The 230,686-nt window shown below is 37.0% G+C and carries 199 protein-coding genes, 11 pseudogenes and 5 riboswitches (2 of these 215 cut by a window edge); of the genes and pseudogenes, 65 read left to right on the forward strand and 145 right to left on the reverse strand.

Going from position 1 to position 230,686, the window contains the following annotated elements; all coding sequences use genetic code 11:
* The 3 genes from ACIQZI_RS14655 to ACIQZI_RS14665 all read right to left on the reverse strand — a co-directional run.
* Positions 1-1,165, reverse strand: the 5' portion of a protein-coding gene (locus ACIQZI_RS14655; protein WP_403074214.1) for a sugar ABC transporter substrate-binding protein. 104 nt of this gene lie to the left of the window's left edge; only the first 1,165 of its 1,269 coding nucleotides appear in the window; its start codon is at positions 1,163-1,165; its stop codon lies off the left edge, out of view.
* A 144-nt stretch (positions 1,166-1,309) separates the two neighbouring features.
* A complete protein-coding gene (locus tag ACIQZI_RS14660) occupies positions 1,310-2,452 on the reverse strand; it encodes a response regulator transcription factor (protein ID WP_403074216.1) in 1,143 nt (380 codons plus the stop codon).
* A 5-nt stretch (positions 2,453-2,457) separates the two neighbouring features.
* Positions 2,458-4,164: a sensor histidine kinase gene (locus ACIQZI_RS14665; protein ID WP_403074218.1), complete on the reverse strand. Its 1,707-nt coding sequence runs from the start codon at positions 4,162-4,164 to the stop codon at positions 2,458-2,460.
* 192 nt (positions 4,165-4,356) lie between these two features.
* Here ACIQZI_RS14665 and ACIQZI_RS14670 point away from each other — a divergent pair, with 192 nt between their 5' ends.
* Positions 4,357-6,312: an FUSC family protein gene (locus ACIQZI_RS14670; protein WP_403074220.1), complete on the forward strand. Its 1,956-nt coding sequence runs from the start codon at positions 4,357-4,359 to the stop codon at positions 6,310-6,312.
* Positions 6,313-6,437: 125 nt separating this feature from the next.
* Positions 6,438-6,734, forward strand: coding sequence for a hypothetical protein (locus ACIQZI_RS14675; RefSeq protein ID WP_403074222.1), 297 nt, complete (start codon positions 6,438-6,440; stop codon positions 6,732-6,734).
* Between the two features lie 58 nt (positions 6,735-6,792).
* Here ACIQZI_RS14675 and ACIQZI_RS14680 read toward each other — a convergent pair whose 3' ends face one another.
* Positions 6,793-7,500, reverse strand: a complete 708-nt coding sequence (locus ACIQZI_RS14680) for a DUF421 domain-containing protein (protein ID WP_403074224.1) — start codon at positions 7,498-7,500, stop codon at positions 6,793-6,795.
* A 371-nt stretch (positions 7,501-7,871) separates the two neighbouring features.
* Here ACIQZI_RS14680 and ACIQZI_RS14685 point away from each other — a divergent pair, with 371 nt between their 5' ends.
* A complete protein-coding gene (locus ACIQZI_RS14685) occupies positions 7,872-8,375 on the forward strand; it encodes a GNAT family N-acetyltransferase (protein ID WP_403074226.1) in 504 nt (167 codons plus the stop codon).
* Positions 8,376-8,645: 270 nt separating this feature from the next.
* Here ACIQZI_RS14685 and ACIQZI_RS14690 read toward each other — a convergent pair whose 3' ends face one another.
* From ACIQZI_RS14690 to ACIQZI_RS14725, 8 genes are all read right to left on the reverse strand, one after another.
* Positions 8,646-8,867 carry a YdbC family protein gene (locus tag ACIQZI_RS14690; RefSeq protein ID WP_403074228.1) on the reverse strand — a complete coding sequence of 74 codons (222 nt, stop codon included), beginning with the start codon at positions 8,865-8,867 and terminating at the stop codon, positions 8,646-8,648.
* A gap of 23 nt (positions 8,868-8,890) precedes the next feature.
* Positions 8,891-9,244 carry a Na+/H+ antiporter subunit G gene (locus tag ACIQZI_RS14695; RefSeq protein WP_062183727.1) on the reverse strand — a complete coding sequence of 118 codons (354 nt, stop codon included), beginning with the start codon at positions 9,242-9,244 and terminating at the stop codon, positions 8,891-8,893.
* Positions 9,222-9,506 (reverse strand): Na(+)/H(+) antiporter subunit F1, encoded by a 285-nt coding sequence (locus ACIQZI_RS14700; protein WP_062183731.1) that lies wholly within the window; start codon positions 9,504-9,506, stop codon positions 9,222-9,224. The genes ACIQZI_RS14695 and ACIQZI_RS14700 overlap by 23 nt, the downstream gene beginning before the upstream one ends.
* On the reverse strand, positions 9,494-9,982 hold the full coding sequence (locus tag ACIQZI_RS14705; RefSeq protein ID WP_062183734.1) for a Na+/H+ antiporter subunit E: 489 nt from the start codon (positions 9,980-9,982) through the stop codon (positions 9,494-9,496). Before ACIQZI_RS14705 ends, ACIQZI_RS14700 begins: the two co-directional genes overlap by 13 nt.
* A 263-nt stretch (positions 9,983-10,245) precedes the next feature.
* Complete coding sequence (locus ACIQZI_RS14710) at positions 10,246-11,736, reverse strand: Na+/H+ antiporter subunit D (protein ID WP_062183737.1); 1,491 nt, start codon at positions 11,734-11,736, stop codon at positions 10,246-10,248.
* Positions 11,729-12,067 (reverse strand): Na(+)/H(+) antiporter subunit C, encoded by a 339-nt coding sequence (locus ACIQZI_RS14715; RefSeq protein WP_403074232.1) that lies wholly within the window; start codon positions 12,065-12,067, stop codon positions 11,729-11,731. Before ACIQZI_RS14715 ends, ACIQZI_RS14710 begins: the two co-directional genes overlap by 8 nt.
* A gap of 1 nt (position 12,068) precedes the next feature.
* Positions 12,069-12,494 (reverse strand): Na(+)/H(+) antiporter subunit B, encoded by a 426-nt coding sequence (locus ACIQZI_RS14720; RefSeq protein ID WP_403074234.1) that lies wholly within the window; start codon positions 12,492-12,494, stop codon positions 12,069-12,071.
* Entirely contained in the window at positions 12,491-14,878 is a 2,388-nt protein-coding gene (locus ACIQZI_RS14725) for a Na+/H+ antiporter subunit A (protein WP_403075167.1), read from the reverse strand. The genes ACIQZI_RS14720 and ACIQZI_RS14725 overlap by 4 nt, the downstream gene beginning before the upstream one ends.
* 305 nt (positions 14,879-15,183) lie before the next feature.
* On the opposite strand from ACIQZI_RS14725, the gene ACIQZI_RS14730 reads away from it, so the two are divergent.
* Positions 15,184-15,870 (forward strand): universal stress protein, encoded by a 687-nt coding sequence (locus tag ACIQZI_RS14730; protein WP_403074236.1) that lies wholly within the window; start codon positions 15,184-15,186, stop codon positions 15,868-15,870.
* A gap of 91 nt (positions 15,871-15,961) precedes the next feature.
* Here ACIQZI_RS14730 and ACIQZI_RS14735 read toward each other — a convergent pair whose 3' ends face one another.
* The 4 genes from ACIQZI_RS14735 to ACIQZI_RS14750 form a co-directional block, all read right to left on the reverse strand.
* On the reverse strand, positions 15,962-16,525 hold the full coding sequence (locus ACIQZI_RS14735) for a tyrosine-type recombinase/integrase (RefSeq protein ID WP_403074238.1): 564 nt from the start codon (positions 16,523-16,525) through the stop codon (positions 15,962-15,964).
* Positions 16,526-16,788: 263 nt separating this feature from the next.
* Complete coding sequence (locus tag ACIQZI_RS14740) at positions 16,789-17,016, reverse strand: hypothetical protein (RefSeq protein ID WP_403074240.1); 228 nt, start codon at positions 17,014-17,016, stop codon at positions 16,789-16,791.
* A gap of 324 nt (positions 17,017-17,340) precedes the next feature.
* Positions 17,341-18,102 carry a 3-hydroxybutyrate dehydrogenase gene (locus ACIQZI_RS14745; protein WP_403074242.1) on the reverse strand — a complete coding sequence of 254 codons (762 nt, stop codon included), beginning with the start codon at positions 18,100-18,102 and terminating at the stop codon, positions 17,341-17,343.
* 32 nt (positions 18,103-18,134) lie between these two features.
* Entirely contained in the window at positions 18,135-18,572 is a 438-nt protein-coding gene (locus ACIQZI_RS14750) for a lipocalin-like domain-containing protein (protein WP_403074244.1), read from the reverse strand.
* Positions 18,573-18,767: 195 nt separating this feature from the next.
* On the opposite strand from ACIQZI_RS14750, the gene ACIQZI_RS14755 reads away from it, so the two are divergent.
* The 3 genes from ACIQZI_RS14755 (at position 18,768) to ACIQZI_RS14765 (ending at position 21,081) form a co-directional block, all read left to right on the forward strand.
* Complete coding sequence (locus ACIQZI_RS14755; protein ID WP_403074246.1) at positions 18,768-19,670, forward strand: LysR family transcriptional regulator; 903 nt, start codon at positions 18,768-18,770, stop codon at positions 19,668-19,670.
* A gap of 163 nt (positions 19,671-19,833) precedes the next feature.
* Entirely contained in the window at positions 19,834-20,148 is a 315-nt protein-coding gene (locus ACIQZI_RS14760) for a winged helix-turn-helix transcriptional regulator (RefSeq protein ID WP_403075170.1), read from the forward strand.
* Between the two features lie 18 nt (positions 20,149-20,166).
* Positions 20,167-21,081 carry a DsbA family protein gene (locus tag ACIQZI_RS14765; protein ID WP_403074248.1) on the forward strand — a complete coding sequence of 305 codons (915 nt, stop codon included), beginning with the start codon at positions 20,167-20,169 and terminating at the stop codon, positions 21,079-21,081.
* Between the two features lie 164 nt (positions 21,082-21,245).
* Here ACIQZI_RS14765 and ACIQZI_RS14770 read toward each other — a convergent pair whose 3' ends face one another.
* The 5 genes and pseudogenes from ACIQZI_RS14770 to ACIQZI_RS14790 all read right to left on the reverse strand — a co-directional run bounded on the left by ACIQZI_RS14770 (position 21,246) and on the right by ACIQZI_RS14790 (position 24,193).
* Positions 21,246-21,698, reverse strand: coding sequence for a nucleoside deaminase (locus ACIQZI_RS14770; protein ID WP_062183771.1), 453 nt, complete (start codon positions 21,696-21,698; stop codon positions 21,246-21,248).
* An 84-nt stretch (positions 21,699-21,782) separates the two neighbouring features.
* Positions 21,783-21,978, reverse strand: a pseudogene (locus tag ACIQZI_RS14775) (recombinase family protein); the annotation flags it as partial.
* 622 nt (positions 21,979-22,600) lie between these two features.
* Positions 22,601-22,774 (reverse strand): hypothetical protein, encoded by a 174-nt coding sequence (locus ACIQZI_RS14780; RefSeq protein ID WP_062183774.1) that lies wholly within the window; start codon positions 22,772-22,774, stop codon positions 22,601-22,603.
* A gap of 130 nt (positions 22,775-22,904) precedes the next feature.
* Positions 22,905-23,933 (reverse strand): spore photoproduct lyase, encoded by a 1,029-nt coding sequence (splB, locus tag ACIQZI_RS14785; protein ID WP_062183777.1) that lies wholly within the window; start codon positions 23,931-23,933, stop codon positions 22,905-22,907.
* The gene (locus ACIQZI_RS14790) at positions 23,930-24,193 is read right to left on the reverse strand and encodes a transcriptional regulator SplA domain-containing protein (RefSeq protein WP_403074251.1); all 264 of its coding nucleotides are present in this window, start codon (positions 24,191-24,193) and stop codon (positions 23,930-23,932) included. Before ACIQZI_RS14790 ends, splB begins: the two co-directional genes overlap by 4 nt.
* A gap of 195 nt (positions 24,194-24,388) precedes the next feature.
* Between ACIQZI_RS14790 and ACIQZI_RS14795 the strand changes: the two genes are divergently transcribed.
* Positions 24,389-24,754, forward strand: coding sequence for a carboxymuconolactone decarboxylase family protein (locus tag ACIQZI_RS14795; protein ID WP_062183783.1), 366 nt, complete (start codon positions 24,389-24,391; stop codon positions 24,752-24,754).
* Positions 24,755-25,219: 465 nt separating this feature from the next.
* A pseudogene (locus ACIQZI_RS14800) lies at positions 25,220-25,606 on the forward strand (YugN family protein); the annotation flags it as partial.
* A 134-nt stretch (positions 25,607-25,740) separates the two neighbouring features.
* On the opposite strand, the gene ACIQZI_RS14805 reads toward ACIQZI_RS14800, so the two are convergent.
* Positions 25,741-26,184 carry a ferritin-like domain-containing protein gene (locus ACIQZI_RS14805; protein WP_403074254.1) on the reverse strand — a complete coding sequence of 148 codons (444 nt, stop codon included), beginning with the start codon at positions 26,182-26,184 and terminating at the stop codon, positions 25,741-25,743.
* Between the two features lie 140 nt (positions 26,185-26,324).
* Here ACIQZI_RS14805 and ACIQZI_RS14810 point away from each other — a divergent pair, with 140 nt between their 5' ends.
* Positions 26,325-26,759, forward strand: coding sequence for a pyridoxamine 5'-phosphate oxidase family protein (locus ACIQZI_RS14810; RefSeq protein WP_403074256.1), 435 nt, complete (start codon positions 26,325-26,327; stop codon positions 26,757-26,759).
* 49 nt (positions 26,760-26,808) lie between these two features.
* Here the strand turns inward: ACIQZI_RS14810 and uvsE (ACIQZI_RS14815) are convergent.
* From uvsE (ACIQZI_RS14815) to ACIQZI_RS14825, 3 genes and pseudogenes are all read right to left on the reverse strand, one after another.
* Positions 26,809-27,690, reverse strand: a pseudogene (uvsE, locus tag ACIQZI_RS14815) (UV DNA damage repair endonuclease UvsE).
* Between the two features lie 105 nt (positions 27,691-27,795).
* Positions 27,796-28,749: a UV DNA damage repair endonuclease UvsE gene (gene uvsE, locus ACIQZI_RS14820; protein ID WP_062183791.1), complete on the reverse strand. Its 954-nt coding sequence runs from the start codon at positions 28,747-28,749 to the stop codon at positions 27,796-27,798.
* A 682-nt stretch (positions 28,750-29,431) separates the two neighbouring features.
* Positions 29,432-30,124, reverse strand: a complete 693-nt coding sequence (locus tag ACIQZI_RS14825) for a phosphoribosylaminoimidazolesuccinocarboxamide synthase (protein WP_403074258.1) — start codon at positions 30,122-30,124, stop codon at positions 29,432-29,434.
* 552 nt (positions 30,125-30,676) lie between these two features.
* On the opposite strand from ACIQZI_RS14825, the gene ACIQZI_RS14830 reads away from it, so the two are divergent.
* On the forward strand, positions 30,677-30,862 hold the full coding sequence (locus tag ACIQZI_RS14830) for a hypothetical protein (protein ID WP_062183796.1): 186 nt from the start codon (positions 30,677-30,679) through the stop codon (positions 30,860-30,862).
* 140 nt (positions 30,863-31,002) lie between these two features.
* Here ACIQZI_RS14830 and ACIQZI_RS14835 read toward each other — a convergent pair whose 3' ends face one another.
* Positions 31,003-31,557, reverse strand: a complete 555-nt coding sequence (locus ACIQZI_RS14835) for a cysteine hydrolase family protein (RefSeq protein WP_403074260.1) — start codon at positions 31,555-31,557, stop codon at positions 31,003-31,005.
* Positions 31,558-32,082: 525 nt separating this feature from the next.
* Between ACIQZI_RS14835 and ACIQZI_RS14840 the strand changes: the two genes are divergently transcribed.
* From ACIQZI_RS14840 to ACIQZI_RS14860, 5 genes are all read left to right on the forward strand, one after another.
* Positions 32,083-33,621: a maltose/glucose-specific PTS transporter subunit IIC gene (locus ACIQZI_RS14840; RefSeq protein ID WP_403074262.1), complete on the forward strand. Its 1,539-nt coding sequence runs from the start codon at positions 32,083-32,085 to the stop codon at positions 33,619-33,621.
* A gap of 27 nt (positions 33,622-33,648) precedes the next feature.
* Positions 33,649-34,338 (forward strand): N-acetylmannosamine-6-phosphate 2-epimerase, encoded by a 690-nt coding sequence (locus tag ACIQZI_RS14845; protein ID WP_403074264.1) that lies wholly within the window; start codon positions 33,649-33,651, stop codon positions 34,336-34,338.
* Between the two features lie 211 nt (positions 34,339-34,549).
* Positions 34,550-35,392, forward strand: a complete 843-nt coding sequence (locus ACIQZI_RS14850) for a MurR/RpiR family transcriptional regulator (RefSeq protein WP_403074266.1) — start codon at positions 34,550-34,552, stop codon at positions 35,390-35,392.
* 379 nt (positions 35,393-35,771) lie between these two features.
* Positions 35,772-36,878, forward strand: a complete 1,107-nt coding sequence (locus ACIQZI_RS14855) for a glycosyltransferase (protein WP_403074268.1) — start codon at positions 35,772-35,774, stop codon at positions 36,876-36,878.
* Positions 36,868-37,566, forward strand: coding sequence for a lysophospholipid acyltransferase family protein (locus tag ACIQZI_RS14860; RefSeq protein WP_403074270.1), 699 nt, complete (start codon positions 36,868-36,870; stop codon positions 37,564-37,566). The genes ACIQZI_RS14855 and ACIQZI_RS14860 overlap by 11 nt, the downstream gene beginning before the upstream one ends.
* 106 nt (positions 37,567-37,672) lie before the next feature.
* Here ACIQZI_RS14860 and panF read toward each other — a convergent pair whose 3' ends face one another.
* The 9 genes from panF to ACIQZI_RS14905 form a co-directional block, all read right to left on the reverse strand.
* The gene (gene panF / locus ACIQZI_RS14865) at positions 37,673-39,130 is read right to left on the reverse strand and encodes a sodium/pantothenate symporter (protein WP_062183819.1); all 1,458 of its coding nucleotides are present in this window, start codon (positions 39,128-39,130) and stop codon (positions 37,673-37,675) included.
* On the reverse strand, positions 39,127-39,417 hold the full coding sequence (locus ACIQZI_RS14870; protein WP_403074273.1) for a YhdT family protein: 291 nt from the start codon (positions 39,415-39,417) through the stop codon (positions 39,127-39,129). The genes panF and ACIQZI_RS14870 overlap by 4 nt, the downstream gene beginning before the upstream one ends.
* Positions 39,418-39,931: 514 nt before the next feature.
* Positions 39,932-40,711, reverse strand: a complete 780-nt coding sequence (locus tag ACIQZI_RS14875) for a DeoR/GlpR family DNA-binding transcription regulator (protein ID WP_403074275.1) — start codon at positions 40,709-40,711, stop codon at positions 39,932-39,934.
* A 16-nt stretch (positions 40,712-40,727) separates the two neighbouring features.
* Positions 40,728-42,068, reverse strand: coding sequence for an MATE family efflux transporter (locus tag ACIQZI_RS14880; protein ID WP_403074277.1), 1,341 nt, complete (start codon positions 42,066-42,068; stop codon positions 40,728-40,730).
* Between the two features lies 1 nt (position 42,069).
* Positions 42,070-42,960, reverse strand: a complete 891-nt coding sequence (locus tag ACIQZI_RS14885) for a metallophosphoesterase family protein (RefSeq protein ID WP_403074279.1) — start codon at positions 42,958-42,960, stop codon at positions 42,070-42,072.
* Positions 42,961-42,972: 12 nt separating this feature from the next.
* A complete protein-coding gene (locus tag ACIQZI_RS14890; protein WP_403074281.1) occupies positions 42,973-43,869 on the reverse strand; it encodes a carbohydrate ABC transporter permease in 897 nt (298 codons plus the stop codon).
* Between the two features lie 125 nt (positions 43,870-43,994).
* On the reverse strand, positions 43,995-45,689 hold the full coding sequence (locus ACIQZI_RS14895; protein WP_403074283.1) for an extracellular solute-binding protein: 1,695 nt from the start codon (positions 45,687-45,689) through the stop codon (positions 43,995-43,997).
* A 26-nt stretch (positions 45,690-45,715) separates the two neighbouring features.
* On the reverse strand, positions 45,716-46,693 hold the full coding sequence (locus ACIQZI_RS14900; protein WP_403074285.1) for an ABC transporter permease: 978 nt from the start codon (positions 46,691-46,693) through the stop codon (positions 45,716-45,718).
* A 600-nt stretch (positions 46,694-47,293) separates the two neighbouring features.
* Entirely contained in the window at positions 47,294-48,436 is a 1,143-nt protein-coding gene (locus ACIQZI_RS14905) for an ABC transporter ATP-binding protein (protein ID WP_062183834.1), read from the reverse strand.
* Positions 48,437-49,281: 845 nt separating this feature from the next.
* Between ACIQZI_RS14905 and ACIQZI_RS14910 the strand changes: the two genes are divergently transcribed.
* Genes ACIQZI_RS14910 through pcp form a run of 3 tightly spaced genes read left to right on the forward strand, consistent with a single transcriptional unit; the run spans position 49,282 to position 51,580 of the window.
* On the forward strand, positions 49,282-49,971 hold the full coding sequence (locus ACIQZI_RS14910) for a DUF969 domain-containing protein (protein WP_062183837.1): 690 nt from the start codon (positions 49,282-49,284) through the stop codon (positions 49,969-49,971).
* Positions 49,968-50,930, forward strand: coding sequence for a DUF979 domain-containing protein (locus tag ACIQZI_RS14915; RefSeq protein WP_062183840.1), 963 nt, complete (start codon positions 49,968-49,970; stop codon positions 50,928-50,930). The genes ACIQZI_RS14910 and ACIQZI_RS14915 overlap by 4 nt, the downstream gene beginning before the upstream one ends.
* Before the next feature lie 2 nt (positions 50,931-50,932).
* Positions 50,933-51,580 (forward strand): pyroglutamyl-peptidase I, encoded by a 648-nt coding sequence (gene pcp, locus ACIQZI_RS14920; RefSeq protein WP_062183843.1) that lies wholly within the window; start codon positions 50,933-50,935, stop codon positions 51,578-51,580.
* Positions 51,581-52,531: 951 nt separating this feature from the next.
* Here pcp and ACIQZI_RS14925 read toward each other — a convergent pair.
* The 4 genes from ACIQZI_RS14925 to ACIQZI_RS14940 form a co-directional block, all read right to left on the reverse strand.
* Positions 52,532-52,882 (reverse strand): hypothetical protein, encoded by a 351-nt coding sequence (locus tag ACIQZI_RS14925; RefSeq protein ID WP_403074289.1) that lies wholly within the window; start codon positions 52,880-52,882, stop codon positions 52,532-52,534.
* 152 nt (positions 52,883-53,034) lie between these two features.
* Positions 53,035-53,565 carry a GNAT family N-acetyltransferase gene (locus ACIQZI_RS14930; RefSeq protein ID WP_403074291.1) on the reverse strand — a complete coding sequence of 177 codons (531 nt, stop codon included), beginning with the start codon at positions 53,563-53,565 and terminating at the stop codon, positions 53,035-53,037.
* A 44-nt stretch (positions 53,566-53,609) separates the two neighbouring features.
* Positions 53,610-54,365, reverse strand: coding sequence for an ABC transporter permease (locus ACIQZI_RS14935; RefSeq protein WP_403074293.1), 756 nt, complete (start codon positions 54,363-54,365; stop codon positions 53,610-53,612).
* Complete coding sequence (locus tag ACIQZI_RS14940; protein WP_403074295.1) at positions 54,362-55,054, reverse strand: ABC transporter ATP-binding protein; 693 nt, start codon at positions 55,052-55,054, stop codon at positions 54,362-54,364. Before ACIQZI_RS14940 ends, ACIQZI_RS14935 begins: the two co-directional genes overlap by 4 nt.
* 454 nt (positions 55,055-55,508) lie before the next feature.
* Here ACIQZI_RS14940 and ACIQZI_RS14945 point away from each other — a divergent pair, with 454 nt between their 5' ends.
* Entirely contained in the window at positions 55,509-55,631 is a 123-nt protein-coding gene (locus tag ACIQZI_RS14945; protein WP_082675133.1) for a DUF4023 family protein, read from the forward strand.
* Between the two features lie 263 nt (positions 55,632-55,894).
* Here the strand turns inward: ACIQZI_RS14945 and ACIQZI_RS14950 are convergent, their stop codons facing one another.
* Positions 55,895-57,391 carry an aldehyde dehydrogenase family protein gene (locus tag ACIQZI_RS14950; RefSeq protein ID WP_403074298.1) on the reverse strand — a complete coding sequence of 499 codons (1,497 nt, stop codon included), beginning with the start codon at positions 57,389-57,391 and terminating at the stop codon, positions 55,895-55,897.
* Between the two features lie 604 nt (positions 57,392-57,995).
* Between ACIQZI_RS14950 and ACIQZI_RS14955 the strand changes: the two genes are divergently transcribed.
* Positions 57,996-58,589, forward strand: a complete 594-nt coding sequence (locus tag ACIQZI_RS14955) for a TetR/AcrR family transcriptional regulator (protein ID WP_403074300.1) — start codon at positions 57,996-57,998, stop codon at positions 58,587-58,589.
* 580 nt (positions 58,590-59,169) lie between these two features.
* Here ACIQZI_RS14955 and ACIQZI_RS14960 read toward each other — a convergent pair.
* Together ACIQZI_RS14960 and ACIQZI_RS14965 are read right to left on the reverse strand one after the other, a co-directional pair.
* Positions 59,170-59,808: an esterase/lipase family protein gene (locus ACIQZI_RS14960; protein WP_403074302.1), complete on the reverse strand. Its 639-nt coding sequence runs from the start codon at positions 59,806-59,808 to the stop codon at positions 59,170-59,172.
* A gap of 174 nt (positions 59,809-59,982) precedes the next feature.
* Positions 59,983-60,588 (reverse strand): methyltransferase domain-containing protein, encoded by a 606-nt coding sequence (locus ACIQZI_RS14965; RefSeq protein ID WP_403074304.1) that lies wholly within the window; start codon positions 60,586-60,588, stop codon positions 59,983-59,985.
* Between the two features lie 256 nt (positions 60,589-60,844).
* Between ACIQZI_RS14965 and ACIQZI_RS14970 the strand changes: the two genes are divergently transcribed.
* The 3 genes from ACIQZI_RS14970 to mgrA all read left to right on the forward strand — a co-directional run bounded on the left by ACIQZI_RS14970 (position 60,845) and on the right by mgrA (position 62,980).
* Positions 60,845-61,159 (forward strand): PepSY domain-containing protein, encoded by a 315-nt coding sequence (locus tag ACIQZI_RS14970; protein ID WP_062183872.1) that lies wholly within the window; start codon positions 60,845-60,847, stop codon positions 61,157-61,159.
* Positions 61,160-61,242: 83 nt separating this feature from the next.
* Positions 61,243-61,707 carry a DUF5342 family protein gene (locus tag ACIQZI_RS14975; RefSeq protein ID WP_403074307.1) on the forward strand — a complete coding sequence of 155 codons (465 nt, stop codon included), beginning with the start codon at positions 61,243-61,245 and terminating at the stop codon, positions 61,705-61,707.
* A 280-nt stretch (positions 61,708-61,987) separates the two neighbouring features.
* Positions 61,988-62,980, forward strand: a complete 993-nt coding sequence (mgrA, locus tag ACIQZI_RS14980) for an L-glyceraldehyde 3-phosphate reductase (protein ID WP_403074309.1) — start codon at positions 61,988-61,990, stop codon at positions 62,978-62,980.
* 123 nt (positions 62,981-63,103) lie between these two features.
* Here the strand turns inward: mgrA and ACIQZI_RS14985 are convergent, their stop codons facing one another.
* The 11 genes and pseudogenes from ACIQZI_RS14985 to ACIQZI_RS15035 form a co-directional block, all read right to left on the reverse strand.
* Complete coding sequence (locus tag ACIQZI_RS14985; protein WP_403074311.1) at positions 63,104-64,153, reverse strand: 2,3-butanediol dehydrogenase; 1,050 nt, start codon at positions 64,151-64,153, stop codon at positions 63,104-63,106.
* A gap of 42 nt (positions 64,154-64,195) precedes the next feature.
* Positions 64,196-64,582, reverse strand: coding sequence for a hypothetical protein (locus tag ACIQZI_RS14990; RefSeq protein ID WP_403074313.1), 387 nt, complete (start codon positions 64,580-64,582; stop codon positions 64,196-64,198).
* Positions 64,583-64,969: 387 nt separating this feature from the next.
* Entirely contained in the window at positions 64,970-65,506 is a 537-nt protein-coding gene (locus tag ACIQZI_RS14995; protein WP_403075173.1) for a VUT family protein, read from the reverse strand.
* A gap of 19 nt (positions 65,507-65,525) precedes the next feature.
* Positions 65,526-66,254 carry a 7-carboxy-7-deazaguanine synthase QueE gene (gene queE / locus ACIQZI_RS15000; RefSeq protein ID WP_403074315.1) on the reverse strand — a complete coding sequence of 243 codons (729 nt, stop codon included), beginning with the start codon at positions 66,252-66,254 and terminating at the stop codon, positions 65,526-65,528.
* The gene (gene queD / locus ACIQZI_RS15005) at positions 66,247-66,723 is read right to left on the reverse strand and encodes a 6-carboxytetrahydropterin synthase QueD (protein ID WP_403075175.1); all 477 of its coding nucleotides are present in this window, start codon (positions 66,721-66,723) and stop codon (positions 66,247-66,249) included. The genes queE and queD overlap by 8 nt, the downstream gene beginning before the upstream one ends.
* On the reverse strand, positions 66,723-67,382 hold the full coding sequence (gene queC, locus ACIQZI_RS15010) for a 7-cyano-7-deazaguanine synthase QueC (protein WP_403074317.1): 660 nt from the start codon (positions 67,380-67,382) through the stop codon (positions 66,723-66,725). The genes queD and queC overlap by 1 nt, the downstream gene beginning before the upstream one ends.
* Positions 67,383-67,435: 53 nt before the next feature.
* Positions 67,436-67,479: riboswitch (PreQ1 riboswitch) on the reverse strand.
* 103 nt (positions 67,480-67,582) lie between these two features.
* A complete protein-coding gene (locus ACIQZI_RS15015; protein ID WP_403074319.1) occupies positions 67,583-68,587 on the reverse strand; it encodes an aldo/keto reductase in 1,005 nt (334 codons plus the stop codon).
* Between the two features lie 444 nt (positions 68,588-69,031).
* Entirely contained in the window at positions 69,032-69,664 is a 633-nt protein-coding gene (locus tag ACIQZI_RS15020) for an NAD(P)H-binding protein (RefSeq protein WP_403074321.1), read from the reverse strand.
* Between the two features lie 63 nt (positions 69,665-69,727).
* A complete protein-coding gene (locus ACIQZI_RS15025; RefSeq protein ID WP_403074323.1) occupies positions 69,728-70,117 on the reverse strand; it encodes a MerR family transcriptional regulator in 390 nt (129 codons plus the stop codon).
* A gap of 26 nt (positions 70,118-70,143) precedes the next feature.
* A complete protein-coding gene (locus ACIQZI_RS15030; protein WP_403074325.1) occupies positions 70,144-70,890 on the reverse strand; it encodes an SDR family oxidoreductase in 747 nt (248 codons plus the stop codon).
* Positions 70,891-70,957: 67 nt separating this feature from the next.
* Positions 70,958-71,343, reverse strand: a pseudogene (locus tag ACIQZI_RS15035) (aldo/keto reductase); the annotation flags it as partial.
* Between the two features lie 432 nt (positions 71,344-71,775).
* On the opposite strand from ACIQZI_RS15035, the gene ACIQZI_RS15040 reads away from it, so the two are divergent.
* A complete protein-coding gene (locus tag ACIQZI_RS15040) occupies positions 71,776-72,519 on the forward strand; it encodes a hypothetical protein (RefSeq protein WP_403074327.1) in 744 nt (247 codons plus the stop codon).
* A 560-nt stretch (positions 72,520-73,079) separates the two neighbouring features.
* Here the strand turns inward: ACIQZI_RS15040 and ACIQZI_RS15045 are convergent.
* From ACIQZI_RS15045 to ACIQZI_RS15080, 8 genes are all read right to left on the reverse strand, one after another.
* Positions 73,080-74,057, reverse strand: a complete 978-nt coding sequence (locus tag ACIQZI_RS15045) for a 2-hydroxyacid dehydrogenase (RefSeq protein ID WP_403074329.1) — start codon at positions 74,055-74,057, stop codon at positions 73,080-73,082.
* 275 nt (positions 74,058-74,332) lie between these two features.
* A complete protein-coding gene (locus tag ACIQZI_RS15050; protein ID WP_062183917.1) occupies positions 74,333-75,067 on the reverse strand; it encodes a GntR family transcriptional regulator in 735 nt (244 codons plus the stop codon).
* Between the two features lie 261 nt (positions 75,068-75,328).
* Positions 75,329-76,735 (reverse strand): MFS transporter, encoded by a 1,407-nt coding sequence (locus ACIQZI_RS15055; RefSeq protein ID WP_403074332.1) that lies wholly within the window; start codon positions 76,733-76,735, stop codon positions 75,329-75,331.
* Between the two features lie 270 nt (positions 76,736-77,005).
* Positions 77,006-77,719, reverse strand: a complete 714-nt coding sequence (gene deoD, locus ACIQZI_RS15060) for a purine-nucleoside phosphorylase (protein WP_062183923.1) — start codon at positions 77,717-77,719, stop codon at positions 77,006-77,008.
* Between the two features lie 716 nt (positions 77,720-78,435).
* Complete coding sequence (locus ACIQZI_RS15065) at positions 78,436-78,702, reverse strand: phosphocarrier protein HPr (RefSeq protein ID WP_403074335.1); 267 nt, start codon at positions 78,700-78,702, stop codon at positions 78,436-78,438.
* A 428-nt stretch (positions 78,703-79,130) separates the two neighbouring features.
* Positions 79,131-79,628 carry a sigma-70 family RNA polymerase sigma factor gene (locus tag ACIQZI_RS15070; protein ID WP_062183929.1) on the reverse strand — a complete coding sequence of 166 codons (498 nt, stop codon included), beginning with the start codon at positions 79,626-79,628 and terminating at the stop codon, positions 79,131-79,133.
* An 862-nt stretch (positions 79,629-80,490) separates the two neighbouring features.
* Complete coding sequence (locus ACIQZI_RS15075; RefSeq protein ID WP_062183931.1) at positions 80,491-80,712, reverse strand: DUF2187 family protein; 222 nt, start codon at positions 80,710-80,712, stop codon at positions 80,491-80,493.
* A 522-nt stretch (positions 80,713-81,234) separates the two neighbouring features.
* Positions 81,235-82,017: a carbon-nitrogen family hydrolase gene (locus tag ACIQZI_RS15080; RefSeq protein ID WP_403074338.1), complete on the reverse strand. Its 783-nt coding sequence runs from the start codon at positions 82,015-82,017 to the stop codon at positions 81,235-81,237.
* A gap of 82 nt (positions 82,018-82,099) precedes the next feature.
* Here ACIQZI_RS15080 and ACIQZI_RS15085 point away from each other — a divergent pair, with 82 nt between their 5' ends.
* Together ACIQZI_RS15085 and ACIQZI_RS15090 are read left to right on the forward strand one after the other, a co-directional pair.
* Complete coding sequence (locus ACIQZI_RS15085; RefSeq protein ID WP_403074340.1) at positions 82,100-83,278, forward strand: pyridoxal phosphate-dependent aminotransferase; 1,179 nt, start codon at positions 82,100-82,102, stop codon at positions 83,276-83,278.
* Between the two features lie 354 nt (positions 83,279-83,632).
* Entirely contained in the window at positions 83,633-84,865 is a 1,233-nt protein-coding gene (locus ACIQZI_RS15090) for an ATP-binding protein (RefSeq protein WP_403074342.1), read from the forward strand.
* A 242-nt stretch (positions 84,866-85,107) separates the two neighbouring features.
* On the opposite strand, the gene ACIQZI_RS15095 is transcribed toward ACIQZI_RS15090, so the two are convergent.
* Positions 85,108-86,052, reverse strand: coding sequence for an FkbM family methyltransferase (locus ACIQZI_RS15095; RefSeq protein WP_403074344.1), 945 nt, complete (start codon positions 86,050-86,052; stop codon positions 85,108-85,110).
* Positions 86,053-86,316: 264 nt separating this feature from the next.
* On the opposite strand from ACIQZI_RS15095, the gene ACIQZI_RS15100 reads away from it, so the two are divergent.
* Complete coding sequence (locus ACIQZI_RS15100; protein ID WP_403074346.1) at positions 86,317-86,931, forward strand: hypothetical protein; 615 nt, start codon at positions 86,317-86,319, stop codon at positions 86,929-86,931.
* 59 nt (positions 86,932-86,990) lie between these two features.
* Positions 86,991-87,545, forward strand: a complete 555-nt coding sequence (locus ACIQZI_RS15105; protein ID WP_403074348.1) for a sugar O-acetyltransferase — start codon at positions 86,991-86,993, stop codon at positions 87,543-87,545.
* Between the two features lie 267 nt (positions 87,546-87,812).
* Here ACIQZI_RS15105 and ACIQZI_RS15110 read toward each other — a convergent pair whose 3' ends face one another.
* From ACIQZI_RS15110 to ACIQZI_RS15130, 5 genes are all read right to left on the reverse strand, one after another.
* On the reverse strand, positions 87,813-89,165 hold the full coding sequence (locus ACIQZI_RS15110) for an FAD-binding oxidoreductase (RefSeq protein ID WP_403074350.1): 1,353 nt from the start codon (positions 89,163-89,165) through the stop codon (positions 87,813-87,815).
* A gap of 337 nt (positions 89,166-89,502) precedes the next feature.
* Entirely contained in the window at positions 89,503-90,489 is a 987-nt protein-coding gene (locus ACIQZI_RS15115) for a diaminopimelate dehydrogenase (RefSeq protein WP_062183954.1), read from the reverse strand.
* Positions 90,490-90,750: 261 nt separating this feature from the next.
* Positions 90,751-91,764, reverse strand: coding sequence for a DUF1646 family protein (locus ACIQZI_RS15120; protein ID WP_403074353.1), 1,014 nt, complete (start codon positions 91,762-91,764; stop codon positions 90,751-90,753).
* A gap of 743 nt (positions 91,765-92,507) precedes the next feature.
* Positions 92,508-93,428, reverse strand: a complete 921-nt coding sequence (locus tag ACIQZI_RS15125; RefSeq protein ID WP_403074355.1) for a patatin-like phospholipase family protein — start codon at positions 93,426-93,428, stop codon at positions 92,508-92,510.
* A gap of 554 nt (positions 93,429-93,982) precedes the next feature.
* Positions 93,983-95,137 carry a M20 metallopeptidase family protein gene (locus ACIQZI_RS15130; protein WP_062183963.1) on the reverse strand — a complete coding sequence of 385 codons (1,155 nt, stop codon included), beginning with the start codon at positions 95,135-95,137 and terminating at the stop codon, positions 93,983-93,985.
* 631 nt (positions 95,138-95,768) lie between these two features.
* Between ACIQZI_RS15130 and ACIQZI_RS15135 the strand changes: the two genes are divergently transcribed.
* Both ACIQZI_RS15135 and ACIQZI_RS15140 read left to right on the forward strand, forming a co-directional pair.
* A complete protein-coding gene (locus ACIQZI_RS15135) occupies positions 95,769-96,359 on the forward strand; it encodes a GNAT family N-acetyltransferase (RefSeq protein WP_403074357.1) in 591 nt (196 codons plus the stop codon).
* Positions 96,346-97,824 carry a methyl-accepting chemotaxis protein gene (locus ACIQZI_RS15140; RefSeq protein ID WP_403074359.1) on the forward strand — a complete coding sequence of 493 codons (1,479 nt, stop codon included), beginning with the start codon at positions 96,346-96,348 and terminating at the stop codon, positions 97,822-97,824. Before ACIQZI_RS15135 ends, ACIQZI_RS15140 begins: the two co-directional genes overlap by 14 nt.
* A gap of 145 nt (positions 97,825-97,969) precedes the next feature.
* Here the strand turns inward: ACIQZI_RS15140 and glsA are convergent, their stop codons facing one another.
* The 9 genes from glsA to ACIQZI_RS15185 form a co-directional block, all read right to left on the reverse strand.
* Positions 97,970-98,905 carry a glutaminase A gene (gene glsA, locus ACIQZI_RS15145; protein ID WP_062183969.1) on the reverse strand — a complete coding sequence of 312 codons (936 nt, stop codon included), beginning with the start codon at positions 98,903-98,905 and terminating at the stop codon, positions 97,970-97,972.
* Positions 98,889-99,251: a hypothetical protein gene (locus ACIQZI_RS15150; protein WP_403074361.1), complete on the reverse strand. Its 363-nt coding sequence runs from the start codon at positions 99,249-99,251 to the stop codon at positions 98,889-98,891. The genes glsA and ACIQZI_RS15150 overlap by 17 nt, the downstream gene beginning before the upstream one ends.
* Positions 99,252-99,362: 111 nt before the next feature.
* Positions 99,363-100,229: an MBL fold metallo-hydrolase gene (locus tag ACIQZI_RS15155; RefSeq protein WP_403074363.1), complete on the reverse strand. Its 867-nt coding sequence runs from the start codon at positions 100,227-100,229 to the stop codon at positions 99,363-99,365.
* 1 nt (position 100,230) lies between these two features.
* On the reverse strand, positions 100,231-101,685 hold the full coding sequence (gene nhaC / locus ACIQZI_RS15160; RefSeq protein WP_403074365.1) for a Na+/H+ antiporter NhaC: 1,455 nt from the start codon (positions 101,683-101,685) through the stop codon (positions 100,231-100,233).
* Positions 101,686-102,422: 737 nt separating this feature from the next.
* On the reverse strand, positions 102,423-102,971 hold the full coding sequence (gene ssuE, locus ACIQZI_RS15165) for an NADPH-dependent FMN reductase (RefSeq protein WP_403074367.1): 549 nt from the start codon (positions 102,969-102,971) through the stop codon (positions 102,423-102,425).
* A gap of 99 nt (positions 102,972-103,070) precedes the next feature.
* The gene (locus ACIQZI_RS15170) at positions 103,071-103,364 is read right to left on the reverse strand and encodes a hypothetical protein (RefSeq protein ID WP_403074369.1); all 294 of its coding nucleotides are present in this window, start codon (positions 103,362-103,364) and stop codon (positions 103,071-103,073) included.
* A 9-nt stretch (positions 103,365-103,373) separates the two neighbouring features.
* Entirely contained in the window at positions 103,374-103,799 is a 426-nt protein-coding gene (locus ACIQZI_RS15175) for a riboflavin kinase (RefSeq protein WP_403074371.1), read from the reverse strand.
* A gap of 158 nt (positions 103,800-103,957) precedes the next feature.
* The gene (locus ACIQZI_RS15180) at positions 103,958-104,710 is read right to left on the reverse strand and encodes an SDR family NAD(P)-dependent oxidoreductase (protein ID WP_403074373.1); all 753 of its coding nucleotides are present in this window, start codon (positions 104,708-104,710) and stop codon (positions 103,958-103,960) included.
* Between the two features lie 69 nt (positions 104,711-104,779).
* Positions 104,780-105,871, reverse strand: a complete 1,092-nt coding sequence (locus ACIQZI_RS15185) for an LLM class flavin-dependent oxidoreductase (RefSeq protein WP_403074375.1) — start codon at positions 105,869-105,871, stop codon at positions 104,780-104,782.
* Between the two features lie 219 nt (positions 105,872-106,090).
* On the opposite strand from ACIQZI_RS15185, the gene ACIQZI_RS15190 reads away from it, so the two are divergent.
* The 3 genes from ACIQZI_RS15190 (at position 106,091) to nhaC (ACIQZI_RS15200) (ending at position 108,907) form a co-directional block, all read left to right on the forward strand.
* Positions 106,091-106,966: a LysR family transcriptional regulator gene (locus tag ACIQZI_RS15190; RefSeq protein WP_062183990.1), complete on the forward strand. Its 876-nt coding sequence runs from the start codon at positions 106,091-106,093 to the stop codon at positions 106,964-106,966.
* Between the two features lie 359 nt (positions 106,967-107,325).
* Positions 107,326-107,511, forward strand: a complete 186-nt coding sequence (locus tag ACIQZI_RS15195) for a hypothetical protein (protein ID WP_403074377.1) — start codon at positions 107,326-107,328, stop codon at positions 107,509-107,511.
* Complete coding sequence (gene nhaC, locus ACIQZI_RS15200; RefSeq protein ID WP_403074379.1) at positions 107,477-108,907, forward strand: Na+/H+ antiporter NhaC; 1,431 nt, start codon at positions 107,477-107,479, stop codon at positions 108,905-108,907. The genes ACIQZI_RS15195 and nhaC (ACIQZI_RS15200) overlap by 35 nt, the downstream gene beginning before the upstream one ends.
* 408 nt (positions 108,908-109,315) lie before the next feature.
* On the opposite strand, the gene ACIQZI_RS15205 is transcribed toward nhaC (ACIQZI_RS15200), so the two are convergent.
* The 4 genes from ACIQZI_RS15205 to ACIQZI_RS15220 form a co-directional block, all read right to left on the reverse strand.
* The gene (locus ACIQZI_RS15205; RefSeq protein WP_062183996.1) at positions 109,316-110,704 is read right to left on the reverse strand and encodes an amino acid permease; all 1,389 of its coding nucleotides are present in this window, start codon (positions 110,702-110,704) and stop codon (positions 109,316-109,318) included.
* A 467-nt stretch (positions 110,705-111,171) separates the two neighbouring features.
* Positions 111,172-111,375: a twin-arginine translocase TatA/TatE family subunit gene (gene tatA, locus ACIQZI_RS15210; RefSeq protein WP_403074381.1), complete on the reverse strand. Its 204-nt coding sequence runs from the start codon at positions 111,373-111,375 to the stop codon at positions 111,172-111,174.
* A gap of 15 nt (positions 111,376-111,390) precedes the next feature.
* Complete coding sequence (locus ACIQZI_RS15215) at positions 111,391-113,103, reverse strand: GMC family oxidoreductase (RefSeq protein WP_403074383.1); 1,713 nt, start codon at positions 113,101-113,103, stop codon at positions 111,391-111,393.
* A gap of 43 nt (positions 113,104-113,146) precedes the next feature.
* Positions 113,147-113,926: a gluconate 2-dehydrogenase subunit 3 family protein gene (locus ACIQZI_RS15220; protein ID WP_403074385.1), complete on the reverse strand. Its 780-nt coding sequence runs from the start codon at positions 113,924-113,926 to the stop codon at positions 113,147-113,149.
* Between the two features lie 392 nt (positions 113,927-114,318).
* Between ACIQZI_RS15220 and ACIQZI_RS15225 the strand changes: the two are divergent.
* The 3 genes and pseudogenes from ACIQZI_RS15225 to ACIQZI_RS15235 form a co-directional block, all read left to right on the forward strand.
* Positions 114,319-114,631 (forward strand): annotated as a pseudogene (locus ACIQZI_RS15225) (purine-cytosine permease family protein); the annotation flags it as partial.
* 248 nt (positions 114,632-114,879) lie between these two features.
* On the forward strand, positions 114,880-115,416 hold the full coding sequence (locus ACIQZI_RS15230; RefSeq protein WP_403074387.1) for a ribonuclease H-like YkuK family protein: 537 nt from the start codon (positions 114,880-114,882) through the stop codon (positions 115,414-115,416).
* A 505-nt stretch (positions 115,417-115,921) separates the two neighbouring features.
* Positions 115,922-116,308 carry an SLAP domain-containing protein gene (locus tag ACIQZI_RS15235; protein WP_403074389.1) on the forward strand — a complete coding sequence of 129 codons (387 nt, stop codon included), beginning with the start codon at positions 115,922-115,924 and terminating at the stop codon, positions 116,306-116,308.
* 134 nt (positions 116,309-116,442) lie between these two features.
* Here ACIQZI_RS15235 and ACIQZI_RS15240 read toward each other — a convergent pair whose 3' ends face one another.
* Positions 116,443-116,568, reverse strand: a complete 126-nt coding sequence (locus ACIQZI_RS15240; RefSeq protein ID WP_403074391.1) for a hypothetical protein — start codon at positions 116,566-116,568, stop codon at positions 116,443-116,445.
* Positions 116,569-116,610: 42 nt separating this feature from the next.
* Between ACIQZI_RS15240 and ACIQZI_RS15245 the strand changes: the two genes are divergently transcribed.
* From ACIQZI_RS15245 to putP, 3 genes are all read left to right on the forward strand, one after another.
* Positions 116,611-116,835: an FIG domain-containing protein gene (locus tag ACIQZI_RS15245; RefSeq protein ID WP_403074393.1), complete on the forward strand. Its 225-nt coding sequence runs from the start codon at positions 116,611-116,613 to the stop codon at positions 116,833-116,835.
* Between the two features lie 451 nt (positions 116,836-117,286).
* The gene (locus ACIQZI_RS15250; protein ID WP_403074395.1) at positions 117,287-119,098 is read left to right on the forward strand and encodes a sulfatase-like hydrolase/transferase; all 1,812 of its coding nucleotides are present in this window, start codon (positions 117,287-117,289) and stop codon (positions 119,096-119,098) included.
* Between the two features lie 463 nt (positions 119,099-119,561).
* Positions 119,562-121,043, forward strand: a complete 1,482-nt coding sequence (gene putP / locus ACIQZI_RS15255; protein WP_403074397.1) for a sodium/proline symporter PutP — start codon at positions 119,562-119,564, stop codon at positions 121,041-121,043.
* Positions 121,044-121,412: 369 nt separating this feature from the next.
* Here putP and ACIQZI_RS15260 read toward each other — a convergent pair whose 3' ends face one another.
* Complete coding sequence (locus ACIQZI_RS15260) at positions 121,413-122,810, reverse strand: bifunctional metallophosphatase/5'-nucleotidase (protein ID WP_403074399.1); 1,398 nt, start codon at positions 122,808-122,810, stop codon at positions 121,413-121,415.
* Between the two features lie 440 nt (positions 122,811-123,250).
* Here ACIQZI_RS15260 and ACIQZI_RS15265 point away from each other — a divergent pair.
* A pseudogene (locus ACIQZI_RS15265) lies at positions 123,251-123,424 on the forward strand (NINE protein); the annotation flags it as partial.
* A 185-nt stretch (positions 123,425-123,609) separates the two neighbouring features.
* Here the strand turns inward: ACIQZI_RS15265 and ACIQZI_RS15270 are convergent.
* Positions 123,610-125,067 carry a protein adenylyltransferase SelO gene (locus ACIQZI_RS15270; protein ID WP_062184029.1) on the reverse strand — a complete coding sequence of 486 codons (1,458 nt, stop codon included), beginning with the start codon at positions 125,065-125,067 and terminating at the stop codon, positions 123,610-123,612.
* A gap of 240 nt (positions 125,068-125,307) precedes the next feature.
* On the opposite strand from ACIQZI_RS15270, the gene ACIQZI_RS15275 reads away from it, so the two are divergent.
* Complete coding sequence (locus ACIQZI_RS15275) at positions 125,308-125,601, forward strand: RNA polymerase alpha subunit C-terminal domain-containing protein (RefSeq protein WP_403074401.1); 294 nt, start codon at positions 125,308-125,310, stop codon at positions 125,599-125,601.
* 213 nt (positions 125,602-125,814) lie between these two features.
* Here the strand turns inward: ACIQZI_RS15275 and ACIQZI_RS15280 are convergent, their stop codons facing one another.
* Positions 125,815-126,435, reverse strand: a complete 621-nt coding sequence (locus tag ACIQZI_RS15280) for a DUF3298 and DUF4163 domain-containing protein (protein WP_403074403.1) — start codon at positions 126,433-126,435, stop codon at positions 125,815-125,817.
* A 345-nt stretch (positions 126,436-126,780) separates the two neighbouring features.
* On the opposite strand from ACIQZI_RS15280, the gene ACIQZI_RS15285 reads away from it, so the two are divergent.
* Complete coding sequence (locus tag ACIQZI_RS15285) at positions 126,781-127,998, forward strand: ATP-binding protein (RefSeq protein ID WP_403074405.1); 1,218 nt, start codon at positions 126,781-126,783, stop codon at positions 127,996-127,998.
* A gap of 406 nt (positions 127,999-128,404) precedes the next feature.
* On the opposite strand, the gene ACIQZI_RS15290 is transcribed toward ACIQZI_RS15285, so the two are convergent.
* From ACIQZI_RS15290 to ACIQZI_RS15310, 5 genes and pseudogenes are all read right to left on the reverse strand, one after another.
* Complete coding sequence (locus ACIQZI_RS15290) at positions 128,405-129,805, reverse strand: MFS transporter (RefSeq protein ID WP_062184035.1); 1,401 nt, start codon at positions 129,803-129,805, stop codon at positions 128,405-128,407.
* A gap of 208 nt (positions 129,806-130,013) precedes the next feature.
* A riboswitch (glycine riboswitch) is annotated at positions 130,014-130,115 on the reverse strand.
* A 187-nt stretch (positions 130,116-130,302) separates the two neighbouring features.
* Positions 130,303-131,661 carry an APC family permease gene (locus tag ACIQZI_RS15295; protein ID WP_403074407.1) on the reverse strand — a complete coding sequence of 453 codons (1,359 nt, stop codon included), beginning with the start codon at positions 131,659-131,661 and terminating at the stop codon, positions 130,303-130,305.
* A 16-nt stretch (positions 131,662-131,677) separates the two neighbouring features.
* Positions 131,678-132,394 (reverse strand): cysteine hydrolase family protein, encoded by a 717-nt coding sequence (locus tag ACIQZI_RS15300; RefSeq protein WP_062184041.1) that lies wholly within the window; start codon positions 132,392-132,394, stop codon positions 131,678-131,680.
* 301 nt (positions 132,395-132,695) lie between these two features.
* Positions 132,696-132,880, reverse strand: a riboswitch (Lysine riboswitch).
* Between the two features lie 303 nt (positions 132,881-133,183).
* Positions 133,184-136,354 carry an ATP-binding cassette domain-containing protein gene (locus tag ACIQZI_RS15305; protein ID WP_403074410.1) on the reverse strand — a complete coding sequence of 1,057 codons (3,171 nt, stop codon included), beginning with the start codon at positions 136,352-136,354 and terminating at the stop codon, positions 133,184-133,186.
* Positions 136,355-136,826: 472 nt separating this feature from the next.
* A pseudogene (locus tag ACIQZI_RS15310) lies at positions 136,827-137,009 on the reverse strand (DNA alkylation repair protein); the annotation flags it as partial.
* Positions 137,010-137,757: 748 nt separating this feature from the next.
* On the opposite strand from ACIQZI_RS15310, the gene ACIQZI_RS15315 reads away from it, so the two are divergent.
* Positions 137,758-138,291 carry an ECF transporter S component gene (locus ACIQZI_RS15315; protein ID WP_403075177.1) on the forward strand — a complete coding sequence of 178 codons (534 nt, stop codon included), beginning with the start codon at positions 137,758-137,760 and terminating at the stop codon, positions 138,289-138,291.
* A gap of 222 nt (positions 138,292-138,513) precedes the next feature.
* On the opposite strand, the gene ACIQZI_RS15320 is transcribed toward ACIQZI_RS15315, so the two are convergent.
* Together ACIQZI_RS15320 and ACIQZI_RS15325 are read right to left on the reverse strand one after the other, a co-directional pair.
* Positions 138,514-139,914 carry an MFS transporter gene (locus ACIQZI_RS15320; protein ID WP_403074412.1) on the reverse strand — a complete coding sequence of 467 codons (1,401 nt, stop codon included), beginning with the start codon at positions 139,912-139,914 and terminating at the stop codon, positions 138,514-138,516.
* A 118-nt stretch (positions 139,915-140,032) separates the two neighbouring features.
* Positions 140,033-140,129, reverse strand: a riboswitch (glycine riboswitch).
* Positions 140,130-141,336: 1,207 nt separating this feature from the next.
* Complete coding sequence (locus tag ACIQZI_RS15325) at positions 141,337-141,708, reverse strand: winged helix-turn-helix transcriptional regulator (RefSeq protein WP_062184061.1); 372 nt, start codon at positions 141,706-141,708, stop codon at positions 141,337-141,339.
* A gap of 201 nt (positions 141,709-141,909) precedes the next feature.
* Here ACIQZI_RS15325 and ACIQZI_RS15330 point away from each other — a divergent pair, with 201 nt between their 5' ends.
* Positions 141,910-143,121 (forward strand): MFS transporter, encoded by a 1,212-nt coding sequence (locus tag ACIQZI_RS15330; RefSeq protein WP_403074414.1) that lies wholly within the window; start codon positions 141,910-141,912, stop codon positions 143,119-143,121.
* Positions 143,122-143,193: 72 nt separating this feature from the next.
* The gene (locus tag ACIQZI_RS15335) at positions 143,194-144,036 is read left to right on the forward strand and encodes an aldo/keto reductase (RefSeq protein WP_062184068.1); all 843 of its coding nucleotides are present in this window, start codon (positions 143,194-143,196) and stop codon (positions 144,034-144,036) included.
* 157 nt (positions 144,037-144,193) lie between these two features.
* Here the strand turns inward: ACIQZI_RS15335 and ACIQZI_RS15340 are convergent, their stop codons facing one another.
* Positions 144,194-144,532 (reverse strand): hypothetical protein, encoded by a 339-nt coding sequence (locus tag ACIQZI_RS15340; RefSeq protein WP_403074416.1) that lies wholly within the window; start codon positions 144,530-144,532, stop codon positions 144,194-144,196.
* A gap of 355 nt (positions 144,533-144,887) precedes the next feature.
* Here ACIQZI_RS15340 and ACIQZI_RS15345 point away from each other — a divergent pair, with 355 nt between their 5' ends.
* The 3 genes and pseudogenes from ACIQZI_RS15345 to ACIQZI_RS15355 all read left to right on the forward strand — a co-directional run bounded on the left by ACIQZI_RS15345 (position 144,888) and on the right by ACIQZI_RS15355 (position 146,406).
* Entirely contained in the window at positions 144,888-145,559 is a 672-nt protein-coding gene (locus ACIQZI_RS15345; RefSeq protein ID WP_403074418.1) for an NAD(P)H-dependent oxidoreductase, read from the forward strand.
* Between the two features lie 36 nt (positions 145,560-145,595).
* Positions 145,596-145,721 (forward strand): annotated as a pseudogene (locus ACIQZI_RS15350) (hypothetical protein); the annotation flags it as partial.
* A gap of 43 nt (positions 145,722-145,764) precedes the next feature.
* Complete coding sequence (locus ACIQZI_RS15355) at positions 145,765-146,406, forward strand: SDR family oxidoreductase (protein ID WP_403074420.1); 642 nt, start codon at positions 145,765-145,767, stop codon at positions 146,404-146,406.
* 142 nt (positions 146,407-146,548) lie between these two features.
* Here ACIQZI_RS15355 and ACIQZI_RS15360 read toward each other — a convergent pair whose 3' ends face one another.
* The 6 genes from ACIQZI_RS15360 to ACIQZI_RS15385 all read right to left on the reverse strand — a co-directional run bounded on the left by ACIQZI_RS15360 (position 146,549) and on the right by ACIQZI_RS15385 (position 152,429).
* Positions 146,549-148,936, reverse strand: a complete 2,388-nt coding sequence (locus tag ACIQZI_RS15360; protein WP_403074422.1) for a polyprenyl synthetase family protein — start codon at positions 148,934-148,936, stop codon at positions 146,549-146,551.
* A 507-nt stretch (positions 148,937-149,443) separates the two neighbouring features.
* Positions 149,444-149,839: a VOC family protein gene (locus ACIQZI_RS15365; protein WP_062184079.1), complete on the reverse strand. Its 396-nt coding sequence runs from the start codon at positions 149,837-149,839 to the stop codon at positions 149,444-149,446.
* Between the two features lie 97 nt (positions 149,840-149,936).
* A complete protein-coding gene (locus ACIQZI_RS15370) occupies positions 149,937-150,230 on the reverse strand; it encodes a hypothetical protein (RefSeq protein WP_403074424.1) in 294 nt (97 codons plus the stop codon).
* A gap of 99 nt (positions 150,231-150,329) precedes the next feature.
* Positions 150,330-150,602: a TetR-like C-terminal domain-containing protein gene (locus tag ACIQZI_RS15375; RefSeq protein WP_403074426.1), complete on the reverse strand. Its 273-nt coding sequence runs from the start codon at positions 150,600-150,602 to the stop codon at positions 150,330-150,332.
* 48 nt (positions 150,603-150,650) lie between these two features.
* Positions 150,651-150,788, reverse strand: coding sequence for a hypothetical protein (locus ACIQZI_RS15380; protein WP_157279623.1), 138 nt, complete (start codon positions 150,786-150,788; stop codon positions 150,651-150,653).
* A 120-nt stretch (positions 150,789-150,908) separates the two neighbouring features.
* Positions 150,909-152,429, reverse strand: a complete 1,521-nt coding sequence (locus tag ACIQZI_RS15385; protein ID WP_403075180.1) for a choice-of-anchor I family protein — start codon at positions 152,427-152,429, stop codon at positions 150,909-150,911.
* Positions 152,430-153,065: 636 nt separating this feature from the next.
* On the opposite strand from ACIQZI_RS15385, the gene ACIQZI_RS15390 reads away from it, so the two are divergent.
* The 3 genes from ACIQZI_RS15390 (at position 153,066) to gerQ (ending at position 155,347) form a co-directional block, all read left to right on the forward strand.
* Entirely contained in the window at positions 153,066-153,968 is a 903-nt protein-coding gene (locus ACIQZI_RS15390) for an EamA family transporter (RefSeq protein ID WP_403074429.1), read from the forward strand.
* A 480-nt stretch (positions 153,969-154,448) separates the two neighbouring features.
* Entirely contained in the window at positions 154,449-154,871 is a 423-nt protein-coding gene (locus ACIQZI_RS15395; RefSeq protein ID WP_403075183.1) for a cell wall hydrolase, read from the forward strand.
* A gap of 194 nt (positions 154,872-155,065) precedes the next feature.
* A complete protein-coding gene (gene gerQ, locus ACIQZI_RS15400) occupies positions 155,066-155,347 on the forward strand; it encodes a spore coat protein GerQ (RefSeq protein ID WP_403074431.1) in 282 nt (93 codons plus the stop codon).
* Between the two features lie 421 nt (positions 155,348-155,768).
* Here gerQ and ACIQZI_RS15405 read toward each other — a convergent pair whose 3' ends face one another.
* The 12 genes from ACIQZI_RS15405 to ACIQZI_RS15460 form a co-directional block, all read right to left on the reverse strand.
* On the reverse strand, positions 155,769-156,593 hold the full coding sequence (locus ACIQZI_RS15405) for a carbohydrate ABC transporter permease (RefSeq protein WP_403074433.1): 825 nt from the start codon (positions 156,591-156,593) through the stop codon (positions 155,769-155,771).
* Positions 156,586-157,515, reverse strand: a complete 930-nt coding sequence (locus ACIQZI_RS15410) for a carbohydrate ABC transporter permease (RefSeq protein ID WP_403074435.1) — start codon at positions 157,513-157,515, stop codon at positions 156,586-156,588. The genes ACIQZI_RS15405 and ACIQZI_RS15410 overlap by 8 nt, the downstream gene beginning before the upstream one ends.
* 228 nt (positions 157,516-157,743) lie before the next feature.
* Positions 157,744-159,030, reverse strand: a complete 1,287-nt coding sequence (locus ACIQZI_RS15415) for an ABC transporter substrate-binding protein (RefSeq protein WP_403074437.1) — start codon at positions 159,028-159,030, stop codon at positions 157,744-157,746.
* A gap of 182 nt (positions 159,031-159,212) precedes the next feature.
* Positions 159,213-160,862: a sensor histidine kinase gene (locus ACIQZI_RS15420; protein ID WP_403074439.1), complete on the reverse strand. Its 1,650-nt coding sequence runs from the start codon at positions 160,860-160,862 to the stop codon at positions 159,213-159,215.
* A 134-nt stretch (positions 160,863-160,996) separates the two neighbouring features.
* The gene (locus tag ACIQZI_RS15425; protein WP_403074441.1) at positions 160,997-162,538 is read right to left on the reverse strand and encodes a response regulator; all 1,542 of its coding nucleotides are present in this window, start codon (positions 162,536-162,538) and stop codon (positions 160,997-160,999) included.
* Positions 162,539-163,103: 565 nt separating this feature from the next.
* Complete coding sequence (locus ACIQZI_RS15430) at positions 163,104-164,534, reverse strand: Na+/H+ antiporter NhaC family protein (RefSeq protein ID WP_403074443.1); 1,431 nt, start codon at positions 164,532-164,534, stop codon at positions 163,104-163,106.
* Between the two features lie 86 nt (positions 164,535-164,620).
* Entirely contained in the window at positions 164,621-165,667 is a 1,047-nt protein-coding gene (locus tag ACIQZI_RS15435) for an aldo/keto reductase (RefSeq protein WP_403074445.1), read from the reverse strand.
* Complete coding sequence (locus ACIQZI_RS15440; RefSeq protein ID WP_403074447.1) at positions 165,667-166,011, reverse strand: TIGR04076 family protein; 345 nt, start codon at positions 166,009-166,011, stop codon at positions 165,667-165,669. The genes ACIQZI_RS15435 and ACIQZI_RS15440 overlap by 1 nt, the downstream gene beginning before the upstream one ends.
* 513 nt (positions 166,012-166,524) lie before the next feature.
* Positions 166,525-166,737: a hypothetical protein gene (locus ACIQZI_RS15445; protein ID WP_403074448.1), complete on the reverse strand. Its 213-nt coding sequence runs from the start codon at positions 166,735-166,737 to the stop codon at positions 166,525-166,527.
* A gap of 423 nt (positions 166,738-167,160) precedes the next feature.
* Positions 167,161-168,417, reverse strand: coding sequence for a nucleoside permease (locus ACIQZI_RS15450; RefSeq protein ID WP_403074450.1), 1,257 nt, complete (start codon positions 168,415-168,417; stop codon positions 167,161-167,163).
* A gap of 325 nt (positions 168,418-168,742) precedes the next feature.
* The gene (locus ACIQZI_RS15455; protein WP_403074452.1) at positions 168,743-169,678 is read right to left on the reverse strand and encodes a nucleoside hydrolase; all 936 of its coding nucleotides are present in this window, start codon (positions 169,676-169,678) and stop codon (positions 168,743-168,745) included.
* A 238-nt stretch (positions 169,679-169,916) separates the two neighbouring features.
* Positions 169,917-170,018: riboswitch (purine riboswitch) on the reverse strand.
* A gap of 207 nt (positions 170,019-170,225) precedes the next feature.
* On the reverse strand, positions 170,226-170,639 hold the full coding sequence (locus tag ACIQZI_RS15460) for a DMT family transporter (RefSeq protein ID WP_403074454.1): 414 nt from the start codon (positions 170,637-170,639) through the stop codon (positions 170,226-170,228).
* Positions 170,640-170,939: 300 nt separating this feature from the next.
* Between ACIQZI_RS15460 and ACIQZI_RS15465 the strand changes: the two genes are divergently transcribed.
* On the forward strand, positions 170,940-172,130 hold the full coding sequence (locus tag ACIQZI_RS15465) for an MFS transporter (RefSeq protein WP_403074456.1): 1,191 nt from the start codon (positions 170,940-170,942) through the stop codon (positions 172,128-172,130).
* 351 nt (positions 172,131-172,481) lie between these two features.
* Positions 172,482-172,586: an IS3 family transposase gene (locus ACIQZI_RS15470; protein WP_403075186.1), complete on the forward strand. Its 105-nt coding sequence runs from the start codon at positions 172,482-172,484 to the stop codon at positions 172,584-172,586.
* 106 nt (positions 172,587-172,692) lie between these two features.
* On the opposite strand, the gene ACIQZI_RS15475 is transcribed toward ACIQZI_RS15470, so the two are convergent.
* Both ACIQZI_RS15475 and ACIQZI_RS15480 read right to left on the reverse strand, forming a co-directional pair.
* Positions 172,693-173,259: a DUF4256 domain-containing protein gene (locus tag ACIQZI_RS15475; RefSeq protein WP_403074458.1), complete on the reverse strand. Its 567-nt coding sequence runs from the start codon at positions 173,257-173,259 to the stop codon at positions 172,693-172,695.
* Positions 173,260-173,639: 380 nt separating this feature from the next.
* A complete protein-coding gene (locus ACIQZI_RS15480; RefSeq protein WP_403074460.1) occupies positions 173,640-173,801 on the reverse strand; it encodes a hypothetical protein in 162 nt (53 codons plus the stop codon).
* A 595-nt stretch (positions 173,802-174,396) separates the two neighbouring features.
* On the opposite strand from ACIQZI_RS15480, the gene ACIQZI_RS15485 reads away from it, so the two are divergent.
* Positions 174,397-177,918 carry a bifunctional 2',3'-cyclic-nucleotide 2'-phosphodiesterase/3'-nucleotidase gene (locus ACIQZI_RS15485; RefSeq protein ID WP_403074462.1) on the forward strand — a complete coding sequence of 1,174 codons (3,522 nt, stop codon included), beginning with the start codon at positions 174,397-174,399 and terminating at the stop codon, positions 177,916-177,918.
* Positions 177,919-178,544: 626 nt separating this feature from the next.
* Here ACIQZI_RS15485 and ACIQZI_RS15490 read toward each other — a convergent pair.
* The 10 genes from ACIQZI_RS15490 to ACIQZI_RS15535 all read right to left on the reverse strand — a co-directional run bounded on the left by ACIQZI_RS15490 (position 178,545) and on the right by ACIQZI_RS15535 (position 190,489).
* Positions 178,545-180,830, reverse strand: coding sequence for an ATP-binding cassette domain-containing protein (locus ACIQZI_RS15490; protein ID WP_403074464.1), 2,286 nt, complete (start codon positions 180,828-180,830; stop codon positions 178,545-178,547).
* 755 nt (positions 180,831-181,585) lie between these two features.
* Positions 181,586-182,854 carry a mechanosensitive ion channel family protein gene (locus tag ACIQZI_RS15495; RefSeq protein WP_403074466.1) on the reverse strand — a complete coding sequence of 423 codons (1,269 nt, stop codon included), beginning with the start codon at positions 182,852-182,854 and terminating at the stop codon, positions 181,586-181,588.
* A 444-nt stretch (positions 182,855-183,298) separates the two neighbouring features.
* Positions 183,299-184,261: a tRNA dihydrouridine synthase gene (locus ACIQZI_RS15500; protein ID WP_403074468.1), complete on the reverse strand. Its 963-nt coding sequence runs from the start codon at positions 184,259-184,261 to the stop codon at positions 183,299-183,301.
* Positions 184,262-184,639: 378 nt separating this feature from the next.
* Positions 184,640-185,494 carry a malate synthase gene (locus ACIQZI_RS15505; RefSeq protein ID WP_403074470.1) on the reverse strand — a complete coding sequence of 285 codons (855 nt, stop codon included), beginning with the start codon at positions 185,492-185,494 and terminating at the stop codon, positions 184,640-184,642.
* A 623-nt stretch (positions 185,495-186,117) separates the two neighbouring features.
* Positions 186,118-186,333 carry a hypothetical protein gene (locus ACIQZI_RS15510; RefSeq protein WP_403074472.1) on the reverse strand — a complete coding sequence of 72 codons (216 nt, stop codon included), beginning with the start codon at positions 186,331-186,333 and terminating at the stop codon, positions 186,118-186,120.
* Between the two features lie 476 nt (positions 186,334-186,809).
* On the reverse strand, positions 186,810-187,112 hold the full coding sequence (locus tag ACIQZI_RS15515) for a hypothetical protein (RefSeq protein ID WP_403074474.1): 303 nt from the start codon (positions 187,110-187,112) through the stop codon (positions 186,810-186,812).
* Between the two features lie 16 nt (positions 187,113-187,128).
* The gene (locus ACIQZI_RS15520) at positions 187,129-187,767 is read right to left on the reverse strand and encodes an alpha/beta fold hydrolase (protein WP_403075188.1); all 639 of its coding nucleotides are present in this window, start codon (positions 187,765-187,767) and stop codon (positions 187,129-187,131) included.
* Between the two features lie 31 nt (positions 187,768-187,798).
* Positions 187,799-188,206 (reverse strand): GGDEF domain-containing protein, encoded by a 408-nt coding sequence (locus ACIQZI_RS15525; protein ID WP_403074476.1) that lies wholly within the window; start codon positions 188,204-188,206, stop codon positions 187,799-187,801.
* Between the two features lie 302 nt (positions 188,207-188,508).
* Positions 188,509-189,216 (reverse strand): M48 family metallopeptidase, encoded by a 708-nt coding sequence (locus tag ACIQZI_RS15530; protein ID WP_403074478.1) that lies wholly within the window; start codon positions 189,214-189,216, stop codon positions 188,509-188,511.
* A 148-nt stretch (positions 189,217-189,364) separates the two neighbouring features.
* Positions 189,365-190,489 carry an ROK family transcriptional regulator gene (locus tag ACIQZI_RS15535; protein ID WP_403074480.1) on the reverse strand — a complete coding sequence of 375 codons (1,125 nt, stop codon included), beginning with the start codon at positions 190,487-190,489 and terminating at the stop codon, positions 189,365-189,367.
* A gap of 217 nt (positions 190,490-190,706) precedes the next feature.
* Here ACIQZI_RS15535 and ACIQZI_RS15540 point away from each other — a divergent pair, with 217 nt between their 5' ends.
* Genes ACIQZI_RS15540 through ACIQZI_RS15550 form a run of 3 tightly spaced genes read left to right on the forward strand, consistent with a single transcriptional unit; the run spans position 190,707 to position 194,435 of the window.
* On the forward strand, positions 190,707-191,483 hold the full coding sequence (locus ACIQZI_RS15540; RefSeq protein WP_403074482.1) for an SDR family oxidoreductase: 777 nt from the start codon (positions 190,707-190,709) through the stop codon (positions 191,481-191,483).
* 28 nt (positions 191,484-191,511) lie between these two features.
* The gene (locus ACIQZI_RS15545) at positions 191,512-193,041 is read left to right on the forward strand and encodes an FGGY-family carbohydrate kinase (RefSeq protein ID WP_403074484.1); all 1,530 of its coding nucleotides are present in this window, start codon (positions 191,512-191,514) and stop codon (positions 193,039-193,041) included.
* Between the two features lie 47 nt (positions 193,042-193,088).
* Positions 193,089-194,435 (forward strand): MFS transporter, encoded by a 1,347-nt coding sequence (locus tag ACIQZI_RS15550; RefSeq protein ID WP_403074486.1) that lies wholly within the window; start codon positions 193,089-193,091, stop codon positions 194,433-194,435.
* Between the two features lie 307 nt (positions 194,436-194,742).
* Here ACIQZI_RS15550 and ACIQZI_RS15555 read toward each other — a convergent pair.
* Positions 194,743-194,970, reverse strand: a pseudogene (locus ACIQZI_RS15555) (hypothetical protein); the annotation flags it as partial.
* Between the two features lie 310 nt (positions 194,971-195,280).
* Here ACIQZI_RS15555 and ACIQZI_RS15560 point away from each other — a divergent pair.
* Entirely contained in the window at positions 195,281-198,259 is a 2,979-nt protein-coding gene (locus ACIQZI_RS15560; protein WP_403074488.1) for a response regulator, read from the forward strand.
* Between the two features lie 150 nt (positions 198,260-198,409).
* On the opposite strand, the pseudogene ACIQZI_RS15565 reads toward ACIQZI_RS15560, so the two are convergent.
* From ACIQZI_RS15565 to ACIQZI_RS15635, 15 genes and pseudogenes are all read right to left on the reverse strand, one after another.
* Positions 198,410-198,670, reverse strand: a pseudogene (locus ACIQZI_RS15565) (23S rRNA (uracil(1939)-C(5))-methyltransferase RlmD); the annotation flags it as partial.
* A gap of 334 nt (positions 198,671-199,004) precedes the next feature.
* Complete coding sequence (locus ACIQZI_RS15570) at positions 199,005-199,667, reverse strand: bifunctional 2-keto-4-hydroxyglutarate aldolase/2-keto-3-deoxy-6-phosphogluconate aldolase (RefSeq protein WP_403074490.1); 663 nt, start codon at positions 199,665-199,667, stop codon at positions 199,005-199,007.
* Positions 199,668-199,679: 12 nt separating this feature from the next.
* The gene (locus tag ACIQZI_RS15575; protein ID WP_403074492.1) at positions 199,680-200,258 is read right to left on the reverse strand and encodes a glucose-6-phosphate isomerase; all 579 of its coding nucleotides are present in this window, start codon (positions 200,256-200,258) and stop codon (positions 199,680-199,682) included.
* 168 nt (positions 200,259-200,426) lie between these two features.
* Positions 200,427-201,368, reverse strand: a complete 942-nt coding sequence (locus ACIQZI_RS15580) for a shikimate dehydrogenase family protein (RefSeq protein ID WP_403074494.1) — start codon at positions 201,366-201,368, stop codon at positions 200,427-200,429.
* Positions 201,369-201,388: 20 nt separating this feature from the next.
* Positions 201,389-202,453 carry a phosphotriesterase family protein gene (locus ACIQZI_RS15585; RefSeq protein WP_403074496.1) on the reverse strand — a complete coding sequence of 355 codons (1,065 nt, stop codon included), beginning with the start codon at positions 202,451-202,453 and terminating at the stop codon, positions 201,389-201,391.
* Complete coding sequence (locus tag ACIQZI_RS15590) at positions 202,450-203,406, reverse strand: phosphoglycerate dehydrogenase (protein ID WP_403074498.1); 957 nt, start codon at positions 203,404-203,406, stop codon at positions 202,450-202,452. The genes ACIQZI_RS15585 and ACIQZI_RS15590 overlap by 4 nt, the downstream gene beginning before the upstream one ends.
* Positions 203,407-203,570: 164 nt before the next feature.
* Positions 203,571-204,590: a zinc-dependent alcohol dehydrogenase gene (locus ACIQZI_RS15595; RefSeq protein WP_403074500.1), complete on the reverse strand. Its 1,020-nt coding sequence runs from the start codon at positions 204,588-204,590 to the stop codon at positions 203,571-203,573.
* Between the two features lie 38 nt (positions 204,591-204,628).
* Complete coding sequence (locus tag ACIQZI_RS15600) at positions 204,629-205,666, reverse strand: zinc-dependent alcohol dehydrogenase (RefSeq protein WP_403074502.1); 1,038 nt, start codon at positions 205,664-205,666, stop codon at positions 204,629-204,631.
* Between the two features lie 70 nt (positions 205,667-205,736).
* On the reverse strand, positions 205,737-206,735 hold the full coding sequence (locus tag ACIQZI_RS15605; protein WP_403074504.1) for an ABC transporter permease: 999 nt from the start codon (positions 206,733-206,735) through the stop codon (positions 205,737-205,739).
* 5 nt (positions 206,736-206,740) lie between these two features.
* On the reverse strand, positions 206,741-208,231 hold the full coding sequence (locus ACIQZI_RS15610) for a sugar ABC transporter ATP-binding protein (RefSeq protein WP_403074508.1): 1,491 nt from the start codon (positions 208,229-208,231) through the stop codon (positions 206,741-206,743).
* A gap of 200 nt (positions 208,232-208,431) precedes the next feature.
* On the reverse strand, positions 208,432-209,502 hold the full coding sequence (locus ACIQZI_RS15615) for a substrate-binding domain-containing protein (protein ID WP_403074510.1): 1,071 nt from the start codon (positions 209,500-209,502) through the stop codon (positions 208,432-208,434).
* A 351-nt stretch (positions 209,503-209,853) separates the two neighbouring features.
* Positions 209,854-210,483, reverse strand: a complete 630-nt coding sequence (locus tag ACIQZI_RS15620) for an HAD family hydrolase (RefSeq protein ID WP_403074512.1) — start codon at positions 210,481-210,483, stop codon at positions 209,854-209,856.
* Positions 210,484-210,528: 45 nt separating this feature from the next.
* Positions 210,529-211,305 (reverse strand): glucose 1-dehydrogenase, encoded by a 777-nt coding sequence (locus ACIQZI_RS15625; RefSeq protein WP_403074514.1) that lies wholly within the window; start codon positions 211,303-211,305, stop codon positions 210,529-210,531.
* Positions 211,306-211,462: 157 nt separating this feature from the next.
* Positions 211,463-212,980, reverse strand: coding sequence for a xylulokinase (gene xylB / locus ACIQZI_RS15630; RefSeq protein ID WP_403074516.1), 1,518 nt, complete (start codon positions 212,978-212,980; stop codon positions 211,463-211,465).
* Positions 212,981-213,073: 93 nt separating this feature from the next.
* Positions 213,074-213,835: a GntR family transcriptional regulator gene (locus tag ACIQZI_RS15635; protein WP_403074517.1), complete on the reverse strand. Its 762-nt coding sequence runs from the start codon at positions 213,833-213,835 to the stop codon at positions 213,074-213,076.
* Positions 213,836-214,123: 288 nt separating this feature from the next.
* Here ACIQZI_RS15635 and ACIQZI_RS15640 point away from each other — a divergent pair, with 288 nt between their 5' ends.
* The 3 genes and pseudogenes from ACIQZI_RS15640 to ACIQZI_RS15645 form a co-directional block, all read left to right on the forward strand.
* Positions 214,124-214,993, forward strand: a complete 870-nt coding sequence (locus ACIQZI_RS15640; RefSeq protein ID WP_403074519.1) for a D-psicose 3-epimerase — start codon at positions 214,124-214,126, stop codon at positions 214,991-214,993.
* 520 nt (positions 214,994-215,513) lie between these two features.
* The gene (locus tag ACIQZI_RS24305) at positions 215,514-215,642 is read left to right on the forward strand and encodes a CysS/YqeB C-terminal domain-containing protein (protein ID WP_483878421.1); all 129 of its coding nucleotides are present in this window, start codon (positions 215,514-215,516) and stop codon (positions 215,640-215,642) included.
* Positions 215,620-215,988: pseudogene (locus ACIQZI_RS15645) on the forward strand (DUF418 domain-containing protein); the annotation flags it as partial. The gene ACIQZI_RS24305 and the pseudogene ACIQZI_RS15645, both read left to right, overlap by 23 nt.
* Before the next feature lie 237 nt (positions 215,989-216,225).
* On the opposite strand, the gene ACIQZI_RS15650 reads toward ACIQZI_RS15645, so the two are convergent.
* Positions 216,226-216,816 carry an HNH endonuclease gene (locus ACIQZI_RS15650; RefSeq protein ID WP_403074521.1) on the reverse strand — a complete coding sequence of 197 codons (591 nt, stop codon included), beginning with the start codon at positions 216,814-216,816 and terminating at the stop codon, positions 216,226-216,228.
* 1,052 nt (positions 216,817-217,868) lie between these two features.
* Here ACIQZI_RS15650 and ACIQZI_RS15655 point away from each other — a divergent pair.
* Positions 217,869-218,189, forward strand: coding sequence for a hypothetical protein (locus tag ACIQZI_RS15655; protein ID WP_403074523.1), 321 nt, complete (start codon positions 217,869-217,871; stop codon positions 218,187-218,189).
* A 161-nt stretch (positions 218,190-218,350) separates the two neighbouring features.
* Here the strand turns inward: ACIQZI_RS15655 and ACIQZI_RS15660 are convergent, their stop codons facing one another.
* The 6 genes from ACIQZI_RS15660 to ACIQZI_RS15685 all read right to left on the reverse strand — a co-directional run bounded on the left by ACIQZI_RS15660 (position 218,351) and on the right by ACIQZI_RS15685 (position 229,754).
* On the reverse strand, positions 218,351-221,212 hold the full coding sequence (locus ACIQZI_RS15660; RefSeq protein ID WP_403074525.1) for an AbiH family protein: 2,862 nt from the start codon (positions 221,210-221,212) through the stop codon (positions 218,351-218,353).
* A 58-nt stretch (positions 221,213-221,270) separates the two neighbouring features.
* Positions 221,271-224,429 carry a type I restriction endonuclease subunit R gene (locus tag ACIQZI_RS15665; RefSeq protein WP_403074527.1) on the reverse strand — a complete coding sequence of 1,053 codons (3,159 nt, stop codon included), beginning with the start codon at positions 224,427-224,429 and terminating at the stop codon, positions 221,271-221,273.
* Positions 224,430-224,452: 23 nt separating this feature from the next.
* Positions 224,453-225,724 (reverse strand): restriction endonuclease subunit S, encoded by a 1,272-nt coding sequence (locus tag ACIQZI_RS15670; protein WP_403074529.1) that lies wholly within the window; start codon positions 225,722-225,724, stop codon positions 224,453-224,455.
* Entirely contained in the window at positions 225,714-227,306 is a 1,593-nt protein-coding gene (locus ACIQZI_RS15675; RefSeq protein ID WP_403074531.1) for a type I restriction-modification system subunit M, read from the reverse strand. Before ACIQZI_RS15675 ends, ACIQZI_RS15670 begins: the two co-directional genes overlap by 11 nt.
* Positions 227,307-227,981: 675 nt before the next feature.
* The gene (locus ACIQZI_RS15680; protein WP_403074533.1) at positions 227,982-228,209 is read right to left on the reverse strand and encodes a hypothetical protein; all 228 of its coding nucleotides are present in this window, start codon (positions 228,207-228,209) and stop codon (positions 227,982-227,984) included.
* Positions 228,210-229,319: 1,110 nt separating this feature from the next.
* The gene (locus ACIQZI_RS15685; RefSeq protein WP_403074535.1) at positions 229,320-229,754 is read right to left on the reverse strand and encodes a hypothetical protein; all 435 of its coding nucleotides are present in this window, start codon (positions 229,752-229,754) and stop codon (positions 229,320-229,322) included.
* Between the two features lie 337 nt (positions 229,755-230,091).
* Here ACIQZI_RS15685 and ACIQZI_RS15690 point away from each other — a divergent pair, with 337 nt between their 5' ends.
* Entirely contained in the window at positions 230,092-230,346 is a 255-nt protein-coding gene (locus tag ACIQZI_RS15690; protein ID WP_403074537.1) for a DNA-binding protein, read from the forward strand.
* A gap of 99 nt (positions 230,347-230,445) precedes the next feature.
* Positions 230,446-230,686 carry the 5' end (the start) of a site-specific integrase gene (locus ACIQZI_RS15695; protein WP_403074539.1) on the forward strand. It continues 932 nt past the right edge of the window, so 241 of the gene's 1,173 nt are visible here — the first part of the coding sequence; it begins with the start codon at positions 230,446-230,448; the stop codon falls past the right edge of the window.

The raw sequence follows: 230,686 nt of genomic DNA on the forward strand, positions 1-230,686 counted from the left end.
TGATTGCCTCCCAATTCTTAGTAAGTAGAAAGGCTGGGGTACCATTCGATCTTTCAAGCATTTTATAGAAAGGCTTTATTAATGGGTCTTGTTCTGTTTTCATTTCTTTTACTAAACTAATGCGGACAGGTAAATCAGCCTTCCTCATATTTACTACTTCTGGTGAATTGTAAAATTTCACAAATTCCCATGCTAAATCTTTATGCTTTGAATCCCTTGCGATCGAAACCGCAGAAGAAGAAATAACACCTTTCACTGGTTTTCCGTTAAATGCAGGCATTTCAACTGTTCCAATGTTTATATTGGCTTCTTTAAATTCTACTAATGACCAAAATCCACTTTCCCACATCACAATCTTACCTGCTATAAAATTCTCCTCACCGCTTTGTTGATTTTTACCACCTACTAGAACAGCACTTGTATCCTGAATCATATCTGCAAGCATGCTTATCGATTCAATAGTTTCTGGGCTATTCATATATCCAGAAATATCCATTCCATCATCACTTATAAAGCTTGATCCATTACTCCAAACCATCCCTTGAAGATCGTACGTATCTGGTTCTTGTCTTACCCCAAATCCATACTGCTCCTTAGTGGGGTCCGTTAATTTCTTTGCTATCCTCTTAAAGTCATCCCATGTCCATCCATCCTCTGGATAGGGGAGGTTTGCTTCATCAAATAAATCTTTGTTATAATAGACCACCCTTGTTGTGAAACCTGCCGGGATACCATACAGTTTCCTATACATCGTCGAATGGTTTAAAAGCCCTTGATAATAATCATTCATGTCTATAAAGGGATCTCTGTTAATATAATTATCTAGTGGTTCAAGATAGTGAAAATAGGCCGGGAAATTCCACATATACATGACATCTGGAGGATTTTTTGCTCCAAATGAAGCAGATAGCTTTTGATCAAATTCATCACCATAGTCTTCGACTTGCACTTTTATATCTGGATTCTTTTCTTCAAATTTTTTAGCAATTGATTTTTGAAATTTTAAGGCCTCTCCTGAATCCCAAGTGGCAAAACGAAGAACGATTTTATTTTTTTGTTCCTTCCTAATTTGATTAGGCTCGCTTCTATTAGATTTAATATTGGAACAGGCAGCAGTTACAAAAACTAGCATGATTACTAAAAATGTTATCCAAAACTTCTTCATTGTTCGCTCCTCTTTTTTCTTCACAACTAGTAGTAACCGCTTTCATTGTAGCTCGAATGAAAGCGGTCTTGAACTCAAAATCATCTTATTCTTTTTGTACTATTGTTTGAACTTTCATAAAATTATAAGTGACGGGGAAATTTGTTAGCTTACATTCTTCTTTTTGTTCTGTCTATATTCTGATGGCGTACTTCCTATACATTTTTTAAACCATTTGCTAAAATATTTACCATCCTGAATGCCTATTTTTTCGCCGATTTCTTGTAAAGGAAGCGACGTATTTTCAAGAAGATTACATGCAGACTGAACTTTAAGCTTTTCGATAAAGGTGATAAAGCTTTCTCCTACTGTCTTTTTAAATATTGTGCTAAAGTGACTACGGCTTAAGCCAACTTCACTTGCAATATAGCTGGATGAGAGAGGTTCATGTAACTGTTGGATGATGATTTGCACAGCCTTTTGAATAGGGGATGGCCAATCATCCATTGAAAGCGAAAATTGTTTTTCAAATTTGAATTTATGGTATAGCTTTGTAACCCCCTTCACCCACTCGTTTATTCCTTGATATGAACCATTCACCTTCCAGCGAATTGTCGGATCAATCGTCCTATTCTCAACTAAAAGATGCTCAAAATCTATTTGTGCTTTTTCTGGAATAAAAATAAATGATTGGTCCTGGCCACAATAAATTTCCGCAAATTGTTTTCCATCAGAAGACCATTTTTTATGAAAACGTTCATTGTTATTTAGCCCATTAACTAGATAAATATAAAAAGATTCCTGCATCCACTGCCACTCTTTAATAAACAGCTCCTCTAAAAGCTTCGGAAAAGAATTAGCAAAGCCACATAACCATCCATAGAATTCCTTGGCTAGATTTGTAGAATCAATAGAAGATTGGATATTTGCATGGTTAATTTCATTTTCAAAGCGTCCAAGATATTCTTCAAAATCCTTGTCTTGAAATGCTGTTTTCAAAAGATATCCCGAAGCCCCTATATTCAATCCCTCTTGTGCAAATGTAAAATCTCTATGGCAGCTTAACAATAATATTTTAGTTGCTGGGGAAATTTGTTTAATATTTCTGGCAAGCTCAATACCATTCATTTCAGGCATGACGATATCCGTTATCACTACTTCAGGAGAATGCTCCCGAAACAGCTCCCAAGCCTTTTGTCCGTTAGGGGCATCAGCAATAACCTCCATACCAAACTTTGCCCAGTCGACCGTTGCGATTAATCCTTTTCTAACAATGAGTTCATCATCTGCAATTAATACCTTTATCATCGACGTTATCTCCTTTTTGGCAGTTTTATAGTAAAAATTGTTTTTACACCAATGACTGATTCGATTGACAGGCCATACTCCATTCCAAAGTGAAGCCTCACGCGTTGATCAACATTATAAACACCGATTCCTCTCCCTTTATCATTTTGATGTTTTGGGGTAAGAAGCTTTTCAATAATCTCCTGATTCATTCCTTTTCCATTATCAGTTAAGATAATTTCGAGATGTTCAGGTTTAGCCATAACTACAAGTTCAATTGTCCCCCGACCATCTTCAAATGCATGGAAAAAGGTATTTTCAAATAACGGCTGAAGTGTCATCCTTGGGATTAAATAGTCAAGGCATTCCAAATGGACATCCTCGATATATTCAAATGTTTGTCCATAACGTATTTCTTGGACCTTTAAATAATGCTTGATTGTCTGGAGCTCCTGTTTTATTGGAATTAACTCGTCGGAAAAATTTAAATTTTCATGAAGCACCTCAGTCAAATGATAAATCATCTCTTGAACTTCCTTTGCTCCTAGCAGCCTTGCCTTCCATTGAATAGAGTTTAAAGTATTAAATAATAAATGCGGGTTTATTTGATAATGGAAAGCTCTTAATTCTGCCTGCCTTTTTAAACGTTCAGTTGTGCCAATTTGCTCGATTAACTCCTTAATTTGATTGACCATATCATTAAAGCTTTGGGCTAAAACCCCTACTTCATCATTGGAGGTAACTGCTATCTGTGTATCTAAGTTTCCTTCACTGACCCGCTTCATCGAGGATGTTAGACTTTTAATCCTCTTTGTAAGTGGAACGGAAAATACGACAGCTAGAACATAAACAAGAATAATTGAGAAAAAAATTGCCAATATGGTATAACGATAAATAACATTGGATGATTGATAATAATATTCTTTGGGAATGCGAACATGGATATCCCATCCATAAGCATCAAAATCATTATTCCAGACTATATCTGTTTTCAATTCTTTTGGTGCGTTTTTCGTTTTATAGACTACCTGATGCTTACCATTTTTCAAAGTGATAGAAGAATGCAACTCATTTTCAAGAAATCCAATATAAGAGAACAGCTCCTCAGCATTTGTTTCTATTAACAGTTTACTTCCCTTTAATACGCCAAACTGACTTTCAATAGGAACAACAAGTCCCATTATTTTTTCGTTTTTTTCACCCGTGTAATAATGGTCAGTATTATAAAAGCCTATCCACAAATCTCCTTCTTTAAGGCTATGAATTTCTTTCCAAAAAGTTTTTTGAAAGAGCTTGTGTATATCTAGGCGACTATTCCCATAATAGTAGCCTGTATTGGTAATTAAATAGATTCCTTTAGTGTTATACGTCTTATGTGCCTCTAAATATCTTTCAAAGTTTTCAATTTCAATAAATTCAGTATAACTATGAGGAATTTCCTCCTTTAATATAACCAGAGTTGGGTCCGATAAATACTGATTGATATCCTTTGAAACGAGATACATTTGCTCAAATGTATTTTCGATTTGTTTATCAAGCTGAGACACAGCAAATTGCTCATACTCATTAAATTGTTTATTCACAATCTCAGAAGACTTCCCATATGATAGAAATCCAAATAAAAGCAATGGCAACAGAGCAACAATTAGAAAAAACAGCACCATCTTCGTACGAATACTGCCGAAAGAAAAGAATATAAATTTTACTATCCGTTGTTTAAAGATATTCCTCACGCCCATCACCTGATAAATAAAAGTAATTAACCTAACCCCATAATAGCAAAATTCCAAAAATAAAGAGTGCTTCTTGAAGTTTTTACTTAAGTTTCTTTTTATCTTTTTCAGGACTTATTTCTAGACACATAGAAAGTGTAGAAACAAGGGAAGATTAAACATAACTACCAATGAAGGTAAGGAGGCTTCATCATGGCCAAAAATGAAAAAATCAATCCTTCTCCTGAATCAAATTCGCTCATTACGACGATTAAACAAGCATTTGAGATTAAAAAAAATCCTCTTCCGTGGACAAAGGCATTTTGTGCTGGACTATGTGCAGCCTTACCTAGTTTGATTGGCTTGATACTAGGGAACTTTCAATACGGCTTGTTGGCAGGAATCGGCGGCTTCACATACCTGTATGTTTTTAATGAACCCTATGCACAAAGAGCGAAAAAACTACTTTCTGTTCTGCTTTGCCTTACTTTTTCCGTTTTTTTAGGAACACTTGTCGCCCCTTACCCCATTTTGTCAGCGTTAATGATAGGTGGTATTGGAGCGATTGCAACTTTTATTTTTGGAACCTTAAAAATCCCAGGACCTGCCGCAGTTTTTTTAGTTTTAGGTTTTGCCATGACGACAGGAATGCCGATAGATCCATCGCTTGCCCCACTACGTGCTGGTCTTATTTTTCTTGGTGGGACTTTATCATGGCTGATTGCTATGGCCGGCTGGTTTTTCAATCCACATGGACCAGAAACAACGGCTGTAAAACGAGTCTATCGTGAATTGGCTTCTTTCCTCGATTCAGTCGGTACAGAAACATTTAATGACGCTAGAGAAAAAACGGTGGTAGCGATGAAAGAGGCAAACCATACACTTATAGCAGGGTATATCTCTTGGCAGAGCTCTGATTTCTATAAACGGTTGTACTTATTAAATGAACATGCAAGTAGCATTTATTTGGAAGTTCTTGACCGATCAGTAGAAAAAAATAAGAAACTCCCGTCAGAATTAGGAGAATCCGTTAGAGCTCTAACAAGCTCTATTGAAGCTAATAAGAAAAGCACCCCTGATAGAATTCTGCAACCAGATCAGGATGATGAAGCCGTGGACCATTTATTCACAAGCGTTTATAATGCGGATGCGATCATGAATGAACCAATGTCCAAGATTAATCGCGAAATTCAAATTACAAAACAGTCCGTAAAGACCGTTTTTTTAGGTGCTTTTGACAAAACTTCGATTGTCTTTCTAACAGCTGTCAAGTACGGAATTATTCTTACGATTGCAGCTCTGATTGCCTACGCATTTGAGTTTAATCGATCTTATTGGGTGCCACTTTCCTGTGCTTCAGTCTTGTTAGGTTCGACCATTATGAGTACCTTCCTCCGTGCCATACAAAGGTCAGTTGGCACCATTATTGGCGTTGTAATAGCGAGTCTCATTCTTTCGATTCACCCAGAAGGATTTTTTATCAGCATGATCATCCTGCTTTTAACATTCCTTACCGAACTTTTTATTGTACGTAATTATGCCCTTGCTACGATGTTTATCACCCCAAACGCGTTAGTGATGGCAGAAAGCACGACTCAGATGCATAACATGCCATTTTTCGCTACAACACGTATTATCGATATTATAATTGGCTGTCTGATTGGTCTTCTAGGGGTACTACTAGTAGGCCGGACATCTGCTTCTGGTCTGCTCCCTCATTTAATCGCAAAAACGATTAGAAGCCAAGCACAGTTCTTACTCATGTTGTTTTCTGAACAAAGAAAAGATTTTCATTTTAAAAAAAGCCGAGTACATATTAAAATGCATACCAATCTAACCAATTTAAGAACAGTATATACGACTGCTTTAGGTGAGCGTCCAAGCAATAAAAAAGCTTTAGAGTTTCTCTGGCCCGTGATATTTTCCATCGATCAGTTGGGATACTTACTAGACTCTTCCTTGAAAGACTTGGATCGGCCTATTCTTTCTGAAGAAAAACTTGCCCAATTTCTTTATATTTTAGAAACCTTGGCACAAACCGCAGAATATCATCGCCCATATGTAGAAAAGGACGTTCCTGATATAAATGGATTTTCCAAAATACAAAAGGAGATTATTTCCTTGCAAAATGCGATGAACGTTTGTGAAAAAAATCAATATAAAAGCTGAGTCCTTTCCAATATTAAAGGATCATGCCTGTATTTACACTAATTTCTTCTCCCTCTCTTTTTGCTGAATATATTCCTTTAGTTTTAGGAACTATAGTAGAGAATAAATTCGAAAGGGGTATAATCATGTATAACAAATGGCTTCTTATGTTAGCAGGGGTATCTTTATCCGTAATATTGATGACGGGATGCAATAATAATCAGGAGCCACCTCCACCAGAAAATAATGTGAAGACTCCAGCTCCAGTAGATGAAAATGTAAATGATACAAATGATTTGAATGATCAGGATAACGGCACAGCCCCAGGCGTGGATAAAAATGATAACATGCTTAAAGATGATGAAAATGATAATGCCCCAGATCCAGAAGATCCAATTGAAGATCCGAAAGATATGACAGATCCAGATAATAAAGACGAGTAATTTTAAGAGAGGGTGTCCCATTGTTTGGGGCACCCTCTCTTCTCCTTTAGAGTTCATACTATTTGACGTATAAAAAGATTTTTATATGATAGTTGTGGTCCATTGTTGCTAGTAAGATTTCTTTTACTCCCAGATTGTATGTATTCTTAATTTCATTGGTCAGCCATAATTCATCTTTGCCGGTTCGTTTTAATTCATTGAGGTCCATTTTCCCTTCTTTAATAATTGTACTAGGATAATGAAAGGCTTTTGTTACTAATTGTAAATCCGAGGGGGTTACAGCTTGATGTTGGGGGTTAATAAAAAAAGAAATAGTACCATCTGGTTCCCATAATGCCAGTGAAATTTTTTCAGGTGCTTCGATCTTCTCCTTCCTTAATTCAGATAATAGTACGTCGAGAGATATCCTAGCCTTAGACAAACCTTTATACATAATTTGTCCATCTTTAATAAGAGGAATTGGGGAGCTTTCAACAAAATTCCGAAACATACTCCATTTAAGGCTGGCAAATACACCAATTAAATACAAAAAGACTAATACGGTAATCGTAGTCAATGACCCTTTCAAATCTAGTTCTGGATCAGACAAAGGGTGAGCAATAATATTGCCAATTATTAATGCCATAACAAAATCAAGTAAACGTAACTGAGAAAGGGATCGTTGCCCCATCAATTTTGCAACTAAGAGTAAAAAGAAAAAAGAGACAATAGCCCTTAAGATCCACTGTATTTCGGTAAGTGATTCCTGGCTCTGGAAAAAGTCCATCTAAATTCACATCCTCAATATCTGTTCGTTCTGCCGGTTGATTATTGTTTATTATTAGCTAAATTGGCGACAAGTATGAGGATAAATTGAAGGGAATATCGGGGAAAAGTGTAGATAAAAAAGGGCCAATAACGAAAGTGTTACCCTTGTAAGCATCTTCTTATGTAAAACATAGTGAATTCCATTAATGAATACCTCTTTCACTTTCAACTGATAACGTGTGCGCATCCGACTAGAATTAGAGTATTGGAACATGATTTTAAGAAACACGTCTCTCTTCATATACCTTTACTATCCATGCTAAAATAGTATGAATGTAACAAGGGAAAATCAGGTTAAAAATACATAAAATTCAAAAGGGGATGCTTGTGATGAAAATCCGCAAAGCTTTAGAAAGTGAATTAGATTGGATTCGAAAACAAAGAGTACAAGCATATGAAGAACATTCACAAAGTGTTCCAGAAAGTCATTGGTTCGCACTAAAACAATCGGTAACATCGGATGCCGATGCACAACTAGGGGTAGAATGTTTAGTAGCTGACCTTAACGGAGAAATAGTAGGAAGTGTTGCTTTGTTTCCAGCTAAACTTGATGCCTATAAAGGTCTTGTCGATATGTTAGATTATCCGGAAATAAGAATGCTTGCCGTCTCACCTCAGGCAAGAAACAAAGGCGTTGCCTCGGCATTAATCCATGAATGTATTAAGCAGGCCAAGGTAAATGGTTCTCAACACATCGGTTTACATACTGCTGATTTCATGGAAGGTGCTATGCGGCTGTATGAACGTATGGGGTTTGAAAGACTGCCTCAGTTTGATTTTCAACCAGCTGATGATGGAATCATCGTAAAGGCATATCGACTTTCAATCAAATAAGTAAACACAGAATTGGTACCGTGTGTAGCCATCATTAGATTAGAATTCCTAAAAAAATTCAGGGAGAGCAATCGCTGACCCTGAATTTTTAAGTATTCAGTAAGTTCATTCATCCTAGATTCCCTTGAACTTCTTGCCTATAGATGCAGGGTCGTTCTTCTATAGGTGCATCCCGCAAAACAAATCCATTACCCAATTATACGCATTTTCCGCTCCAACCACTTCTACTAATACCGCCTCAAATTTTCCTTAGCATATAAAGATTGAAAGCTACAACTCCAGACCATTCAACAAATCTCTTAACGCTCTGACCTCATCCAATGTTAAAGTGAGCCCCTTCCCCATTTTTTCATGTTCAGGTGCCCAATCTCGTAGATCAAATTTGGGTTCTTTGCCGTTCCAGCTAATCAGATTGAGTTCTTTGTTCCATCCTTTTGGAGATTGCGAAATGGAACCGATATTTTCTTTGATTTCATATTTGATTTCTGCCATGAATATCCCTCCTAAATAAGCAATTAGTCTCTCTCTAAAACTTCTTTCAAATCATCCTGAACACTTTCTTTTGCCAGCTCTACATTTGAGCGATAAGCAGCTCGGCAAATAAGATGAGCCGCAACCGGAGCAGTTAGGAACACAAAGAAAATACCCAAAATCAAGCGGATACTGAAATATCCATCCGTTATCCAGAAATAAAGTAATGTCCCGAGTAGCGTACAAAGGACACCGAGAGTTGAACTTTTGGACGCTGCATGTGAACGGGTATACACATCAGGTAATCGAATTAAGCCGACTGCGCTAAGAAAGCTAAAAAGCGTACCGACCAAAATAAGGACAGCAGCAATGACTTCACTTGATACGTTTGCGTTCAATGACAACACCCCTTTCGATAAATCTTGCAAAAGCTATCGTTCCGACAAACGAAAGAATACCGAGTATCAAGATGATTTCTAGTAAGGCATGAGTATGAAACAAAACAGAACAAATGGCCACACCCCCAATTAAGCTAATGCTTATTGTATCTAACGCCTGAACCCGGTCAGGCATGGAAGGCCCTTTTATTACCCGGTAAAGAGCAACTATCATAGAAAGGGTCAAGAAAAATAAAGAAATCATCAAGATTAATTTGAACATTTACGAGTCACATCCTTAATGGCCTTCTCAAATACTTTACTCGACTTAATAACAGCATCGCTAGATTCTGGAATGTCCATCGCATGAATGTAAAATACCTTCGAATCCGAAGAAATTTCAACCACAACAGAACCTGGAGTTAAAGTCAGGAGTAAAGCGAGTAGAGTAACTTCCAAATCCCCTTCTAATTCCGTTTTCAAAGAGAAAATTCCCGGGGTAATATTGATCCTCGGCCGTATCACTTGTCGAATCACAAGTACACTTGACGTAATCAATTCTCGAATGAAGACGAGAAATAATTTCAAAATAGAAAGAAAAGTAATCAAATAAAAGGTGTGAGGAAAAAAACGACGCATCAGAAAAAGAATAAGCAACCCAACTAAATAGCCGCTAAAAAAAGTTAACACGCTCCATTCATCTTGAAGAAACATCCATAATAGAGCAATAAATAGATTGATTAATACTTGGAAAGGCATATTCATTCACCCCTTTCAATCATTTCAAAAAATACAGGACAAGCTTTTGACAGGCAAACTATATGAATTGTAGTTTTATCTCGATATATACTATCAACGCGCCTTTGGTAGCTTACGAGGAAAATAGCGATCAAACTCTAAAGGTGTCTTTACCAAATTTACGCAATCATCTTTTTCACAGTAAGCTAGACGCTCAATACGGACAGACAAATTAGGTTGCCTACGTCATTTCAGATCGTTTCCCAAGCAATAACTGACTTATCCTAAGGCATTACATTTCCCCGAAATACCGCTTCGATATAAAGCTTCGGGTTCATTAAACTTTCAGCTGCAAGATTCACATACTCAAAAATCCCCTCTGCCCCTACTCCTAAAGCAATGGTTGCAACCGTTAGAAGGCCAATAGGGAACATCAATCCTTTCGTTGTCCCTTTTTCCATCTCTTGACTTAAATAGGTTTCACCCCAAAAGCCGTTCATAAAGATTTTCATGATAGAAAACAATACCATTAAGCTCGTAATGAGACCCATTGCACCGAGCCAATAGTACCCTGTTTCAAACGTCCCTTGTGTAATAAAAACTTTGCCAAGAAAACCACTCAGTGGCGGAATCCCTGAAAGTGATAGTGCAGCGATAAAGAACATCCAGCCTAAATATGAATGTGTGCCGATGAGTCCACTGATTTCTTTGAGCTTACTCGTTCCAGTAAGATGAATCATCGTTCCACCAATAAGGAAGATAAGGGCTTTAATAATCATGTCATGAATTAGATAGGAAATGGAGCCAGCCATAGCCACTGGCGTAAAGGATGCCAAACCTGCCATAATAAACCCTACCCCTACCATGACGTTATACGTAAGGATTTTTTTAATATCCCAATAAGCAATGGCTCCGATGGCGCCTAACAACATCGTCAATGCACCTAAAACACCAATAATTAAATGAGTGATTTGCGGCTCATGATAAAATACAAGCGTGAACATACGAAATAAAGCATATATCCCTACTTTTGTTAGTAATCCTGCAAAAAGAGCAGCAATGGCAGTTGGCGGGGCACTATAAGAGCCAGGCAGCCAAAAAAATAGGAAGAGAGCAGCTTTCATACTAAATACAATTAAAAACAAAATCGCAACGGTTGTCATGAGTCCATCTTGTCCTGCCTCAGCAATACGCACAGACAGATGAGCAAGGTTTAAAGTCCCTGTCATCGCATATAAATACGCAATCGCCACCAGAAAAAGGAAGGACGAAACGATATTTGTCAGGACATATTTAATCGACTCCCGTAACTGTTTTTTCGTTCCCCCTAAGGAGATAAGAACATAAGACGAAATCAACATCACTTCAAAACAAACGTATAAGTTAAATAAATCTCCAGTTAAAAAGGAGCCATTAACCCCTGTAATAAGGAATAAAAACATCGGGTAAAAATATGACGCTTCTCGCTCTTTCCCAATGGAACGGAAAGCAAATAGTAAACAACATAACGAAACGAAACTTGTTGTGAGAAGAAGCAAAGCGGAAAACATATCTGCCACCATGCTAATCCCAAAAGGAGCCTGCCATCCACCTAACTGAAGGGTTTGAATTCCCTTCGTTCTAATTTGCGCCATCAGAAAAACCGATACCCCTCCAGTTGCTAAAATGGCAAAGACACTAAAAGCCCGTTGAAACCGGATATTTTTCCGAAAGATAACCATAATCATCCCAGTAATTAACGGGATAATAATTGGCAGTAGTACAATATTATTCATCTTCATTACCTCTCAATTGCTCCGAATCATCCGTGCCTACAACTTGATACGTGCGATAACATAGCACTAAAAAAAGTGCAGTCACGGCAAAATTAATGACGATCGCTGTTAGAATTAACGCCTGGGGTAAGGCATCTGTATAAGAAAGGTTATTCTCACCTAATAGCGGGAGACCCCCTTTCTTTAATCCGCCCATCGTAAGAATGAGTAAATTGACCCCATGACTGATAATGGATGCTCCTAATACGATCCTTAACAAAGTTTTCGACAATATTAAATACGTGCCTATTGAAAATAATAGTCCAACAAGGATAGACATTAATGTTTCCATCTTATCGATCCTCCGCAATACTCATAATAATCGTGACAGCTGTTCCGATGACAGCCAATGCCACTCCAAAATCAAAAATAACGGCGGTGGCAAGTTCAGTCTTCCCGAAAATAGGCAAGTTGAAATAATTGAATGTTTGACTTAAAAATGGGGCATCGAAAACCAAACTGCCTAGACCAGTAAGTACAGCAATTAATACTCCACTTGCTGTAACCACCTTAAAATCGATTGGAATGTTTTCACGAACCCATTCAATATCAAAAGCCAAAAGTAGCAGAGTCAAGGCTGACGCAAAACCAAGTCCTCCTATAAATCCTCCACCAGGGTCATGATGACCAGCGAAGAAAAGATCAATAGAGAATGTCAGGATAATCACGACAGCCACTTTTGTAACTGAATGTAAAATGACATCATTTGGCTTCTTCATTCCTTATCCCTCCCTGTTAATCGAAGCTTTATTAATGTGTACACTCCTAGACCTGCGATACACAGAACGGAAATTTCCAGCATTGTGTCAAATCCACGGAAATCAACCAGGATTGCGTTTACGATGTTTCTAGCACCAGCAAGCTCATACGAGTCCTCAAAATAGCTTGAAATTGGTTTAAAGAGACGATTTCCATTGACAGACAACGCTAAGATAGTTACAACCATGCCTACTCCAATAGAAATAATGAGGTTCGTCGCTTTGAATCGCATTCGACCGATATTCTTGCTGAAATCTGGTAGATGATAGAAACATAATAAAAACAAAGCAGTTGTCACAGTTTCAACGACCAATTGAGTAAGTGCTAAATCCGGTGCTCGGAAAATAACGAAAAGCATGGATACTAGAAAACCGAGAGCACCAACAGCAATAAGGGAAGTCATCCTTGACTTTGAAAAAAGTACGGTACATGCAGCAATGACCATCCCTGCTACTAATCCACCTTCATACATACTAATCGGCGCATCATTTGAAGAATCAAAGGATATACCATTCAACAGCCAAATAGCCCCACCTAACATCAGAATCATAAATGTGAATATATAGACTAAATAGTCACGGATCGAGCCCGTCATATAACGGTTCGTCAATCGATATGAAATAGACTCAGTTTTCTCAATTCCCTGATTATAGAGATGATCTAATGTCAACGATTGAGGAAAAACTCCATAGATTCTGATCCATTTTTTCAAATAAATGAACATGAATAGACCTAAAGCGACAACGCCAATTGTCATGAATAACTCTGTATTCCAACCATGCCAAGCACTAATTTGTACATGAGCGCCACCATTTTGAGCAAAATCCGGTAAGATGGCGACGACGGCTGGCTGAAGAAGGTACTTTGAAACGACATTTGGGAAAAAGAAGATGGCAATAACAAGAGAAGCTAATATGATCGGTGGAATCAGCATCCCGATTGGAGCTTCATGTGCTTCCTTTTCCAGCCGCTTTGGTTGATACTTCCCTGTAAATGTTTTAAATACGAGAATCATACAATAAATGAATGTGAAAACACTGGCTACCCATGCAATAACAGGAAAAACCATTCCGAAAGTCTCCATATTAAACACATTCAGTTGCGCGGCCTGTAATACACCTGTGAAAAACAGTTCTTTGCTCAAAAAACCGTTAAATGGAGGCAGACCTGCCATGGAAAAACTACCAATAATCGTAAGCGTAAAGGAAATTGGCATAAGATGCATTAAACCGCCTAATTTACGAATGTCACGCGTTCCTGTTTCATGGTCAATGATGCCGACGACCATAAACAGACTTCCTTTAAAGGTAGCGTGGTTAATTAGGTGAAAAATGGCGGCTAAAACAGCCACTGCATACATCGTTGACTCATCGCCATGTCCAAAATACATCGCAGCGGACCCCAAACCAAGTAAGCTCATAATCAACCCTAATTGACTAATCGTCGAATAGGCCAATAATGCTTTTAGATCCGTTTGTTTTACGGCATTTACAGAGCCATATAGTAAGGTAATCATCCCTACTCCTGAAACAATCCAAAACCATTCCGAGCTACCTCCGAAAACAGGGGTAAATCGGGCAACTAAGTAAATCCCTGCTTTTACCATCGTAGCAGAATGCAAATAGGCACTAATCGGTGTCGGTGCTTCCATTGCATCAGGTAACCAAGTACTAAATGGAAATTGGGCAGATTTTGTGAAAGCTCCTAATAGAATTAAAATCATAGCTGGAAGAAATAAAGAATTTGCAATCATGCCATCTACTTCGGTTATCATTTCACGAATGCTATACGTATTTGTCATCATGGAAAGCATGATGAACCCACTAAGCATCGCAAGCCCCCCGAATATCGTGATAAGCATCGATTTTAGAGCACCTTGACGGGATTTTTTTCGATGTGACCAATACGCAATTAATAAAAACGAGGAGATACTTGTTAATTCCCAAAAAACATATAAGACTAGAATGTTATCAGAGAAGACAAGTCCAAGCATCGCACCCATGAATAAAAGCAAATAAACATAAAAGTTATGAAGTGCTTCGCGGTGTTTTGACATGTAATAAATGGAGTATAGAATAACGAGCGCGCCAACCCCAGTAATCAGAAGGCCAAAAATAAGACCTAATCCGTCCAAATAAGTGGTGTAATTAATACCTACAGACGGAATCCATGGTATCGTATTATGAATGGTCTCCCCCTTAGAAATAGCCGGGATATAACGTAATAGATAGATGAATAATGTAAGCGGCACAAAAAATACAAACCAACCCGTATGAACGCGTGGTGTAAAGCGTTTATAAATGAGTGGAACAAATATTGCAAAAATAAATGGAATCAATATCATAATGGGTAACCAATTCAATCAATCCCCCTCCTTTTATTAAAGTTGTGAATATAATGAAGATGGTGTCTCATAAGGGTCCGATCTCGTACTCTTAATCAATTTGTAGTGTTTCATACATGTAAAATGTACTGGATTTAGTTGTTGCGGGGTCTGACCCTTTGCATTAAAACATGCTCTCCTAAATAGGCATTCCTGGAACTTTCTTTATTTGATTGACTGTTGATGAACCATAAGCTATAGTCATACATAGTTTAACGGAATGTAAAATCCTGTTACATTCACATCAACTCGAGGTGAACTTAAAAATGAAGAAATTGAAAGGGCGTATGGATGAAAGCATCCTCGTCTGCGTTTATTATGGACCAAACGGAGAGCGCCTCATTCAACGTGGCTGTAAAATTGCAAATATGCTTGATTGCCCACTCTATATCCTAACTGTTGACCCAAAACCATTTGATGAATTGGATGCGGAAAAATCATTTTATATTGAAAGATGGAAACAATTAGCAGATCAACATAGCGCCGAAGCATTTATCATTAGAGATAATGAAAAACGGCCTGTTACTAAAGTAATTGCTGAAATAGCGAGGGAAAAACATATTACACAGATTATTCTCGGTCAAACAGCTCAAAGCCGTTGGGAACAAATCGCAAGGGGATCCGTAATTAACTCGTTATTACGTGAAATTCCATTTATCGATCTTCATATCATCTCAGTTGCTCGTTCGCTTAAAGACGAAGAGGGCCACTTTGAGAAAGGAGTCCGTGCATACCTTGTGAAAGAAGGAGACTATTACCGAGTTACCTTCATTCATACAAAAAATGTTGAATTTGAAGGAATCTTCTTCAAAGAACATGGCACTGATTTTAATAATGGTATTTTCAAATTCATGAAAAACAAAGAAACGCTACAAGTTCATGTTACGGATGACCTTATCCATGATTTAACGAATGTTGACATGACGCTCGAAACATATGACGATCAACAATAACGATATACAATCCTCCGCTAGGTGCTTTTAGTGGAGGGTTTTTTGCCGTTAATTGATTGATCTAAAAACGTCAGTCCTCTCTTCTGACCTTTTACAGATTAACATCCACCTTTATCAGTTGTTCCTCAGACTTTTCAATTCCTAAATAACGTAAGGTTTCTGCTGGGTAATGGTGATGATAAATCGACATTAAAATGGAAATCGCGATCCCTTTGCGATACGCATGATATCCGAAAGTTTTTCTAAGAGTATGTGTACCTATTTTCCCCGTGATCCCCACTTCTTTCGCTGCATGGTTTATGATGCGATACGCTTGCTGGCGTGTAATCGGCTGTGCATTCTTTTTTGACTTAAAAAGATAGTCACTGCTCGTAAAGTCTAAACTTTCCAAGTAATTGTTTAAAACACATTTCACGCTATTATTTATATAATATGCCTTCTCTTCATCATTCTTATCATCACGGAGACAGAGAAATTCTTTTACCTTTGTCCCGTCCCAAATATCAGCCACTTTAAGCGAAAGTAAATCACTAATTCTAATCCCTGTGTTAATCCCAAATACAAAAAGCAATAAATCCCGCTTTGATTGCTTCTCTAAAACTTCTTTCATTGCAATAATATTATCGATGTCTTTTATCGGATCGACATACTCCATTGGCTTCCTCCTAATGTTACTTAATTATATGTTAACAAAAACTAAGTAACATTACAAATTTGAAAACCTCCAAAAAGGCAAAAAAAGGCTGTCCCATAACGAAAGGGGCAGAACCCCACATCTACTTAATATCGTTTAAATGACACAATAAACGGTATATAAAGTGTGAGGTCTGACTCCTTGGGAACAACCTTTTCCAAATGCTTCCATCGTTTTTTAGGTGAATAGTTCCTCTCAAAATCGAATGGACGTATACGCTGGAATTATAATATCCTTTGTAACCCCCACATAACAATCGCGACAATCGGTACGAGTACCCATACATTATGACCAAACAAGCTTCCATGATTCTGATTCTGGTTCTGCTTTTCCATTTGGTCTAATCTTTTAATCACTTCATCTAACTTATGCTCAAGATCAAGATTTTTTTCTTCTTCCATCACGCTCACCCTACTTTCTTCTATATATACATCTTTATATCTTATTTTCAATGCATGAAAAGAAGACCTGAAAGATTAGGCTGTAGTCATTCCAAGAAGATTACTAGATTTTGCCGGTAGCTCTTTTAAAACAACACAAAAAGGATGTCCAAGAAGGGTCTGACCTCGCACTCAGCACATGGTTTATAGTGTTACTTACTACACTATAAACTGTATGTAGGCGTTGCGTGATCTGACCCTTATTTATGGGACATCCTCTAATTTGTCTGTCATTCTTCACATATATCTACTATGAGCGATACATCTAGAGTTGCTGAAAATGCACTTATACCTATTCCGACAAGATCCATCTAAAAATAGCTAGGTACAAGCAAATTAAATCCCGCCTGTAACCCCGATTCCTTCACCTGTAATTGCAGCTGCACCGTCTGAAGCTAAGAAAACAGCTGTAGCACCAATTTCTGAAGGCTCAAGTAAACGTTTCATCCATTGCTTACCTAAGATGTGGTGATTTAGCGCTTCTTCTACTGTTGTTCCATCCTGTGCTGCTAGTTTCGGTAATTGTTTCTCAATTAATTCTGTACGTACTGGTCCAGGCATAATCGTATTACATGTGATACCGTCTTGTGCCGTTTCTAGTGCCGTTACTTGAGTAAATCCTACTTGGCCATATTTAGCAGCGCAATATGCAGATTTATAAGCATCAGGCACTCTGCCATGTGCAGAGGATATATTAATAATCCGTCCTTTTTGTTGTTTTTTCATAGTAGGAAGAACATGTTTTGTCATTAAGAATGTTCCAGTCAAAATAACGTTGATTAAAAGATTCCATTTCTCTAAAGGGAAATCTTCTACTGGAGAAATATGTTGCAGACCTGCATTATTAACTAATACATCAACAGTTCCTCGTTCAGCAATGATTTGATCAATAGCAGTTTTCACATTCTCTTCGTTTGCAACATCAACTTTATATCCCTTTGCATTTCCTAGCTTTGTTGCTGCACTTTCTGCTGCTTCTAAATTTAAATCCAAGATCGCTACAAAGTCCCCATTATTTATAAAAGATTCTGCAATGGCATAGCCGATCCCTTGTGCTGCTCCTGTTACGAGTACTGTACGTTCTTTTTGTGTTGTCATGATTCTTATCCTCCATTGTTTAAATAGACTGCTTAAGCTCGTTTCCAGATTAATTTCGTATTTTGTTCTTTGCCGTCCACAATAACGGGTGGGCTCGCAATTTCAAGTAAATCCCCATTAAGTTTGACATAACGTGGTTGCGTATCGCCCAACCATGTTGGATTCATGCTAACTGACATATGATGGGTTACGATGAGGTTCTCTTCATCCACTTCATAAGGGCCACAGTAAGCAAGATAACCTTGAGCTGCAGCTGCCATCTCTTCTTTTGTTCCAGTATGTAACGCACCTGATGCATATGCCGGACGTCCTGGACTCATCATTTGTGCTGACATATACCCTTCTGGATGATACATAATAAAGCCTGTGCAATCTTCCCCCATTGGAAATGTTTTATTCCCTTCATTGTCCGTCACTTCGTATGAAACTAAACTCCAAATGCCGACTACCATTTCTTTTTTAAACGCCATGATTGAACCTCTCCTCTTTTATATTTGCAAAAAAAGTATTTGAATTGCAAAATGAAGCAATTCTTTGCAAGACTAAAATCTCATTCCTTATTTTTACTATTGGTTTTGTAGTATAGTATAATCAATATTAATTTATAATATAAATACATAATTTCTATAGTATATATTTGTAATATTTATAAATGAGGTAAATGAATGGAAATCAGACAAATTCAATACTTTTCCGAAGTAGTCAAATATGGAAGCTTTTCAAAAGCAGCAGAACACTTGTATATTTCTCAGCCTACTATTAGTAACGTTGTAAAGGACTTAGAAAATGAATTAGGAGTAACGTTATTGGTCCGGACAACAAGAAAGTTAGAACTTACTGATACAGGACGATTACTTTTTCAATACGGCCAACAAATTTCCCAATCCTTACAACATTTTCACCAAGAATTGGATGATATTAAAAACGGACATAAAGGCACTGTTAAAATGGGGATTTACTCCTCAGTTGGAACGGAAATTCTTACTAGAATTATGTCAGAATTCTACAATTTATACCCTGAAATCACCATTCAATTCGTTGAGGATGGTGCTAGTCATTTAAAAAAGGCCTTAATTAATGGCGATCTAGATGTAGTTGTTGTCGATTTACCTACTGATGAAACATTTAACTACTTTTCTTTTCTGAATGGGGATCTTCGTCTTCTCGTGCACCAAGATCATGAGCTTGCAAACAAGGAGCAAGTAAATTGGTCAGAATTACAGAATGAAAAATTTATCATTTTTCGTGAAGGATTTACCGTTCACAACTTAATTATGAAGGAGTGCAGAAGAATAGGGTTTGAACCAAATATCATTTGTGAAACGTCCCAATGGAAGTTCATACTAGAATTGGTTTCATTTAATATGGGAATCACCATCCTCCCCCAAAGCAGTGTGAACGAGATAACGGTAAGGAATAAGGGGATAAATGTACTGCCTCTCATTGATCAACAAGTAAATTGGCAAATTGGCATCGCTTGGCGAAAAGGAAGCTATATTTCTCTCGCAACAAGAACTTGGATCAATTTTGTAAAAGATAAACTGGAGAAAAATGAAATCGATAATTGAATTAAATAATGATCTCAAAGTAAAGCTAACTTTCACCCTATTATGAATGGTTGGCTTTTTATTGATCCCAGTTTAACTTTCAAAATTGATTCATTCATCTAACAAAAACCACTTGATATATTTTTTATACTCGATATACTTAATATACAAAGAAGGTGATTTTATTAATATTTGTCCTTATTTAGAATTTTCGATGCAAATATTAGGTAAGAAGTGGAACGGGTTAATTATCCATTACTTGTCCCTTTGTCCAAATGGCTCAGCTCATTTTTCTGAGATAAAAAGGGATCTTACAGATATTACGCCTAGAGCTCTTTCGCAAAAACTTTCCGAGCTTATCGAGTATGAATTAATTAAAAAAAAAGTGAAAACTGGCTCATCCGTCAGTATTTCGTATGAGTTAACAGAAAAAGGCCGCGCCTTGACAAATGCCCTCGTGCCGATCCAAGAGTGGGCACAACAGTATAAAAATCAATAAAGAAATGAGGAAAATAAAATGAAGAAAAATAATATGGTTTGTGACTTAGAAACAGGAGTATGCGGTGACCCAGGCGAAGACGCAATGGAAACGATTGATTTGAACCAACCTCAAGAAGTGATTAACCTTTATTATGTAACAGACCCTATCTGCTCTCATTGCTGGGCGCTTGAGCCAGTTTTACGAAAGTTCGAAGAGCAGTACGGACAGTATATTAAATTCCACACTGTAATGGGTGGATTACTAGAAAGTTGGGATGGCTTTGCTGACGTAGCGAATGGGATTGGTGGTCCTGCAGATGTAGCTGGTCACTGGAGAGAAGTTGGCGAACATTCCCGTATGCCGATTGACGGCTCATTATTCCTTACGAATCCGATTCAATCATCCTACCCACCTTCTCGAGTATTTAAAATCATTCAACAAAAAGATGAGAAGCTAGCTAAGACTTTCTTACGTCGCGCAAGAGAAGCGGTTTTTGCTTTTAATCAAAATATCGGCGAAGAACAAATTTTGATTAATCTTGTCAATCAAATGGGCCTTGACGGAGAATCTATCGTGAAAGAAGCAGAACTTCCAACTGGACAAAAACTTTTAGATCAAGACTTTGCCCTTGCTAGAAGTCTTGGCGTACGCGGATTCCCAACAATCATCATGGTAAACGAAGAGAATAAAGGGGTAAAAATCGTTGGTGCACGTCCACTTGAATTCTATGTAAATGGACTAGAACAAGTACTTGCGAAAAAGCCTCAAGCACAGCCCGTTCCTGAATTAACCAAAACTCTTGAAAAAGAAGGTCTCTTGTTCTCCAAAGAAATAGAAGTTCTATATGATGTGGAACAAAGCGAAGTAAATTCTTTTTTACAAACAGAACTTTCAGCTGAAGATTATGAAAGTAAAGAAATTCTTGGAGAAGTGTATATTGAAAAAAGATGAGGTTGGCATATCTAGTAAAATGTTCAACTATTAATGATTAGCAAACAAAAAGAAAGAGCGTGTTTTGATAACAATCATCATCAAAATACGCTCTTTTGATTCAGTGAGAACACTCTTTTATAATAATGTTTGATCATTCTTGCAAAACCCACATTTCTCCAACATCATGATTGCTCTTTCCAAAGCTTCATTGGATTTTCTTGCCCTGCTTTCAACGGCATTTGTATCATCGAAAGTGCGCGTTCTGCTTTTGTTTTTTGTAAGTCGTCATATATATCTTTTGATTTCCCTAATCCCACTTCAACCGCATTCTCAACTGATGCACAATAAAAAACCTTTTCGATTCCAGCAAAGTACATGGCTGATAAACACATCGGACAAGGCTCCCCACTTGCATACATTGTATAACCTGATAGATCATTCGTTTGTACTTGCTCTTGCACGCGCCGGATAGCAAGCAATTCCGCATGCCCGCTAACATCATACGCTTTGTGCAGTTCATTCACGCCTTCAGCTACAACCTTGTTATTTTTGACAAGTACTGCACCAAAAGGTTGACCGCCACAACGAACATTTTCAATCGCTAGTTCTACTGCTCGTTCCATGAATTTGTCCATTTTAAAACCTCCATTAATATTCTTTTTAAGGGGTAAAGAAATGAATCGAGGAAAAAGGTCCACATATGAATAAATTCCCAATTTTCACAACTTATCTTTTTCCATTTCCTTTAGCTTCCGATAAATCGCTGCCTGACTGAGTCTTGTAATTGTACCAATCTCCTTAACAGTTTTATCTGTTTTTTCGTACTTCAAGGGCATGGTTCATTCCTGAATGTTTATTTATATATTTTTTTACCCTTCCTCGATTTCCCTTTTGTTTGGCTATTTTAATTCCTGAAAGCTACTTTTCTTTAATCTAGGTGTTGTTCTTGAATACTTACCCCGAGCATATCCATAGATCATTTTTCTTCCCTTTTTAATATGTATTTTTGATAGGTGTTATTGAGGTTCTATTAAGCTAACAATATCAAGGAATCAAAAACTTATCAATTGAGTGTATTCTATTGCTAATGAATAGACTGATCAGTTTTTACCGTTTAGCCCATACATAATTAACTTACAAAAGAATAAGAACCCTATTATTAAATAACTATAACAGAAGAATGAGCTACACAATTGACCAACGATTACAATTACCTAAACGAATGTAACCGTTACGTAGGATAATTTTGGAGATAATCATCCTATTTCTCTATTTTCTACGATACAATTATCGATTAGTGTTATTAGTTAAATTACTAAACCCTTTACATCTCTAGATCCACACCTTTTGCTCCGTAATCTGGAACACGACTCACATGCTCTCTATGACATTTTGATCCCGAATCCTGCTGATATTTACCTTTTTGTTTCTCATTAATTTTAAGCTTGTTGATGCGACAATGACATTATCTCCATACTCTATAACCTCAATAAGTGTAGAAGGCCGAGCATATAACACTGCTCGGCCTTCTTATTCCCTAACGACGATGCTCTACAAGGTCTATTACGCCCAATACTACGTGTGCTAAACCGAAACCAAAAATGGTATTTGCAATCATTTTGTTTGATCCACGATTTTGTTTCATTACGTAACCTGTAGTCGTTACAACAGATCCTAATGCAGTTGGTATTAGACCTTCACGAATATTCATAGTAAAATCCCCCTACATCGCAGTTAGTTGGTGTATATTCACCATCTTTATTGTTACCTTTATAAGTAGAATTATGCTATTCCAAAAAGTTCAATGATATATTAACAAATTTAGTATTTAATGGTATTCTTCATGTGAAATATTCTAATTTAGCATTTGGGAAAAATTTTTCCATATAGGTGTATAGATGTTTTTTCATGTCCTCTTCTTCCTCTTTTTGATAAATATATTTTCCTATTCCATATTTCCCCCACTTGTACCTTCTTTTCTCTTCAATTAATTCTAATTTTGTCATGGGGTAGTTTTTTTCGATTACTCTCTTAGCTGGCTTAGTAAATCGATGCTGAATAAACTCAAATGTTAGATCTTTTTTAGCTTCTAAAGGCAATTCCTCATTCAAACGCTCAAACATACGATAGTATCCATCCTCCCACCCTTCATGAAGATAAATGGGTGCTACTATAAACCCGAGTGGATATCCGGCTCTTGCAACTTTTCCTGCAGCCTCAATTCTTTTTACTAGAGGAGAAGTCCCTGGCTCAAAGTTCTTAATCACATAATCAGCGTTAACACTAAATCGAAACCTTGTATTTCCATTATGTTTAGCATCAAGTAAGTGATCTACATGATGAAATTTTGTTACAAACCTTAATTTTCCATGTTCTGATTCACCAAAATGTTCAATCGCCCGTTTTAACGTATGGGTTAAATGATCAATCCCAACAATATCAGATGTACAGGATGCTTCAAACCTAGTCAGTTCGGGCGCGCGTTCCTCCATATATTTGTCGGCAGCTTCCAGGATTTCCTCGACATTAACATACGTACGGATATATGGCTTACTCCCCATCGTAGTTTGTAAATAGCAATAATGACAATGACCCATACAGCCTGTTGCAAAAGGGATAGCATACTCTGCTGATGGCTTTGATGTGTCAAATTTAAGCGTTTTTCTAATTCCAACTACTAACGTGGATTTTGCTACTCGATATCTTTGAAAATCATTTTCTCCTGGGAGATTCCTTACTTGATTATGGGAAGTCGTATATCGTATTTCAACATCCATTTTTTCAAATTTTTCTTTAAGCTCTCTTCCTAATGGATAATCTAACGCATTGGGTTCAAAATATACGAGCTTAGGTGTAAATGGCATATTCATTCCACTGTCCCCTCTGATACGTCTCCATAATAATAATTGAAGGCTTGATTCGCCTCTTTTTCTGTAGAGTAAATGGCCATTTCACTGGATAGCGGATAATAAGTTTCATAAAGAAAAATAGCTAATTCCTTGGGATTCTCAGGGTTATTTACAACTGCTGCTGCCTGGATATTTGCTACATCCTGCGTGTGCGGGTTACGGTAAAAAACATAGACAACATCTCCAGCATGATATGTTTGATTTTCGTTATAAAGTTCCATTTACATCACCCTTTTCTTTAAGAAGTACTAGTTAAAGTTATTCATTATTAAAGGTTTGCCTTTAGCTCTTAAAATTATGTTTTCTTGATTATGTAAAAGGTTTGAAATTTATAATAATATTTTGTTTAAACATACACATTCTGCTCATAATAAATTTGATAAACATAACTATTTTTGAAATGGGGTTAATGATAAATGGATTTTGAAACTAGAAACTCTACTGAAGAGGCACTTATTAAATATAAAAAAGGACTTGGATTGTTCACCGAAAAAATGCCTGAATTTGCAAAACAATTTAATTCTTTTACTGAAGAATGCTTTAAAGAAGGTACTTTATCTCAAAAAGAAAAACAATTAATCGCATTAGGCATCAGTCTCCATGCTCAGGACGAGTATTGTATCATCTATCATACAAAAGGATGCCTTGATCAAGGTTGCTCAGAACAAGACATTCTTGAAACTATAGGTGTGGCTGCAGCATTTGGCGGTGGGGCATCCATGAGCCAAGGAGTTACTCTTGTTCAAGAATGCATTCAGGAACTGAACCAAATGAAACAATAAAGTGAAACTTCAATCAGTGGGGGGTTTCTTCATCCCCCACTGATTGTTAGTTGAACCAATCGGGCTTTTACGGGCAGTTGTCCCCTACCTACACTTCTTCGATCCTTCTAAGTCTTGAGGTGGGGGTCTTACTACTCGTTAATGCGGGATAAAATTTCAATAGTAGTTTAGTTAAAGGATGGAATCGTAAAGAGTTCGTCCTTTCTCTTTGATTCTCTTGGAGTACAATTTACTCAAACAATAAACAAATTAACCTATTTGTAAAAATTAAACATCCATTCAATCTCGACCTATCTCTTTTCACTTAGAAAGCAGTTTTTCATCGTATATCTCTAATTACATTCGACCCGCATTTTCATGTATTTCCCCCTATTTTTTGAAAATAATAGTAATAATAAATACTTTTATTAGAGGTGAATGGTGATGATCAAATTAAACTCAGAATTATAAGAAAAAAAAGCCAAATTTGGACTTGCTCGAAAAATGTTTAACTCCTATGGGTGTAGTTTCTGTAGTAATTTTGAATATGATCAAGGGAAATTCGATGCAGTTTTATGGCGGGAAGGCGGGGAAACGATCTATTTAAGAATCCCTTTTAATATTTTGACAGAGGCATTAGATCATTCTAATGCCTATATTGAGTTTGGAACACCTTATGTTATTAAACATGTAGTGAATATTGGGTTAGACTATGATGAAAACTCTTTACTAACAGCTTCCACAGGACTTAATCAATTTCAAGAGCCTTTGGATAAAGACGGGGATATAAGAGATAAAAGTAGATGGGTAAAAGTTGGTGAAGAAACAATAGAACAAATATTGCATTCCATGAATGAATTATTAAGCGCATAAAATTCTCTTATAGTGCTTGTGATTGAATCAATAAACAAATCAGCGCACTCGTCGTTCCCACTTCCTAACCATTCCTTTTCTTTATATAGTAATTTAGTAATTAAGGACAGGGAACGTTAAGAAAAGAAATGCTATCATGACGGTCTATTCTCGTTAACTAATTGATTTAAGAAATTAACATGCTCTCTGTCCTTATCTAATATCCCCTCAATTAATTGTCGACTTTCAGGGTCTAAATCCCCTTTTACAATTTTTTCAGACACTTGGATCCCATAATAATCTTCTCCCTTTAATGCACTTTCTATTATTCCAGCCGGTGTATCAGGAATCATAAATTGACCAATAAAGCCTTGGACGGAACCAACCATCCCTTCATCATCCACTGGTGTTCCTCCAAGGTTTTGAATTCTTTCAGCAACTTTTAAGGCATGGTTCTTATGATCTTGTTGAATTCTTTGAAATTCACTTTTTATGTAAGGATCGTTTAATTTCTGTATGTGGTGTTCATAAGCATGGATACCCATGTATTGCCCTTTTAAAAAATTATTTAATGTGTTTACTACACCGTTTGCTGCCATTCTAAACCACGCCTTTTTTTATTTATTATTGGCATTTTAGTAAAGGTTATCCCTCCAACACGAAAGTGAATTTTTTACAGTTTAATTACACTAATTAAGAGGAAAATTAACCATAACCTTTAAGAAAAGGAGTAGAATTAATGAGCAATCAAGTTTTAAAAGAACAGGTGGCTAAAATTATCTCTGATCACAGAACCGGTATTCTTTCATCTGTTGAAAATAACAAGCCCCATTCACGGTATATGACGTTCTATAATGACGACTTAACATTATTTACACCAACGAAAATGGATACTGAGAAAATAGAAGAAATAGAAAAGAATCCTTCCGTTTCTGTATTGTTAGGTTATGAAGAAAAAGGACAAAGCGATGCATATGTTGAAATCTTAGGAACATCTTCCATTAATGATTCACAAGCTTTGAAAAAACAATTTTGGGACGAATCATTTAATAAATGGTTTGACGGTCCTGAAGATCCAAACTACGTGTTTCTTCAAATAGAACCTGAAACTGTCCGTATATTAAACATCCATGGCGAGCATCCTCAAGAGCTTACTATAGAAAATGGAGAGTAACTCAAATTAATTAGACTCCTACAGTCCTCTCTTTGGCTCTTCTTTCCATTTACTTCATACGAAAAGAAGAGCCATCAATGAGGTCAACATCCTCTCTTCTTTTGACCTCTTCCATTAATTTAAATGATGCTTCGTCTTTTCTCTTGGCCTTAATCATACAGTCCATTTGCGAGATGCTACCATTTATCACTTTCAAAAACTTGAAAAACATATCGATGTCTACATAATCTGAATGGTGGCGGTACGCTTTTTCGCTTTTCGGACTTGAAATGTGCATTTTAAGTGGAAGTGGAGAATGCCTCCATGTTTGCACAACCCGATTCCAGTTATCTTCCCAACTTGTATTTTGATGATGGGCAAGGTGATGATGATAATCGAATACAAGCGGAATATCTAGTTTTTCACATAAGTAGTGTGTATCTTCTAAGGTAAACGAAGTTTCATCATTTTCAAGCATGATCATTTTTTGAATGGATCTCGGAACAATCACCTAATTATCAACAAAACGTTCGAGTGATTTTTCAGTTTCCTTATAATTGCCGCCCACATGCATCACACAGCGATGAGTTGAGTCAATCCCCATCCCCTTTAGTAATAAGTAATGCAGTTTTAAAGTATTTATTGAATTTTTCAAAATCTGTTTCTTCATGGAATTAATAATAACAAAATGATCTGGATGAAAATCAATTCTTATCTTATGTTTTTTAGCAAAATCTCCAATCTCAAGGAGCAGTCCTTTTAGTGGTTTTATATAATTTCAATCAAGCAGTTCTTCATGGTTCGCCAAAGGAATAAGACGAGAGGTTAAACGATAAAAATGAATGTCAGAAGCTGCATTATGCTTAAGGTGCCTAAGTGTATTTTGTAAATTCAATATTGATATACGTTCCAATTTGCGAATGACAACATAGCCAAGACGTATAATTGTCATTTTTTCCACCTCATCAAAAGGAGAATAGAAATTATTAATAGCTCATCTTTCCAGTTATAATAGGGAAATGGTCTAAGTAAACAAGAAGAATCTTCCTATCTATACTTACCATTCCACCGCAGAACCTGATATACGTTTGACTCCCCGAATTGAAGCTACTTCTTCTATAAGTTTGTGCATGGCAAGGTTCTTCTGTTTTGCTTCTATCATAATGTCAAAGTCTTGATTAAGTATCTTTGCCATTTTTAAGAATGGGAGTACGAAGTCTAAAGAGACAAAATCCGCGTGGGAACGATAGGCTTGATCTGATTTCGGCGAAGAAATGTGGACTTTTGGTACAGCCTTAGAATCGTTCCAAGTATTAAAGATGCGTTGTAAATAAAGTGGAAGTTCAACCTCCCTTTTATTCGCCATATGGTGATGATAATCAAGAATCATCGGTATATTTTCTTTTTCACAAGTAATAAGCGTTTCCTCAACCTCATAGGTTTTATCATCATTTTCAAGCGTCATATGCTTTTTAATTTCTATTGGCAATCTTTTAATATTCTGATGAAAACGTCTTAATGACATGTCTTTATCCCCATAGGCTCCACCAATATGAATATTAATAATTCCCCTCTCCAGTGCATTCATAGCATCAAGCATCATAAAATGATATTGCATATCCCTCACTGCATTCATGGTCACCTCTTCTCGTGGGCTTGTAAAAAGTGTAAATTGATTTGGGTGAAAACTCGGGCGAAGCTTAAATTGATTTATTAATTGACCAAGTTCTTCCCATTCGGTTTTGAATGGAGTAATGAAATCCCACCTTACTTCCGGATGGGTTGCCAAGGGTACAAGTGAGCTTGAAAACCGATATAATTCTATTTCGTGCGCGATATTATAATACAAAATTCTTTTCGTATGATGTAAATTTTGTGCGGTGACAGTTTTGAGTTTCTCCATTCGCTCGTTTTTAGGGAGAGCTGAATACCGTGTAAAAGTTAAAGCCTTTGAAGGGCTTGCATCCCATAAGCCTATCGCATTCGCTACATAGCCAAATCGAATCTTCATCTATTTTCTCCTTACTTTAATACAATGCAATTATTTAAAAGAACACTCTTAGACATTAAAATCAGTAAACTCTAAACCCTATTAGTTCCCCTTATATTATACGAATTCTCTATTAGATATACGTATTCTTGTGATATTCAAGCAGCAGCCTTTTTAACTCTTGATATTAAACTTCTAACCCTAAACTGGCTACTATTGTGGCAACAACTTTAGGCTTTCCGACTTCCTCAATCACTTGTGCAACTAATGGCTCTAAAATATGACTGTCACCGTGTTACCTGGTGTTACAATGGTGCCAAGCACAAAACCATTGTGGGCTGCCGCCGCAAGAAATAAAGTGAAACTTCAATCAGTGGGGATTTTCCGTCCCTCCCTGATTGTTAGTCCCGTTCTACTATCGCTAAGATCGAAAGTACGAACTAAGGTAAGTTTCACTGTATCTCACCAATCGGGCTTTTACTTCAAAAAGTGAGGCGACTGCCCAGCCCTGACAAGCATAAGAGGGTCTAGGAGCCGCAACTAGATTGGGCAGTTATGAGTGGTGGGATCAAAAAAAACACCCCCTATCATAGTCCCATACAGGCGATCAAGATTGGGGTGTTTTGATAACTCTGGTAGTAACGATCAATTATCGATGGCAACCTTTTTTCACCTTAGTGATAATCACGACCATAAGAATACTCTAGAGGTTAACTTCCAACATCAATTTCTCTAATTCCAGCGGCTCGATATAGGTCCCATTTTTATAAGCTCTCATGTTTCCTCCTGAGATTTCATCGATTAACGCGATTTGCTTATCTTCGCCGACTCTGCCAAATTCAAATTTAATATCGTATAATTCGATATCTTTCTTCGCTAATTCTTCTTTTACAACGTTACCGATCTGTTTGGTAAGGTCTTTTAATACGGTATATTCCGCTTTTGTTAGGATACCTAGCATATCAAGTGCATCTTCGCTAATCGGCGGATCTTGGCGTTCATCATCTTTCAAAGTGACTTCTACAAATGCGTCTAATGGTTGCCCTTCTTCTGCATACATCCCATAGCGACGGAGAAAACTTCCAACTGCCTTGTAACGGCAGATTACTTCAAGCCCTTTGCCGAATACAGTTGCTGGCTTCACTGTCATCGTCGCTTCTTCAATATTAGCGTCTATATAATGTGTAGGAATCTCTTTTTCTTTTAATATTTCAAAAAAGTACTTCGTTAAACTAAGGCCTGCTCGACCCGCACCTTCAAGCGTTAAACCGACTGTATTGGCTCCTGGATCGAAGACACCATTTTCCCCTGTTACATCATCTTTAAATTTCAATAAATAATTTCCGTTTTCAAGGGCATAAACATCCTTCGTTTTCCCCGTATAAATCGACCTCATTAGAAAAACCCTCTCCTGTATATAATTGTTATATACTTATAATAATATCTTCATTTTTCTGAAAAATCAATTTCTCTTTTATAAGGTTGTTCCAAAAGTCCGGTAAAATGATTGCGAATTGTGTCATCGATCTGTCTCTCGGTTCTCACGTATAACTGCATATGTTCCGGTCCTCTCGAGATGCGCTCCTCGAACTTCTCGGCTCTTTTTATCCTCCTTTTTGAACACGTACTTTAAGAATAATTATTCCCTTCTTTGGTCTGCCTATTGATGCTTCCTACTGTTTCTAAAGAACTTAACGCTTCCCGCAAAATAAGTCTAATCGTATATTTAAAAGACATTGGAAGATTTCCAAGAAGGGGATGATTCAGAAGCAACACCCCATCCGAACTCCTACGATCTTGTTGAAATTCCACTAACGAATAAGAAACGTGATGATAATTGTAGATAAATTTATTAAGCTACTAGCAGGATATTGCACACTCTTTCCATAAATAAGTAAAGTGGAGAAACACATGCCCTAACAAATAAGTGGAAAGGTGGTCGTTGTCTATGAGTTCAGAAATAAACTTACAACAAATCGCCGAAAGTGTGACTAGATCCGTATTGAATGCATCCGACAAAGACTTGGAAGGCTTCCAAAAAATCATTGAAGAAACAATTAAAGTAAGAGAAGGACATAAAAATCTACAGAAATTAGTGAAAAGCTATTCTACATCTATGATTCAGCGTTCATAAATGTCATAAGGCTGCACCCTTTTACATGGTGCAGCCATCCATTTCCATTTCATTGCTATTCGACAATTTCCAGATCTTGTACTGGCTTCATTTATATGAAACTCTACACTAGAAGATACTCTAAAACAGACATTTTGTTTCTATCTTAGATTTAACTTGTTGATAAGTTGCTCTGTCGTTATAACGGTAGCAAATTCTTCATGCAAAGTAGCAAGTGAAATAGTGTGGATTGTCTCTGCATCATAATATTGATCATTTTGATCCTTCATCCCAAATGCTGCTGTAGCGTCTGAAAGAAGATATGTATTAAACCCTAAATTGCCACTCATTCTTGTCGTTGTCGAGACACAATGAGGTGTCGTCAGACCTGTTATGACAACTGTACCGATCTCATTTGATCTTAGAAACTCTTCTAAATTGGTTCCGATAAACGCACTATTTACCTTCTTAGTTAGGACAATTTCATCTTCTAGTGGATTCACCAACTCTTTGATAAGGAAACCATCATTTTTCCGATGAAAAAGAGAATGGAGAGAATCTGACAAATGTTGAATATGAATCACTTGCCATCCCTTGTTTCTCCAGAGCTTTAGTAGCTTACTTATATTTTCCTCTGCATTTGGATTATTTCGTTTCCCCCATTTCTGATCATCAAAAGCATTTTGTACATCTATAATGATTAAAGCTCTCTTCATGAACCATCCCACCCTAATTAATTATCTGTTTACAAAATAATTTAACAATTTTGAAGTCTTTTCACAAGAATAGGGTGTCAGTCCCCTTCAAATATTCAAATGATTAATATTGACTGCAAGAATTCCGTTTTATTTTCATTACAGATCGTAATGTATTCCTTCTGGCACGTAAATCTCGATTCTGAATCGTAAGTCTTGATATGTGGTTCGGGATCTCCCGATTTTCGCTTAGACTTTATCTATATCAGTCGTAATCATCTGAAATAATTGGTGGAAAAAGTAAAATTTATTCTTTCCGTCAAGTTGAATTTCCCATAAACCCCTTCCAATCATCATTAATATCTTTAGAATAATCAGTATTGTTTTCACGATTGAAAGTCATTTCCGAATTTTCGTCAAATTACTGAAAAAGCTTGATAACTTCTACTATTCCATTGAAAGCGTTTTTTTACATATATATAATAAGCCCATAAGGGATACCTTACACATAAGACAACATGATTCACACACAAGGAGGTAATAGTTTTGAAGAATGTTTTTGAGAAAGCCCAACAGTTTGGTAAATCATTTATGCTTCCGATTGCTGTCTTACCAGCTGCTGGCTTGCTGCTTGGTATTGGTGGAGCGCTATCGAATCCAAATACGGTTTCAGCTTATCCATTTTTAGATATTGTATGGCTTCAAGCCATATTTACCATAATGAGCTCTGCGGGGAGTATCGTTTTTGGTAACTTACCGATTATTTTTGCAGTCGGTGTTGCAGTAGGCCTGGCCCGTTCGGATAAAGGGACAGCTGGTCTGGCTGCAATGATTGGGTATTTTGTTATGAACAGCTCAATCAATGCCCTACTCTCCATTACGGGGGATCTTGCTAAAGATAATTTAGCTGGTGCTGGCCAAGGAATGGCGGTTGGTATCCAAACATTAGAAACAGGTGTTTTCGGTGGGATTGTCATTGGGATTGTGGCGGCCTTATTACACAATAAATACAATAAGATCCAGTTACCTCAAGTTTTAGGATTTTTCGGAGGCTCTCGTTTTATCCCGATCATTGTTTCTTTTACAGCGATTATCGTGGGGGCTGTTTTATTTATCGTTTGGCCTTATTTCCAACTTTTCATTAATCAATTAGGCTCATTAGTTACAAGCACAGGTACAATCGGAACATTTTTCTATGGCTTTATTCTTCGTATGCTTGGACCAATGGGATTACATCATATTTTCTACCTACCATTTTGGCAAACTGCTTTAGGTGGTACGATGGAAATTGGCGGGCATATTGTCAATGGGACGCAAAATATCTTCTTTGCCCAATTAGCTGACCCGAACACCGAACAATATTATGAAGGTGTATCAAGGTTTATGTCAGGTCGTTTTATTACGATGATGTTTGGTCTTCCAGGAGCAGCCCTTGCGATCTATCATTGCGCTAAACCAAAAAATAAAAAAGTCGTTGCAGGGATCCTTCTTTCAGCAGCTTTAACTTCTTTTTTAACAGGAATCACAGAGCCTCTTGAATTTAGTTTCTTGTTTGTTGCTCCACTTCTCTATTTTGTTCATGCTCTGTTTGATGGGTTAGCCTTTATGATGGCTGATATCTTCAATATTACAATTGGACAAACTTTTTCTGGAGGGTTCATTGATTTCACATTATTTGGTATCCTTCAAGGTATGGCTAAAACAAATTGGATTTATGTATTACTAATCGGTATTCCTTGGTTCTTCTTATATTATTTCACATTTAAATTCCTTATTAAGAGAAAAAATTTCAAAGTTGTTGGACGTGAAGATGAGGAAGAGACTGTTGCACAACAAGTGACAGCTACTGATCGTGCCAAAACAATTGTCGAAGGATTAGGTGGAGCTACTAATATTGATGTAGTAGATTGCTGTGCAACCAGACTTCGAGTAACTGTTAAAGATGACTCCTTGGTTAAGGATGATGTGATTAAACAAACCGGTTCAAAAGGGATTGTGAAAAAAGGCAATGGTATTCAAGTCGTATATGGTCCACAGGTTACCATTGTAAAAAACGAAGTAGAAGAGTATTTAGGACATGAATAAATCATTTTGAACAAGGGAGTGTATAAAATGCAAGCAGTATTAGATCAAATCACTAAAGGATTAATTGTATCTTGTCAGGCTTTAGAAGGTGAGCCTTTACACAGCTCCCACATCATGGGGCGCATGGCTGTTGCAGCAAAAGAAGGCGGTGCTAAGGGAATTCGTGCAAACTCGGTCGCTGACGTTTTAGAGATCAAGAAGCAAGTAGACCTTCCAGTAATCGGAATCATCAAGCAAGTGTATGGAGATAATCCTGTTTTTATCACTCCTACTATAAAAGAGATTGATGCATTAATGACAACGGGTGCTGAAATTATTGCCACTGATGCAACAGCGCGCATAAGACCTGATGGAAGCACATTAGATCAATTTTATCATGAGGTACGGTCTAAATATCCTCAGGCGATTCTAATGGCAGACGTCTCAACGGTAGAAGAAGCCATTCATGCTGATCAACTAGGATTTGATATCGTTGCTCCAACATTATATGGCTATACAGCTGAGACACAAGGATTGAAGATTGATTTCAATAATTACGCGGTCATTAAACAAATCGTAGAAGTAGTGAAGCATGCGAAAGTTCTTGCGGAAGGAAACGTTTCTACACCAGAAATTGCCCGTTCCGTATTAGATATCAATGTTCATGCGGTAGTAGTAGGTGGAGCTATTACACGCCCACAGCAAATTACCAAACGATTTGTTGACGCTTTGCTCTAGTCGTTTTTTTAGATTAAATTTCGACTTCTGTTAAATAATATCTTTTAATAAAACAATTTTTACAAAATCTAAGCTATACTAAAAATGACTCGAGCTGATGCTTGAGTCATTTTTAGTATAGATCAGAACACTCATCTATAATGGACAAGTAAAAAGGTTATCCTATATGATAAAAATAGCAGTAAAAATCTCCCACAAATAGGTGAACAACATGGAATATTTAGGTGAAAACCTCTTGCATGGAATTGAGTGCAGTATGGACAAATTCACAAACACAGAAATAGAACTTGCTCGATATATTATTGAACATCCTGATGAAATCAGCCATATATCTAGTAGCCAAATTGCAAAGAAAATGCATATTTCACCAGCGACCATTACTCGTTTTTGTCAAAAATTATCTTTTTCAGGATTCAATGAGTTTAAGCATGAATTAAAAAGATATGTGGATCTCAGAGATAAACCGAGCACGACGAATACGATTAAGCAAATGGATTATTTTGCCCAACTATATCAAAATCACTTGGATATTATTGAAAATACCTTTAGAAAAGTCACATATTCTGACATTCAACAAGCCGTCTTCCTTCTCACTCACGCAAATAAAATCCATGTATATGGCATTGGTAACTCTGGAATTGCTGCCCTGGAATTTAAATCAAAGTTTTTTCGAATTGGATTAAATGTTGAAACCATTACCGATCCACATCAAGCTGTGATGGACGCAGCACTATGCACAGAAAAGAGTGTTGTGATTGGAATATCTGTCACTGGCAGGACGAAAGAAATCATTCGTCCTATAAGCATTGCGAAGGAACAAGGAGCTGCCATTTTAGTTTTTACCGGTGAAAAAGACTCTGAGCTATCACAGCTAGCTGACCTAACTCTACTCGCCATGAATAAAAGCAATATGCATATGGGACAGAATATTTCGCCATCCTTGCCACTCTTTTTACTGTTTGATTTAATCTATACCGAGCTTATCGCAAAGGATTATAAAAATAGAATTCACTTTCGAGAAAAAACATTAAAGGCGTTATACGATAATTATTAATCAAAATTATGTATCAGTTTGTATCTCTTTTACCACTATGTTTCTCGTACATAAAGTGAAACTTCAATCAGTGGGGGGATTCTTCATCCCCCACCTACGCTTCTTCGATTCCTCTTAAGCCTTTGAGGTGGGGGTTTCACTTTATCTGATTGAATGGACCATACAATTAGTCCAGCAATGTTGTCTTACGTATTAGCTACTTCAGCCAATGGTCTTCTAAAAAGTATCAATGGAAATGAACCTAAGATTAAACATAAACCAAGATGAAGAGTCATATTTTAATATAGGTTACATGTAGGAGATTAGCAGTTTAAAAGGATCCCTCATATTATCCCCTTATACCTTTGCCACCTTATTCCTTGGAAAGGAGATTATTATTATGAAAAATTGTGCCATAATAATTCCTGTCCTTAACCCTACGAGCAGTTTGGTTGATTATGTCCACAGATTATTAGCAGAAGGTGCTGCCGAAATTATTGTTGTAAATGATGGCAGTAAAGAAGATTTAACGTATATTTTCACTGAATTAAGCACGATCGAACATTGTACGGTCTTAACGCATGATATGAATAAAGGGAAAGGCAGAGCTTTAAAAACTGCTTTTGACTATTTTCTTAAAACCTATCAACATTTAGAAGGTGTAGTAACAGCTGATGCTGATGGGCAGCACGCCGTAGAAGATGTGTGCACTATCGCTCATACCCTAGAAAATAATGAAAACGGTATCATTTTAGGTGTTCGGGATTTTAACAATGACAATGTACCATTCCGAAGTTTACTAGGTAACAGGACTACAAGTTTTTTCTTTCAATTATTATACGGGTATAAACTAAAAGATACACAAACCGGGTTAAGAGGCATTCCAATAACTGAACTCCCGAGAATCTTGGGGCTTAAAGGAGAACGCTACGAATATGAAATCAATATGTTAATCTATGCTAAAAAGAAGAATATCCCATTTAATGAGATTTCGATACAGACTTTATATTTTGACAATAATGCCAGTTCTCATTATCACTCTATATTCGATTCCATCAAGATATTTGCAAAACTTCTATCTGGATTTCTCCATTATTTTTATTCTACGATACTGTCAGGATTAATCGATATCGGCAGTTTTATTTTGCTGAACAGTGTGATATTAGTCGGGTTGCCACTTGAAGCACGGATTTTTTACGCCACATTTGTTTCTCGGGTCCTTTCTTCTTCGAGCAATTTCTACATGAATCGAACATTTGTTTTTAGCAATCAGAACAAACTAACCCAGTCAATTTTCAAATATTATCTATTATGTATTGGGATTATGTTATCTTCCTATATTCTGGTAACTTCAACAACGATCTTTTTGGGTGTAAACGTGATTCTCGCAAAAATTTGCATAGACCTCTTACTGGGTATGATCAGTCACCAATTTCAACTTTATTGGGTGTTTAAAACGGATGAAACGATAAAAAAACAAATCATTGGTGAACGGGATGAAAGATAATTTTTATGGAACATTTTTTCGATGTGTCCAATTTATTGTAAGAATGATCTATCCTACATACCATGTTCAAATACCCAAAAATATAAACGGTCCGGTTGTCTATATCTCCCACCATCAAAATACATTTGGTCCATTCGTGACAATGCTATGGTTCCCAAAAAGTTTGCATGCATGGATTCTACATGTTTTCCTTGATCAAGCAGCCTGTTATACACAGTATGCGGAATATACATTTACAAAAAGAAACGGAATGAATAAGTATCTTGCAAAGATCTGTGCGTTGCCGCTATCCTATCTCATTGCAAAGCTTTTACATTCAAGCAGAGGAATTCCTGTGTACAGGGGCTCTAGACAAATTCTACAAACATTTACACAGAGTGTTGCTGCTTTACAAACAGGAAAAAGTATCGTCATTTTTCCAGATATTGCATACAATGACACGTCTTCGCGTACGAAAGCAATGTATGAAGGCTTTCTTTACTTGGAAAAATACTATTATAAAGCTACAGGTCAACATGTATGTTTTGTTCCTTTATACGCCAGTAAGAGTAAAAAAGTAATCCTTGCTGATCAACCCATTTATTTCAGGGATGGGCAAGATTTTAACGAGGAAAGAAAAATTGTCTATCAAAAAATTCACACTCAACTGAATCAGCTAGCAAAGAATAGCGGGGATTTGAATGAATAAGACAGTTTGCACCACATCTCTTTAGTTAATAAAAAAAGCGCCATGCACCATCGGTAATACAGATGGTGCACGACGCTTTTTCCTATTCGGTACGGATATCTGTTGCTCATCCATTTGATTCTAGATGAAGATTCGACGAAAGTACGTATTTATCCGTCAGCTTACTGATGATTACATAAGCGATTAGAGATAATAAAACAGGTAAAACAACGGTGTGCATGCCTAAAGCGTTTGGATGGAGTCGATCAAATAAAATATAAGACCCCATCCCGACAACCATTGAGGAAATAGCGCCATATTTATTCCCCTTACTCCAATAAAGGCCAAAGACGATTGGCCAAATAAAGACTGATTCTAACCCACCGAATGAGAATAAGTTTAACCAAATGAGCAGGTCTGGTGGGCTTAAGGCGAAGAGGATCACGGAAACCCCGATTAAGGTCGTAACCCAAAAGCTAGCTCGTTTCACCTGCTTTTCAGTCGCTTTTGGTTTTAGATAGTTTAAATAAAGGTCCTTCACAATTGCCGAACTTATCAAAATCAATAAAGAGTTCACTGTCGACATGATGGCTGCCATTGGTGCAGCGAGTACGAGCCCCGCTAAAAATGGCGGTAAAACTTCTAACGTAAGCGTCGGCATCACTTTATCGCCAATTTCAATGCCAGGAAGAATCGCTCTTGCAAAAACACCAATTACGTGCATGCCAAGCATAATCGTTCCAATAGCAAACGTACCGATGATGATTGCTTGATGCATTCCTTTTGAATTTTTATAGGACATCGCTCGCACTGCGATTTGCGGTAAGCCAATAACCCCAACCCCCACTAAAATCCAGAAAGAAGAAACATAAATAGGTGTTAAATCTCGCTCGGCTCCATAAGGGGAGACAAGGTTTGGATTTTCCGCCACAAGTTCTTGGATAATATTGGGTATGCCACCACCAGCTATAATCGTAGCGACTAGTAAAATAATCGTCCCCACTAACATGACGACCCCTTGAACGGTTTCTGTTAAAGCAACTGCTCTAAAGCCACCAATAATGACATAAACAAGAACAGAGACAGCAAAAATAAACAATGCTGTAGTGTATGATAATCCTGTCAAAGACTCAATCAGCCTTGCTCCTCCTACCCATTGTGCAGCCATTGAAGAAAACAAAAAAACAATGATACTAACAGCTGCAATGATGACAACTGCCGTACTTTTATACCTTTCCTTTAGAAAATCAATTAAGGTAATCGCCTTGTACTTTCGTGCGATAATCGCAAATTTCTTGCCTAAAACCATTAAGACAAAGTAGCCTGCTGGAAGCTGCGCCATGGAAAGAAGAACCCACCCTAGTCCTTTTGTATAGGCCACTCCTGGACCACCGATAAAACTACTCGCACTTCCATATGTAGCAATCATCGTCATGGCTAATACAAATCCACCTAACTGTCTATCGCCTAGGAAATATTCCTGAAGAAAGGAATCTGTTGATCGAACGTACCGACTTGCCCAAAAACCAACAGAAAATATCACGACTAAGAATAATAGTAATGGAATAATAACTTGCCAGTTCATGTGTGATCTCCTCTTTCTTCTTCCTCTTCAAACGAAACTTCCTTAAACAAGAATTTCACACTATAAACAACGAGGATGAACATCACAATAAAACTTAAGACACAACTGTAAAAGAACCATTCTGGCAAGCCCAACACATAGTTATAGGAGGCTGGGTCACCTGATCCTAATCCGTAAGCAAATCCAAACCATAAAATAAAATTAATGATGACAAGAACGACTCCGATTATCGCTTCTCTATGGGCTATTTTAAATCGCTTGTCTTTCAATTCTGCATTGTCTTTCATATAAATCCTCCATCTTTACTAGTCGTCTTTGAGATCATTAAACAGGTACGAACCTTCCTGCAACTCTAGTTAACGACATGATTCCCTTTAACCTTATCGGTAATTCTGCATTCTAAAAGATGACTTTATAAGGGTTTCAGCTGCTTTCTTAAACAACCTTGATTCTAAGGTACAATTTTATCACTTTTCCATTGGATACTAAAGTCTCCAATGTTATTTGACAAACTATAGGTAGTCGACGATTCATATAAAAATCATGACACCAACAAACATCGACGCCTCATTAAAAGGGTTCGTTGGATGGATAAGTTAACCAATATACGGAGATACTTGAAGATGCCTGGAAATAGGCGATAGATCGGATACTAGAACATACAAAGTGGATTAGCACCTATGCCCCCGCAATGGTGCACTTTGATTTTGGAGAATTTGAAAGTCTTTTTCATTAAAAACAAAAAAGAAAGCTGAATCAGCCTTCTTCAAGGTGTAGGGGATACCCTACTATCATCCTTCCTTATTCGTGCAAATCGTTAATAGATACCCACTCATATCCGCTTTCAGGCCAGTCAAATGGTTTTTCTTCATCGCAAATAACTTTTGTAATAGTAGAAAGCGGACCTATTTCAAACGTAGATTTTTTATTTAATTTCAATGAGTCCGTTAGTAATATCGCTTCTTGACTATGTTGAATCATGACTTCGGAAACAAGGGATTCGTCCATATCAAAATCATACACAGCATCTTTAGTTACTCCACCACAAGAAATAAAGGCTCGATTAAAATGAAATCTTTTTAAAAAATCAACGGTATAGGACCCTTTAACTGATGATTGGTCAGGATGGGTCACCCCAGGCAGCATGATCACTTTCCCTGAAATACGTTTCTCTTCAATAGCTACATTAAATCGAAGAGCAGCACTCAAAGAATTCGTGACGATTGTTAATGAACGAATATCTTCAATCATATCGGCAATATGAACCGTCGTCGTACCTACATCGACTGCAATCGTATCTCCATGTTGAATAAACTCGGATGCCCTTTTGGCTATTTTCAACTTCGCTTCATAATTAAGTGACATTTTCCTCTCATATACCATCTCTTTTTGAGTAGGAATAAAAGGAACCGCTCCACCATGAATCCGTGTTAATTGTTCATTCATCTCAAGATCTGCTAAATCTCTTCTGATCGTTTCAGGGGTGACATTTTGCGATTTCGCTAAATCAATCACCAGAATTTTGTCATGTATATCTAATTGACTTAAGATAAACTGATGTCGTTCATCCTTACTCAACATCGTATTCACTTCTTTCTTAATCTACTAATATATTCAATGACTGCCAGCGCCTTTTTTTCCAACGTAAAAATAATAGGAATGCACGGATCCATTCATCCAATATAAAGACGATCCATATACCAACCAACCCGTACCCTAACCATACACCGACAACAAAACTCATCGGAATGACAAATCCCCATACGACGATGATACTGATCAATACTGGGTATTTCACATCTCCTGCCACATTCAGAGTGGAAACGAGGAGAACATTTGCCGCTCTAGCTGGTTCTAATAAAATACTTAGAAAAACAAGGAGAACAGTGAGATGCTTAATGTCTTCGTTTGCTGTAAAAAATGAAATAATGGTTGCAGATAATAAGGCGATAAGAGCTGTTAGAATAGTTGTTACAACAATACTTTTCATTAATAATCTTATTGAAAAATTATAAGCATTATCGTGCATTTTATTGCCAATCAGCTTCCCAGTGATGATTTGCGCAGCTTGTGAAATGGCCATTGAACATGCAAAGACAATCGAAGTGATTGCTTGAGTATAAATCTTAGTCGTAATCGTAGCAGCACCCAAGCTTGCAATGAAACCAGTGATAATCACTTGCGATAAATTGTAGGAGACGTGTTCTCCGGCTGAGGGAACCCCAAGGACCAGAATTTTTTTCATTGCCTTCCATTCTAACTTTAACCAATTGATGACACCAAACAGAAGTTTCTTATGCATCATAAAATACATACATAATACAATCATACCGATCATCCGGCTTATATTCGTCGCAACAGCAACGCCAAATACTCCTTCACCTAATATTGTAATCGGTGTAAACAATACAATATAGTTAAAAGCAATATTTAAAATGTTTATCATTATTGTCACAAACATAACAAGCTTTACCATTGAGTAACTTCTAAATATACTCCCCATCAGGCCCATAATCGAATGAAAAACAAGTCCATATGCAATTACCTTTAAATAGGTAGATGCCTCGACCATTAAACTTTCAGGTGTTTGCAGCATTTTCAGGAAGGACTCATTAAAGACTACTAATACCGTCGTCATGCAGATCGTAAACATGACATTTAAATAAAATGCATGTGATACAACTTTTGCACTTTTTTCTTTTTGACCGGTACTGGAAAGTTGGGTTAACTGAATCGTTGTTCCAATATTAATAAATCCGTATATCATCGTTGTAACAACAATGATTTGATTCGCTAAACCAACTGCTGCAACACTATTATCTGAATACTGACTCAACATCAGTACATCCATGTTGCCGAGTAGTAATTGAAACAATTGCTCTACTAATAAAGGAATAAACAAATATTTAAATCGTGGGATTTCCTGGTGATTTTTCATGCTATTTGTAATCTTGATACTTTGTTGTTTCAATGAGATATGTCTCAAATACCTGTTGATTACTTAATTCGATGACACGCGCACCACGAGTAAGCTCACCATAGCACTGAAATCCACTAATTCTACCATAGCATAATCGAATATCATGATAGTCAGCAACAAAGTCATTGTCATGATCATGACCACAAAATATACCTGCGACATGCCCATTTAGTAATAATGAAGTGAATAGTCCCGTATTCACCATTGGTGAAGAAATGCTCTCATTTCTCTGCCCACTCACTTGCCCTTCCATAAATGCTTCTTTATATTCTGGAAGTGGAATATGCAAGAATAATAAATCCTTTTTAAAATCTTGTTCTCTATTACGATATTGATTAGAAACTTCGTTAAACCATGTCACTTGATCTGGATGAACAAACTCGTAAGTTCCAATTCCAAGCGGATCAATTGAACCGCTGTCGATGAAATAAAGGACATTTGCAACTTCATCACGTTGATTTTTAATTTCAACACAATAAGACGCTCGATCATTTGCAATATGCAAATGTTTTTTCTCAACAAGCAAATCAATTTTTTCTTCCATTTTTCTTAATTCAGAACGTGAAATTCCTTCTTCTGAATCATGGTTACCATACGTAATCGCGATTGGTTTCTTTAATTCATTTAATACCTTTATCAATTCAGCGAAACTTTTTTCCGGCCCCAGAACACCTTCAGACCAAATCAAATCTCCGGTAATCACAATTAAATCCGGATTTGCTTTTTCAGTCATATCCTTTATATGATCAAACGTAAGATCATCATGTTCATGAAATGGCATTGAACCCACATGTAAATCAGTCAATTGTAAAATCCTAAACTTTCCTTCTTCTCTCATCATAAGCTCCATCAATTAAGCCTCCTATTCTTTCACTGATCCAATATTCACACCTTTTACAAAATGCTTTTGGATAAATGGATAGATCATAATAATAGGTGCTACAACTAGAATAATGGTTGCCATCTTTAATGAATCACCGGTAACCGTAATTTTTTCTAATGCTGCATATGCACCTGAGTTTCTAAGTAATGCATCTGCCATTGCTTGTTGTCTCGTTAACATTTCCTGTAATAGAGTTGCAAGTGGCTTTAATTCAGGATTTCTTACATAGAACGATCCTGAGAACCAATCATTCCAATGGGCAACCGCATTAAATAGTCCTATTGTTGCAATAACCGGTTTACTCATCGGCAAGATAATCTTCAAGAAAATTTGAAATTCACTACAGCCATCAATTCTAGCCGCTTCTTCAATACTATCTGGTATTGCCTGAAAAAACGTCTTCATAATTAAAATATTCCATACACTATAAAGACTTGGGATAATATAAACCCAGATTGTATTTGTTAAATGGAGTTCCGTTAATACTAAATAATAAGGAACGATACCACCGCTAAATAACATTGTAAAAAAGATAAAAAATGTGATGACCTTTCTACCAGGTAATGTTTTCGTTTTAAGTGCGTAAGCCGCCATTGCCGTTAAAAATACACTAATGATCGTTCCTACTACTGTTCTGAACAAACTAATTCCAAGTGCATTTAAGATAGATGATTGTTGAAATACCTCGATATAATTCCCAAAGCTAAACTCTCTAGGGAAAAAGTAAATTCCGCCCCTTTGCGCATCGGTTCCTTCATTTAACGATAGAGCTAAAATATTTAAAAAAGGAAGAATAATAGATAAGCAAAGTAGAACCACGATAACGATATTGAAAGTTTTAAAAAACCGCCATGTTTTATCATGCTCGTTGAACATGTGAATTCCTCCTTTATTAAAGCAAGAGGGTGTCCCAAAAGGATCTGACTTCGCACTCTATACACTGTATATAGTCGTAGAGAGGTCTGACCCTTTCGTTACGGGAGAGCCCCCATTTAATAGTTTTAGAATCTAATTGTCGTACCTTCTTTTTCTTTCTTTTCAACCAGCTGGATATATTCATTTAACCCTGACTTTTCAAGCAATTCTTTTGATTCTTGTAAGATTTGTGCTGCTTCTTTCTCTGACTTACTATAGTAAGCACGTAATAAATTTTCATTGTACGTATCGAGAGCAATGTTTAAATTGTCACCATTTTCAAGTTCGAAAATAAATGATTTAGGTGTTGATCCGTCAATTACTTGTGCATTTTTTAATCTTTCATCATAATTCCACATCTCAATGATTTTTTCCGCAGCTTGTGTATCTTCATCAGCAACTCTTGCACCGTATTCAAATTCACCAAAGTCTGCCATATTATCAATGTCTGTATAGCCAAGATGTTCTGCCCAATATGAACCCGCTCCTCTGAAACCAAGTTTCGCAGCTTGTGCAGGATCGTTTTCTTTTAATTCTAAAACTTCTTTCTTAACAATTGGATTACCCTTTTCATCTAACGTGTAGTCTCTTCCTTCGATTCCATATTGGCTTAATAATTTACCTTCACGACTTGCTAAAAAGTCGGCTAATTTTACAATATCTTCTGGATACTCTGTTGTTTTCGGGATTGACCAACCAGCATATCCTGATTTATACGTTAATTGCATTTGATAATCGCCTTCAACTGTATCGATCGGTCCAAGCGGAACATATTTCATATCGTTATTTTGAACAACATAGTTATGCATATCAGCTACAATTCCAAATGATTTGTTGACAATACCTTCTTTTGCTCGATTTTCTTCCATTGTAAAGAATTCTGGATGAAGAAGATTCTCTGCTAATAAATCCCTGACAAAGTTAACACGCTTTAAACCATAACCTGTTTGAGCCTCATGCTTAATTTTCCCATCTTCATCTTTTAAGAATTTCTCTCCAGTTTCACCTGACCATACAAGATCATTGAAAATAAAGTCTCTGTCAGCTCCACCCCATGCAGTTGGACCAATCGGTGTTACCGGCTTTCCATTCTCATCTTTAAAATTACCTTCTTTAATCTTCACGGCTAAGTCACGTAATTCTTCCGTTGTATCGATTTCCATCGGATCAATCCCTAATTGATCGACAATCTCTTTTAAAATATAAGGTCCACCAACATATTTACGTTTAACAGTACCAGGCTCACGAGCCATTGACATATGAGCGAAGTAACTTGCACCTTTAAATTCATCTCTAAACATAATATTGTCTTTCGTATCTTTTGGTAGGTAACCTTCTTCAAAATATTTACTATAAATCTCTGTTTCTTTCAACATCGGTGTTAAATCATGGAACATCCCTTCACGACCAGCTTTTAATAATATTTGCATCTCAGGTCGTCCACTATGATCCAAGTAATAAGCAACAAAATCAGGTAAATCTCCTGATGCTAACCCTGTAGTCAATGCCTCAGTCGAATCTTCAACTGTAATCCCTTGTAATTCTAATGTAATCCCTGTTTTTTTCTTTAATTCTGCAGCGATTTCAGGGTTCATTCCCGCTGAAACGTCGCCATCACTCATGAATACTAACCCTTTAATTGTTCGATCTGCAATCCATGTATCAGGTGCACCCTCTGGCTTTTCATGATTCATTGTCTCTTTTGAATTATTCGAACAAGCGGTAAGTAACAGAATGCCTACTAATAACAGTGTTAGTAACTTATATGACATCTTTTTCATAGTGAGTGTATTCCCTCCAATTTCATTTACCATAATGATGTATTAAATTTCTTACTAGAAAAACGGTTAACTACTAACACAAGGATTAAACCTACAATCCCTTGCATCATTCCTACTGCTGTTGCATATCCAAATTGGCCACTTTGAAGCCCAGTGCGAATGACATACGTATCAATAATTTCAGAAACCTCCGCATTTCCTGGTGTTTTTAATAAATAGATTTGATCGAATCCTGCAGATAAGATATTCCCTAACGATAAAATGAATAAAATTAAAATCGTCGGTCTAATACCCGTTAATGTGATGTGCCAAATTTGTCTCCATCTATTTGCCCCATCAATGGCTGCGGCCTCATAAAGGCTAGGGCTAATCCCCATAATTGCGGCAAAATAAATGATAGAATTCCAACCAATATCCTTCCAAACATAGCTCCAAAACATGATAGAATGAAAACTCTCTTCTTCCATTAAGAAGAACGTGCTACCATCACCTCCAAAGAACGAAATCACTTGATTTAGTAGTCCTGTGTTCGGTGCTAAAATACTTTGTAAGATCCCTACCACAACAACCCATGATAAAAAGTGTGGCAAGTAGGTAATACTTTGAAAAAAGCTTCTTATTTTATTATTTTTAATTTCATTAAACATAAGTGCTAAAATAATCGGAAACGGCAATGCCAATATTAATTTCATCGAGCTGATGATGAGTGTATTTTTAATAAATGTCCAACTTTGAGGGGCGTTAAAAAATCGTTCAAAGTATTGGAAGCCAACCCAAGCACCACCAAAAAGTCCTGTATCAAATCGAAATTCCTTGAATGCCAATACCATACCAGCCATAGGTAAATAGGAGAAAATAATGAAGAATATAATACAAGGTAAGAGCATGAAATATTGTGCACGATGCTGCCAGATATTTTCATAGCTAAGCTTCATTGGCTTTACCTTGTGCTTTTTTTTCTTCTTAGGTGCTGTCTCAATATTGTTTCCAGATGTGATATCCATTCAACTAACTCCTCCTTTCTAACCCTCTTTTGATTTTTTCGTAAAATAAAGTGAAACTTCGATCAGTGGAGAGGCTTCATCCCCCACTGATTATTAGTCCCGTTCTAGTGTCGCTAAATCTTCGATAAAGCGATACTACGAACCCGATTCAATGAATCACAGACTAAGCAACGTCTGTGTGACCCACATCCTGTGACTTTTGAAGACCACAAAGGTAAGTTTCACTATATCTCACCCATCGGGCTTTTTCATAAAAAAGCGAGGCGACTGCCCAGCCCCGACAAGCATAAGATGGAATACGGCGTGGCGTAGTTTGCCACAGAGTATTACAGCTTATGACCTCAGACGGGCTAGGAGCCGCAACTAGATTGGGCAGTTGTCCCCCACCTACGCTTCTTCGATTCCTCTAAGCCTGGAGATGGGGTCTTGACTTTCCGTTAATGCGGAATAAACGAGATTCGTTAATAAAATTCAGTTGGTGAATACGAGTACTGAATGATTCGTTCTTTAGTTGACCTACGGTACTTCCACTCGAAAGAAAATATGTGACTGATGTGCATCAGGTGTAACAGTCCATTGATCGTTTCCTAATTAGTCGTTTTAAATAGCGACAACTTTTTCATCTTTGTTCATTCCTACCGGATTTAATTCGATTCGTTCTGTTGTTTCTTTATCAAAAAAGTGAATGTTTTCAAAATCAAAGGTCATTTCAATTGATTGACCTGTTTCAAATGGCTCCATCGCATCCACTTTGGCAATTAGTGCTTTTTCATTTAATTTCACATGTAATATGATTTCAGAACCTGTTAACTCTGCTAATTCAACATTTGTTTTAAAGTCAAATTTTCTGTTACTTTGTTCATGTTTATCAGATCGTCTAATATGTTCAGGTCGAACCCCGACAACTAGGCTTTTATTTAGATAGCCTATTGCTTTTAAATGATTAATTTGTTCGCTTGGGAGTGGAATAATCATCCCTACGACATCTAGTCCAGCTTCTGTTAACGTACCTTCAATAAAATTCATCGCAGGGGCACCAATGAAACTACCAACAAAGATATTGTTTGGTTTTGCATAGATTTCTCGAGGTGTTCCTACTTGTTGAATGACACCATCCTTTAATACGACAATTCTAGATGCCATCGTCATTGCTTCCGTTTGATCATGGGTAACATATATCGTTGTTGTTTTTAATTCTTTATGAAGTTTCGTAATTTCAGCACGCATTTGCGTTCTTAATTTGGCATCAAGATTAGAAAGCGGCTCGTCCATTAAGAATACTTTCGCATCTCGTACGATCGCTCTACCAAGGGCTACACGTTGTCTTTGACCACCAGATAAAGCCTTTGGTTTTCGTTCTAACAAAGATTCAATATCTAAAATTTTGGCTGCTTTATGTACACGTTCATTGATTTCTTTTTTTGGTACCTTTCTTAACTTTAAAGAAAAAGCCATATTGCCAAATACAGTCATATGTGGATATAACGCATAGTTCTGGAAAACCATCGCAATATCTCTGTCTTTCGGATGGAGATTATTTACTACCTTGTCATCTATGAGAAGTTCACCGCCACTAATACTTTCTAGACCGGCTATCATTCTTAATGTTGTCGATTTCCCACAACCTGATGGTCCAACAAATACAATAAACTCTTCATCATTTATGGTTAAATTAAAGTCTTTAACTGCTTTTACGCCGCCACTATACTCTTTAGAAAGATTACGTATAAGTAATTTAGCCATGTTGCCTCCTAAACAAGCTTTTTTATTCTCTTTTTCGTTTTGTTTTGCTTTTGTTTACTTTTACAATTTACCAATCAAACATTAAGTAAATATTTTGATAATGTAAAAGATTCATTAATCTATTTGTTAATCCAACATCGGCCAGTTCATAGATTTACCGTAAGAAGCATTTTTTCATTGGATCGATTCGCTACTCAAATTTCCTCATAAAGTGGAACTTCAATCAGCGTGGGAGATTACTCCCGTTAATGCGGAATAAATACGAAAGAAGCAGGGCAATCTAAGATGCCCTGCTTCTTTCGTATTTATATTCTTGTGATCACCAAAGAGGTCGTCCAAAGGGAGAGAATATCTTAAAGAGAAAATGACGTTTCTTCGTACGCACTAAGCGTCCCCTTAGACTGAAACACACCATGATCAGAAGGTAGTGCTTTATTCAGATAGCATTTACATCATGAATGTCATCTTCAATATCCCCTTCTTCCATTGCTCGACTAGTTGCTTAAACGAATGTAGTTCTTGTGGTTACATTCTTCGCTCAGCCTTTGATCTGATAAAAATTATTACATTACATAAAACATTCCCTTCCTTTCATAAATTAAATTATGTTAAAATAACGTTCACACTAAAATAAAGTGCTATTTTTCAGATAAAGTGAAACTACGAACCCGATTGGTTCAACTAAACCTCTGCTTACGCATCGGTAAGTTCACTTTATCTCACCTATCGGGGCTTTACAGGCTGTTTATCCCCCACCTATTTCCCTTGATTTCTCACTAAAATGGACTTGGGGGTATTACAGCCTGTTAAACCGGGATAAATTGCACCTAAGGAGATGGAGTTATATGGTATTGATTGGCGTTGCCTTAATTATTATAGGCTTTGCAATAAGGTTAAATCCGCTAGTTGTCGTGACAGTATCCGGTTTGGTGACTGGCTTAATTGCAGGTCTACCGATCGTGGACATTATTACGCAATTTGGGGAAGCATTTACAACGAATCGTTATATGTCGATTTTACTCGTAACCCTTCCGGTAATTGGACTATTAGAGAGAAGTGGCTTACAAAATCAAGCTGGACATCTCGTTTCAAAAATTAAAGCAGCGACGGCCGGTCGAATTATCACTATTTATTTACTTTGTCGTGAAGTTGGGGCTGCTCTCGGATTACTTAGTATTGGTGGGCACCCTCAAACTGTACGTCCTCTACTAGCACCGATGGCTGAAGGAGCTGCCAAGGCAAAATATGGGGAAGTTCCAGAGGAAGATCGGGAAGAAATTCGCGCCCATGCGGCAGCTGCTGATAATATCGGCCTATTTTTCGGCGAGGATATATTTGTAGCAGTTGGAGCGATTTTATTAATGAAGGGTTTCTTTGATCAAAATGGAATTGAAGCAGATCCAATTTCAATGGCGCTTTGGGGAATCCCTACAGCGATTTTCGCCTTAATTGTTCATTCAATTAGACTTTACTTGTTTGATAAAAAGCTCGATCGAAAATTAGGTTCAAAAGCTAAGAAGGATGTGATCGGATGATTTTTTCAGTTGAATTTATTTATATTATAATGGGAATCATCGGATTGTGTTGTTCCTTATATACTTTTGCTGATAAAGCGAACCCTCGTCGCCTTTTATCTGGATTATTTTATTTCATCTACTCCATCACTCTATTATTCGGAAGTGTTATCCCACCATTTTATATTGGATTAATGGTTATTTTGATGGTACTTATCGTTGGTATGGGTGGACTTCGCAAAGGTCAATATGGTGAATCATCCGATCAACAACGAGAAACACAACGTAAACGTTTAGGTAGTTGGTTATTCTTACCTGCACTACTTATCCCCATCTTAACAGTTGCCGGAGCAAAGGGCTTTGAAGGAGTAAAAATTGGTTCCTTATTTATTTTTGATCCCAAAAATACAACATTGGTAGCATTGGGTGTTGCCTGTTTGATTGCGATAATAACAGCAATGATGTTAACAAAAAACACCCCACAAACAGCGATAAAGGAATCTCGCCGCCTTTTAGAAGCGATCGGCTGGGCAGTTGTATTGCCACAGCTTTTAGCAACATTAGGTACAATTTTTACACAAGCTGGAGTCGGAACAGTTGTATCTGATGTCGTGACTCAGTTCATTCCGGAAAACTCTTTATTTATGATCGTTTTTGTATTCTGTATTGGAATGGCACTATTTACGATGATTATGGGAAATGCATTTGCAGCGTTTCCAGTAATGGCTGCAGGCATTGCTGTGCCATTTTTAATTACTCAATTTGACGCAAATCCGAATCACATTGCTGCAATCTCTATGTTTGCTGGTTATTGTGGAACACTAATGACTCCCATGGCAGCAAATTTCAATATCGTCCCTGCCGCCTTATTAGATTTGAAGGATAAAAATCATGTTATCCGTGTACAAATTCCAACAGCATTAATCGTGCTTGCATTCAATATTATACTTATGTATTTACTTGTAAAATTGGAGGTCTAATGATGAGAAAAAAGGTATTAGTAACCGGCTTCGATCCATTTGGTAAGGATACAATAAATCCAGCTCTAGAAGCAGTCAAGCAATTAGAAGGTGTTATCATAGATGACGTGGAGATTGTAACTCAAGTAGTGCCCACTGTCTTTCATGATTCAATCAAAGCTGCGATAAAAGCGATTGAATCATATAAGCCTGATGTAGTCATTTGTGTTGGCCAAGCAGGGGGACGTACACAAATAACCCCCGAGCGAATCGCCATTAATGTCGATGATGCACGAATTCCAGATAATCAGAAAAAACAACCGATTGATGAACCTATTTCAGAGGACGGCCCAGCTGCATATTGGTCAACTTTGCCGATCAAACGGATGGTTCATCAGATGAGGAAAGACGGAGTCCCAGCTTCCGTTTCCAATACTGCAGGGACTTTTGTTTGTAACCATCTATTTTATGGATTAATGCACTATTTAACTAATCATGCACCACAAATACGTGGCGGCTTTATCCATATTCCATATATTCCAGAGCAGACGATTGAAAATGGTTCTCCTAGTTTAAGTCTTGACGTTATTGTGCGTGGGCTCAAAACCGCAGCAGTCATTGCAGCTACTGAAAAAGAGGATATTCGAGAAATTGGTGGTACAATTCACTAATCTCTCATTTTGATACGAGCTAAATCTTACTTATATTTAAAGGGAGTCACATAAGGGTCTTACCTCACACTCTAAATCAGTATGTAGTGTCTCATACACATATCTTTTACTGTATTTAGTTGCTGCGGGGTCTGACCCTTTGCTTTTTGGGACATCCTCTTTTTTCTTCGACAACCCTTTAGACTTACGAAAAGCTCTTGTGAGAAAGACAATCTATCATCTATGAAATGAAAACCATTTGAAGTCCCCGCCAAGCAAATTGTGCCAGTTATCATTATGTCGAAATTTGAATTACAGAAACCTTTGCAAATGTAAGCGTTTTCTATTAAAATCATTAATAGGCGGGTGACATGCGGGGTCATCATTGTATTCGGCGAAGGCGGGGCCAATACAGGAGAGTTCTTTCATAAACATTTTTATAGCAAGAACGAGTATGGTGTTTTAAAGCCAACCTTTAGTATGAAGGATGTTTACATTCATAAATATCCAAGCTACCTCCAATAAGGTAGGGTATGCGGCGCAACACGACAAGTTCTTATACAAATCTTGTGTTAACTTTCAAGTTATTTGTTCATGCTTCTTAGATTCATGTAGCTCTGTCCCCCTTTTCCTTCATACAAAAGCTGGTTTATCCCATTCATTTAAACTTTACTATCTTTTTACTTTTCATGTATAAAAGAATTATAGTTGGCAATTATAATATAAAGGCAGTTTAATAGTTAGCTGGAGGTGAATGTATTGCAAGAAAACACAAAGAGGTTGACTGATTTTTTTCAAGACGATCGATTTGAATTAAACTCGTACCTCACTTATATGTTTAATCAATTTGATGATTATGCCCAAAAACCATTGGAAGACCAATTGATAAAGTGAAAGGATAGACATCATGATTAAAGAAAATAGATAAGCGACTTGGTTATTCTAAAGAGATAATCAGGTCGCTTATTATTATTAGGCTTGACCTAAAAGCGGTTCGTGAAATTTCATTTTAATATGTAACTGAGCTTGATCACGATAAGAACGATAGGATACAATCTTTTCGTCAGTCGTCTGCACGTCCAACTGTAAAATATGAGTGCCCCTCATTTCTAAATAATAATGAATCCCCTCTTTTTCCAAATGATAAAACGAATAGGAGATCCCTAAAAGTGTGCGATTTTCTTGTTGTGTTTTTGAATGATGAAGTACATAGTCCGCCAATTCTTGGATCGTAGTAGTTGTTCCTGTCATCGCAGATTTCACACGGACAGCTGCTTGTCGAAAAGTCGATTTTACATTGTCCACAATTTGATTCAATTTCATGAAGATTCTCCCTTTCAATTCGTAAGTTATTTGATTGTTGCTCTAAATATTATTTGATTCTTTGCTGCCATACATTCAGACGTAAAGACGGTCTTGGGGCTTCTCACCTCTACTCAAACTTCTACCAGCCTCGTTTCATTCAAATAGCTGACTCATGTAAAGAATTCTTTCGCATATTCTACGGTTCCAGTAATATGATCTAAAGCTTGCGATTTCAGCTCCAATGCCATAAACGCTTCATTTGGCACTTCAAAAGGTGCCGATATCCTGTATTTGCTTGCTGGAACAAACCCAAAGCGCGGATAATAATCTGCATGCCCGAGCACAATTACAGATTCAAAACCAAAAGATTTTGCTCGATTTATTCCCTCTAGAATGAGCTTGCTACCAATCCCTTCCCCTTGGTAATTAGGTAAAACTGCAACTGGTGCAAGAGCAAGGGATGGGTACTTTTCTTTTCCATTATGTATCATAATTTTTGTAAATAAAATATGACCAACAATGTCTTTCTCCAGTACGGCAAGTAAGGAGAGCTCTGGAATAAAAGCATCACTCTTTCGTAGCCTCGCCACTAGATTGTGTTCATCATGATCGGTATATTCTGCATGTTCAAAAGCTGACTTTATTAGAGATTCAACTACACGATAATCTGAACTGGTTTCTTGTTTGATTGTAATGTTCATTTTAATCACCTTTCTATATGATTTGAATTCTCAAATCTTGTATTTTACCAAGCACTTATATCCAACTGCTGATTCTTATTAAATAATCCAGGATAAATGAGAAAGCCTAGGATAATAGCGGTCAGGACTGCTGCAAACAAGATCATAAAGACAATCAATAGTTGAAAACGGACGGCTTGAACAGGATCAGCTCCAGCTATAATCTGGCCGGTCATCATGCCGGGAAGCTGGACAAGACCAATTGTTCTTTGCCCTTCAATCGTTGGGATTAAACTGGACCGTATGGATTGTTTTAAGATTGGATATATGGATTGTTTCACACTGCCCCCAAGGGACAAGACGAGCACAACTTCTTCTTTTCTCATTTCCAACTCAGCTTTTAAACGATTTAAGAAAAGATTGGCAATGACCATTGAATTACCGATAATCATCCCACTAATCGAGATTATGTACTGCGGAGTCGCCGGTACGATCTGTAATCCAAGTAAAAAACCTTGAGTTATTATCTCAACGATACTAATCGTCAAGAAAATTTTCCAAAAAATACGTGGCAAACCTTTACCGCGTTTCGCTGCGTTTTTAGCTGCTACGAACACCATAACTAGAAGCATCAAAATCATCGCAAGTGGATTCTCAAAACCGAATACGGTGTTAAGTATATAGCCAACAATCAATAATTGAATAGTAGCACGAATACTCGTAATAATCAGGTCTCGACCAAGGCCCAATTTAAATGCTTGTGAAAGAAAAAAGGAAAAAATAACAAATCCAAAACTAAAGAGAAGGGCAATCAAGCTCATTTGTACTCCCTCCTCAACTCCAAAAAGTGTTTCGTCTGCGCTTCTTTTGGCTTAACAAAAAATTGCTTAGTAGGAGCCGCTTCGACTACTTTCCCATCGATCACAAGCCACGTTTGATCGCCCACTCTTTCTGCTTGTGATTGATCATGGGTAACCCAGAGAATCGTCGTTTGCTTTTCACGGTTAATCCGTAAAATAAGTTCTTCTACCTCATGTGCAGACAAAGAATCCAATGCTGATGTCACTTCATCGAGCAATAAAATAGCTGGATCGTTCACAAGTGTTCGAGCAAGCGATAACCTTTGCCTCTGTCCACCCGAAAGCTCTTTGGCTTGACGGGATAAATGATCTTCTGTTAGACCAACAAACTCCATATACTTCTTTGGATCTTCTAACGTTCTACCCTGCAGCCGTAAAGGCAAGGACAAATTATCTAACACAGTTCCTGTAAGCATAGGAGCGCCTTGAAAAGCAATACCGACCCGACGTCTAAGCTCCTGGATATTCCACTCTCGAACGTCTTTTCCTCGAATTCGTACCTCCCCTTCATCAGGAGTAAGCAACAAATTACAAAGTGATAAAATCGTGCTCTTCCCTGATCCCGATGGTCCTATAATCGTAACAATCGACCCTTTTTCTATCTCCCCTCTAACTCCTTTTAATACATCGACCGCCTCGTGCTGATTCATATATGATTTACTGACGTTTATGAATTCAACTTCCGTAGTCATAATTGGTAGCCATCACTCCCCATCATCCTTCTTTATTATCGAGTATATACTATCTAGTTGCTATTTTTTATATTTCAAGGATTATTTTGTGAATTTTGGTGCTTTACTAATCCACTTGGGCTTTTTACTCACCATTTCATATTTGCTACATGAAGCCTTTCATTTGTTGGTATGCATCTTTCTAAGGTTTTTGGTTATATTAAAAACTACTTGATAAAATGAAACTTCAATCAGTGGGATTTTCTTATCCCTACTGATTGTTAGTCCGGTTCTACTAAACCGCTAAAGATCACCGCGGTAAGTTTCACTTTATCTCACCAATCGGGCTTTTCTGGGTAGTTATCCCCACTGATTCTTCTAAGACTAAGGGGGGTACTGCCCGTTAATGCGGGATAAACGAGGAGGAATAACGATGAAACAAGAAAGTACACATGATTATGTAGAGAAATTACGTGAAACAAAGAAAAAGAACGAACGAAATAAAAAGAGGCAAGGTAACGGTCATCCTGAAGAGAAATTGCCAAATAATCAGTAGCGATTACAAGTTTATCTCCCTAAAAAATCAGGTTAGTGGATTGTTTGGAAGATATTATTCGATTCAACTTGAAGCAATTCTTTCATCCGACAGTGTTTGAAGAGTAGCAAATCGCTTCATTAATATGGGCTTTTCTATACACTTTATAGAGAAAAAAGGGCTACCCGATAAGTCGATAGTTCGACTTTCGGGACAGCCCTCGTTTTCTCTATAAATCAAGTATCTAGCAGTATTGAAACTCGCTATCCATCCATATAAAATCTTTAATCTAAATTAATCCAGACATTCTTGACTTCTGTATACATATCAATCGATGCTGAACCATTTTCTCGACCGATTCCACTTTGTTTGTACCCGCCAAAAGGAGAAGCTGGATCTAAGAGACTGTATGTGTTCACCCATACATTACCTGTTTTCATTGCATGAGCTACTTTATGTGCTTTACGGACATCCGTTGTGCAGATCCCTCCACCCAAGCCATAATCTGTTTTGTTGGCTAGCTTAATGACTTCATCAATGTCATCAAATGGCATAGCTGAAACGACAGGTCCAAAGATCTCTTCTTGAGCAATTCTCATATCATTCGTTACATTAGCCAACACAGTAGGTTTGACATAATGGCCATTTGCCAAGTCACTCGCTGTCGTATTACCGCCAACTAACAATTCAGCACCTTCTCGCTGTCCAATATCCAAATAATTCAACACCCGATTTTTTTGCTTTTCAGAAATGAGCGGTCCTAAAACGGTTGATCGGTCAAATCCGTCACCCACTCGATAATTCTTCGTATACTCACTTAAATCACTCATAAATCGGTCGTAAATTTTCTTCTCAACAAATAACCGGGAACCAGCCACGCAGACTTGGCCTGAATTCATAAAAATGGCATTAGCTGCATTCCGAAGAGCTACATCATAATCCGCATCAGCAAAAATAATGTGCGCTGATTTACCACCTAATTCTAGTGAGACTTTCTTAACATTTACTGCACCAGCTTGCATAATTTGTTTCCCAACTGCCGTTGAACCGGTAAACGCAATTTTATCAACATCGGGATGTGCAGTTAATGCCGCACCGGCTGTTTGTCCAAATCCAGTCACAATATTGACGACCCCATCCGGAAAACCAGCTTCTTGAATCAGTTCACCTAATCGTAATGCAGTTAATGGTGTGTTTTCTGCTGGTTTCAACACGACCGTATTCCCTACTGATAATGGTGCTGCCAACTTCCAAACTGCCATCAACAATGGAGCGTTCCAAGGGATAATTTGACCACAGACCCCAATTGGTTCCCGTCTTGTATAGTTAAAAATATTTCCTGGAACAGAAACTGGTATGGTCTCCCCTGTAATCTTGGTTGCCCATCCTGCATGATACCGAATATTCTCAGCAGCCGAGCTTGCCATTCCTGCGGTGAAATTAACTGGTGCCCCGTTATCAAGCGTTTCCAAGTGAGAAAGTTCTTCAGCATTTTCCTCAATTAGATCAGCAAATTTAAACAGTAGTTTAGCACGTTCAGCTGGTTTCATTTTGGGCCATGGTCCTTCATCAAATGCAATACGTGCTGCAGCTACTGCACGGTTAATATCTTCCTTATCCCCTTCTGGAACCGAAGTAATAACCTCACCATTTGCTGGATTCATTGTTTCAAATCTCTTTCCTGAAGCAGCTTCCACCCATTGTCCATTTATTAACATGTTTTTCGGGGTAGACGTAAATTTAACAGCTTTAGAGTTTAACGAAATTAATGTTGTAGACATAATAATTCCCCATTCCGTTGTTAAAGTTTTTGAACTACTTTGTAAAAAGACAAAATAAAACGATCCACATAAAGGTCCATGTTAATATGCTCGTTAGAAACGTTTAAACGCTGACCAATTCGAATGATGCCCGTTGCTACTTTATGAAAAACACGTACGAAATTTCCAGTTTATATTCGTCTTCCATTTTGCCACAGCTTCCTTCTAATGGTATGCTTGTCCAACCGAAATATTACTACTTATACCACACCCAACCTATTTAGCCATTACACCTTCAGTTAATAATCTTCTTAGGCGGCTTGCTCGCACTCCTCCTATACCAAGAGCTACTATTTTTACATCTAACTTTCACATAACAAAATCCCCCTTATTATTTCTTTAGAACGAAAATGAGGTAGTTCTTACACTACATTTAGCTCTAAATTTGTTATCATTATTTAAAGCGCTCGCATTTCATCTTCTTGAAAGTACTACTTGCTGTTAGTATTAGTTTATCAACTATACAAAAAGAAACAATCATTAAAATATGAGAGTTTGTCTACCTAGACAACACTTTTTCATATTGTGTTCAATGCGATGAAAAAACTTTTCGGGGGTGCTTGTGATGACTGATAAGCATGGGGTAAATAGAAGAGTACGGAGAACGAAACGGGTCATTAAAGAAGCCTATTCTTCGTTAATTCAAGAAAAAGGGTACTCTAATGTCACCGTCAAAGACATCGTTGAGCGAGCAGATTATAACCGATCATCCTTCTATAATTATTACACGTGTAAGGAGGCTTTAACGGAAGAACTAGTAGAGGAGATGATTGAAGGGTTTAAAAAAGCAAACCGTCAACCTTATAAACAATCAAACTATTTGAAATTTGATACGCTTCCTCCATCTTCAGTTGCTATATTTCAATATATTTATGAACATGCCTCCTACTTTAGACTCTTAATTGCAGCTGACCCCATCCCTGGTTTACTTGATCAGATTGTTCATACGATTAATCTATTACAGAAGGAAATCACATTTACAGCCGACCAACATGTAGATCGTAATGGTGATCATTTTATTACTTTTCGCACCTATGGTTTTTTGGGACTTATTCTAGAGTGGATTCAGAGTAATTATGCACGACCCCCAGTTGAATTAGCCAAACAGCTAATAGAAATCTGTAGCATGAGTGCTCCTTCCATTCAGATCAATGACTGAATATGTTAAGAATTCGGATGATGCCTTGCATATTTACAATATTTTTTCAATATCCACTTCATCTTCTTCCGGTTTAGTTGTTGACGCAAAACGATGTACAACACGTCCATCTTGATCCATGAATAATTTCGTAAGGTTCCATTTTATGTGCGAGTATCCCTCTTAAAATTCTTGTTTAGTGGAGTGTTTTCTTCTAGATTTTCAAAAATATCACAAGTATTAATTATCAAAAATTAGACAAATACTATAACAAACTCGCGATAGTTGAATAAGTATGGTCAGATTTCATTCTAAAAAGAACTGAATAGAGAAAATAAAAGCACTCATTTTAATCAAACTTTGTTTAATACGAGCGCTTTTTGTACGTCTTAAGATAAAGAATAACGCTATGGCTTTTATCAAACTTTTTTTCAAAAGCTACACCTGATTCCTGTAATTCCTAAAGTACAAAAAAAGCCAGCCCAGTAGGTTAGTTGTCTGACCTATGGGCTGGCTTCAATTATTATCATTCTAGTAAAGAATTAGACAGGCTGTGATTAGTATTGTTGAAAAAAACTACGTTCAAGATAAGAATCTTTGCTTAATTTGTATTTTTCCCTCCGCCATTCAATCCTTCTTGAATCAGCTCGTAGACTTCACTGTTGATAAGCATTCCAACGTGGTCTACACCGCTGATTTGAACGTTATTCGCTCCCTGAAGTGTTGAAAGCCAAGTGGGTACAACAAAGTCGTTGGTGCTATAAATCGAAGTATAACGGATTTTATGGTTAGGATCTGTACCTACGGGAGCTTTCGATGTTACATATTTGTTTGGAGAACCCAACGTTACCACATCATTTACCTTGCTTCCACCATCATTGAGAATATAAGTCAGGGTATTCAAGCCTCCCGCACTGTGTCCAATAATATCAACCTTGCTCTTTCCTGTTTTCTTTAACACTTCATCTACATAAGAAGCAAGCTGTTTTTGATTATTCAAACTAACACCAGACTTATTCACTAATTCAATAGCATACAGTTCATCATCGGACCAGCCTTGTTTTTTCAAGTAATTTTTTATGCCATAAAAGGCTGTGCTGTTTCCACCTGCACCGTGAATAAATATAACTGGATCATGACCGTTTGTCTGTGCTTTAGAAACAGAAGGCTGACAAGTAACCACAGAAAGAATAATAACCATGCATGCCATTAGTGAAAGTAGCAATCTCTTATTTCTCATAATTCCCCTCCTATTTGTTTAACTGCTTTCTTGCTACGTTAAGTGTTATACATTTTGGAGGGAGAAACAACCGGAAACTTTTTCTATCCCTGGTTACAGTGCTTAAGCAGTTGGCCAATTCAGCAATAGGAAAATGGCTATTTTTCTTTTGAATCGTACCTTCCTTACATTCTTCTAATATCCTAATCGATAAATTAAAAATTTCTCATAAGGATTATGCGCATAGTCTGGCAGGATGACTTCTTCTTTTAATTCAAATGACATTTGGTTCTCTAAAAAATAAAGATAATCATCTGACGGATAATACAAAATCAGCTCGATTTCCCGTTTGAACTCTTCTACAGATAACAAAATATTATTAATAACCTGCATAAAAATTTGGATCGAAAATGGATTAAAAAAATAAAAACGATTATCTAACGGATTAATCTGGTATTTCTCTGCTAAAGAGCAGTGAAAATGGATTTTATCTGTTCTGTTTTTTGCCTTCTTCAAATATCTAGTTCGATTTTCAATCGCTTCTTTACAAAATCTTTCGTTCATTTCAATCCCAATAACAGTCGCCTGAAATAAATGATGGATATAGAAATTTAACCGTCCTTTTCCACAGCCAAAATCGACAACACGATCACTACTTTTCAATTCATATGTATTAAATAATGTTTCGAGTGCATAATATGGAGTTGGCTCATAACGATGATAATGCATAGAATTATTGAATCCCTTTTGGTCACCTACTGTTTTTATGTTTAGTAACGCATCGTAATACTGTTCATTCATGGGTTTTCTCCTCGATTTAAAACTTTATTCTTTAATCATATAGCTTTTTCTATATGAATACCATTCGACTTTTTTACCTGAACACGCATAGATATCGCTAATCTATGTTTTATTCAATTCGAATCAATTTTAGACATCTACGATTTGATTAGTACGTTCTCTTACTTTTCTAAGGGAATTTTAAGGTTATTCTTCTTTTACTTTAAACTCGAGCCGTTATGATACTAATATAAACAAAACGAGGAGGTTATCAAGAATGAACTTGATGCCAATGCTATTAACAGGTGCTTTAATCGTAGGTGGTCTAGGAGCTCATGCAATGATTGATAACCACCCAACAACGAAATTATCAAATGCACCTTCACAAACGATAAATGAATTACAAGCAAAGACGATTGCCTTAGACACATCTCAAGGTGGTCTAGTAACGAACACTCATACCATTGAAGATCATGGTATTAAAAAATACGAAATTTCTATTATGAATCGAAATACAGAATATGATGTGGATATTGATGCATCATCTGGAGACATTTTGAATGTTGACATGACCAAGATGTTAAATAGGTAACTTACACCTTATCATTCCTAGCGCATTGTTTTTAGCAAGGTCCATTCTAATTCAAAAAAGTAAAAATTTCAGGAGGTTTTATCATGGTTCAAGAGTTTAAAGTAAAACGTTTGTTTGAAAATCAAGTTCATGAACGTCAGCAGTTTTCACTAAACTTTAAAAGTTATACTTATCAAGGGATTTTCCATGAGGGAGACATTCAGTGGTTTCATCCTCAACCTAATACTAGGCTTGTTGAAGAGGATCTCCAAGTTCTAGAATCCACTGTGTTTGAATTGATGAGAAAACACGCATATCAAGGGCTTACAGTAAAACCATTGTTCGAGGATCAAGTTCATGAGCGTCAGCAGTTTACATTAAACTTTGAAGGCGATCATTATCATGGGATTTTCCACGATGAAGAAATTCAGTGGTTCCACCCTCAACCTAACAATAATCTTTCCGAAGACGACCTTCAAGATTTGGAATCTAAAGTATATGACTTGATGAAGAACCACGCATATCAAGATTTTGCAATAAAACCATTGTTTGAAGATCAAGTTCTTTAATGGTTGCTTACAGTCAAACATAATAACCCCGTATTGGTTTCGATAGGAAGTTGTTCAAAAATTCCGATCCTTACTTACGTATTACTGCATACGTGAAAGGTTTGAGGTATGAGCTTCTCGGCTCTTTTAGCCTTCTTTTTGAACACGTACTATAGAGCATTCTGGTGCGGGGAATCTCAATCCCAATAAACGAAAGCGATTTCAAAAAATAGTTTAAAAGTATCGACAATTCGATGTGAAGCCGTATAATATGAAGTATCACTTCTTTAGGAGGATTACAATGGTTTATAAAGCGGAAGATACTCGATACGATGAAATGCAATACAATAGAAGCGGGCGATCTGGCCTACAGCTTCCAGCGATTTCACTTGGTTTATGGCATAATTTTGGTGGAGTAGATACATACGAAAATGGCCGCGCCATGCTAAGAAGTGCTTTTGATTTAGGGATCACCCATTTTGACCTTGCAAACAACTATGGTCCACCTGCTGGATCCGCGGAAGAAATGTTCGGGAAAATGTTAAAAACGGATTTTGCTCCTTATCGAGATGAAATGATCATTTCATCGAAAGCTGGTTATTATATGTGGCCAGGCCCATACGGTGAATGGGGATCAAAGAAGTATCTGGTCGCAAGTTTAGATCAAAGTTTAAAGCGGATGGGACTGGATTATGTCGATATTTTCTACTCACATCGTCCTGATCCAAACACGCCTTTAGAAGAAACGATGGGTGCGTTAGACTCAATCGTTCGCCAAGGGAAAGCTTTATATGTAGGCATTTCCAGTTATACTGCGGAACAAACAGAAGAAGCGATTAAAATTCTAAATCGGTTAGGCACTCCACTTGTCATTCATCAACCTAGCTATTCCATGTTGAACCGCTGGATTGAGGATGGCCTGCAAGATGTATTACAAGAAAATGGTGTTGGATCGATCGCTTTCTGTCCTTTAGCACAAGGCCTTTTAACAAATAAATATCTAAATGGCATTCCGACTGATTCCAGAGCTGCTAAATCTACTGGTGCATTAGGAACAGATCAAGTGAGTGAAGAAGTTGTAAATCGTGTAATAAAATTAAATCAAGTGGCAGCTGAACGCGGTCAAAACCTGGCGCAAATGGCACTTGCTTGGGTACTAAGAGATGGAAAGGTTACTTCAGCTTTAATCGGCGCAAGTCGAGTAAGTCAAATCGAAGAAAATGTTGCTGCATTAAATAATCTTTCATTCACTCAAGAAGAGCTTGATAGAATTGAAGATATCTTAAAAAGTTAATGATTGGAAGAACCTGCCTAACGAGTAGTATGTAGGTAAATGGTGCAATTTCTTTTGCCACAACAGGTTTATACCCAACTAAAAAGCCGGATTTCCCCTATTTGCGGAAACCCGGCTTTAGAGTTATTCAGCTTTTACTAAGATTTTTACTTGATTTCTTTCTTTTAGCAAGCCTTCAAAACCTTCGTCAATCACTTCATCAAGTTTGATACGCTTTGTTACTAGTTTATCCGCTGGGAAGTATCCTTTGGCCATTAAACTAATAACAGCTGGAAATACATCGCGGTATCCGATAATACCTGTTACAGTGCGTTCTTTCAAAACGATATTTTGTGGGTGGATAGGAGCTTCTTTTTCAAAAATACTTACAATCATCGTTTCCCCATTAATTTTTGTTGAGTTGATGGCTTGTACTAAGACTGGCGGTACCCCTGTCACTTCATAAGCAACATCTACCCCGCCATTTGTAAGTATATGAAGTTGTTCGACAACATCTCCTTGACTCGGATCAATTGCGATAGCTCCAAGCTCTTCTGCTTTTTCTCGGCGTTGTTCAGATAGTTCAATCGCATAAATTTCTGATGCACCCGCTGCTTTTAGTGCTTCAATAACGAGTAAACCGATTGGACCAGTACCGAACACAGCGGCCTTTTCGCCGACTTGTAGTTTACTTTGTTTTACAGCATGAAGAGCAACAGCTGACGGTTCGACAAGTGCTCCTTGCTCATATGAAACAGTTTCTGGAAGTTTATGTAGCATATGTTCTGGAACCGAAGTGAATTCAGAAAATCCACCACCGCCTCCTGAAAGGCCGTAGAAGCCCATTTTGTCACATAGATTGTATTTCCCTTGTTTACAAGCAGCACATTCGCCACAAGAATAGATCGGCTCAACAGTCACACGATCGCCAACTTGTACTTTAGTTACTCCTTCACCAATTTCAACAACTTGTCCAGAAAATTCATGCCCAAGAACAATAGGAGCTTTATCCCCACTTAATGGATGTGGTGCTTCGGCTGGAATAAAAATTGGGCCTGCTGTATATTCGTGTAAATCACTTCCACAAATTCCACACCACTCAACTTTAATTTTTGCCTCACCTTTTCTTGCCTTTGGCTCTTCAATATTGTCAATTCTCAAATCTTTAGCCTCATACCATCTCAATGCTTTCATGCTACTCATCTCCTTATATATTTCGGAATATTTTAATTTATATTACAATATCATTATACTGCCCTTATAAATATTTACAATTGGGTTCTCTTCCCTCTTTATGAAAACTATGTGAACTTTTTCACTAGGCATCCAAGAGTTATTTCCACGTAGCCAACACCCTTTAGATAAAGCGTCTTTGGGAGCAAGTGCCCCTTTGACAAGGTCTACTCCACCGATTGTTAGGTAGTTCACGAAGTCTGAAAAGGAGTCTGTTGCGTGATTAGCCCGATCATTTAGTCCGTCATAAAAAGATTTTCCTGAATCTAAACCACCCATGGACAACCAATTACCAAAATCGTAGACAGAATCAAATTTATCCTTGTTCCGTTTGGTTATCCCATCCCAAATATCTTCGCCGATTTCTTTCACACTATTAAACGATTTCACAAATGGATTTTCAATTTTGTTTTCTATCTTCTCTTTTTTACAGGGAGCTCACAAGCTTGATTTCCATAGATAGGACACTCGAATTCAGCAGACTTCTCGCTGGAAAAGTTTGATTCCTATGGCTTTGTGCCTGTATAACTCCTTGACCATAAAGTGAAACTTCAATCAGCGGGGGTTTTACTGCCCGTTAATACGGGATAAAAATAAATAGCCCAAATCTTGGTCACTTTACATATGACCAAAATTCGGGCTATTTTTTGAAGTTTAATTAGGATAAATCATTTCATCATGAAATCACATACCAGTTAGAAAATACCGCTTCTTCTAACTCCTGATTTTTTATCTTTTCATGCCATATTAGCAGTATCATAGTTTCTTAGCAATTACTTAAGCTACCTCTACTCGGTTCCGCGAAATGATTACGCGATGGAGCACCATTGCGCCAAGGCTCTGAATAACCGTCTTCACAATTACCTGACCAAGAATCGCAAAAGGTACAGCTTCCCATGGTAGGAAATTGGCACCCAATGGGCTTAGGCCAATAATGACAAAGATAGCAGAGTCAAGGAATCCACCGACTAAACCGCTATAAAAAACTCGCCAAGCCATCGGCAGCTTCAATCTTGAGTAAATTTCTGTATCCGTTGTTTCCGAGATGACAAACGAAATAGCGGACGCAAGAACGATTAATAATGTGTCTCCCAATATATATGACACAATCGCCGACATTGCTAAAGCTGTTCCGATGGCCAAATAGGTTTTCTTTCTGCCAAATGAATTTTGAACTAAATCTCTTAGGATAAAAGTTGCCCCGATAAATAGCGTTCCCATTGGCACAATAAACACACCGATCGATAACGGTGCAAAAGAAGCCGTCACAACGTTGGCTGTTACAATGGCAATTAAATACAGTAAAATTCTAATCATCGATACTCCTCTTCTCTTACACGCCTCGTTTATTTCCCCATACTAATGCATGGAGTTGAGGGAGTACTTTAACTTCTTTTAACTCTTCATCTTGTATCACTTGTTCGATTAACTCTTCGTATTTTTGCAGTAAATGGGGAATTAACGCAGCGTCATTTGCAGTCTTCGTATCATCATTTCCCACCTGCATATAAAAAGGAATGCCAGGGTATCTTCTATGAATTTCCTTTGCATAGTCAAAATCAGCATCATTGAATACAACGACCTTTAAACTCACATTTCCTAAAAAATTGTCTGACATGAGCTTATTGAAAATCATATCAAGTGAGTCAAAGTTCGTTTTCATCCCTGAACTAGGTGGCTTCGGCGAGATCGTCAACTCATCGATTGAAAGCATCCAATCTTGCCATTTTGATCCTTGCGTTTCCAGACAGGTCTTCATGTTTTCTTGCTTTAATAATTGGACAAATTCAGCAAGATTCTTCAAAAGAGCTGGATTTCCACCTGATATGGTTACATGAGAAAAACCGTCTCCTCCAAGTTCTTTCAACTGACGCCAAATTTCGTCTGGCTCCATCTGCTTAATGAGATGTTTACCCGTTCCATCCCATGTAAATGACGAGTCACACCATGAGCAAGAATAATCACAACCCGCGGTTCTGACAAACATCGTCTTTTGACCGATGACCATGCCTTCCCCTTGAATGGTTGGACCGAATATTTCCATCACAGGAATTTTACTCAACCTCCATCCACTCCCTTTTTGTCTCGGCATAGCTCGTCGGTGTTTCATAAAGACGGACAAATTCAACCCTTGCCCCATCATATTGTTCTTGTCTATTTTTTAACGCGTCCGCCATTTTTTCATAAATCCAAACAACCATATTCTCAGCCGTCGTATTCATTAAGGGCAGCGTCTCGTTTAAATATTTATGATCAAGAAAAATCTCAATCTCATTTTTCCAAATTTCTTTAATATCTCCAAAATCAATGAGCAGGCCACGATCATCGATAAAACCGCTAAGTCCAAAAATGACGCGATACGTATGGCCATGAAGGTTTTTGCATTTTCCTTCATAGCAATGTAAATGATGGGCCGCATCAAAGGTAAATTCCTTACTAACAAGCACACGTTTAGCATGGTATTTTAATTGAGTGGATTTGATATCTTCATTGATCTTTTGTAATTTATCTACAATACGAAATCCATACATCATTTCTGCCCCTTCTGACTCAAGTAGTCATCAAGACCTTTTTGACGCAATTTACATGCCGGACATTCCCCGCAACCATCTGCCATGATTCCGTTATAACAGGTTAGTGTCTTTTTGCGAACAAATTCCAAAGCACCTAACTCATCCGCCATGCCCCAGGCCTCGGCCTTATTCATCCACATAAGCGGTGTATGAATCACAAATGGCTGATCCATCGATAGATTCAGCGTGACATTTAACGACTTTATGAAAATATCTCTGCAGTCCGGGTAGCCGCTAAAGTCTGTTTCACAAACACCGGTAATAATGTGCTTCGCTCCTACTTGGCTGGCAAGTACCCCAGCAAAGGATAAGAACAACAAATTTCTCCCCGGAACAAACGTAGAAGGAAGCTCCCCTTCTTCGCCCTCACTTACAGCAATGTCATCACGCGTTAAAGCATTCGGCGCCAATTGATTGAGCAGCGACATATCCAGAATATGATGTTTAATGCCAAGTTCATCTGCAATCTGCTTGGCACAATCAATCTCTAACCGATGGCGCTGATTATAATCAAACGTAACTGCCTCGACTTCTTTAAACTGCTTCATCGCCCAGAATAAACAAGTCGTACTATCCTGACCACCACTAAAAACGACTACTGCCTTCTCTTGCTTCATTAAAAAAATCCCCTTTTCGACAGAAAAACAGCACTACTAAGAAAGCAGTGCTGTTTTCCTTAGTTTTTTAGAGAGGGTAGCTAGAAACCTCTACCGTAATTAAACGGATTTATATTTACATCAGTTCATTTTAGACTAAAATCAGTAGATCTTCAAACTAAAAATAGAAAATGCATATTTTGGTACATATTATTATCCCTTTATTTATTGAATTTTGGTTTTGGAAGAGCCCCTACTACTGGGTGGGGAATGTATAACTCTTCTAAATAATTCATCTCATCAGGAGTCAACTGAATATTAAGTGCAGCTACGGCACTTTCAAGATGACTTTCTTTTTGGGCACCGATGATTGGCGCAACAACTTGATCCTTGTTAAGAAGCCATGCTAACGCAATCTTATCACGAGTAACACCATGATTGTTTGCTACTTCAGCCAAACGTTCTACAATGCCTTGATCAGCTTTCATCATACTATCGTATTTTGAATGTTGAACCATGTCTGTTTCAGAACGAAGAGTAGTTTCAGACCAATCACGAGTCAAACGACCTGAAGCGAGTGGGCTATATGGTGTAATGGCAATTTTTTCATCACGACAGAACGGAATCATTTCACGCTCTTCTTCACGGTAAATCATATTGTAGTGGTTTTGCATGGATACAAATTTAGTCCAGCCATTACGTTCTGCTACACGTTGCGCTTTTTGAAATTGCCAAGCGTACATAGCACTCGCACCAATGTAACGAGATTTCCCTGATTTAACGACATCATGAAGAGCTTCCATAGTTTCTTCAATTGGTGTGTCATAATCCCAGCGGTGAATAATGTATAAATCTACATAATCTGTTTCCAAGCGCTTTAAACTTTGATCGATTTCGCTCATAATTTCTTTACGAGATAATCCGCCACTATTAGGACGACCTGAACGCATTGTTTGATGAACTTTTGTTGCAAGAACAATATCGTCACGCTTAGCATAGTCCTTCAATGCCCGGCCGAGAATCTTTTCACTTTCGCCCATTGAATAGATATTCGCAGTATCAAAGAAATTAATCCCTAAATCGAGAGCTTTTTTGATGACTGGACGACTACGTTCTTCATCTAAAACCCATTTGTGGGTCCATTTTTCAGTATCCCCGAACCCCATTGCTCCTAAGCAAATACGAGAAACATCCGTACCAGTATTACCGAACTTTACATATTCCATAATAAAACCTCCCCTTTATTATTAACCGTACACTTTAGCAGCACTCGCAAAAGAAGACCTAGCTTTTGGCTCATCTTCATAAAGTGAAACTTCCATCAGTGGGGGGTTTTTTCATCCCCCACTGATAGTTAGTTGAACCAATCGGGGATTTACAGGCTGTTTATCCCCCACCTATTTATTTCTTGATTCTCTCACAAAAATTGAGGTGGGGGTTTTACAGCCTGTTAAACCGAGATAAAGTTCGAGATGTGTTAGTAATTGTTAAAATGTACCTGAAGTTATGAGCGCAGTTATGTAATCAAACTTCTGGAGTTAATTCTTCTTCCCATCTCATACTTGCCCGAATAAAACATCATAGTTTAATTTCGTACACATTCCTCAAACCGGTCACGTCCAGCTATTACTTTTTCTTCCATAGTAGATCTCCCCTTTTATTGAGAAATACTAATAGAAGGACGGTTTTTCAAAATCTGTATTTGGTTCGCTGACTCCTAAACTTTTGCCAATATATTTCGTATTATCAGCAAGTAAATCCATGATCAAACGCGCTACAGCCTGTCGTGTAACCTGTGCGCCAATAAATGGTTCCCCTTTTATAGTCAGTTCATAATCTTCGTTACCCTCTTGGTTATAAAGCCAAGTTAAACGAAGTAGTGTGTAATCTAGGTCAGAGTCTTCGACTACCTTCGCTGCAGATTTGTATAATGGTGCGCTAGATCCGACCATTGCATCATTCCAGCGGCCAAATGCACCAGCGACTTCATCATAAATACCTAAGACTGTTGCACCAATCAGACGTTTTACACCAGCTTCATCCATTGCCGAAACAATAGATTGTGTTGCTTTTGCGTTACGCATATCATTTAAATAAACAACATTAACGCCAGACATTGCTTCGACTAGTTTTGCTTTATCATTGAAGTCACCATCAATAATTTCTACTCGTTGACTTGCGGCTTTTAAACGAGAATTCGCGTGTCTCGCATATAGAGTGATTTCTGCATCTATTTCATTGAGCAAGCGGTTAGTTAACATACGAGAAACTTGACCAGCTGCACCTAAAATCAAAATTTTCACTTATTTCCCACTCCGTTTCGCATATATGTAGAAACATCGAAAATAAATTTTTGTGTGCAACTTTCATTCATCAAATTCACGAAGTCCTTTTTCAGCTGGAACAACATGACTTTCATAGTTATCGATTTTATAATTCAAACGATTAAGTGCACTTTGCATCATATCAATACGTTTTTTCAGTTCGTCGCGTTCGTCACATAAAATTCCCACACGAGCTGGGATCGTAGTATCGTCACCATCTTTGAACAACCCAATGTATTCGATTAGTGCTTCAATGGATAACCCTGCTTCACGCATGTGCCGAGAAAATTCAATCCAGCGGATATCTTCATCGTCAAAATCACGTACACCATTCTTATTTCTTTTTACTGGTGGTATTAAGCCGATACGTTCGTAGTAACGAATCGTATCAGCAGACACACTAGTTTTTTCACTTACTACTTTTATGTTCATGTAAATCAACCTTTTTATGTTTTTTATTAAGGTAATTGGATAGTTGGACGAATAATAACTTCGTTCATTGCAGTATCTTCAGGAGTGTCCATTACAAACGCCACTGTTTCAGCAATACGTTCAGCTGGAATTGCCACTGCATCGTACAGTGAATCGATACCGCCTTTAAGGTCTGTATCTGTGATTGTGTTCGGCAATTCAGTTGCTATGGCACCTGGTGAAAGAATTGTCACACGGATATTGCTTCCTGCCTGAGCCTCTTCTTGACGAAGTGCTTCAGAAATTGCACGTACTGCATATTTAGTACCACTGTACACACCACCACCTGGGTGAGTTTGGTGACCGGCAATAGAAGATACATTAATGAAGTGACCAGACTTTTGTTCACGCATAACTGGAAGACCAGCTGCGATTCCGTAAAGGACACCTTTAATATTTACGTCGACCATTCGTTCCCATTCCTCCACATGAAGTTTATCAAATGTTGAATGGGGCATAAGACCAGCGTTGTTTAACCAAACGTCGATTCGTCCAAAAGTATCGACCGCAAGTTTTGCGAGAGCTTCAACGTCACTGCGTTTTGTTACGTCAGTGATCGCGTAAATGACTTCACCGCCTTCAGCTTTGATATCATCTGCCAATTTTTGAAGACGCTCTTCACGACGAGCGCCGAGAACAACTTTGTCTCCGCGTTTTGTTAATAATTGTGCAGTTGCTTCGCCAATGCCTGATGATGCACCCGTAATAACGACTACTTTGTTATGTTCTATCATTTTATTTTCCTCCAGTTACTAACGTTCTACTTTCATTGAACCAAGTGCTTTTACCATCACGGGATCTCTGTGTGAGAAGTAGAGTGATTTCATTATGAAGAATTAAATCAACCAAACCGTCTGTATGAAAGTTACTTACGCCGATTGCATGAATTTTTCCTTCTTTATAAAGTTCTTCAAGTGCGCGCCATGATCCATAAATGTCTCCATATGGTTGGTGAATTAAATACAAATCAAGGTGTTCAAGTTACATGAGTTCCAGCGTTTTTTTCACTGCTACTTTTGTAGCTTCATAGCCAGTGTCATTCGCCCAAAGTTTGGAAGTAACAAATAATTCTTCATGAGGTACACCACTTTTCTTGATTGCACTACCTACAACTATTCGTTCATGTAAAGTACAGCAGTATCAATCAAACGATAACCAGCTTTAATTGCTGTAAGAACACTTTCTTCCTCCTTTTAAGTGAGTTCAGTATAAACCTTGGAGTGCACTCCAAGGCAAGAGGATAGTTTAAAAAAGTTCAAGAAATTATAAGTGCTAAATAACGCCCACCTGTCAGGTGGGCGTTTGTATATGCTTTAGTTAGTTTTATTTGGCCGTGGATAATTATCAGATGCCTTTTTGACGATATAATCTATTCTATAACGCCCCCCTGAGCGCGTCAGATGTTTTACATGTCTACCAGAAAACAGATATCTTTCTTTTCTGCATTACGAAAAGGTATCGATTTTACCTTTCGGACAGTGACAAACACTATTAGCTCATATAGAAACACAAGTCCACATTAACAGGTATATATATGTCGTCATATTTCTTGAAAAAAGTAAAGAGAAACATTACCATTATAAGGATGAAACAATTTCTATTGTGGAGGATATTATTTTATGGGTATAGCAACATATTCAAAATTCGATACATATAAGCATCTATTATTTTCATTGCCCTCTCCCCTTAAGGACGAGGCGCTCATTAACAAACAGTTTTTACTTGATAAAGATGAAAACAAGAAAATTGAACTTTATTATGCACCGTTTGAATACATGAATGAACAAGCAAAAGTAATGATTGTCGGGATTACACCTGGTCTGCATCAAATGAAAATGTCCTTTTCGACGGTGTTGGATATGAAGAATCAAAAGGTAGACGATGAGGAGATTTTACAAGAAGTAAAGAAACGTTCTAGCTTTGAAGGGTCGATGAGAAAAAACCTAATTGCCATGTTAGATGAATTACAATTACATAGCTACTTGGGTTTATCATCTACGAGTGAATTTTTTAATACGGCCAGTCATATCGTACAGACTTCTTCAGTCATCCCCTATCCCGTTTTCTATAAGGGGAAAAACTTCAGTGGCTCAACACCCAATATTTTAAAAACCGACCTACTAATGAAATATATAATCGAATGCTTTGCAACTGAATTAAAAAAGTTACATAACCCACTAATCATTCCTTTAGGAGTAAACGTAACAAAGGTACTAAACTTTCTTGCGGACAACCACTACATAGATCCTAACTCTATCCTTTACGGATTTCCTCATCCGTCCGGAGGCAACGGCCATCGTCATAAGCAATTTGCCGAAAATAAAGAGGAAATGAAACAAAAGATTCAATCATATTTTAGGTAATAAAGCGGTATCAGTCACTCCACAAAGTATTTACGAATTAAGTATATTAGTGGAATTGGAAAGTAAAACATCTGAAGTAGACTTTATTAGGCTAACAGATATAATAGACTGAACCGGATACTTTTTCACAGTTTGAAAATTCCCATTGTAAATGGTTTTTGAATGAGATGGAAAAATTCAATGTGATCGGCACTCAATACATTTAAATAAGACACTCGGAAATTCGAGTGCCTTTGCATGTATTATCAGTTGCACAGCTATATTGGCATCATAATATTTATAAACTAACTTTCTTCGGAGTCCAAAAATCAGTCCAGCCATTATCAATCGAATACTTTCAGCACAGCTGCACCATTTATCCGCTACTTTTCATAATTTCTCTTCAAAGCCGATATTTGCTGTTGTTAACATGTCTTGTTTCATCCATTATTTCTAAAGACTCATCATTTACATATTTCTAGATGATGCCTGTCATCTAATAAAAAGTGGATAGCCTAAAAAAGGACTATCCGACACATTCTACTATTGTATTTCCTCTAAATTCCCCGATAGCTGTTCAGCTACCTTACCTGTATCTCACGATTGATCCATGTAGGTGGAATTTCTCCCTGTAATCCGACAACTAGGTTTGTTGCTGCTAACATCGCCATTTTCAAGCGCGTTTCATAAGTGGCGGAACCGATATGTGGCAAAGTGACAACATTGGTCATCGAAAGCAAGGGATTATCAAAATCGACCGGCTCTTTTTCAAAGACATCTAGCCCAGCTGCTTGAATTTCTCCAGTATTGAGCGCATGGGTTAAAGCACCTTCGTCTACAACTCTTCCTCTTGAACAATTGATAAATATCGCCGTCTTCTTCATGTACTCGAACTCTCTTTTTCCAATCAACTTTTCAGTTTGAGGAGTTAGTGGTGTCATGACACATACAAAATCAGACTGCTTTAGCAGATCTTCCAGCGAACAATATGTAGCCCCATACTTTTGTTCGGCTTCATCATTTCTGGAGCGATTGTGATATAAAATATCCATATCAAATCCGAAATGAGCCCTTTTAGCAACCGCAGAGCCGATTCCGCCCATTCCGATAATTCCTAATACTTTATGATGGACATCTACCCCAAACCAACTTTCCTCAAGTTTCGTTCCCCACTGCCCTGTCTTAACCCTTTGATCCAGTTCCGGCATCCTTCTAGCCGTTGCTAAAACTAATCCCATAATCGTATCTGCAACTGTCTCGTTCAATACTTCTGGAGTATTTGTAGCCATAATCCCTCGTTCTGATAGCTCTGGCACGTCCAAATTGTCGTAACCGACCGAGGTATTGCACACAATTTGTAATTGTGGAGCCTGATCTAGTAAAACCTTATCCACCTTTAACCCCGAACCTAATATCCCCTGTGCGTCCTTTAACTCATGTAGAAATTCAGGATAGTTTTGGGCATCAAACTTCTCAAAATAAACAACATCACAAGTCTTTTGAATAAAATCCAATACACTTTGATCCACTTTCTTATAGACAATTACTTTCGGCTTCATGACTGTTTCCTCCCTTTCAATATAGTAAGAATTACTAGTCAGCTAGATTCCACTTTGGTTTGCCATCAGTTCTTACCATTATTATTGCACACAGACTTTACGATCTCTATTACATTACAATATTCTTTAAAGTTACAATCCATTTCAACCATGAAAAAATCACGTCTCTTCACCATTGTTGGTGATTCCCACATAATTCCGGTAAAAAGTCAGCTGGATTGGAGCAAGTCAAAAAGCGGTAGAATTGTTCTAACAGAGAAATGTCCATCCAGTAGCTATTTGTAAATATTTAATTTTATATTCGAGAACTGTTGCGGGATATAAAATTTATTATACATTAATGGATATTCTGAATTGCTATAAAGGCTTTCCAATAGTAAAAAACATTCATTTTGGCCGATTAACTTTTCTTTCTTGTTGACTAGATTAACAGTACGTGTATATTTGATTTCAATTTCTCCATGGTTGGCATTCACATACGCTTGGTTTTCTAGAAAATCTAGTAGTTGTTCCTTATTATTTAAGTCCAAGGATAAACTTTCTATTGTTTGCATGGACATAAAAGTAAAAGCATAGGCTACTAAATCGTCTCCCTTTCTATACAAACGTTCTAAAGCTACAACTGTAGACGAATCTCTTTTTAATACTTGTTTCGTATATTCCGTTTCCTTGTCCAGTCGATAATTTGTATCTATTCGGTCAAATGTACTTATATGGCACTTATGCATAGGATTACTTAATTTTTCTAATTGAACACCCTCTTTTTTATAAAACGAATCGATCACAAAATTTCCTTTCCCGCGTATATTTCTTACTAATCCATCATCTTGCAAAAGTGCTAAAGCTTGTCGTAAAGTTGCGCGACTAATCCCTAGTCTGCTTGCTAAATCTGGTTCTGAAGGAAGCCTACTACCTACAGGGTATTCTCCTTTCGTAATTTGAAGCAGGAGCTCGTCATATACATTGATATAAAGTGGTCTTTTCAATTTATCTAGTTTATTTTTATTCATTTAGTCAATCCGTATCCTTTTCTAAAAAATTTAACAAAAAGGGTCAGACCTTGCAACGACTATATACAGGTTATAATATACTGTGTATAGAGTGCGAGGTCAGACCCTTTTGGGACATCCTCTTTCATGTATAGTAACTTATTATTTTAGTAATTGTAAGAAATAGTTACTGATTTTGGCTTATTCAGATCAGTCAATATCAGAAAATATATCATTTTCAGGTAATTTACTAGAGCCCTTTAATTGTTAATGGAATATTTTTTACGCTGCTCTTTTACTTGTATTAGTATTAATGTCTAATTTACGACCAACTAAAAGCCAAAATAAAATGATCGCTAATAGAGCAATTGCTACAATAATAATTATGATACTACTATAGTTCAATGCTATTGGATCATCTGTCACAAAACTCAAAAAGCCGAATTGTAAATCTTTCTTATCAATCAAAAAGGCTGAATATGAGAAACCTGCTGACATTGAGATATTCAGGCATAAATTATAGAATCCTAATGCTGCCCCTGTTTTTTCAGTTGGTACACTTTTAATACTTGTATCAATTAACGGTGCATATAACAATGCAAAGCTACAAGAAAATAAAATAAGCGAGATGACAAGTACTGTAATAGATGATTTCACAAAGATGGTACCGATTAATAAACTAATAATCATTAAAGACATCGCTAGATAAACACATTGTTTGCTACTTAAATATTTTCCTATTTTACCAGAAAACATCCCAACGACTGCTGCTGACAAACATGCTGGTACGAACATCAATGAAACAGTATCCAAGTTGACATCATATATAGTTGTCATCATAAATGATAATGTATTTAGCGCATACGCAGAGTAAGTAGAATAAATAATAAATGCAATAGCTAATACAAACATAAATTGTTTATTTTTAAAGAATTCAATCGTAATAAACGCATTTTTATTTTTACTTACATAGAATAAGAACCCAACTACAGTTACCATGAAGAGGATAAAAAGTCCCCAATTGAAAGAAGACATATACAACATGATGGAAGTAGCCGTTACTGCAACTAAAATTAGTCCTAAAACGTCTATACTATTTTTCTTACTTTCTTCTTTCGGTAAATATTTAAGAATGAATGGCAATATTAATACGCTTAGTAAAGGAATTAAAAACAAGTTTTGCCACTGTAAATAAGTTGATACAAAACCACCTGTTAAAATACCAATTACTGTGGCAATTTGGAAACTACTCGTACTAAATCCCATATATTTCTTTTGTTCATCTACACTTGCATATTTAGCGATGAAAATTAAATAAAGAGTTTCAGTAGCCCCTAAACCAGCTGATTGGATGATTCTTGAAACAACGATTAACCAGTAATTAGTATGTGTGATATAACCAAGTAAAGATCCTACACATATTAAAACGATGCCTAGTACTAGTAGATTTCGTATGCTAATCGAATCAGATAAAGAAGAATAAACCACTGCACCTATCCCAATTACCAATCCTGCAAGTGTTACTTGCCAACTTACTGTAGTTGCTGATACGCCAAAATACTCTACTAAATCTGGAGAAATAATTTTAAAAGAGTTATCGATAACGAGTGAAAAAATCATTAACAGTAATATGACGGGAACTACTTTACTGAAGTTTACAACTGGCGTTTTTTCTATTGAACCATTCATAAATATACCCCCACTATAACTAATGTTTCCATCCTATTTTGAACAAAGTTTAGTAACAGCGCTTACAATATATGTTGAAAGCAATAAAAAGAATATCTATCTCTTTCCTTCGAGAAATGATCCTAGTAGGGAATCCGTTCAATGTTGATGGGTTTCCATTCACCTTTCATGAACTAGATGAATAATTGGAACTAACACATCAGTCATTACACGCTTCCTTCACGTCGTATTAAGTGAAGGAAGCGTGTCTAAATCATAGATGGAGCAAATTTACGCTAATTCTAATGCGATTTCCATCATTTTAGTAAATGCAGTTTGACGTTCTTCAGTTGAAGTCTGTTCTCCTGTAATTAAATGATCACTTACCGTTAAAATACATAATGCATTTACACCTGCTTGAATGGCATTCCAATATAATGATACAGATTCCATTTCAACACTCAAAACGCCCATATCCTGCCATTTTTTGATATATGTTGGATCAGCATGATAAAATACGTCGCTTGATAAGATGTTTCCAATATGAACTTTCTGCCCTTTTTCATCTGCTACTTTCTTTGCTTTTTCCAAAAGTTCGAAAGAAGCCGTTAATGGGAATTGTCCAGGTAAATTAAATTGATCTCCAAAATTTGAATCCGTTGCAGAACCCATCCCTAAAATAACATCATATAAATCAATGTTTTCTTGCATCGCACCACAAGTACCAATTCTAATTAAATTTTTAACACCAAAGACATTGATTAATTCCCAAGAATAAATCCCCATGCTCGGTGCACCCATTCCAGTACCCATAACAGAGATTTTCTTGCCTTTGTAAGTGCCTGTATACCCTAACATTCCTCTTACTTCGTTGAAGCACTCGTAATTATCTAAAAAGTTTTCTGCTATAAACTTTGCTCTTAAAGGATCTCCGGGTAACAGTACCGTTTCAGCTATTTCTACCCCGTTAGGTTTGATATGAGGCGTTTCTTTAGTAGTAACCATCGTTTTCTTTTCTCCTTTAGTTGAAAATCAAGTTTTTTAGACATGTCTATTTTTTATACAAGTTTAAATTATCATAACCTTTCATTATGTGCAAGCACTTTCATAAAGTTATAAAAGCTATGATTTATATTATTTCAATAAACTAAAGATTATATGTCCAATAGAATAGTCAAAATTGGAACTAATGTGACTAATCAATCTTCACTAGAAGAATGAAGCCAAAGTGAAACAAAAAGTCTCAGGTATATTCCGAAATAAAATGGGCGCACAGAATTTCGCATTGGCACGAAGCTTTTTAAGTACACGAAAACAGCAAAAAAGGAATCTATTTGAATCCATTAAACAGGTGATAAAAACAGGTGAATTAGAATTGTTTGAAACATAGTTTCCGAGGTAATTCTTGATAAATTACCTCTATTTGTATTGTTTTGGATAGGGATCTGAGTAGTTACAAATAGAAGGTTATTGATCTAAATAAAGTTAATAAGATCGATGCAACTCCTGCTCCTAATACTGTTAAAAGGGTAAAACCAACCTTATACCCCTAAGAATATATAAACCTGAGATGATGATTGAAACGAGTAGATCAATAAAATGATTCACGTAAATAATTTAGTATTGTTTTCTAGACTCAACAAAAAAAACAGACGAAGATTTCTTCATCTGTCCAAATTCAAGTATTTATTAAAGGGATCAAAGGTAGGCCACCATCTGAATTATTCTGAGAAACCTGTCTGATTCATCGTATCTGATAAAGCAGCCATGGCTTCATTTGCATCAGAACCTACAGCCGTTATTTTGATTACTGCATCATTTGGAATACCTAGGGACATCACACCTAAAATTGATTTTAAGTTAATTGATTTACCTTTATACTCCAGGTTGATGTCGGCCATATATTGACTTGCAGTTCGTACTAGGATTGTTGCTGTACGCGCGTGAATCCCTGTTTCATTAGTAATTGTGAAGGTCTTTTCTGCCATGTTAAATCTCCCCTACGTTATATTGTGACTTATTTGTCGATTTCAAGCCAATCAGGAGGCAAATAATAAAAGACATGTACTTCAATAGTCTTTAATGGAGTTTTTTACTTCTGATAGCCACAAGTTTATGTCTATTCACAATACAGGTTCAATATGTGCAGATTCAGAGATAATAAATACATTAGGATCAATGTCCTAAAATCAAACGAGGTTTTATATGAAAAACATTGAACGACCACCTACTAAAGTAGGGTGAATCCATTGGGACGAAATCGTAAATCGTCTGATGGCAATGGTTTTAGACCACGCTTTTTGAAAATAAAGCTACCTACAAAATCACTTTGCTAAAATGAAGTTGCAAGCCATACAACTTCAGAGCTTATTCATTCATCACTAAAATTCTTTCACATCTTCAAATTGAGTTTGCATTAAATATTGTGTTCGACCAAATCTTTTTGCAATTTCATAATGGCCGACTTTCTCCATGATTTTACAGCGCTGTTGGAAGCTCCATACAGCTCAGCCATTTCACTGATACTCAATTGATCTTGAAATGTTCCCATTACCCAACGTCTTTGCAATTCCGTAAGATTTTCACAATAGCAGGATAAGTACTCAGACTCCAGATGAAGATCACTGAATGATAAAGCAGGGTCTTCAGCCATCACACTTATATCCGTTACGGTATAAGTATCATCGATCCGTACATTTTTCCGAAGTTCATTTAATAGTTTTCCTTTGATTACTTTATAGGCATACGTAGAAAATAAGGCACCGCGGTCAGGATCGAATTTCGTTTGTGCCTCCCACAACGCAATTAACCCCACTTGATAGAATTCTTCCTGATTCTTATAAATGGACAAAGACTGAATAATACTGTAAATCATTGGTCTAAATTGTTCAGCCATTTCAGTGAATGTTTCCAAAGACTTTGCCTTTCGAAATATGCATACTTCTTGAATTCCTAGGTATATCCACCGTACAGAATTTCAAGATGTTTGACGAAAAGCGAAATCAAGCATTTGGATTGAATAATATAGCAATTTTCAAATGATTCGTATTCAAAAACCATGTTTCTATGAAGCAAATTAAGAAATTGCATCTATTTTTGCCAAAATTACATAAAAGTGCGTGTTCAAAAAGGATAAAAAGAGCCGAGGAGTTTGAGGACTGATCGTCTCGAGAACCACAGAGACAGAGCTTTGATGCAATTCGCAAGCTTTTTTACCGGACTTTTTGAACAACCTCTAATAGTGTACATTTCCTGACTATTTTACTTTTTATCAGCACTTGTCCATTCATTATTATTCTAAGTGCATATAGTAAAATAACCAGCAAACCAAATTGACAGGAGGATTAATTAAATGCCATTTTTTAGTTTTGGTCGAAGAAACTTGTTTTTTCGGGATACCTTTAGAAGAAGACGCTTTTTACCTTTTGAAATCGAAATAGAAAGAAGACGACGTATTGAAATAGAGAGAAGAAGACGAAGAATATTTTAATAATCAAAATCAAGCATCCATTATACAAAATTATGTCCAAAGGTTAGATAACTTAGGGTATACCTAAAAATATATCAGAAGTTTCTTAGCCACTAACAAGGCACCACTCTAAATAGCTTGCGTTTATATTTCGTATGGTCTTTTTCCTGATTATTACGTTTGATTTTCATGATAGTTGCAAACGCGCAGGGTTTTTGTTTACAAGAGAATTAAATGTGGGTGTCCCAAAAAGGTTCAGTCCCTCACTACTTGATTGTAGTCGGGACTGAACCTTGTTACTATACACTTACTTAATTAGTTTATAATTTTTATGATTCACAACAGTATTTATGGGTTCGTCCTTTTTTGTATTTCTGCCAATTTCCACAATAACAGAGTTTTCCCGCACGACAACTACCTTCCCCTTTTTCCCTTTTTCAATTCCATTCTTTATATCGATCATATCGCCAACATTCACTTTTTTTTTGATATCTGTTGGATTCTTCTGATCGGCTTTTTCTTCTGCCATATTATATACCCCTTTTACTATGATTTTTTTTGAATATCGTGACATCTTTCATAACTATATACACTTGTATATAAGATCGAAGGTCTGTTCCATATGTGCCATGGCTTAAACCAGTCTGTTTTTCTGAACATTATCTTTACTTCCATTTTATTCTTATACATCCGACAGCAAGAAAAAATTTAACAGGAAACACTATCTACATATAGTGAGATTTCCCAGACAACGACTAGATCCAAACAGCTAGGATGAGTGTCTTACAGGTAGTTATCGTTAGCAATTTTGGTTTTAATATACTTATGAATGCATGACAAATTATAATAAGCTATTTGGATAAAATATTCGGCTGCTTAGTTTAGCTTTACTATCTCATACAATTTTGGGCGCTATAACATAACATAAGCTAGGGAGGATTCAGATTTCGAACCACACCTAGCTTCTTATCTTGTTCATTTATTATTTACACATAACGTCACACTAGTCAATAGCTTCTAATTACTTCATCCATCCAGGTTTGCCAAATCCCTATGATTCGTATAAATCCGTCCGCCTGTCTTGAAAAACTGGAATCGTCTTCCGTACCCGATCGACTTCCTCTAAATCCAGTTCCGCGTACAAGATCCCTTCCGCTGTTTGATTGCTAATAAGTAGCTCACCCCAAGGTGCAATGACCATCGAATGACCATTAAATTCATTATTTGGGTCCTTACCGACACGGTTGACAGCCACGATAAAACATTGGTTTTCAATCGCCCTTGCTTGCAATAATAATTGCCAATGGTCAATCCGTTGCTTTGGCCACTCCGCCGGTATAAACATAATTTTGGCTCCATTTAAAGTATGAGTCCGAATCCATTCTGGAAAACGCAAATCATAACAGATGACCCCGCCACATGTTATACCATCCAATTCAAATACATTCATACTTTGTCCTTCGTTCAAATATACATGCTCATCCATTAACTTGAATAAATGAGCTTTATCGTAGGCAGCGACAATTTTTCCAGTTCTATCCACGATATACATCGTATTAAAGTATTTGTCCGCTCTTTTCGTTGCTACTGAACCACCGACAATGTTCACTTGATGTTTTTTGGCAAGCTGAGACAGTAGCTTTCTTGTTATACTTCCCTCGCGATCAGCCAGACCGTCAAGCTTATCGAGAGCGTAGCCTGTATTCCACATTTCTGGAAAAACAATGACATCCACTTGTGCATTTGACGCTTCTTCGATATATTTTTCAATCGCTGTTAAATTTTTTTCTGGCTCACCAAAGGCGATATCCATTTGCACACAAGCAATCTTCATTTTTCGACACCTCTAGACTTTTTTATCTAAATATTATAAAATTTTAGATTAAATAGCAACTCTTACATAAAAGGTGGTTCACATGGAATATTCAGAGCGCTTAAAAAAATTACCAGTACAATTTTTCGCAAACCTAGTTGAAAAGGTAGGCAAAGCAGTTGTAGAAGGACGGGATGTTATTAACTTAGGTCAAGGTAACCCTGATCAGCCGACACCACCTCATATCATCAAAGCGCTACAAACCGCGGCAGAGGATCCTCAAACACACAAATATTCTCCATTTCGAGGTCTTAATGAGTTAAAGCTTGCTGCAGCTGAATTTTATAAAAAGCAATACGGAGTTGATATCAACCCAGAGACTGAAGTAGCTATTTTATTCGGGACGAAAACCGGTTTAGTTGAGTTGCCAATGTGCTTGTTAAATGAAGGTGAACTCATGTTATTGCCTGATCCAGGTTACCCAGATTATTTATCAGGTGCAGTGTTGGCGAATGTCGAGTATCAGACCTTCCCGCTTAAAGCTGAAAATCAGTTTTTACCTGATTTCAACGCCATACCGCTAAATCAAAGGGAAGCAGCAAAATTAATGTATCTTAACTATCCGAACAATCCGACTGGTGCTACAGTAGATCGGACTTTCTTTGAAGAAACAGTTGCTTTTGCGAAAAAACATTCCATCACGATTTTGCATGATTTCGCCTATGGTGCCATCGGTTTTGAAGGAAAAAAACCAGTAAGTTTTCTTGAAGTTGACGGGGCAAAAGACGTTGGTGTGGAAATGTATACCTTATCGAAAACCTACAATATGGCTGGCTGGCGCGTTGGCTTTGCAGTCGGGAATCCCAAAATAATTGAAGCCTTAAACCTCATTCAAGACCATTTATATGTTAGTCTATTTCCGGCTGTGCAAAAGGCCGCAATTGCTGCGCTAACAGATGATCAGCAATGTGTTGAAGAACTTGTCAACCGTTATGAACAACGCCGAAATGCCTTTATTACGGCGTGTCAAAATATTGGTTGGAAAGTCGAAGCACCAACTGGATCGTTTTTCGCTTGGTTGCCGGTTCCTAATGGGTTTACTAGTGAAACATTCGCCGATTATTTGCTTGAGAAAGCAGATGTAGCAGTTGCTGCTGGAAAAGGGTTTGGTGAATATGGAGAAGGGTATATCCGGGTCGGTTTATTGGTGGATGAAAAGCTGTTAGTGGAAGCCGTTGATCGGATTGGAAAGCTCGATTTATTTCCAATGATTCATCAATGATTTCGTCATCGTATCATTGATGAATCATTGTTTATCATCGAATAAGAAGAGTAAGAGCCTGACATGAATTTGTCAGGATTTTTTTGTGAAAAAATATCTCACGAAGCTACTTCCCCCGTCTTGCCGTTCTTCAAATTTCTTAACTTGTAGCCGAACCATTTTCATGTCTAACTTCCTGAAGACTCTTTCTTTTCTAATTACCACTAGTAATAATTTACTTATTTTGGTATGATTCACATATAATATTTATACTATTCATACTATTATTGAAAGTTCGGTGCAGCTATGGATCTTTTGACAAAGGACTTACTTATCAATTTTTTATTTATTCTTCTTACTCTATTTTTAGTACAAATGGTTTATTTGATTAAATATGCGTATCGATTAGAGGAAATAAAAAAATGGGTTATTGGCATTTTTCCAGTTGTCTCACTTATCCTATGCATGCTACTTCCTGTTGCTCTTGAAAAGAGTTTCGTCTGGGACCTTCGCTGGATTCCTTTTATTTTAGGAGGTTTAATCGGAGGATTTCGTTTAGGTATACTTCAATTGTTATTGGTTCTAATCATCCGCTATTATCAAGGGCATGATGTGGGTTTTTATGTGACAGCCATCACATTCATCTTTATCGGTTTACTCGTATTCTTCTTATCCAAATACTATTTACAAATGAACATCAAACAAAAAGTAGCGTTAAGTATCGCATTAATTATTTTTGCCTTATTTAGTTCATTATTTGTTTCAATACATATATTTGGAGTTAGTTTAGATAGCATATTTTGGGTGAAGTATGTCACCATTCATATCATTGGCATGTTCATTTCAACTCTTCTTTGGGAAGTGATTCAAACAAATTTTCAGGTACTACAAAAGTTAGTGAAGGCAGAAAAATTACAAATTGTGAGCCATCTTGCTGCAAGCATCTCTCATGAAGTCAGAAATCCACTCACTGTCAGCCGAGGATTTATCCAAATGTTATATGAAGGTGAAGCCACACAAGCGAGAAAAGAGTATGCAAGTATTGCGTTACAAGAATTGGATCGTGCTACAGAAGTGATTAACGATTATTTAACTTTTGCCAAACCAGCATTCGACATAGAAGAAAATATTAATATTAATGAGGAAGTTCAGCATGCCGTCAATGTCATTATCCCCTTAGCCAATATGAATGGTATACAGGTGAAGTTATCTGTAGTAGATCATTATTATGTAGCTAAAGGGGATAGAAAAAAGTTCCAACAATGTTTAATTAATATCATGAAAAATGGAATTGAATCCATGTCAAATCATGGAGAAATTAAAATCCACTTAAACTATGAAAATAGCATGATCCATATTAATATTCAGGATGAAGGAATAGGAATGACACAAGAACAAATCGATCGTCTTGGGGAGCCTTTTTTTACAACAAAGGAAAAAGGAACTGGACTCGGAATGATGGTTTCGTTTAGTATTATTAAAGAGATGAATGGAAACATTCATGTGACTAGTGAGCATGGGGAGGGAACCTGTTTCTCTATTATCCTACCCGTCTATTCCGTGATTGATCGTATGACTCAAGATAATCACTTTACAAAAATGGGATAGGAAACAAGCTGTTCAAACCTTAAATCTACTTAGATGTTATTCGATAAAAAAGATACATAACTATTAGCACGGGGTTTCTCCCCTCACCTCAAGCTTTGAGGTGAGGTATTACAATCTGTTAAACCGGGATGAAATTAGCCACAAATGCTTAAATAAGCAATCCTTAGTTTTGAATTAAATCAAATCAAATATTGATAGGAAGAAGTCCATTCTGGTTGAATAGGCTTCTTCGTACTATTTGTTTAGGCCTTAGCTTGTATGTCAAAATCAAATACTTCTATATTCTCTTCATCTGTTACAACTAGTAAATCTGTATGAATATAGTCCTTTCCAAAAATAGTTTTTAAATCTTCATAATGAACACCGTCAGCTTTAACTAAGATCTCATCTTCTACATACATATAAACCGTAAAGTACTTTTGCAAAAAAGAAAAAAACGCCTCTACTTTTATTCCAGATTTTTCTATATACTCACTATTAAATTCAATAAAACCAATCGCAGATTCACATCTCTTGAATAACTCGATCATTCCTTTTAAGACGAATGCTTCATACCCTTCTACATCTACTTTAAATAGCACGGTTCCATTTGTTATGTCTTTTTTTAAGATTGAATCAATCGCGATGGTTCGAACTGGTACCCTTTCAATCATATTGTGAGCAGGTATATAGGAAGCAGAAGATGTCCCCGACCAATGTTTATCAATAAAGAATTCTTTCTGTTCGTCATCTTTGTCTGATGCAAAGGCATTGATAATCGTGATTTGGGTTTTATTCGGATGAACCTCTCTTGACTTAATAATGTATTGAATCAGATGATGATTTGCCTCGATTCCATATATGGTTGTTCGAACGGGATAGGTTGTAGAAAAAAGACATTCACCATAGTTTACCCCTACGTCTATGATCAGATCTGGCGAGAACTCTTTTACAGATGTATGCCAAAAATAGGAGAGTCGCTTTTGTGTGATTCCGTCGCTAATTAGTAACGCTCTACCACGGTTTTCCTCTGAATTAATATATAGAACATTGGACGAAGGTAATACGATTTTGTTTGGAATTTTATCAATGTTTAATGTTTTATATTTAAAGAAAATCCCCAAATCAATTAAAAATTTCCAGGTTTTAGGGTGATGCTCCCACATATTCATTATAAAAGGGGTACGAACTACTACTTTTGATATCAAAGTATATCCTCCTATTTGTTTCTCCTTTAGAAGCTTGTATTTATGAATTCTTTAACTTATAGGAAAATCCTCCAATTAAATCATAGATTAACAAAACATTTACAATAGGTGGAAGGGCATTCTATTTGTATGTAGAATAAGAGTACATGTTTCTGTTCGTTGAAATGTTCTTGAATGCCCTCCCTTATCATAATAATTAGTAAAGGAGTGTTTATTTGTGAGAAGATTTCAATGTGTATTCATGATCCTCTCTCTCTCTTGATTATGGCTGCTTGTGGACGAAATGAGTCGGTGCCTAATCAAAGAGATGAGCATAAGAAAGAAATTGTGCATGAAACGGAAAATAACGGTACAAATCAAACGGAACAAAGTATCTTATCTGACTTTTTTATGAAAGATGGAGCGATTGCTGAATACTTGGGGATAGGCAACGAATATGCGCAATACAATTCGCGAACTCAATGGTTGAATGACCATTATGTAAATGTATACGAAGATAATGGTGGAACGGTAATGTTAAGAACGTTTCGCATAGAAGAGAATAAAGTTGTCGTCGTGAAAGAAATAAGCGAGGCTTATGATGATTATTTGCCTACCGAAAATGAACTTGATCAACTAAACCCGGTGTATACGTACTTGCAGCTACCATTAAAAACCGGATCTGAGTTTGATGGTTGGAAAGTGATTGAGGACTCGCTTATACTTTCTACACCATACAAACAATTTGAAAACGTAATTGTCATTGAAATAAACAACGAGGACCATTCCGTTACACGTAAATATTTTGTGGCAGGACTCGGTGAAATTAAGCGGGAGTTCACTATGCAAGAGGGGAAAGAAAAAACGACGATTACCTCTGTTCTTGAGAAGATTAATTAGTTGGATCGAGGTTTTAAAACATGGGGTATTACAGCTGGTTAAATAGAAACGAGGTAAAAATGATGGATTTGATAGAAAAGATGTGCTTAGGAGAAGTGTATTGTGATTTTGAACCTGAGTTGATAAAAGGACGAGAAGATGCGAAAAAAATAACACGATTATATAATTTGACAACTGATAGTGAAATGGAACAGAGAAATCTATTATTGGACAAGTTATTTCAAGCACGAGGCAAGAATACAATGATTGAGCCTAACTTTCGAGTTGAATACGGATTTAATATCCATGTAGGGGATAATTTCTTTGCCAATTACGATGCAATCATACTAGATTGTGCAAAAGTTACGATTGGGAATGATGTATTATTTGGACCAAGAGTAGGAATTTACACCGCAAATCACGTGACAGATCCTGAAGCCAGAGCAAAGGGTGATGTATATGCTTTACCTGTTACGATTGGAAATAAGGTATGGTTAGGAGCAAACGTTGTTGTGAACCCTGGTGTTACGATTGGTGAAAATAGTATCATCGGGTCAGGTAGCGTTGTTACAAAAGATATTCCCCCGAATGTTGTAGCTGCCGGTGTACCTTGCAAGGTGATTAAGCAAATCTAGTCTTGCTATTTATTAACTAAAAAACAGTGCACATTCATGTGAAAGCCACCGTTTTTTCGTACGGTATTACTTGTAATGATCTCCAAATGTAGCATATTGAGCGTTAGAAATACGTTGTTTGGCGGCATTGATAATACGATGTTCCTCAAATATCTTAAGGTTATTAAAAACGGGACGCAGTCCCCCGTTGTTTAGAAGATTACGTCGGAATACGATAAAAGAAAATGACTCGTTACGTACTACCTTTAGAGTCATTTCCTTTCGTTATTAAAATATTCGTTTATTGTAGGGAGGGATGCTTTGAGGAAAGGTAAATACGTTATACGGATCATATTCGGTTTTAACTTTTCTAAGTCGGTTGACATTTTCGCCATAGTAGGTGGTTGGCCAGTCTTTAATATAAATATCCGGCCAGTTCACATAGTCGCCCATTGTATTCTTTGATAGCGCCTTTCTTAGACTTTCAATCCAATGGACGTTTTGCCGTTCCTCACTAGTGGAATTCCAAGAAGAAATATACTCCTGAGCGATAATAGCTTCTCGGTAATAGTAAGCTGTATCTTTAGGGGCAAGTCGGTTAACTGCACCTCCCAGTGATTGATGCCATATGGCCGCATTTTCGTTAGGTGCTCTGGCCAAAAATTGTTTCATCTTTAGAATGGCTTCTCTAGGAAGTGGTTCTTCTATAAACGAACCGGATCGCTTAAAATTGGATGGACGGTCTCCACTTGGAGAATCAAAAAATTTGACCGTATCAATATACCGTACCGCTTTTACTCTTTGAGCAATGGGACTGCCGGCTTTTAATAATGGCTGAATAAGCTGTTTTAATTTGGCAACAGGACCAACAAACTCCCCAAGTACTTCGATTCTATTTACTTCCTTCGCTCTTAATTCAATTGTAGAAGTAAGGCGTTTATCCGTGAAAGGTGCCCAATTCTGCCATACGTTAAATACCTCCTCAAAATCCTCCCATCCCCATGTAATCGAGAAAATCGCTACGTCCGAGATTGGATGTACCCTAAATGTTAAGGATGTGACAATACCAAAGTTCCCGCCACCACCACCACGAGAAGCCCAAAACAAATCACTATTTTCATACTTATTCGCTTTAATAACTTCCGCGCCTCTTTTGGAAGAAGCTTTAACCATTTCAATTTCAAGTAGTTGATCACAAGTCAGGCCAAATAATCTTGTTAGTAAACCAATTCCACCACCAAGCGTGAGACCGACAATCCCCGTATTGACAGATGTTCCAGCAGGAATGGTGACTCCGTATTCCCATAATTCTTGATATACTTTCCCTAATCCAGCACCCGCTTCAATCTTCGCGGTTAAACTTTGGCGATTAACTGTTATTTGATTCATTTCACTTACATCAATAATCAGGCCTCTGTTCACTAAAGAAAAATTTTCAAAGTTATGGCGTCCACTTCTCAAACGGAAAGGGATACGATTCTCCCTCACCCATTTTAATGCATTCACTACATCTTGAACATTTTGACAAAAAACGATCACCCTTGGAAACTTTGGGATGCTCAAGTTCAGATTTATTCTCGCTTGCTCATAATCAGAATCATTCGGTGTGACAATTCGACCTGTCAGTTTCGTCTTTTCCAAAAAGAATCCCCTTTCTGCCGATGAGTCATGGCTTTCATTGTGTAAAGGGTTTTTCTATAAATTCTATGAATCATTTTTAGGAAAAGACCTTTGAAGTAAATCGGCACAGTATCGTAGATTAAGAATACAAATTAGAACATGAGTTTTTCGCGCTGGGCCTGAATTTTGATACAAAAAAAAGGGGTGTCCCAAAAGCAAAGGGTCAGACCCCGCAATAACTAAATACAGTGTATAAAACGCTACATACTGATTTAGAGTGCGAGGTCAGACCCTTATGGACATCCTCTTTATTTGTTAAATATGCTATATAGCTTCAAGGGATTCTCAAAGGGAAATTCTACAATAGATCTCTTCTTAATTCTTCTGCAGATTTTGGAGATAAATATACAGGTGCAATCTCATAAACAGTTTTGGCACCAACTTGTCCCTCTTTGTTTAAGCGATATGCAGCTCGCGCATATGCGACTAATACGCTTGCTGTAAATTCTGGATTACTCTCGAGATTTAGTGAGAATTCAATAATTTGTTTATTGTCTGATCCTGTTTTCCCACCACGAATAACAAAACCACCATGTGGCAATTTTGAGTGATTCTCTTTTAATTCTTCTTCTGTAATAAAGTTCACTTTTGTTTCATAATCGGCAAAGTAGTTCGGCATCGTGACAATATCTTGTTCAATTTTAGCTTGATCATATCCTTCTTCCGCTACAACATAGCAAACACGAAGATGTTTCTCTGCCGTGGATAATTCAGGATTTGCGCCATTCCTTACTTTTTCAATTGCCTCATCGATTGGTACCGTATATTGAACAGCACCTTTCACACCTTCAACTCTACGAACAGCATCTGAGTGTCCTTGGCTAACACCTTTACCCCAGAACGTGTAATTTTCACCGTTCGGTAAAATCGCTTCTGCCATTAAACGATTGATCGAGAACAAACCTGGATCCCAGCCAACAGAAATAATGCTTGTCTTTCCACTTTCTTTTGCAGAACGATCAACCGAATTAAAATATTCAGGAATTTTAGCATGTGTATCATAGCTGTCAATTGTGTTAAACATTTTGGCCAAATCAGGGCCTTGTTCTGGAAGATCCGTTGCTGATCCTCCACATAAAATCATAACATCAATTTCATCCTTATAATCCACTGCTTTGGAAATATGTAAAACCTTCACATTTGGTTCATTTACCGAAATACTGTCAGGTGTTCTTCTTGTAAAAATAGCGACAAGATCCATATCTGGACATTGTTTAATTGCCTCTACTGTTCCTCTGCCAAGATTACCATACCCGACGATTCCTATTTTAATTTGATTGCTCATCGTGTTCCCCTCCATCGTTGAATTTTCCGAGGACAATTTTAGTCCTTTCTATATTATATTACTTTTTTTGTATGACACACAAATATGAGATGAAGATTGATTTATTTCAAAAGTTAGATTGATTCAGAGAGTTGAATTGTGAATGAAAACATAGTGTTAGGCAAGTTTTATCCCATAACTTCAAAAGACAAAGGAACCTTTGTGGCTCCTTTGTCGTATTAGTGTTGTGCGCTAATAAGAAATTCCATGCTCCCTATCCTATTAAAATAAAGTGATAACAATAAAGAAAACAAACATAGTAGCTAGACCAACAGGAAGACCAAATTTTGCCCATTCCTTACTTGTGATCCCTAGCTTTCCTGCTGAAATGATGTTCGGGATGTTACCTGGTATAAGCATCCCACCACTAATCAATAGACCAAGTAGAATTGCCTTTATGGTCGGTTCATCCATAGAAGGGCTAATTTCAGCGGCAGCAAGTGTTGCATTATCGAGAACTGCTGAAATCATATTAATCCAGTAAAGAATTCCGGTATTCAAATCAAGTAGGTAACGATTAATCAACGTTTCAAAACCTGCTCCAAGAAGGGTTAATCCCATGACAAACAGATAAATTTTTATCGTTCTAATCATAATTTCACGATAGGTTTCGCTCGATTGATTGTTGGACAGCCCATCTTGAGTTTGTTTCGGATGCACCAAAAACGCAGCAAGAATCCCGAAAATCAGCACAGCTGGAATAACTTCAGGGCCAATTAATCGCAAGAGATAAAAGAAATCCTCTCCTAATTTACTGATGGCGATGGTTGAAAGCGGCTCACCAATCGGTGTTAACGCTGCTCCAAGACCAATAGAGAAGCAGGCTAAAACGACAAGTCGAACCTCTGATTGACGGTCAAGTGTCAGAACACTGACAATGAGAACTAAAATTAAAGCAGCAATAATTGCAGTAATCACACTTGAAATCAAGCCTAAGATAATAACGACTAGAGCAATAAATAACCGAAAAGGCATCGCACGACTTATGCCTAGAATCCCTTTTTCTAAAGGTGTCTTAAGCCACTTAAATAATAGCCCAGCCACCAAAACGGCAATCGTAATTTTAATCGGATCCTCTAATGCTTTAATTAGAAGATGCTTGTCAAATACGCCGCCAACGATTGCAGCTAAAAAACCCATAATAAACAAAAATACTTCTAAATTTTCTTCAATGTATTTTACGAAAAAAGGCAAAAATAATACTAGAAGTAAAATAAGTAACAACCCAATAATCATTGATTTCTCCCTCTCAAACAAGCCTTGCTTGCAGCAAAATAGTATGTAAAACACTCTATAAAACTATTTTAACATAAATACGTCATGGTAGTTATATTATTCTGATAATTCGTTGAACGAATTACCCTTTATTTCGCAAATTGCAGACCTTTACCCAGGATTATAGTAGTATCAAAGTAAAATGATAGAGAACATCCTGCCTTTAGCCTATTTCTCAGCGAAAAGAAGAGCACCTCGGGATCCAGAAGTTAAGTTCACGAGCCCGATTTACGATTTGCATACCAGAATTGAAATGCACATTCCATAACGAGTTTACTCACAATAAAGTTAAAATTGGCAAACTCCCATTCAAGTGCATGTTCAAAAAGGAGGATAAAAAGAGCCGAAAAGTTCGAGGAGCGCATCTCGAGAGGACCAGACTTGCACAGGATGTGCTGATTTCTGTGTTGCGCACAGGACGTGCGCGGTTTTAACAGAAGGTCATTCATGAGCTTTGATACAATTCGCAAGCTTTTTTACCGGACTTTTTGAACAACCTCTTCAACATATACAGACATCAAAGCTCCTAAAAGAACAACAAGCACACCTCATGAAAAGTGTGCTCACATATACCTCATTTATTAAAATGGTTACTATTTCGAGCAGAAATGGCTAAGCAGAAAACACATGTAGCGAAAAGAGGCCCGCTTTTTATGTTTGGTTACACTATAGCCCTGTTTTGACGAGATAGAGTTTTCTTTTATCTACTTATTCTTTACTCTTTGCATTCGTTTGATCTTATATTGTTCAAAATCCCACTTCGACAAAAATTCTTTAGTAGAGGTATAGCCTGATTTATAGAGAAAATCGATTTCATCCTCATTCAGTTCAAAATCAGTTGCGCTGATGTCGCCAGTAGGAATTTGAATCGTGCGTTCAATCGTTCCTTCGTTCATATATCGTAAATCATGAGCTTGAAGCATCGTTTTAAATATATTTTTAAAAAGGTGGATTGGCGTTGGGATAACGGCATTTATGTTCACTTCATTTTTCACAAAATGGAAGCCAAACGTTGGAAAACGAGGGTTGTCTGTATCAAATATCCAGATTGGGAAGTTACTAAGCAAACCACCATCTAAAATGTAGGATTTGTTACGGTCTTTTGATTTCCAAATAACCGGACGGAAGAAAAAGGGCAAGGAAGTACTCATCATAACGGCAGTCGAAACTTTTAAATCAGCAGGAGTCATCCTATAACGTCCCAAATCATCTGGCAAAATAAGCATTTGGCCATTCGAAATATCAGAAGCAATAATCTTTAACTTGCCTTCTGGAAGATCCGCAAATGTCTTAATGCCTTTTTCTGCAAGAAGTGAATCCAACCATGTTTCCAAATAATCATTTTTATACATTCCTAGATGAACCATAAGTGCTAAAAAAGTGCCCACAACGGGAAGTCGGTTCAAAATCGTCCTACCTCGAAGCTTTGAGAAATCAATGTCACTCAGCTGGTCTCTAATTTCATAGCTTTTATAGCCGCTTGCCAAAAGAGCAGCAATTACCGCTCCCGCTGATGTTCCAGCCAGCCTTTCCCATTCTACGTTTTCCTCTTCCATTGCTTGAATCGCACCGATAAAAGCAATTCCCCTGACTCCACCACCTTCAAAAACAGCATCTACCTTCAATGTTTTTCACCTCTCCATTAAAATTATTCATTACTAAACTGCTACGATAGCAAATTAACAATCATTTCAAGTAAATTTGCACAACTCCTCTTATTCTGAAATCCTTCTATTTTTTCATTTCGAAATTTGATTAACATACGTTTTCCGCGTTATGCTAAGCCCGTTTGGGACAACTGAATTCAGGTAGCATTGAATACAGCTTTTCTTTATCCTATGAAAGGAGACAAGCTTTTGCTATAAGTCTTAGTCTATTAATTCTAAATGACCAAAAAAGCAAAACCGCCATTTCGATCTTTGTTCTTTGTTTTTTTATCACTGTTTGGCAATATGTTACGCTAAAAAGTTTGTACTAACATAACTACCTTAGAAGTTCCTATATCGAATGGCACTTTCATGAAGTCGCGGGCTTCTATTAATTTGAAATTAAAAACAGAACGGCTCCCGATGAGCTGTCCTGTTTAATGAACGAAATATCAAATTATTCAAATAAAACCGGATCATATTCTCGCCAAATTACGATAAAGACGAATGAGAAGCATTACAAGCATTCTTCCTTATTTATAATTTTTAGCAATTTCGATAAATAACTTAATCGCTTCTGGTATAACCTCTTCATCAATGTCGAATTTAGGATGGTGGTGCGGATACATGCTCTTCTCTCCACCCATACCTACAAAGATAAACGCACCCGGTTTATTTTGTAAATAATAAGAGAAGTCTTCCCCTCCCATCACTGGATCAACTAACTCGAATACATCATCACCAAAAGATTGGCGAATGACTGACTCCACAAAGCGAGATTCTTTAGGATTATTAACAAGCGGTGGCGTTCCGATGATAAAATCCACTTGACCAATTGCCTCGAATGCTTTGCAAATCCCTTCTGTTAATTGAACCATTTGGCTTTGAAGCGTATCAACAGCTTCCGGCGTTAATGCCCGGATCGTACCAATTAATTTCGCTGTATCAGGAATAATATTATAGGTTGTTCCCGCTTCAATCTTTCCAACTGTAATGACACCAGAATCGATTGGATTTAATTTTCGACTAATGATACTTTGCAAAGATTGAATCACGTGGGTGGCCACATAGATCGGATCAACGGTCTCATGAGGCATTGATCCATGTCCACCTGAACCTTGAATCATGATTTCAAAGTCATCAATTGACGCCATCATCGGTCCATGTGTTAGGCCGATTTTTCCTTTTTCCATCCCTTGCCACAAATGAATCCCAAAAATGGCATCGACATTTTCTAAAACTCCCTGTTTAATGAGCCTATCTGCTCCACTAGGGGTAATTTCTTCGGCCGATTGAAAAATAAGGACAATATTTGGTTCGACTTCATTTCCTTTAATCGATAGCCATTCGGCTACAGCTAACAATGTCGCTGTATGACCATCATGCCCACACATATGCGCAACGCCTGGATTTTTTGATAGATAAGGTTTATCACCTTCTTCTGTTATCGGCAAAGCGTCAATATCTGCTCTTAACGCGATCGTTTTGTTTCCTTTTGTCCCTTTTACAAAACCAATCACACTAGGTGGTTCGAAATCTAATATTTCTATTTTTAATGCTTCAAGTCTGTTACGAATAAATGCACATGTTTCGAATTCTAATCCCGATAACTCGGGATATTGGTGAAAAAAGCGACGATCTTCAATCGCTTGTTTAATTAACTGTTCATCTATATGGGTATACGGCAAAAAAATTTCCTCCTTTGTTTAAAACGGTCCATAATGAATCCACTGCGCAATTATAAGTGCGATAATGGTAATCCCAATTTGAATAAAGAAAAAGGGCAACAACCACTTAATCCATTTCCTCCTTACCCCTACTATTATCCACTTATCACCCTATATGGTTTGTGAAGACTCTTTTGTAAAATCTACTCTTATTTCCTTGCAGAATGAAAAGTAGTAAATCAGCTTTCAAATAAAAAGAATTATACATATATATTAATTTTTATACAACGGTATTTTTTAAGAAATCCTTATTCAATACCCATCCGACTCGATTCAAAGTCGTCCATTTCGTACCTGATTTGAGACTTTCGTTCGATCCCATTCAAAAGATTTCTTCATTTTTAATGATATAGAATGATGCAATCACTCTTTTGTCCTTCCTTTTGAACGTTTATAGAAAAATTAATCCCACAGGGAAATTGTTGGGATTTGGAGAAATTTTTGGTGTTTTATGAAAAGCTTTATAAGATAAGCTAAAAATTTTTCATAATATGTCGAATAATAACATATAGGCCAAATAGCATAGATTTTGTTTAATTAAATTAATACATCTACATAAATCGTAGATTGTAACACTGGAGGAGTATATACCTTGAATGCAGTAAAAGAAAGAAGCACCTTGAAGTACAAAAAAGTTAGCACAGAAGAGGAACTTGCAACATTTCATCGTATTAAGAAAGTGTCGTGGGATGAAAAGGGATTCGAAATGGAATATGCCAAAAATGGTTCTGATTTATTTTTATTCGTTAGTGAAGACGGGAATTATGGCGGGACATTTGAATTCACACCTTATGGAATGTGGACAAACCCTTTTATGAAGAACTTATTTAAAGATGTTGTAACGAATGATATGAAAGTCATGGAAGTTGATAGTTTTGCCGTTTTACCTGAATATCGTGGAATGCTTGGCAGAAGTGGGATTTCTTTAATGATTGATTATGCAGAAAAAAATGGCTACACACATGCAATTGGAATCGCTGATCCTAACGTTTTTCGTTCATTTAACGATTCATACCATATCTTATCTGTAAAGGTAAAGGATGATGTTTTTTACAAAGGTGCGTATGCAGTGCCTACGCTTTTTCATCTAAAGGAAGTTTATGAAAACAAGCATCTTGAAAAATATACTTGGCTTTCAACATCAATTGAACAGAAAGAAGGGGATTTAGTTGGAGAATATTGACTTATTAGTAAGAAGAAATAATTGGGTCGTTCTAGTTTTTGCAGGCATTATAACAACAGTCCAGTTATTGAACCTCGTCCTTGGTATTTCATTTGCTTTTGTTGCGACAGTTCTTGGCATCATTTATGGAGTATTAGCCCCATTTGCCTATATCTCCAATCGATCACGATGGAAAGATAAACTGGCTCTATTTATGAAATATTTTAATTTAATTGTAATTGGGGCTTTCATGTTTACAATCGTTAGTATTGATCCACATATGATCAATATTATGACTATCTACTTTTATGTTGCCGTTATGGGCATTTACCAAGATAAAATTATTAACGGATTAACCATTTTAATCTCGTTAGCAATCGTATCCTATTACTTTTTCACACAAGGTGAAGTCATTTTTCATTCAACGAATCCTGTTGATTTAATGTATTTCTTACTCACCTTTTGTTTTGTATCATTAGCTTCTATGTTGCAAGCATATTTCAATAATAAGTTACAGAAAGATGTAGTCGTGCAAAAATTAGAAGCGATTGAATCGCAAGAGAAATTACAACAAATGTTAGATGGCATTACTCATTCGCTAGCATCCGTAAAAGAGTATCAAGTGGATTTGAATCAAGCAACGGATGGTGCAAATACACGCGGTTTAGAAATTGTTGCCTTATTAGATGAAATGCTTCAAACATTTGATGCTCAAACGGAAAAATCTAAAGAATTAAATAAAGGCATGGAATCTACGAATAATCAAGTAGACGATATGACAAGCTCCATTACGGAGATGCACAATTATGTAGAGTCTACGAAAATGGCAACCCATGAAAGTGGGAAACGGATTGACACGTTGGAGAATGACTTAGTTACTTTCAATCGTGATATTCAAGGTACGATTCATCTTATGCAAGAGTTAAATGAGGAAACAGAATCAATTGAAAAAATCATTCAGACGATTTCTGACATATCAAAACAGACGAACCTACTTGCTTTAAACGCATCAATAGAAGCAGCACGAGCAGGGGAACATGGGAAAGGATTTGCTGTTGTAGCTGAAGAGGTTAGAAAATTAGCAGAATCCTCTAAAGTATCATCTGACTCTATTTCCGAATTACTTTCCGGAATCCATTCAAAAATGAATACAGCTGCAAACACAATTTCGCAATCGCAAAAATCAATCGAGAAAAATACAGTCGGAATGGTTGAAGTGAAAGGAATTTTCTCTAATGTGGATTCCTATATGCAAAACATTTCTAACCAAACAAAAGATCTGCAAGATTTTATCTTGAATGTGCGAAGCATGATGCAAGAGGTTGGTGCAGGTGTAGAAATAAACTTAAATACAACTGAAATAAATAAAGAAAGTCTTGATGACACACTCCAACTTGTGTCCAATCAACAAAAAGAGATTCAAAGTATGTCAGATGGATTTGTAAGACTTGAACAAGAGATATCTGTGTTACTGGATAAGAGATAAAAACAATAAAGAAGAGAGAGGTCGTATTCTTGGCTTCTCTCTTCTTTATTGTTCGATATAAAAAAGGTAACTTTATATTATAGATATTTAGCGTCAAACTTACTTTTCGGGATACAACAGCCTGTTAAACCGGGATAAGCTTCTTCTAAAACATACTCAACTGATAATTCTTTGATAACAGCTCCAATAATTTTATTCCAGCAATACTGTTTCCTTTTTCGTCTAGGGCAGGGCCAAAAATTCCAATGCCGAACTTTCCTGGTACAGCACCCATAATTCCACCGGATACACCGCTTTTCGCGGGAATGCCAATTTTGATGGCAAATTCTCCAGAGGCATTATACATGCCACATGTCACCATAAATGTTTTACAAATACGAGCGACATCTGTAGGGATGATTTGTTTGCCACTTAGAGGATCGACTCCATCCATTGCAAACACCAAGCCGATTCGAGCCAAATCCAAACAATTCATTTCTATGGCACATTGTTTTGTATATAAATCCATTAGTTGTTCTACATCTGTATTCTCAGCCATCATATTATGCTGTTTTAAAAAATAACATAAAGCCCGGTTTAAATGAGATGTTTCAAATTCAGAACGTGCTACTTCCTCACAATAACCGATTGTTGAATCGTTGGTCATCTCCCGAATGAAGGATAAGAGCCGCAAAAACCGCTCTTCAACCGTGTTCCCTTTAATCATGTTTGTCACAACAAGGGCACCTGCATTGATCAAAGGATTTAACGGTTTCGTAGGAGCCATCGTTTCTAATTTCACAATTGAATTGAACGGATCTCCAGTTGGCTCCATTCCAACATGCCCAAACACATCGTCTAGTCCTCTGTCCATCAAGACTAAAGCTAAGCTAATCACCTTTGAGATACTTTGCAGGGTAATCTTTTTTTCGATATTTCCTGCTGATAGACAGCGCCCGTCAGGATAGTGGATAGCAATGGATAAATCGTTCGCCTTTGCTTTTCCAAGTGCAGGAATATAGTTAGCAACCTTGCCGTTTTTTGTACAGATCCTTGCTTCTTCCACTAATATCTTTAGTTCATCACTAGATTGGCATGGCATATTTATCACCCATAGTAGTATATGCCAAATGCTTTAATAATATAATATACTTGTTATGGAGCATAACTTTTCGGAGCTGGTTCCGAAAATTCTCAGGCTGGTGTGCAAATTCTAATCTGGCGCGAAAAGCAACCTTTCCGGCTCGCAAATCAGGAATCCGGCGCGAAAAGCAACCTTTCCCGCTTGCAAGTTGGAGATTTTTCACATACGTTGCCCATTCTGACGTGTAAATCTCAGAATTCGACTCATAATCATGATTCCCGGTAGCGAGCGCTCTTACTTTTCGTGAAAGACTAGACAAAGGATGATTGCTTTCTTTCCTATTCCTCTGATTTTTGTTTAACATAGAAAAAAGTCGAACCATTACGTGTCATAAAACACGCCTGGTTCGACCTCACTATCATACCACCCCTGAAGAAGTGGGCTTTTTCATTCGGGTAGATCTGTAAAAAAATCTTTATAATAAAATTTCCATACCCTCAACAGCAATGTGAAACCCTCTGTCCTTTACTTGTTTGATAAAGGAGTTTTCTGGATCTATAACGGGGTTGGTATGATTGAAATGAGTAAAATATATAGCTGTTTCATCCACTAAGTCTTGCAGGCGATCCATTGTTTCCGTCATCACCGGATGAGGAATTTCTTTATAATCTCGCCCCATTCGTTCAATTTCTTCTATTGAATAGAAAGTCCCATCCAATAAGCAAATATCTGCTTCCTTGGCCATTTCATATATATCACGATCCCATTCATCCCATCGATCGATATCAGGTATATAAAGGAGTTTACGAGTCGGCCCTTCAATCCAAAATGCAAAAGTCTCAGAAAACTCATTTCGGTGCGGAACTTCCACAGGAGTTATTCGAACAGCTGATGTAAGTTCGACGGGATGTTCATGTGTGATCTCTATTGGATTAATATTTTCAAGATCAACTAGTTGCTTCCATGGTGCATGATTTTCTAGTAGCTGCTTCATTTTTTCACCACAATAAACAGATGTTCCTTTAGCGCCGATCGCTTCTTTTCCTAAAAACATTAATCCAGGATAATGTCCAATATGGGCATGAGTAAGCCAAATGCTATCCATCAATTGTTTTTGTAGCTGGTACTTCATTTGGATAAATGCCATTTGCTCCCTTAAGTCAGGAGTTGCATCAATCAAGTGCCACTCTTTTGACTTTGGTAGAATAATAGCCAAGGAAGAAGCATACCTCCGAAACTTTGCGTCTTCTATTGCTTTTACACAGTTCTTGCAAAAACAATTCGGATGCGGGACACCAGCATCTTGCGCTGTGCCAATGATATTCACGATGACTTCGCTCATGTTAATTTCCTCCTAATGATTCCCTCTCTTGCACCTGCTCCTCAAGATAATCTTTTTTCGTTATCGTCCAACCAGTGAATCCATAAATGATATTGATAAGGGGAACGAGGAAAGCAAAGAATAAATATGGAATAAATTGCTCTACTCCTACCCCTAACATATTCGCTGCAAAAACAGCTGGTACACCCCAAGGCACCAGTGTGATTCCGACTGTTCCTGCCGCTTCAACACATCTAGATAAATTTTTCGTATCAATTTTTAAATCTTTATATGTTTGAACAAATGTTCTTGCAGGTAAGATTATCGCTAAAAATTGGGCACCACTTGCGAAGGCAACGATAAAAGTCGATACAATCGTTGTCGCAATTAATGAACGAGTCGTCTTTATTTTATTGATGATAGGCCGAATTAAAGTTTGGAAGACACGAGTACCTTCTAAAAGTCCTCCTAAAGCTGTAGCAATGGTTAATAAACCGATTGTATTAAGCATGGAAACTATTCCACCATTATTTAATAAAGAGTCAACCTCTTTGACACCGGATTTAGCCGTGAATCCATATGTCATTGTGTTAACAACGGAAGTGATTGATTGACCTTGTATAATAAATGCTACTAATCCCCCCAGCAAGCCAACAGTCATTAATATGGGCAAAGCTGGCAAACGCTTCATCATAAGTAAAATAGTTAGTACAGGTAATAATAACAGCAAGGGATGAATGAAAAACGTCTTTTCGATCCCCGCCAAAATCATATCAATTTTCCCTGTATCTACAACATTTTGCTGTGACCCATTGCTGATTATTCCATATAAAACGAGTGTGATGATAAATGCAGGAATGGTATCCCAGAGCATATGGCGAACATGACTGAATAAATCCGTTTCTGCCATTGCTGGTGCAATATTCGTCGTATCAGATAGAGGTGATAATTTGTCTCCAAAAAATGCCCCTGATATAACAGCACCAGCAATAAGTCCTGGCGGAAACCCCATCCCTTCACCAATTACCATAAACGCTAAACCGATCGTGGCAATCGAAGTAAATGAGCTACCAAGAGTGACGGAAACGATCCCGGTAACAAGAGCGACAGCTGGAATAAAGAATGAAGGGTGAATAAATGATAATCCATAGTAGATCATAGATGGAATCACACCACTGGCAATCCATGTTCCCACGATCAATCCAATAACTAGCAATATAAACATCGCAGGCAAAGCTTTTGAAACACCATTCACCATCATTTGCTCCAGCTCATCCCATTTATAACCACTGATCACTCCAACAAGGATTGTCGCAATAATTCCAATAATTAAAGGAATAAACATACCAGCTTTCCAAATTAAAATAGAAGCAGCTCCTGCAGTCATTAAAGTTACAATAGGCAATAGCGCTAAACCAATTGATATATTTTTTCCCATTTTACTTTTCACTTCCTTTACTAATTGTTTGCTTAACATCGGCACCCTGCTCATCAACGGACGAACTGGAGGGGCTTTAACTTAAGGTAAGAGAGACAGCAGAAGCTTGTCATGACTCATTTCCTTAATAAATTGTACATTTTATTACCAATCATAACGAAGAGGCTTCCATCCCTAAAAAGAGATGGAAGCTTCATAGCACCACCTTCATTAACAAAAAAAATTTATTCACTCATTTGAATAACGGCATTCCCGGACAGAAGCCAGCTCTCTCATTATAATTAACTGAATGTTCGGCTTATTTCCACTATCGACCGAATTTCTAAAATCACTAAACAATCAGTCACTTTTTCGATTCAACGCTTTTATGCTTTTGTGTAAGTAAGTATATTAGTATCTTAATATAAGACCTCTTAGCATGTCAATCGACTATTTTTTAATAAGATCTCTTCAGTCTAAAAATATTCCTCCTTTAAAAGACGAAAAAAGCCCAATTCTATAAGAATTCAGGCTTTTTCCAATTAATTTTTCTATGATTTTACCCACCTCTTCATAGCGGGTTATAGTGTTAATCCAGATATTAAAGATGCAGCGGCATGTTTTTAATTTTTATGTTTCCGATCTTCTTTAATTCGGGGTGACCCAAAAGAAAAAGGTTAGACCCCGCCACAGTTAAATATAATATAGGATAAGTGGAATGAAATACTACATACTGATTTAAAGTGCGAGGTCAGACCCTTATGGAGCACCCTAATCGTTTCAGTTTTTTTATTGATTTATCTGTAAATTGGAGTTGAATATTGGCTTTCTTCTTGGACGAGCTGGAGCACATTTGCAAGTCGCTCTTCAGCCTGAGGATGGAGCTGAAATTGATTATTTTCTGCATACTCAATCTGTGTATCAAGCACGAATGCACCTTTTAATATCATTCTCGCACCTAGTGCTGATAGTACCGGCTTCAAGGCATACTCAATGACTAACAAGTGACCAAACGATCCACCAACGACAAGTGGCAATATCGTTTTCCCCTCAAATCCTTTTTGTGGTAGTAAATCCAGATAGGTCTTCAAGATACCACTATACGAAGCTTTATAAGTAGGCGTTACGATAATAACCACCTCTGCCGCCGCTACCAATGCATTCGCATCAATGATGGATTCACTCTTATAATTGGCGCTAATTAAATCATGTGCAGGCAATTCATGAACATAAATTGTCTCAAACTCAAAATCATTTATAGATAGGAACTTTTCTGCTCTGTCTAGCACTCCTTTTAATCGAGACTTTCGGGTATGGCCTCCATAAATTATGACTGCTTTTGTCATGCCCGCCCACCCTTTCTATGTTTATAGAAATTCTATTATCTAGAAAAATCATACGTATATTATTAGAATGTATAATTTGTTAGAGACTCTATTATTTAATTAAGCATTTTGTTTCAATCCACTCTCTATGAATACTTCCCAATAATGATTTAAGCAAGGAACCAATCCACCAGACCCAAATTTAATTTTCACTTTTTTATCACAGTACTGATTTATACTTTGTGAAAATTTCAGAATGTATTTTCGGCGCTGAGTAATTTCCTTTACCCCTTTTTGGTAGAACCAAGAGTCGATCGTATTGTATACACCACGATTTATGCCAAATTCAGTATCACACCATTGTACAAATAATAAGTCAGGTAAATGTATAAGGGTATTCGTATCGTTTTTCATACATTCACCTTACACATGAACAAAGTGATTTTTATTTTGATTACTCTGATCCATAACTCGTAGTTTTTCTTTAACATAAGCAACATCACTTTGGATTTGTTTAATTAGTTCTGAAATATCTTTAAAAGACCTTTCTTCTCTTACCTGAAAACATATATCTACATTTATATGTTCATAATAGATATTTTCATCAAAATCCAGTAAATGCACTTCGTAGCTGACTTCAGAATGGTCATGAAATGTTGGTCTTATTCCTATATTCATTATGCCTAGAATTTTACTTCCTTTCCAATCGACAATGACTCCGTATACTCCATAATCTAACTTCGGAATTTCAGATAATATCTGCAAATTGGCTGTAGGGAAACCAATTGTTCGACCTATTTGTTTCCCGGAAATGACTGTTCCATGAATGGAAGTAATGAATGAATTCATTTCGAAACACCCCATTTTTAGAGTAATTACATGGTGAAGTTATCTACTTGTAGTCCTAACCATTTATCCCGCATTCACGGAAAGCCAAGACCAGGCTTAGAGGAATCGAAGAAGCGTAGGTAGGGGGATGAAAAAAACCCACTGATTGAAGTTTCACTTTATTTGGCTGTGAAGCCCCCATCGATTACCAATTCCGTTCCAGTAACGAATTTAGCCTCGTCTGAAGCAAGATAGAGAACTCCGTAAGCAACATCTTCAGGATTTCCTAAATAAGGAAGAGCGGTTTGACTGTAAATGTATTCACTTCTATCATCATCAGTAAGCTGCTCTGCAGTCATTGGAGTTATAATATAACCCGGGAAAACAGAATTCACTCGAATATTACTTTTTGCATAATCAATGGCTGTATGTCTTGATAGGGATCTAACAGAACCCTTTGAAGCAGCATATGCAGCAGAACTACTACCGCCTACAAGACTATCGATAGATGAAATATTAACAATCGAACCCCCACCCGTTTTAAGCATTTCTGCAATGGCATATTTCATCCCTAAGTAAACTCCTGTTGAATTGATGTTCTGAATCTTATTCCATTCATCTGATGTACAGTTTTCAATATTATTTGAGATAATGACCCCTGCATTATTCACAAGAATATCTACTTGCCCATAGTTTTCAACAGTATGTTCTATTACTTTTTTCCACTCTTCTTCTGAAGACACATCAAGTCTTATGGCAACTGCTTCTCCACCAAAATCTCGTATGTCTGAAACTACCTGTTGGAGAAGATCCATTTGTACATCGACCGCTACAACTTTTGCTCCTTCTTTTGCAAAAATTTCAGCTTCACAGGCACCTTGGCCACTGGCTGCTCCTGTAATGATCGCTACTTTTCCGTTTAAACGCCCCATTTTAAAACACCTCTTAACAATTTATTGGAAGAACTTGATTAAAAATAACAACGCCAAATACAAGAACGATTAATAGTACACGATACGGTTCTGCTCTAATCTTGGAAGAACTTCTTCCTTTAGCAGTCTCATTGATTTCTTCCATACTTCTGGATTGTCAAGATAATCATAGCCTGGGGTTAGCAAAGTACCAAACCCACCGGAAATTTCATAGAAATGATCGAGTTTCTTGGCCACTGTATCAGGCGAACCGATAAACCAACAGTTTTTCGCGATATAATCTACTGTTACATCTTCATCTGGAATATTCTCATCCTCTTTAAAGATAGACAATCTACCCAAGCTCTTAAATAAAGGGATAGAGTATTCTCCAAAATGTCTTCCCATCATTGAATGTACCGAATGCTCATACGCTTCTTCATCGGTTTCAGCTACAAATATATTTTTACCAACTCTCCAATCCTCACGATCAGGGGTTCTACCACTACGTTTTGCGCCTTCAACAACGGATTCCCAATTCTTTGATGCTGCACTATGTCGATAAGCTAAACTCATCGGAATAAAGCCCCTTTGTCCTGCGATCTTTAATGTTTCTGAATAAGGACTCAAACCAGCCACCCCAATTGGAGGGTATGGTTTTTGATAAGGTTTCATATGAGGACCTAACACTTTATGCATACGGTCTGTCTTATTAACATTCCAATAGGTACCTCTATATTCAAACGGCTCATCCTCTGTCCAGTATTTAAGGATGATTTCGAGTGCTTCTGCCGTCATCTTAATATTTTCACCGGTACTTCCATCTACGTTGAAAAGAGCTAAATCACTACTTAAACCACTTGAGCCGACTCCAAATAAAAATCTTCCTTGAGCTAAATGATCTAAGTATGCTACACGATGAGCCAGTTCAGCAGGATGATGGTATGGCAACAAGTGTGCTCCTACACCTAGTTTAATCTTTTTTGTCTGAAGCAGTGCTTGAGCTACCACGAGATCAGGAGCAGGAATCGGTTCCCATTCAGCTGTAAAATGTTCGCCCAGCCACACTTCTTCATAATCTAATTCATCTGCATACTTAATCATTTCTAAATCCCATTGCGTTGCATCATAATAAGATCTCTCCGGCGGGTGGGAAGCATATAAAAATAGACCTAATTTCATTTAAAATTCCTCCTAATTTTTTATATTCTATTTTAAGTACGAGGAGATTATTTTTACCAGCGCATACGCGTGTGTAAGGGTTTACATGTCATTCCTTTAATAATTCCCTCTCACTTAAATTACATTTGCTTATTTATTACTATAATCGTAGTATTTACATAAGTAAAATGAATATTTATAATATTAAATATAATATAAACTAATGGATGAGGTGAGCTAATGACCATTTCACGATATGAAGTAATTAGTAGAGTTGTTGAATTAAAGAGTCTTACAAAAGCCGCAAATTCACTCAATTTAACACAACCCGGCGTAAGCCATGCCATTAATAGCCTTGAAACGGAGTGGGGAATACCATTGATCACTCGATCGCGTTCAGGCGTTCAACTAACAAGTGATGGAGCACGTATTATCAAACATATTCGTGAACTATTACAAATTAATGAAGAAATTAAACAAGAGGTTGCTGCAATTAAAGGAATGGAAGTGGGTACGGTCAAGGTAGGAACTTTTGCAAGCGTGGCATCTCAATGGCTGCCTAAGATCATCACTTTTTTTCAACAAAGTTACCCAAATATTGAAATTAAATTATTTGAAGGAGATTATAAAACCATTGAGCACTGGTTAGTAAATAATGAAGTGGATTGTGGATTTTTGGTTCTTCCTGCTTTGTCTAAATCCCTTGAGGTCATTCCATTAAAGAAAGATCCAATGGTATGTATTGTGTCTAATCAAAATCCGTTACATAAACAAAAAAAAATTACATTTAACCAAATTGAGAATGAACCCTTCATTATTCCTAAAGAAGGAGGAGATACAGATGTAACACGGATTTTTAAAGAACATACTATTAAACCAGCTATTAAATATGAGTTATATGAAGATAATGCCATCATCTCGATGGTTGAAAATAATCTTGGCATTAGTATACTTTCGGAAATGGTAGCATTAAACAACTCATCCAATGATTTTTCTATTCTTAATTTAGAAATTGATAGTTATCGTATCATCGGACTTGCTACAACATCCACTACTTCTCCTGCAACAGAAAAATTTATAGAGTGTGTGAAAGTATGGGTGGAGCAATTCACTTAAGATTTCATCGAAACTATTATTTCCACTACAAATTTAGTAATATTTTGAAGAACCTACCTTACATTAGTAATACTAATCCTTACTATCATTTATATTCATTTTACATGGACTAATAATTGGTTAATACTTTAATAAATCACAAAAAATGAATTTTCGATATTTTCTCTAAAATCAATTTTGAAAAGGGGTGACGATGATTGTTAGACAAGATAAGCTTTGTCTGAGGGGATTATTATTTTTATTGATCATCCCCTGCCAATACTGAGGCTTCTGTGTATTAAGAACTAACATAGGGTGCTTTGTTACCGTTTTTAGCTCGTAGAATTTTAAGCGCTTTCATTAAGCGGGATAACAACGACATGCAGGACAATTCACCATTTCACTTATTTATCGTACCAAATAAACTTATGCTACAACGCTTTATTACAAAAGTAAGTTATGCAGCTTATGATTTATTATGGAAGCGAAATATTCCATTTGTAATTCAAGTACTAGAACTGGGGGATGCAAATGTCAAACATAAGGAAACAGCCTCGATTGCCTAATTTAGGAGAAATTATTATTCTATTAGTATTATTTATGGTTGTAATGTTCAGTTCGGTTAGTATATTTGAAATTGATATTTCACTTTCTCTTTTCATTGTCTGGTTCATTGTTATAGGCTTTGGACTTTACCTTGGACATACGTATGATGACCTTCAAGAATCAATTATCAAAGGAATTACGAACGGGCTTCAGGCACCATTAATTATCTTAGCAGTTGGAGCTTTAATTGGAACATGGATTGCAGGAGGCATTGTACCAAGTATTATTTATTACGGGCTTGAACTCATGCATCCGAGTGTTTTTCTACCGGGTACAGTAATTATTTGCGCTATTACCTCGTTAGCCACCGGTACTTCTTGGGGAACAGCAGGTACCGCAGGCATTGCCATGATGGGAATTGGGCAAAGTTTCGGATTACCACTTCCTCTTGTTGCAGGTGCTGTCATCTCGGGATCATTTTTTGGTGATAAACTGTCTCCAATATCTGATACGACTGTATTAACTGCATCTCTGTCCAAAGTTAGGTTGATGGATCATATTCGTTCTATGCTTTATGTTAGTTTACCTGCGATCTTAATTACTGCCATTCTGTTTTACTTCGCAGGATTAATCTATTCGGATGGTAGCTTGGACGTGAGCAAAGTACAAGAAAATGCAAATGCATTAAGCGGTCACTTCAATTTATCCTGGTATTCACTTATACCAGCTTTGATAGTCATCATATTACTAGCCTTAAATAAGCCATCTATTCCAACCATTGCATTCGGTGCGTTACTTGGAGTAATTTGGGCTTGGGCATTTCAAGGGATGGAATTTATTTCTGCATTAAAAACAGCTTATGGCGGATATAGTGCAAATACAGGGATTGAGTTTTTAGATGGATTGTTAAACAGGGGCGGCATCGACTCTATGTCTGGGTTAATTGCATTTTTCTTAGTTGCTCTTGGTTTTGGAGGATTAATGGATCAAACAGGCGTCATAAAAGTTGTCAGTGATATTCTTTCACGTTGGGCTAAAAATGCAGGAAGATTAACTGTTTCAACTATTGCAGCAGGATTCTTTGGGAATTTCTTCGGTAGCGCCGCTTTTGTAGCTCTTATTACAGCTACTAAAATGACAGGAGAAAACTATGACAAACTAAAAATCGAACGACGAGTACTCTCAAGAAATGCAGAGACAGGTGGTACATTAACTGGTGTAATGATTCCTTGGACAGAAAACGCCATGTACATGACATCCGTCCTTGGTGTATCAACCTTCGCGTATGCACCTTTTGTATGGTTTCCTTTTGTAGCTATTACGATTGCAGTGATATATGGCTATACAGGGAAGTTTATCTGGTATGTAAAGGATGAACCTACAGTTGAAGAAGAATACCGGGCACAGTCGCAGTAACAATATACGAATAACTCTTGACTTTGGTAAAAAAGCGGTTAAATCCGTATTAAAACCATTCGGGTATTTCACAGAAACAACGAATTTTGTACTGACTCCCACTATTAGATGGGACAGTCTAGATAAATCACTGGGATTAAAATAAAAACTTCCGGCTAAATGTATTGTTCCAGTAAATCGAAACTTAAATTTCGTTCCCTCTTTTCACTTTAGATTATTTAATTAATAATCTAGTTGTATCTTATTCTCTTTCATTCGGCCATAAAATTTCTCACTCATGTAAAAAAGCACAAAAGAAAGGGCCAGACTCCTAACTACTATATATCGTTTAAAATCGATATATAAAGTGTGAGTCTGACCTTTTTTTATGACAAAATAGGATGTTTATATCGAACGGCCCAAAGCTACTTACCCAGTAATATCATCATCCGCACTAGTTCCTAACGGTACTCGCTTATCCATTTTTAACAAGTAATAACTTGCTGCAACAATAGCAAGGAAAACGACTCCCACAATAAGGGAGATACGAGTTCCAGGGTTAAACCACATACCAACCAACACCATCAGTAAAAAGGCAATTGTTGCATAGTTACTGTAAGGAGCAAAAGGCATTTTGAACGGATGGTTATCCATTTCTACAGCTCTTACCTTTCTGAATTTAAGCTCACTAATAAGGATGACAAACCATGGAATCATTCCAGGTAAAACACTAGCACTGTACACATAAAGGAATAGTTGTGGCGGTGCAAGGAAGTTCAAGACAACACCGATTGCTAAACCTAAAAGGACAGCGATCGTACAATATGCTGGCACTCCACTTTTCGATACTTTTGCAAAGATTTTCGGAGCTTGCCCGTTCAATGCTAAAGTGTACAGCATACGCCCTGCACTGAAAATCCCGCTATTACATCCAGACATCGCTGCTGTGATGACGACAAAGTTAATAATACCTGCCGCCGCAGTAATACCAATTTTGGCAAAGGTTGAAACAAATGGACTACCAATGTCATCTAGTCGATCCCATGGATAGACGGTTACGATGACAAAAATAGCGCCAATATAAAAGATTAATATACGCCAAATGATCGTTTGGATCGCTCTTGTTATAGTCTTCGTTGGATTTTTTGCTTCACCCGCAGTGATTCCGATCAGTTCAACACCTTGGTAGGATGCTATGACAAGGGAAAGCGCGAAGAAGAATCCTGAAAAGCCCCCTGTGAAGAAGCCGCCATTTGCCCAAAGATTTGATAAGCCAATTGCATCGCCGCCATTTCCTAATCCGAAAAAGATCAGACCTAGGCCAGCAATAATCATCAATACAATCGTGACAATTTTAATTAGCGCAAACCAAAATTCAAATTCCCCGAAAGATTTTACAGAAATGAGGTTTGCAGCTCCTAAGATAACCATGGCGACCACACCTGGTATCCATGCGGGTAGATCTGGGAACCAATACTTCATATACATTCCAACGGCAATGATCTCGGACATTCCGACGATTACCCATTGAAACCAATTACTCCATGCAGTCATATAACCTGCTAAAGGATGAATATAGTTACTCGCAAAGGTTGCAAATGAACCCGTAGTAGGCTCTAAATAAAGCATTTCTCCCATAGAGCGCATGATGAAAAATATAAAAAGACCACAGACAGCATAAGCTAACATGACAGATGGGCCGGTCCATTTAATCGTACTGGCTGAGCCCATAAATAACCCAACACCAATCGTACCGCCCAAAGCAATCATTTGAATATGACGTGCCTCTAGCCCTCTCTTTAATTCTTTATTTGCCAAAACTAACTCCTCCAATTGCCTATATTACCTAATTAAGGCCATTATAGACTCTATCTATCTAATACTTTTTCTTATATCATAATAATATGTTCTCTGTAAAAATACAATTGTATTTTTAGAAAACCACTTACCAATATTAGCATATCAATCATTTCCATAAATTATTTTTTCATTAAAATAAGAGTCAGACTTCACATCCTCTATATATCGTTTTAAACGGATATATAGAATGCGATTCTGACCCTGTTTTGACACAAGACTATGCTTCAATCAAAAGTAGTTGATTAAAGAAAAACAACAAAATCATAAAGTGAAACTTCAATCAATGGTTTTTTTTCATCCCCCACTGATTGTTAGTTGAACCAATCGGGCTTTTACGGACAGTTAACCCCCACCTATGCTTCTTCGATTCCTCCAAGCCTTGAGGTAGGGGTCTTACTGCCTGTTAATGCGGGATAAATAAATACTCATTTCTTTACTAAATCAGACGCCTTATCCGCCTCAGCTACCTGATCTAATTCATCACTTACTATATCTTGAGCAGATTTTTTAAACTCAGATAGGGTTTTTCCGAAGGCGGAACCAACTTCAGGAAGTTTTTTCGGACCAAAAATTATCAGTGTAATGACAAGAATAATGATTAAACCTGGAATTCCGATGTTTTGTAACATACTCTATGCTCCTTTTTAAACAAGCTGGCCGCCATTTTTACTATATTTCACAATCCCTTCTGCCGCACGATAAGCGAGCGCTCCGAGTGTACCGGTCGGATTGTAGCCGCTATTATGCGGAAAGGCAGAGGCACCGACGACAAATACATTTTCAGCATCCCACATTTGCGAATAGTTATTCACCGCTGAAATATTTGGGTCATCTCCCATTACGACACCACCTACATTATGAGTCGTCTGGTATGGCACAATATTATAATCCACTAATTCCCCATAATTCATAACAGTATCCGCACCCATTTCCTTCATCATTTTATCACTTTGTTTATTTAAGTAATCGTTTAATTTGCGATCTTGATCCGTAAAATTATAGGTCATTCTTAACAAAGGTACACCATATGCATCTTTAAATGTCGGATCTAAATCTAGATAGTTGTTTCTATGAGGCATGGATGAGCCTTGAAACCATGCATCAATCGTCCGAGTATAATATTTAATCGATTTTTCTTTGAACTCTTTCCCCCATAATGGTGTTCCAGGAGGGACGGGATTGCTTGCAATTGGCCGGAATCCCGATTGACTAACGACAAAAGAACCACCGTGAATAAAATCAAGATTGCTGTGATCAAAATTATCGCCGTTAAAATCATCAACGACTTGACCGAGCGCGCCGGCACCCATATACGAATTAAACCTTTCCTTTTCAAAAAAACCGGTACTACCAGGGTTCAGCTGATAGCAATAATTTTTCCCAATCACACCTTGACCGGTTTTCGGATCGTATGGTTTTCCTAACTTCGATACGAGCAACAACTTTGAGTTATTCATGACATAGCTAGTTAATACAACGACATCAGCTGGCTGGATGATTTCTTCGCCTTGTAAGGTGTCAATATATTTGACTCCCGTTGCCTTGCCGCCTTCGTGAATAATTTCAATCACATTGGCGTGTGTTCTCAGCTCGAATTTACCTGTTTTCATAGCCGTTGGAATGACCGTTATATTTGGAGAAGACTTTGCCCCGTATTCACATCCAAACCGCTCACAAAATGCACAATATTGACAGGCATTGAGTTTTTCTCCATCTGGATTCGTATACGCCTCAGATATATTAGCAGATGGCAAAGAAAACGGGTGTAAATTTAGCTTTTTTGCCGCATCTCTAAACTTATTTGTCATCACCGTATTTTTCATTGGCGGCGTAGGATAATCACTGCTCCGTTTGCCACCTAGTGGGTTGGGCTCTCCAGAAATTCCACATGTTTTCTCAAACGTATCATAGTATGGCTCTAACTCATCATAGGTAATGCCCCAATCCTGAAGCAAATAACCGTCTTTAATTTTCGTCTTCCCGTACTTTTCAATTGTTTTTGATTTAATCTCAAAATCGTATGGGAGAAAACGAAAAGTATGACCATTCCAATGGACACCGGAACCACCAACATTAGAACCCAATAGGAAAGAGCCTAATTGCCTCATTGGTAATGCTCTTTGATCTAGTTTATTGCGAAATGTGATGGTCTCTTTTGACACATCTTGCATCAAATCATAGCGAATGGCGTATCTTAATTCATCATGGATCATCGAGAAATCTTCCGTATTTCGATTCCCGCCACGTTCTAAGCCAACAACGTTTAATCCATTTTTCGCACATTCGGCTGCGATAATTCCTCCAGCCCAACCAACTCCAACTGTTAATACATCGACTTTAGGTAATGTTTTAGCCACTTTTTACTTCCTCTCTGTCTTAAATATGTATGTTCCATACAAGCTATTTTTTTGGTGAAGAAATATGGGAATGTAGACTACTCGGTTCAATTTCGAGAAAATCCTTAGATTCAATTTGTGCCAGATAACTCATCTGATTGCCTGGGAACCCTTTCATTTTCCAGCCCGCCATGTCACGATTACCACCATATAAAGGATCAGCATAAACTCCTTCTAATACGGACATGCGCAGCAAAGTAAAGAAATCATTCGAACTTACACCTTTCATTTTCACTTTGCCTTTTTCAAAAGCAGCCAAAATATCATCTTGCTGTTGCTCGTTTAACTCTGTGAATTTCTTCTTAAAATTCTCTTGGCTAACCGACTGTATTCTAGTAATACCTTGACTAATAATTTCATTCCGTTTTAAATGCGACTGGAAACCTTGCGTTTCTATACCAGGATAAAATGGCCCCAACATATAGTCTCGCGAATTATTTCCCCAAGCTCCAGCTAATTGATGATCGATATAAAATGGGACATCTAAATCAATTGCACCTGGGCCAAGGTCGTCCGCTGGAAAAATTCGTTCAGATGCTTGCGCAAGTACTTTAAAATCCTCTTGCTTATTGAAGAACATAAGCGCTTGATTATAACGTTCTACATCGGCTTTTTGGACAACTTCATTTTTAGTCTTACTCACTTCTGGTGCTGTCGGTATGAACATTTGAGAAATTGAAGCACCCAAAATTCCACCACCTATAGCCCCACCAGCAACATAACCTCCCTTACGAATAAATTGCCTACGGGTCATCGCATCTTTTCTTTCATCATTTTCACTCATCGAATATCCCCCTTCTTCCTTTAATTGATGTACTTGGGAATTATTGTGTTCATTTAGCTTAAAAATAAACATGATGCATCGGTAACTTTTACAAAAAACGCTATAAAGATACAAAAAAACCATCTCTCAGTATAGATGATGGCTGCTGTTTTCCTTTTGATAGGATCACAGAATTGTATCTAGCTCATGCTTTATTGCATGAATCCTAAAATCCAAGTAAAGAAAGATGATTTTTCAGAAAATTCAAGGGAGATTATATGTATTACGTAGGATACGAAAATTAATTCTCCTATTCGGAATATCCACTTCTAATGGATGACGAATTGATACATAAAGAGAGGTTGATAAGTATGGGATCTAACCAAATAACAGACCAATAAAAGAAAGAAACAATAAAGGATGATTATAGATTAAATAAAGTTCCACGTGAAAAAAGGAATATGGGGTGGGTAAGTATAACCAATATTACCTTTGGCATCGCAACAGCCATTTTCTATTTTTAAATAGGAAGTGTTATGGCACTTCCATTTGGCGCCATTAATGCGATTCCACTTATGCCATCATCGTTGCTGGGATACTCGGAACATTCATTGCTTATCTTTCGGAAAAATCTGGGATGAACGTCAATTTTTTATCGAGAGGCGGTAGATTCGGCTATATCGGCCATCGTTAACCTCGTTCATTTATGCCACAAACTTCATTTTAGCCAGTTAAATCCGAAGAAGTCTTCTTTCTAAACATTCAAATCAATCTTCCAATAACCCCTTCCTCATCTTTTCATAATAAATTGCTTAGTACTTGAATACTATGCTAATGAGCTGATCAATTCTCTATAAAAAAATAAATCGCTCACCCCACTTGCCTAACACCATAAAAGGTTCTTTTTCATAAGATACAGATAAGAACAGATTTTTGGATTCATTAATTGGCGAAGAAAGTTGTGATATGACCATATGAAAAACGATTTGAGTAATCAGTACCTGTTTAAAAATTTACAGGAAAATGCGATGTCATTTGACCAGGTTTTTGAGCAAATTGTGAAGTTCATGCAATCGCAGCCATGTAGTAACTTTCGATTAATGGTAGGAACAGATTCTCAAGTTCATCAGACACATACGATCTTTATAACAGGAATTGTCATATTTAATGAAGGAAATGGTGTATGGGCTTGTATTAGAAAAGTCATGATTCCAAGGAGAATGCTGCATTTGCATGAACGAATTTCCTATGAATTATCTTTATCAGAAGAAATTGTTTCCTTATTTACAGAAGAAAGAAAAAGTCAATTAATCGATATCGTTCTCCCTCACCTTTATCAAGGAGCGACATTTACGATGGAAGGCCATATTGATATTGGTGCTGGAAAAAAGAATAAAACAAGTGAATTTGTAAATGAAATGGTAGCAAGAATGGAAGCCATGGGTGTCGAACCGAAAATTAAGCCGAATGCTTTCGTCGCTTCAAGCTACGCAAACCGTTATACAAAATAGAGTGTTATTGCCTAATTATTACGGACAAAATAAGTTTTATTTAGGGTAGAAAAAAGGTGGGCACCAGGCAATCGCATCGTCGTCAAATGACCCTCCATCGTTCAACTAAAAATAGTGCTAAATCTGAAAGAAGCAGAGCCAATGAACGATCATATTATTTTAGAGAGGTTTCGAGAATTTCTTGTCGATGCAGTATGGTAACATGCTAGATTATCAAAATTATAGGATGAAGAACATAAAATTGGATTCAGTACATTAAGTGAATCAATCAAAAAAACGGACAAGCTAAGGTCCTATTTTTAGACTGGAGCGAACATAGAAAAACGTATCATGTACTACTGAATTAACCTCTACTGTACATACAATACCAGCTCACCAGTCCCTACATGATATTCCTCTTCAAACACCTTAAAAGTTTCTGATTGAGATCCATACTAAACGAGCAAAACTATACCCGCTTTTTTATGTGTTAAAATAAAGGTATTTAAAAGGTAGGTGGCACTAGATGCAAACACTTCAGTATGAATCATCGTGGGATAAGACCATATCCAATAAAGATCGTAAAACTATTGAGGACATTTTTCTAGAAACGAGTTTGCCGAATCATAGTCTTATTCAATTCACTCCTTTATGGCAAGCGATGAATCATAAAGACGAATTATTGGTCACCGTGCTTGTCCATAATTTCAGTCACCAAGTATGTTCATTTATTAGCAAAAAACTGCGTTATCTTGAAAACAACGAAATCATTGCTGAGCATACTTTCACCCTCCCTTCACTAACTGTTCCGCCAGAAACGAGTATGCCATGGACATTCATTTTTCCTGTTGAAAGCCTGAAGAGTCATGGATCATTAGAAAATGGTCGTTTAGTATGTTTTAATGCTGTTTAAATTCAGTGCTTGTCTTCCATGCATTTAGAATGATGATTTTCTTTTTCAAAAAAAACAGCAGAGGCTTAGACACGAGACTGGACCTTTGACGTCTAATAGATTCTTCACATGAAGTTTTTTTCATGTTCTGCAACTCAAATATTGGCTCTTAAATTTGTTTGCAGTTGGTCAACTGCAAACAATGCTTCCTTGTCCTGATAAACATCACCAGGATTATTCCCTTTTCCTAGAATATATCCTTCAAAAATGGTGTAGGACAACTAGGTTCCATTTATGATGTTAAGGCCGCAAAATTATTCTATGTGAGCAAAGATCAGGGTGCAAAAGAGATCATTCCACTGGAAAGCAGAACGCTCACTGACAGCTTAATATCCATTGACACCATTTCATGGTATCAAACAGAAGAATTTACGAGATTAGCACATCAATGTTTTGATCTTAGATATTTTGGATGTAGTGGGATTGAGTCCATTCATATCATCGAAGATAAATTCGATGCTTATATTAACAAACACGCTGGAGCATGAGATTTAGCTCTGCAAATCGTTTTTGCAAACAAACTTGGATTAAAACCAGTAAATTTGATGGTTCGCCTGTAGATTACTTAAAGGGCGGCGAATTTATCCTTGCAAATGAAGGATGTTATCATGAGTTATTAACCATCTTTTCAAACAGATCATAAACAGAAATAGTTGATCTAAGAAAAATAACAAAGAGGCAATAAAAATCGTTAAAAATTGGTGACATTAAAGAAGTTGAAATTGCACTACAACATTCAATCATCGTGAGCATGATTGAAAATGATTAGCATTACTATGGAGCTATATCACAAAAGTGAATCACATAAAAGTTGGAAAACAACTATATATTACTTAATTATGAACTACATTTAGAACAGGATATGCAATTATTCAACAGCTTCCTTACATACAATACCTTTATAAAAAACTTTATGATTTTCTAGGAGGGATAGACAATATGTCCAAAAGGAATAGACCATCTTCTAGTTCTCATGATCAAAAAAGACGACCAAATTTTCTTTTCATTATCGTTGATGAGGAACGATTTCCAACGGTTTATGAAAACGAAGATTTGAAGAAATGGCGCAGAAACAATCTGAAGACACAGGAACTGTTGCGTGAAAATGGCATGACATTTTTAAATCATTATATTGGAAGTACGGCTTGTTCTCCGAGTAGAGCTACTCTTTTCACAGGACAGTATCCATCACTACATGGCGTAACTCAAACAACAGGGGTAGCAAAAGGAGCATTTGATCCTAATGTATTCTGGCTTGACCACAATACAGTCCCAACTCTTGGTGACTACTTTCGGACTGCAGGTTATCGTACATTTTGGAAGGGTAAATGGCATCTATCCGATGAAGATATTCTCATTCCAGGCACTCATCATCCATTAACAAGCTATAACCCAACGAACGGGATCCCTGATCCTGAAAAAGAACATACCTATTTACAGGCAAATCGGTTGGATTCATATGGTTTTTCAGGATGGATCGGTCCTGAACCTCATGGTGCAGACCCTCGTAATTCAGGTTCAACTGCGTCTGTTGGTTTAAGTGGTCGTGACGAAGTCTATTCAGCCGAAGTTGTTGATTTAATAAAATCTCTTGAACAAGAGGCAAGCACAAATAACCACCAACCGTGGCTGATCGTTTCATCCTTCGTAAATCCACATGACATCACCTTATTTGGACTATACTCTCACATGCTGCCATCCTATCACTTTACAATTGATCCTTCTATTCCTTTTATTCCACCAGCACCTACAGCCAATGAAAATTTACTAACGAAACCTTCCGCTCAATGGAGTTATCGAGACGTCTACCAACAAGCACTGCAGCCCACTTTCAACACTCTCTTTTATCGGCAGCTCTATTTTTCTCTTCAAAAGAAGGTTGATGATGAAATGTCCAAAGTATTTAACGCTTTGAAGACATCCACTTTTTACGAAAATACAATTGTTATTTTTACTTCTGATCACGGTAGTTTAGTAGGTTCCCATGGTGGATTGTATCAAAAATGGCACAACACATATGAGGAAGCCCTTCATGTGCCTCTTATTATTCATAGTCCTAAACACTTTTCACAACGTGAAGAAACAGATCTGTTATCAAGCCATGTGGACATTATTCCTACTTTATTAGGACTCGCAGACATTGATATCACCCACATTCAGGAAAAGCTTAGAATGGATCATATGGAAGTTCACCCATTAGCCGGGCGAGACCTTACACCATTACTTAAAGGAAAGCTCAAATTTCCGCGCGCCCATGAACCCCTTTACTTTATGACGGACGATGATGTTACAAGGGGATTGAATCAGGTTAGCCTAACTGGTCAACCGTACGATTCAGTAGTACAGCCTAATCATATAGAATCAGTGATTGCTAAACTACGAACTGGAGGGAATGAGAAAGAGGAAATCTGGAAATTTTCCCGTTATTTCGATAACCCGCAATTTTGGAGTAACCCAGGCATGGAAGATCATATCACTACTACAATATACACAGCTCCTGTATCAGAAAACACTCAATCTGAAATTTGTTTCACTAGTACTAAAACACAACCCGTTCCTGATCAATTCGAGTTATATAATTTAACAAAAGATCCACTTGAAGAGATCAACCTTGCCCACCCTCTTCATGAAACGCCTGAATCAAAGACCATTCAGCAAATTTTAATAAGAAGCCTCAAAGAACAAGGCCGCCAAAAAAGGCGATTTCCTACTAGCGGAAATGATCCAGGTATACCTTCATGTGACAGCTAGTTTTTTCTTTCTAGATTGGTGAAGCTTTTATTATGGATACATCGAAACCCAGAGATTTCTTAAAACTAGAAGCGCTTATTCAAGAATAGATGAGAGTTTTAATCGGTATCAATGATGAAAGAACTGACAGCCGGGAACAGATTCTAAAGCAGGTGGACAGATTACTAATAACTCCAATTCAAGGAAAAAACACTTCTGTTATTTTATAGAAATTATAAATAATGATAACTACTAAGGTATTCTTTAGAATGAAAACTGATAGAAAAGTAGGTAGGATATTTACGCAATTGTTTGTAGACTGTGGAAATTAAACTTCGGATTCGGGCAAACTCCATTTCACGAGTCCCTCTTTCCTCAAAGACTAATTGAATTTAAAGTAGTATACCCGTATTATAAAATATAGAAATAATCTAAGTCGTAACAATTATGTTATGAACATACTAATTGAGAAGGAGGATTTACTATGTCCAATGAAATATACCAATTAGTAGCGATTATTATTTATATGGCTGCGATGGTTTTCATCGGTTGGTATGCATTTAAACGAACATCTAACCTAACGGACTACATGCTTGGCGGACGTTCACTTGGACCAATGGTTACGGCTCTCAGCGCTGGCGCTGCGGATATGTCGGGCTGGTTACTTATGGGGCTTCCGGGTGCAATCTATTTGAGCGGTCTTGTTGAAGCATGGATTGCAGTCGGACTTACGGTCGGGGCATATTTAAACTATGTACTCGTTGCACCACGTCTTCGGGCCTATACGGAAGTGTCGAATGATTCCATTACGATTCCAAGTTACTTGGAAAGTCGTCTGAAAGATAAATCGCGTCTATTACGGATTGCTTCAGGTATTATTATTCTTATTTTCTTTACTTTCTACGTATCTTCCGGAATGGTTGCGGGCGGGAAATTTTTCCTTAGCTCATTCGGACTTAACTATCATGTCGGTCTTTTGATCGTATCTGCCGTCGTAATTTTCTATACACTGTTTGGTGGATTTTTGGCGGTTAGCTATACGGATGTTGTCCAAGGTCTTATTATGTTTTTTGCACTTCTACTTATACCGATAGCCGGGTTATTTCTTACAGGAGGTATTTCGGACACAGCCACGAGCATTCGGGAAGTTAATCCACAATTGTTAAACTTCATTTCCGGTGCTTCCTTCCTCGGTATTTTGTCAGCTGTTGCATGGGGGCTTGGTTATTTTGGTCAACCGCATATTATTGTCCGTTTCATGGCGATCAGTTCGGTTAAAGAAGTGAAAAGCGCTCGTCGCATTGGAATCAGCTGGATGTTCCTCAGCCTTTTTGGAGCTGTTGCAACGGCACTTGTCGGGGTTGCTTATTATCAGCAAAATAACGCTACACTTGCAGATCCGGAAACCGTGTTTATTACTCTCGGTCAGATCATCTTCCATCCGTTCATTTCGGGAATTATGCTTGCAGCTGTCCTTGCAGCTGTTATGAGTACGATTTCTTCGCAGCTGATCGTTACGTCTTCGGCGCTCATTGAAGACTTGTATAAAGCGATTATAAAGACAGACGCAACAGATAAACAATACGTATTTTTAGGTAGAATGGCTGTCCTTGTCGTATCAATTATAGCGGGTGCGCTCGCTTGGCCAAATGACGAATCCATTTTGAAAATCGTATCGTTCGCATGGGCGGGGTTCGGTGCTTCATTCGGCCCAGTCATCTTACTTTCCCTATACTGGCGGAGGATTACAGCTAAAGGTGCCCTATTGGGAATGATTGCAGGCGCGATCACCGTTATGATTTGGGGCAATGTTGCTTCATTGTCTAATACAATTTATGAAATTGTTCCCGGTTTCATCATCTGTTGGATTGTTACATACTTTGTAAGTATGGCAACGTATCGACCGAATGCTGAAATTGATAAGGAATTCGGAGAAGCACTTGAACTTCTAAAAAAAGAAAGTTGATTGAAAAGCCTGCAGGATATGCTGCAGGCTTTTCTTCCTTTTGTTTGATGTGCCTATTTTTAACGAGTCCTTGAATCACTCCTCCAAAAATTGGTGATTTATCGGAATTCCTAGTGATTTTTTTACAAATTTGATATTTTTACCTTATTTATTCCGAGAGGCTATATTAGATATTTTCGAGAATCTTGACGTCACAACCGACGAAGGTGTTTCTCTTCTTTTATAGTTATTTATCATAATCGTAATCGTCTTTATACAGGAAACTTCAAATAATACTTCTATGCAATTAGAATAAAAGCCCCGCAGAGATTTCTCTCCACGGAGCTTATCTAAATCATTATTACTTTAATGCAACAAGAATCAAACCCTTTAAATATCTTTACCAATATAATGTTCTCTTAATTCAGTTTCTGGAATTATTGTCTCTTTTTTTGTAACATAGTCAATCAACGCATTAACGTCTTGCGTACCTTCATCAGAGCTAATTAATACCTTTGCATCTCTAAAAGCTGTTACATTATTTCCACCATTCACTACATAGTTTGTAATCGCTAAAGAGTACGTTTGATTAGGATTAATTGACGCACCATCTGCTAATTTTAAATCTATTATTTTATTTCCTTCAGATGCATTTGGATCATATTTATAGGTAAAACCTGAAGGGAATGCATATCCTCCAGAATAACTATCGCTTGAATTTCCTGCTTGCTCTAATCCGAGCATTAACTGCTCACCTGTCACTTCAATTAACATGACTCTATTAGCAAAAGGCTGAATAGCGTATAAATTTCTTAAAGTGATGTCACCAGCTGGAATGTTACTTCCCCGAGCTCCGCCACCATTGACCCACCCTAAATCAGCTTTGGCCCAGTCGCGAAATGAATCAGCAATTAAATATCCCTTTGGTCGATGTTGAATCTCATTTGTAGATGAAGAAATTTTAATGTCTAACTTAGCTTCCATATCTTGTACATAAGAATCTTCTAATTCTTTTAATGCTGGATCAGAGACAACATTTTCATCTACTTGAATAACTTCATAGTTAAACGTTTTTTCTCCATTTGAATTAAAAGTTATATCAACTCTGACAACACTTCCATAATCCCCCTCAGGTGATACAATTAAACGGCCATCGTCTAATACCGTAATATCAGATTCTGCAGCTGAACTATTTTCTTCTCGGAGGGCAATATCAATTTCTGGAATTTCGTTTAAAATTTCGATATTAGCTTTTAAGCTAATTTGCGTAATCGCAACAATCGTATCAACGTTTTGACTTTGTAATTTTTCTACTGCTGCTTTGGCAGATACTAAATCATCTTTTTCAATCACTTCGCTAAAAGCAGACGTATTTGACATACCACCTGTTAAACCAATATAACCGATTCGTTGGCCGTTCAATTCTTGTATATAAGTTTCATTCCTAGTAAATGGTGTTTCATCCACATTTACAAGATTTGATGATACCCAAGGAAAATTTGAATCATTCATTAATTTTAATGTTTGAGCTGCACCAAAATCGAAGTCGTGTTGCCCAAAGCTAGCTACATCAACACCAATTTGATTAAATGCCTCTACAAATGGTTCCCCACGGTATAATCCACCAAATAATGTACCACCTGCTAAGTCACCACCGAATATAACAGATGAATTTGGATATAGAGTTTGTTGCTGATTAATGACAGTAGACAATCTTGAAATACTACCACGTTCTCCATCTGCCCTAGTTACGGGTGTTATTTCATGTGCATCTTGAAAATACAACAATGACGATGTTGAGCTATTCCCGTCTTATACCACATATTCGTGGCTTTCGGTTCGGGCCTACACCGCACAGGCGACTTTCATCGCATACGGCGTGCTATCAATAGTAATAAAATCTTACAACTTATTTCCCCATTTCTATTTAACCAATCGTATATTAATCTCATTTTGGATCATTGTTAAGTTATTATATTATTAGACTGAAATCGGCAAATAAGCCTTGATACAATTGGGCAAGATCACCAGTAGCCTTGACTCGAGATAACCTTATATACACAAAAATACATTTTATTACAAAAACACTATGAGTTTTACACAACTAAAACACTATATTGACATAATATAAGTTCAATAGATTAATCGAATAAATATATCGAAGGTTAGGAGATCAGAGGATTTACAACTACTTAGCTCAGAGATGAACAAAAAAACAAAAATCAACTGGTACTAATTGGTTACTTTATTTTTTCACTAAAGGGATGGATGGACATCGTTTTTATTTAGGGAAAACAGGTACGGCTGTTGCTATGTTATTAACACTTTGGGGTTTAGGGGTTTGGACATTTATTGACCTATTCTTGCTAAACGGTATGATTAAAGATACTAACGAAAACTAAATTGATTTCATCCTAATCAGACTGTCGAGAAATCCTCTCGACAGTCCCTTTTTTCTTTATTAACGTGGTGTTTCCTTTGCTTAACACACAAAATCACACTCAAAAGAAAAGTTCAAAAACTAACAGATAAAGCTAAAAATACCGTCTAAAGACGGTGGTTTTAGACCACGCATTTCTGATAAAACTCATGTACCACAAAAAGTTTGGTAAGGGGTTATTGACTTTGGCAGTGTGGAGTATTCAGCCTGTTCAGTGGAATGCTCATAAGGATTTGAAAGAACTTCCAAGAGCCGCTCCATCACACTGTAATCTTCTTGTTCCACTGCAGCTTCTAATGCCGCTTCTACTCGGTGGTTTCGTGGGATTACAGCAGGATTGCTGTTTCGCATCAATTGATTTACGGAGTCCTTCGATTCCTGTTGTCTGCTTAATCTCGCCTGCCAGATCTCATGCCATTGAGCGAATTCCGGGGTGCCAAACAGGACCGTATCCTCCTGTCGATCAAAAGTTAACGCGCGGAAAGTATTGGTATAATCCGCTTGATACTTCTTCATCAGACTGAGGAGGCCATTGATAAGGGCTTCATCCTCTGACTCTTCGTTAAAGATCCCCAGTTTTGCTCTCATTCCAGCGAGCCAATTAGCGTGATACAACTCCATAAAATTTGAAATTTCGTCCTGAGCAATTTCGACAGCCTGCTCCTGATTATCATGCAATAGTGGCAATAAAGTTTCAGCAAATCGGGCAAGATTCCACCCGGCCATATACGGCTGATTACCATAGGCATAGCGGCCTTGAATATCAATGGAACTGAATACCGTTTCTGGGTCATAGCTATCCATGAAGGCACAAGGACCATAATCAATCGTTTCTCCACTAATGGTCATGTTGTCGGTGTTCATTACACCATGAATAAAGCCAACCAGTTGCCATTTGGCAATAAGCTTCGCCTGACGCTTGATCACTTCTTGAAGTAAGGAAAGATAGGGATTCCCGTTAGCTTCAATGTCTGAATAATGACGCTTTATTGTATAGTCAGCCAAAGTCCGAAGTTCATCAACTGTACCCCATTGTGCAACATATTGAAAGGTTCCGACGCGCAGATGACTGGCAGCCACCCGAGTCATAATTGCCCCAGGTAACTCGGTCTCGCGGATTATTGACTCACCAGTTGTCACCACTGCTAGACTACGAGTGGTAGGAATACCTAATGCATGCATAGCTTCACTGATGATGTATTCGCGTAACATCGGCCCAAGCGCCGCGCGACCATCACCCCCGCGGGAGTATGGCGTTCTCCCTGCACCCTTAAGCTGAATATCTACCCTCTCACCTCGGGACAGGATTTGCTCGCCTAGTAGCACCGCCCGGCCGTCCCCTAACATGTTAAAATTCCCGAATTGATGTCCCGCGTAAGCTTGAGCAAGAGGCTTAGCACCTTTGGGAATCTGGTTGCCAGCAAGCATCGCTACGCCATCTTCGCTTTCCAGCTCTTGAATGTTCAAACCCAAAGATGTTGCCACCTGGTTATTAAGAATAATCAACTTTGGTGAGCGCACAGGAGTTGGGTTAATACTGGTAGAAAATGATTTCGGCAGACGGGCATAACTGTTGTCTAAGTTCCAACCTATTTCTTTACTCATTGCCATAGTTTCTCCTTTTCTTCTTTTGACTTTTGTACATTCCAAAACACACTACAATCCTTTTTAATGTCTACCTCTGCCAAGTTATTATACCGTTTCCACAGGCATATAGCGCCTTTTAAGTAAAGGTGATTGCCCATCACCATCACTGTTCTAGCTTTGACATCTTGATATTTAAGTTGTTACATTATTAATTAATGATGGTTTTCGTTCGACCATAGAAGGAAGGAGATATTTTAAATGACAACTTCAGAAAAAAATGTAAGGACTTGCAACAAAGGACATACATATTATAAAAGTAGCGATTGTCCAACCTGTCCGACTTGTGAGCAAGAACGCAAACCCGTTAATGGATTTCTTTCATTGCTCTCGGCACCAGCAAGACGAGCGTTAGAAAACAATGGGATAACTTCTTTACAAGATCTATCAAAATATAGTGAAAAAGAGATTTTGCAATTTCACGGTATGGGACCAGCTTCTTTACCTAAACTTAGGTCTACTTTGAAGGAAAATGGGTTAATATTCAGAAACTAAACACCAAGAATGATTATACTTACAGGAATGCATTTTATTTGATTTTTTCTTCAAGTAACGAATGAGCACGACCTTAATACGTGTAATAATCATTCAAACGCTCAGAGTGATAATGCTCTGAGCGTTTGAATGATTGTAAAAGAGATAGGCCGCTTTCAATATGAGGTTTATATTTGAAGATTCTTCGTATTTACTATTATGTGAAAAGGTTGTTTAATTATTAACAGCCATTCGACCAAGGGGGCCATTTTCATCAATGATATCCTGTATATCAAATACAGAGATTGGGAACATAGGGAAACCAAAAACATATGGAGTGATTTCATATAGTTGAAAATAGATAACGAGGACTTTATCCGCAATGTAATAGTCTTGATTAGGCCGAATGACTGTGAAGCCGTTGATTAGCTGAATATCACGTTGCTTAATTTGTGAATGAATTAAGGCTGATAGTCTTTTGACATAATCACTTCCAGGTTTAAACAAGTCCTTAAGTTCACAAAGGCCCCCCGTTTGCAAGTCAAACGTTAAAGACTTTATATACGTCATCCCATGAGCAGCATGGTAATGGTAAGTATAATTGGAAAGTGCTAAGCTCAGAACCTGGCGTTGATTGTTTTTTATTTCATACGACCCAATCATTTGTACCACAGTTGTCGGCATATTCCCAATTTGTTGATTTATGAGTTGCTGGGTTTGATCGACAATCGCTCGATTAATTGATCTTTCCATTTCTAGATTTTGCATACCTATTACTTTAGGATAAAACACTGTTTTATCCGGGCCGCTGCTGATTTCAACCGTTTTAATGCTAACTGGAAGCATAACGGGCATATTTATCTATCCTTTTCTAATTTTTATACCAATGTATTCTTGAAAGAGTAAATGTATGCAAAAAACAAAAGTGAAGGAGCATGGAATCTCATCCTAAAATTTCCCAAGAATTTCTTTTCCGATCGGTAGTGACAAATGGTAAATCCCCACTAAATGTTATATTCATTTATGCTATTATAGTAAAATAGTCTTTTTTATTAAAGGTCCTATTAAACAACCATATTGTTACCATAAACCACGAGGTACACATTTAACGAGAGTTTACATACGTATGCAACTCACTGCCCATGTACCACGCAAAAGATGATCAAATACTTACAATTAAGTACAACAAAAGGAGTATGTATGAAAGAATTTTATACTCAAATCAGTAAAAGATTATATTATACGGTAGTGCTCATCATCATCGCTCTAATGGTGGCAGGGATGTTATTATCTATTCCACATTATGGTGAACTTGAGGCAGGTTACACGTTACATAGTGTGCTTGCAATCGTTCTATCGGCATGTTTATTGCTTTATCCTAAATATGAAAATCATATCTTTAGGGTTGTCATTATTATCGTAGGATCCGCTTATTTCTATACAATTTTCTTTTTATATCCTGAAACTTGGTCTACCTTTATCTTTCTATGTTTAATCCCAGCTATCTCCATTTTATTTTTTGATTCAAAGCTATTTTATTTTTCATTACTAATAAACGGGCTTTCAATCGCAGTTACGTTTTGTTATATTGTGCTGATTGATCAAGGAAGTTTATATCCTCACATCAAACAAGATGTATTTGGAAATATTATCAACTTTATAGGCAGTCAAGTGCTTATTTATTTTATTTATCGAACATCAAATTTACGTATAATAAAACAGCAGTTATATTATGAACAATTACAAAATTCGGAACGATTAAAGACAACCAGCCAATTATCAGCTGCTGTTGCACATGAAATTAGAAATCCGTTGACAGTTGTTAAAGGTTTTTTACAGCTTTACAATGAAAAAGACACACCAATGAGTAATGAGACAAAAAATCATTTTACTTTGATGATTGACGAATTAAATACGGCAGAACAAGTCATTGCTCAATTTTTATCTATAGCTAAGCCCGATAAAGATAAAATAATGGAAATTGTGAATGTGAAAGATGTGCTTCATAGTGTAACAGATTTACTAAAATCATATGGACTCTTACATGATAATACGATTAATTTAAGTGTGGATGAAGATTGCTATATCTACGCCAACAACATTGAGTATAAACAATTAATGATCAATATTATTAAAAATGCCATTGAAGCCTCAAAAATTGGCGATTCTGTTCTTGTTACGGCGAAAAGAAAAAAGCATTTTGTCGAGATGAAAGTAGCGGACCATGGTTTCGGCATGTCAGAAGTGGAAGTTAAATCTCTCGGTACTCCTTTTTACTCGTTAAAAAGTAATGGAACAGGACTAGGTTTAATGATTTGCTATCATATTACCGAAAAATACAATGGGACCATTGATTTCCAAAGCTCAAAAGGTGAGGGAACAACAGTGACGATCCGCTTTCCATTAAAGAAATCGTAAGGATGTTTTAAACATTTGCAATATAAGATTTCTAGCACTTGATGAGGAAAGAACGTACAGAATTGTGAATAAATTTACTTCCCTAGAAGGAAAGATACACTTTAATCAAAAAAAGTTTGAAGTTAAGTTGTAATACTAATAGGGGCTCCCCATAACGAAAGGGGCAGACCTCGCAATGACTCTAACAGTATTTTACTACTATTTACTGTTTAGAGGGGACGAGGTCAGACCCTTTTGGGATATACTCTTTTTTGATTTCATTTTTATGGTTTACCGTTATTTATGGTACGGTCCACCGTAACACCTCTAAGTGAGATTTACTTTTGATCTTTACTTCTAATATACTTCTATCCTACAATTTTTTCTTCCCCATTATCTTTCTTAATGGTACATGACTCAATGTAGTTTAAGAAGCCTTCCTCTCTTTTATTGATTTCTTGACACCTTCTTTTGGAATCGTAGCTACTATAGCTAGTAAAGCTAGTCCAGCAAAAATAACATTTACCAGCAACCCTATACTTGCGGCCGCTTCCATATTTCCAGCCTTTTCAACTACACTATAAACAGTCACAGATATCGCTAAACCGAATGAGCCACCAAGTGTACTAGACATTTTATAAATACCTGCTGCCTCTCCTGCCTTTGCTTGCGGAACATTGTCTACGGCTGTATCTGTAGATGGTGTTGCATAAAGCCCAAGTCCAATCCCATACACGGTAAAACCAATAAAAACAACAACGGAATAAACCGAATTTGGTAAGATTGTTAAGGTCATTAACATAATTCCAGCCATCACTAAAAGACAAGCTAAGATCATCGGTTTTCTTGGACCATTTCGTTGTAATACTTTTTCACCCACACGAATCATCACTAATACAGCAACTAAATTGCCAAAAGATAGTAACCCAGATTGAAAAGAACTGTATCCTCTTGCCATTTGGACATAGGTATTGGCAACAATAAGTGCTCCCGCTACAGCATTCATTAAAAAGTTTGACACCGTAGCCCCAGTAAAATAGTTATTTTTAAATAAAGAAAGATCGATAAATCCGTTAGATTTTCCTTTTACAACGTTTAAAAATACCCAACCTCCTATGACAGTGACAGCCATTAGCGTTAACGAGATGGGGCTTGTCCAACCGAAGTCTTCTCCACGTGTAATGACAACATTTAAAGCGACCATCACTAGGAGAAAGATAACAAAGCCAGAAAAATCAAATTTTGATGCATGGCTTTGTTCTGCTTTACTCTCTGGTATATCTTTTATTAAAAACATAGATAGCAAAGTGAATATGATGGAAAAAATAAAGATCCAACGCCATCCCAAAGACGTAGCAATTAAACCTCCAGCAAACGAACAAATGCCTGCGCCGCCCCAAGATCCAAAAGACCAGTAGCTTAAGGCTCTTTGTCGATCAGCACCGTCAAAATAGGTTTTCACCAAAGCAATCGTCGCAGGCATAATACATGCTGCCGAGAAGCCTTGAATCACACGCCCAATCATTAAGAGAACTGTCTCCTGTGCAAAGACGAGGCAAAGTGAACCAATTATATTTAATAGTAAGCCAATAGTCGTAATTTTCTTGCGTCCAATTCGATCAGATATTCCTCCAGCTACTACAACAAACATACCTGAAAATAATCCAGATAAACTAATGGCTGTATTCAAAAGACCCAATGAAATTCCCAAATCTAACTGAACTTCCGGTATCACATTTATTAGTGACTGTGAGAAAAGCCAATAAGTAAGCACCCCAAACACAATCCCCGTTATCATTCTGTTATTACCTTTATAGCTTGTTTCCATGGTAAACCTCTCCTTTTGGTTAATATCCATTAAACTAACTATGTCTCTTCAGTGATGATGATCGTGTAAATTGCAGGCACAACAAAGAAGGGCAGAGAAAAACATTCTGTTTTTCTCTGCCCTTCTCTGTCCTTTTACCTGAGAGTTTAGCTCATTGGAGCCTTTCCCCTTTGGTGGCGTATCGATTCATACGCTCTCTCCAGAGGCGTGTCCAGTTGCAGTTTCTTCTACCTGAGAGATTCGCTTCAAGGGTCTTATTGAAGTTTGCTCCTTCGGTGGCTTATACTAAACACTCTCCTGCAACTTTCATCCATCTATATTTTCTATATACTTAGAATAATTATTAAATTATAACACGTTAACCGAAAATAGAAAACGCTTTCATTAATTGTTGTCACCGTGATGCCTCGAAACATAAATAATGTCTCTTAATAAGAGCAAAATAAAAGGCATGAACTCAAGTAATAATACCAAGTTCATGCCATGCAAACTACCAATTACAAATCGATAAGACTCGGAGGTAGCTTTTTAAATCCTTTTGTTGTAATAAGCGCATAGACAACCCCAATTGCGAGCCATATAAAGCCTACTTTTAACGTCGTTGGTGATAAATTAATAAATAAGTAGAAACAGATTAAGAAACCGAGGCCCGGAATTAATAAATAACGGATAAATTTCTTCTCTTTTTTACGGAAATAGTAATACACAATAACAGATAGGTTAACAAACATAAAACCAGTTAAACCGCCAAAGCTCATTAATTCTGCAACAAAATCGATTGATAAGAAAAGGGCTCCGGCAATACTAATGCTGCACATTAATAAAATATTGTAGATCGGTGTTTTATATTTAGGATGTAAATGTGTAAAGAACTTTTTCGGTAGAACTTCATCACGTCCCATGCTAAACATTAAACGTGAAGCACTTGCTTGACCTGTTAAACCAGCTGTAAAAGTTGAAACGATAATCGCTACTGTATAAAGTGTTACAAGCACCGCACCACCTGCTACATTCGCAATATCAAATAATGCTGTATCTGCTGAGCTAAAGTTATTTACATCTGGCCAGACTAGCTGAGCAACATACGCTTGCACGATAAAAATAACGCCACCGATTAAACAAGAAAGAATGGCCGCTTTCCAAATATCATTTTTGGGATTCACTGATTCTTCCGATAAGGTTGTAATCGAGTCAAATCCTAAAAATGAGAAACATGCCATGGCTGCACCTGAAATGATGGCTGACATTACGAATGTTTCGTTATTAAAGAACGGAGTAATCGATACTAAAGCCGATGCACCATCCTCTACCATAATCGCCTTCATACAAAAAACAACGAAGATGACAACAACGATTCCCATAAATAACACTAAAATTTGGTTCGCTTTTGCTGCCACTGCAATTCCGAGAATATTTACAACAGTAATAACTCCAGCAATAATGAATACCCATACCCAATATGGAATGGATGGAATTAATGCATTGGCATAGGAAGCACCAACCATAAAGACGATTAAAGGCACTAATACATAGTCCATAAACATGGCCCAGCCGGCAAAAAAGCCTAAATGCGGATGAATCGCACGTTGTGTATACGTATACGTTGAACCGGAAACCGGGAACGCTGCAGCCATCCTGCCATAGCTATATGCCGAAAACATCATCGCAACCATCGCGATTAAATACGCTAATGGCAACATACCGCCTGTAGACTGTGCTGCAAAACCATATATATAAGCAGGCGCAATGGGCGTCATAAAGGCGATGCCATAAATCACCAAATCCTTCAGTGTTAGAACACGCTTAAAATGAGGAGCTGCACTGTCTTGATTTGCATTACTTTGTCCTTGACTCATTTAAAAAGCTTCCTCTCTATTTTTGAACAACAGTACGTTGTTCAATTTCCTCCGAAATGAATTGAATGGTTTCATCTGTGCTCATCACTTGGCAATAAATTTGATTCATGATCATGATTTCTGCATCATGTAACTCTTTCGTTGCCGCTGCGCAAGCATCTTCTACTAAAATTACTTCAAAACCAGCGTCTGCTAAGCTACGTACAGTTGAGGCAACACATTGGTCTGTTACAACACCTGTACATACAACTGTTTCAATGCCCATATTACGAAGTAAAAATTCATAGTTTGTTCCACTTAAAACACTGTCTGTCGTTTTATTTACCACGATTTCATCTTCTAATGGTTTTAATTCATCTACCATTTCTGCACCTGGATCACCGATTGGTAATAAGATATTATTCCAACCTGGGCGACGTTGTACAGGGGAACGGTCACGTCCATCCTTATGATGACAAGCAATCCGTCCGAAAGTGACTTCTAATTGATTGGCACGGAAAAAGTCTAGTAGTTTTTTATTGTTTGGAATCGCTACGTTATCGATACGATCATAGAAAGATTCCCACTTATCGAACATGCCTTTTTCTCGTGCAACTTGAGCATCCAATCCATCACGGCTAATAAATTGATTTTGCATATCCACGACTAAAAGTGCTGTTTTTGCTGGATCTAATTTCATTTTATCTTCGCCCGTCGGGATAAATTCGTAATAAAGTGTTTGCAGTTTTTCCATATTCATTTCCTCCATCTTAGCCTATACAAGCTATATTCATTTCTTCAATACAAAGCATTCGTGAGCATCTGATCCTAACTTAAATGATGAAAAAGGTTCGGGTTCTAAAAAACGTATCACCTTATAAAGGTGGCGATGCGGAGCTGATTTTTTGGAAGCCCGCCCCTTTTCCATAGAAAAAAGAGATTCCCCTATATGCTAAAGGAATCTCTTAAAGGCAATAAAAAAAGACTAGATACCTTCCGAGAAAGAACCCGGAAATCGATGTAGCCATTCCAAATTCCTCACCCTTTTGTCTCTACTGAGAGATAGCACAACTTAATAAATTGGGTAACTTATTAAGACAGTCCTGTAATTATTCATTACAGACCCAGCACATAATGGCGAGAAATCATTATATACTTCGGCGACATTTCCTTCTGCATAGCTTCTTCGTCTTCTCTGACTCCACTAAGCACTAATAAATATCGCGCCTCTACCTCACAATTATAAAAAGCGAGGTATATTTATTCATTATAATTATTATATAATTATAAATATTACGATGTCAATATAATATTTATCTATTAATCATTCCTAAAAATAAGGAAATACAGGAAAATACTAACATATTAAATGTTATATTAATATAACATTTAATAACACCAGTACAAGATATTCTTTTAACCAACAGGCTCCGATTTTAGAATAGCAAAAAAAACTCATTTGCCATTCATTATTGCAAATGAGTAATAATCACTAGCTGACATCTAGCTTTTTTTTAATATGGCTTGTATGAATCATTCTACTTTAATTGTTCTGCTCAATACATTGGTAGACCGCCATCATATCTCGTTTATTCAACTCGCGAATACGATTAAAAATTGGAATATCACTAACAGCCTCATTTATTAAGCTCTCAGCAACAACATCACGTACTTTGCCAGTTAGCCATGTTTGCACGTCAAAACCATCGACGATTTCCTTACGCCCTTCTTCATTGATACCACTTGCATCACAACTCACACATGGTATCGATAATTTGTACACACCGTCATGGAGACCATCTTCTGAAATGACTTTCTTCCCTTTACAGAATGGGCATGGATGACTTTTTTTAATCTTATTTATTTGGGTAACAATTTTTTTGTAACCAAATGCTTCATAAACATACGTTAGTTTTTTGTATTTGCCATTGGTGAAATACTTATCAATAATTGTTTCTCTTGTTTCGTCAATATTGGCAAAATCACAAATTGTTATCAGATTTTTACTGCTTATAGCTTCGATGTTTCCTTTAATTCTGTCCCAGAATGGTAAGACATTTTGTAATACCATTTCATAGTGGGCAAAGCTTGCCTGTTCCAGTTCAAGCATTTTCAGTGCGACTTGTGTTTCCCTAGGCAACAGGGAGACATCTTCCGTCAAGGCCATCTCGCCGCCAACAATAGATTTCATTTTTACGAGTTCCGGTAACTCACCTACCATTTTCAAAACCTGATCAAGCGGCTGATGAATAATCTCACGAATATCTGTGTCGCCAAATTCGAGCTTTTTATGATGGCTTAGCACGGCGCCCTGACAAATTGGACAGGTAATCATCTCTTTTGACGCTTTCATATGCTCTTTAATAATCGATTTCGAAATGGACATATACATCCCAAGAATTTTATTAAAGCCATCCCACGTCCTCCGCGCTTTGCCTTTCTTATCATAGAATGACTTTTCCCAATACCCGTATAAAAAGGTATGCTTCTCTGCTTCTGTCATCTCATGATAGCTTTTACTAATATCTTGACCAAGTTCATTCTTGATCTCATCAAAAAGGAATTGCAATTTCGGATATTGATAATATTTTAATACCTCCATCACGTCTGAATGCAATAGGCCATCCCAAAATGGTACGTTTTTGTCTTGAATGACAACATCAATATCAAATTTTTCAATCATCCGGCGGCCCGAGCAGCTTGGACAATGATTATCTTGATCATAGAAATCGAAGCTTCTTGTATCTTTATTGGTTGGATGCGCCGCCACAATATGGTTGATTAGACCGCCAATTTCATAGAGAAAACTATATTGACTATACAAATGTCTTTCAAAATCAATGGCGATGACGGGTGCAATGGTTTCAGATTCATATTCACCATAAATCAATCGAGCCATTGATGATAAACTTTTTAAGATGCCGCCCTTATAAAGGTTCTCTGCATTTTTAAAATAGTCAATCTGATTTTCTTCTAAATAGTGAATACCCTTTTGCTGCTTGAGTGTGGAAGAAAGATACAATGGGTCAACTCTATCTGCACTGTTTTTTTGGCGATAATAATCATCATGACTGACAACCTCAAGATGTTCTACAGACGCATGCTGTCTTTTACCAAAATCAACGATAAAGTCAGAGCTTTCTAGCATGTAAGAATTATGTTCAATCATCATGATTGAGACGGATTCATCTTGCAGAATGCCCCTAATACTATCAATGAATTGGTTTAAAATATTTTGTGATAAACCTTTTGAAGGCTCGTCAAAAATAAAAAGCGTATGTGGGTTTCTCGAGTTAGCAAACAGCTCCGAAACTAAATGAACACATTGAAATTCACCAGTTGATAAGGACTGTGTTTTTCTTTCCAACGTCAAATAACCCAGTCCAAGTTTAATCAGTAAGCTCAAGCGTTTATGAGCGATGTCTTGATTTGGTAGTTCTTCAATAATATCTTCAATTGAGCGCTGAAAAATATCTTCAATATCTTCACTATATTTTGTCAGTTTCTTTTTAATATCAAGAAAAGTCGCAACGGTTGACCGACTGGTAATCGATTGGTTTCGATCTTGACCTACCATAACTAGTTTATCTTTTGGATATCGCTTCAGAAAATCTTTGGCTATACATTCATTGACAAGTGTAGATTTACCACATCCAGACTCACCCGTAACGGTTACAAGTCTATTTTGGGGAATCTGAATTTCAGCCATTTGAATATTACGGCAATATAGATCATGAAATTGATAGTATTCTGTTGGTATTGCCTGATTTCGTTCCCAATGGATTGGTTGTGGGCGTGGTGATTCTTCCACGATTTTTCCGCCATATTTCCCACTACCAGGACCAAAGAACAATTGCTCATTCGTTGTATCGAGCACTGTGTCTGAATGATCAATGAGCCAAATTTGATTTTTATAGCCTAATTGTTTAATCTGTTCCAAAATTTGCAATAGTGTTTGGTGATCAAGCCCAACGGAGATTTCATCAATAATAATAACGGTATTTTCACTTGCTGCCATGAATTCTGCCAAGTAAAGTCGTGTTAATTCTCCACCTGACAATGTACCCATAATACGATTTAATGTTAAGTAACCAATACTCATGTTGATCATATTTTTAAGAATATGCTGTTTTGCTTCACTAATATGTAATTCTTCTGCAAGGGAAAGAATCATTTCAATGTTTAAGTTGTTGATATCGGAAATACTATGTGGTTGATCCAATAATTCTATTCTTTTTTGCTCAACTTCTGGATTATAGCGCTTGCCCTCACACTTTTTACATTCGATATTTTGGGTAGTACCGCGTCCTTTACACTTAGGACACCAGCCTAATTCATTATTAAATGAAAACACTTCTGGAGAAAGATTAAATTTCTCAGCAAGCCGCACGCGGAGGTCTTTAAAAACGCCCGTATGGGTGCCAATCGTTGAACGTGGATTGGCAGAAATGGCTGATTTTCCGAGAAACAGGACTAAAGGCATTTCTTCCATCTTGATGGCACTGAAATTGGTTTCCATTATATTAGGAAATAAATACTGATATTCAGCCTTTGGCAATAAGGAAACGAGACGCTTCTTAGATTCTTCACCAATTGTTTGGCAAAAAGTTGTTTTACCAGATCCAGACAAACCAGCAATTCCTAACGATTTATCTACTGGTAGTACTGCATCTAATTTGTTAATATTGTTCGCAATTAATTGATTGATTTTCATAGTGAATGATATCCTCTCAATTCTCTCAATTTAGTTTTTCTTATGTTGGCATAACGACTAATAATTATGTTGTGTTATTTCGAATCGACGTACTCATACTAATTGTAAACGAATCGATGATGTAAAGCTTACCATTCATGCTTTCAAAGAATAAAAGAAATCTAAAGCCTTTTTTGATCAAAGAGCCCTTTTGGTATTATTCATTTAGAGATTTAATTCATCGTAAATTTTTAAACAGGTCTACGAATCCACCTATCTTTCCATGACAGTACTCAAAGAGGATAGCAAGCATACTATCCTCTTTGAGTACTGTTTCTATTTAATTTAATTACCAGTTTATTAAAGAAAATAGATGGACCTATTTATTTTCAAAGAAAAGCACTTTTTCAGTGAGCTCGGACTGCCCCATTAGACATCTACGAAATGAAATATTTGAGGGTCAATGTACCTGTCCCCTAGTTCCCTAACATCCTGGAGAACCGATAATCGTATTTTTTACCATATCAAGCAGATTGGAAATCTTACTTTTGGAAAATTCATTGTCTAGGCAATTCCCTAAAAGTCAACAGTAACAACTCTGGCCCACTGACATTCTCAGTTCTTCACCGCTTGAGATCCATTTATCAGCAACGTCTTGTGCAATATCTGACTCTGTTGAACTACCCACCAGTTATTGAACAGGCTCTACCCATAGTCCCTACGGTGAAAACTTTTAGTATCTTGCACGTTGGACTCACCGCACGCTCTACTCTGCTTGGTTTTCGCTACTTCGATACGTGTGGAGCGATTAGAACGTTGATGATTTTACACAACAGACGATTTTCCTGTTGTAACCTCCTATCTTCAGTTTTCAAAGAGCGTTTGTACAAATATACAGTAGCACAAACGTTCGCATCCCTCAACAATTTAGGCTAACGCCTACCGAAATTCATCTCTCACCTACTCATTGGGCTATGCCTTTCTCATTCGTTGAGGAAGGAGTCTTCTTTCGGAAAATGATAAAGTTACTGCCACCACAAAATTCAGATAGCATATAAAAATATTTTACCGGTTTTCTATAAACTGGCACCTAAGTTTTAAGCTAAATTGACACTTTTAAATATACCAATCCTTTGCTAATGTTTTCAGTAAATAAACGGAATTAAGGGGAAAGGATGCTGCTATCATCGGAAACCACTGTATGGACTGAACTCGTTTATCATGTCCAAGTGCTCGATAACGGTATCCATGGTGAAGGTTTTATATAATTTTTCGTTCTGACTGATAGCAGGAGTCCGTTGCAGTGTTGCCTATCATTAAGGTAACCCTGTTGAAGACGTACGCGATCTAGATTTCAAAGGAAACGGCAACCTTGCACTTCTCCCTTGATGCCTATAAAGAAAAGATAAGAAAGGTTTATGTCTATGCAAAAAACAACGAGTTATTCAAACACACGTACCTTCGATTTAATTCAAACATCAATGTTAATTGCACTCGTATTCGTTGCCACGGTCTTGTTAAATATCAAACTACCGATCACGGCAAATGGCGGTTTAGTTCATCTGGGGACAGCTATGCTCTTTATCGGGTCCATCTTATTTGGTCCTAAAAAAGGCGCCATCGCTGGCGCCGTTGGAATGGGGTTATTTGACTTAATCTCTGGTTGGACATTGTGGGCACCGTTCACTATTTTAGCTCGCGGCTTGCAAGGATATATAGTTGGGAAAATCGCCTGGTCGAAAGGCCGCAACGGAAATAGTATTGGTTTCAATCTATTTGCTACTATCATTTCGGCTCCTTTTATGTTAGCTGGTTATTACATTTGTGAATGGGTACTATTTAGTAGCTGGATTATACCAGCGGCCTCTATTCCCGGAAACATCGTTCAAAACGTTGTGGGGATCTGTGTAGCCATTCCAGTTTGTGCTGTACTGAAAAAAATTCCGCTTTTTAAATAGTTATTAAAAAGATGGACAATAACACAAATAATTCTTATAAACATTATTTTATAGTACATGAAAAAGGGGAAACGCTTCGTATATCAAGCATTCTCCTTCTTTTTTCCATTAAACTTCGGATTTAAATGAAATTTACTTTTGATCTTTATTTCCAATATACTTCTATTCCTACAATTTTTTCTTCCCCATTATCTTTCTTTATGGTACATGACTCAATGTAGTTCAAGAAGCCTTCCTCCCTTTTATTGATTTCTTGACACCTTCTTTTGGAATCGCAACTACTATAGCTAGTAAAGCTAGTCCAGCAAAAATAACATTTACCAGCAACCCTATACTTGCAGCCGCTTCCATATTTCCAGCCTTTTCAACTACACTATAAACAGTCACAGATATCGCTAAACCGAATGAGCTGCCAAGTGTACTAGTCATTTTATAAATACCTGCTGCCTCTCCTGCCTTTGCTGTCGGAACATTGTCTACGGCTGTATCTATAGATGGTGTCGCATAAAGGCCAAGTCCAATCCCATACACGGTAAAACCAATAAAAACAACAACCGAATAAATCGCATTTGGTAAGATTGTTAAGGTCATTAACATAATTCCAGCCATCACTAAAAGACAAGCTAAGATCATCGGTTTTCTTGGACCATTTCGTTGTAATACTTTTTCACCCACACGAATCATCACTAATACAGCAACTAAATTGCCAATAGATAATAATCCAGATTGAAAAGAACTGTATCCTCTTGCCATTTGGACATAGGTATTGGCAACAATAAGTGCTCCCGCTACAGCACTCAGTAAAAAGTTTGACACCGTAGCCCCAGTAAAATAGTTATTTTTAAATAAAGAAAGATCGATAAATCCGTTAGATTTTCCTTTTACAACGTTTAAAAATACCCAACCTCCTATGATAGTGACAGCCATTAACGTTAACGAAATGGGGCTTGTCCAACCGAAGTCCTCTCCACGTGTAATGACAACATTTAAAGCGACCATCACTAGGAGAAAGATAACAAAGCCAGAAAAATCAAATTTTGATGCATGGCTTTGTTCTGCTTTACTCTCTGGTACATTTTTAATTAAGAACATAGATAGCAATGTGAAGATGATGGAAAAAATAAAGATCCAACGCCATCCCAAAGACGTAGCAATTAAACCTCCAGCAAACGAACAAATGCCCATGCCGCCCCAAGATCCAAAAGACCAGTAACTTAAGGCCCTTTGTCGATCAGCACCGTCAAAATAGGTTTTCACCAAAGCAATCGTCGCAGGCATAATACATGCTGCCGAGAAGCCTTGAATCACACGCCCAATCATTAAGAGGACCGTCTCCTGTGCAAAGACGAGGCAAAGTGAACCAATTATATTTAATAGTAAACCAATAGTCGTAATTTTCTTACGTCCAATTCGATCAGATATTCCTCCAGCTGCTACAATAAACATGCCTGAAAATAAACCGGATAAACTAATGGCTGTATTCAAAAGTCCCAATGAAATTCCCATATCTAACTGAACTTCCGGCATCACATTTATTAGTGACTGTGAGAAAAGCCAATAAGTAAGCACCCCAAACACAATCCCCGTCATCATTCTATTATTACCTTTATAGCTTGTTTTCATGGTAAACCTCTCCTTTTTGGTTAAATATCCATTAAACTAACTATGTCTCTTCAGTGATGATGATCGTGTAAATTGCAGGCACAACAAAAAAGGGCAGAGAAAAACATTCTGTTTTTCTCTGCCCTTCTCTGTCCTTTTACCTGAGAGTTTAGCTCAATAGAGCCTTTCCCCTTTGGTGGCGTATCGATTCATACGCTCTCTCCAGAGATGTGTCCAGTTGCAGTTTCTTCTACCTGAGAGATTCGCTTCAAGGGTCTTATTGAAGTTTGCTCCTTCGGTGGCTTATACTAAACACTCTCCTGCAACTTTCATCCATCTTATATTTTCTGTATTTTCAGAATTATTATATATTTATAGAATAATTCTGAAAGTCGATCATGTCAACTAAAATCGAAAACGCTTTCAAAAACTACTGTCACTTTGACGCCCAAAAACATTCGTTTCACAAGACGTTTCACGGAAGGTATTAATATGAATGAAATGGAGAGCTTTACAGTGATCTGCTTCTCCTCTTGTATGAAGGACATGGGGCGGGGCTTCACGACTTATTAATATAGCCACTCTACTTAGCAGGTCTACTCATTGTACCTTGAAAGCACCCAAAATCCGGCTCCTCACCGCCACCATTGTGATTAGGTGGGTGTAGCGTGGTACACGACTAATCCTTTATATTTATAGTAAATGGTGGCGTGATAACGCCATATTCGTTTTGTATATAAAATAGCACTCAATAAAGAGGTTATGGGAGCATTGCTGTGAAAAAGGATCTTTCAGATGGTAACAGACCACCTAAACTATCGATTATTCAGATAATTCAGCCGAAGGAATTGGCTAACCGTTCCCATGATTCTCCCCTTTTCACTAATCTTAGTTTTTAGTAACTTTCGGTTTACTTTCTAATAATCCCTTAAAACTTTCGTGATGGGATATTGTCCTTGTTAGCAGGTTATGTTGCAGCAAATTATTTAGCAAATGAAGGGGTATGTCAAGGAGTCGAATGAGGAGGTAACGCTCTGAAAGTCTCCCCCTAGTTGCCACCTAAAATATCCTAATAATGTACTATTTCCATTTTCAATACCAGCCGTTTTTATGCTTCCTTAAAAACAATAAACAAAACAGATAACTCCTCTGATCGTAATTAGAGGAGTACATCTATGATCTCTTACCTATAGAAAATAAAGGAGGCTGGATACGTCCAATCTCCTTCTTGCTTATTAAAGACTTTATCTATAACTGAAAAAAACCTATTTATTTTCTTCAATTTAGACAATGTTATTTTTCAACTTTTCGAAACATGTTTTTATCAGGATCGTTCCTGAACCATAGAGGAGTAGGATAGCAAAGCAAGCAACAATTCTGATACAGCATCAATCGGGTGCTTATATAGAATTGTTAAGAAATCTTTTCAAATTCCCTCGTTCATTATTTTAGATGTTCATTTAGAACGTTCTCTTCCAAGACATCCAATGTATCGCCATACACTTTGATAATATGTTTTTCTCCCCAATTGCAAAGCGAATTTAAGATACCTTGTAAGCTCCAGCCATATTCACTTAGCTCATACTCCACTTTTGGAGGAATTTGATTATAAACAATTCTATTAATGACTCCATCTACCTCTAATTCACGTAATTGTTGAGTTAACATCTTCTGTGTAATATCAGGCATAAGACGTTTCAATTCACTTGTTCGTTTCTTACCGTGTGTTAGATGACATAGAATTACACATTTCCACTTTCCCCCTATCACTTCAAGTGTCGCCTCTACTGAAATATTGTATTTCTTTTTCTTCATATATAATTCCTCCACATGTATAGGAACTTAAAAGTGCCTATAGCACCTTTAGGTTCCTATAGTACTTTTAAGTACGTACTTCTCTAATGATTTCATATGTATCATAATAGCATTTATCGGTTGAGTTTTAATGTAATTATTTTTTTAGTTTACTTAAAACAAGATCGTTCATCCATGACCAAATTATTAAGGAGGAGAAAAATGTCTTTAGATAAAAAACAAAGTACATTAGCGCTATTAGCCTTAGCTATAAGTGCATTTGCAATAGGAACAACAGAATTTATCAGTGTAGGTCTATTACCATTAATAGCGAATGATTTACAAATATCTGTTACGACAGCAGGCTTAACCGTTTCCTTATATGCATTAGGAGTAACAGTTGGGGCACCGATTCTAACATCGATTACTTCTAGTATGTCACGAAAATCATTACTACTTTGGATTATGGTTATTTTTATTATAGGCAATAGTATTGCTGCTAGTGCGACAAGCATTGGTGTGTTACTTATTGCTCGTGTCATTTCTGCCTTTTCACATGGAGTTTTTATGTCCATTGGCTCTACCATTGCAGCAGATTTAGTACCAGAAAACAGAAGAGCTAGTGCTATATCCATTATGTTTACAGGACTCACGGTAGCCACTGTAACAGGTGTACCATTGGGAACATTTATGGGACAACAATTTGGTTGGAGAATGGCCTTTATCATCATTATTATAGTTGGAATTATTGCCTTAATCGCGAATAGTATCCTAGTTCCATCTAGTTTACGAAAAGGGACTCGTACAACGTTTCGTGATCAGTTCAAATTAGTGACAAATGGTCGCTTATTACTTTTATTTATGATTACTGCCTTAGGATATGGAGGAACATTCGTTGTCTTTACTTATCTATCTCCCATGTTACAGGACATAACAGGCTTTAAAGAAGGAACAGTTGCTGTGATTCTTCTTGTATATGGTATTGCGATCGCTATTGGCAACATGGTAGGTGGAAAGCTGTCTAATCACAATCCGATTAGGGCATTATTTTACATGTTTATTGTACAAGCGGTGATACTATTTATTCTGATGTTTACGGCGCCATTTAAAATAGCAGGATTGATTACCATTTTCTTAATGGGGGTTCTAGCTTTTATGAATGTGCCGGGATTACAAGTGTATGTGGTCATGTTAGCAGAACGATTTGTACCTACTGGAGTAGATGTGGCATCGGCCATTAATATTGCTGCGTTTAACGCCGGAATTGCAATTGGATCCTACTTAGGTGGTATTATCACAGACTCTATTGGACTGATTCACACCTCTTGGGTAGGAGCACTTATGGTACTGATGGCTGCCATCCTTGCAGGTTGGAGTGCATCTCTTGAAGGAAAAGACCAAAAAAGGGATATATTGAAGGAGGTGGTTTCCTAAGTAATAAATGTGTGAAATCACCAAATATAGAACGATCTCATTTCTCATAATAATAATTGGAGGTTATTTATAATGATTAAAAACATACAAGATACAACTACTTTGCATAATGGTGTAAAAATGCCTTGGTTTGGAATTGGGGTGTTTAAAGTAGAAGAAGGCCCTGAATTAGTTAATGCCGTTAAATTTGCAATTAAACATGGGTACCGTAGTATTGATACAGCAGCCATTTATGAAAATGAAGAAGGAGTTGGTCAAGCTATCCGAGAGGGGATAAAAGAAGCAAGTATCCCTAGAGAAGAACTATTTATTACATCGAAAGTTTGGAATTCTGATCTAGGTTACGAATCAACTATAGCGGCTTATGAAACAAGCCTAAAGAAACTTGATCTTGAGTATTTAGATCTATATCTTATTCACTGGCCTGTAGAAGGTAAATATAAGGAAGCTTGGCGTGCATTAGAGACTCTTTATAAAGAAGGAAGAGTAAAGGCTATTGGAGTAAGTAACTTCCAGGTCCACCATCTTGAAAACTTAATGAATGATGCCGAAATTAAACCGATGATCAATCAAGTAGAATACCATCCACGTTTAACTCAGAAAGAAATTCAAGCCTTTTGCCAAGAACATGGAATTCAGTTAGAAGCTTGGTCACCTTTAATGCAAGGTCAATTATTAGATAATCTAGTCTTACAAGAAATTGCAAATAAGTATAACAAGACTATTGCCCAAGTTATTTTACGATGGGATTTACAAAATGGCGTTGTAACCATTCCAAAATCCACGAAGGAACATCGAATTGTTGAGAACTCAACTGTATTCGACTTCGAACTAACTAAAGAAGAGATGCAGCTAATTAACGAGCTAAATCAAAATCATCGAGTAGGACCAGATCCTGACAACTTTGATTTTTAAATAACATAAAAAGCAGACCCTTTTCCTCTAATAAGTGAACTACACCCCAATTGTTAGACATATCTATCAATTGGCGGTGTAGTTCACTAGTTAGTAGAGATGCTTTTAATTTAGATTGGATCAAATGATTCTCATATATGTTTTAAACAACCTTACTTCATATTTGCATCAACTGCAACGCCTTGTTAACCTCTTGAACATCATTTTCTAATACGCTCTTCACATTCGATCCGAACCATTCCAATGAAGCATCTACCTCCATGATTGGAAGTACTTTTGCTAGGAATTCCTCATAATTAATTGCACCTTCAAACAATGGTACCATCCCATCTCTAGACCCCGATGCAGCATAAACATTGCTTGGAGAAAAAACACCAAGTTGTTCACGTGAGGCAATATTTTTAAAGTGAAAATGTGAGATATAAGGACGAAGTTGCTTCATGGCGCCAATTGGGTTTATCCCTGATTCCCATATATGCAAAACATCAAAGTTCACTCGCAAAATGGCTCAACTGTCTAAAGACCTATTGATCCAGTTGCAGATATCAGGATCCGAATGATCAATCCTCCTTTAGCTGAAGAAAAAGTATGTTGTACAATTCTAGTGTTAATACTTGATTTTCCGTCACCTTCCCACCCATTTTTGGCAGTTCCTTAACTACCAACCTATGAGCACATAGGGACAGGAATCCTGTGCAATTAGACGATTCTATAAAATGAAATATTTCTATTAATAGTCCTATTTTTATAACAATGTAAAAAAATAGGATTACTTTAAAATTTATGCTATCGTTATTCTATATAAATATACTCGATAATCCAACTCAATAAATGAATGAAAGAGGTGGAGTATGTTAAACACAGTGATAAAAAAACAAGAAATTTTAGAAGCATTCCAATTCAGATTCGCCACAAAAGAATACGACGAAAGCAAAAAGATTTCAGAGGACGATTTCCATTTCATTTTAGAAGCAGGTAGATTATCTCCTAGTTCATATGGTTTTGAACCTTGGAAATTTTTAATTATTCAAAGCCCTGAGTTAAGACAACGATTAATGAAAATAGCTTCAGGTGCAGAACGTCAACTTCGAGGAGCAAGTCATTTTGTCATTATACTTGCTCGCACGGATGTTCGATATGATTCGGAATATATTATCAATCATATAAAATCTGTTCAAAAAATGCCTGATGAGTTTCTCGAGATGTTAGTAGGTTCATTAAAAGGTTTCCAAGAAAACAAATTGAAACTCTTAGAAAATGAGCGTACTTTATTTGATTGGTCATCTAAACAAACATATATTGCTTTAGCAAATATGTTGACGGCGGCTGCACAAATTGGCATTGATTCTACACCAATAGAAGGGTTCAACTTTGATGATGTTCATTCCCTTCTTGAAAGTGAAGATTTACTAGAAAATGGAAAGTTAAAACCTTCAGTAATGGCGGCTTTTGGGTATCGTAAGGAAGAACCTAGAAGACCCAAAACAAGAAAAAATCTAGATGAAATTGTTCAATGGGTGTAATCAACCCCATTAGATACAAAAACCAAAAGCGATCTAAAGATGGGTTTTCCTTTAATGGTAGAAGGAATCCAAATCGACTGGGCAGGTCATGCATTTGAAGAGGCGGTTAAAGAAGCTCTTAAATTTGCTAAAAAAGAGAAGAAATTGATCGAATTTTCCACTAATCATTACGAAGCACAAATAGAATAGAAGGAGTTTGATCGAGATGAAAGTTTTTGTTGTTGGAGCAAACGGACAAATTGGTAAACATCTTGTACATTTATTAATAGAAAGTAATGAACATACAGTTAGAGCTATGGTTAGAAAGGAAGAACAAGCAAAAGATTTCGAAAAGTTCGGAGTAGAAGCAAAGCTTGCGAATTTAGAAGGTAGTGTGGAAGAAATTGCAGAAGCCGCAAAAGGTTGTGATGCCGTTGTTTTCACCGCGGGATCTGGTGGTCATACAGGCGCAGACAAGACAATCTTGATCGATTTGGATGGGGCAGCTAAAACGATAGAAGCTGCTGAGAAAATTGGCATTCAACGATTTATTATGGTAAGTGCGATTTATGCTAATCGAAGAGAAAATTGGAGTAGTATAAAACATTATTTGGCTGCCAAACACTATGCGGATAAAATCCTTGAACAAAGTAGCTTAACCTATACGATTATTCGTCCTGGAGGTCTTTTGAATGAACCGGCTACTGGAAAAGTTTCAATTGCCGAAAATTTAAGTGCAGCATCTATTCCACGTGAAGACGTAGCTAAAACAATTATGGCCACTTTAACAGCGGAAAACACGTTTAATCGTTCATTTGATCTTGTGTCTGGTGAGGATCTAATTTCTGAAGCATTAAATAAATTCTAATCAGGGACATAGGGACAGGAAATTGAACTGCCCCCAATTGTTAGACACACACTAACAATTAGGTGTAGTTCAACCTGTCCCCTTGTTCCCAGAGTGAATAAACCCCTCGGTATTCTATCTACATTTTACGTATAACAAACTCTTAATGATCCCTGTTCACAATATAATTTAATAGATGCTTCAGAAAAGGAGTTTTCCGGGGTATCTCGTGCATCGCTTCCATCGCAAGACAATAATGTTCCCACATTGCTTTTCTAGCACCTGCAGCACCTAGGATTGACACAAAAGTTTTATTGTTGTTTTCAGCATCTTTTCCAATTGGTTTTCCAAGTGCGTTCAAATCTCCCTCAACATCAAGCAGATCATCCTTAATCTGAAACGCAATTCCGGCATGCTGAGCAAATTTTTTCAAGGCTTCAATTTCTACCTCATTGGCATGGGCGAGAATGGCAGGCATGACGAGGGAAGCTTCGAATGCAATCCCAGTTTTATAAAAACTTATCATATTCAATTGTTCCAGTGTCAATTGTTTCCCTCTAGAATTCAAGTCCATTGCTTGTCCCTTACACATATCCTCTGTCATTTGGGCCGAATATTGAATCAAGTTAAGTACAGTTTTCGAATCGAACTGATCTAGAGATGCTTGTTCCCGGGTTGCCCTCTGGGTCAGAAAGAGACCGGTTAATTCAGCTATCGCAATGGTATACACTTGATGGAGGGTTGGCCGCCCCCTACGGATGGACGCATTATCTTGGGATGGCAAATCATCGAAGATTAGGGATGCGGTATGCATATACTCCAATGATCTTAGAAGTGGAACGATTGCTGATCTTTCTAATCCATATACATGAACACCCATCACCCAAGTCACAATTGGCCTCAACCGCTTTCCATCGCCTACTAAACTATAATTTGCAGCATCAATGATCGGGTCCTCTTTCATCAAAGAAACATAATCGATTCTAGGGATATGTAAGATGTTGTTGATCTGATTGCGTACGGTTTCGATCGTATCTAAAAATTTTTCCTGCTCTTTCCGCTCATTTTTCAGGATGGTAAGCATATGGTCCCGAAGCAATTTATCAAAGAAATCCACATCATCCGCTTTTTGAACCATTTTTTTGATTACACGATTGAAATTCGGATTTTCAGGAGCAAATAACTCCATAACTTCATTGTATTTTTTGGTTCCCATTCGTTCTTTAAATCGTTTCAGGCCATTTATCGCACGATCTAAAATCACTTCACAGGTCTTCGTATCTGAATGATACACGTTATGGATCAAATGGGAGATGACCGTCCAGTATAATTCAAATGGATTTATAAGATCCGGACGTTGATCATGATATTTCATATAATAGGTATAAGGGGTTACCGCACCGTCCTTCATGTCATCAAACATATCTGCAAAATCATCAGCAAGCTGATTGTAAATCCCATAAAAGAATGTTCGGTTGTCAAAACCCTCGTCAAAAGAAGCACTGATTACTGAACGGACAATTAATCGGGAAGAAGAGGATTTTAAAATAATCGGGATATAAAGCTCTTCATTAGTGTAATTCGCATTGGATAGTTCTTTTACACGGTCCACTTCCTGAGAATGAAAAAACACATAGGATTGCTCGAAAAAATTTTTTCTCGTCTCTGGTCGCTGATAGGCCTTCATATACTCAAAGGCATCTCGGAGTTCCGTATGAATATAGCGGATTAGATCTGAGTTTTTTCCAGTCCACTCTCCCAATTCCGGAACAGCACCTGTGATAAGTGTGGTACGTATTAAATCGGAATATTGTCTTTTCTCTTTTTCGGATAAGACTTTGGCATCGAGAAGATCGTCAATGAATGGATAGGTCAGACCATAGAAATACCCTAACCGAATAGCCTCATCAAGTTTCTGAGAACGTTCTTCAGAAGATATTTCATCGCCCATCTCATCCACCACATGCATGATTACCCCAGCCATGATTTTGATAAGTTTTCGCTGGGCTTGCTCTGCATCCATTCCCTTTGGAATATTGGAAGAGACAGTCTTTAGTTTGTCCATCACCCAAATCATCGTGGATTCAACACCTTCCTCCTGGGCCTTCCGATACACCCCAGCCATGCTAAACATCTCCGAATTGTTCCCTCGATTGGTTGAGGTGGAATGAGTCAGGTGTGTTTTTAAACGGTCAACGACACGTCGAATCCTTGTCTGTGTGTCAGATGAGTCCAAAGCTTTGCCTAGATCCCGCAAGAAAATATAAGAGATGCTGCGATCCAGGTAATTATCTAGTTTATCTGTGTAATCCAGCCATTTAATATAATTGTGATACTCCCGAGAATCAGCTTTGTTCTTATCGCGCAAAAAAAAGGATACGAATGAATGATGATGGATGTGATTCTGTTTCCAGGACCGAATATCTTTTGTCAAAGTAGGTACATAGGTCTTTTGCATAACTTGCGTATAAAGTGATTGATAATATTGAACAGCCTTTTTCTCCGCCAATCGATAGCACGCATCAGCATTTTTTATTAATTCCTTATTCATACTATACATTCCCTCTACTTAACGACTTCTTATAAATAAATGCAATTCATACAAGCATTTTTCATAAAAATCAACCAAAATATTTTCCTCAAAAATCACATCTCTTTAACCCGAAAGCTAAATATAAACCTTTGTAGTATATACCTTTTTCCACAATCTCTCTTAACACTATGAACTTACAGATCGTTTAATGTCCCCAAAATCAACTTTGATGAAGATTTATTAACATTCGATATCTCTACTAAAAAAATTCCGATATTCTGTGGGAGGCAATTTTCACACTTTCACTCTTAGTATGCTGCAAAACCCCCAAAAGGCTTCCCATCATTTAAGATACGAAGCCTTTTTAGTAATGATTATTATGTAAACACCAGCTGTACCGACAGTTCTTCCATTTGGATGCGGGAACTGTCTTCAGTTGGAAAGGCATGCTCATGTAGCCGTAAATGACTATACGTTAGGAAATCTTGGAGTTCCTACTGCATTATGTGATTTCATGCTTGAAGTCTATTTTGCATTCACATCTGGTTGATGAATTCCAAATATATTGCCTTCGGTATCCATATAGTATCCTTGCCACGCCATTCCAGGCAAGGCATATTTAGGCATTGCGACTTGGCCACCATTCTCAATAATTTTAGTTTCCGTTAAATCGTAGTTTTCCACTCCCATTGTACAAGCAAATGCATTTAACCCCTGATTTGCTTCCGGAGGAGCACTTTGACGCTGCATCAAAGCTCCATCGATTCTTGGTTCATTTTCATCACCAGTCACGGCTCCAAAGTAAGGCATACCAGCATAATCACTCCAATTTTGAAAAGACCATCCGAACACCTCTCCATAAAACTTCTTTGCTCGTTCCATGTCATCTACATGAATTTCAAAATGAACTAATTTCCCCATGATTACCTCCTAATTTTATAAAATTTTTCTTTAAATCAACTAGTTTGTTCGCTTCCAATTACTTCTCTATTATCGTGATAAATATGGATATATTCAATTATAATACATTCACCGTATATCCAACATTATCTGTTGTTTTTATGAACTCCCAAATGATATAAGCAATAAATGAAATCATTGCTCCGATAAGCATCATAAAAAAAGGGATGTTAAACGAAAAGGAGTCAAAAAGATCATAATATCGCACTAATCCAATTGCAAACAATAAACGTGTTAAAGTCGATGGAGTTAGTCTTAAAGTTCTCGCAATATCTGACTGACGACTATTTCTATTTTCATCCAAATAGCAAAGTGCCAAAATATGAGAAACACCTAGGTCATCATTATACAAGCATGGACATTTAAGGGTAAGGCTACAAGCTTGTACCGTCTAATGACGAGGGAGTTTGACCACGCATTTGTAAATTAAAGTAATGACATGCAGCTCTAATTAGCCTTGATTACTCACATATAGTTTCGGTGTATTAGATTTATAGATACGGATAAGTTGATCTCCCATATATGATGATGATTGTTGAAAGTTATTTTCAATCCATTCTAGTATCAAGTCTATCATTCCATAAATCAGATAAGTGGTAAAAATATGAATGTCCAAATTAGGGTCGTTCTCAGTAAATGAGTAGTCAAATTCTTCTCTATATAACGAATCTAATTTTTTTGTCAGTTTTTCACGAAAATTATAGTTAGTTGACGGTCTTAACATGAGCTTCTGAACCTCTCATGACTAAAGTCATGAGGTTCTAAGGTACTTTCATTCAGCCTTCGTCTGAATGACCGAAAACGAGTTTTCGGCTGACATCAGCCACTCAGCTATTTCCCTTAGACTTTCATGGACAAAGCAACGATTGCTGCCTAGCCAAGTCGGATTCATACTATAATTAATATACATTCGACAATTCGTAACAAATCCATTCAAAAAAACTCTGTAGAGATTTCTCTCTACAGAGTTTTCTTGAATCTTCTTTGTACCTACCAATATCTTAATAAGGCTTGAGAAATGACTAATGACTTATTCAAACTCATAAACTGCAACGGTTCCTGAAATTTCATGAGTTGCAGCTAATAAAGCTTTACCTGTAGGGCTTTGGTCAGCAGGGATGAATTGCAATCCTTCCGGTGAAACATCTCCGGCAAATTTACCTGCATCGTCTCCTTTAAGGTCACCAGCAAATTCTGTTACTGAAAAATCACGACTTGAAAGCAATGTTACAAATTTTGGCGCTTCTGGATTTGTTAAATCATAAACCATGATACCGCTGAATCGTTCTAAAGCGATAAATGCATAAGTAGTTTCATCAATTATGCCTGTTACAGCTGTTTCTGGTTCCGGACCTTTACTGCTACTTCTGTCATCCTTTGCTACTTTTTCATTGTCAATATTAAAGTAATCAGGAGCGGCTTGTGCAATTATTGATTCAAATTCACTTCCACTGTCATAAACCGATTCCATCGTGTCTGCATTGAAAATGGAGAAACTACGCCCGCCAAAGCCATATAATGCTTCGTATTTACCAGTTCCAAGATTTTTTCCACTTTCAATTGTAACTTTAAAATCTTTTAATTTACTAAGGTCGAATGCATCTAATTCTGCTTGTGTATAACCTGCATAATTGTTCTCATTTAATTGAATCTCACCCAATTTGCCGATTTTCTTTTCCTCTGAATAACCATCCCAATCACGGGTATCTCCTTCATTCGGAGTGATGATATACGTCGTTCCACCTGCTGTAAAAGTACTAATTGCATCTGGTAGATAGTAAGTTAAAATCGGCTGTTTTTCGATTTTGATTTCACCATCTTTAATTGCATCCATTTCATTTCCTGGTTTAGAATGATCAATTACTCCCAGACCTTTTACATCAACAATTTTTCCTTCTACAAGATCAATCGTTGCTATGGCATTGTTTTCTTGCATTGAAACGTATGCTGTTTTGCTATCTTCAGAAACGGTGATATATTCTGGTTCAAGTTGTTGTAATTTTGTACCTTTTGAAGAAACACGAACTTTTTCATCCAGTAAATCTTCCGCAAACTTAAGTTCTTTAACTGTAAATTTTGCAGGTTCACCCGTTACATCAATAACAGAAATAGAACCTTCTGGATCTACAGAGTAATCATCGTTTGGTTCACCTTCGTTGGCTACAAGTGCCTTTGTCCCATCTGGGGTAAAAGTCACCATGTCTGGTAATGCCCCTACTTGCACCTTAGATAGGAATTCACCAGTCTTATTAACAAATACAATGTATCCTTTGTCTGTTTTCGAACTGTTTACAGCAGCAACAGCTACTAAATCTTTTGTAGGATGTACAGCAATACTTGTAATACTATCTACATTTTCAATACCAAACTCAGATAATAGAACACGTTTTTGAGATGCTACTTCTGTAAATTTACCAGACTCTAAATCAGCAAATGATAAAATATCAAATCCACTAACTGCACCATTTGTTACAAATGCTTTTTGAGTCTTAGCATCATAAGCCAAAATTTCTGTTCCTGCTGCTCCTTTTCCACTGTCATATCTAGCAATTTGTGATACCTTTAAAAGATTGTTACCACTAGAGTATTGTAAAGTAGGTTTTAATGCTGGTTCTTTGCTATTCCCGTCTTATACCACATTTTTGTGGCTTTCGTTTCGGGCCTACACCGTACGTGCGACTTTCACCGCATACGGCGTTCCGTCAGTAGTGTACTCTTTCTTATTTCCCCAGTATATAGTACCATTTGAAAATGGTTATTATTTGGATATAAAGTAAAGATATTGTAAGCATATTGTAAAGAACAGGAGAACTTAATAAGCTCTCCTGTTCTTTACAATATGCTTTATTTAAGAATAATATTTTCTGTGCTAGCTCCATCTTCGTAGATAATTTCTTTTTGCGGGCGTAGGGACAGGTTCATTTTTATTATGCTCACATATGACTTGAAGCTTTTCTGGCGTAACTCCGCCTGTATGTAAAACGGTATACTCGATATTCCTTTTCCTCATAGTTCGCTATGTAACTTGGTCGTATTGATAACTATAATATCGTTGTCTTTATCTTCTAACAGATAGGGAACGTATACACCCGCTACTTGTTTAAATCCAGAAACAAAGTATTTACCCAAGGTAGTCATTTTTCTGATATAATAGTTCGGTAGTTTTGAGCTTCTGGGAGGTTTCACAATGAAATTAAATAAAGGTATTTTATTTGTATTATTAGGTGCTGGATGTTTTGGTTTTACACCGATATTTGCTAAATTGGGGTTTAGCTACGGCTACTCACTTGGCCAAATTAATATCGTTCAAATGATTTTTTCCTCATTATTATTATGGTCTTTCACTCTAATTAAACGCCCCAGCTTTAAAGGGCTAAATAAGAAAAATCTTCCTCAAATTATGATAACCGGTTGTTTTATCGGATTAACAAGTATTTTTTATTATGGTGCGATGCAATATCTACCGGCCTCATTAGCCATCATTTTAATGTTTCAATTCGTTTGGATAGGAATTATTTTAGAATGGATTTTTAGTAAAATAAAACCTGCCCCTGTAACCGTATTGTCCATCATTTTAATTTTGATTGGGGTCTTTTTTGCTTCCAATATATTAAATGGCGACATACAAGGACTACCTTTTAAAGGTTTCCTTTTTGGTATTCTATCTGCATTCACTTATGCCGGATTTATTTTTTTCAGTGGAAAGGTCGCTGTAAATGTAGACCCATTGATTCGGACTTCTTTAATGGCAACTGGGTCAACCATCTTAGTACTTGTCCTATTCATGCGTGACATTTCATCTGTACTGCCATTGGAGGCAAACTTATTAACGACCGCCGTTGGTGTTTCGCTATTTGGTGCAGTCCTTCCCCCACTATTTTTCGCAGTGGGCGCACCATTGGTTTCAGGTGGAGTCGCCAATATATTAACATCCATTGAATTACCGATCGCCATCCTATCAGCCAGCCTTATTTTATCAGAAGCGGTAATGCCGATTCAGTGGTTAGGCACGGCTATTATATTAGCAGCGATTGCGTTAAATGAACTTGGTAGTAATCTTTTTAGAATAAGTAGGCCAATCAAGGCGTAGAATTTTGAACTGCACCTTCAATTGTTAGACACAACTAACAATTGAAGGTGCAGTTTTCTTATGAAAAAGTATTCTTTAGAAACTAAATTAGCTGCTGTTCATTCTTACCTTCATTTGATCGGCTGTCATTTTTATCATAGCAGCTACCCCAAAAAAAATTTCAAAATATCAAGAAATGCTATTCTATTATTAGCGTTCTAAGTTTGTAAAAATTCTCTCTAATGATTGGTGTGTTTCTTCGTTATGTTCTAGTATTCTACCAGATCTATAATATGATAATTTCATTTCCGGCCCACTTGCTATATTTAGTAAGATACTGATCGGTATATACCCAACTGATGAAATCGAAGTATTTGGGCTGATAGGCAAGTTACCAAAACCAGCTTCAGGTAATAAGTTATCTGTATAGGCCAAAGGAGTGAGAAAATGGGTAGACGAATAAAACATACTTCACGTGACGTGGAGGAGTTAGCTAGGCTCATGCTGGCGGAAGCGAGCGGTGAAGGAGTTCAAGGGATGAACATGGTGGGATCGGTTGTAGCCAATCGAGTCGAAGCTGACTGTGCACCTGACTTCAAAGGGTTACGCAATATCAGACATGCGATTTATCAAACCATACCCGGAACTGGTATTCCCCACTTCGAGCCTGTCTTAAATGGATCATTGTATACACAACGTCCCGACGAAGCTGACCTCCAGAGGGCTAGGAATTTGTTACAGGGTCATAGGGAACCTCGTTCAAGAATGAATTTGTGGTTTTTTAACCCCAGTCCAGGGAAAAAGTACCGAGCTCCTTGTACCGAAACGATGCCAAGATCCCCAATGACGAAGTTCGACTTTTCGCATAAGAACCATTGCTTCTATGTTGCGGTACCGGGCTATTGCCCAGAGTTTTATAGATAAATTAAAAAGGAGCTGATCTTCTCATGACTTGTGGAGACTCTAGTTATAATCCAATGAATTATTATCCAACTTCCATGATGCGAGTTAGTGGCGCACAACAACCTGCTGGCTTCCCAGCGAATATGCCATCTGGACCCTCGTACGGTGTTCCAGTGGTTCCTATCGGGACTGGGCAGCAATTTGGGGGAGGCACGATGGAAGAATCATTTATCGAAAATATCCTACGCTTCAACAAAGGTAAGGTAGGTACATTCTACTTTACTTATCAAGGTAACAGCAAATGGAATGCAATGGTTTACCACGGACGCGTAGAAACGGCTGGTCGTGACCACCTCATCATCAGCGACCCTTCCACCGGTAAACGCTTTCTGCTGATGATGGCAAATCTCGACTGGGTAGAATTCGATGAACAAATTAACTATCCTCAACCGGCAATTAGTCCGGATGTTCAGGCATCCCTGACGACATCGGAGTGAGTTTGTAGAACGCTTAAAACCCGCTTACTTCTTTTTTTGAAAATGAGCGGGTTTGTAGTTCTAACCACATATAGAATGCGGATTTAGCAATAATTGGATAGGGTGAACTAACTTCAATCTTAATTTATTTAATACGAGGTAAAATCAGATTAAATAACAAATGATTTTACCTCATTTTATTATTATTTTTTGTAATGTCCCATTTTGTCCCTATTTTAAGGTGAATATATATATTTTGTTCCCGCTCCTCTTCCTATTATTTTCTACTATTGTTGTATAGTACACATGATCAGAATGTACCGGAATTGTGTTAACTGCAAGCACATTTAAATCAGTAAGCCAATCAATAGATGGAGCTTACGCTTGTGTATTTGTCATATGCCTACTCTTCCTTTTTATTCTTCTATCAGACGTTGGCTATTTATTTTACAGATCCCATCATACCTGCTACAAAATGTCTTTGAAGCAAGAAGAAGATCAGTGCTGTTGGTAAAGTTGCGATCACAATGGATGTCATAATAATCCCAAAGTCAGGTGAATTACTTGAACCAAGATTAGATATGAGCAATGGAATCGTATGGTTTCCAGGAGACTGTAGAACAACAAGTGGCCACAGATAATTATTCCAACTTGCCATGAATGTAATAATGGCAGCTGCTGCATATGTTGTTTTCATCGTAGGTACATAAATACGGAAGAAAACACCAAGCTCTGTTAAACCATCTATTCTTCCAGCTTCAAGTAGCTCTCTTGGAAACATCTTTGTATTTTGTCTGAAGAAAAAGATCAGAAAAGCAGTTGTAATGCTTGGTAACATTGCAGATGTTAATGTATCAATACCAATCCCAGGTGCAATTTGAGAGATTGTCCCAAACATTCGGAATAACGGTATCATTAGTGCAGCAAAAGGAATCATCATCGAAAGAAGCAAAATATTAAATACAACATCCTTTGCCTTACTTCTATATATTTCAAAGCCATAACCAGCAAGAGATGCAATGATTAGGGATAAAATGGTCGTTGCAATGGATATGGTTGCTGAGTTTATTAAAGCAGGAACAAGGTCAACCGTACTCAAAAGATTCTGGATGTTCTCTACCAAATGAGTTCCTGGTAATAATCTTCCTTTTGTAACATCGATAGATTTATTCGTTGCACTAATAATCATCCATATGAATGGAAAGATGGAGATGACAGTGAAAATTGATAATAAAATATAAATGAATATTTGTTTTATTTTATGCATTTTTATCACCTGCTACTTTGAACTGAATGATAGAAAAGACGACGATCATGATAACAATTGCATATGAGACAGTTGCTGCATAGCCAAAATCAGGCGTATATTTGAATGATAGATTATAAATATACTGAGAAATGGTTATCGTTGCATTTCCTGGACCACCCTTTGTTATATTCATAACTTCATCAAACAACTGAAGAGTACCGATGGTTGATGTAATAGAAGTAAATAGGATGATTGGCTTTAGCATTGGAATCGTAATTTTAAAGAATTGTTGGAATGCATTTGCACCATCAATTTTAGCTGCTTCATAAATGGAATGGTCCACGTTTTGCAGAGCAGATAAATAGAAAATCATATTGTAGCCTGTCCAACGCCATGTTATTGCAATGATAATTGTTACTTTTGCCCAAAAAGGATCTGTTAGCCATTGTATCGGCTCTGAAATAAGTGAAACATTGATTAACATTTTATTAATAATGCCATCTGTAGCAAATAAATATTTGAATACTACGGAATATGCTACAAGCGATGTAATGCACGGTAAAAATATGGCCGTTCGGAAGAATCCTTTTAGTTTCAATTTCTTATTATTTAATAAAACAGAAATAAACAATGCAAAAATAATCATGACTGGTACTTGGATGATGAGGTAAATTACTGTATTTTTCAAAGCAGCTATAAATGCCGGATCTGTAAATAATCGTAGGTAGTTATCCAAACCTACAAATTGGAGATTTGTTCCCGCACCTGATTGAAAAGAAAGAATAAGTGCTTGAAGCATTGGGTAGAAATAAAATAAACAGATCATGACCGTTGCTATTGAAATAAAAGCCCAACCAATTAATCCATTTTTTAATCGAAATTTGTTATTATATTTTCTTGGTTTCGGCTGTATGTTCTGCTTCGTAGTTGCTGGTATCATTTGTTTCAACTCCCTACTTATCTATAAAAGAATAGCCTCGGAAGAGCTCACCTAACAATTGTAATAGCTTCAGCTGGCGAGTTCCAAGGCTGTATCTCTTATATATCTTATTTCTTGGCTCTGTTAATCATGGCTGTTGAGGCGTTCGCTTTCTGCTCCAATATCAACAATGAGCTTTAACACAGCCTATTTCTTGAAAAATATATGCGAGGCTAAATTCAAGGCAAATTATTTAATTTGCGTTTCCGCTTGTTGTTGTGCATCTTCTAATACTTTATCAAGGTCTTGACCACCAAGGTAATTTTGCATAGCAACAATTAAAATATCCTCAATCGCATATGTGTGCATACCATAGTTTACTTGCGGAATTTCTTCAGCCCACTTTGAAAAATCTGAGATAATTGACTGACCACCGAAGAACTCATCTTCTGTCTTATACGCTTCTCCCTCAGTAGCTGGGATATAAGTACCAATAACACCGATTTCAGTAACTAATTTTTGATATAAATCTACATTCGAACCAAAAGTCTTTGTAAGAAAATCAACTGCATTCTCTTTACCTGGAACATCTAGAATGTACCATGACGCACCACCTAGATTAGAAGCATTTACGGATTTCATACCTGGAAGACTAGGATGTGGCACCACTGCCCATTTTCCTGATTGTGAAGCCTCCGCTTTTATTGAAGGTGTAATCCAGTTACCAGTCGTTACTGTAGCAACCTCTCCACCATTAAATGTAGCCAAGAACTGATTCCAGTCTGAATGGAAATTCATTAAATCATTATCAACAAGTTCCTTATAAATTTCGAAAGATAGTTTAAGAGCTTCATTATTTGCTAAATCAGGTGTAGTACCATCTTCCTTCACATACCACTTACCTGCTGACTGAATCATTGTACGAAGAATTCCTAATTCATTTGGGTCGATAGTAAGCAATCTTTTACCCGTTGCTTCTTTTACTTTCTTGCCAATTTCAATATATTCTTTCCAGTCGATGTTTTGTAAATCTTCAATTGAAAACCCGGCTTCTGTTAAATAATCTGTTCTAACATATAATCCAGTTACTCCAGTATCAAATGGAAGTCCGTAGTTTTCGCCATCTACACTTGTTGCTTCCACTTTATATTGAACAAAATCTTCTGTTTCAAAAGAACCAGTTAGTGGTTGGAACATATCTGGATATGCTTGAAGGAAACTTTTTGCACGATAATCTTCAATCAACACAATATTTGGCAATCCCTTAGTAGTACCAGAACTTAAACTAGTATTTAGTTTTTGAACAATGTCATCTTGAGCATTTTCAATCACATTAACTTTAAGGTCTGGATTCTCAGAAGCATAAGCTTCTTTCGCTAATTCTATTGCTTTAATGTTGAATTTTGGATCCCACGCCCAAATTGTAATTTGATTTGAATTTGAGCCTCCTTCTGGTTCAGTACTATTTGAAGCCCCAGAAGAACATGCAGTAAGTAAAAGCATACTTACCATTATTAATGCTAATAGTTTTTTCATCTGAAATCCCCCTAAGATTGTATATTTTTATATTGTAAGCGCTATCTACCTTACGATTACTATGTTATCATCATTTAGAGAGGACGAGTTAGGACGATATTTTTGCAATTTTGTGATATTTTTAGAAAGTAAATATACACCCACTTATTCGTTTGGACTATTTTTAGGTTCTATGACTATTTTTAGTTTTTTTGTACTGGTAGTGAGATGCGAACTTTGGTCCCTTCACCTATCTTACTTGAGATTGAAACACCATACGCTTCACCATAAATCAACTGAATACGCTCATCGACGTTTCGAACTCCAATCCCACTGAACATCTCCTGCTTGCGCCTCGTATCTGGAAGTTTGTTATCTGCTGATACTTCCATTCCGTCACCATTATCCAATACCTCGCAAATAAGGGTTGCTCCTTCCTCCCAAACGAGGACATTAATCGTCCCTCCACTTTTTTTATTGAAACCATGAAAGAAAGAATTTTCAATAAAGGGTTGTAAAATTAGTTTGGGAATTTGGGTTTCAAAGCACTTTGGCTCTATAAAATAATTCACTCTAATTCGTTCTCCATAGCGCTTCTGATTAATTAAGACGTAGCTTTTTAAATTATCTATTTCTTGCCTAACGGTTATGGTTTCACTAATATTGCCTAATGTATTTTGTAATAAGGATATAAACGCATTAACGGTTTCGGTTGCTTCTTCCTTTCCACCCTGTTGCACCATGAATTTGATTGAAGTTAACGTATTATATAAGAAATGTGGATTTATCTGCTGCTGCAATGCTGCTAATTCCGCATTACGTTTCTGATTCTGGATAAGTACAAGCTTATCAACATACTCATGAAGTTCATCAAGCATTGAGTTAAAGGCTTGACCAATTTGTCTCGTTTCGTACGTACCTGTTACAGGTATATAATGATCAAAGTCATTTTTGGGGGTATTTTCAATTTGTTTTACTAGATTTGACAACGAATTTGTTACCTTTCTAGAAGCAAAAAACACAATGATAATTGCTAGAAAGATGAATAGAATACTAATAAGTACGATTGACTTTTTATCAATGATATTTCCAAAAGCAGCTTTCTTATCAATTAAATTTACCAAATACAAATCAAAGGTAGGTAGATATTCAATCATAATAAGATGGTCCTTACCCTTAAAATCTGCATCCATATAATCCATTTGCTGATCCTCTAATTGGATCGCATAATCCATGAGCTCAACTTCTTTATTTCCAATGAACTCATTACGATTACTTGATAAAATGGTACCTGACTGATCCATAACTAACACATCATTACCTAAGCTTGTATAACTACTATAAAACTTTCTAAAATCCTTTTCTCGAATCGTAAAGTACATCGTTCCATAAATATATTTTGAAGTTGGTTCCATAAAGGCCTTTGTAGCAATAATAACCTCCTCACCTTGTGTTTGATCTTTTGATTGTTCTAGATGAAATAACAGTTTATTAGGCTGCTTGAGTGCATTTGCGGTAATAGAGTGATTCTGTAGTTCTTTATCGGATACAGACCATGAAGATCTTTCTGTTGCAAAACTAATACCATTAATACCGTAGACCAAGATCCCTACATCATAAGCTTCTACACTTGTTTTTATATTGCCCATCTGTTTTTTGACATTATAATAATATGTGCCCAACTGTTTGTTTGAGTGCTTACCTGAGAGAAAACTCTTAATCGTTCCATTGTTCATAAGGTTATTTGAAGCGATAACAATTGAATATTGAAACGTACCTAAACTCTCCTTTATCTGATCTATAACCTTGCTATTGTTAAAACTAAACCGATCAATAAAAAACTTCTCTGACATACGAAATGTAGTCCAGGTTATAAGGCAGGATATAGTAACAATGATTAGTATGGTAATAAGAAACATTTTAAAAAATAAACTGTTATGTTTAATTCGATTCGTTATTATTCTCATTTATACCTCATCTCTTATCCTCAAATGTGTTTTTTTCTAAATTTACTAGGTGACATTCCATTTATCTTTTTAAATACTTTACAGAAATAGCTATGATCTGAATAACCTACTATTCCACTAATTTCTGAAATGGATGCTGAATCCTTAAGTAGGAGCTGTGAAGCTTTTTCAATTCGAACCTTATTCAAATACTCAACAAACCCTTCTTTATTATTTGTAGAAAAATAGTTAGACAAATAGGAAGGATTAAAATGAAAATGCTCTGCTACATCTGTAAGGCTGAGTGGATCTGCATAATGGTCTTCAATATATTGCAGGAGTTTTTTCATTTTTAAATTACTAGGTTGATTTCTCTCCGCATGTAAGCATTTGTTCACTTGACTAATAAATTTATTTAGTTGTTCTACTGTCTCACTGGATGAATTGGCCTCGTTAATGGACCTTAAATACTCATACTTGGAACTTCCTATTTCAGCTACATCGTATTCCATATTATTTAGAATTACATTAATATGAAAAATGATATTTTCAAAGAATGATTTAAATTCGAATACATCCGTTGTGTAACATTTAGAAAATTCAGATACATATTCCTGTAAATAGCTGAAAGCCTCCTGAAAGCGACTATGCTTCCATTCGTTTGTGAACCACTCGCTTTCAAAAGCTTCAATAGTTGGTATTTCTCGTTGTAAATCCTGTTCCCTTAAAAGAGGGATGTGAGGGAAATAAAATTTATATTGGATCAATTTTGATACCTTTTCATTATAGATAGGCCCTATTTGTGATAAATCAGAGAATTGTTCACTTAGAACAAAGCCCGAATTTGTATGATTTCCCGCAACTCTTTTTGCGAAATCAATGACCTCCTGGGACTTATCTTTGTTTATGTTCAGTATGAATGCGATTTCATTTCTATCAAAGGTAATGGTATGAAATGTTGCTTGATCTAGATAAGATTGGTAATGTTGTGTGATACTATCTTGAACTTGAATAAGATCTCCTCTAGGAATATTCCGACTAAACACTACACCTAATAAATAGAAGCTATCATAGGGAAACACCCTAGTTAGTAGCTCTGCATCATAATCCGCTTCATAACCAGAAATTAACTTTTCAACTGTATGATTTACAGACATTCGCTCCTGCTGCTTTGTCCCATTCGATTCAGGAGTTGGAATTCTACTCACTGCCTTATTTAGCACTTCTAATAGCGTATTTGCATCAAGCTTAGGCTTTAATATATAATCAACAACTCCACTTTGAAAGGTAGAACGAACGTAGTCAAATTCCCCAAAACTACTTAGTATAATAATTTCGATATCTGGATATTTTGATTTAACTATTCTTGTCAATTCTTCTCCATCCATAATAGGCATTACAATATCAGTTATAACAATTTGTGGATGGGTTCGTTCAATGATTTCAAGTGCCTCCTTTCCATTAGAAGCTTCTCCGACAATTTGAAAACCTTCTTGCTCCCAATTAAGGTAATGTTTTATGCCTTGCCTTATTAAAATTTCATCATCTACAATAACAATTTTACTCAATTCTTTAGTTGTCATATGTTCACCTCTAACGCAAATCATATTTACAAATATTCCTACATTTATTATACACACCAAAACTAGTATTTTGGTATTAGGTCTAGAAAGTAGACACAATTTTATATGTACCGCGCTTTCGCTAGTAAAATAAACTCTTTCCTTTTCTCCCGCTTTTTCACGTTTTTTATCTGTTTAAAATAAAGATTTTCTCTCACGATTTCTTTCACAATTGTTGTGTTGCCATGGTCACTGACTCCAGAGAAATTTCTACCATATCGCATTATCTATTATAGAAATTTTGCCTTCTGCACAGTGAAACGCATCAGCACACTCATGTGTATTACGGAGCAATCCCTTTAACAAATTGGCTTACGGCCCATCATCTAACTGTCTACGATTAAAGACTACAGCTACAAGTTGCCCTCCAAGATTCGATACAAGTGAGTGGCTAGTTCTTCCCCGACGGGAATCCCACCCGCTATATATTGCGACATCGCTCAGTCGCTCTCACTGTGACGATAAACGATCGATATAAAAAAAGGCTCTCACCATATTATGAGAGCCGGACTTGGTATCTTGTTTACTAATCTTGAGGATTGCTAACTGCTTTCCCCTCCAGGCCTTCATATTTGCGGCCCCATCCCGTTATAACTGAGAACAATAGAACCAAGAACAGTACCATGCAATAAATCATACCGCTGCTGATTTGTGTTAGTAAAAGCGGTGCAACAAAATCATAACCTTGTGTCAGCAAAGCACCGAGGAATACAAAAACACTTAAAAAAGGGATTACTAGTACGATAGAATTAGCAAAACCATCAAGTAGATTGGCACGACGGTATGGATGCAAACCAACACGTTTGCCAATCTCATTCTGTACTTTTCCAAATGTCGTCATCGATGCACTAGTTACACCACCGAAGATCAAAGTTGTAAACGAGATACCTAACATCATAGCGATTTCAGCACCGCGAACCGTCTTGCCCATTTTGCTGTTAAGTATGCCATTTGTGACTTTTTCAAGCACTCCCGCACCGTTGAGCACACCCATTATACCGTAGACTGAGATAACTAGCGTAACTGTTGCCATCATGCTGCTGATGCCGCCCGTTAGGAATCCTACCGGAGTACCATCCGCAACTGAGATAATATTGTCGAAAGTTAAGAGATTAAACGCTAAACCTGTTATTGTCCCTAAAATGATGCCTATAGTAATTGCCTTATAAATATTGCGAGTTTTGATTGCTACGATTAACATGATGACTACCGGAACCAGCATGACCAGTGTGATGGGATTCATGTTTTTCGCAAGGATATCTGAAGCGCCTGCACCTACCGTGCCGCCACCACCAAAGATCCAGAACAGAACAAAAGAGATAACACCTGCGACCAAGGAATACTTCAGCCGACTGGCAACACAGCCACCCACTTCAGCAAAACCTTCTTTTTTTGTGTATTCTTGAGTTCCTGCAGAGATGATGGTGGTATCTGATATTGGTGCTAAGTTATCACCAAAAATAGAAGCACTGACAATTGCGCCCGCAAGAACGGCAGGATCGCATCCCAACAATACTCCTGCCGGGTAGAAAATAGGGAAGCAGGTAAACATTGATCCGATGGATGATCCAGTAGCAGTAGAAATGATACAAATTGCTAAGAATGTGAACGCAGTGAATAATCCTCCATCCACGCCTAGCAAGTCGGCAAGCCACACGAAACCTGCCGAAATGTTAGTAGTTTTGATCAGCTCCGAGAACATCCCGATGACGAACAGCAGAATTGCAATCGGTACGGCTTCCCTTACGCCTTCATAGACTGAATCCCAGAATCGTTCGTAGTTACCCTTTTTGACAAAAATTGCACCCACCATAAGTGCGACGAAAGCACCCATTGCGAGTGCATACATTTCAAACGCTTTAAAAACGATAAAATACAATATGCAGAAAAACAGAAAAATAACGACTGGAATAAACGCAACTCCCCAGCCACCTCTAAATTCAAGTTTTTTATCCATATAGAAACTCCCTCTTATGTATTAAACGTGTACTCTTGTTTAATCGTCGCAACACCCAAAAACTGCGTTAAGATCGTTTGGTATAATTATTCTTCATTCAAATTCATCTTCATAATATTTCGGAATTTTGAATCAGCCGTACGCTCTAACTCAAAAGGTTCACCATCTAATATTGGATAATTATCTAAGAATTGATTTAGTTCTTTAATATCAGAACGATCGAGTTCGAAAGTAAATATGTGTGCATTTGACTCAACGTGGCTGCTATTTCTAACTCCAATAATTGTGGCCCCAACACCTTGTTGACTTAAGATATATTTTGTAGCAACATGAGCGACGCTGACAGAATGCTTTTTAGCGATTCTTTGTAACAATAACAACAATTCCTGATAGCTATCCCAACCCAAAGTCTCCTCAATCACCTGAAGATATTTAACATGTGAGCGTGTTTCGGGCTGTATAGATGGTTTGCCGATCCATTTTTCTGCTAATAAACCACCTGATAATGTACCATAGCATAGCAGGGAAATCCCTTTACTTTTACAATAATCTAATAATTCTTTCTCTGGACGTCTATCAAAAACCGAGTATTGATTTTGACAAGACACAATCGGTATCCCAGCATCAACGATTTCTTTCAAATGTTTCGTATCAAAGTTTGTAACAGCGATATTACGTATTTTCCCTTTTTCTTTTAGTCTTAACAGATCCCTAGCTGTCTCGATATAGCCGGGCACATCGTAATCCCACCAATGAAACTGCACTAGATCTAATACATCTCGATTTTGCCGTTTAAGGCTTCTGTCAATGATTTTTTCTGTATATGTAAAATCGACATCACTAAGTAAATTGATATCAGGTACATACTTAGTATGAATTTGAATATCATTGGGTGAAATGGTGCTTCCATGCTTAAGTTGCTTTGAGAATTCACCTAGGAGTTCTTCAGTACCTGTATATATATCAGCACAATCAAATGTCGTAAATCCTTTTTCGACAAGCATATGGAAGGCCCTCATTATATCTTGCTTGTCTAAATTAGATTCTAAGCTATGACCTTCCGATAGTTGCCAACACCCGTTGATCACTCTACTGATCGTATAATCTTTTGCTAATTCGAATCGTTCTACCATTATTTATTATCTCCTTTATATATAGGCTCTGTTGTGCATTCAGCATGACTAAATTCTTGAGTTCCGATACGAGTTATTTTAAATCTAGCCCCACAGTTTGGATCTGGGCAGGCAATTACACTATCAGACAACATCCAGTCATTAGCGTGTAATACTCGTTGCTTTGCAGGCAGTAACGGCAAAATAGCGCTTAAGGCATACATTGAAAATGAATTACTTTCTGGGAAGATAAGGTCTTCCCCTATAACTAAGAAATAGCCACCTTCCTTATGCTTGCAAACCATTGGTTTATCTGTACCTACAACTTCTACTTTTAAGTTATATAGCATAAATTTATCATCCATGACACGTACTCCTATCAACATTTATAATTAATAAACCTGCTACTTTCATTACTTTTTTCATTCTCCTTTTCTTCTTTATAATTCTGAGATTTCCTACTTTCATACATAACGAATAGGGTTTCTCCTCAACAATTATATCCTGCTTACTTACAGTCGTTTTGGCCCATAAAATAATAAAAAACACCTATCCTTAAATAATAATTCAAGGACAAGTGTTAACTTGCGGTACCACCTTGTTTGATATGTATCATACATACCCTCTCTGCAGAGTGCTCACACAAACACCCTTAGCCCTATAACGCTGGCTATACGTCTAAGCTACTAAAATTTTTTTCGCTTCGCCCTCTGAGGCCCACTTGGCTGTTACTGCATCTGTCCGGCTTACACCATCCCGGATTCGCTGAGAGATCGTTTAACAGTTTAACTCCCTCGTCTTCAGTTTATAAAAATGTTAGCATCATAGGTTTCCATTGTCAACAATATTCCTTATATTTAGATAACTCATCTATATTTCTATACTTCTATTTGGATATGATCTTTAATTTCTACTATTCGATCAGCCTTCTCAGCTATTTTTTTATCATAGGTTATTACTACAAAAGTCGTACTGAACTTTCTATTTATATCTCTCATTAATTTATATATTATTTCAGTAGATTCGGAATCGAGATTTACTATATATAGTGCAATTACAGGAGAACTATTTATTCCAAGTGTTGCAACCATAATACCTAATAAAAATCTTTCAATTCCCTCAAAAAAATAACCCTTGAAAATGCTGTAAATACAGCATTTTCAAGGGTTGTTTTTTTACTTTTTCACTAGCAAAGAGACCGTCTCCACATGCGCGGGGTGTATGTGGCAACACATAGGATACTGGTGAGTTAAACAATTTGAAGAAAAAAGGAACCCCCCTTACAGCCTGAAATGGTTATTAGGAAGAAGGTTACTCTAAATAATGTACAAACACCGTGATACTTTTCAAGTTTCCCCCAAGTGCTAAGGATAGACTCAGACTGCCAATAGCACTAAAGTAGCCTTATAAATCTCGACATAATTCTACATAACCCGAGTGGTGACAGGCACAGAGATTACATTTCAAACCAAATATCGTTTCAAAGTAAAAACAAAAATGATCTAGAATATCTATTAAGCAACATTATTTACATTCTTAATTCCATTATGGTCATTCTTGTATTTAAAACTTACAGCAAAAATGATTGCAAGGACGAATGTGTATGCTGCAAAAACTAACCAGATACTTTGCCAATCCTTCACTCCGTTAATCGTAAAATAATCCACCATTTTCCCACTAAGAACAGCGCCTAAATAGGTACCGATTCCGTTGACCATTGTCATAAATAAGCCTTGTGCACTTCCACGAATTCGACTATCCACTTCCTTTTCAACAAAAATAGAGCCGGAAATATTAAAGAAGTCAAATGCAGCACCATATACAATCATTGATAATAGCAATAAGATGACACCTACACTTGATGGGTCTCCATAGGCGAAAAGAATAAAGCGTAATGTCCACGCCACCATACTCAACAACATTACCGTCTTAATCCCAAATTTACGTAAGAAAAAAGGAATGGCAAGAATAAAGAACACTTCAGCAATTTGTCCCATTGATAATAAAATGGCTGGATATTTAACAACAAGACTATCTTTATAGTTAGCGATTGACGCAAAATCATGTAAAAATGGATCAGCAAATACAAGGTTAATTTGCAATGCAGCACCTAACAGCATAGCAAAAATGAAAAAGATAGCCATTCTCTTTTGCTTAAATAATACAAAAGCATCTAGACCTAAAAGACTTACTAACGACTTATCCTTTTTGACATTTGATGTTGGATTATCTGGCAGTGTAAATGAATAAAGTGCAAGTAAGAATGAAGCCCCCGCAGCCATGTATAGCTGGATATTGCTTAGCTCAAATCCACCAAGACTAATTATCCACATCGCAAGAATAAAACTAATTGTTCCAAAAACACGAACAGAAGGGAAGTCTTTCGTTGTATCAAGTCCTTCTTTTTCTAGGCAAAAATATGAAATCGTATAAGATAAAGAAATCGTCGGCATGTAAACCATTGCGTTAAAAAGCATAGCCCAAAACATGAGATTAGGGTCTGAAATCCCTGCAGCTGAAAATAAGAAAATCGCTCCAAGGAAATGGCAAATTCCATATAATCTATTTGCTTTTATCCAACGATCTGCAATAATCCCTACAAGACTTGGCATTAGAAGAGAAGCAAGCCCTATTGAGCTATAAACACCTCCAACTTGTGTGCCAGTAAATTGCAAAGTATTGAACATATATGAACCAAGTGTAACAAGCCAACATCCCCAAATAAAAAACTGAAGAGACATCATAATTTTAAGTCGTGATTTTATAGTCATTTTTTCCTCCAACAATGCTTTTTGTGCTGAAACTAAATTTTTTAAAATCTTGATATTAAATTAGAGCCATGTATTTATTTTCTAAAAATTCCGGTAATTATATCTATGATATTGGTATTTGACTTACTCACACTATAATTTTTTCTATAAAAAATACTATCATTTATATTGATCGTAATACATTTAGAACTTCTCTCTAAATGTACTACGATCAATGGTTCACAAACACGAATGTTCTTTAAGCTTTCAAGATAGTTATTAACTTTAACAAAGACTGTAATTTCATGTTAATTTACTATCTATTTCAAAATCTGTATGTTATAGATTAAGCTTTTTTAGATAATTCGGTAATATAATCGAAGAAAGCATTAGAATTTACATCATAAACCACATTTACTGGGCGACCATTGTCTGTTTCTTCTGTACGCCCTTGACTCGGCCCATCTGTATGCACGATACTATTAATTCTTTTCACTTTTACAAGATCACTATTACCAACAAATGCTGTTGTTAAGACGTCCCATAAAAAATATGTTGAGTTTGTTGTAAAATGAACCAACGGCGGGCACATCGCATAACATTGGCCAATAAAATCAACACCAAGGTGTTTGCGTTCAGATGCCCAACGATTACGTATATCTACTGTAAGAGGTACCTGGCTAGTGCTTTCAAGCGCTACTAAATCAATTTCTATACTACTTTTCCATACTCGACCAGCTGCTTCAGGGTCCCAAAACACATTCCATTCCGCTGTCCCATCATGTTCGGGCTCTTCCACATTTCCTACATCACGAAATGTGCCGCCCATCCATACGAGTCGATCGATTTTTTCTTCAATAGAAGGGTCTTCATCTAGTGCACGAGCAAGATCCGTAAGTGGACCGGTGAATAAAAGAGTAGTTTTTTCATCTGAAGCGTGAATTGCATCTATCATATGAAGATGTGCTGGTTTCTCCGCTACTGGTGTAACAATCTTTCCGGATTCATTTAATATTGGCAAGGCATCCACAAAGAAAGCGTGCAAACGCCAATCTTTAGGAAAAGGATTTTTTCCGCGAGAATTTGACTCTGCTACATCTAGACTTCCTTTTCCAAAGCGATCAATGATTTTCCGGCTTGCAAACATAGCTGGTTCTAAATAACAATCAGCTGGAATGACGGAAACACCAGTTAGTTCAATGTTATCCATTTGTAGTAATAAAAATAGAGAAACAAGATCATCTACACCGCCATCATGATTAAAGTAAATCTTCTTTTTCATTCTTTCTCAATCCTTCCAAATTGAATTTTTATTTTGCTTTACGAATTGATCCAACTGTTTTCCTAGCCCTGGAATGGGGCACACTTTATTACACATTAAGAGCGAACAAAATTTGCTTAGTATATCATTTCTCATAATAAAATCTAGAATTAAATATTACTTAAACGATAAAAAAGCGCTCCGATATCTACCGGAACGCTTGACTAGGGCATGAGTAAATAAGAAAGAGACTCCCTCTTTCAATTAAAACTCAGCTCGTAGTCAAGCCCTTTACGGCGGCTCGGTAGAAACTTTTGGGCCATATCCCCAATATTATACGACATAATCCTACATTAAATTTATACTTATCATAGCAACGATTTAAAGTCTCGTCAACAAATAAAAACAACTGTTAATATTTTTAACAATTGTTTTTATTTGTTTACTAATATAATATTACGTGTGTTGATTATCTGATTTCTACCAAAAAAATTGCATTAAAAAGAGAGATTCTCATGTAAAATAGTAGTCACTTATACAGCTGACACAGCAATCTATTCACTTTATCTTATTTACCTGTTAATTTTGTAAATGTGGTACGGGTAGAGCCTGTACGATTTACCAACCAAACTCCTAAAAGTGCCAAAGTTATTCCTAACAATGTAATAGTAGTTAAATCCTCTTTTAAAAATAAAAACCCTGACAGAGTATCAACTACGGATACTATTAGCAAAGAAATCGATGCTTTACTAGCTTCCATTTTAGAAAGAATATGAGACCAGATAACAAAAGCTAATGCAGATGCCAAAACGCCAGAATATAAAAGGTATACTACAGCCAGACTCCAAGGTGACTGACCATGTTCAAAACTGATCGAATAAGTAAACAAGCCAATAGCTCCCGCTCCCATTTGCCATGTAGTAAATTGAATAGTGTCACAGCCTTGCCATTTCTTTTGAAAATTAAACTGGAAAGCGCCCATGTTACTGCAGAGCTTAACGCAAGAATGGGTGCCCATATATTTCCTCCAAACTGAATATCCATTGCTAAAAACAACCTACATAATCCGATCAAGAGCCCAATTGCCTTACTAGCAGTCAATTTTTCTCCTGGAATGAAAGAATGAGCCATCAATGAAAGACATATCGTTCATCAATTTTTATAGAAATGATCAACGATAACTAAACAAGGGTTTTCCTCGTAAAAATGTTTTATGGTATGATAGTTAAACTGTTTATCTACCCTGTGACACACTTACATTCATCTAAGAAAAGAGGTATTTATGCACGACACAAAATTATCCAAGCGACATTGGTTACTCATCTTAACACTTACTTTATTAACATTTGTTCTCGGGACAAGCGAGTTTGTTATCATCGGGATCTTAACCGATATTTCCTCGAGTCTCCATATAACAAATGCAAAAGCAGGCACACTCGTTTCTGCGTTTGCGATTACGTTCGCCATTGCCACACCACTCGTGATGTCGACAACAAGCCATTTTCCAAAGCGTAAATGGATGTTGTTTTTGATAGGTTCGTTCATCATCCTGAATGCTTTGTGCGTGATTTCAACGAGTTACATCATGCTCCTTACACTTCGGATGATGACTGCGATTGTAACAGGCGTTTTAATTTCACTTGCCATGATTGTTGCAAGTGAAACCATGCCGATTGCAAAACGTGGACTTGCTATATCATTCGTTTTCGGTGGTTTTACTCTTGCAAACGTGATTGGAGTACCAATAGGCACTGTCATCGCTGAATGGTACAACTGGAATGCAACCTTCCTGTTAACGACTTTTCTCGGTGGAATTGCGTTTTTGGCATCTTTCTTCATTTTGCCTACTATGCACAGTCCAGTTCGCAGTTCGATGCGTGATCAATTTTCTTTATTAACACACCCACGAATCTTAATGGCTTTTTTCATTCCATCTCTTGGATTTGGAGCGACGTATGCCGTTTATACGTATCTTGTTCCGATCCTAGAAGGAATGAAAGCACCAAGTAGTTCAATCAGTTTGATCTTGTTTGGTTACGGATTTATTTCTATTTTTAGCAACATACTCGCTGGTAAAATTGCCAGCTACAATGCTATCGGACGCCTCCGGTTTGTTTTCCTCGTTCAAGCCATTGTTCTGATCAGTTTATATTGGACGACAAATAATTTTATCTTTGGATTGGTTAACATTGGTTTGATGTCATTAATGGCCATCCTCTTAACAACATCTACCCAGCTTTATTTGATAGACCTTGCCGGTATTTATCAACCAAAAGCTACAGGACTAGCTGCTTCACTGATGCCAGTAGCAAGCAATGTCGGTATCGCCTTTGGTTCCGCATTAGGCGGAATTGTTTACCATCAAGGAAATTTGATGAGTGTGACATTGGTCGGTGGACTACTTGCTATTTTTGCAAGTCTTCTAACTTTCTTAAGTCATCGCTTAGACCAAAAACAACAGAAAGCAGCATAAGAGAAAAGCTACGAACGCCTTGGCATGCTTCCTATGCTACCTCCAATTTAAAAAGAAGTATCAAGAACGTTGAGTTGTTCTTTGATACTTCTTTTTAAATTGGACTAGGTGCTTACCTCTAAAAATCAAGCGGACAATTGCAAAAGAACTTATCAAGATTAAGATTTCTGATTAAAGGAAATATTGATCTAAGAATCGAATTTTTGTTCTTTAAAATTACATTAAGAAACCTCATTTACTTGTGGTATGGTTCCACTTAACATGACGTCTTTCATTCCGAGGTTCAATTATATCGAAGAAAATAATGATCTCCCATTTGTGCACTTTTAAATTGCAAATTCATACCCTAATATAGCTTACTATAATAACAAACGTCTAAAGCAAAAATTGGCGAGAATGAGCCCGGTTCAATACCGCATTCACACCAGCCAATTAACTGCTTCATATAAATTCTAACTTTTTGGGGGCATATCAGTTTAACGTCCCACTTCGCTTGTACCTTGAATTGGGACACTTCTGCTGTTCCCCCGTCCCTTCACCAGGCAGCGTTACACACCAAAATTTAGACCCTTAACGAACCACGGAAACCTCTTGCAGCATAATAAGACTCTGCTCCATTGTGGTATACAAAGACAGTGTCGTAGCGACGATCACAAAAGATGGCCCCACCGAGTTCTCTAATATTAGTAGGTGTTTTCACCCAGCTTGACGTTTTAGTATCGAAATTCCCAAGTTTCTGCAGCCCCCGGTACTGTTCTTCCATTAAAATCTCAATACCCATGTCAGCAGCCATATCAATAGCGTTGTTTTGTGGTTTGTGTGCTTTCCTTGACTCTAGCGCTTCACGGTCGTAACAAACACTTCTGCGGCCTTTAGGACTTTCCGCTGAACAATCATAAAAAATGTATTCGCCCGCCTCTTTATCATGAACAATAACATCCGGTTCACCACCGGTTATTTCCATTTCATTAAGCGACCACAGTTTTTCAGAATTAGTTTCTAGCTTCGCTTGTACTTTAGCCCAGTCAAGTCCTTTATGGCGATTTATGTTTTTCTCAAAACGTGCTTTCAATGTTTTGAGTATTTCTTCACGCTGTTCAGATGACAACTTCCTTTTTTCATTTTTCATATTAAATCTCCTCGTATAATATGTTTAGCACTACTTTTTTAAAATGCCTTCATTGATCGCTTTCTTTTCTAACTTTTTCTTAAATATTTGCGTATTCAGTAAACCTTTGCCTTGTTTAACTATTTTCGCATAAATCAACCCTATTAATCTATAATAAAAATGCTCTTTTCTGTTCCTCTGACGTAAACACACGAAACTATCTGGTTAAATATCGCCTGTGATCCTTGATTTTTACTACTTATTTTCGTTCCAGCAGCGCAACTGTCTCAACGTGTCCAAAGTGTATGTGGCAACACATGAGGTGCTGGTAAGTATTTAGAATCCTTCATTAAATATTGATTTTGATAAATTATGGATAATATCTCCACGGCTTATAATCCCTACATCCCTGCCTGCTTCATCACGACAGGAATCTTTTTAAAATGATGCTTGGACCTTAAACGAATGGAACTTTCAAAGTCATCATCGGGTGCTAATATCTTAATATTCTTCTTTAATACTTTTTCAGGGAGGTTCACTGAACCTCTCATGACTAAAGTCACGAGTGTTCTCAGCTATTTCATAAATAAAAACTGTGCCATGATCACGACTCCTTATGAAAAATGTTCTTTGGATAGGTCAAAAGTAAAGGACCATATGCCACAATTGCCCAACTCAAATTTATCATAGTACAATACTTGAACATCTCAAACATTTTAATGTCCTTTGTAAAATTGATATCGCAGCAAACGCAGTCAACTCGATAATAACAAAAATCCCATTTCTTAGAGCGTGAACCAAATTACTAAAATATTAAAAATGCCTCTAAATAAATTTTTACATATTCTCTTAATCTTCCTCTAACTTACTTTTTTTGTAAGTTAATAAATTGTAAACTACTATTTACAATTTTTCTACTTCACTTTAAATAGTAGTCCATTAACACAAATACCCTACAAACTACCCGTGTATTTATTCTCAAAAAAATAAATTTATCAAATCAAAAGGTAAGCACAATTAACCAATTTATGGATAAAACGCAAATTAACTAGTATTATCTACCTGGTATTCTAAAAATTAACACTATCTTAAAATTTATTCTGCTATATTATTTTTTGGACCTATTAAACACAAAAAATATAAAAGGATGAGTGCATAATGAAATTAGGAAGAAGAAATAGGGGCAAGAAAATTTTGTCCAGTACACTAGCAATCACCGTGTTAGCAGCTCCTTTCTTGTCTGGCAATGCAATGGCTGCAAACCCCTCTAAAGACAAGGTTCAATCACAAGTTGAACTTCGCATCATGGAAACGACTGATATCCATACAAATCTACTAAGCTTTGACTATTACAAAAATAGTTTGGCCCCTAAACTGGGACTGGCTAAAACCGCAACTCTTGTTAAAGAAGCACGAGCAGAAGTAAAAAACTCTGTACTCGTAGATAATGGTGACCTTATACAAGGGAATCCTCTCGGTACATACAAAGCAAAAATTGACCCTTTAGAGGAAGGAGAAATACATCCAGCTATCAATGCCATGAACTTAATGGGCTATGATATGGCGACACTTGGAAACCATGAGTTCAACTATGGGTTGGAGTATCTAGACGAAGTATATGATGATGCAAACTTCTCTTTTGTAAATGCAAATGTATATGTAGATGATCATGATAATGATCCAACTAATGATATTAATAAATATACCCCTTATAAAATTGTGAATAAAAAAGTCAAAGATGAATCTGGTAAAACAAATGTCATTAAAATCGGATATATCGGATTTGTTCCTCCTCAAATTAATGAGTGGGATAAATCTAATCTAGATGGAAAGGTCATAACCAAAAACATCGTAGAAACAGCTAAAAACTATATCCCTATTATGAAAAAAGAAGGAGCAGATGTAATTATCGCATTAGCTCACTCAGGTTTTAGTGGAAATACAGCAAATACTGAAGATACAGTATATGCTTTAAGTAAAGTACCCGGTATTGATGCCATTACATTTTCACACACTCATAAAACATTCCCAGCAAACAATGTAGCTAGTTTAGATACATTGTTCAAAGGTGACGATGGACAACCTCTCCCTGGAGTAGATAACGAAAAAGGAACAATCAACGGTGTTGCTGCTGTACAAGCTGGATTTGGAGGTGGATCATTAGGAATTATTGATCTTAACTTACAAAAAGTAAAAGGGAAATGGTCTGTTTCTAATTCCCAATCCTTCACAAGACAAATAGAATCTGTTCAACCAGACCAAGCAATTGTTAATGCTGTGGAAGCAGATCATGAAGCGACCTTAAAATATGTTAATACACCAATTGGTACTACAACGGATGACATTTATAGCTATTTCGCACTCGTACAAGATGATCCGTCTATTCAAGTAGTTACAAACGCACAAAAATGGTATGTCGAAAAATATATTGAACTAAACAAGCCAGAATTAAAAGATCTTCCAATTTTATCAGTAGGAGCCCCTTTTAAAGCTGGTCGTAATAGTGTTGACGAATACACAGAAATCAAAAAAGGTGATTTGACGATTCGTAGTGCAGGTGACTTATATCTTTATGACAACACTTTAAAAGCCATTAAAGTAAAAGGTTCGGTTGTTAAAGAGTGGATTGAAATGTCCGCCGGTCAATACAACACCATTGATCCTTCAAAAACAACTGAACAACCGTTAATAAATCCTGCATTTCAAGTATTTAACTTTGATGTAATTGATGGCGTAGAATATCAAGTTGATGTTACAAAGCCTGCCAAATACGCTCCGAATGGGACACTTCTAACCCCAGACTCAAGCCGTGTTGTGAAACTTGAATATAATGGTAAACCTTTAGATCCTGAGCAAGAATTTATCGTAGTTACAAATAATTACCGTGCTGGTGGCGGAGGAAATTTCCCTGGATTAAAAGGAAGTGAATTAGTAGTCGATTCAGCCGATGAAAACCGTCAAGTTTTAATGGACTACATTTCTGAGGTGAAAGAAATTACCCCGACAGCTGATGAAAACTGGTCTATTGCTCCAATCTCAGGAAATGTGAATGTTACTTTTACGACTTCACCAAAGGCAGAGCAATATATCACGGAAGATAGCCCATTCTCTTATACGCACAAAACCGATTCAAAAGGCTTTGGAATCTTTAATGTTAACTTGAGTAGCCATTCGGATAGCGACCGATTAAAGGTTCAGCTTTTAGGAGTAAATGATTTACACGGACAGTTAGATACGGTTACACAGGTTGGAGATTTATCAGCTGGGCATATTGAGTACTTAGCAGCTGCATTAAAACAAGAAGAAGCAACAAATCCAAATACACTTCTTTTACATTCAGGTGATATGATTGGGGGAAGCCCATTAATTTCCGCTCTTTTCCAAGATGAGCCTACCATTGAAATATTGGAAAATATCGGTTTTGATGCAGGTACTTTCGGAAATCACGAGTTTGATGAAGGGATTGATGAACTACGCCGTATGATGAACGGTGGAGATCATCCAAACGGATCTGTTGGTTATGACGGAATGAACTTCCCTCTTGTTGCAGCAAATGCATATGATACAAGAGATGGAAATTTAATTACGGATCCTTATACCGTATTCCCAATTGAAGGTGAAAAAATTGGTGTGATCGGAGTTGTAACTCAAGAAACTCCTTCCATGATTGTCACGAAAGGAAACGAATCATTAAAGATTACAGACGAAGTTGAAGCCATTAATAAGTATACTGAAGAATTAAAGGGACAGGGAATCGAAGCAATTATCGTCCTTGCACATAATCCTGCTACCCAAACAGGTTATACAGCTTCATTCGATGCTAGCAGAATTGCAGAACAAATTGATGATGAAGTGGATGTCATCTTCGCTGCACACAACCATGCAAATGTAAACCGAGTAGTGGACAACAAACTAATTGTTCAAGCCTATTCTTATGGATCTGCTTTTTCTGATGTAGAAGTTGAAATTGACCGCGTTACTGGAGATATCATTAATAAATCAGCGGAGATTAAAACTGTTTATCAAAAGGACTATACTCCAGATCCAGAAGTTGCAGCGATTATGAAAAAATATACAGAGAAGGTCGAACCAATTAAAGCAGAAGTTGTTGGGCAATCTTTATCTACCCTTGAAAAAGGTTATCCAACGGTAGCTAATGAATTTGGGGATTTTGCTCTTGGAAATCTTATTGCGGATGGTATGAAAGCTACAATGAACACAGACTTCGCCATGATGAATGGTGGCGGTGTCCGCTCTCCATTAGAAGCAGGTGAAGTAACATTTGGTGATTTATTTGCCATTCAGCCGTTTGGTAATGTATTAAATAAAGTAAAACTTAGCGGTGCAGATCTAGAGACAGTTTTAAATAACCAGATTACAGATAGAGGTCTTGACTTCCATATTGCTGGCTTTAAATACACATATACTTATGACAGTACAGCTAAAACAGGCAAGGTTGTAAACATCTTCTTACCAGACGGAAGCAAGATTGATAAAACGAAGGAATACACTGTTGTTGTCAACAACTATATGACTGGAAACCTTAATTACGGTATTGGGGCTCTTTCTACTGATTTAGAAGTTGGCCCAATAGATGTAGATGCAACCGTTGATTTTGTAAAAACATTACCTTCTCCTTTTGAATATAGCTCTGAAGGAAGAATTCAAAGAGTTAATTAACTAACAGAGGACTGTATAGATTCTATAAACGAATCTATACAGTCCTTTAATTTTCAAAGATTATATCTACAAAAATAAATCAAGCTGCCTTGGGGATAGTCCTGCATATTCTATACTAAACATTGCTAAGAATTCTTTTGCATTGTTCGCAGCATCTTCACCAGATTATTATTAAATAGTCCAATAATACCTTTAGTATCCCTCGATAATTCCTGCGTCGCACTTTACATTCTAATAGTTCTTCCTTATGGTACTTATAAAATTTGCGAACTTACTGCCAGTCTTCACCTTTTGATTTATTCCATCCATGAAAGTTTCTCCCATGTATACGAACCAAAGAGCCTTTCCGCAATTGAAAGACTCTTTACTTACTGTTACATCTCTATTATTTATCTTTCCTTATGAGTAGTGAACAGCACTCCACATGCGATATCACATAACTCTTATACAAAATAACAAAAGAGTTTTGAACTACTTTTTTAAATTTTCTTCATTATCACCTTCTTTTCTAGCTTGTTCTTAAATATTTGCGTATTCAGTAAACCTTTGCCAAATTGTTTAACTATTTTCGCAAAACTCAATCCTGCTAATCGTTAATAAAAATGCTCTTTTCTGTTTCCTCTGACTTAATTTTGAGTGAAATCTTTTCTAACTCCATCCTTTAACCATTTCGCTGTCAATGTCTCTGCATTTAACATTCCTTCTGGTGGACCTTCTAATATAATTTGTCCACCTTGTTTGCCTCCTCCTGGGCCCAATTCTATTACCCAGTCGCTCGCCGCTATAAAGCTTAGATTGTGTTCGATTATGATGACAGAATTACCTCTGTTTACGAGATTTTGAAATACGTCTAAGAGTTTTTCATTATCTTCTGTGTGTAGTCCTAAGGATGGCTCGTCTAATAGGTAGATTTGTCCTTCTTTTTGTAAGTGGCTTGCGAGTTTTAGACGCTGGATTTCTCCTCCGCTTAGAGAACTTGTCGTCTGTCCTAAGGTTAGATACCCTAATCCTACGTCTTTTAACGTATTCACCCTTTTTATAATCTTTGGTACTTTGAAATAGTTAATAGCCTCGTCTATAGTTAAATCTAAAATCTTTACTATATTTTTATCTCGATATCGATAGACAAGCGCTTCTTCTGAATATCTCGTACCGTCACATGCTTCACATGAGATTGTCACTGGATCTGCAAATGCTACGTCTGGCGCTATTACTCCTTTTCCATTGCAGATAGGACATGCTCCTAAGGAGTTAAAGCTGAACAAACCCGCTGGTTGCCCTGTCTCTTTTGAAAATATTGAGCGAATATCGTCCATTATTCCCATATATGTAGCCAGCGTTGAACGGTTAGAAATTCCTATACTGCCTTGCCCAACCATTATGGTTTCTGGATAACTTTCTGTGAATGCTTCCAACATTAAGGAACTTTTACCTGAACCAGATACTCCACATATAGAGACTAAGACATTTTTAGGAATATTTACGCTTATATTCTTTAAGTTATTGTTACTTGCTCTTTTTATTGTAAAATAACTTTTTATATCTCTTGGATTTTTGTTTATTTTTAGCTTGTGGTTTAGAGTTGTTGCGGTTGGAGAGTTTTTTAGTCCTTCTAATTTTCCTTGGTAGACAACTTCTCCTCCGTTTACACCTGCTTCTGGTCCCATCTCTATTATTTCATCCGCTACTCTTATTACTGATAGATCGTGTTCGATTACGATGACAGTATTATGTTGGGCTTTTAGCCTTTTTAGCATCTGTATTAACATATCCACTTCTTCTGGATGGAGTCCTGCACTTGGTTCGTCGAAAATGTATGTGATATTGTTTAGACTGCTCCCTAATTGACGAGCGATTTTTCCCCTTTGAGCTTCGCCACCAGACAGGGTGCCTATTTTTCTTGACAGACTCAAATATCCTAATCCCATTTCAACTAATTGTTTTATATGTGGGATTACTTGCAGTGCTATATATTCTCCCAATGGATCTTTTATGTTCTTTAGTTCTTCCAGTAGTTCTGTAAGCTCTAATCGATCGTATTCTGCGATATTTAAACCATTTATTCTACATTCCAATACCTTTGGGTTTAGTCCTGAACCTTGGCAAGTTGGGCATAATGAATGTTTTGATACTGCTAAGACGTCATCTTGGGTTACTCCTTTTAGCTTTGAGATATCTCTATTTATATAGAGGCGCGTAAACCTAGGCAATAACCCATCCCAATCATGTTTTTGAGGTCCATGTTTTGTGTGAAACGGTGCATTGACTTTTTCACCTTCTCGGGGGCCATATAATAGTAGATGGAGTTTTTCTTCTGAATAGTCTTTTATGGGTTTATCTGGATCGAATAATCCGCAAGTCATCATCCAATTACCTTGCCAACCCGAAGGCGATAATGGCTTAAATCTCACTGCATAACCTCGAAGTGACTTATCCAAGTCGACCATCTTATTTAGGTCCGGCGAAATGACCTCTCCAAATCCACTACATTCTGGACATCTTCCAAAGGAACTTTGGCTCAAAAAATCGCTGGCAGAACCTATTGATGGTTTTCCTATTCTTGAAAATAAAAGTCTAATGAGTGGATTTATATCCATATAGGTGCCAAGTGTTGAACGGGAATTGCCTCCTATCGGTCTTTGCTCTACTACGATAACTGGGCTTAAGTTTTGCATAAGATCGGCGTGGGGTCTTTCGTACCTTGGCATTTGATATCTGACATAGTGAGGATAGTTCAAAGTCATTTGTCTTCTACTTTCTGTTGCTAATGTATCAAAAACAACTGAGCTCTTTCCAGAGCCTGAAAGACCAGTAAATACGATGATTTTTTCTTTTGGTATGTTTAAATCTACGTTTTTTAAGTTATTTTCTTTAAGCCCTCTTAAAATGATTTCATCTTTTATTTCTGGCATTTTGTCATCCTTTCTGATTTTACCTACTATGCTTCTTTCAGTTCGCTACAAGTCTAGTCAACCCTGACAAGGGGAATACCTTTCACAAATTCATATTCGTTTTGTGAGGATACTTTTGTTTTAATACCTTTTTATTTACCACCCATTATTCGTTTAATTACTTATATTATAGTAAATTAAAGTGATTAATTGTTTAAATATTCATAAAATAATAAAATCTGTCGAGACTTTCTCGACAGACTGATTCAATCAATATATTGATTGTCTTGTTTCACACTTTCACCTATTAATTTATATAGCTTTGTTAATCCGTTGCAAGAAAACTAAAAGGCAACAACCCCAATAGGTTAGTTGCCTTTCTTTAAAATGAGCTGTGAGATTCACTCCACATGTCCCGAGTGTAAGTGGCAACACATGGGATGTTGGTGAGTCTTTTGTGAGCTATAATTAATGCTGTTATAATAAGTGGGTATATTTTAGCTTTTTATTGTTAACAACGGTCATTTTTGTTAAAAATATAAAATAAATCTTTATTTTATATTTTAATCTAGAATATACGATTGCATGAATTTATATCATTATGATATTAAATTATCCATAAGAATAGCCAGAGAAGCGGAAATGCCTGAGCTTGAGGAATACATACAAAACTTGACAACGGCAAGGTATAAAGGATTACCAAAGTAGTCTCTTGAATTAGAATAAACCGACTGTGTTATTTAAAACAGTCGGTTTGGTTTCGGTGATTGATTATTTCAATAGCTTCTTTCGCCAATCAAGGCTTTGTTGCTCGATTCTTCTACCATGTTTCTTAAATCAGCCCCAGATGGATTCTGGAATACTCTAAGTCCAAACTCTGGTGCAACTGCAAATAGATGGTCAAAGATATCAGATTGCACAGATTCATATACTGCCCACTGTACGTCATTGGTAAATGCATAAATTTCTATAGGCAACCCGTGTTCACTATGTCCCAGCTGTCTAACCATTAAGGACATATTCTGATTGATTCCATGGTGATTCTTGAGGTAATTGCTGATATACACCCTAAAAACACCGATATTGGTAAGGGCCCTACCATTCACACGATTGTTCCGATCTATTTCATTTTTGGCATTGTACTCAGTAATTTCCTTTTCCTTTTGAATAATGAAGTCTGAAAGGTAATGAACTTTTATAAATTTCTCAATCATTTCCTCAGTGCAAAACGTGATACTGCTGGTATCTATATACAAAGGGCGCTTGATTCGTCGGCCGCCTGAGCTTTGCATCCCTCTCCAGTTTATAAAAGAATCGGAAATAAGGGCATAACTTGGTATCATCGTAATCGTTTTGTCAAAATTTTGAACCTGTACGGTATTTAAAGAAATATCAATAATGTCACCATCTGCTCCATACTTTGGCACTTCAATCCAGTCACCAACCCGAACCATATCATTGGTCGTTAACTGAATTCCTGCCACTAGACCTAATAACGAATCTTTAAATACTAACATCAAAACTGCCGAGAGAGCACCAATACCACTTAATATGATAAGAGGACTCTCCCCTATTAGGTTCGAGATGACTAAGATGAACCCGAGAGTCATGATAATAATGTTAACCACCTGAATATATCCTTTAATAGGCTTAACCTTGGATATTTCAAAGGTTTGATAAATATCATTAAGTGCATTAAGTAAGCTTTGAATAAACACTAACCCTACAATAATGATATAGGTAATGGCCAATTTTCCGATAACTGATTGATAGGTTGGAAAGGTTGAAGAAAACGAATAAATAATGATCGCAGGAACAATGTGGGATAACTTTCGAAAAACTTGTCTTTCCAAAATGACTTTACCCCACTTGACTTTGGAGTTTGTAACGATACGAGTAATAATCCTGATCACTATTTTCTTTGAAATAAAATTCGCTACGATACAGATAAGCCCTATTAGCAAAATCTTGATTATAATCGAAAGATATTGTACTAATCTAGGATCTAGTTCCATATCCAGAAGTAGATTATTAATGAATTGCATCTGTTCTCCTCCGTTTCAATCTGCATAATAAGCAACTTTACGGGTAAAGTATCTAAACTGTCAATTTTACTTTATCAATAACGAAAAAATGGTGCCTTAGCCCCTGAGCTGTAACGCTTCAGTTTATACTCGGGTCAGTCAAATGGAAGTGTTCATACGTTGCAGGAAACGTTAAAAGGCAACACCCACAAGGGTTAGTTGCCTTCTTTTAAAATGAGCTGTGGGATACACTCGACATGCGTCGAGTGTATGTCGCAACACAAGGGTGCTGGTGGGTTTATTACATTCTTAAAACCTTTTTCTTTCAGAAAACAGACTATATCAAAACAAAAGTTGCCGGTCGCAAAGGAACTTGAAACTGAATAAAATAAGTACACATAAGTTGATATGATTCATTTTTTCTCTAACTTTTGAGAGTTACATCATTTCACTGTCCCGGTCCCATCAACATTCTTTTCCAAAGTTATCAAGCAATGCACGCACTTCATCTGTTGATTTCGTGTTCATCAATTGATTTCTTAATTCACCAGCTCCACGGAATCCTTTGACATAAATTTTGAAAAAGCGATGAAGCCCTGTGATTGAACGTGGCAGTACTTCCGCATATTGATCTTGAAGATCAAGCTGCAGTCTTAATAGATCAAGATATTCTTTACTGCTATGCTCTTTTGGCTCTTTTTCAAAAGCAAAAGGATTTTTAAAAATACCTCGCCCGATCATAACGCCATCAATACCATATTGTTCAGCAAGCTGCAGCCCAGTTTGACGGTCAGGAATGTCTCCATTGATTGTTAGTAGCGTATTTGGTGCGATACGGTCACGTAATTTTTTAATTTCCGGAATTAGCTCCCAATGCGCATCTACTTGGCTCATTTCCTTTCTGGTACGTAAATGAATAGAAAGGTTCGCAATATCCTGTTTTAAAATATGCGTTAGCCACTCCTCCCACTCATTTACATCCTTATCGCCAAGTCGTGTTTTCACGCTAACAGGCAGTCCGCCCGCTTTTGCTGCTTGAATAAGTTCTGCCGCAACGTCTGGACGCAGAATAAGGCCACTACCTTTCCCTCTCGATGCCACATTCGGTACAGGACAGCCCATATTAATATCGATGCCTTTAAATCCTAGCTCTGCCATGCCAATACTCATTTGACGGAAATATTCGGGATTATCCCCCCAAATATGCGCCACCATTGGCTGTTCATCTTCTGTAAAAGTCAAACGGCCACGCACACTTTTCATGCCCTCTGGATGACAATAGCTATCCGAGTTTGTAAACTCTGTGAAAAATACATCCGGTCGACCGGCTTTACTTACTACGTGACGAAAAACAACATCTGTCACATCTTCCATTGGTGCAAGTACAAAAAATGGTCGTGGTAAATCACGCCAAAAATTATCTATCATTTCAAACTCAAATCCTCTCACTATGGATACAACTTCAAACTCTCGGTCAAAAAATAGAATGCCAAATATTCCACTTCTTTTACACTTATATCATGCTTAATAACTTATTATCAAACACAAGTGCATGTGGACATTTATTATTTGTGAAAAACTATTGTGAAATTCGACAATATTTATTTTAACGAAAATCGGTCCTAAATGGTATTTTTATAAACAAAAAAAACAGATGGTATAGATTTTTTCTATATCATCTGCTTTTCTATTATACCAACTTCAACTACGCGACCGCTTTACAATAGCCAGGCACTGTTCGCCATTAGTGATGGATGGGAAAAATGTGTCAGTCCCCTGTCATTCTTATTATCTTTGGGCTAACGTCTAAATACGCATTAATGTGCCATTAGGCTTTGGTAACTCCTGATCTGTTATCTGATTCATTTTACAAAAATGTTCAAAAAATTGTTGTGCCAGCTCTCGTTCCTTTGGGTCACTTTTCAACGAAACTATATCAAGCAAAATTTGAGCCATCCATGAATTATCAAAATAACGGTATTTACCTGTATTCCATGTCATTTTTTGGGGGGATTTTTCATTTACATAATATTCCCAAAAAAGCATCTGATCCGATTCCTGTTCTGTAAGTTGGAGTCTGTATTTTGAATGAGCAGGAATATATCCATCTTCACAAAGCTTCCCGATAAAATCTTCATTCACCATATAGACACCTAAGATACGTCGGTCTTTTTCAGGCATGCTGGAATCTATTGCTGTTAACAGGACAGCGCTATTTTGGTGCAAGCGGATGGGTTTGTTTGGCTTCCCCTTGTTATTACCACTTTTTATTACGCCTGAAAAAACCTTCCACTCTGAAAAAGAACGATTCTGTTCTTCTGTGTCACACCAAAAAACCATTTGTGATTCGGGATGAAGTTTATGATTTTTCATAAGTTTTTCATGCTCTAAGCGAAGTTCCTGGTTTTTTCTTTGTAGTTTTTTTTCCTCTTCCTTCTTCCATTCTTCCTCATTTCGCTCCATTTCCTTTTTTTGTATAATCTTTTCAAGTGAATTAGCAACACTTTTATCATGTAGTTTTAGATGCTTTTCAAATACGTCGGGGAAAACAAACTTTTTATTTTCGGATGCGAAATGTATTTCAATACTAGATTCATTATGGTTAACTATACTACCCATGCCAAAGCGCTCGTGTGTAACTTTCTTATTGATTAGATTCATTATTCTAGTCCTCCTTGTAGAATAAAAACTCAGTTACTATTAGATAGTAAATTAATAATTTTATTCAACTAACTTCCTTTAAAGCTCACACAACTATTTGTATTTTTCTTCGGTTTAAAAAAGGAGATTAAAAAAACGTATCCATAATTCTATCTGCAAAAAAATACAGCGGAATTCGGAATACGATTAAAAAAACAATTGTAAGACTATTATAACATTTTTTGAAAATATTGCAAATTCCTTATTGACAACACATTTTATTATGAGGTAAAATTAAGTTTTATTCTCTGCACTTCCTTGAAATAGCTATGAAATAAAGGCCTCCAAAAAGTCGCGAAACTTCTGAAAAGCCCCTATAAATAACCACTTGATTACATCACTGTTGATAAGCTGTGGAAAAATTTTATTTAACATGTAGGATTTTTAATTTTTAGTCACACTTCTTTTAAAACTATCAGCGATACTACCTCAACGTGTATTGAGTACTGACTGTAGGAAAATATAAAATAAAATTGAGATGTAGTGGTGTGTTCATCTTTGGGATTTTATATCTTCTTGATATATATAAGATATACATTCTAAGAAAGGCATTATTTTAATTCCGCTCGAATATTTTAAATATTCTAATTACATATTTTTCTTCTTTTATGTAAATGCAAAAGTTTTTTGCTATTCTCAACATCAAATCCTTTTAAATGAAGGGCAACGGTCCGGACTGTATTATCCCTAATAGTAATCAAATTTTCCTCTAAATCAGTTTTACTTCTATTGCTTTCATGCACAGTTACACATCCTTCAAATTCCGCTTTGGTCAGAAATTCTAAATTCAACATCCCCATTGCCCTTTCTTCCTAAGTTAGTAATGTCCTTACAACCTGAATTAAGATGGCCAATCCATTCATCAATCCCTTTTCTCATATCTGTTTTACCGCAAGTGATGTAGATATATTTTACATCCTTATAATCATGTTTTACCAATACCTCTACTGCTTCATGATTGTTTGGATGATGCGTTCCTCTACACCGTTGTAAAAAAAGATTTCTGCAGTCGTAGCTATAGTTTTATTTTCGGAATGAAGAGTGACGGGGACAATTGTAAATTTTTCTTGTTACATGAGAAAGCACCTCCTTTAATTGATACTTGTATCGTATCAGGAGATGCTCTGGACTAATATGTTTTTTGATTATGGGTCGCATGCTACCACGAGCTCAACTGACTAAAGGCATAACGATAAAGATTGCCCAAATATCAAGGCATTCTTTTTTTATTATAAAAAATCAACATTAAGATTAACAAAGCAATAGTTTTAAATAACTACGTTTTTTGAAGGATAATTGTCGTCATAAAATCGAGTAATTTCCCATCATTTAACCAGTCTATTTTGTCTTCTATTTGAGGAACAGCATGGTCTTCTAAATAGTTCCAATCATGTTTAATTTCTGTAAAATCATTAGAATTAGCAATTTCCATTCTATTTTCACGCATTATAATGCGATACTTATATGGCCATATTGGCATACCCACTTTATGTTCTTGTAAAATAAAATATTCATTTTGCCTAGTATTTTTCCACCATGTTAACCCACCAAGAGTTGATATCGGTTTCCTGAAAGCCATAAAACCATCTCCGTGTTTATTTAAATTTTCCTGTTCTTAAAAAAGCATCTACCCATTTTGCTGTTTCTACTTGATGATGTATTTCCTTATGCCCATATGGTAAGATAGTAAAATCCTTTAAATTGGGCAAATACACCGAATCAACTTCAACTCTACCGTCATTTTCATCTCCAATTAATTTTCCTAACAGAAGATTATTTTTACAACCTGCAATAGCAGCCATTTCGATTTCAGAATTATTCTCGATATTAAATTGTTCAACAGATTTGTAACTTAATGATTTCAATGTCTTATAGATTTCGACATATCCCTTAACATTTCCTGCAATATTAGCCAACTTACTCCCTTTATTAGGTGTTGCTATGAGTACACATCTTCCAATTTTATGAGAATATTTTGTATCAGCGATCAGTTTCCTAATAACTAATCCACCTGTACTATGACCAACCAAGTAGATTTTCTCATCTTTTCCTAAATCTAATTGAATCATTTCTTCTAAAATTCCCTCTAAAACAAATGATGCAAATTCAATTTCTTTATACGTAAGTGGCAAATCTGGTAAAACACAATCATATCCCAATAATTCTAAATTTCGTTCTAATGGTCTCATGTCTTTAGAACCTTTATTAAATCCATGGATTAAAATTACTTTTATAGTGAGCCCTCCATAAAGTACTTTTTATTAACTACTCATATACATATATTTGATTTTTTCCGTTTCTTTTCGCTTCATAGAGTCCTAAATCAGCAAGATGAAATAATTCATGAAACGTTTTTACAAGACCTTGTGAGTTATCTGCAACTCCTATACTAGCTGATATGGAGACAGAGTTTCCATCTTTAGTAATTTTATTATTCTTTAAGTTCTCATTTAATTGTTCCGTTCTCTTCTTACCCGTTTCAAGTGAAACATCCCTTAAAATTACCACAAATTCGTCCCCGCCAAAGCGTCCAATGATATCGGTTTTCCTAAAAATCGCCATACAAGCATCGCTTACTTGTTTGATCACTTTATCACCGAAAAGATGTCCATACTGATCATTTAATTGATCTAAATTTGTCAATGTCAAAAGCAACACAAACGACACTTTCATTTTTTTCAGCGGCTTGTTTTAACCAATGATTTGGCAATCAGCATAGATTTATGATCATTACACTTCAAGCCTCGTTCAAGAAGATAGTAGCAAGCTTCGATGGTGCTTTAATTTTTTCTGAGTTTCAAATAAAAGGGTTGAGGCTACCTTAATATTGTTAAAAGTGATTAATTGTTAATCCGTTGCAAGAAAACGAAAAGGCAACAACCGCAGTAGGTTAGTTACCTTTCTATACCATAAGTTATTCCGATCCACATGACAAACTTGTTAATTAGCATTTTGTATCTAGCTTTTATGGACTGCTAAATGATCATTTTCCATCCTGATAATGTCAGCCATTTTTCCTTTTCCTTATAATCAGGCATCATTTTTCCAACAAGGCGCCAGAAGGATCGGTCGTGATTCATATGAACCATATGGCACATTTCATGAACGACTACATAGTCAATTACCTCCTGTGGTGCCATTGCCAGTCTCCAATTAAACGTTAACTGCCGATTTGAATCACAGGTGCCCCAGGTAGTTTGGCTATCCGTAATACGAAGAGAACGTGGTTTTGTTTTGAAATTCCGCTGATAGGAGGATATACTCTTCTCCACTAGATCCTTACACTGCTGGTAATAAAATCGTTTTAAAGCTTGTTTTATTTTTTCAGTGTCAGACCGCTTTACATAAATATGTAACTTTTCTTCTTTAAACACTACATGGTCTTGCGTTATATTTATATCTTGAAAGATCTCTATTGGATAGGTCTTTCCCATATAAAGAAAACTCTCACCATACTCATAGACCTTTTTTTGCGGTCCTTGCAGCCTATCCTTCATTTCTTTCAATTTTTGCTGAATAAGATCCCACTTATCCTCTAATAACTGAAGTACTCTGCCATTAGGTGTCCCTTTCGGAGCTTGAACTTCAATATTTCCATAACTGTCTATTATAATCCCTATAGATGTACGATTTTTGTATTTGATTTCAAAACGTATGGTTTCACCTAAGTAGGTATGTATCATGTCATCACCTGTGCCCTTTGATTCCCTGCATCACTATCTCTTTTAAAACTGCGATTTCTGCTTTTTCGAATAAATCTTCAGTAGTCCATGCTGTTTAGAGACAGTTCCCTTGTTTCATTTTGATTAAGAAAGATACATATTAATCCCATTAAATTTCATTCAAAAATGATTGAATAAATGGGATAGCGGCACCAATAGGTACTCCATTTGCCAGTGAACGGCTGATATAAATAAATGGGTCATTGCTAGGAAATGCCGTTTTTTCGTTTACTTTTTCATGAAGTGTTTCGATATCATCTTCCGTTAAATAAGGAGATAGATAACCGCCTAGAATAAATTCACTGTTCAAAACAAGATGAATATTGTTGATGGAAATGGCTAAATGACCTAAAAAGGAATTCCACCTCTTCACATAAGAAGGAATTCTGGAACGGACTTGTAGAAAAAAGAATTCTAATGTTTCATCATCATCTAGAAGTGCATGAACAGAGCTAATCGTTTCCATGCAGCCTTTTTTCCCGCAGTAGCAAGTAGGACCATCAGGAATAATCGTCATATGTTCGACCGTTCCACTATGCCCTTCTTTCCCCATATAAATTTGACTATTTATGATAATCGCACCCCCTAGGTGTGGACCAATCGATAGATAGACTGCATCGCCAATATCATTTCTTACCCACAACTCTGTTGTTGCCGCACACTTAGCATCATGTAAAAACATACATGGGTAAGGGAGATACTTTGAAAATACTTCAATATCTAATCCTGTAGCAATTAAGATTTTTCCATATGTGATTTTTTTCCCGTCATTTGACGTTAATCCTTGTACGGCAAAACCAATACCTAGAACCTGCTCATTTGTCACATCGAGTGACGAGATGAAAGATTGTACAGCTTGACTTAACTCTTTATAATAACGATCTTCATTGGCATAATCCATCGCTAGTCTCTCTTGCAAAAAAGCATGACCACGCAAATCAATGGCCAGAATCTGTACGGTCCTCTTCTGAATCTCTACCCCAATGCTAATCCGAGCCTGAGGGCAAATGGCATAAGCTGTTGCACGCCTTCCCACAGAAGATTCAAACTGCCCGCTCTTCTCAATCAATTTTTCCTTTTCCAAACGAACGAGATTCTGGGTGACCGTTGGTAAACTCAAATGAAGTTGATTAGCAATTTCTTGTTTCGAAAGCTTCTCATTTTGAAAAATGAGGTGGTAAATCGATGAATAATTGCTTTTTTTTATATCTTTAAACGTGATGCTATTGTCCATGAAAAAGACACCCCATTTTATAAACTAATTTTATAAAAACATTTACTTTAACTCTTCAAATATATCACAAGAACGGATTCAAACACAGCTTTGTCATAAGTTATCTGCCAATTATAAATTTTGTATATATTGACTATCAGAGAAAATCGTTTTATTATGTAAATGTATTTTATAAAATGATTTTACAAAATAAATTAATAAAAGAGGATTGGGGAAAATGGGGATTATTGAAAAAATGAGATTGGACGGAAAGAAGATTTTTGTAACAGGCGGGGCAAGAGGTATTGGTAAAAGTGTGGCAACGGCTTTTGCTGAAGCAGGAGCAGATATAGCGATTGTGGACCTGGATATTGAGGAAGCCACAAAGACAGCTCAGGAACTTGAAAAAAATAATGGGATCAAGTCAATTGCCATCAAGACAGATGTCACCAACCCAGCAGATGTAGATGCCATGATCGAAACCATCCTACAAGCATTTGGTCGTTTAGATGTTGCTTTTTGTAATGCTGGAATCTGCATGAATGTCCCAGCAGAGGAAATGACCTATGAACAGTGGAAAAAAGTCATTGATATTAATCTTACCGGTGTATTTTTAACAGCACAAGCAGCGGGAAAAGTCATGTTAAAACAAGGTGGCGGTTCGATTATTAATACGGCTTCGATGTCAGGACATATTGTAAATGTGCCGCAACCACAGTGCTCGTACAACGCATCTAAAGCAGGTGTCATCCAGTTAACCAAATCGTTGGCAGTAGAATGGGCAACAAGAAATGTACGGGTAAATTGTATCAGTCCAGGATATATCGGAACAGAACTTACCTTAAATTCTCCAAACTTACAGCCATTGATCGAACAGTGGAATGAAATGGCACCGCTTCACCGAATGGGTAGACCAGAAGAGCTTCAGTCCATTTGTGTTTATCTGGCAGGAGACACGAGCAGCTTTACTACAGGATCTGACTTTACCATCGATGGAGCTTTCACTTGCATTTAATAGATTAATAATTCGGGAGGAAGCATCTATGAATTACTTACTCGGTACAGATATCGGAACATCCGGTACCAAAACAATCCTAATGGACACGGAAGGAAATTTAATCGCTCAAGATTTACAAGAATACGATGTGCTAACCCCAAAATCATTATGGGCAGAGCAGTGGCCGGATGTATGGCTGGATGCAACGAAAACATCGATTAAAAACACGGTACAAAAGTCAGGAGTACCTGCGGGGGAAATCCGCGGAATCGCCATTAGCGGGCTTTATGGAGGTTCAGGAATTCCATTGGACGAAAACATGGAACCAGTTAGGCCGTGCATGATTTGGATGGACCGAAGAGCCGAAGCGGAAACAAAGTGGGTCTTAGATCATATTGGAGAAGAAAAACTCCGCGAAGTTACCCATAATGGAGCTGACCCCTATTACGGCTATACCAAAATGTTATGGATGAAAAATCACGAACCGGAAAATTGGCAGAAAACCAGGCTCTTTCTCCCGCCCAACGATTATGTAATCTATAAACTGACCGGACAAATTGCCATTGATTATTCCTCTGCAGGAAATATCGGCGGGATTTTTGATATGAATAACCGAACCTGGTCTAAAGAAATGATGGATGCGATGGGAATTCCGCTGTCGATGATGCCAGAGAAAATCGTGGAATCAACTGATATTGTCGGTGGATTGACCAAAGAAGCCGCGGAGGAGCTGGGCCTTTCAGAAGGAATGCCTGTGGTCGCCAGTGGGATTGACAGCGGTGCTGCCAATATCGGCCTAGGCGTATTTGAATCTGGTATTTATGCAGCGGCCGTTGGAACTTCGATGTGCGCAGCCTTAATATCTGATCAACCAGTGAAAGGGAAAGATTTGATTGTTTGGCCGTATTTATTTGATGCGAAAAGACTTTCCTATTATTTTGCCGGAGGAGCTACAGCTGGAGCGATTGTAAAATGGTTCCGTCAGACGATGTGTCAATATGAATTGGAAACAGAAAAAGAAGGCGGAAAAAATGCCTATGATGTGTTAAATGAACAGGCCGCAGACATTCCAGTTGGAAGCGAAGGGTTGGTTGTCCTTCCTTACTTTATGGGAGAACGAAGTCCTATTTGGGATTCTGATGCAAAAGGTACCATCGTGGGACTTTCATTGGCACATACAAAGGCTCATATTTATCGTGCCTTTCTGGAAGCGGTTGCCTTTTCTCTACGAGATGCGATTGAAGCGACCGGAGAAAATATAGGCGAATATATCCTACTAGCCGGTGGTGTTACAAAATCAAAATTGTGGAGACAAATCTTTGCTGATGTCACAGGCTATCCAGTGGTCTGCCCGATTCATGATGTAGAAGCAAATATGGGCGATGTCATGCTTGCTGGTATTGGTACAGGTCTTCTCTCTTATGAAGATGTGAAGAAATGGCAGGTTCTCGATCAAAAAATCATGCCAAATAAAGAGAATCATAGGATATATAATGACTATTACCAAGTTTATAAATCAATCTATCAAAATTTAAAGTCTAATATGAAAACGTTGACAAGACTTTCTGCAACATAATTTGAGCATATGCTTTACCAATTTTAAAATAAGGATATGTGATAACAATGAATAAATGGAAAAAAAGAATTGGATACGGGGCGGGCGACTTCGCCTGCAACCTCGTATTTAGTACAATGGCGTCTTACCTGTTGTTTTTTTATACAGATGTCTTTGGAATCTCCGCAACCGTTGCTGGTACCTTAATGCTAGTAACCAAAATCATTGATGCTTTTGCCGATACCGGAATGGGATTATTGGTTGACCGAACTCGGACTAGATGGGGACAAGGAAGACCTTACTTCATAATTGGAGCCATTCCGTTTGCTGTCTTTACGATCATGACCTTTATGGTTCCCGATTTTAGTATGTCAGGAAAAATTCTCTGGGCGTATATCACATATTGCTTGTTGAATATTGCTTATACGGTGGTTAATATCCCGTTAAATACGATTGTACCGAGGTTAACTTCTGATAACCACGAGCGAAACTGGTTAGTATCGACTCGTATGATTTGCGCGTTAATTGGAACCGCTTTAGTTATGTCGATTACGACGCCAATGGTGAATTTCTTCGGTCAAGGAGATAACCAAAAAGGTTATTTCATTACGATGACCGTTTATGGCATTGTCGCCGTGCTCGTATTTGTGTTTACCTTCATAAATACGAAAGAGGTGGTTCCGCCAACCGTTCAACCTGGGAAATCCTCTTTTAAACAGGATTTTAAAGGATTGACTGGCCCTGCCGTTATTTTCTTTATCTTGAATTTTCTCTATTTTGGTCTTTTTGTCATTAGAAATACAACCGTTATCTACTATTTCACATACAATTTGGGCCGTACGGATTGGCTGACGTTTGTAGGACTTTTCGGTATTCTCTCTGGTCTGCCCATACTGCTAATATTGCCCTGGTTGCAGAAGAAAATGCCGAAGAAAAATGTATTGCTTTTAAGTACAGCTATTTATATTGTTGGAGATTTTGTCATTTATTTTGGAAAGTCATCACCTGGCTTGCTGATTGCCGGTTTAGCCATTACCGGGCTTGGAATCTATGGCATCTTCGGCACCACTTTTGCGATTCAGCCAGATGTAATTGATTATTCAGAGTACAAAAATAATCGAAGTATTGCGGGGATGATTGCCGCTTTCCAAGGATTTTTTGTAAAAGTAAGCCTAGGCCTTGGAAGTGCACTTGTAGGCGTTATTTTGAAAATGGGCGGTTATATTCCGAATGCTAAACAAACTGAAACCGCTTTAAATTATATTGAAATAAGCTTTATCTGGATACCACTTGTCATCTGTGTACTAATCGCAATCACCATAATTCCCTACAAGCTCGATAATAAACGGGCAGAAATGGACATAGAACTTGAACGCCGCCGATCAGGCGCAGTGCCAATTCAAAACATTAGGTGATCCATATGGACAGCTCTTTTGCAAAACTATCATGATTTAAGAAGAATGATATAAATCGAATGTCCCCGACTAATCGGTATAGTGTGAAGCGAAGTGGAGAGCAATGTCTCTCTGCTTCTTCTTACTGTTATCCCCTTTTATAGATTTTCCCCTGCATAAAACGTCATGCATATGAAATCAATTACTACTAAAGTAGTTATAAGGATAAAGCTTTGAAACCCTAAAATTCAGAGAAGTGTCTTAAAACACATTAGCCAGAATACCCACTTACACGCTCTTCTTATTTTGCTGTTGCTTAACAGTTTCATATAAAATTCAGGATTTTTTGGGTCTCAAGTGAGGAAATCATAGCTGCGTAGTTCAGTTCAACAGGTCTACCAAAATACGATTTCTTCGTTACCACAGCGAAGATCGGATCAATGTCGATGTTAGAAAAAATAGCCTCAAAACGGTGGGTAGGTTCTAAATCAAATAATCCTTGTAGTCCAAATAGGCCTCCTTGCCGTATAATAGTCCATAGGGGGTCTTCCTCCAGTCTTATAAGTTTGTTGTGGTGACTACTTATTTCTACATTCTGGGGAGGTACTCCTTTTTTTGTTCCCTATAGTCCTTAAGGCTCTAAGGGTAAAATTGATTCAATATAATTTTTTTAATTGCAGTATTTTGGTAAAATTTAAGAAAGGCGTTATTCCGTATATATTACACATTAATTGTACAGTTCTTTATCGAATCAAGGGCCGTCAATGATCATGCGCACTAAATATTCTCAATTTTCAAATGGTTTAAACTATTAAAATAATTATCTTTTAGAAAAACCCCTAAACGATGAAAGGAGATGAAACTCATTGGAGAAATTCAAGAAACCTTCAATATTAATTACATTGGTCTATACATTCGTTTATTATTTGTTGATTGTACTATGGCCAACAAACCTATTAGGAATTGGATTAATTGCAATTTTAGGTCCATTGATTGCAATTACATTTATAGGTATAGCCAGTTATCATATAAAGGAAAAAGAGGAGAAAAGATTTTGGCTCATTCTCTGCCTCGCATTATTTAGTCAATTTATTGGGGAAATAATATGGAGATACCACCAGTTTGTTTTAAACGAGTACAACCCATTCCCAGGTTGGGATAATTTGTTTTATGCCATGTTTAGTATTATATACAGTATTGCTGTAATTTATAAAATATTTACAAAAAAAGTGAAATATCGAACAATTCAACTTTTTTTTAATTCCTTTATATTTATGACTGTGTTAACAACAATATCGTGGGTTTATTTCTTAAAACCATTTTTACATAATTCTGAAATATCCACTTTTAAACTCATTATCTCGGTAACTTATCCGGTAGCTATTTTAGGGGTTATGTTTAGTATTGCGTTGCTCTTCTTTTTTAATAAAGGGATTTTTTCGCCTAAAATCATATTTTTAAATGGTATAGCAATGATTATTTACACCATTGTAGATTGTTTTTGGTTATTCTATTCAATTACTTCTACATTTGATCTTTTGTCACCTTTAAACCCAGTATGGAATTTCTGTCTATTATTAATAGGTATATCAAGTTTTTATTCTGTCAAAATGAAGGATAATCTATCACAAGAAAAAAAAGAGCATGAAAAACCGTTCTACAGACTGTTTAATATATTACCGTATTTTAGTTTGCTGATTTTCATCATTCTTGGTATGACCAAAAAAGAAGATTACTCAAGTTTTGTAATAGGTGGAGCATTTATTCTTTTATTTATTGTCATTCGACAAGTCATTACAATTTTTGAAAATGAGTCCTTAGTTCGTCAACTTAAAATTAGAACAGAAGAACTCGAAATGACCCAACTTGAACTGATTGAACTAAAAAATATTGCAGAGAAACAAAGCTGGATAAAAACAAAAATTGCTGAAATTGCTACGATGCATTCAGGGATAGCTGATTTAAACTCTTTAGCAAATCTGTTCATATCAAAAGTCACGCCTATGGTTGAAGGATCTTATGGGGTTTTCTATATAAAAAATGAAGAAGGAACTGAAAGGCTTTTCCAAAAAGTAGCTGCTTATGCTTATAATCAACAGAACATTGGTGCAGAGAGCTTTCGTTTAGGAGAGGGTCTTGTAGGACAGTGCGCATTAGAGAATCGTATGATTCTGCTAGACCGAGTGCCTGAGAATTATATTAAAATTACTTCTGGTGTTGGTAAAGCATCGCCATCAGCCATTTTGATTATACCAGTAAAATTTGAAGGAGAAGTTTTAGCTGTTATTGAATTAGCTTCATTTAAATCTTTTAATACTGAAGAACAAATGCTGCTAAAAGAATTAATGGACAATCTCGGTGTCAATATAAACAGTATACTAAGAAATATGCAGTTTAAAAAGCTGCTCCAAGAGTCACAGGCTTTAACAGAAGAACTGCAAAGCCACTCTGAAGAGCTTCAATTGCAGCAAGAAGAGTTAAAAACAGTTAATGAGCAACTTGAAGTACAAATTGAACAGTCTGAACAGAAGACAAAAGAGGTAGAGCAAGTACAAAGCATTCTTGAAGAAAAGGCACAACAGTTAGCCATTAGTTCTCAATATAAATCAGAATTTCTTGCTAATATGTCCCACGAGCTGCGCACACCGCTCAACAGCTTGCTGATTCTAGCCCAATTGCTAGCTGAAAATGCCCATGGAAACCTGACTTCAAAACAAGTCAATTATGCGGAAACTATTTTTTCTTCAGGAAATGATCTGTTACATTTAATAAATGACATTTTAGATATAGCAAAAGTGGAAGCAGGGAAAATGGAAATTAATATTAATGAAGTATTACTTAGCGACGTTAAGGATTTTGTGGAAGCACAATTTACCCCTGTTGCACGTAAGAAAAATATAGAGTTCAACATTCTTCTTGATTCTAATTTGCCCAAATCGATTCATACCGATAAGCAGCGTTTACAGCAAATTTTGAAAAATTTATTATCGAATGCCTTTAAATTTACCGACCATGGTTCTGTTTCATTCATCATTGAAAAAGTAAAAAAAGAGTCACTTACAAACTTGCAAACGTTAACTCATTTAGATATTGAACTTGCATTTTCAGTTAAGGATACGGGAATTGGCATACCGGCAGAAAAACAGGGCACTATTTTTGACGCTTTTAAACAAGCTGATGGAACCATTAGCCGCAAATATGGCGGAACAGGATTAGGACTTTCCATTAGCCGGGAAATCTCTCACTTATTAGGTGGCTTTATTGAAGTTGAAAGTACAGTGGGCCAAGGAAGCATTTTTTCTTTATTTTTACCGAATCAAAATAATAGAAACACAAATAGATTATCGCTAGCTGAAGCAGAGATAGCTACGGGGCTTTTTGAAGATTCCAGTTCCGCAACATCGGCCCCATCTGTGACTCGATTACAAGATGGTGAACCATGGATAGGTTTGCTTGAAAGAAGAGAATTGTTAGAGGGCAGAAAAATACTTTTAGTTGATGATGATATCCGAAATATATTTGCATTATCATCAGCACTTGAAAGTTATCAAGTTGAAGTATTGTTTGCGGAAAATGGAGAGGAAGGTATCGCAATTTTACAAAGTAATCCAGACATCGAACTAATTCTCATGGATATTATGATGCCTAAGATGGATGGATTCCAGACAATTCAATTTATACGACAAATTCCTGAATTCAATAATCTTCCTATTATTGCACTTACAGCGAAGGCAATGAAATATGATCGAGATCAATGTATTGATGCAGGTGCTTCAGATTATATTAGTAAGCCAGTAATCATGGAACAATTATTATCTATTATGCACGTATGGCTATACAAATAGGTCAATGAATACAGGGAAAATAATAAAATTAAGACCTTTTATGTTTAATTGATAGAAACATAAAAGGTCTTTTTATATACCTCATTTACTTATGGTACGGTTCACCACCATTAATCCTAAAAAACCCTGCCATACGGCAAGGTTTTAGCATTAATCTTTTAACTTAAGCTCAGTAACAACTTCCACATGACTCGTCTGCGGAAACATATCCACAGGCTGCATGCTTTCCACCTTATAAAGCTTACTCAGCTCCTGCAAATCCTTCGCCAATGTTGATGGATTACAAGACACATACACAATCTTCTTCGGTTTTACTTTCATAATCGTGCGTAGTAATGCTTGGTCACAGCCAGTTCTTGGTGGATCGACAACGATGACATCTGGTCTAAAGCCTTCTTTGCCCCAACGAGGCATGACATTTCCGGCTTTTCCTACTGCGTGAGACATAAGGACAGGTAACCTGTCCCACTAGTTGCCCTCTTCTGAAAATACGCTTTAGCGTGATATATCTAAGTAAGGTTTATAAGAGATACTGGATGCAACCATTTCTATCCTTAAACGACCACCTAAAGCAGATGGTCGTTTAAGAAATTTTTAAGAATCATACCAGTTTTCCATATGAACTATCTTACAAAAAAAATTAACCAAATTCGAAGGTAATCAAATGGACACGGTTAATGATGATCCCGTGTCCATTTGTTAGCTAACTTTATTCAAGTTTTCGTGTGCTGGTCCTGGCTAATATTTATCTTCCCGAGAATGCTTTTTCTAATCTTGCCTCTTTTATTTTTTGGACAAACTGTTCGGCTAATGAGGAAATGGTTTTGTAATCACCAGTTTTGGCACTAGCAGTGAGCGATCCTCCAGCACCTACAGCAACAGCTCCTGCTTTAATCCATTGCCCTACATTATCAAGGCTTACACCTCCTGTTGGCATAAGACTGGATTTAGGTAGAGGACCTTTAATTGCTTTGATAATATTTGGTCCAAAGGCTTCCCCTGGGAACACTTTTAAAATGTCAGCACCAAGTTCCATTGCTTTGACCACACCATCAACAGTCATTACACCTGGCATACATGGGACTTGATATCGATTGCACAGTTTAAGAGTTTCTTCATTAAGATAAGGACTGACAACATATTCTGCACCTGAAAGCAAAGCAATTCGTGCAGTTTCAGGATCTAATACGGTTCCGGCCCCAATAATAATCTCGTTTTGGTATTCTTTAGCCAACTCTTCGATGACTTGAGTAGCACCTGGAACAGTGTAAGTAATTTCAATCGCGGCTGCTCCTCCTTTTAGACAGGCTTCGGTAATTTTTTTCGCTTCATCCGCATCGTTTGCCCGGACAACTACAACTAATCCTGAGTCAGTAATTTTTTTTATAACTTCCCATTTATTACTCATAGTATACGCCCCTTATTCTTTCCATTTTGGATTATCAATTATTTCAGGCTTTCCATCTCTTTCAACAACAAGTTTTCTGTATCCCTTGGTTTCGATGGTACCGTAGTCATGACCGGCATCTGCCCGGAATGTAAAGAACGTCACAAGTGGCTCATTTCCAAGATTGATGCTTCTATGTGCATAACGTGGTGGTACATAGACGGCTTTTCCTGGGGAGAAATACTGTATATCCCAATCCCCTTCCGGATTTTCCATTAACATGGCTCCATAACCACTTAAGCAATAGTAGACTTCACCTGTGTCTAAAATGGTATGGAAATGACCTTTCGTCATAAAATACTCATCGCCAACTTTTCCAGAGTAGACGATACTTGTTCCGAATAATAGATTACCTGGCGTTTCTGGTAGGTCGAGTTCGTAAAACTCATAAACTAGCGGATCGTCGTTTTGTGTTGCTGAATCAAAAGCAACGTCATCTGCATACATACCTTTCATTTTCGAAAGCGGACGCTTAGTTGAATTTTTCGCTTGGGAGTAGCCAGTAATAAGATCAAAATCAATAGTAAATGGTTTTAAAACTTTTTCAGTCATCCTTAAGTCACCTCTGTTTGTTTTTATATTAACTCTTTCATTTTTGTAAATTTGCATCTGTCATAAAGTTCAGCATTAATTCATTCAGAGTGTTGAACCACATATGTGCTTAGTTGGTTATTGGGTTTATCATTCTAATAAAACTAATAGAGTTCATTCGAAAATTACTTACCTTGTTTCATTTGAAATTTGTTCAATTCGGTAGAAAACAGATCCGGTTATGTCAATATGGAAGACCTCAGCAACAACCTGCGTCCAGCCGTGGATGAAGTAAATCCAGCCGTCTTCTATATAAAGGTTTCTTGATTCTTTTTGACGAAGGGCCTGATGGAAGAAATCCAGCTCACCACGATAATTCAATTCCCATACAAGGCTCTCTTCAGGGAAAATGCACTCCTCCGTTAATGGTGAACCAGGGCGGTCTTTTCCTAATCCAGTCGCATTTATTACGAAAGAATATGGTTTAAGTTGAGCGAGTAACGCATCGTTTTGGCTTGGCTCTTGTGTTAAATGGTATTCACCATTAACATCAGGATTAATTTCGCGGATAATACGTTCAATCTCCTCAAGACGCTCTTGGTTTAGATCTGTAATCACCACTCGGGATGGGGTATTTTGACCCTTACTACGATCTAACAAGTAAGAGCTGATTGCTATAGCGCTTCCGCCAGCTCCCATAATGAACAAATCTCCACCATGGTTGTTCCAATAGTTTTCTGGAATAAAAACTTCCATTGCTAAACCGCTAGAAATAGGATCTTTTGCATAGCCTTCAAGCTTACCATTCTTTTTGGAAATAGAAGAGAGTTCACCAAACATGGTTGCATAAGGATCAAGGTAATCAAAGAGATCCTTAGCAGCATGATAAAGGTCAATCTTATGGGTAGTTACAAGTGCCCCGAGCGATAGTTCATCATCCTTGATAAACTGCACCACATCCCGATAAGCTTGGGGATCCGCATGAATATCGATATCAATCCCTTTTAAGACCGCTTTTTCCAGTCCTAACGCTTCCGCCCAAAAGGGGAAAAGCTTCATGATGGATGATTTCTTGGTAGTTACACCGATAAAATACATGGTCGGCTGAGTTGCTTTTTCTGGTAATTTCAAAGGGATATCTCCTCTCTGTTTTATGTTGTAAGAATACGTTTACTGAAGGCTTTTGCTGGATTTTCGTGCATGAATCTTCGGATTAAGGCTCTTGATACACCACTATCCTCAAGTTTGGGCAAAAAACTTTTGACCAAATAATCCAAACCGAGTTCACCACCGTAGCTTCTTAATCGCTTTCGGGTGGAATCCAGTCCGAGTAAAATTTGATTTTCATAACCTGCCTCAATCAGCTTAATAATCAGCTCTACTTCTTCGTCATCCGAATGATATTTAAATCGTCCGATGGTATCGAGTTCTAAATAAACCCCCGTGCTCGCAACATGAAGCATATAATCAACGTTATCCATTTTTCGGTCTAAATGGCACATGATTAATTGGCTAGGAGCAACGCCTAAATCTGTAAACAGCTTAATCTGATCAAGAGCTCCATACCCGAGTTCAGTGTGACTCATGATGGGTGTCCCAGTAGCAATCGCTGCCTGGGAAGCAGCTTTGAAAAGCCGGTAATATTGACCTCCCACACCTTCAAAATCCGCGGCCGTCTTAATAATACCTGCCCTTGCCACAATCTTTTCTACAGGCCATGCATCTTCTCCATCTGCATACATCCCGTTTTCCAGTTCATCTATAAATAGTTCAGTGAGTGTATCAACATTTGCCGTTCGAATCCAATGATTTTCAGAGTAAAACATTAATTTATGAAACCCAGTGGAAGCAACGACCTGAATACCTGTTTGTTGCGAAGCAGCCATTAACCACTGACTATGGCGGCCGCTTCCAATGGGTTGGGCATCCACTACGGTCGTACCACCAACCGCTTTAAATAAATTCAGTTCCTGAGTGGTTTTATCAAAATCATCTATTTGCAAAGAAGAATCTATTTCAGCACTTGGGCCTTTTTTTAAAAAAAGATGCTCATGACTGTGACAAAAACCGATTTCTTCCGACGCTATTGGCCCAGTTACAGTGGTAATTACTTGGTGATAAGGTTGCTCATTACCACTTACATCCTCTTGACTCTCAATAATTAAACCCTTGGATGAATTCGATACACTAGTTAAATAATCTAAGCCATTATTCATTTTGCAACTTCCTTTTGAGCAAGCATATTGATGAGATTTTCCGTTGAAACCATTGCCATTCGTTCCACTGCCTCATAGGTAAAAGCACCAATATGCGGTGTTAAGATGAAATTGGGAAGTGCCACTAATAAATCCCCTTGTTTTGGTGGTTCAGAAGAGTACACATCCTGTGCAGCAACGGCTATCTCCTGATTAACAAGCGCATGATAAAGCGCTGCTTCATCCACAAGTTCTCCACGAGATGTGTTAATAAGGATGGTGGTTGGCTTCATTAGTTTTAATGTTTCAACATTGATTAGCCCTTTGGTCTCTTCCGTCGCCGGCAAGTGAAGGGAAATAATATCGGACATTTTTAATAGTTCTGATAACTCGTCTGCTGTTTGGATATTATATTTTTCAAGGAATTCGAAATCATTAAAATAAGGATCATAGATTGTAACTTTCATACCAATTCCAACCGCTCTCTTGGCAACCTCTTTTCCAATTTGTCCGCCACCAACTAGACCAAGGTTTTTATTAGTTAACTCGAAGCCAATACTTCGTTCCCATCCATATGCTTTAACTCCAGCGGCAATACTCGGTAAATGTCTTGCACCTGCAAACATAAGAGCAATCGCATGTTCGGCCACTGAAATCGAATTCGTTCCTACCGCATTTTTTACAAGGATTCCAAGTTCGTCTGCTTTTTTAAGGTCAATATTATCCATACCAACCCCATATTTAGAGATTGCTCGTAAGCTCTTGCATTGTTCTAGAACATTAGATGGAAGTGGATCTACACCTATGATAATACCGACAACATCATCATTGGCTAGCTCGATGATCTCTTCCTCCGTCATCGTTCTGCCCAAATTATTTTCGATGATCTCATAGCCATGTTCCTGAAGTAGCTTATGAGCCTTTTCTTTGTAGTTTTTAAATGATTTAGGCGTGATTAAGATTTTTTCTTTCATTACATCCTCATCCCCCTATAGTAAGTTCTTGATTTTTCAGTCAATCGTTTCCGGTCTATTGATTGTTATTATGTAGTTATGTCACGACATAACTGATTAAAAATTTTATTTGGAATAGGCAACGCTATTTCCAAATAAACATAAACATTACGATTGAAAAAATATTAGTCTATTTCGATCATGACCTTCATCGCATAGTCTTTCTGCTCATCAATAAGAGCATAAGCTTTGGCATAATCTTCAAATTTCACTCGATGCGTGATTAACGTATCAAAATCAATTAAACCTTCATTGACAAGTTCAATTGCTTTTACATAATCTTCTTCACGATACATAGCACTGCCGAGTAAGGATAGTTCGTGGTCTTGCACATAGCCCATGTTGATATTTGCTAGCTCTGCAAATACACCAACAACGATGATGGTACTTCCTTTTCGGGCAGAATTAATGGCCTGGTTAATGGTAACATTGATTCCTATGCACTCAAATATAACGTCTGCTCGGTCATTACCAAAATTCGCAATGATACCATTCAATATGTCCTCATTTTTAGCATCAATAGTCTTAATGCCGCACTTTTCAGCAACTTCTAAACGATATTTACTTAGTTCTGATATGAGCACTGATTCTGCTCCCATTGCTTTAGCTGTTTGGGCAACGAGATTACCAATTGGCCCCCCGCCTAGCACTAGGATCTTTTTATTCGTTACATCTCCAGCACGTCTTACAGCATGCACGGCAACAGCAAGAGGTTCGATCATTGCTCCATGCTCAAAACTCATTTCAGCAGGTAGTGCTAATGCTTTACTAGCATCGACGACAAAATACTCGCTTGCCATCCCTGTTGTTTGAAAACCCATAACCTTCAGTTCTTCACAGTCATTATATAATCCATGGGTACATTGATAACACTCGCCGCAGACTACTTGTGGCTGGATGGTAACTTTATCTCCTATCTTAACATTCGTAACTTCAGAGCCCACCTCAACAACTTCTGCTGATACTTCATGACCTTGTACTACCGGATAACTAGTATAAGGATGTTTGCCGTGATTCACATGGATATCAGAACCGCAGACTCCGATTCGCTTCACTTTAATTTTAATTTGGTAAGGCTTTACTTTTGAAACTGGTACATCATTAAATTCAATTTTACCGGGCTCAACCATAATTGCTTGAAGCATTTGCACATCCCCCTCATATTTTGAAAAATAAATTCCCATCAAGATGGATAAGTAATTATTGCTTTCTTTAAAATTCGATGATTCGTATACTCTTCAAAAGCATCCAAAATATTTTCGAACGTAAAGTAATTTGAAACAAAGTCCTTCAAGTTAATCTTGCCTTCCCTAATCCAGGATAAAATCTGACCGTACGACTCACTTTCCTCAAGCTTAGAGGGCATTTGTTGGAAATTAAGCTTCCAATTGTAGGGAGCCTTACTCCAATCAAGCTGCATTTGATTGTACTTTGGTACACCATAACAAAGTATTTCTCCTCGATCTTCAATCAATTCCATCGCTTGATTAATAATCTCAGCAGTCCCAACAGCGTCTAAAACATACTTGACTCCATTAGGGTATAATGTTCGGATCTCATTCTTAATATCAGTTGCTCTGCAATTAAAAGCGGCATCTGCCCCGTTCTCCAAAAGAATGTTCTGCTTTTCCTCACTTCTAGCAATTCCAATAATCGACTGGAATCCCATTAAACTCATTAATTTGATAAAGGTTACGGCAACAGGTCCGCTGCCGAAAACAACAATACTATCATCTTTATTAATATCAAAATATCTAATCGTGCTATAAACTTCTCTTAAGGTAATTAGAATTGTTGCATCTACCGGGTCAATATCAACAGGTACAACCTGCTGTGCATAAGCAGCCTCAGGAATATCATCCTCCTGATAAGCTGATTTATCATTTATAACACCATACTCACTAAACGCTCCCCAGGCCGAACCTAAAGAGCCGTATTGTTCTTCATCCTCATCGTTAAAAGGAAGCAAAACAATATCTCCGACTTTAAAGCTTGTTACCTCAGAGCCTATCTCAACTACTCGGCCTACACCTTCATGTCCAAGCATTAAGGGATATTTCTCTCTAGGAAAGCCTTTAAATTCGGATTTGATAATAGTAGCATCCGTACCACAAATTCCACAGCTGATGGTTTTTACCAAAGCTTGTTTAGAATTGTATTTGGGAACGGGTACTTCTATAATCACTAATTGGCCATCAGAATTTACTACTAATGTTTTCATAAAATTCTTCGCCCTTTCATTACTTATTGATTTCCTAATCTCTGCCCCTCATACAAAGGCTCCTAAACTATTAAACTGCCTTTTCAGATTTATTAGTTAAAATTCCCAATAATACCGCCGCGATAATTATGAAGCCTTTAATAATGTCCTGCGGATAAGATGGGACGGCCATTAAGTTCATAATATTTCCGATTAATCCTAATATAAGTCCGCCAGCCACTGCTTTCACTACAAAGCCCTTCCCCCCTGCAAGACTTGCCCCACCGATTACACAAGCAGCAATGGCATCCAACTCTTGACCCATTCCTACTGTAGCACTTCCGGTTGAAGATCTTGCTGCAATAAAAACACCTGCTAATGCGGCTAGCGCAGCTGACACAGCATATGTTGACATGATGTATCTTTTTGTCCGGATACCCGCAAGCTGTACTGCTGTTGGGTTACTACCGATAGCAATAGCGATTCGTCCCCAGCTGGTATATTTTTGTACAAACGCGAATACAACAATTAAAACAAGAGCTATGAGAATAATAGGGTAAAAGAATTCCTTGCTTACAATCGTATCTAGAGTTCCAGATTCGAGTTTAACTGGTCTTCCTTCCGTAATTACAAAGGAAACCCCTCTTGCAATAGTCATAGTAGCTAGGGATGCTACAAACCCCTGCATACCTGCGTAGGCTACTAAAATACCCGTAAATAATCCAAAAATAATTCCGATCACAACAGCAAGAAACATTGCCGGAAGATAATTCATTCCCATATCACTAATCAAAATGGCAGATACGGTTGCTCCTACGGCCATAACTGAACCGACTGATAAGTCAATACCACCTGCTACGATAACAAATAACATCCCAATAGCGACTAATATTGGCGCTGCCTGTTGAAGAGCAATATTCCTCAAGTTCATGGATGTTAAAAAGGTATCGGTAAGCATACTGCTGATAATGATTAATAATACTAGGATGATATATGTATTGTTATCGATCAGGAATTGTTTGAAATTAAGCTTTTTATTTTTTTTTTCTTTAGTCAGGTTTTTGTTATATCCCAATTCCATGTTAGCCATATCTCTTATACCCCCATTGCAAGTTTTATTAGGTTATTTTCAGTTAGCTCAGACTTATCTACCTCTCCGGCTATTAATCCTTGACGCATAACAATGGCACGGTCACACATTCCGATAATCTCAGACATTTCAGAGGATATCACGATAACCCCTACACCTTCTTCGGCAAGCTGGTTAATAATCTTATAGATTTCTGTTTTCGCACCAACGTCTACCCCTCGGGTAGGCTCATCAAATACAAGACATTTACAATCCGCAGAGAGCCATTTTGCAAGGGCAATTTTTTGCTGGTTTCCTCCGCTTAGACTATTCACATTATCTTCCATAGAACCGTACTTTGTAGCTATACTAGCCAACAAATCTTCCACATACTCTTTTTCTTTATTATGATTAATAACACCGAATTTCTTTATTTTAAACATTGACGCTATTGTCGTATTCATCCGAATGGATTGCTCTAACAATAAGCCTTGTTTTTTTCTATCCTCAGGGAGAAGCCCAAATCCTTTATTTATCGCCTCTTTTGGATCTTTAAAATTCACTTCTTCTCCAAAGTAAATTACTTTTCCAGATTTCTTTTTATCTACTCCAAATATAGCCCGCATTGTTTCAGTTCTTCCTGAGCCTACTAAACCACTAAATCCAACTACTTCACCACTTTTAATTGAGAAGCTGACATCTTTAACCAGGTTTCCGGCACTTAAGTTGTCAACCTTTAATATTTCTTTTCCTATTTTCATTTTGCGTTCAGGGAACAATTGGGTAATCTCTCTTCCAACCATCATGGAAACTAATGCTTCCTTATTAATAGAGGAGGTAACTACTGTATCTACGTATTTTCCATCTTTTAATACGGTAATGTGATCACTGATTTTTAATAATTCTTCCAGACGATGAGAAATATAGATAATACTAACACCATTATTTTTTAAATTATTGATAATGGATAGTAACTTTTGAGTCTCAGAAAACGTTAATACAGCCGTTGGCTCATCAAAAACTAATACATTTGATTCTCTTGCAAGGCATTTACAGATTTCCACAATTTGTTGATATGCAACACTCAAACTCCCTACTTTTGCTTCTGGGTCTATATCATCGAACCCAAGCTTTTTTAATTCTTCTTTTGCCCTCTTTTTCAACATCTTCCAATTAATTAACATTCCAGAATCGGCTAGTTTATCAATAAAGATATTTTCTGCGACAGTAAGGTCAGGTGCCAGCATAAATTCTTGATAAATAACTGAAACTCCTAAATTAATAACATCTTTAGGTGATGTAATTTTTGCTTCTTTACCGTTGATTAATATCTGGCCTTTATCATTTTGATAGGCACCTGCTAAGATTTTCATCAAGGTGGATTTTCCAGCGCCATTTTCACCTATTAATGCATGGATTTCCCCTTTTTCAACATTAAGAGAAACATCTGTTAACGCTTTCACACCGCCAAAATGTTTTGTAATATTTTTCATTTGTACGGCATATTCTTTCTGCATAATTTTTGTCTCCCCTTTCTATAGAAATAATGATAAGAAGTAATCCTCCTCTTTCGTAAAATGGCAGATCTTTTATTCAACTGACTTCACTTATAATAATTTTTAAATGATTGCAATTAAAACCAAAACCCTAAAGATAAGTGGTACTGTCTATTACTATCATTGCCTTTAAGTAATAGACAGTTTGTGGATTTTAGTTTCTAGAAACCGAATTCATAATATTCGTCTACATTTTCCTTCGTTACAGCTGCTGGCTTTGTTAATGTAATGTCTTCGTAGCTCCACATATCTTTGCCATCCACTAAAATTTCTTCGGCAATCTTAACACCTAACTCTGCAACTTTATAAGGACTGTTTTCACCTGTAGCATAGTATTTGTCTTCTTTAATTAAGTCATAAGCTGCTTTCGCTCCGTCCGCAGCAGCAACAATATCAACACCTTCAGCCCCAGAATTTTTAAGCGCTGTCATTGCACCAAATAACATATGATCGTTTTCACCTAATACAGTTGTTAAACCTGGATTAGCTGTAATCAGATCCTCAGAAGCTGTTAGACCCTCTTCCTCAGTCCAGTTCCCCCAACCTTGTCCTGCAACCGTAAATTTCGCTTCAGCATGAGTGGCTTTACCCTTTGATGTTAATTCTTTATCAAATGCTTCTGCTTGCTTCCAAGCTTCTTCTTCTGTAATTCCAGTCTTTCCTTCAATAATACCAGCAAAAAGACCTGTTCTTCTTTCCATACCTGCTACATTTCCTTTAGCACCGCTTAGGATAATAGATTTAATTTCTTTATCCTCCATTTTTTCAGCATAAGTTAACCCTACTAATCTACCATTTTGTTTATTATCTGAATAAACCGTTGTAATATCTTTAGCTCCTTCTCCAACTCCACTGTCTAGGTTAATAACACCAATTCCAGCTTCTGCAGCTTTATTAATACTAGGAACTGCGGCGTCTGGTTCAATGCTATCTAAGAAAATTAAGTCCATACCTTGGGCAATAAAAGTTTCCATGTTTTCTGCTTCTTTTGTAGTATCTCCATTTGCATCTAGTACCGTTAAATCCCAACCTTTTGCCCCTGCATATTCTTCAACAGCATCAACTAATGACACAAAGTAAGGCGAATCTTGAGTCTTGATCGCAAAACCAACTTTAAACTTTTCATTACCAGATTTTCCGTCTTTAGATGACTCCTCTGAAGAATTACATCCAACTAGTAACACTGCCATTAACACACCTAATAGTAATGAAAATAAAGACTTTTTCTTCATGTGCATATCCCCCTAGATTAGATCTTATTTTTCAATACATAGTATTGTTACTACATTACAATATATGCATGTCCATACTATACAACAAAATGATAGCGTTATCAATATTCTTATTAAAAGAATTTTAAGAAAAATTAAAACGCTTCTATGTTTTGTTTTAGATATAGTGCAACTTCAATCAGTGGGGTTTTCTTCATCCCCCACCGACGCTTCTTCAATTCCTCTAAGCCTTGAGATGGGGGTTTTACCGCCCGTCAATACCAGATAAATTTTACATAAATTATAATTATCTACTAATAAAATGAATATTCTAAAAATAATTAATGGGAGTTTATTAAAATTGAAACTATATTAAATTTTAATAAGTGATAATTGATTTAGTTCATTTAACGACTCAATGACATCGTCGAACTTTTCAACATTTCCAAACCCGTATTTAGCATAAACAAAAGGTATGCCAGCTTCCTTTGAAGACGTAGCATCTAACTCTGTATCGCCTACATAGATAGGGTTCTTTAAATGATTACGATCAATAATCATACGGATATTATCTGCCTTTGACAGCCCCGTCCTACCCGGGTATTCAAAATCTTCAAAGTAACCTTCCAGTTGATTTCCTTTAATGAAACTTTGAATATAACCTTCCTCACAATTGCTTACAATAAAAAGCCGATAGTTTTTCTTTAGTTCATTTAATGTCTCTAGAAGACTTGGGAAAATTATGCCACCATCTTCTTCAAGGTACTGACATTGTTTCCTAGAACTTTCCTGCATAATAGCTTGGAGTACTTCATCTGAGGCATATGGAAATAATCTATTTGCAATAATATCAACTGGTAATCCGTACAGGCCTTTTAATTGATCAGCTGTCACTTGAACACGAATATGATAGTTTGAAGCAGCATCTGACCAAATTTGCGCCCCTATATGGGTGGTATCCCATAGAGTCCCATCTAAATCAAATATAATACTATCAATCATATTAAAATCCCCCTCTGAAGCTTCCTTAGGCATGAATAAGAGTTATTAAACAATCGTGAACCCACCATCAATAATTAAATCTGTTCCAGTTGCAAAGGATGAAGAATCAGATAGCAAATAAATTACAGCACCAGCTAATTCTTCCGGCTTACCCATCCGTTTAAATGGGGTTAGCTCCTTCCATAAATCTTGCCAATCCTGTCTAACAAATGATGTTAACTCTGTAAAGATATAGCCAGGACTTATGCAGTTTACTCTTATTCCTTTATCAGCCCATTCGACTGCTAGGGATTTAGTCAATTGAACCACACCGGCCTTTGATGTATTGTAAGATGCTTGCTGCTGCGGGTAATTAACAATCGTACCTGACATAGAAGCTGTGTTAACGATAGCACCTTGCTTATCACGAGCAATTAAATATCGTCCAAAAGCCTGAGCTACAAAGAAAACCCCATTTAGATTGACATTAATCACTTTAAACCATTCATCCGAGGTTAAATCAATTGCTGGTTTTTGAATCACAATTCCTGCATTATTAAACAATAAATCTAATTTCCCCATTTCGGTATCTGCTTTTTCAATAGCAACGGCAATCTCCTCTGGCTTTGTTACATCAACCCCTATTGCCATTGCTCTGCATTGATATTCTCTTTCGATTGCATCCGCCGTAGCCTGTGCCTTTTCTGCCTGTTGGTCAAAAATCACAATATCTGCACCTACTGCTGCAATATGTTCAGCAACGGCTCTCCCTATGCCCTGTGCCCCCCCAGTTATAAGTACTACTTTTCCTTCAAGTGAGAATAATTTTTTCAGCATATCCATACATATAGTCTCCTTTAACAATATTTATAGGTGTGAAATAGTGACTTGATCATAAAGTGAAACTTCAATAAATGCACCTACTGCATAACCTTCTTTTTGAGCATCCATAAACATTTTTTGTAGTAAATAATGAAATAATTATCCATATCAACATTAACTATTTATCTATTGCAAAAACATCTTTCAAGGCAAAATAACAATTATCAAAGACTTTCTTAATAGGCTGATAGTCTATAACTGCCTCTGAATTAGGTGTATGTACATGATTAATTTCAATGAATTGATTAATGATATTAAAATCTTTATACATTCCTACCCCTACACCACCTGTTACAGCAGCTCCCATACTACCTGCTTCTTCTAACAGGTTTGGGACAATAATCTTCGCATTATATATATCTGCAATGATTTGGCGCCAAACAGCACCTTTCGCTCCACCGCCAACGACAAGCATTTCATCAATATCCATATGTTTGCGGAGAATGTCTAAAATGATAGAGAGATTCATCGTTACCCCCTCTAAAACACTTCGGAGTAAATCTCCTCGTTGATTTTCAGATTTCAAACCAATAAAAGCACCTTTTGCCTGAGCATCCCATCTAGGAGCTCTTTCCCCTAGGAGATACGGAAGAAAAATAACACCGTTTGAGCCGACAGGAGACTGTTCGATTTGTGTATTCATATATTCATAGGGTGACTTCCCATTGGCCTCTGCTTCTTGGATTTCATATTGGCAGATGGTATTTTTCACCCAATTATAGGAACCACCAGCAGTTTGCATAGTACCATTTGGAGCATATAATCCAGGAACTACATGTGCCCAAGTAACCGTTCTCATTTCTTCGTCAAAAATCGGTTTTTCAGAAGCTGTCGTAATCCATGCGGATGTCCCGATACTACAATAGGTTTTCCCAGGACTTATGGATCCTGCGCCTACGCTTGCCGTTACACCATCACCACCACCAATAACAACAGATGTTCCTTCAGCTAAACCTGTTGCTTCTGCTGCTTTCTTTGTTACTCCTCCAGCAACAAAGGTTGAGGGCTTTAATTCAGGAAGTTTATCTGTGTCTATTCCTGCATACTCGATAATTTCATCGGACCATTTTAAATTCACCAAATCAAAACATCCATTACTGTTCCCATCTGAATAGTCTGTATAAAAATTCCCCGTAAGTCGGGATACAATGAAATCCTTTGCATTTAAGGTTTTATAGGTTTGCTCATATATTTCCGGTTCATTATCCCGAACCCACATAAGCTTTTGAATTCCATATGAGGCCGTATTACGATGTCCGACAATATGATAAAAGTCCTTTTGCGTAATATACTCTTCAATTTGGGCTACTTGTTTTTGGGCACGCTGATCAGCCCAAATAATTGCCCTTCGTAAAGGATTCCCTGATTTGTCCACACAAAGACACCCCATCATTTGGCCGCTAAAGCTAACAACGGCAATATCTAGCGGATTAATACCTAAAGATCCAATTAATTTCTTACTTGTGATGCATACGGCCTTCCACCAATCCTCTGCATCCTGCTCTACCCATGTGCCATTAAAATAATCAGTAGAATAAGAATAGACAGAACTCCCGATCAATTTACCATTTTCTGAAAATAAAGTAGCCTTATTCCCCGATGTTCCTAAGTCATGAGCTAAAATATATTTTGTCATTTTTTTAGCACCCCTTAAATCTATTCAAAAATCATATATTTTTTTATCATCTATGCTCCCATTCGCAAGGATGGAACCATAGATGATAATGAACTATTTTGGTGAATTGGCCGAGATTATTACCTCGAACCTGTTTCTATCTCCCCTATATCTCGCTAATGAGTATTCAATCGGTTCGTCATATACGTTGTAACCAATCGAAAGAAATTGCTGTATTGCCATATCACTGCTAATATTTAGATTTTCTATATCATAATCGTCTGCCACTACAGCTTCTATGAAACGGCGGATTTTATATATCTGCGTATCATCATGTAATGCTAGAACAGGATACAATGACTCTTTTTCTAAATCATGATTCAAAACAAACTTGCACTTGTTAAATGGAAGATACGTCTTTACCATGACAATCGGATCTTCATCAGCAAAGCGTTTACGATGAATGTAGACTACCTTTTCATTTGGTTTTAATTTAAGCTCTTTTGCCACTTCAACAGGAGCTAGTATCACTTCAAACTCAAGAAGCTCTGTGCTAGGGACTCTTCCCAAATCTGCAATTTGGTCATTAAAAGAACCTAAAGCCTGAATGAAACTTTGGTCAATTTTTGGCTTGGATACAAATGTTCCTTTACTTTTCACACGATATAACCAGCCCTCTTGAGCAAGTTCCGTTATTGCTTGCCTTACGGTTGTACGGCTAATCCCAAACATCTCACTCAATTCATTTTCTGTAGGAATCAGACTCCCAATCTTATAATTACCTTCTTTGATTTCTGATAATATTAGTTCTTTTAGTTGGAAATATAATGGTATTGGCACCGATTTATCCAATCGCACATTTTTCAATAAAACCATTCCTCACTTCATTCCTTTTTCTATATATTCTCTTCTATTAACCTAGATTTTATTTGAATTTTCAAATTCAATATCTTATATTTTCCTTGACATATTCCTTCAGAGATTCTTATTATTGATACATAGCATATTAATATCGTATTGTTACTACATAGTAACATACTTAAATTACGAATTCAATAAACAAGAAATCGAAAGTTCGTCTGACCTCTTATTTTTTGTAAGCACTTTCTCTATATTAGAGGAAGTTTATACAATATTAAAATTATAATAATGGAGGCGTTAAGAATGAAGTATGGAATCTATTTTGCTTATTGGGAAGAAGATTGGGATACAAATTATCTGAAATATGTAAAAAAAGTTTCTGATCTTGGATTTGATGTGTTAGAGGTAGGAGCTGCAGGAATTGTCAATATGTCTGACGAAGATTTATATTCTTTAAGGTTTGAAGCCGAGAAATACAATATTACTTTAACGGCAGGAATTGGACTTCCAAAAGAATACGATGTATCCTCCCGAGATGAAAACATTAGGCAAAATGGAATTGATTTTATGAAAGAGATTTTAGATGCACTGCATAAAGCCGGTATACATAAGATTGGCGGTACCATCTATTCTTATTGGCCTGTAGATTACACAAAATCAATAAACAAACCAGAAACTCGGAAACAAAGTATAAAGAGTATGAGGGAATTAGCAGATTATGCTGCTCAATATGATATTACCCTGTTAATAGAGACTTTAAATAGATTTGAGCAATTTTTAGTGAATGATGCGAAAGAAGCGGTTGAATTGGTAAAAGATATAGGAAAAGACAATGTTAAAGTCATGTTAGACAGCTTTCATATGAACATTGAGGAAGATTTTATTGGTGATGCCATTCGTTATACTGGTGATTATTTAGGGCATTTCCACATTGGTGAATGTAATCGAAAAGTGCCCGGCAAAGGTCATATGCCATGGTCAGAAATGGGGCAGGCACTTCGTGACATCAATTATGAAGGCTACATTGTGATGGAACCATTCGTTCGCCCAGGAGGCATTGTAGGTTCTGATATTAAAATTTGGAGAGACCTTTCTGAAAAAGCAGATGAAGCTAAATTGGATGCCGATATTAAAGAATCTTTACAATTTGTAAAAAGGGAATTTCTAAGATAATTATAATTTAGTAGATTGATTTAATGTAATCTCATTTATTGGATTGTTTTACTTACTTTCCACATTCGATAGAAGTTTATAAAACGGATGTTTTAACCTGAAAAAGCTGCCGTATTGATTAAGTTAGGCAGCTTTCATTATGGTATTATTCTACTGACAATGCTTAATGTGATAGGGTTCGGAAATACGAGTTTGTTTATTTTCGCTACTACCTACAAAAAGTTTTAATAAGGAGAAATACCTTTCTTTATTTTTAAATAATAATAATATGCTTAGCTCTACTACGAGCTAACCTATTGTGTTTCAGTTAAATTCCCATACCATATCTCTCTATATTACAAACTAAAATATGAAAAATCTCCTTTAATAATCATAACATCAATCTATTCCCTTTCTAGTATTAATGTCTTCATAATTATTTACAGGCAGTCAATCGAGTATATCTAAAACCTTTATACTTCTCTTCTTTTTCAGCTTGAACTAGTTCCCTTTGAAAACTAACACCTCCTAATTTATTTTATTGAGACGAAATTCCCTCCAGGACGGCGATAAGAAAAAAGTGAAGCATTTACGTAAAGATTTGTGCGAGCTAGGGGTATCTGTAATAGACCAAGGAGAAGATCAGTATGACCTTTCCATTAAACATTAGAACAACAAGAAGAAAAAAACGTGCCGTTTCATAAGATCTAGCTAGAGGTGCTATGGTACTACTAATTGCACTTGCACATGCCCCACTATATTTGTACGCCACTAAACCTGGGATCATGCATAGGGTGGAAAGTATTAACTTCTTTGATCAAATCGTGAACCTTTTTGGCATGTTCATTATTGATAACCGAGCAAGAGCGATGTTTGCCGTTTTAGTAGGGTATGGGTTTGTTCTGGCATTTGAAAGTCAAATCTCAAAAGGAAAAAGTGAAAAAGATTCCTTAAAGACTATACGTCGACGTTCCCGGTATTTGATTCTATTTGGAATTGTTTTAGCTTTCTTCATTCTTCTAATTGCTTAAGAAATGGATACATAAAATCTTGATAACCTGGAACAGCCATACTTATTTCCCCCACTCTATCTTCTTTAAACAATATAACAAAAAATAGTTATTATTTTGCTACCCCCGTCTTACCCATCGCTCAACATACACTTACTTAACGATGAATCTTACCGATTCCGCCAAAGCACTATGATGGGTGCCTGTCACTCCCCGAAATAAACTAAAAGCAAGATAGGTAATTTATATGATAATTTTCATTGGTGCCCAAAAGTCAGTAAATCCATTATCAATCGAATATTTGTAAAGGTCAGTCAGTTTTCTCTCAGAATACACCTTCATATCAGACCTGTGAACAAGATCTGTCTCCACTATTTCCTCATTTCGATCAATTAAAGAAGACAAATACCTGTCTTCAGCCAACTTGTCGTTTTTTGAAAGATTACAAGATTTGCAGGCGATAACCAGGTTCCAAATTTGATCCGCTTGAACAAAGCTCCAAGGAATAAAATGATCGGCATGAGCCAATTGTTTCTTCTTGATCGACTTGCCGCAATAGAAACAATTCCCCTTATATAATGAGGATAAAAGATAATAAAACTGATCCAAAGACGCTCGTTTAGATACATTCTCTACTTTTAAAAGTAGATTTGTCGTATCTCCTTGTTCATTGAACTTCTCCAAAAATAGAGCACATTGATAGTTGGTTAAATAGTTCAATACCCCTTGAAATCGCTGTATAAATGAATAATAAGCAGGATTAATTCGAATCATTTCAGTCTTATTATCAAAGCCATAAATCGTACTGCCAGTATCTCCATACAAAGTGCCCATCACATTGAGCTTACGGAAAAAAGTACAGGAAAAGGATGGGATTCCTGTTCCCACCCTCTTTGTTCCTTTATTCTTTTCATGCCTTTATCCACGCGTTTCCCACAGGAGTATCAAGACTTTATTTGGATTATGACAAGAGTTTGTTATATGGAGCAAGAGTCTATTATTCCGTTACACTTTTCAACTCAAGCTCCGTAACAACCTCCACGTGTGAGGAGTTGATAGTGCATACAATTTAAAGAAATTATCAGAGTAGCACTTGCCTGTATAAAAAGAACCCAATTTTGAGTTGGGTTTAATGCTACTCCTCAGTTTCAAGTAGATTTTCTATATTGTTATAAAAAATGCTGGTAGACGATTTTTCGTTATGCCAGTAAACAAATTCACTTGCCCATTTCCCTGCTTGATCCAAAGTTTCAAATCCTTTATTTGGAAAGTTTGGATGATATTTAAATGTGTGAAATATCGCTTCCTAATACGGATTATTATTACTTGCACGTGGTCTTGAAAATAAACTTTAAAGGCTCATTTTCTCGAGCAATACGTGAAACGTCGTCGTTTTCACTAGGATACCGTTATATGAATGAAGGACAGTAGCTCCCTTAAATCTTTTCTTTAATGGCCACTTTGAATCAATTACTTCGCAAGTTTCACTTCTGCTGATTCACATCCTTCCCAGCCTACTACTTTTTCCTCACTAAATAAACCGAGAATCAAATAGAGACGGCGGGAGTCGAACCAACCGCTCCTAGAAAGGCTGTAATACCGGTGTTTATAAGGGTGGTTTATTGCCACTGTTGAAAACGTTTGACTACGCTTTTGACTACGTTCGACAGATATTATGTTGCGGGGGGCAAGATTGTTACTTTTATTAACTTAGCATTTAGGCATCCTAGTCTATTCCAAAGGCCTTAACTGTAAACCCACACACTACACGTATAAGCAAGACTATGTGAACAGATTTACGGTGTATGCCCTGATGCTATTCTAACTGATCCTTACAAGCAGATTTCATTATTAAATTTTCACCAATTGAAGGGAGTAATAAAAAGATGTCTTACAATAAACAAACCACTTCGTCAGAATTACTAATAAAGTTGATTAAGAACGAACAACGCCAAATAGAACTCGATACAAAAGAGGTAGCGGAGTTAGCTCGTATTGTTACTGACTATGTAAAGAGAATTGAAACTGTTAATGCCGTTTCAGATGTAGAGGTTATAAGCAGCCCTCCATATCGTGAAATAAAAAAGAAACTTGGCGAACTTGAAATTGCAAATGAAAAGATGAATTTTAGGAAAGGGCTTATTCGTGATTATATCCATCGATTATACTTAATAAATGGGTACTATTTGGGTGAGTGGATAGAATAGGAGTATTCATTCCACATTTAAAATCAAGAGGACACTTTTTATTAAAGTCTGGACAGAATAACCACCCATTGTTATGAACTAGGTGGTTTTCCTGTCTACTAAAATACAAACTGTACTCTTTCATTCCCCTTCTTTTGCAAGTGTAGGATATCTTATATGAATCACGATGTCACCAAAGACTTGTGAGAATGATTTCTGGTGCGTTTAGCGTTTTTTGAGGGATTATCTGTATAATTTTTATTTCCATCCAAATTACTTGTTCTTTTTAGTTCATCGTTCAACCACACTACTTTTTCATCCAACTCCCTCTTCCAATCCCGTTTCATTGCCTGCGTATACTTAATTGAGTTGGCAAATGGGTTGGCTTCCTGATGTTTAGCTTTGTAGCTTTCATAACTTCTGCTATCAATAATTCTTCCTATGTTTGGAATTTCATGAATACCTTCAACATACTGTATAGCAGACAAATCGAGTTCGTCTTCTGAAACAAACCACTCCTCAGAAAAGTCCCTAATGACTTTATCCCTAGCCTGCGTAAATAATTTAATCTTCAGATCTTGTACATCTTCTTTTGAATTATATTTTCCATGATTATTTGCATTAGAAATCTCTTTAACAATTTCATGATAAATCCCCACTACTATTTCAGGTTTATTCTCTTGCCCTAAAGCTTTAAAAAGTTCTTCAGATGTAGGTATACTTCCTATCCTATAGTCATATAACAAACTGTCAATTAAAGTATATACATAGTCCTTTTTATTATTTACTGATTTACTCTCCAAATCATATTCGTTAGTATGATTTGAACCATTTACATCTTTTTGTTCTATATCCTGTTCCGTCTGCTTGATAGTTTGTGTTTTCACGTCTAGTTTAGTATTCATTTCCTCCAAAAACTCTTCGATAATTGATTGGCTTGTTAAATTCGATACTCTTAAAAAAAGGTCTTTAACTTTTGCTAGGATACTATCATCTATTAATCCCCCAAAATGATTAAAGATTTGAGTATGGGGCTCTTTATCCTCCAAAAAATATTCCTTAATTGATTTTATATCTTTATCCACGATAAATTTAGTATCATTTGAATAGACATCTAAAATAACATCTACAATGAGATTACGGCATGAAGTCATTTGATCAGGGGTTTTCAAATGAAAGAGTCTCAGTTTAGGGAAGCCTACTGACTGTTCATTACTTCTCATAATCGATGAAAGCTTAATAAATTCATCGGAATACCCTATTATAATTATTTCCTTTATTTTGTTCCCTACTGTTATGTTAGGAATTAAACCAGAGGAATGATCAATTTGTAAAGTTTCCAGGTTTTCCAAGTGAATCTCTTCTTGGTGAATCTCTTCTTGGTAAACATTCTCATTGGTTATTAGGATATTAAGCTCTATTAAATTTGTTGATTTTTCTAAGACACTTTTCTCAATCACAAGATTGGTATTTCTCAATACTGTTAATTTTTCTATATTGTTCTGTGATTCTGATCTAATATAAAAAACACCTTTTTTTGTATCTATAAGATTAGATGTAAAGGAACAATCAAGTATTTCAAGCCGTCTTAATGACTCACATGTAGAAATATTTACACTTACATTATTTTCATTAACTAATGTACAATTTTCCATTCTAATATAAGCCAAGCTACTACCATACTCCAAAAGTCGGACAAAAAAATCACTATCTATTTCTGTATTAGAAAAATCAACTTTTTTCACCCATTTTAGCAACTTTAGAAAGTCCTCAGAATTATTGAGTTTTTCAAAGTTAGTTGAATCTATCGTTTCCTCAAAATATACGCGGGCGATCCTAGAAGCGTTTTTATTTAGTATCAAGTTTCTTGATATTTGAAGCACCCTATCTATATTACCTACGCTTATTCTTAATTCATTAATATTGCGAAGAGTAAAATGGCTTATCGTCAATGAAAGCTCAGATAATATATCTTCTTTTGGAAATTTATTTGATACAAAAGAATCTATAGTCAGATATTCCTTGAAATTTGATACAATTAAACTTTCTTGCAATAAAATTTCTAAGAAAGGAACCAACACAATTTTCTCGGCAACGGATGAACCAAATTTCCTTAGAATTTCTTCCATTTTAAAAATGTAATCATCTTCATAGTAAAATATAAACACCTTGTTTGCTTTTTGAATTAATTTTGATAGGAATGGAAAATCGCTTCCTTGAAGAGAATGTCCTATAATATATAAATCATTATTCGTAACTTCACTGTCCAAACCTATAGTAGACATTATCTTATTTCTTGTTGAATTTAATAACTCGTTTTCCTTAATTCTAAATAACTTATCATTAATTAATGACTGTGAATAATGAATCTGGCCAATATCCTCACTATCAGTAAACCCACCTCCGAATAAAATGTTTTCTTCTTCTAAGCTTCCATGTATATGAAAAACTCTTTCTTTCGCTTTCTTCACCTCTAAACTAGACTTTGCAATGCTACCAGTGTCATAAAGTACACTTTCGCATAGGTCCTCAATTGTGTTCGTATAATTAAAATTAACAAAAAATGTATTTTCATCTTTAATCATTTTCTCAAAAAAAGGGTTCACTTCTACTTTAAATTGTTTAAAATCAGAATTCCCAATCGGAATCGTATTTTGTTCAACCCACTTTGGGTATTCATCTAAAAGATATTCATGAAAATCTTCTTCTAATCTTTTAATAGAATCATTTAACGATGCTATGTCAAAGATATCTTGCGGTTCCTCATTTTTCTCAGATCGATTATTTATTTTTCTTACAGTCTCCTCATATAAGCTTTCAAAATCGGACCAATTCAAACGAAAATTTTCATATTTCCTTAGAAAAAGTCTATTATAATTGTATAACTCGTAATCTTCGGCAAACCTTTTTCTATTCTTAATATATTCAATGAAATTCTGATATGAACTTTTGAGACCAAGACTCATATCGAATCCGTTTCCAACAATAACTATATTCTTTAAACTATTATTAGCATCTAACTTTTCTTGCTCCTCTTTGCTCATAAAGTATTCTCCCTATAATCATCTAATTGTCCGTCAAGTTCATCAAAAATAATCATACCTAACGTAATTCATCCCCAAAAGGTACAATGACCTCATCCAATACCATTCTCCACTGACGTTTCAATTCTGGTCCGTATTTCAACGGTTTTGCATCTGGATGTACAGCTTTATACTTATCAAATTGTTTGCTGTTGATGACGCCCCCAATATTCGGAATAGGTTCTGTTCCTATTACGTATTGAATCGCAGATAAATGCAGCTGATTTTCTTCCACAAACCAAGTATTTGCAAACTCATCAATTGCTTTATTGTAGGATTCAGTGAAGAATCGTCGTTTTACAACAAGAATATCTTCTCCTGAATCGATTTTCTTGGTATCTATAGCGTTTAAAATCGCACGGTATACGTCTTTAACCATCTCGGATTTCTTCAGCTTTTGAAGTGCTTTTTCAATCTCATCACGGGTATTCTGATTGTTGGCTGAATATGTTCCTAATAGTCGGTCAATATAGGTGGCGTCAATATCATACATCTTAATCGCATTTTCCCCATAGAATTCAATGTCCGAAAAATCTGGAACTGGTCCATCTTGGCCGCCCTCATCCACTAGTGACCCCTTAACAGTGTTGTATACGCCGATATATTCTTCTAACGTCTTCACTTGCTCTTGAAGTGCTTTTGATTTCTCCATATCATCGTTGTAATCATCATACGTAACTAAAGCCTCGTAGGCATTGTTTAGCTCTTGGAAGGCTCTCACAAATTCAATTCGAGTTTCGAGAGGTGAATGCTCATTTATATCGTTTGGATCTGGAACGACTATTGTTAGCGTCTTGTGAGCCTTTTTGAAGCGTTTTTTCGAATCATCATAGGATGCATACACTAGTTTAGATTCCTCTTGTTCCTTTGAATATAACTTCGTAGCGTCCTGTACATGTTGTTCCATTGTCGAGGGTTTCCTAAATGTCACAATCAATCCTTTTGTCTTCCCCGGGTAAGTACGATTGGTGCGGGAAAAAGCTTGAATCAGATTTGCATAGCTCAAATTGCGATCCACAAATAGCGTTTGGATAGTTGGTGCATCGAATCCAGTCAATAAGCGGTCTACAACAATTACTAAGTCAATTTGTTTCCCGAACTCTTTGAACTCTGCTTTCTTACGGGCTAAGCGATTGTTGATATCACCATTATATCGTTCAATATCTTCTATCGACCAAGCCGTGTGATAATAATCATTGTAATCCTTAATAATGGCTTTCATTTCATCTTGAATTTGTTTGGAATCATCTTCGTTTTCTTGCATCGAATAAGTAATCGCAATCCGCGGGAAATCTGGATCTTCAATCGTCCGCCCCGTTCGAATTGGATGTCCTGCAAATTCATTTATCAACCACTCAGGATCTTTCGTCATTTCCTTGATAGCTTGATAGTAGCGTTTTGCCATATCAATGGAACTTGTTGTTAAAATGGCAGACTTTTGCGGGCGACCATTTTGGAAATCGAATTTGATGTAGGCATTATCTGGGCGAAATATCTTATGAATGACCTTTTGGATATGTTCATCCTTTTCGAACGTATCCGTATCAAGGTATGCTTCCTTTTCCATTCCCTTCATTTGGTCGATTACATTATTTATTTCATCGTCCGTAAGGCTGGCGTATTTCTCTTGATGACGTAGTTGATTGAAAATAGAATTCGTTAACGATATGGGTTCAATCGTATCTTCGTGCTCTACTTGAAACCCTAAAACAGCCCCATCTTCTAAAGCATTTTTAATCGTATAGGTGTGTAAGTCTTCCCCATATTGGTCACGCGTGGTACGAGCCAATTGACCTTTCGCTTGTTTCTTATTTTCATCAAATATTGGCGTGCCCGTGAATCCAAACCATGTAGAATTCAGGAAAAAGTCTCTGATTGCCTTCATACCTTCTGCACTTAACGCCCGATGGCATTCATCCACGACAAAGACAATATGTTGTCCCAGTAGTTTCTTAAAGCGCTGAGTACCTTTTTGTTCTTCTTGTCTTTCCGCAAAGCGTAAGGCAGCTTCTAACTTTTGACGGGTAGTAATAATGACAGTATTGGAATTGGTGTCAGATAGTAGAGTATTACTTAACTCTTTCGCACTTCCGGTTCCAACAATTAAGCTATTCGACTTGGCATTTCCAGAAGAAATACCTGTATTAAACTCAGACGCAAATTTGGTGAATTCAGAAGTCGTTTGATTGTCCAAGTCTTTTCGGTCAATGAGCATAATGGTACGATCCACGCCAGGTTTGCGGGCTAATAACTTCGTAGACACAAAACTTGTCAACGTTTTTCCTGAACCCGTCGCATGCCAAACATAGCCCGATTCGTGCTTCATGGCAGATGCAAACAAGGCTTCAATAGCATGAATTTGATAAGGGTGTAATACCATTAAGGCTTTGTTGTCTTGGTCCTCACTTACAATCGTATAGTTGGCAATCAGGCGATGTGCATCCGGTATATTTAAGACTTGTTTCACAAACTCATAAAGGTTTTCGACCCTACGATTATCTGTGGTCCGCCAGCTAAAGACAAATTTCTTATGCATGTCTTTTGGCATAGCATTGGCAAAGTAGCGAGTCGTTTGTTCGTTGGATATGACAAATAACTGAAGAGTAGAAAAGATATTATTTCTAAACATCCCTTCCTCAGCGTATTTCTTGATTTGATTGTAGGCTTGGAATACACCGTCTTTGGCACCAACCTGTTTCAATTCAATCTGAACAATCGGCAACCCATTGATGAGGAGCGTCACATCGAATCGTCGATCACGGTCATCCATGTTCACCTTTTTCTTCGCAATCTGATGAACGACTTCATATGTAGAGATGCCGCCACCAATGTCTTGGTTAGAGTATAATATCAATGACATTGAACCTAGGGACACATCTTCACGTTCAATCGTTATGCGAGAGATGCCATTCTCGCCCTTAAGCCATCTAGCCGCATCAAAGGGTGTCGTTGTTTTCAAAAGCAACTCTGTTTTAATCGTGTCAAATTCTTTATCAGAAATGGGATGTTCCCCTATTTCCGACAAGTTATTTTGCGTAATCTTTTTACGAAGGTTCTTCCATAAGTCTTCCTCTGATTTTAAATCCGGGCGATAATTCCACTGATTATGCCCTTCCCCTAGCACTTCAATGAGGCGGCGCTCCACCTCAGCTTCATCATTGTGCGGTATCATTGCCACGGTCCTTCCCCCCTTCCTTTTACTTAAACAAACATCTTTTTTAAGAAAGCTTTTTTAGTTTCTTGCAAGACTTCTAACTCACGCTGATGAAGGGTGATGTGGTTGTCTAGTTGGTTGAAAAACTCGCCGATTTTAAATTGCTCATCTATATCAACAGGAACCTTTATGTCCTTGCTCAACAATTCTTCTTTTGTAATTCCTTTGATTGATGTACCTTGAACTGCGTGTAACTCGCTTTGTAATTTCTTATAGAGCGAATAAACTCCAAACCATTCATCAACTTTCAATTTACTAAGCGAAAGAAAATCTTGGCTAGTAGCGTATTCAAACGGCATAAATGCTAATTTTCCAACGCCTACTCGTGTGACAACTGCGATAGAATTTGCTGGTACTAATTTTGAAGCAGAATTTTTTAATCCAGTTTCAGTAATTTTCTTTTTTGCTAAAGTATCTGATACTTGATGCTCATTCAAATCAGATGATTGTATCCACGGCAAGTTACCGCTCCAATATTCATCAACAGAAGTCTTTGGAGTTCCACCACCATACGTTTCTTCAGCAAAGTCCGAAACTCTACGCTGTTCCCAAGCGTGAGTGAATCCCGGGAACCGAACTTCTGGCACGGACTCCCCTTCTTTTGGAAACATTTTTTGCAAGAATCCTTGTTTTGTTTGTTTGAGGGTGGTTAGTTCTTGCTGATGAAGGGTAATGAGGTTGTCTAGGTCAGAAAAACATTCGCCAATTTTCTCTTGTTCTTTTATTGCTTTTGGGAACTTTATTTCCAATTTATGTTGCCCTGTAATTCCAATATAAGGACGTGTTGATTGTGTCGCTTCAAGTTTTAGAGTATTTTGAAATTCCTGCGAGTTGAAATATGCATAAAGATATTTTATAGCTAATTTCGATTTGTCAATAACCCTATAATATGTCACCTGAGGTGTCAAAACAGCATATTCACTACTTAATCCACTTAAAATAGCAACTTCACCAACTGTTGCTTTATGTGTAATCAACACATCTCCATTCTTCGCAAATCCCTTGTCTAGTTTTTCCGACCTTTCTATAGTAATAAAATTACAATTTCTAAAATCTACTATTCCGTGTTTTATATCTGAAGCCATTAAAAATGGAATTCCATAATCAACATATTCACTTGCTGTCGGATGCTTTTCCCCATGATTTCCATCCATTGGTTTTTCAATGATGCCTTCATCAATCAGCCATTGAACCTTACGCTGTTCCCAATCCCCAGTAAATCCCCCAAATCGAATGTCTGGCGTCTGTTTATTTCCCACGATTAAACACCTCTAATGCACCTTTGATCCAATCAGCATTTTCTTCATCAAATTGCAGGGAAGAAATCATGCCGTATAGGTTAGATTCTAGTGCAGCTTTTTCTTTTCGAATGTCTTGAATGGTTGAGCCAATGGCAGCCATGTCCACAGGTACTTCTTCTTCAAATGTGTCTACGTATCTTGGGATGTTTAGGTTAAAGTCATTTTCTTTGATTTCCTCAAATGTAGCGACGTGGGCATATTTCTCCACGTCTACTCGCTTCTTATATGTTTCAACAACCTTCTGAATATGTTCTTCAGAAAGTTTGTTTTGGTTCTTTTCTTTCGTAAACTCGTTACTTGCATCGATAAATAGTACATCGCGTGTGCTGCGATTTTTCTTTAAGATGATGACAGTTGTTGGTATGGATGTTCCAAAGAATAAGTTGGCTGGCATACCAATTACCGCATCAATACTGCCATCTTCTACTAACTTCTTACGAATCACACCTTCTGCCGCCCCCCGAAACAGTACACCATGCGGTAAGACGATTGCCATCGTTCCCGAATCTTTTAAATGATAGAACCCGTGTAAAAGAAAAGCAAAGTCTGCCTTTGATTTTGGTGCTAACTTCCCGTAACGATTGAAACGGGAATCGTCTAAGAATGTGTCATCTGACGACCAGTTTGCAGAGTAAGGGGGATTCATCAGAACCGAGTCAAAGGTATACGGCTCATCTGTCGGCCAATCTTTGTTTAACGTATCACCATTGCGTAAGCGCATATCTTCTTTATCAACACCATGCAAGATCAAGTTCATCTTCGCTAGGTTATAAGTCGTTGTATTTAGTTCCTGCCCGTGATACTTTACACTCTCTGGATGGTTAATGTAGTTTCGAATATTTAGCATCAAAGAACCAGATCCCATGGTCGGGTCAAATACGCTGAACAGTTTTTTGTCTTCTTGACCAATTGCCGCAATACGGGCCATCATGTCCGATACTTCATGGGGTGTATAGAATTCTCCGGCTTTCTTGCCCGCTTCGGAGGCAAATTGACCAATCAAGAACTCGTAAGCATCTCCAATGACATCACCATTATGTCCCAGCACATCCACATCATTTAATTTCTTCAGGACTTCTGTAATGGTAATGTTTCGTTGTGGGTCATCTGATCCCAGTTTTTTTGATTGCAAGTCCACATCATCAAACAATCCGTTAAATTGGTCATATTTTGAAGACAAGTTGCCAAAGGCATTCTTCAAGTAATTCAACTGAAACGTGTTTTGTTTCGCTTGATCGGTTAAGACATTGAATAAATACGCCGGTTCAATATCATAGCCCAATGTGTCCACTAGCGTTTCAATCAAGTCAGCTTTTATCTCTTCGTCTGCCAATAAATCCTTATACAATTGGGTTTGGTTTTCTTGGGTGTTGTATTCTTCTAGCGATTCATCTGCTATTTCAACTACTTTTCCTAATAACTTGTCAGATAAATACTTGTAAAAGATCAATCCTAATAAGTAGTTTTTGTATTCTGATGCGTCCATTTTGCTGCGCAAGTTGTCTGCGGCACTAAATAATTTTGTGTTTAATTCAGCCATGTCGTGTACCTCACTTTTTCTGTATGGGTCTACTTGATTCAACACTTCTATATAATGTTATTTTCAAGTTCTGATGGTTTCCAAATACTTTTGGGCAGGAATCCTATTCCTTCTACCCCACCAGCAAAGTCGTAAAATGTCATTGGTAGACCACTCCTTGTTAGTATACCATCAAGCGGATTGCTTCACGAGGTGTATAGTGGTCCTCTCCGGCAAGTTCAGAGTAGTGGCGGATTAGTATTCTATCTCTCTCCCTCCACAATGTCATTAATCATCGGGCTAATCACTGGGTGAATATAAAAATAAAGTAGCTACTCCCCCCAACTCCCGGAATAGCTACTTTAGCTTTTAGTCCTTTTCAGTCTACATCTAGTCCTTTATCCACACCAAGCCCCATAAGATAGCGGCTTACAAGCTTTAATTGTTCAGCCATCATACTTGACTATGGATTAGAGCAATCCTTTTCTCGCCATGTTTGCAACACTACCTCTTCACAATCATCTATTATAACATTCCAGTTGAGGCTTCCGCAGTCATGGCTTTACTTTTATGATACCTTGCACATCACTTTCGGGGACTTCATTAACTAACCTATGCAAATCTTCTACCATCACGCCTAACCGCCCCCACCTTACATTTTGGACCTGTTACCGCTTCGATGAAACCTTAGTTCCATTAGTTCTTGCTAAGCTTCTCCAGTGCCTCACCGTTAGCTTTTACAGCCTTGTCGTAGATTGCCTGGATTTTGTTTTCTCTATCAGTTTTAGTTGGTGATAAAGTTGCTTGTATATCTTCGTCATCCTTTTTCTTATTAGACAATGGACACCCTCCTGCAATGCTTATTTCTTCTACTATACCCTTTTCCCCGTCATTTGTGCCCCTTTCTATCCTCCACTTCATCATAAACGATTCTAACAGCCTCAATTCGATTATGCTACGCTATCAATTCACCTCTTTAATTAATCATCAATTCATTCTTTGGAACAGAGGCGGCGCCCTACATCATTCGCACCATAACTTGTAACAGGCACGCTTCAAGACTCATCTACTCCATTACTAGCTACTTTCTTCTCGCAATGATAGCACTTGAAGCCCCGCGGCTTTGTTGCAACTTTCCTGAAATATCACCCCACGTTGCTCTTCTTACCTTTGTAGGCGTAAATCAAGCTTTGCCAATTCCAACATTAGTCTAAAATCCAGAAAGAACTAGTTTATCGTGCTTCATTGCCTAACACATATATCGACTAACATGAACGCGGTGAAAAGAACACTTCGATTGAAAGCCTTGCTAAAGTCTATGTAGCATTGGACGTTATATTAGACGAGTTCTTTAATGAGGAACGTTATTGGACAACCTAAGTTACTTAGCTTCGAATTAGAGCAAGTCATACATCTATTAAATAGACGCTCAAGAAAGTATCAACGGGCTATTTTGAAAGTTATTGAATCATTAATCGCATGGAGAGATAACGATAAATCGTTACGGGGGAGGCTCTCTTGTTGCGTGTTGGTGCGTTGTCAAACAACTAGAACGCACCAATGGTTATCCAAGAACACAAAGAAAGCAGCTATTAACAAGAGACTTGTTAACAACTGCTTTTTGAGGTTGTATTCATTTATTTTTGATAAGGTATGTCTATATACATGCTATTTTGAGCGCTTTTCATGTCATAACGGGGGATTTTATAGGGATTAATTGTGAAATGGTATCGTGATGCTACCCTACATCTGATAAAATACGTTTAAACATTAATGGGATTGTGAAAGAATGTACTTAAACTAACGGAGCAGTTTAGTTGAAGAGTGTTGTTTAACTGTTGTTCAGCAATCGGGCCATTTTGTGGAGTAACTCTTTTATTACGTAGTAGACTACATACTACACACAAATTTCTTCATCCAGTTGATGTTGTAAAAGGATAAACTAAAAGAGAGAGTAGGGGGAAAAATAGGAATTACCCCCAATTAAAGTCCGTGAATATTATAAATATAGAGCGCTAAATCACTCTCCCGTGTTTATTTTTTCTTTTTTATAAGATGTATTCCAACAGCCGCAGCAAGCGCTAATAATGCAAATGTATCATTTATACGTGGCCCTATTGGCTTGGAGAATGGTTCAGGACCACAACCACCAGTAAAGAAACCTGTTGGCTGAAATTTTTCACAACTTAATGGATCAACTCCCTTTAACAAGGCATCTAAAGGTATGTTTAAACGTATTAATCCACCAACAAAAAGAAAAGCAAGTATAATGCAGATAAGATAATTTAACTTTATCGATTTTGAAAAGTTCTCATAAATGAATAGAGTGATACTTAATAATGTTGCCATAAGCAACCAAGTTGGTGCCAACATACCACAAAGGTTTAGAAGAGCTAGGCCAATAATAATCCAAAAAATTATTTTTATTGATTTTCGATTTTCCTTATCGTCTAAATTTTCTTCTCCCAATTTCGTATTCCTCCTTATAAGTATATAAAAACAGTTCTATTTTATCAAATGCGGATAATATTTCCTACACGAAATTAAGAATAAAGGATTTATAGTATACTATTTAATATCCTTTTTCTTATTCAACTAACGGAGTGCTTTAGTAAAAAACAGCCCGCAAAATACAAGGAGCCTGGAGATACATTTCCATGCTCTTTTTATGTGAGTTTTATTCCCCATATTATACTACTAATCATTTTTCACAAATTCCATTTAACTCCCCTCCCCCGTCCTCGTATAACTCTACATACAGCAATTAAAAACATTGCGGGGATCAAACGAAGAGGAGCAATTACAGATGAATGTAGAGCTAACGAACACAGATATAGAGGACATTGTAATAAAGGCCGTTCAGAAGGCATTACTAGCCACACAGCACCAGTTTATGGACAGCGGATGGCTTTCCTTGAAAGACGGTGCTAAGTACGCTGGCGTCTCTTACAACACGTTTATTAAGTTCCGTGTGATGGGCTTACAGGTGTGTGAAATAGAAGGGATCAAGCGTGTATCTCGTAAAGAGATTGATCGTTTTTTACAAGATCATAGCTTTTAATCATTATGTATGGGGATTGTGGGATTCAGTTATAATGTCCCTAGAGGTAAATCCTCTCTTTAATCATTTGCCCCCGCAACTGATTCAGGAGGAATTATCATGGCAAAGAAGAAAGTATCACCTATCAGAAGCTACAAGCTGAAAGACGGTACAGTACGTTACGAGTTTCCTGTTTATTTAGGCGTTGATCCGCTAACGGGCAAACAGAAGCGCACAACGAAACGTGGCTTTAAAACACGTAAAGATGCGGGGTTAGCATTAGCACGTATTCAACTCGATGTTGCGAATGGTACGTATCAACAGGAACGTGCTGAAACGTATCAAGAACTTTACGACCTAT

The organism is Peribacillus sp. NPDC096379 (assembly GCF_044762875.1).
Classification (GTDB): domain Bacteria; phylum Bacillota; class Bacilli; order Bacillales; family DSM-1321; genus Peribacillus.

Bases quoted from the DNA above. Each gene is read 5' to 3' on its own strand.
- ACIQZI_RS14690 (WP_403074228.1), bottom strand. From the start codon at position 8,867: ATGGCAGAAATCAAATATGAAATCAAAGAAAATATCGGTTCCATTTCG.
- ACIQZI_RS15030 (WP_403074325.1), bottom strand. From the start codon at position 70,890: ATGATAGAACATAACAAAGTAGTCGTTATTACGGGTGCATCATCAGGC.
- ACIQZI_RS14745 (WP_403074242.1), bottom strand. From the start codon at position 18,102: ATGACAACACAAAAAGAACGTACAGTACTCGTAACAGGAGCAGCACAA.
- ACIQZI_RS15690 (WP_403074537.1), top strand. From the start codon at position 230,092: ATGAATGTAGAGCTAACGAACACAGATATAGAGGACATTGTAATAAAG.
- ACIQZI_RS15545 (WP_403074484.1), top strand. From the start codon at position 191,512: ATGAATTACTTACTCGGTACAGATATCGGAACATCCGGTACCAAAACA.
- ACIQZI_RS14895 (WP_403074283.1), bottom strand. From the start codon at position 45,689: ATGAAAAAGATGTCATATAAGTTACTAACACTGTTATTAGTAGGCATT.
- ACIQZI_RS15570 (WP_403074490.1), bottom strand. From the start codon at position 199,667: ATGAGTAATAAATGGGAAGTTATAAAAAAAATTACTGACTCAGGATTA.
- ACIQZI_RS15485 (WP_403074462.1), top strand. From the start codon at position 174,397: ATGAAATTAGGAAGAAGAAATAGGGGCAAGAAAATTTTGTCCAGTACA.
- ACIQZI_RS14925 (WP_403074289.1), bottom strand. From the start codon at position 52,882: ATGAAATTGAATCAAATTGTGGACAATGTAAAATCGACTTTTCGACAA.
- ACIQZI_RS14965 (WP_403074304.1), bottom strand. From the start codon at position 60,588: ATGAATGAACAGTATTACGATGCGTTACTAAACATAAAAACAGTAGGT.
- ACIQZI_RS15460 (WP_403074454.1), bottom strand. From the start codon at position 170,639: ATGGGCGCTTTCCAGTTTAATTTTCAAAAGAAATGGCAAGGCTGTGAC.
- ACIQZI_RS15635 (WP_403074517.1), bottom strand. From the start codon at position 213,835: ATGGTTTTATTGAAAAATGTGCGATTGGATAAATCGGTGCCAATACCA.
- ACIQZI_RS14765 (WP_403074248.1), top strand. From the start codon at position 20,167: ATGAAGAAAAATAATATGGTTTGTGACTTAGAAACAGGAGTATGCGGT.
- ACIQZI_RS15180 (WP_403074373.1), bottom strand. From the start codon at position 104,710: ATGGGGCGTTTAAACGGAAAAGTAGCGATCATTACAGGAGCAGCCAGT.
- ACIQZI_RS14945 (WP_082675133.1), top strand. From the start codon at position 55,509: ATGAAACAAGAAAGTACACATGATTATGTAGAGAAATTACGTGAAACA.
- ACIQZI_RS14975 (WP_403074307.1), top strand. From the start codon at position 61,243: ATGGTTCAAGAGTTTAAAGTAAAACGTTTGTTTGAAAATCAAGTTCAT.
- ACIQZI_RS14960 (WP_403074302.1), bottom strand. From the start codon at position 59,808: ATGAGAAATAAGAGATTGCTACTTTCACTAATGGCATGCATGGTTATT.
- ACIQZI_RS14790 (WP_403074251.1), bottom strand. From the start codon at position 24,193: ATGGAACTTTATAACGAAAATCAAACATATCATGCTGGAGATGTTGTC.
- ACIQZI_RS15435 (WP_403074445.1), bottom strand. From the start codon at position 165,667: ATGGTAGAACGATTCGAATTAGCAAAAGATTATACGATCAGTAGAGTG.
- ACIQZI_RS14755 (WP_403074246.1), top strand. From the start codon at position 18,768: ATGGAAATCAGACAAATTCAATACTTTTCCGAAGTAGTCAAATATGGA.
- ACIQZI_RS15540 (WP_403074482.1), top strand. From the start codon at position 190,707: ATGGGGATTATTGAAAAAATGAGATTGGACGGAAAGAAGATTTTTGTA.
- putP (WP_403074397.1), top strand. From the start codon at position 119,562: ATGTCCAATGAAATATACCAATTAGTAGCGATTATTATTTATATGGCT.
- ACIQZI_RS14880 (WP_403074277.1), bottom strand. From the start codon at position 42,068: ATGAAAAATCACCAGGAAATCCCACGATTTAAATATTTGTTTATTCCT.
- ACIQZI_RS14835 (WP_403074260.1), bottom strand. From the start codon at position 31,557: ATGAAGAGAGCTTTAATCATTATAGATGTACAAAATGCTTTTGATGAT.
- ACIQZI_RS14770 (WP_062183771.1), bottom strand. From the start codon at position 21,698: ATGGACAAATTCATGGAACGAGCAGTAGAACTAGCGATTGAAAATGTT.
- ACIQZI_RS15115 (WP_062183954.1), bottom strand. From the start codon at position 90,489: ATGAGCAATCAAATTAAAATAGGAATCGTCGGGTATGGTAATCTTGGC.
- ACIQZI_RS15300 (WP_062184041.1), bottom strand. From the start codon at position 132,394: ATGGAAAAACTGCAAACACTTTATTACGAATTTATCCCGACGGGCGAA.
- ACIQZI_RS15465 (WP_403074456.1), top strand. From the start codon at position 170,940: ATGCACGACACAAAATTATCCAAGCGACATTGGTTACTCATCTTAACA.
- ACIQZI_RS15270 (WP_062184029.1), bottom strand. From the start codon at position 125,067: ATGAGTAAAGAAATAGGTTGGAACTTAGACAACAGTTATGCCCGTCTG.
- ACIQZI_RS15410 (WP_403074435.1), bottom strand. From the start codon at position 157,515: ATGATACCAGCAACTACGAAGCAGAACATACAGCCGAAACCAAGAAAA.
- ACIQZI_RS15040 (WP_403074327.1), top strand. From the start codon at position 71,776: ATGGGTATAGCAACATATTCAAAATTCGATACATATAAGCATCTATTA.
- gerQ (WP_403074431.1), top strand. From the start codon at position 155,066: ATGGAAGAATCATTTATCGAAAATATCCTACGCTTCAACAAAGGTAAG.
- nhaC (WP_403074365.1), bottom strand. From the start codon at position 101,685: ATGTTAAGCAAACAATTAGTAAAGGAAGTGAAAAGTAAAATGGGAAAA.
- ACIQZI_RS15640 (WP_403074519.1), top strand. From the start codon at position 214,124: ATGAAGTATGGAATCTATTTTGCTTATTGGGAAGAAGATTGGGATACA.
- ACIQZI_RS15050 (WP_062183917.1), bottom strand. From the start codon at position 75,067: ATGAATAAAAATAAACTAGATAAATTGAAAAGACCACTTTATATCAAT.
- ACIQZI_RS15450 (WP_403074450.1), bottom strand. From the start codon at position 168,417: ATGACTATAAAATCACGACTTAAAATTATGATGTCTCTTCAGTTTTTT.
- ACIQZI_RS14935 (WP_403074293.1), bottom strand. From the start codon at position 54,365: ATGAGCTTGATTGCCCTTCTCTTTAGTTTTGGATTTGTTATTTTTTCC.
- ACIQZI_RS15170 (WP_403074369.1), bottom strand. From the start codon at position 103,364: ATGAAAAACGATACGAATACCCTTATACATTTACCTGACTTATTATTT.
- queD (WP_403075175.1), bottom strand. From the start codon at position 66,723: ATGTATGGATTTCGTATTGTAGATAAATTACAAAAGATCAATGAAGAT.
- deoD (WP_062183923.1), bottom strand. From the start codon at position 77,719: ATGGTTACTACTAAAGAAACGCCTCATATCAAACCTAACGGGGTAGAA.
- ACIQZI_RS15235 (WP_403074389.1), top strand. From the start codon at position 115,922: ATGCAAACACTTCAGTATGAATCATCGTGGGATAAGACCATATCCAAT.
- ACIQZI_RS15425 (WP_403074441.1), bottom strand. From the start codon at position 162,538: ATGACAACTAAAGAATTGAGTAAAATTGTTATTGTAGATGATGAAATT.
- ACIQZI_RS15440 (WP_403074447.1), bottom strand. From the start codon at position 166,011: ATGGATGATAAATTTATGCTATATAACTTAAAAGTAGAAGTTGTAGGT.
- ACIQZI_RS14805 (WP_403074254.1), bottom strand. From the start codon at position 26,184: ATGGCAGCAAACGGTGTAGTAAACACATTAAATAATTTTTTAAAAGGG.
- ACIQZI_RS15155 (WP_403074363.1), bottom strand. From the start codon at position 100,229: ATGAGCGAAGTCATCGTGAATATCATTGGCACAGCGCAAGATGCTGGT.
- ACIQZI_RS14750 (WP_403074244.1), bottom strand. From the start codon at position 18,572: ATGGCGTTTAAAAAAGAAATGGTAGTCGGCATTTGGAGTTTAGTTTCA.
- ACIQZI_RS15090 (WP_403074342.1), top strand. From the start codon at position 83,633: ATGGTTTATTTGATTAAATATGCGTATCGATTAGAGGAAATAAAAAAA.
- ACIQZI_RS14780 (WP_062183774.1), bottom strand. From the start codon at position 22,774: ATGAATATTCGTGAAGGTCTAATACCAACTGCATTAGGATCTGTTGTA.
- ACIQZI_RS14930 (WP_403074291.1), bottom strand. From the start codon at position 53,565: ATGAACATTACAATCAAACAAGAAACCAGTTCAGATTATCGTGTAGTT.
- ACIQZI_RS15105 (WP_403074348.1), top strand. From the start codon at position 86,991: ATGATGGATTTGATAGAAAAGATGTGCTTAGGAGAAGTGTATTGTGAT.
- ACIQZI_RS14855 (WP_403074268.1), top strand. From the start codon at position 35,772: ATGAAAAATTGTGCCATAATAATTCCTGTCCTTAACCCTACGAGCAGT.
- ACIQZI_RS14950 (WP_403074298.1), bottom strand. From the start codon at position 57,391: ATGTCTACAACATTAATTTCGTTAAACTCTAAAGCTGTTAAATTTACG.
- ACIQZI_RS15655 (WP_403074523.1), top strand. From the start codon at position 217,869: ATGTCTTACAATAAACAAACCACTTCGTCAGAATTACTAATAAAGTTG.
- ssuE (WP_403074367.1), bottom strand. From the start codon at position 102,971: ATGACAAAAGCAGTCATAATTTATGGAGGCCATACCCGAAAGTCTCGA.
- ACIQZI_RS14685 (WP_403074226.1), top strand. From the start codon at position 7,872: ATGAAAATCCGCAAAGCTTTAGAAAGTGAATTAGATTGGATTCGAAAA.
- ACIQZI_RS14830 (WP_062183796.1), top strand. From the start codon at position 30,677: ATGAGTTCAGAAATAAACTTACAACAAATCGCCGAAAGTGTGACTAGA.
- ACIQZI_RS15550 (WP_403074486.1), top strand. From the start codon at position 193,089: ATGAATAAATGGAAAAAAAGAATTGGATACGGGGCGGGCGACTTCGCC.
- ACIQZI_RS15375 (WP_403074426.1), bottom strand. From the start codon at position 150,602: ATGTTAAGACCGTCAACTAACTATAATTTTCGTGAAAAACTGACAAAA.
- xylB (WP_403074516.1), bottom strand. From the start codon at position 212,980: ATGACAAAATATATTTTAGCTCATGACTTAGGAACATCGGGGAATAAG.
- ACIQZI_RS15230 (WP_403074387.1), top strand. From the start codon at position 114,880: ATGAAAAACGATTTGAGTAATCAGTACCTGTTTAAAAATTTACAGGAA.
- ACIQZI_RS15335 (WP_062184068.1), top strand. From the start codon at position 143,194: ATGATTAAAAACATACAAGATACAACTACTTTGCATAATGGTGTAAAA.
- ACIQZI_RS14970 (WP_062183872.1), top strand. From the start codon at position 60,845: ATGAACTTGATGCCAATGCTATTAACAGGTGCTTTAATCGTAGGTGGT.
- ACIQZI_RS14890 (WP_403074281.1), bottom strand. From the start codon at position 43,869: ATGTTCAACGAGCATGATAAAACATGGCGGTTTTTTAAAACTTTCAAT.
- ACIQZI_RS14825 (WP_403074258.1), bottom strand. From the start codon at position 30,124: ATGAGGTCGATTTATACGGGGAAAACGAAGGATGTTTATGCCCTTGAA.
- ACIQZI_RS15515 (WP_403074474.1), bottom strand. From the start codon at position 187,112: ATGGCTTTCAGGAAACCGATATCAACTCTTGGTGGGTTAACATGGTGG.
- ACIQZI_RS15320 (WP_403074412.1), bottom strand. From the start codon at position 139,914: ATGAAAACAAGCTATAAAGGTAATAATAGAATGATGACGGGGATTGTG.
- ACIQZI_RS15315 (WP_403075177.1), top strand. From the start codon at position 137,758: ATGCAAAAAACAACGAGTTATTCAAACACACGTACCTTCGATTTAATT.
- ACIQZI_RS15405 (WP_403074433.1), bottom strand. From the start codon at position 156,593: ATGCATAAAATAAAACAAATATTCATTTATATTTTATTATCAATTTTC.
- ACIQZI_RS14870 (WP_403074273.1), bottom strand. From the start codon at position 39,417: ATGAAAGACAATGCAGAATTGAAAGACAAGCGATTTAAAATAGCCCAT.
- ACIQZI_RS14910 (WP_062183837.1), top strand. From the start codon at position 49,282: ATGGTATTGATTGGCGTTGCCTTAATTATTATAGGCTTTGCAATAAGG.
- ACIQZI_RS15500 (WP_403074468.1), bottom strand. From the start codon at position 184,261: ATGATAGATAATTTTTGGCGTGATTTACCACGACCATTTTTTGTACTT.
- ACIQZI_RS15220 (WP_403074385.1), bottom strand. From the start codon at position 113,926: ATGAGTGAAAATGATGAAAGAAAAGATGCGATGACCCGTAGGCAATTT.
- mgrA (WP_403074309.1), top strand. From the start codon at position 61,988: ATGGTTTATAAAGCGGAAGATACTCGATACGATGAAATGCAATACAAT.
- ACIQZI_RS15455 (WP_403074452.1), bottom strand. From the start codon at position 169,678: ATGAAAAAGAAGATTTACTTTAATCATGATGGCGGTGTAGATGATCTT.
- ACIQZI_RS15490 (WP_403074464.1), bottom strand. From the start codon at position 180,830: ATGCCAGAAATAAAAGATGAAATCATTTTAAGAGGGCTTAAAGAAAAT.
- tatA (WP_403074381.1), bottom strand. From the start codon at position 111,375: ATGTTACAAAACATCGGAATTCCAGGTTTAATCATTATTCTTGTCATT.
- ACIQZI_RS15295 (WP_403074407.1), bottom strand. From the start codon at position 131,661: ATGAGTCAAGGACAAAGTAATGCAAATCAAGACAGTGCAGCTCCTCAT.
- queC (WP_403074317.1), bottom strand. From the start codon at position 67,382: ATGAAGCAAGAGAAGGCAGTAGTCGTTTTTAGTGGTGGTCAGGATAGT.
- ACIQZI_RS15525 (WP_403074476.1), bottom strand. From the start codon at position 188,206: ATGAAAGTGTCGTTTGTGTTGCTTTTGACATTGACAAATTTAGATCAA.
- pcp (WP_062183843.1), top strand. From the start codon at position 50,933: ATGAGAAAAAAGGTATTAGTAACCGGCTTCGATCCATTTGGTAAGGAT.
- ACIQZI_RS14725 (WP_403075167.1), bottom strand. From the start codon at position 14,878: ATGATATTGATTCCATTTATTTTTGCAATATTTGTTCCACTCATTTAT.
- ACIQZI_RS14845 (WP_403074264.1), top strand. From the start codon at position 33,649: ATGCAAGCAGTATTAGATCAAATCACTAAAGGATTAATTGTATCTTGT.
- ACIQZI_RS14700 (WP_062183731.1), bottom strand. From the start codon at position 9,506: ATGTTCAAATTAATCTTGATGATTTCTTTATTTTTCTTGACCCTTTCT.
- ACIQZI_RS15585 (WP_403074496.1), bottom strand. From the start codon at position 202,453: ATGAATAATGGCTTAGATTATTTAACTAGTGTATCGAATTCATCCAAG.
- ACIQZI_RS15530 (WP_403074478.1), bottom strand. From the start codon at position 189,216: ATGATACATACCTACTTAGGTGAAACCATACGTTTTGAAATCAAATAC.
- ACIQZI_RS14720 (WP_403074234.1), bottom strand. From the start codon at position 12,494: ATGAAGAAGCCAAATGATGTCATTTTACATTCAGTTACAAAAGTGGCT.
- ACIQZI_RS15535 (WP_403074480.1), bottom strand. From the start codon at position 190,489: ATGGACAATAGCATCACGTTTAAAGATATAAAAAAAAGCAATTATTCA.
- ACIQZI_RS14670 (WP_403074220.1), top strand. From the start codon at position 4,357: ATGGCCAAAAATGAAAAAATCAATCCTTCTCCTGAATCAAATTCGCTC.
- ACIQZI_RS15415 (WP_403074437.1), bottom strand. From the start codon at position 159,030: ATGAAAAAACTATTAGCATTAATAATGGTAAGTATGCTTTTACTTACT.
- ACIQZI_RS14985 (WP_403074311.1), bottom strand. From the start codon at position 64,153: ATGAAAGCATTGAGATGGTATGAGGCTAAAGATTTGAGAATTGACAAT.
- panF (WP_062183819.1), bottom strand. From the start codon at position 39,130: ATGAACTGGCAAGTTATTATTCCATTACTATTATTCTTAGTCGTGATA.
- ACIQZI_RS14955 (WP_403074300.1), top strand. From the start codon at position 57,996: ATGACTGATAAGCATGGGGTAAATAGAAGAGTACGGAGAACGAAACGG.
- ACIQZI_RS15360 (WP_403074422.1), bottom strand. From the start codon at position 148,936: ATGAATAAGGAATTAATAAAAAATGCTGATGCGTGCTATCGATTGGCG.
- ACIQZI_RS15185 (WP_403074375.1), bottom strand. From the start codon at position 105,871: ATGAAATTAGGTCTATTTTTATATGCTTCCCACCCGCCGGAGAGATCT.
- ACIQZI_RS14875 (WP_403074275.1), bottom strand. From the start codon at position 40,711: ATGTTGAGTAAGGATGAACGACATCAGTTTATCTTAAGTCAATTAGAT.
- ACIQZI_RS15305 (WP_403074410.1), bottom strand. From the start codon at position 136,354: ATGAAAATCAATCAATTAATTGCGAACAATATTAACAAATTAGATGCA.
- ACIQZI_RS15345 (WP_403074418.1), top strand. From the start codon at position 144,888: ATGTTAAACACAGTGATAAAAAAACAAGAAATTTTAGAAGCATTCCAA.
- ACIQZI_RS15365 (WP_062184079.1), bottom strand. From the start codon at position 149,839: ATGGGGAAATTAGTTCATTTTGAAATTCATGTAGATGACATGGAACGA.
- ACIQZI_RS15280 (WP_403074403.1), bottom strand. From the start codon at position 126,435: ATGCCCGTTATGCTTCCAGTTAGCATTAAAACGGTTGAAATCAGCAGC.
- glsA (WP_062183969.1), bottom strand. From the start codon at position 98,905: ATGCCATGCCAATCTAGTGATGAACTAAAGATATTAGTGGAAGAAGCA.
- uvsE (WP_062183791.1), bottom strand. From the start codon at position 28,749: ATGAAGATTCGATTTGGCTATGTAGCGAATGCGATAGGCTTATGGGAT.
- ACIQZI_RS15015 (WP_403074319.1), bottom strand. From the start codon at position 68,587: ATGGAATATGTAAAGTTCGGTAATACTGGTACGGATGTTTCTCGTATT.
- ACIQZI_RS15510 (WP_403074472.1), bottom strand. From the start codon at position 186,333: ATGGGGATGTTGAATTTAGAATTTCTGACCAAAGCGGAATTTGAAGGA.
- ACIQZI_RS15330 (WP_403074414.1), top strand. From the start codon at position 141,910: ATGTCTTTAGATAAAAAACAAAGTACATTAGCGCTATTAGCCTTAGCT.
- splB (WP_062183777.1), bottom strand. From the start codon at position 23,933: ATGAATATGCCATTTACACCTAAGCTCGTATATTTTGAACCCAATGCG.
- ACIQZI_RS15250 (WP_403074395.1), top strand. From the start codon at position 117,287: ATGTCCAAAAGGAATAGACCATCTTCTAGTTCTCATGATCAAAAAAGA.
- ACIQZI_RS15075 (WP_062183931.1), bottom strand. From the start codon at position 80,712: ATGGCAGAAGAAAAAGCCGATCAGAAGAATCCAACAGATATCAAAAAA.
- ACIQZI_RS15080 (WP_403074338.1), bottom strand. From the start codon at position 82,017: ATGAAGATTGCTTGTGTGCAAATGGATATCGCCTTTGGTGAGCCAGAA.
- ACIQZI_RS14915 (WP_062183840.1), top strand. From the start codon at position 49,968: ATGATTTTTTCAGTTGAATTTATTTATATTATAATGGGAATCATCGGA.
- ACIQZI_RS15600 (WP_403074502.1), bottom strand. From the start codon at position 205,666: ATGAAAACATTAGTAGTAAATTCTGATGGCCAATTAGTGATTATAGAA.
- ACIQZI_RS15175 (WP_403074371.1), bottom strand. From the start codon at position 103,799: ATGAATTCATTCATTACTTCCATTCATGGAACAGTCATTTCCGGGAAA.
- ACIQZI_RS15100 (WP_403074346.1), top strand. From the start codon at position 86,317: ATGGCTGCTTGTGGACGAAATGAGTCGGTGCCTAATCAAAGAGATGAG.
- ACIQZI_RS15430 (WP_403074443.1), bottom strand. From the start codon at position 164,534: ATGGATAAAAAACTTGAATTTAGAGGTGGCTGGGGAGTTGCGTTTATT.
- ACIQZI_RS15620 (WP_403074512.1), bottom strand. From the start codon at position 210,483: ATGATTGATAGTATTATATTTGATTTAGATGGGACTCTATGGGATACC.
- ACIQZI_RS14810 (WP_403074256.1), top strand. From the start codon at position 26,325: ATGAGCAATCAAGTTTTAAAAGAACAGGTGGCTAAAATTATCTCTGAT.
- ACIQZI_RS14715 (WP_403074232.1), bottom strand. From the start codon at position 12,067: ATGGAAACATTAATGTCTATCCTTGTTGGACTATTATTTTCAATAGGC.
- ACIQZI_RS15680 (WP_403074533.1), bottom strand. From the start codon at position 228,209: ATGATGAAGTGGAGGATAGAAAGGGGCACAAATGACGGGGAAAAGGGT.
- ACIQZI_RS15475 (WP_403074458.1), bottom strand. From the start codon at position 173,259: ATGAAAAATGAAAAAAGGAAGTTGTCATCTGAACAGCGTGAAGAAATA.
- ACIQZI_RS14660 (WP_403074216.1), bottom strand. From the start codon at position 2,452: ATGATAAAGGTATTAATTGCAGATGATGAACTCATTGTTAGAAAAGGA.
- ACIQZI_RS14710 (WP_062183737.1), bottom strand. From the start codon at position 11,736: ATGAATAATATTGTACTACTGCCAATTATTATCCCGTTAATTACTGGG.
- ACIQZI_RS15395 (WP_403075183.1), top strand. From the start codon at position 154,449: ATGCTGGCGGAAGCGAGCGGTGAAGGAGTTCAAGGGATGAACATGGTG.
- ACIQZI_RS15045 (WP_403074329.1), bottom strand. From the start codon at position 74,057: ATGAAGCCGAAAGTAATTGTCTATAAGAAAGTGGATCAAAGTGTATTG.
- ACIQZI_RS15605 (WP_403074504.1), bottom strand. From the start codon at position 206,735: ATGGCTAACATGGAATTGGGATATAACAAAAACCTGACTAAAGAAAAA.
- ACIQZI_RS14850 (WP_403074266.1), top strand. From the start codon at position 34,550: ATGGAATATTTAGGTGAAAACCTCTTGCATGGAATTGAGTGCAGTATG.
- ACIQZI_RS15275 (WP_403074401.1), top strand. From the start codon at position 125,308: ATGACAACTTCAGAAAAAAATGTAAGGACTTGCAACAAAGGACATACA.
- ACIQZI_RS15505 (WP_403074470.1), bottom strand. From the start codon at position 185,494: ATGAATCTAATCAATAAGAAAGTTACACACGAGCGCTTTGGCATGGGT.
- ACIQZI_RS15195 (WP_403074377.1), top strand. From the start codon at position 107,326: ATGCAGGACAATTCACCATTTCACTTATTTATCGTACCAAATAAACTT.
- ACIQZI_RS15120 (WP_403074353.1), bottom strand. From the start codon at position 91,764: ATGATTATTGGGTTGTTACTTATTTTACTTCTAGTATTATTTTTGCCT.
- ACIQZI_RS15285 (WP_403074405.1), top strand. From the start codon at position 126,781: ATGAAAGAATTTTATACTCAAATCAGTAAAAGATTATATTATACGGTA.
- ACIQZI_RS14735 (WP_403074238.1), bottom strand. From the start codon at position 16,525: ATGGAGTATGTCGATCCGATAAAAGACATCGATAATATTATTGCAATG.
- ACIQZI_RS15150 (WP_403074361.1), bottom strand. From the start codon at position 99,251: ATGTTAAACAAAAATCAGAGGAATAGGAAAGAAAGCAATCATCCTTTG.
- ACIQZI_RS15290 (WP_062184035.1), bottom strand. From the start codon at position 129,805: ATGGAAACAAGCTATAAAGGTAATAACAGAATGATAACGGGGATTGTG.
- ACIQZI_RS15055 (WP_403074332.1), bottom strand. From the start codon at position 76,735: ATGAATGGTTCAATAGAAAAAACGCCAGTTGTAAACTTCAGTAAAGTA.
- ACIQZI_RS15650 (WP_403074521.1), bottom strand. From the start codon at position 216,816: ATGGGCACTTTGTATGGAGATACTGGCAGTACGATTTATGGCTTTGAT.
- ACIQZI_RS15675 (WP_403074531.1), bottom strand. From the start codon at position 227,306: ATGGCTGAATTAAACACAAAATTATTTAGTGCCGCAGACAACTTGCGC.
- ACIQZI_RS15380 (WP_157279623.1), bottom strand. From the start codon at position 150,788: ATGTATATTAATTATAGTATGAATCCGACTTGGCTAGGCAGCAATCGT.
- ACIQZI_RS15590 (WP_403074498.1), bottom strand. From the start codon at position 203,406: ATGAAAGAAAAAATCTTAATCACGCCTAAATCATTTAAAAACTACAAA.
- ACIQZI_RS14940 (WP_403074295.1), bottom strand. From the start codon at position 55,054: ATGAATCAGCACGAGGCGGTCGATGTATTAAAAGGAGTTAGAGGGGAG.
- ACIQZI_RS14900 (WP_403074285.1), bottom strand. From the start codon at position 46,693: ATGGATATCACATCTGGAAACAATATTGAGACAGCACCTAAGAAGAAA.
- ACIQZI_RS14675 (WP_403074222.1), top strand. From the start codon at position 6,438: ATGTATAACAAATGGCTTCTTATGTTAGCAGGGGTATCTTTATCCGTA.
- ACIQZI_RS15355 (WP_403074420.1), top strand. From the start codon at position 145,765: ATGAAAGTTTTTGTTGTTGGAGCAAACGGACAAATTGGTAAACATCTT.
- ACIQZI_RS15625 (WP_403074514.1), bottom strand. From the start codon at position 211,305: ATGGATATGCTGAAAAAATTATTCTCACTTGAAGGAAAAGTAGTACTT.
- ACIQZI_RS15495 (WP_403074466.1), bottom strand. From the start codon at position 182,854: ATGCAATTCATTAATAATCTACTTCTGGATATGGAACTAGATCCTAGA.
- nhaC (WP_403074379.1), top strand. From the start codon at position 107,477: ATGTCAAACATAAGGAAACAGCCTCGATTGCCTAATTTAGGAGAAATT.
- ACIQZI_RS15575 (WP_403074492.1), bottom strand. From the start codon at position 200,258: ATGACTGAAAAAGTTTTAAAACCATTTACTATTGATTTTGATCTTATT.
- ACIQZI_RS15325 (WP_062184061.1), bottom strand. From the start codon at position 141,708: ATGAAGAAAAAGAAATACAATATTTCAGTAGAGGCGACACTTGAAGTG.
- ACIQZI_RS14730 (WP_403074236.1), top strand. From the start codon at position 15,184: ATGAAGAAATTGAAAGGGCGTATGGATGAAAGCATCCTCGTCTGCGTT.
- ACIQZI_RS15420 (WP_403074439.1), bottom strand. From the start codon at position 160,862: ATGTCAGAGAAGTTTTTTATTGATCGGTTTAGTTTTAACAATAGCAAG.
- ACIQZI_RS15610 (WP_403074508.1), bottom strand. From the start codon at position 208,231: ATGCAGAAAGAATATGCCGTACAAATGAAAAATATTACAAAACATTTT.
- ACIQZI_RS15190 (WP_062183990.1), top strand. From the start codon at position 106,091: ATGACCATTTCACGATATGAAGTAATTAGTAGAGTTGTTGAATTAAAG.
- ACIQZI_RS14680 (WP_403074224.1), bottom strand. From the start codon at position 7,500: ATGGACTTTTTCCAGAGCCAGGAATCACTTACCGAAATACAGTGGATC.
- ACIQZI_RS15660 (WP_403074525.1), bottom strand. From the start codon at position 221,212: ATGAGCAAAGAGGAGCAAGAAAAGTTAGATGCTAATAATAGTTTAAAG.
- ACIQZI_RS15595 (WP_403074500.1), bottom strand. From the start codon at position 204,590: ATGCTTCAAGCAATTATGGTTGAGCCCGGTAAAATTGAATTTAATGAT.
- ACIQZI_RS15445 (WP_403074448.1), bottom strand. From the start codon at position 166,737: ATGGTTGCAACACTTGGAATAAATAGTTCTCCTGTAATTGCACTATAT.
- ACIQZI_RS14705 (WP_062183734.1), bottom strand. From the start codon at position 9,982: ATGCCTTTCCAAGTATTAATCAATCTATTTATTGCTCTATTATGGATG.
- ACIQZI_RS15025 (WP_403074323.1), bottom strand. From the start codon at position 70,117: ATGAACATAAAAGTAGTAAGTGAAAAAACTAGTGTGTCTGCTGATACG.
- ACIQZI_RS15065 (WP_403074335.1), bottom strand. From the start codon at position 78,702: ATGGCAGAAAAGACCTTCACAATTACTAATGAAACAGGGATTCACGCG.
- ACIQZI_RS14885 (WP_403074279.1), bottom strand. From the start codon at position 42,960: ATGGAGCTTATGATGAGAGAAGAAGGAAAGTTTAGGATTTTACAATTG.
- ACIQZI_RS15615 (WP_403074510.1), bottom strand. From the start codon at position 209,502: ATGAAGAAAAAGTCTTTATTTTCATTACTATTAGGTGTGTTAATGGCA.
- ACIQZI_RS15390 (WP_403074429.1), top strand. From the start codon at position 153,066: ATGAAATTAAATAAAGGTATTTTATTTGTATTATTAGGTGCTGGATGT.
- ACIQZI_RS14905 (WP_062183834.1), bottom strand. From the start codon at position 48,436: ATGGCTAAATTACTTATACGTAATCTTTCTAAAGAGTATAGTGGCGGC.
- ACIQZI_RS14795 (WP_062183783.1), top strand. From the start codon at position 24,389: ATGGATTTTGAAACTAGAAACTCTACTGAAGAGGCACTTATTAAATAT.
- ACIQZI_RS15085 (WP_403074340.1), top strand. From the start codon at position 82,100: ATGGAATATTCAGAGCGCTTAAAAAAATTACCAGTACAATTTTTCGCA.
- ACIQZI_RS14860 (WP_403074270.1), top strand. From the start codon at position 36,868: ATGAAAGATAATTTTTATGGAACATTTTTTCGATGTGTCCAATTTATT.